This is a genomic window from Streptomyces aidingensis (assembly GCF_900112355.1).
Lineage (GTDB): Bacteria > Actinomycetota > Actinomycetes > Streptomycetales > Streptomycetaceae > Streptomyces > Streptomyces aidingensis.
Genome location: NZ_FOLM01000004.1, coordinates 1 through 230686, shown reverse-complemented (window position 1 = coordinate 230686; position 230686 = coordinate 1). Strand labels below are relative to the sequence as shown.

The window sequence follows — 230686 nt, the reverse complement described above, 5'->3', positions numbered from 1 at the left end:
ACGGGTGCCACGCGCGGCATAACTCACCGCCCAGGGGTCTACGAGTCGCATCGCAGCACCGGGCGACGGTCGACTGCCATAGTGGCCCCGTTCAGGACTGCGGCCGCGGACCGTTGAGGAGGCCCCCGCAGCTCCATCACAGGGTCACGAACGGTCGTCGTCCGTGGTGCCGTCGGTGCCGGTGCGTCTGATGAGTCTCCAGGTGATACCCGCACTCATGGCCGCCATGGCGCACTGCAGCAGCGCAGTGGCGAAGTCGATAAGGGTCTTCATGCTGTTCACTGAGCTCCCCGGGTGTTGCGAAGGATGCATTCAGCGTTGTGTGGGCGGGATTGCTGCGCCAGCGGAGACAACGATCTTGCGGGAATGCGGCAAGATCTAGGGTCCGGGAATTCTTACGGATAGGAGTTGTTGCCGGTGCGGCAGGAAAGGCGTGGTCGTCCGCTCAGCCCGCTGAGCACGCGGTTAGAGCCAGCGATGCGGGCGTGGGTCGTGCGACTCCGTGAGTTCTACAGCAGTTTGAATATGACCCTGGCGCAGCTGGAAGCAGTGCTTGGCATCGATGATTCCACGCTCTCGCGCTACCTCAACGGCCGGCGGCTTCCGGAAATCGAGTTCCTCCAGCGGCTGTACGCGGTGGTCGAACAGCACACTGGGGCACCAGTGCTTCCTGAGGTGTCCGCCTCGGTCCGAGAGCTGTACTACGCCGCCTGCGCAGTACACGAGCCGCAGCGCCACCAGGTATACGTGCTCAAGGACGCCCTTGCCCACTCTGAGCAGCGTGCGCAGACGGCCGAGCGGATCGTGCTAGACCTGCGCGTCCAGCTCAAGTCGGAACGCGAACGTTGCGAACGCATGGAGTCCAGCCTGGTAAACCTCCAGTTGCAGAATGAGCAGTCTGCAGCTCTCGCCGCAGTGGCGCTACGGAAACTGGAAGAAGCCGCCCAGGAGCGCGACCGGCTGAGTGAGTTGGTCGCCCGCCACACGACGGAGTTGGAGTCCGCCGTCACATCGCTGCAGGGCATCGAACGTACTCATGCCCAGACTCAGCACGCCTTGAGCACTGCGGAGTCCACCTTGGGCGGGGGCGCCCGCTCGCGCTGGTGGCACCGCTGGCGGGGAAGGTCCGGCTCCAAGCCCGGTCTCCAACTTGATCAGTCCCGCCGACGGCAGCCGACGCTGGGCGAGCAGCACCGCCAGCACATGGCTGGCCTGTTGTCCTGGTATCTGGGATCGCTGCACCGCGTCAACGGTCCGCTTCCGGTTGCGGACAACTACCGGGCTCGCTACCGCGAGGGCGCCAAGCGGTTCCCCCAGGGACGCCGGTTCATTAGCACGGCCCAGGCCCTGGAGTGGGCTGATCAGGCTATGGAAGACGTCCTATCGCTGGCGGCACAGATGTCGGCGACGGAGTACGACAACGGCAACGAGCTGGTCGGTGGTCCGCTGTCCTGCTTTGCCCTGGAAGCAGTGCGCGCGTTGGAGAGCTACTTCTCCGTCCGGCAGCGCTGGCGGATGCAGCAGCAGATGAACGAGATCGTGCTGACCGTAGCCGAACGCCGCGGCGACATCTTCGCCCAAGCAGTGGCGCTGGGCCAGTTGGGCAAAGTACACGCACTGCGCGGCGAGGGCGAACCGGGCATGGCCCAGCTGCACCGCAGTGAGGAACTCTTCCTTTCCCTAGGGAAGTGTGCCGAGGCGGCCGTGGCACTGGCCAACACGGTGCCCTGCCTGGGCAACACCGGACGCATCTCCGAAGCCTCCGAAGCTGCCCGCCGCGCCTTGACCCAGGCGCGGGCAGCCGGCCTCGCCGACCTGGAAGTCACCGTCCAGAGCAATCTGGGGCGGTGTCACCTGCACCTGGGCAACCACAACGAGGCCCTCGCCCTACTCACCGACAGCTACGCAAAGGCGCGGCTGCCATACGGCCGTGTCTATACCACGTGCACGTTAGCCGAGTACCACTTGGCTGTCGGCGAGTATGAAAGGGCGATTCACTGGGCCGACAAGACCCAGGAACACGCAGCCGAACAGCCATTCGACCCCTATCTGATAGCCAAGCAGCGCACCTGGTTGGCCGCCGCCCTGCGCGGTCTGGGCCGCGAGGATGAGGCACAGGCCGCGCAGAGGGAGGCCAAGGCCCTTCTACAAGACCTCAACTCCCGGGAGACTAGTCAGGTTTGCGTGATGCCTTCCTTCCTGCACGCGCAAAATCCAGGTGGCGCGGGTTGACAACGCCGACGGTTCATCCGGCAAGCACCATTGGTGTGGCCTCGGAATCACTGGCGCTGTCACCGCACGAGGCGACAACGTCAGCGGCACGGACATGTGCTGGCCAAGCACCAGCCGATATTCGGCCAGCCATCGGCTACGCGGGGCGAGCGGGAGTCGCTTCCGTGACATCGAGTGCAGACAGCTGGAACTGGGCTGCTTGGAGGGCATAGAGCTCGGCGAAGTGGCCGCCTTGTTCGAGGAGCTGGTCGGGTGTGCCGCTTTCGATGAGGCGGCCAAGGTGGAGGACATGGACCAGGTCCGCGTGGCGGACGGAGGCCATGCGGTGGGTGATCAGGACAACGGTCCGTCCGCCGTCGGCCAGGGCCCGGATCTGGTCGAAGATCCGCTGCTCGGCGCGCGCATCGAGCGCGGCCGTGGGTTCGTCCACGATCAGGATGTCGGCGTCCCGGTAGTGGGCTCGGGGAAGCCGTGCGCGAACAACGTCATGGTTTGTGGAGGGCATCAATATCTCCTGCGGCCTGGACGGACTGGAGAAGCTCTTCGGCGGTGTAGAACCGCTGGGCTCGCAGGATGAGTTTCGGGTTGTACCCGTCGGCTTCGAGCAGCGGACGGAGTTCCACGAGGGTGTTTCCGATGGTTCGCGCACTCACCCCGAACAGGTCGGCGATTGCCTGGCGTGTGGCAATTCGTCGCATTCCGAGGACAGCAGCCAGGACGCGGTCCGCGTCGGTGACCTTCCTCTGAGATACGAGTCCGGGAAGTTTGTGCAATGCCCTGCTGCGTCGCTTGATTCTGAGCTCCTCAAGCCTCGCGCTATAGCGCACCAATACGCGTTCGGTCATGGTGGTGAGTTCTTCTCGGCTCATACCGGTGATGGAGGGATGGGTCAGCACCTCCAACGGGATCTCGGGCCTCTCACGTGTTCCCGTCGCCAGATAATCGCGTACTGCCTGTTCGCTGGTAAGCCGCAGCGTTACCGGCCTGATGGCGCAGCTGTGGTCAGTAAGGATTCGATGGGTCTCGTTGATCGCCCTACGCAGAGGCTGAATCTCCACGGCGAGCAGTTCGCCCAGGAGCTGCATGGGGATGACCTCGCGCAGGTAAAGCACGGTAGCCAGGACTCTCACCGCAGGCGTAATCACCGAGATTGCACCCGCGCCTCTCGTGCGCCGGCGTTTGCCTCCACGGCGCTCGTAGCGCCGCTGCTCGTCTCTCGCTTCTTGGAGAGGGGCCAGACATGCGATGAGATCGGTCAGATCCTCCGGATTCATGCCGGTCAGCCGCGGGTCCGAAAGCATCTCCACCGCCTCAAGGTTGAGACCTTGCGGCCTATTGACGCGAGGGACTGAGGCGGGATCGCTCTTGTGCGGGAGGACGGTGTAGTTCCACGCCCCCCTGGTCTCATGCGGTTCGATCGGCAGCGAATCCGCGTATTCCTTGCTGATGGAGATACCGGTCGGGTATTCGCGCGTGTCGAGTTCGGCTTCCACGCGGAGCCCGCCGCGGGTGCGAGTCGACCTGATGGTCTTGATGACGACCTCGTGGCTGGTCAGCGGCCTGCCCCGCCAGTTCATCGTGATGTGGGAGAACAGGCGGTGCTCGACCTTGTTCCACTTCGAGGTTCCGGGCGGGAAGTGGCAAACGGTGATGGCCAGACCCGTCTCCTCGGCCAGAGCGGACAGTTCAGACTTCCACAGTCGGTAGCGCGGGGAATTGGAGCCCCCGGAATCCGCTGTGATCAGAAGGCGGGTGGCGCTGGGATAATCGATCCGGCCGCGATTTTCCCACCACCGGCGGACCGAGGCGACGGCGAAGGCCGAGGTGTCATGGTCCACTCCGACGTTTAGCCAACCCGTGTTGGCGGCGATGTCGTAGATTCCGTATGGAATCACTTGTTCCCTGCCTGGACGAGCGAAAAGAGAGTGGTCTTCGACATCGATCGGATCGCCCTGGGGGCGCCATTCACGGCCAGCCTGGTGGAACTGGCCCACCAGCTCTTTCTTCTTCGTATCCACGCTGATAACGGGCTCGCCGACCGCTTGATACTTCTTCACCTGACTGTTGATGTACTGGAATTGTGCGTCCCGATCCGGGTGCTGTTTGCCCTCCAAGGTCTTAACGTTCGACTGGAGACTGAAGCCGCTCTTGCGAAGCAGCTTGCCCACCGTGGTCGCGGAGACCTCGTGCCCTTGCCTCGTCAACTCGCCGGCGAGATTCCGCAGAGATTTGGTCGTCCACCTCAGCGGCGACATGGGATCGCCTCGTTCGTCTGGTTCGACCAGGGCCATGAGGGCGGGAAGCAGGTCCGGGTTCTTGTCTGCCGCGGCCTTGCGGCCACCACCCGGGCGTCGGACGCGGCCGTCCGGGAGCGGCTCCATGTCGAGTTCGGCGATGCCCTTTCGGATGGTCGTTTCACTGACGCCAACCGCTCGGGCCACGGTCCGTATCCCTCCATGGCCCAGCCCTTTCGCTTCAGCAGCGAGGAGCAACCGTCGCTGCCTTTCATTGAGGTGGGGAAGCAACAACTGCAACCGCGAGGCCAGATGACCGCAGATCAATGGAGATATGACCACGTAAGATCAACGATCACGGCCCCGTCAAAGCAACGCCTTGTTTCCGGACAGCTTCCCCGGGCCGCCTACCGGGACGCTCCGGTGCTGGTGGTGGACGAGCCCACCGCGGCGCTGGACGCCCGGGCCGAGCAGGAGGTGTTCCGGCGCATCCGGGCGCTGGCGGACGGCGGGCGGACGGTCATCCTGATCACCCACCGGATGGCCTCGGTGCGGGATGCCGATCTGGTCCATGTGCTGCACCGGGGAGAGCTGGTGGAGTCGGGCTCCCCGGAGGAACTGCTGGCCGCCGGCGGTCACTACGCCGAGCTGTACGGGCTCCAGGCCGCCCAGTTCGAGCGGGCGACGCCGGAGGCCGGGGCGCCGCCGCGGTCCGCCCCGGTGCCGCGGGCCCGGTTCTGAGCCGTGCCCCCGGCGCCGGTCCGGCCGGGGACAACTTCCGTCTCGTCCTCACCTTCCGCACCACGGTTTCACCCCGCCCCGAGAGGTGACCCGGATCACAACAGTCATGCCCAGTGTCAGGAGTAGACAGTGATCACCCGGGAACAGATCCCCGCCGTGCTGGAGCATCCGGTGTACGACGCGGAGGGTCACAAGATCGGGGCCGCCAAGAACGTCTATCTGGACGACGCCACCGGGCGGCCCGAGTGGGCGACAGTGAAGACCGGTATGTTCGGCGGGGAGCATTTCGTCCCGCTGGAGGGTGCCGCCATGGTCCAGGACCATCTCGCCGTGGCCTACTCCAAGAACAAGGTCAAGGAGGCGCCCGAGGTCTCGCTGGAGGCCGGCGGCCATCTCTCGGCACAGCAGGAGCACCGGCTGTACGACTACTACGGCCTGGACTGGGACGCCGCCTGGCAGCGCACCGACGAGGCCGCCGGAACGGCCGGAACCGCGGGAGTGACGGGAACCGCGGGCGCGGCGGGGACCGCGGCCGGCGCCGCGGGCGCGGCGGGGACCGCCGAGGAGGCGGAGAGAAGGCGGGCCCCGGAGGCCGCCCCCACGGAGGGCCGGGCCGCCGCAGGCCCCACCGACGACGCCATGACCCGCTCCGAGGAACACCTGCGGGTCGGCAAGGAGCGCTACCGGACCGGCCGGGTCCGGCTGCGCAAGTACGTCGTCACCGAGGAGGAGCAGGCCACCATCCCGGTGCGCAAGGAGGAGGCCCGGATCGAGCGGGAGCCCATCACCCCGGAGAACCGGGGCGAGGCCGTCTCCGGCCCCGAGATCAGCGAGGCCGAGTACGAGGTCACCCTGCACGAGGAGCGCCCGGTGGTGGACACCGAGGTGGAGCCCAAGGAGCGGGTCCGCCTCACCACCGAGGAGCACACCGAGGACGAGACCGTCCGCGGCACCGTGCGCAAGGAGCAGATCAGGACCGAGACCGACGAGACCGGCGAGGTGGAGTCGCCGGAGGAGGAGCCGCCCCGGCCCGGAGAGCCCGGCGGACCCGCCGACCCCGGCGCCGCCCGGCCCTACTGAGGCCGCCGCCCGCCGACCGGCGATCCCGCCGAGCCGCCCGGACCGGCCGCCCGGGCCCCGTGGCGGGGCGGCCGGCGCTACCGTGGAGGCGTGTACTCTCCGCAGGGCCCGACTCTCCGCGAACTCGCCGTGCAGGCGCTGTCGTCCACCGAGCGCGGCTACGACCTGCTGGCGCCGAAATTCGACCGGACGCCCTTCCGCACCCCTGACCGGGTGCTGCGGGCCGTGGCCGGGGCGCTGCGGCCACTGGGCCCGTTCGGCAGCGGACTCGACGTCTGCTGCGGCACCGGGGCGGGCACCGCGATGCTGCGCGAGCTGTGCGAGGAGCGGGTGGCCGGGGTGGACTTCAGCGCCGGCATGCTGCGGGCCGCCCGGGCTGCCCGGGCCGCCGCGGAGCCGGCTCCGGGAGGCCCGGCGACGCACTGGATCCGGGCCGATGCCCGCCGGCTGCCCTTCCGGCCGGTCTTCGACCTGGCCGTCAGCTTCGGTGCCTTCGGCCACTTCCTGCCGCGGGAGAGGCCGGCCCTCTTCCGGCAGGTGCACGGCGCGCTGCGGCCCGGCGGCCACTTCGCCTTCCCGATCGGCGCCCCGCCGAAGGTGCTCTCCCGCGACTACTGGACGCTGCTCGGCTTCGACGCCGCCATGCGGGTGCGCAATGCGGTGTGGCGTCCGCGCTTCATCATGTACTACCGCACCTTTCCGCTGGCCGATGTGCTGAACGACCTGGCCCGGGCGGGTTTCGCGGTCGAACTGCGGCCGCTGCCGGAGCTGGGCCGGCGTCCGGACGGCACGCCCCGGGCCCGGCTGGTGCTGGCCCGCCGCGGCGGCACACCAGCCTGAGCGCGGCCCGGTGCGGGCCGGACGGGTACAGGACGGGCCCGGGTCAGGCGTCCGGGAGGGCCTTCTCCACCGCGGCGAGCAGTTCCGGGGCCTCCGGCCCGGTCTGCGGCGAGAACCGGGCCACCACCTCACCGCCCGGTGCCACCAGGAACTTCTCGAAGTTCCAGCGGATGTCCCCGGAGTATCCGGAGGCGTCCGCCGTGCCGGTCAGCGCCGCGTACAGCGGGTGCCGGCCGTCCCCGTTGACCTCGATCTTCTCGGTCATCGGGAAGGTCACGCCATAGGTGGCGGAGCAGAACTGCGCGATCTCCTCGGCCGCGCCCGGCTCCTGGCCCATGAACTGGTTGCAGGGGACGCCCAGCACGCTGAAGCCCCGGCCCGCATACCGCTCGTGCAGCCGCTCCAGCCCTTCGTACTGCGGCGTCAGGCCGCACCGGGAAGCCACGTTGACGATGAGCAGCGCCTTGTCGCGGTACCGGCCCAGCTCCGCGGAGCCGCCCAGCAGTGCACCGATCTCGGTCTCATACACAGACATGCGACCGAGCCTAACCATCCCGCCGCCCGCTCCGTCCGGCGGTCCGGCGGTCCGGTCACCCCGGCCCGCGGCTGCCGGGCTCAGGTGGCCGGGCCGCGGAAGACCACGGTCTTTCCCTCGCGCCGGTCCGTCCGGCCGCCCCGCCGCCCCTGCCGTCCGGGACGGGCCGGTGCAGGGCGTGCACCGGCCCCGGGGCCTCGGCCCCCGGGGCCTCGGCCCGCGGAGCCTCGCGCCACTCCGGGCGCCGCCCCAGGGCATTGCACAGCACGATGTAGAGCATGATCGGGTGGGTGTACGGCACATTGTCCTTGGGCCAGTACGCCAGGCGTGGGCCGCCGCCCGCCGCCCGCCCGCGGCTCAGCACCGCCCCGGCCGCATAGTCGGCGGCGTCCGGCCAGACGAGGCCGGTGTCCGCCTGCCCGGGCACGATCCACCACCAGCGCTCGGCATCGGCGAACACGCAGCCGGTCCGCGGCAGCGAGCGGCTGATCCGCGGCCCGAGCGGGGCGGCCACCCCGACGGCGTCATGGCCGAGCGGGGCGGGCAGGCCGGGAGGCAGGCACAGCCGCACCCGCTCCAGGCGGCGCACCGCCTCCGCCGCACCGGCCGTGCGCGCCGTGTCCGCCGTGCGCGCCTCCCCGTGCGGCCCGGGGAGGCCACGCGCAGGCCGCGCCGGCCGTCCGGCGCCGGGGACCGGCATCAGCGCGGGGACCCGCGCAGCGGGCCCCCGGTGCCGTCGCCGCGCCGCCGCGGCGGCCGGCCCGCGCGCCCGCCCGGATGCCGTCGGCCGTTTCCGTGCCCCTTCATCCCCGGTCTCCTTCCGCGGTCAGGGGCAGCCTGGCCCAGACCGACCAGCCGCCCCGGTGGCCGTCGCGTATCCCCCAGGCACAGCTCACCGCCTCCACCAGCAGCAGTCCGCGGCCGTGCTCCTCACCCGGCAGCCGGGTGCCCGGTGCGCCGTCCGGGTCCCGGCCGGGCGGCCCCGGACGTCCGCACACCTCGATGTGGAGCACCCGGGGCGGCTCCCCGTTCCCGGCGCCGCGCTCCCGGCGCATCCGGCATGCCACCGACTCGCTGCCGGTGTGCACCACCGCGTTGGTGAACAGCTCGGACACCACCAGCACGGCCGTGTCGCGGATGTCCCGGTGCACCTCCCAGCCGTCGAGCCGGTCCCTGGTCAGGCGCCGCGCCTCGGCCACCGACTCGGCCCGGGCCGGCAGCGTGAACTCGTCTTCGCGGTGGGAGCACCCGGCGCCCGGCACGGCGGTCACCGGCGGCCGGCCGGTACCGGCGCCGGAGCAGGCAGCAAGCGCTTCCGACCGTACAAGGGTGAACCGTGTCACACCCTCACTATGCTTGCCGCCCCGGACAGTTGGCAAGGCTCACTCTGCAAAGTTCAGAGTTGACGATGCAGGGTGTCCAGACCAATCCGGCCGTGGCACACTGCGGGGCATGGCAGAAGAGATGCAAGGTGAGTGAGGCCCGATCCGCCCCCACCGTGGGCCAGCTCGTCCTCGGCAGACGGCTCCAGGACCTGCGCAAGCGTGCCGGGCTGAAGCGTGAGGACGCCGCCCGGGTGCTCCATGTCGCCCCCGCCACGGTCCGCCGGATGGAGACCGCCGAGGTCGCACTGAAGATTCCCTATGTGCGGCTGCTGCTCGACGCCTACGGCACCCCCGCCGAGGAGGCCGAGACCTTCGTCCGGCTGGCCGAGGAGGCCAACCGCCCCGGCTGGTGGCACCGGTTCCGGGACGTGCTGCCGGACTGGTTCAGCGTGCACGTCAGCCTGGAGTCCGCCGCCCGGGTCATCCGCGGCTTCGAACCCCATCTGGTGCCCGGCCTGCTCCAGACCGAGGACTATGCGCGCGCCGTGCTGCGGGCCGGCTCGGTCACCCCCACCACCGAGGAGGAGACCGAGCGGCACGTGGCGCTGCGCATGGCCCGCCAGTCCCTGCTCGCCAGGGAGGACGCCCCGCATCTGTGGGTGCTGGTCGACGAGACGGCGCTGCGCCGCCCGGTCGGCGGCCCCGGGGTGATGCGGGGCCAGATCGACAAGCTGCTCCGGGAGGTGGAGCGGCCCAATGTCACCTTCCAGATCATCGAGTTCGCCACCGGCTTCCATCCCGCCAGCTACGGGCCGTTCGTACTGTTCCGCTTCGAACTGCCGGAGCTGCCGGACATGGTCTATGTGGAATACCTCACCGGCGCCGTCTACCTGGACGAACGCAATGAGGTCGCCTCCCACCTCGCGCTCCTGGACCGGATGTCGGCCCAGGCGGCCACCGCACGACGCACCAAGGAGATCCTCCGGGATTTCCGCAAGGAGTTCTGATGGACCGCATGCACGACCGGGTGCGCAACGGTATGCGCGCCAGCGATCTGGGCACCGACGGCTGGTACCGGCCCTGGAGCGGCGGCAACGGCGGCAACTGCGTCGAGGCCAGGAAGCTGCCGGACGGCCGGGTCGCGCTCCGCCACTCCACCGACCCCCACGGACCGGCACTGATCTACACCCGCGGCGAGATCGCCGCCTTCATCCAGGGCGCCAAGGCCGGGGACGCCGACTTCCTGCTCACCTGACTTCCTGCTCACCTGACCGCACCGCGGGCGGGCCGCCCCTTCCGGTCCGGACGCCCGGAACCGACGGACATTCATCTCGACGGAGGACATCGGAATATGGCCGACAACACGAGCTGGACCCCCGATCCACCGGCTGCCGGGCCGGCCGGGATCGACACCTCCGTTCCCAGCATCGCGCGGGTCTACGACGCCTTCCTCGGCGGCAAGGACAACTACCCCGTGGACCAGGCGATCGCCGAGCAGGCCGCCAAGGAGTTCCCGGACGGCGGCGAGGGCGCGCGCACCAACCGCAGAATGCTGGTGCGCGCGGTGCGGCACATGGCCCGCCAGGGCATCGACCAGTTCCTGGACATCGGCTCCGGCCTGCCCACCGTGCAGAACACCCACCAGGTGGCCCAGGAGATCAACCCGGAGGCCCGGGTGGTGTATGTGGACAACGACCCGATCGTGCTGGCCCACGGCCGGGCGCTGCTGGAGGACAACGACCGCAGCGTGGTGGTCACCGCCGACATCCGCGAGCCGGAGAAGCTGCTCGCCAATCCGGATGTCACCGGGATGCTGGACCCGGACCGGCCGGTGGGGCTGATCCTGGCCGCCGTGGTGCACCACCTGCTCGACGAGGAGGACCCGGAAGGGCTGGTCGAGACGTACAAGGAGTGGCTGGCACCGGGCAGTTACCTGCTGCTCACGCACTTCTGCTCCTCCACCCCGCAGGCGCGGCGCCTGGAAGCGGTGCTGCGCGCGGCCCTGGGGCGCGGGCAGTTGCGCAGCATGGAGCAGATCGCCGGCTTCTTCCGGGGCCTGGAGATGATCGAGCCCGGCGTGGTCTATCTGCCGTACTGGCATCCGGACGAGCCGGTGCGCAGCCCGCTGGACATCGCCGGGCTGCTGTGCGCGGGCGGGATGGGCCGCAAGCCGGCCGACGGCGCCTGAGTCCGGGCGGGCGGGGCCGGGCGGCACCGGTGTATTGCCGTGCCGCGCCCGGCGGACCAAGCTCGGTGCATGGATCTGGAGTTGCGGCATCTCAAGACGGTCCGGGCGATCGCGGACGCGGGCAGCCTGACCAAGGCGGCGACCGCGCTCGGCCTGCCCCAGCCCGCCCTGAGCGCCCAGCTCAAGCGCATCGAACGGACGCTGGGCGGCCCGCTGTTCGACCGTGGCCGACACGGCGTGCGGCTCACCGCGCTGGGTGAACTGGTGCTGGAACGGGCCCGGGTGCTGCTGCCCGCCGTGCGGGAGCTCCAGGAGGACGCGGTGCGGCTGGCCCGCACCCGGGACGGCGCTGCCGGCCCGGCGCGTTTCCGGCTCGGCGGCACTCATGGCCCGCTGCTGGGCGGGCTGGTGGACCGGATCGCCACCGTCTTCCCCGGGCACCCCGTCTCCACCGCCACCTCCTGGTCGGAGCGCGAGATCACCGGCGCGGTACGCCAGGGGCGGCTGGACTACGCCCTGATCGGCACCTGCGGAGAGGCCCCGCCGCCGGACGCCGGGCGGCTGGCCTGGGCGGAGGTGGGCCGGGACCCGGTGTTCGTGATGCTGGCCGAAAACCATCCGCTGGCCGGCCGGACCGAGATCGGGCTGGCCGAACTGGCCGCCGCGTCCTGGGCCGATGTGCCGGGCGACGGCTGCTTCGCCGACTGTTTCACCGCCGCCTGTGTGCGGGCCGGGTTCAGCCCGGTCACGGTCTTCGAGACGGACATCGCCGCCTGTGTGCATCTGGTGCGGGTGGGGCGGGCGGCGGGGCTGTGCCGGGCCACCTTCCCGCCCACGCCCGGCCTGGTGACCCGGCCGCTGGCCGGGGCGCCGCTGCACTGGCGGCACCTCCTGGGCTGGCATCCCGAGAGCCCGGCGGCCCGGACCGCGCCGCGGGCCGTCGCCGAGGCCCGGCTGGCCCATGCGGAGGCGGCGCAGCTCAACGCGGACTACCGCCGCTGGCTGCGCGGCCACCCCGGATTCGGGCCGGCGCTCACCGTCCCGGCCTGACGCGGCCTGGCGCCGGGGCCCGACGCGGGGCCCGACGCCGGGGCGCCGCGCCTTCCATAACGCCGTGCAGAGGGGGCAACCGGAGGCTGCCTCCGTTGTCGTGTGCACGGCTAGTTTCTCGGGCGCCCCCGAGAACGAGGAGAAGGCATGCTCCGAAGGAAGACCGATGTCAAGGCCGTGGGTGCCGCGCTGCTGCTGGCCGGCGTGCTCACCGCCACCGCCCTGACGGCCCCCGCCTCGGCCCGGCCGGCCGCCGCGGATTCCCCGGCCGCCGCCCCGGCCGCCGCCGCACCGGCCGAGCCCGCCCTGGTCGCGGCCATGCAGCGCGACCTGGGTCTGACCGAAGCCCAGGCCCGGACCCGGATCGCCGCCGAACAGCGGGCCGCCGCCGTGGCCATCGGCCTCGAAGTGGCCCTGAACGGCGACTTCGCCGGCGCCTGGGTGCAGGGCACCTCCGCCCGGCTGACCGTGGCCACCAGCGACCCGGCCGGCGCCGGGGAGATCACCGCCGAGGGAGCCCGGGCCGTCGTGGTCGAGCACTCGCTCGCCGAACTGGACGCCGCCAAGGCCGCCCTGGACCGTGCCGCCCGCTCGGTGCCGACCGACGACGCACCCGTCTGGTTCGTGGACGTGCGGACCAACAGCGTCGTCGTGCAGGCCCTGGACCCGGCCGCGGCCGAGGCGCTGGTCACCGCCGGCGGGGTGGACCGCGGCCTGGTGCGGATCGAGTCCACCGAAGAACAGCCCCGGCCGCTGTACGACCTGCGGGGCGGTGAGGCCTACTACATGGGCGGCAGCGGACGCTGCTCGGTCGGCTTCCCGGTCACCCGCGGCACCACGCACGGCTTCGCCACCGCCGGGCACTGCGGCTCCACCGGCACCTCCACCTCCGGCTACAACCGGGCGGCGCAGGGCTCCTTCCGGGGCTCGTCGTTCCCCGGCAACGACTACGCCTGGGTGGCGGTCAACAGCAACTGGACCGCGACCCCGTATGTGCGCGGCGCCGGAGGCCAGAACGTGCAGGTCGCCGGCTCGACCCAGGCGCCGGTCGGCTCCGCCGTCTGCCGCTCCGGCTCCACCACGGGCTGGCACTGCGGCACCATCCAGCAGCACAACACCAGCGTCACCTACCCGCAGGGCACGGTCACCGGCGTCACCCGGACCACGGTCTGCGCCGAACCGGGCGACTCCGGCGGCGCCTACATCTCCGGCAGCCAGGCCCAGGGGGTGACCTCCGGCGGCTCCGGCAACTGCTCCACCGGCGGCACCACCTTCTACCAGCCCGTCAACGAGATCCTGTCGGTCTACGGCCTGACCCTGAAGACCACCGACGACCCGGGCGACCCCGGCGACCCGGGCGACCCCGGTGACCCGGGCGGTACCTGGGCGGCGGGCACCACCTACCAGACCGGGAGCACGGTGACCTACGGCGGCGCCACCTACCGCTGCCTCCAGGGCCACACCGCGCAGACCGGCTGGGAACCGCCCAACGTCCCCGCCCTCTGGCAGCGCGTCTGACGCACTGCCGCCCTTCCCGCCCGAGGGCGGACGGACAGGCCCGGACGGCCGGGAGAACCTGGGGGGTTCCGCCGTCCGGGCCGCCCCGCGCGGCCGGGCGGCCGGAGCGGCCGGGGCTCATTCCTCCCCGGCGGCCTCGTCGGCCGGATCGCCGGCGGCGGGCCGCTTGCCGTCCGGGCCGTAGGCCGCGATGTCGTACTCCAGGGAGTAGTCCGGCACGCTGAGGAGGAGCCGTCCGTCGTGGACGGCGGTCCAGGAGGAACCGGGCAGGAAGAGATCGCCGGTTCCGAACAGCGGCTCGGCGCGCTTGCCGTCCGGGGAAATCCGGACCACCGCGCCGGGCTGCTCGGCGTATCCCTCCTGGTAGACCAGCACGCCCTCCTCGTCGGCCGCCAGCACCAGCTGGTCGAAGACCTCGTCCGTGGTGAAGGACCACTCCACCTCGCCGGTGACCGCGTTCATCGCCGTCACCGGAGTCCCGCCCCCGAAGCGGGACGGGGAGATGTACAGCAGGTCGCCGTGGACCGCCGTCCCGCCGCAGTCGTCCAGCGGGCTGTAGACCACGATGTCGCCGCGGCACAACTGCTCGCGGAAGAGATGCACATCCTCGCTGGGGATGCCGGTGTCCCCGATGGGCGCCCGGGCGGTGATCTCGCCCGCCTCGATGAAGGCCAGCTCGGTGGCCGGCCCGAACTCCTCCGACCGCAGGGAGACCACCAGTGGCGCGGTGCTGTGGATCTTGTCCAGCCATCGGCCGTCCGGAAGGACCAGGGTCCACAGCGTGTCACCGGTGTCCGGATCGATCTCCTCCAGCCGGAAGACCGGCTCGGTCACCGTGCCCGGGTCGGTGTTGACCACCGTGGCGCAGGTGCGCCGGCGGATCAGCGCCGCGCCGCCGGCCACCCCGTCCACGGCGCAGATCTCCTCGCCCTGTTCGACCTCGTTCTCCTGGACGAAGGGAATGCTGTTGATTTCCTGGTTCAGCGCGTTGTAGGTGGCCGCGGCGCCGTGGATCAGCTCGCCGTCCTCGATCCGGTGCAGATTCCAGCCGCCGAGCGTGTGGATGGCATAGGACGATCCGGCGATCGCGATCTGGAACTGTAGGGGGTTCTCCTCGGGTTCCAGCGGCCGGCTCCAGCCCTTCTCCCCGGTCTTCAGATCGATCCGGGTGATGTTCTGGCCGCAGTTCTGCTCGCCATGACCGACGACGATCAGTCCGTCGGCGGTGGCGGTGGCGGGTGCGCAGACGGCGTTCCCGCCGAGGTCCAGCGTCCAGACCTCGGAGCCGTCCGCGGTGGAATAGGCCGTGAGGACGGACCCGCCGGCCTTGACCACGAGATCGTCCACCACCCACAGGCCCTTGGGTCGGACGTTCTCGGCCACCTGCTCGTCGAGCGACCAGACCTGCCCGCCGGACACGTCCGCATGGACCCCCGCCTGCGTCCCGCCGCCGGTGTCCTCGTCCTCGTCGCCGGAGCCGAGCAGATACCAGGCGCCCCCGCCCACCGCCGCCAGCACCACCACGATGACCACGGCGATCACCGCCACCGGCGCCGACCCGCCCTGCTTCGGGCGGGGGCCCGGCCCACCGTAGGGCGGCGGCGCTCCGGGCGGCGCCGCCGCTCCGTACGGCTGCGGCGCACCCGGCGGTGGCCCGTAGGGCTGCGGCCCGTGGGACTGCGGCGGCGGCCCCGGCTGCGGCGGGGCGCCGTACGGATGCGGCGGTGGGCCCCCCGGCGCCTGCGGCGGCGGATACGGCCCGTAAGCCTGCTGCGGCGGATAGGGCTGCGGCTGCGGCTGTCCAGGTGACGGAAAGTCACCGCTTGACATGATGTCCCCTCGTTCCCCTCGCTGCGCCCGCTCGGCCCGTACCGGGCCGGGGCCTCTCCCCCACTGCGCCGGCCCGGTGACTCCCCGTCGCTCCCCCGCGGCCGGCCACCACGGATCGTATCCGGGCGGCGGGCGGCCGGAAACACCGGAACGACGGAACCACTCTCATCGCACTCTCACTCCCGGAAGAGCGGCCGCCGGTCCGCCGGGGAAGAAGGTCCGCCGGGAAGAAGGGGAGCACCGGAGCCGTTCAGACATCGGCCAGCAGCGCCTCCAGTGCCGCCGCGGTATCGGGATACCGGCCGGTCAGGGCGGCCCCGGTCCGGGCGGGGGCAGCGGTCTGCCAGGGCTCGTCGCAGCCCAGCAGGGCCGCCACCGCGTCGAGAGCCGCGGGGTGGGCGGCGAGCAGCGCCGCTCCGCCGCCGCCCGGCCGCCCGGAGCGGACCGGGGCCGGCTCCGGCCCCGCCGCCGGGCCGGCCCGCCAGGGCGGTGTCCACTCGTCCAGCTCGGCGAGCCGGCCGGGGAAAATCCGCCCGGCCTCGCGGATCAGCAGCGGGGCGAGCTCGGCGCCGCCCGACCGCAGGGTGGTGATCAGCGTCGGCAGCCAGGGCAGCAGCACCTCGTCCGGCAGGCGCCCGAACGCGTTGGACACCGCTTCCACCACAAAGCCGGTCAGGCCCGGCGCGGGCTCCAGCGCATGCAGGAAGCCGCTCAGGTAGCGCGGATAGGCCGGCACCACCAGCGGGTTGGCGAGCAGCTCGCCGCAGCGGGCGCTGAGTTCCGCCCGGGACAGGTGCCCCAGCTGGGTCTGCGCCGCCCACAGCAGCGCGGTCTTCGACGGGTTCTCCGGATGCGACTGGGCGACCGCCAGTTCGAGCTGGGTGCGGTCGCAGCCCAGGGACAGCGCCAGGCCCTCCATGCTGAACAGGAAGCCCAGCATCGCCGCCACCTGGCGCACCGTGGCATCGTCATCGGTGAACGCCGTCGGCAGCAGGGTGCAGTAGTGCGCGTACCCGGTCCGGACGAAGGACTCGATCCAGGGCGGCAGCGCCGGCTCCGCGGTGCGGTAATACGCCAGCAGCCGCCTGATCCGGCGCAGCACCTCCGGGGCACCGTCCACACTGCGCTCGGCCGACAGCACCTGAAGGGCGTGAGTGCCCAGTTCGTCGGCGAGGCGGCGGCTGCGCAGATACAGCGTGGCGTCCTCGCCGGCCGCCAGCACTCCCGCCGCGGTGGCCTTCGGATCGTAGGCCGCCCGGCGCAGCCGCTGCTCCAGGACCTGCTCGATGCTGACGCCCTCGTAGCCGAGTTCGATCAGCGCGCGCTGGTGGGTGCCCAGGGCAAGATCCCAGGACTCCTGGATCGGGCGCTCCCCCAGCTTCCGCTCGCCCATGACCGGCCGCGCCGCACCCCGCGGCAGCAGATACCGCAGCATCCACAGCACGTCGGAGCACTGCTCCAGCTCCGGCCGCGCGGCGATGTCCAGCAGCGCCCGCCGCACACCGCGCTGCTGGAGCTTCAGCTCCAGCGGGGCGAGCCGGTCGTACACATCCCGGGCCAGGGGCGGCAGCGACTCGTAGCCGACCTGGCCGATCCGGTCGCCGCCCATCATGATCTCGACCAGCCGGCGCACATCGCGCCGGCCGGGCACGGCGTCCTTCTCGATGCAGGTCACCGCCGCGTCCTGGAAGTCGTACGGCGTGGGCCGGGCCCGGTCCCGCATCCCGGCGAGCAGGATGGAGGTTTCGAACACGGCGATGGCGTCGGCGGTGGAGGCGAGATAGCCGTTGCGGCGCGCGGCGCGCACGATCTCCACCGACCAGCCCAGCAGTTCGGCCTCGTCCAGCCCGTCCAGCACGGGCGGCTGCCGCAGAAAGCCGCTCAGCCGGTCGGCGGCGGGCGCCTCGGGGGCGGGGGACGCCTGCGGAGGGGCCGCCGCCTGCTTCTTCGCCTGCCCGCCCGTCTTCTTCCTGGGCTTCGCGCCCGCCTGGCCCGCCAGCCGGTACGGCTCCACCCGGGTGCGCCGCAGGTTCTTGGCCCAGACGGTGGCGGCGATGGACACCGATCCCGGCGCCAGGCCGAACTGCGCCTCGATCGCCGCATGGCTGGACGGAATCAGCCCGTACTGCCAGGTGGTGGCGGTGCGCGGGCCGGGCTCGAAGCCGCCGGCGCCCCCGACGCCGAACTCCGCGACCCGGCTGACCGCGTGGAAGGCGCCGCAGACATAGAGGCAGTCGGCGGGATCGGTGCCGCTCGCGGCGAGGTGCTGCCGCATCCTGGTCCACATGTGGCGCTCGCGGTCCTCGTCCACCCGCAGCCGGTGCGGGTCGCCGGGTGCGAGACGCCGGAAGAGGCTGCCGATCAGCAGCATGGCCTGCCGGTAGCTCTCGTGGTCGCTCTCGCCCAGCGGCTGTTCGACGTACTGGTGCCACCATTCCGACCAGTGCCGCACCCGGCCGTGGCGCAGCAGATGCTCCTCCAGCTCGGCGAAGCGGGGCCGCAGGTCGCCGATCTCCACGCCGACCGCGTCGCCGTGCAGCCCGGCCTCCTCCCCGCCGTCCGAGCCGCCCGGGCCGTCCGGACCGTCCGGGCGGGTGGTCTCCGCCCGGCGGGCGTCCCACTGGAAGACATGGTCCGAGGAACGGTCCACCAGGACCAGCTCCACGCCGGGGGTGTCCAGCGCGTAGGCGATCGCCTGGTACTCGGCCGAGGCCTCGGTGACAGGCGCCACCACCGACAGCGGGGACCACTCGGCCGGAAAACCGTCGATCTCGGTGGCGAACGCCTGGACCGCCACCGGGAGCCGGCAGTTGCGCAGCTCGGTCAGCAGCGGCGCCATGTCCTCGCACAGCTCCAGATACACCACCTTCGGCCGCTTCCGGCGCAGGCGCCGGGCCATGGCGAGCGCCGAGGCCGGCGAGTGGTGGCAGACGGGGAAGATCTCCAGCGGTTCGCGCACCGCACGGTCGACGTCGTCCACCATGCCCAGCAGGATGCCCTCCAGGGCGTCCGGCCCGTCGGCGAACGCCGCGGCGGCCTCCCTGAGCTGCGCACGGAGCACTTCGAAAGCCCCCTGCCCCCGGCTCGGCCGGCCAGGGCTCGGCCGGCCCGCGCTCGTGATCTCGCTCATGGCCCCGCTCATGGCCCCGCTCATGAGAGGGTCGCGATGGCGTCACGGCCGCCGTCGAGGAACTCGGGCCAGGCCCCGCCCTCTTCGCGGCTGCGCGGCTCGATGACACCGTGCAGGTATTTGTTGAGTATCGCCAGATCCTCGGGCTCGCGCCGGGCCAGCGAACCGACGAGCGAGGCGGCCAGCGTACGGGCGGTCAGGGACCGCTCGCCGAAGAAGTTGGTGTGCAGCACGGCGTCCTCCAGCACCCCGATCTGCTCCGCGGTGGAGAGCGCGGACTCCAGCTTCTCGTCATCGCTGCCGGCCGCGGCGGCCGAGGCGCGCAGATCGGCGAAGCTCTGCAGCAGCACATCCAGCAGGGTCGGCGGCACATCCAGCTCGATCCGGTGGCGGCGCAGCAGCTCCTCGGTGCGGAAACGGACGATCTCCGCCTCGCTCTTCTTGTTGGTCACCACCGGGATGCGCACGAAGTTGAAGCGGCGCTTCAGCGCCGAGGACAGGTCGTTGACCCCGCGGTCGCGGCTGTTGGCGGTGGCGATCACCGAGAAGCCGGGCTTGGCGAAGACGATGTTGTCGTTGCCGTCACTGTCCAGCTCGGGAACCGAGATGTACTTCTCGGACAGGATCGAGATCAGTGCGTCCTGGACGTCGCTGGTGGCGCGGGTGAGTTCCTCGAAGCGGCCGATCGCGCCGGTCTCCATGGCGGTCATCACCGGGGAAGGGATCATCGACTCCCGCGACTGGCCCTTGGCGATGACCATCGACACGTTCCAGGAGTACTTGATGTGGTCCTCGGTGGTGCCGGCCGTGCCCTGCACCACCAGGGTGGAGTTGCGGCAGATCGCGGCGGCCAGCAGCTCGGCCAGCCAGCTCTTGCCGGTGCCGGGGTCGCCGATGAGCAGCAGGCCGCGGTCGGAGGCCAGGGTGACAATGGCACGTTCGACGATGCTGCGGTCGCCGAACCACTTCTGCGGGATCTCCCGGTCCAGGCCGTCGGACCGCTCGGAGCCCAGGATGAACAGCCGGATCATCTTCGGGGACAGCCGCCAGGTGAAGGGCTTGGGGCTGTCGTCGACGGACTCCAGCCAGTCCAGCTCCTCGGCGTACTTGAGCTCGGCGGGGGCGCGCAGCAGATCGGACATCACGGGGCCTTTCAGGTCTTCGCGGTTCAGGTCAGGAAGGTCTTGAGTTCGTGCACCAGCCGGCGGATATGGCCGGAGATCACCGGAGTTCCGAGATCCTTGAAGCGCTCCCGGAACCACGGGTTGACGCTGCCGCGGCCGGAGCTGGTCACCGAGCCGACCGGGATGAACTTCGCTCCCGAGCGGTGCACGGCGGCCATGGATTCGAACAGCTCCTCGCTGCGCCACTCGTAGAAGTCCGAGATCCACACCACGACGGTGTTGCGGGGCTCGGCGATCTCGGGGCGGACCAGCGCCATGGCGGCCGTGCCGTCGGTGCCGCCGCCCAGATTGGTGCGCAGCAGGGTCTCGAACGGGTCGTGCACCCAGGGTGTGAGGTCCAGCGCCTGGGTGTCGTAGGCGATCAGCCGCACATCCACCTTCGGCAGCCCGGCGAAGATCGAGGCCAGAATGGTGCAGTTGACCATCGAATCCACCATCGACCCCGACTGGTCCACCACGACGATCAGCCGCTGCGGCGTCGTTTTGCGCGCGGTGTGCCGGTAGTAGAGGCGGTCGACATACAGCCGCTCCTCCTCCGGGCTCCAGTTGGTGAGGTTCTTCCAGATGGTGCGGTCCAGGTCGAGATTGCGGAACACCCGCTTGGGCGGCACGGAGCGGTCCAGGGCACCGGCCGTGGCCTTCTCCACCTGGGTGCGCAGCACCTCGGCCACCTCGTCGACAAAGCGGCGGATCAGCGACTTGGCGTTGGCCAGGGCCACGCCGGAGAGGTTGTCCTTGTCCCGCAGCAACTGCTCGATCAGCGACATGCTCGGGGTCAGCCCGGCGGCGAGCGCGGGATCGGCCAGCACCTCGCGCAGCTTCATCCGCCTGACCAGATCGGCCTCGATGGCGCCGAGCTCCGGGCCGATCTCCGGGATCAGCGTGCCGGGTTCCGGCACGGCGGCCCGGCCGCCGCTGCCGTCCGGCCCGGCTCCCCCGCCGGCGCCGTCCGCCGCGGCACCCCGGCCCCGGCCGGGCCGTCCGGAGCGCAGCTCGCCGGGCCGGCAGCCCAGTGCCCGCTCCAGCCAGGCCGCGTCCGACTGCCAGCGGGCCAGCTGCCCGGCGGTGACCGCGCCCGAGCCGGCGGCGAAGACATTGAGCAGGACCTTGGAGGCCAGCGCGGCGCGCCGCACCTCGGCCGCCCGGTCACGGGCCCCGTCGGGCCCCGGCTCCGGGGCCATCAGCCCGTCGAACTCGGCGGCCAGCTCCGGGTGGCGCTGCACGATCGAGTCGACGGAGGTCCCCGGATCCAGCAGCCCGGCCGGCAGGCCGATGTCCTCCACCACGGCCAGGCTGGACGCTTCCAGGGTGGCCTGCTCGTCATGGTCGAACAGGCGGGCCAGCAGCCGCCAGTACAGGACCTGTCGGCGGTTGTCGTGCGCGTCCGCCGTTCCCGCTGCTTCCGTTGCTTCCGTTGCTTCCGTGCCGTCCGTCATTTCCGCAGCAGCCTTCCGGCCCGCTCGCGCAGCACGGTCACGGCAGCGGCGGCGGCCTTCTCGGCCTTGACCCCTGCCTTGTCGGTGGTGCCCCCGGCCCATGCCCCGGCGTGCAGGGTGACCTTCTTCTTGCGCACGGTCGTCTCCACGGCCAGCGGCTGCACACCGAACACCCCGGCGTCCCAGCGGAGCAGCCCGATACACGCCCCGGACGCGGCGACGGCCTCCGGGGTGAGGGGCCCGGCCTCCGGTATCCGGTCGATGTCCGCCACCAGGGGCTGCCCGGCCACGGTGAACACCACCGCACCGTCCCCTGCTGCGTCACCGTCACCGCCCGCGCGCTGTGCGGTGTAGCCCTCCAGGAAGACGGGCACCGCGATGCGCGCGGGATGGCGGTCCAGTGGCGCGGTCACCGGATCGGCGGCGCCGGGCAGCGCGACGCGGGCGGTGGCGAAGGCGTCGGCCGGCTCGCCCGGCCTGGCGTGCTCGTCGCTCCAGAGCAGATCCCCCTCGGCGGTGACCGGCATCGCCTCCAGTTCCATCGAGCGGCCCTCGCCGACGGCCGCCAGCAGCGACATGTGCGGGCGCAGCAACTGCCACAGACCGGCCCCGAGGATCGTGTCGGGCTTCGGCACCGACACCGACGCCCGCACCAGACGGGAGCCGGAGCCGTCCGCGGGCTCGAACACCGCGTGCACCTGCGCCTGCACGGCCGTCGGGTGCTCCTGGAGATCGATGCCCAGCGGGAGCAGCCGGCCGGTGGCGGTACCGGTGTGCGCGGCTGCGCCGCCGGCCGCGCCGGGCAGCGTCAGCAGCATGGCGCGCGACCACAGATCGGCCCAGCGGCGCTCCGGGACCCGCTCCAGGGCGGCGCCCGGGCAGCAGGCGGCGAGTTCGGCGGCGAAGCCGTCGAGCAGCGTCGCCGGCCGGCGCAGCGCCGGCTCCGGCAGCATCGCGGAGACCACCGGCGCCGCCCCGGCGACCACCTCGTGATCGATGCCGCGCCATCCGCAGCGCGCCAGCTCCGACAGCCAGGAACGGGCGGCGGCGAGCAGATTCGCCTTCTGTTCCGCGCCGGGGGCCGGCGCCGCCCCGGCCGCCTCGCCGCGGGGCCTGCCCGTCGCCTCCGCCACCCGCGCCATCAGCGCATCGTGCACCGAGCCGAGCAGTGCGGTGCGGGCGGCGGCGAGGGCGGCGAAATGGTCCTCGCCCGCCGCTCCGGCCGCGGCCTTCCCGGCCGCCTCGGCGACCCGGGCGGCCAGCGGCGTGCCCGCCACGGCATCGGCCAGCGCCGCCAGGCCGCCGGCCTGGTCGGGCCCCGGACGCAGCAGACCGGAGACCAGCACCCGGTCGAAGGCGTCCACGGCCGCAAGGGCCTCGTCCAGCCCGTCGATGCTCCCGGTGAGCAGATCGGCCCGCATCACGCCACCGCCCGGGTCGGCGGGAACCACTGCATCTCCGGCAGCGGCGCGGTGCCGGGCCGCAGCTCCAGGTAGGCCAGATGCCGCAGGAACCGGCTGAACACCGTAGCCGCGGCGGTGGCGTCCTGCTGCGACGGGCGCGCGGTGACCATGGTGCTGAACAGGGCGACCGAACTGGGCTCGTCGTCCCCCGCCGTCTCCACCCGCAGATAGCGGGCGACCCGCTCGCCGCCGTACTGGAGCACCGCCTCGTCGACCAGCGCCCGGATGTGGTTGCAGTACGAGCCCCGGGCGCCCCCGCAGGGCCGGTTGTTGTTGGTGCTGCACGCGAAGGCGTAACTGCCGGCCTCGACCGACGAGACATAGACCCGACCGATGTCCGAGCCGCTGGACACCACGCCCTGCAGCCGCCCGTCGGCCAGTTCCACAAACGGCACCTTGGCGAGCTTGCGCGGCCGGGCGGGCGGCGTCACCCGCGCCGTACTCGACCTCTCCCACTCCAACAACGCGCACCAACTCCTTTGCGGCAAGGGGGATTTCCCGCACCAGAGCGGCGCGGACACGATCGAACTTACCGACCCCCACTGACAACGCCGGCCGATCAAGGCCCCGGGAACCGCCCGTACACCGATCTCCGCAGGTGTTACCGAGAGTCAGCATCGATGACACAGGCGCTTGAACTCATTGGAGTTAGTCTAACTTGACTCAGTAATCTTGCCGTGGTGTCTTGGTTCGATGCGCCCCGATGACCTCTTCGACCGCGAGACCGAATGGGCCGATCTGGAGAACTTCGTCTCCTCCCCGGCCCCAGGAGTGCGCGTCGGCATCCTGTACGGCCGCCGCCGCACCGGGAAGAGTTTCCTGCTGCGGCGGCTGTGCCGTGCGTATGGAGGCCAGTACCACATGGCACAGGAGGAGGAGCCGCTGCCCGCCCTGCAGCGCTTCGCCGACACGGTGGCCGAAGGCCGTGGCCTGGCCCCGGGGCAGCTCCGCTTCCGCGACTGGGACGAGGCACTGCGCACGGTGCTGCGTCCGGTGCCCTCGGCCGCGGGACGACCCTCGCTGGTGGTACTGGACGAGCTTCCCTACCTGCTCACCCACCCCCTGGGCGCCCAGATCCCCTCGGCGCTGCAAGCGCTCGTCGACGAGAGCCGGGACGAACCGCAGCGGCCAGGAGCACGTGTCATCCTGTGCGGCTCCGCGCTGGCCGTCATGTCGGAACTGCTCTCCGGAGCCAAGGCGCTGCGGGGGCGGGCCGAACTCGACCTGATGCTGAGGCCCTTCGACTACCGCACCACCTCGGCCTACTACGGCATCCGTGACCCCGCGACCGCTCTCGCCATGTACGCGTTCTTCGGAGGCACCCCCGGCTATCGCGATCTTCTCGGCACGGCCTCACCTCAGGACCCGGCCCAGCTGGAAGAGCTTCTCCTCGCCACCGTCTTCAACCCCAGTCATGCTCTCTTCCAGGAAGCCGGTTTCCTGCTGCGCGAAGATCCGCGCATCCAGGACCGGGCGCTCTACCTGTCGATCCTGGGCGCCGTGGCGGCCGGGGCGACGTCCCCCGCCAAGGTCGCGGCGGCCATCGGGCGCGGCCAGCGGAGCCTGCACCATCCGCTCGACGTTCTGACCACCTCAGGTTTCCTGATCAAGGAAGACGATCTCCTGCTCCAGCGCCGCCCGGTGCTCCGCATCGCCGATCCCGTGGTGCGTCTGCATCAACTGGTGACCGTGCCGCGGCTCGCCGCGTTCGAGGAGCGCAGGCCACAGCCCGCCTGGAGGGCGGCCGAGCACACCGTGAGTGCCCAGATCCTCGGGCCGGCCTTCGAGCAGCTCGCACGGGAATGGACCGCCCGCTATGCGGCGGCGGACACACTCGGCGGCGCCATCGGCGAGGTGGGCAGCACGGTGGTGAACGACCCCGCGGGGCGCTCGCAGCACGAAATCGACGTAGTCGCTCTGGACGAAGGAGAACGCAGGCAGAGCCGGTCCCCCGTGCTCCGGGTCCTGGGCGAGGCAAAGGCCTCCGACCGGGTGCGGACCACGGCCGATCTGGACCGCCTCGACCGCGTCCGCGACCTGCTGTCGTCCCGCGGCGCCCAGGTCTCGGACGTGCGGCTGCTGCTCTTCGGACGGTCCGGATTCGATCAGCACCTGCAACAGGCCGCCGCCGCCCGTCATGACGTGGAACTGGTGGACCTGGAACGCCTGTGGCACGGCCGGTGAAGCGGACCGCACGGGCGGGAGAAGTCGGCGCTCAGTTCGCGTATGAAGGCGGCCCAGGACGGTGCCGGGAAGGCCGGCGCCGCGCCGCCGGGGGCCTTGCCGTCACGGACCGGGAAGGCCCGGCGCCGGGGAGCCGTGGCCGCCTCGACGCAGTCCCCACCCGCCTGGTTGCTGTAGCTGCTGCTGCGCCAGACGGCGCCGGTCGTCTCGCAGCGGGATGTGCGCCTGACGGTGATTGCCCTCCAGCCTGGTGGACGTACGGCGGGCCGGGGGTGGCTCAGGGGTGGTTGGCCGGGGTGGGGGTGAGGGGGGTGCCGGGGTGGGTGAGGACGAAGTGGTGCGGCACCATCAGGGTGGAGCTGTCGGGCAGGCGCTGGGTGAGGTGGGCGCGGAGTTCTTCGACCGGGACGTCGCCGTGAGCCGGGTGGACGTGCGCCACCAGGCGTTCCGCTCCCTCGTTCTCGCTCACCGATACCCGGGCCGAGCGCACGGCGGGGTGGGATTCCAGCGCTGCCGCGATCTCCGGCAGGCTGACCCAGCAGTTGTCACAGCGGACCAGACCCGCCGTCGGCTGGATCTCCGGCGGCATCGGCAGTTCGCCGAGCGGGATGTCCCCGGCGTCCGCCAGCTGAACGAGCAGGCTGTCGAGCCAGTGCAGCACGCCTTCCGGATCCTTGAAGTAGCGCCGGTCCACGTCCAGCGTGACGACGTCCCGTCCGGACAGGACGGTGAACTCGACCGACGGGCCGTGAGTGGACTCCCGCGTGACCGCACGGCCGCTGATTCCGTCCGGTTCGTCGTCCGCCGCGAGTTCCGGGGCGAGTTCCTGCAGGTAGTTGACGAAGACCTGATCCCGGAAGTGGATGCCTCTCCGGTCCTGCACCCTCCGCACGATCTCGTCGTACTGCCCGTTGGAGAAGTTGGCGCTGCGCATGGCCCGGACCGTGGTCCGCAGGACCCGCTGGGCGATCCGGAAGAAGCCGGGATTCCCGGAGAGGTCGAAGAAGACCGGGACGGTCCGCGCCATTTTCCCCACCACCGTCAGCTCGGACTTCTCGACGCGATTGACCGCCTGCATGAGGAACCGGCACCCGTCGACCCCGGAGCTCAGCGCGTAGTAGACCGCCAGGACGGAGAGCCAGACCGCCGGCTCGGTGACCTGGCACCGGTCGGCGATCTGCCGGGCCGCGCGGTGGCCGGCCGGCGAATGCAGATAGGTGGAGGTGAAGTGGGGCTCGCCGTCGTTCTCGCTCTCCGTGAAGAGGGACTGCGGGGCGCTTTGCAGGCACTGCTCCAGATACGTCAGGGCCATTTCGTTGCGCCGCCGCCCTTCCGGGGAATCCTCCCGGGCCGCCACCTCGCGCGGCTGCATCGGACGGGGCCGGTCCACCCGCCCGCGGGTGAGGGCCTCCAGAAGCTCCTCGTAGACCAGGCGCAGACCCCACCGGTCCATCGCGATGTGCTGGAAGACGATCACCAGTGCCTGGCGGGTGCCGCAGTCCACCAGGCCCGCGCGGAACGGGAGCTCCCCGCCCAGGTCGAAGGGGTCCCGCGACAGGCGGTCCAGCAGAGCGCGCTTCGCCTCCCGGAAGCCGGCGGCGTCCGTGACGACCGTCTCGACGTCCGGGCGTACGTCGTCGTGCACGATCTGGACCGGGGAGCCCGCCGGGTCCGCACCGACGGTGGTGCGCAGCCCTTCGTGCCGGCGCACCACGGCGGCCAGCGCCTCCGCACCGGTCATCACGGCCGAAGCGGGGTCGAATTCGACGGTCAGATCCTGCAGTATCCAGGCCGGCAGCGGTCCGCCCGCGCTTTCCTGGACGACCAGCCACATGCCCTCTTGCCCTCGGGTCAGCTTCGTCGGCGGCATCGTCATCGGAATCAGACCAGCACGGCGCCGCCGCCGCTGCGGCGGTCCCGGTTGCGGCGGTTGTCGAGGTGGACGAAGACGCGGTGCAGCCACCGGTCCGATCCGTCGTAGCGCGGGGTGAAGGCGCCGCGGCCATGGACCACCAGCCGGTTGTCGAGAAACGCCATCTCGCCCGTCCCCAGCTCCGGGGCGCTGCGCACCGATTCCAGGGCGGACCGCAGTCCTTCCAGCGCCCTGGCGCCTTCCTCGTCACGCGCGGAGGTGGCGTGGAAGTCCACCCTGATGTCCGGGTCACCGGGATCGCCGGACAGCACCGGGTGGAGGGAGGAGCAGCCGAGGCTGTTGAACGACGGCGGTGCGGCGGTCATGAACCGGGGCTCGCGCAGGACGGCGATGTCCCGCTCGGCGAGCAGCGGCAGGGCGCGCCGGATGGACGCGATGTGCGTGCCGACGCCCTCCCGGGCCGGCCGCAGGCACAGCAGCCCGACATAGTCGGGACGGTTGGGGTGGAAGGCGTTCTCGGTGTGGAACTCCAGTGATACCGAGCCGCCGTTGCTCTGCGAGCTCTCCAGGGCCGGCACCGGGACGACGTTCTGCACCAGCGCCCCGCCCTTCTCGTCCCGGTAGGCGATGATCTCGCCGAGCTGGATGCCGATCAGCATCGCGATCGCGGCCGGACCGGTGGCCGCGGGCTCGACGGACCCCGGCGCGTTCGGGGTGGGCGGCAGGGTCTCGCCGGAGATCGGCAGGCCGCTGATCAGCAGCAGGCCGTCCGCTCCCGGATCGTTGCGATAGGCGCGGACCGCCTGGAGCAGCCGGACGGGCAGCTCGCAGCTCGCGGTGCGTGCGGCCGCGATCCAGTCGGGGTGGTCAACGGCGCCCGGCTCGGTCCGGGAGAGCCTCTCGGCCAGGGCGGCGATGCCCGTCGCCTCCTGCGGCGTCAGCCCGATCCGCATCCTGTCGCGCGCCGGCGCGTCCGTCTCGGTGGCGGGTCCTGCCGTCACGTCCATGTCTCCCTCGGCGGAAGGTGTGATGAATCGGTGTCACCTTCGTCGCCGTTCGCACAGACCTTCCAGGCATGGGACCGGCAACTCGCCGCGGGCAACTTGCCGCCCCGATGCCTGGCCCACGCACGGACGCGGAGACGAAGCTCGCCAGGCGGTGCTGCGCGCCAGGCGGCGCGGTGCCGCGGAGCTGCCCGGCCGGCGAGCGGCAGGAGAGGTGACCGAAGTGACCAGCGCAGTGGGCGAACTGCCGATGCCCATGCCCACGCACGCCGTCGAGACCTTGCTGTGCTCGGTGTGGGGCGGGTTTTTCGGCTGCCCGGTGGGCCCCGACGACGACTTCTTCGAGCTGGGTGGCGACTCCCTCGCCGTCCTGGACATCGTGCTGGAGGCTCGCCGGCAAGGGCTGGAGCTGCGTACTTCGCAGGCCCTGCGGCACTCCACACCGGCGCGGCTGGCGGAGGCGGTGACGGTGCGCCACGCCGGCCGGGCGCCGCGCCGGCTGCTGGACCTGGTGAGCGCCGCGCTGGACGGCATGGTGGACGACGCGGGGGACGGCCCCGCGGACGCCGCGATGGACCCGGTGGACGCGATGGACCCGGTGGACGCGGTGGACACAGTGGACACGGTGGACACAGTGGACACGGTGGACGACGGGACGCGGCCGGAGGAGCCGCACGGCCCGCCGCCGCTGTTCGTGATCCACTCCGACAGCCACCGCACGGCCGAGCGGGAGGCGCTGCTGCGGTGGGGACTCGGCCGCCCGCTGCACGGCCTGCGCCTGCCGGGCCTCGACGGCACGGTCACCGACGGCGCGGGAATCGTCCGGGCCGCCCACGCCGTGGCCCGGGCGGTAGGCGCCCGCCAGCCGGACGGACCGGTGTCGATCGCCGGATTCGGCCTCGGCGCGGTGTTCGCCGGCGAGACGGCCCGGGCGCTGCGCGCGGCCGGGAGGCAGGTCGGGCTGCTGGCGCTGGTGTCCCCCGAGCCGCTGGACGCCGCGGTGCCGGGGCGGACCGCCCTGCTGGCCGAGCGGGTCGCGCAGCTGGGCGCCCGGTTCGGGCTGGGCGACGAGGACGGCGCGCGGGAGCTGCTGGACCGCTCCCATGCGGCCGGCTGGTTCCGGGACGCGGGTTCTCCCGCGGAACTCGTCCGGATGCAGGCGGCCTGGGTGAAGCTGACCGCCGCGGCCGGCGGGCACCGCCCCGGCGGCTTCGACGGTCCGGCGCTGCTGGCCGTGGACGAGGCGGACCTGGCGCGTGCCGAAAAGGTGTGGCGGCCCGCGGCGCCGGCCGCGATGGAGGTGTGCCGCCTGGAACACGGTCTGCGCTCACCGGCGGGCGCGCTGCGTGATCCGCGTCTCGCCGAGGCGCTGCGAGGGGGTTGTGGGTCGTGAATGGTGCGGGTACACCGACGCGCTGGTTCGCCCGGCCGCGGAAGGTTCCCGACCCGGCACTGCGGCTGGTGTGCTTTCCGCATGTCGGGGCCGGTGGCGCGGCGTTCAACGAGTGGACGGAGCTGCTGCCCGCCGGAGTCGAACTGTGCGCGGTGCGCTTCCCGGGGCGGGAGAACCGGCTGCACGAGCCGCTGCTGGACGATCCCGGGCAGGCGGTGGACGCGGTGCTGACCGCGCTGCTGCCGCTGCTGGACCGTCCCTTCGTGCTGCTCGGCCACTGCTCCGGCAGTGTTCTGGCGTATGAGTGCGCCCGCCGGCTCCAGCTCTCGGGCGGCCCGGCACCGGCCCTGGTGGTGGTCTCCTCGGCCGAGGGGCCGTCGGTGCGCGACATCCCGGACCCGCTGCATCTGCTGCCCCGGGACGAGTTGCTGGCCCGGGTGGCCGACTACGGCGGGACGGCCCGGCAGGTGCTGGCCGACCCGGATCTGATGGCGATGTTCGAGCGGGTGCTGCGGGCGGACTACCGCGTGGTCGAGCGGCTGCGGTACTCCCCGGGGCCCGCGCTCACCGCACCGCTCACGGTGATCGGCGGGCGGCAGGACCGGTTCGTGTCCGAACAGGCGCTGCGGGCGTGGGCCGGTGAGACCACCGCCGCCTTCTCGCTGCACATGCTGGACGCCCCGCACTATCTGCTGCGGCACGCGGGCGCGGCGGTGGCCGCGCTGCTCCAGGACCTGCTCCACGCCGGGGTGCGGCGATGACCGGGGACGGGATGATGTCGCTGCCCACGGCCTGGCGGCCGGGGCACACGGCCGACGCGGCCGACGCGGCCGATGCTCACGTGCGGTACCAGGCGGTCGTGGAGACGGACCCGGGCACGGAGCCGGCGGTGCTGCTGGCGGTCCATGTCAAGGTGCTGGGCATGCTGTCGGAGGACCGGCGGTTCCGCACCGCCGTCCGGCTGGACGACGGCAGGGAGAGCGAGCTGCGGGTCGATCTGCGGCGGGTGCGCACCTGGCGGGAACTCACCGCGGCGCTGACCCCTCCGGCGGGCGGCCCGGCACCGGAGGCCGGTGAGGCCACCCCTGGCTCCCCGGACTCCCCGGACACCCCGGACACTCCGGACTCCCCGGATACCGTGCTGTTCGACACCGCCGCCGCCACCGATCCCGGGCCATCCGGCCGGTACGGGCTGGTGGTGACGGCGCGGAAGGGCGACCGGCTGCGGCTGTCCGCCGACGGGCGGGTGCTCTCCCGCACCGCGTTCGACCGGCTCACGGAGCTGTACCGCTGCGCGCTGCGCACCGCCGCCGCCGACCCGGACGGCGATGTGCGGGCCGCGTGCCTGCCGGACGCGGAGCGGCGCGCGGTGCTGGAGCGGTGGAGCTCGGGCGGGAGTGCCGAGCGCGGACCGGGAACCGTCCTGGACCTGTTCCAGGAGCAGGCGCGGCGCAGCCCGGACGCACCCGCGGTGCGGTGCCCGGGCACCGTCATCGGCTACCGGGAGCTGGACGAGCGCTCCGACCGCGTCGCGGCGCTGCTGGCGGCGCGCGGGGCGGGGCCGGAGCTGCCGGTCGGGGTGTCGCTGCGCAGCGGCCCGGACCTGCTGCCGGCGCTGCTCGGCGTATGGAAGACCGGGGCGCCGTATCTGCCGCTGGACGTGAGCCTGCCCGCCGCCCGGCTGCACACCATGGCCGCCTCCGCGCGGTGCCGGCAGGTGCTGACGGATGCCGCGCACCTGCCGCTGTGGGAGGGCGTCGCGGGGGTGGAGACCCTGGTGCCGGACGCCGCGCCGCCGGCCGGCCGCCCTCCGGCCGGCGGCCCCGCGGTGCGGCCGGGCCCGGGAAGCCCGGCGTATGTGATGTACACCTCGGGCTCCACGGGACGCCCCAAGGGCGTCCTGGTGCACCACGCCGGCCTGGTCAACTACATCTGGTGGACCGCCGAGAACTACGCCTCCCGGGGGACGGGCGGTTCGCCGTTCTTCACCTCCATCGGCTTCGACCTGGGGGTGCCGAGCCTGTTCACGCCGCTCGTCACGGGGCAGACAGTGGATCTGCTGCCCGATCCGCTGGACCCGGCGGACCTGGGCGCGCTCCTGGCGGCGGGCAGCCCGTACAGCTTTGTCAAGTGCACCCCCGGGCATCTCAACATGCTGAGCCTGGAACTGACGCCGCGGCAGGCGCACGACCTGGCCGGCCTGGTGATCGCGGGAGGTGACGCCTTCACCGGTGAGCTGGCCCGGCGGTGGCTGGACCTGGCGGGGCCGGGCGGCACCGCGGTCGCCACCGAGTACGGCCCGACCGAGATCACCGTGGGGAACTCCGGCGAGGTGGTGGACGATCCCGATCCGCACGGTCTGATCCCCCTGGGCCGGCCCATCCCCCACACCACGATGTATGTGCTCGACGAGCTGCTCGAACCGGTGCCGGCCGGGGTGCCGGGCGAGGTGTGCGTCGGCGGTGACGGGGTCGCCTACGGCTATCTGGGGGAGCCGGCGCGCACCGCGGAACGTTTCCTCCCCGACCCCTACGGCGCACCCGGGTCCCGGCTCTACCGGACCGGAGACCGGGCCGCCTGGACCGACTCGGGCGACCTGGAATTCCTCGGCCGCACCGACCACCAGCTCAAGATCCGCGGCTACCGGGTCGAGGCCGGCGAGGTGCGCCAGGCCCTGCGCCGCATCCCGGGCGTCGCCGACGCCGTGGTGGCGGCGGTGGGGCGGCCCGCGCGCCTGGCCGCGTTCCTCGTCGCCGCGGACCCGGCGCCGGAGAGTGCGCCGGACCCGGCGCGGGTGCGTGCCCGGCTGTCCCGGGAGCTGCCCGACTACATGGTCCCGTCCGATGTGGTGGTGGTGGACGCCCTGCCGCTGACCGCCAACGGCAAGGTGGACCGGGGCGCCCTCCAGGCGCTGCTGCCGGGCCGGGCGGGACGGGGCGGCGGCCCGGCCCCGCGTCCCTCGCCGTCCGGCGCCGGTGCCGGTGCCGGTGACCGTGATGTGCGCGACGCCCCCGATACCCGTGACATCAGCAAGCCCCGCGAAACCGGTGAAAGGAGCACGGTGAACGAGAACCCGGCCGAGCACGACGCCTCCTCCTCGGAGCCGCTCCACCAGGTGGTGCTCAACCACGAGGAGCAGTACTCCCTGTGGCCGGCGGACCGCGAGCCCCCGCCGGGCTGGCGGGCCGAGGGCTTCACCGGCACCCGGCAGGACTGCCTCACCCGGATTTCCGAGGTGTGGCGGGACCTGCGTCCGCTCAGTGTCCGCCGCACCACAGGGAGCTGACCGGTGTCCGTCATGCTGCCGGAACTCATCCTGGACTCGGTCCGGCGACACCCGGACTCCCCCGCCGTGATCGCCCCGGACGGGACCGTCACCTATCACGAACTGGGCGAGCGGGCCGGGCGGCTCGCGGCCGCGCTGCGCGTGCACGGCGTCGGCCCGGAGTCGGCGGTCGGCATTCTGGTCGCCCCCGGCCCGGACCTGGTCGCCGCGGTGCTGGGCACCTGGCTGGCCGGCGCGGCTTACGTCCCCGTCGATCCGCTGGCGCCCGCGGAACGCCGGGCCCGGGTCCTGGCGCTGGCCGGGGCCACCGTGCTGCTGGCCGACCACGCGCCCGTCCTGACCGCCCCCGACGCCGCCCCCGACGCCGCAGCACCGGCACCGCCGGCGGTGGTACGGACCGACGTGCCGGGCCCGCCGCCGGATCCCACCGTGTCAGGCGGCCCGACGCCGCACCGGCGCGCCGCCTACATGGTGTTCACCTCCGGCTCGACGGGCACGCCCAAGGGCGTCGTGGTCGAGCACGCCGGTATCGCCAACCGCGTGCTGTGGGGCATCGAGGCGCTCGGCCTGACCGCGGCGGACCGCATCCTGCAGAAGACCCCGCTCACCTTCGACGCCGCGGCCTGGGAGGTGCTGGCCCCGCTGGTCACCGGCGCGCCGGTGGTCTTCGGCAGCCCGGACGCCGGGCGGGACGCCACCGCCCTGGTGGCCTCGCTGCGGGAGACCGGCGCGACGGTCCTCCAGGTGGTGCCTTCCCTGCTGCGGCTGCTCGCCGCGGAGCCCGGGCTGGAGGAGTGCCGCGCCCTGCGCACGGTGTGCTGCGCCGGTGAGCCGCTGCACGCCGAGCTGTGCGAGCGCGTCCGCCGCCGGGTCGATGTCGAGATCTGGAACACCTACGGGCCCACCGAGTGCTCGATCGACATCACCGCGGCCCGGTTCGACCCCGCCCAGCGGAGCGGACCGGTGCCCATCGGCCGGCCGATCGACAACATGCGGGTGCGGCTGCTGCCCGCCGGGGCCGCGCCCGGCTCCGCCCCGGACACCGGCGAGCCGCAGCACGGCCCGGACACGCTGTTCGAGCTGTACGCGGCCGGTCCCGGGGTCGCCCGCGGCTACCACGGGGACCCGGCGCAGACCGCCGAGCGTTTCCTCCCCGACCCCGCCGGCCCGCCCGGGGCGCGCATGTACCGCACCGGCGATCTGGTGCGCCGGGCCGCGGACGGCACGCTGTCCTTCGTCCGGCGGGCGGACGCCCAGGTGAAGATCAACGGCGTGCGGATCGAACCCGGCGAGGTCGAGGCGGCCCTGGAACGCCACCCGTCGGTGGTCGCGGCGGCGGCGGCTCCGGTGGACGATCCGCGCGGGCCGCGCCGGCTGGGCGCCTGGGTCGTCACCGCGGGCGGCGGCGAACCGTCCGGCCTCCTGGACTTCCTGCGGCAGCGGCTGCCCGCGTCGCTGGTGCCGTCCGTCATCACCACGGTCCCGGCGCTGCCGGTCACCGCCAGCGGCAAGACCGACCGCTCGCGGCTGCCGGAGCCCGACTGGGAACGGCGGCCGGCCCGGGCCCGGGAGAACGGCGGGGAGGCGGCGGACGGTACCGCCGTCACCCGCCCGACCACCGAGCAGGCGCTGGTACTCGCCGCCTGGCGGGAGGTGCTGGGCGTCGGCGAGGTGGACCTCGACGACGACTTCTTCCGTCTCGGCGGACACTCGCTGCTGATGACCCGGCTCTCCGTGGTCCTCGCCGAGACCTCCGGGGTGGAGCTCGACTTCCGGGAGCTGTTCTTCGCCGCGACCCCGCGCCGCCAGGCCGAGCTGCTGACCGAGGTGGCCCGGACCGGGCCGATCGGCACGCTGCCCGACGGGGCCCGGATACCGCTCTCCCCGGGCCAGGAACGCTTCTGGCTCCAGGACCGGCTGAACCCCGGCAGCCCCGAATACCTGCTGCCCATCCTGTGCTGGTTCCCCTCCGCCGTCCCCGAGCGGACCATCCGGGAGGCCGTGGAACTGCTGGTCGCCCGCCATGAACCGCTGCGGACCCGCTACGCGATGGACGCGGACGGGCTGCACGCCGTCGTGCTGCCCGCCCCTGTCGTCCCGGACTTCCAGGCCGTCGACACCACACCCGCCGAGGCGGTCCGGCAGGCGCGGGCCGCACTGGCGGAGGGCTTCGACCTGGCCGCCGCTCCCCCGGTGCGCTACCGCCTGATCCGCGACGGCGGGGACGAACAGCTCCTGCTCGTGGTGAGCCACCACATCGCCGGGGACGGCTGGTCCTCCCGGGTGCTCGAACGCGATCTGCGGGAGCTGGTCGAGGCCGCCGGCCGGGGCCGGCCCGCCGCGCTGGCCGGGCTGCCGGTGCGCTACCGGGACGCCGTCGCCTGGCAGCGCGACCGGCTCACCCCCGAGGTGGCAGCCGAACAGCTCGGCTACTGGCGCACCGCGCTGGACGGCATGGCGCCGCTGGAGCTGCCCGGGGCACCGGAACGGCCGCGGTACCGCGGTATCGAGGGCGCCGCCGTCGAGGTGGCGCTGCCGGCCGGGGACAGCGAGGCGCTGCTGGCGGCCGGCCGGGCCGCCGGGGTGTCGGCGCACAGCGTGTTCCTCACCCTGTGGACGGTGCTGCTGGCCCGGGCGGCCGGGCACTGGGACTTCGGGGTCGGGACCCCGCACGCCGGCCGCGACCGGCCCGAACTGCACGACCTCGTCGGCCTGTTCATCAATGTCGTGGTGATACGCGCCCGGCTGGACCCGCAGGTGTCCTTCCGCACCGCCGTGGAACGCGTCGGCCGGGTGTGCCGGGAGGCGTTCGCGCATGGCGCGGTGCCGTTCGAGCAGGTGGCGAACGAGGTGGAACCGGAGCGGGACCAGTCCCGCACCCCGGTGTTCCAGACCCTGTTCACGCTGAGCGGCGACGGGATGGTCGGCCAGGAGGTCGGCGAACGCGACCTGCGGCTGCTGGCCGAGATCTGGAAAGTGGCCCGCACCGATGTGGGGCTCACCCTGTGGCCGCACCGGGCCGGCGGCTTCGGCGGCGCCGTGGAGTACGCGGTGCAGGTGATGTCCGAGCACACCGCGCGGGAGCTCGCGGAGCGCTTCCGGGCGCTGGCGGCGGTGTTCGCCGCGGACCCGGACCTGCCCGTCGGCACACCCCTGCCGCAGTCCACCGCCACCGCCGCCGGCAATGCCGGCCGCGGGGACGACGGCGCGGGCGCCCCGGCCGCCGGGGAAACCACCGGCGAGACCTCCGGGGAGTCACTGGTGACGGCCACGGTCCTCGGCTTCATCCGCGAAGTGCTCCAGCGGGACGACGTGGGCCCCGAGGACAACGTGCTCAGCCACGGCGGCACGTCGCTGATGGCGGCGAGGCTGCTGTGGAACATCCAGAACGCTTTCGGGGTCGAGGTCTCGATGCGGGTGTTCTTCGACCGGCCGACGGCCGCCGCGCTGGCCGAGGAGGTCGGACGGCTGCTCCAGGCGGAGCTGGACGGACAGGCCGTGTCGGCCGGCTGACACCACTGGCACCCCTGGAACCGCTGGCACCTCTGGCACTCCTGGCCACCCCTGGTACCCCGACACCCCCGACACCTCTGGGGCCCGCGACGGCCCGCGACGCGGCCGGCACGTGTCCTGAGCATCCACACAGGAGGCAACACGATGACCCCCCACCAGGCTGACGGCCCGCCGGGTGCTCCGGCCCCGCGCACGGTGGAGGACCTGGCCCGCCGGCGACTCGCGGCGGCGGCCCGGCCGGTCCTCCCCAGGGCGGACCGCGACCGGCCCTTCCCCCTCTCGGCGGGTCAGCGGCAGATGTGGTTCCTGCACCGGATGGACCCCGGAAGCCCGGTCTATCTGATGTCGTGGCTGCTGCGCATCACCGGTCCGCTCGACCGGGACGCGCTGCGGCTCGCGTGGACGGATCTGGCCACCCGGCACGAGGTGCTGCGCACCCGCTACGCCGAGGCCGGGCCGGACGGGCAGCACCAGGGACAGGACTCCGCCGTCCAGATCATCGACCCGGCCGCCGCGCCGGCCTGGCACGAGATCGATCTGACGCATCTGCCGCCGGAGCAACGCGAGGAGCGGGCGCGGCAGGTGGCGGAGTGGACGCGCCGCCGGCCCTTCGACCTGGCGGCCGAGCAGCCGCTGCGGGTGACCCTGATCACGATGGGCGAGCGGCGGCATCTGATGGCGGTGACCATCCACCACATCGCCTGCGACGGGCCCGGCCAGATCGGCCGCGAGCTGGGCGAACTGTATGCGGCCCGGGTCGGCGGGCGTCCGCCCGGGCTGCCCGGGGTCGCGGTGCAGTACGCGGACTTCGCGGCCCGGGAGCTGTCCGGCCTGGCCGAGGGCCGGCTGGAGCCGCATCTGGCCTACTGGCGTGGAGCGCTGGCGGGGGTGACGGAACTGCCGCTCCCGCTGGACCGGCCGCGCCCGAGCAGGCCGGACCGCCGCGGCGGCCGGGTGGCGGTGGAGGTGTCGGAACCGGCGTCGCAGGCCGTGCGGGCGATCGCCGGGGAACACCGCACCTCCCCGTTCGCGGTGCTGCTGGCCGCCTTCCACGCGGCGCTGGGACGCATCGCCGGCAGCGGTGACATCACGGTCGGGGTGCCCGTCACCCTGCGGGCCTCGCCGGAGCTGGCCGACACGGTCGGATACCTGGTGAACACCGTGGTGGTGCGGGCCCGTCCGGGCCCGGAGAAGTCCTTCGGCGAGCTGCTGGACGAGGTGCGCGGCGCGCTGCTGGAAGCGCTGGACCACCGGTCCGCCCCGTTCGCCTGGGTGGTGGACGACCTCAAACCGGTGCGCGCCCCGGGGGTCAACCCGCTGTTCCAGGCGGCGTTCGACATGGAACCGCCCGCCGACGACGACCTGTTCCGGCTGCCGGGCCTTGAGGTGGAGCAGCTCGGACTCGCGGAGGCGCCGACCCCCAAGTTCGATGTGAACCTGCATGCGGTGGTGCTGCCGGACGGCCGGTTCGCGGCGAGTCTGGAGTATGCGGCGTCGGTGATCGACGAGGCGACGGCGGCGGCCTGGGCGGAATGCTGGCGCACGGTGCTGGAGGACGGGGTGCGCCACCCCGGGCGCCCGCCCTCGGCACAGGTTCCGGCACAGGTTCCGGCACCGGTCCCGGCGCAGATGCCGGCCCCGGCGGAGCCGGTGCCGCAGCCCGCGGCGGAACCCGCGGCGCGGGTGGCCGAGCTGGTGACCCGGGCCTGGTCCGAGGTGCTCGGTGTGGAGAACCCGGACCCGGACGACAACTTCTTCGACCTGGGCGGGGACTCGCTGCGCGCGGTCGCCCTCGCGGGCCGGCTGCGCGCCGGCGGTCTGGACGTGGCCGCGGGCGACCTGTTCGCCCACCAGTCGGTGGCCGAGCTGGTCCCGGCCGTCGCCGGGCGCGCGGCGGTGGAGCAGCTGCCCGACCCGGTCGAGCCGTTCGCCCTGATCGGCCCCGAGGACCGGGCGGCCCTGCCGGCGGACGTGGTGGACGCCTATCCCCTGGCCGCGGTGCAGCTCGGCATGCTGATGGAACTCCGCACCAATCCGATGCTCAGCACCTACCAGGACAGCACCTCCTACTTCATCCGCGATGACGCGCCCCTGGATGTGGCGGCGCTGCGGCGGGCCGTGCAGACCGTGGTGGACCGCCACGAGGTGCTGCGCACCTCCTTCGACCTGGGGGGCTACTCGGTTCCGTTGCAGCTGGTGCACCGCGCCGCCCCGATCACCGTGGGGGTGACCACGGTGGCGGAGGGCGAGCCGGAGGACTGGCTGCCGGTCCTCAAGGAGTTCGGCGCCGCCGAGCGGCGTGCGCCGATGGACGTCACCCGGGCCCCGCTCATCCGGGTCCACGCGCATGTGCGGCCCGGCAGGCCGCGGTGGTGGCTCACCATCACCGAATGCCATCCCGTCCTGGAGGGATGGAGCTTCCACACCATGCTCATGGAGATCCTGACCCGCTACCGCGCCCTGCGCGACGGCGGCGCCCGGCCGGACCAGCAGGACCAGCAGGACCAGCAGGACCAGCAGGACCAGCAGGAGCCCGTGCCGTTCCGGTACGCGGACTACATCGCGGCGGAGGCGCGGTCCCGGGAGAGCGCGGAAGACCGCGCCTACTGGCAGCGGGCGCTGGAGGGGGCCTCGGAGCCCGCCCTGCCGGTGAGCTGGCAGGACCCGCCGCACCTGGCGCCCCGGCGGCACCAGTACCTGGTCGACCTGCGGGACCTGGACGCCGAGCTGCGCCGGCTGGCCGAGGAGACCCGCACCTCCCACAAGGCGGTGCTGCTGTCCCTCCATCTCACCGTGATGCGGCTGCTGGGCGGCGCGGAGGACTTCTTCACCGGGCTGGTGTGCGACGCCCGGCCGGAGACCGAGGGAGCGGACCGGGTCCTGGGGATGTACCTCAACACCCTGCCCTTCCGGATGCCGGCCGGGGCACGGACCTGGGGCGATCTGGTGCGCGCGGTCCACGACCGGCTGACCGCACTGTGGCCGCACCGCCGCTACCCGATGCCGCTGCTCCAGCAGGAGTTCGGCGGCGGTGACCGCCTGCTGGACGTGTTCTTCAACTACCTGGACTTCCGCCAGGTGGACTACGACCTGGTGGAGCACGACCGGACGTACAACGACAACACCAACGAGTTCGGCCTGCACGTCTTCACCGTGCCGGGGATGCTGCGCATCAACGCGGACAGCCACACCCTGGGAGCGGACGCGGCCCCGGTGCTGCTCGACCTGTACCGGCTGGTGGCCGAGGAGATGGCGCTCGGCCCGGACGGGCCGGTCGATCTCGTGCGGCTGCGGCTGTCCGCGGATCAGCCGGAGGCGGGACGGCCGCTGCGCTGGGCGGGCGGCGTGCTGGCCGGCCCCGGTCCGGTCGCGGACGCGGTGCGGCGGCTGGCCGGGACCCCGCAGGCCGCTTCCGCGGCGGCCGAGCCCGGCTCCGTGAGCCTCGCCGCCGGGGTCAGGGCCCGGGTGCTGGGCCCGGACCGGCTGCCGGTGCCGCGCGGGGTGCCGGGAGAGCTGTGGATCGCCGGGCCGGAACCGCACCGCACCGGGGTGGCCGCCCGCACCGGGCTCGACGGTGCCCTGGAGCTGCTGGGGCCGGCGGACCTGGACCGGGAGACCGCGGCGCGCTGGCCGCACGGGTCCGCGGCGGTACTGCTGCGGGTCCAGGAACTGATCGGCCGTCACCCCTCGGTGCTCGACAGCCGGGTCCTCATCCGCCCGGACGCCACGGGGACGGCGCACCTCACGGCCTATGTGCGGGCGGCCGAGGGAAGGGAGGCGGACCTGGACGCGGTGCGTCGCTCGCTCGCCGGACGGCGGCTCTCCCGGCGCTTCGTCCCGGAGCGGTGGGCGGTGGTCGAGAAGTGGCCGCTCGGCCCGGACGGCATGCTGGCGGTCGAGGAACTCCCCCAGGCGGTGCCCGTGGAGTCCCCCGCCGCCGGCCCGCAGGGAGAAGCGTCCGGGGACCGCCCCTGGGACGACGCCTTCGAGGAGCTGCTGCGCGACGCGCTCGACCTCTCGCCGGAGGAGTGGGCGGCGTCGGACGACGGCGCGCGCTCGCCGCACGGGTTCGCGGACCTGCCGCTCGCCGAGGCCGGACTGGACTCGTTCCGCATGGTCAACATGCTGGTGGAACTGGAGCAGAGCCACGGCATCCACATCCCGGAGGACTTCCCCTTCCTCGACATGTTCCGCACCCCGCGGACCCTGTGGGAGGCGGTGGTCCGGCTGCGCGAGGCGGACGGGCAGGCCGGCTAGGCACCCGGGCAGGCGCCCCGGGGACGGGCGGCGGCGGCCGGGACCGGCCCGGGCCGCGCCGCCCGTCCCGTCAGCCTCGCCGCAGGACCGCAGCGGCCGTCATGACCGTCATGACCGTCATGACTGGGAGTCGATGAAGGCGAACATCTCCTCGTCGGTGGCGCCGTCCAGGGCGACGGCGGCGGAGCCCGGGGCGCCGCCCGCGGCGCCGAGCCGGTCCAGCGCCCGGGACAGCACCCCGGTGGCCCGCTCCCTGACCCCGGGCTCCGCGGCCCGGAACTCCTCCGTCATCCGGTGCAGCAGCTCCTCCAGGGCCTCCACCGGATCGGGCGGCTCGGGGACCAGCAGCCCGGTCAGATGACCCGCCAGGGTGTCGATCGTCGGGTATTCGAAGACCAGCGTCACGGCCAGCTCCAGCGCGGTGTCGGCCTGGAGGCGGTCGCGCAGCTCGATCCCCGACAGCGAGTCCAGACCCATCTCGATCAGCGCGGCCGAGCCGTCCAGGGACTGGGGCGAGCTGTGGCCCAGCACCGCCGCCACATGGCCGCGGACCGCCTCGGTGACCGCCTCCAGCGCCTGAGCGGGCGGCAGCTTCCGCGCCGCGGCGGCCAGTCCACCGGCCGGCCGGCCCGCCCGTCCGGCCCCGGCACCGGCTCCGGCACCGGCGGCGGACGGGCGGCGTCCGCCGCGCACCAGCCCCTGGAGCAGGGCCGGTACCGGCTCGTCCCGGTCGGCGCCGGACAGGTTCCACCGGGAGGCGACCACCACCGGCTCGGCCCCCGGATCGGTCAGCACCACATCCAGCAGCCGCAGCCCCTGCTCCTCGCTGATCGGGGCGATCCCGGCGCGGGCCAGCCGCGCCCGGTCCGCGGCGCCCAGCCGGACCCCCATGCCGGGCCCGGACCACAGGCCCCAGGCGATGGACACGGCCGGCCGCCCCTCGGCCCGCCGCCGGGCGGCCAGCGCGTCCAGGAAGGCGTTCGCCGCGCCGTAGCCGGTCTGCCCGGCGTTGCCCAGCACCCCGGCGATGGAGGAGAACAGCACAAAGGCCCGCAGCGGGGCGTCGGCGGTCAGCTCGTGCAGCGCCCAGGCCGCGTCGGTCTTGGGCCGCAGCACCCGGGCCAGCCGCTCGGGGGTCTGCCCGGTCAGCGTTCCGTCGTCCAGTACGCCGGCCGCGTGCAGCACCCCGGTCAGCGGCTGCTCGGCGGGCACCGAGGCCAGCAGCGCGGCCAGCGCCTCGCGGTCCGCGGCGTCGCACGCCTCGATCCGCACGGTGGCGCCGAGCCCGGTGAGTTCGGCGGCCAGCTCGGCGGCGCCCGGGGCGTCCGGGCCGCGGCGCGAGGTGAGCAGCAGATGCCGTACCCCGTGCCGGGCCACCAGATGGCGGGCGACCAGCGCGCCCAGGCCGCCGGTGCCGCCGGTCACCAGCACGGTGCCGTCCCCGAACCCGGCGCCTTCGCTCCCGGACGCGCTCCCGGACGCGGTCCCGGACGCGGACGGGGTCCGGGGGGCGACTCGCGGCACCAGCAGCGCCCCGTCGCGCAGCAGCAGCTGGGGCTCGCCGGCGTCCGCGGCGGCGGCCACCAGCTCCCGCGCGGTCTGCTGCTCCGCCCCGGTCAGGCCGCCGGCCAGCACGAACCGGCCGGGGTACTCGTGCTGGGCGGACCGCACCATCCCCCAGACCGCGGCCGTGACCGGGTGGGCCGGATCGGCGGAGACCACCAGCCGGGCACCGGGGTGCCGCATCCCGTCGGACCACTCCTGGAGCGCCGACAGCACCTCGGCGGTGATCCGGCGGACCGCCGCGGGCATCTCCTCGTCCGGGGACGACGCGGCCGAGGCGTCGCAGTCCAGCAGCACGAAGTCGGCGGCGTCCCGGCCGCCGTCGCCCGGCGTGCGCCAACTGCGCGCCGGCCCGCCGGGGGAGACGGCCGACGGCGTCCAGTCCAGCCCGTAGTAGCCCTCCTCGGCGGCGGAGCCGGCCGCCGCGGCGGACAGCGCGGCCGGGGAGACCGCCCGGACCCGCAGTTCCTCGGCCTCCAGCGCCGGCGCACCGTGCTCGTCGGCGGCGGTCAGCGACAGCCGGTCGGCGTCCGTGGCGACGATCCGCACCCGCAGCCGCCGCGCGCCGGTCACCCCCGGGCGCAGCCCGCGGAAGCTGAACGGCAGCCGCAGCTCCGCCGGCCCGCCGTCGTCGCCGCCGTCGCCGCCGCCGTCGTCCGGCAGAGCGGCCAGCAGATAGGGGTGGAAGGCCGCGTCCAGCAGCACCGGGTGCAGGCCGAAGCCGTCGTGCCGGGCGCTGTCCGCCACCTCCACCTCGGCGAACAGTTCTTCGCCGCGCCGCCAGGCGGCCCGCACGCCGCGGAACGCCGGGCCGTACTCGTAGCCCGCGGCGGCCAGCCGCTCGTAGCCGCCGGCCAGATCGAACGGCTCGGCGTCGGCGGGCGGCCAGGCGGTGGCCCACGCGCAAGTGTCGTCGTCCCGTTCGGCGGGCGCGGTGTCGGGGGCCAGCCGGCCCGAGGCGTGCCGGGTCCAGGGGGCCGCCGGGTCGGTCCGGGCCAGCACCTGCACCGCGCCGTCCGCGTCGACCGCGACCTGGAGGTCCAGCGTGCCGCGCTCGGGCAGCGCCATGGGCGTCTCGAAGGTCAGCTCCGCCACCCGGTCCAGTCCGCTGCGGGACGCGGCCTCGGCGACGGCGTCCAGCAGCGCGGTGGCCGGCACGAGGGGGGTTCCGGCAATGGCGTGATCGGTCAGCCATGGCAGGTCGGCGGCGCCGAACCGGCCGGTGGCCACCAGGCCGCCCCCGGCGGGCTCCACGGCGGCGCCCAGCATCGGGTGCGGCAGGGCGGCCAGGCCCAGCGCGCCGGCGTCCGAGCGCCGCGGCGGCCGGATCAGCCAGTACCGTTCCCGGTCGAAGGCGTAGGTGGGCAGCTCCACGATCCGGCCGCCGGGCGCGGCCGACGCCCAGTCCACGGTCATCCCGGCGGTCCATGCCTCGCCGAGACCGGTCAGCAGCGCCTCCGGCTCGGCCGTCGAGCCACGGGAGACCGCGGTGACCGCCGCCCGGCCGGTCAGGCAAGCCCGGACCATGCCGGAGAGCACCGGGCGCGGCCCGATCTCCAGATGCACGGCGGTGCCCGCGGCCTCCAGCCGGGCGGCCAGGCCGGCGAAGCCCACCCGGCCGCCGATCTGGTCCACCCAGTAGCGGGGATCGTTCCACTCCCGGTCCGGGCCGAGGTTGCTCTCGTAGGGCAGCCGGGGGGTGTGGAAGGTCAGCTCGGCCAGTTCGGCGGCGAACTCCCCGGTCATCGGCGCCATCAGCGGCGAGTGGAAGGCATGGCTGACGGTGAGCCGGGTGGTGCGCCGGCCGCGGGCGGCCCACTGCTCGGCGATTTCCAGGCAGACCGTCTCGTCACCGGAGATCACCACGTCACCGGGGCTGTTGACGGCGGCGATCTGCACCAGGTGCTCCCGGCCGGCCAGCGTGGGGGCGACCTCCTCGGGTCCGGCGGCGATGGCCACCATGGCGCCGCCGGCCGGCAGCGCGTCCATCAGCCGGCCGCGCACGGCCACCAGCCGGGCGGCGTCCGGCAGGTCCCAGACCCCGGCGGCATGGGCGGCGGCGATCTCGCCGACGGAGTGCCCGGCGACCCGGTCGGGGCGGACACCCAGCGACTGAAGCAGCCGGAAGACGGCCACCTGGTAGGCGAAGAGGGCGGGCTGGGTGTAGCGGGTGCGGTCCAGCAGCGCGGCCTCCGGGCTGTCCGGACCGGCCCACATCACCTCCCGCAGGGGGCGCTCCAGATGCGGGTCCAGCGCCTCGCACACCTCGTCCAGCGCCGCCGCGAACACCGGGAACGCCCGGTACAGCTCCCGGCCCATGCCGAGCCGCTGGCCGCCCTGGCCGGTGAAGAGGAAGGCCGACGGTGCCGCCTGGGCCGCCGGACCGCCGGCCGGGCCGTGCGGCGCCCCGGCGGCATCCGGGTCGCGGGCCAGCTCCGCCAGCCGGTCCAGCAGCTCTTCACGGTCCCGGCCGACCACCACCGCCCGATGGCCATGGATGGCGCGGGTGGTGGCCAGCGAGCGGGCGATGTCCGCCGGGCGCACCGCGGGGTCGGCGGCCACCCGGCGGTGCAGCCGGCCGGCCTGGGAGGCCAGGGCCGTGGCCGAGGCGGCCGACACCGGCCAGGCGACCGGCGCGCCGGTGTCCGCACCGGTGTCCGCGCCCGTGTCCGCGCCCGTGTCCGCGCCTGCGCCGGACCCGGTGCCGGTCCGGTCCGGGGCGGCGGGCGGTTCCTCCAGCACCACATGGGCGTTGGTGCCGCTGATCCCGAAGGACGAGACCGCGGCCCGCCGCGGCGGGCCGTCCGCCCGGGCCGGCCACGGCTGTTCCTCGGTCAGCAGCCGCACCGCGCCGGTCCCCCAGCGGATGTGCGGCGACGGCTCGGTGACATGGATGGTGCGGGGCAGCACGCCGTGGCGCATGGCCATCAGCATCTTGATCACGCCGCCGACGCCCGCCGCGGCCTGGGCGTGCCCGATGTTCGACTTCAGGCTCCCCAGCGCCACCGGCCGGTCCTCGGGCCGGCCGCGCCCGTAGGTGGCGAGCACCGCGTGCGCCTCGATCGGGTCGCCGAGCGGAGTGGCGGTGCCGTGCGCCTCGACCGCGTCCACCTCGGCCGGGGTCAGCCGGGCGTCGGCCAGCGCGCGGGTGATCACCCGCTGCTGCGCGGAACCGCTCGGCGCGGTCTGGCCGTTGCTGGCGCCGTCCTGGTTGACCGCCGAACCCCGGATCACCCCGTGCACCGGGTGCCCGTTGCGCAGCGCGTCACCGAGCCGTTCCAGCAGCAGGACCCCGGAGCCCTCGCTCCAGGCGGTGCCGTCGGCGTCGGCGGAGAACGCCCGGCAGCGGCCGTGCGGGGAGAGCGCCCGCTGCCGGGAGAATTCCACGAAGACGTCCGGCGTGGCCATCACCGTCACCCCGCCGGCGACCGCCAGCCGGCACTCGCCGGCCCGCAGCGCCCGCACCGCCTGGTGCACGGCGACCAGCGAGGAGGAACAGGCGGTGTCCACCGTCACCGAAGGCCCCTCCAGGCCGAAGGTGTAGGAGACCCGGCCGGACAGCATGCTCGGCGTGCTGGAGACCAGCAGGGAGCCCTCGGCCTCGGGCGGGACCTCCCCGGAGAACTGCGCGGAGTAGTACTCGTACATGATCCCGGCCCAGACGCCGGTGTCGGAGCCGCGCAGCGTCCCCGGGTCGATACCGGCCCGCTCGAACGCCTCCCACACGGTCTGCAGGAACACCCGGTGCTGCGGGTCGATGCACGCGGCCTGGCGCGGGCTGATCCGGAAGAACGGGGCGTCGAAATCGCCCGCGTCGTGCAGAAAACCGCCGCGGGTGGTGTAGGTGGTGCCCGGGGAGTCGGGGTCCGGGTGGTAGAGCCGCTCCGCGTCCCAGCCCCGGTTCCGGGGGAACTCACTGGTGGCGTCGGTGCCGGAGGCGACCAGCCGCCACAGGTCGTCGGGGCTCTCCACCCCGCCGGGGTAGCGGCAACCGATCCCGACCACGGCGACGGGCTCGTGGTCGCGGTCCGCGGCGGCGGTCAGCCGGCGCCGGGCGTCGGCCAGATCCGCGGTGACGCGTCGGAGATATCTGCGAAGCTCTTCCTCGGTTGCCATGTCTTTCCTCCGAAAGGTGCGTGAGTCGTGGGCCGCGGCGGCTAGAGCCGGTCGTCGATGAATGCGAACAGGTCCTCGTCGCTGACCTGTCCGAGGTCTCCCGGCAGCTCCGGGGCGGCGCGACCGCTGCGGAGCCGGTCCAGGGCCTGCTGCAGCGCGGACTCGGCGGCTTCGCGGGCGCCGGGGTCCTGCGCCGCGTTGCCGGCGTTGCCGGCGGCTTCGACGAGTGCCTGCACGGCGTCGAGCGCCTCGCGCAGCGTGCCGGGGCGGCTGTCCCCGGCCGCGGAGCGGGAGGCAAGACCGGACAGATGGGCGGCCACATCCGCGACGGTCGGATGGTCGAAGAGCAGCGTCGTGGGCAGCGGCAGCCCGGTGCGGGCCTCCAGGCGGTTCTGGAGTTCCACCGCGGTCAGGGAGTCGAAGCCGAGGGAGGTGAACGGCTGGTCCGCCTCGATGCTCTGCGGCCGGCTGTGGCCGAGGACGGCCGCGACCTGCTCGCGGACGAAATCCACGGTGGGGACGACGGCGGCCGGGGCCGGAGCGGACCCGGACGCGGCCGGCTGCGGGGGCGGGGGCGGGGCCTGGGCGGCCGGCGGGAACAGACCGCGCAGCACCGCCGGCGCGCCGGCCGGCAGCGGGCCGGCGGTCCAGCGGGCGGCGACCAGCCGGCCGTCGGCCGGTGCGGAGCCGAGGGCCGCGTCGAACAGCGCCAGTGCGGCGGACCGGTCCAGCGGCACCGTTCCGGTCCTGGCCAGCCGGTCGATGTCCGTCCCGGTGAGCTGGGACGCCATGCCCGCCTCGGCCGGCCACAGCCCCCAGGCGAGGGAGAGCGCGGGCAGCCCGGCGGCCCGGCGGTGGGCGGCGAGCGCGTCCAGGAAACCGTTGGCCGCGGCGTAGTTGGCCTGTCCCGCGGTGCCCAGCACGCCCGCCACCGAGGAGTACAGGACAAAGGCGCGCAGCGGTGTGCCGGCGGTCAGTTCGTGCAGCGCCCAGGCGGCGTCGGCCTTGGGCCGCAGCACGGTGTCCAGCCGCCCGGCGTCCACGGCGGTCACCCGGCCGTCGTCCAGCACCCCGGCGGTGTGCACCACCGCGGTCAGCGGCCGGTCGGCGGGCACCGAGGCCAGCAGCGCGGCCAGCGCCTCGCGGTCGGCGACGTCGCAGGCGGCGATCCGCACCCGGGCACCGGTCTCCTCCAGCCGGGCCCGCAGCCCGGCCGCCCCGGGCGCGGCGGGGCCGCGCCGGGAGACCAGCAGCAGATCCCGGGCCCCGTGCCGCCGGGCCAGGTGCTGGGCGAGCAGGCCGCCGAGCCCGCCGGTCCCTCCGGTCACCAGCACCGTCCCCTCCGCGAACGCCCCTTCCGCGGACACCCCTTCCGCGGACGCCCCTTCCGCCGCTTCGCCGCCGGCGGCGGGCGCGGGCCAGGGGGTCAGCCGGGGGATCAGCGGGCCGTCCGGGCCGGAGGCGAGCTGCGGTTCGTCGTCCGCGGCCGGCCAGGGGGCGCCCTCGGGCACCCGGGCCAGGCCGAAGGCCCCGGGCAGCTCGGTCTGCGCGGAGCGCACCAGCGCCCACAGCGGACCGCCGGTCAGGGTGTCCGGGTCGGCGGTGAACAGCAGCCGGGTGCGGGCCAGTCCGGGCTCGGTGGCCCGCCGCCGCACCAGCTCCAGGGCCCGCCCCAGCACCCGCCGCACCGCCGTGGGCGTCTCCTCGCCCGGCCCGGCGAGGTCCAGGCCCGGGGCCACCACCACCGGGGCCGGGCCACCGGCGACGGCCGCGTCCAGATCGGGCAGCAGCTTCGCCCCGGGCAGCAGCCCGGCGATCCGTGCCGCCTCCGCCCCGGTGTCCAGCACCGCGACCGGGCCCGCGGCGGCAGGGCCGGCGACGGGGTCGGCGGCGGGGCCGCCCGTGCTGCCGCCCGCCGGGGTCCAGACCAGCCGGTAGAGGCCGCCGGCCGCCCGGCCGAAGCCGTCGCCGGCGTGCCGCAGGGTCACGGTCAGACCGCCCGCCGGGCGGCCGGTCTCGTCCCACAGGCTGATCCGGTGGGTGTCCTCGCTGCCCGCCACGGGCGTCAGCCGTACCCGCAGCAGCCGGGCGCCCGGCGCGGCGACGGCCGCGTCGGTGAAGGCGAACGGCACCGGCCGGGGCCCGGGCCCGCCCTCCGGGACGGACCGCAGCAGCAGCACATGGAGCGCGGCGTCGAGCAGTGCGGGGTGCGCGGCGTGGCCGGCCCGGGACGCGGCGGGCAGCCGTACTTCGGCGTACCGGTCCTCGCCGTGCCGCCAGGCGGCGGTCAGGCCGCGGAACGCCGGGCCGTAGCCGTAGCCCGCCCGGGCCAGCCGCTCGTAGGCGCCCGACAGGTCCAGCGGCTCGGCGTCCGCCGGCGGCCGGCCGTCGGACGGCTCCGGGTCCCCGTCGTCCGCCGGCCGGCTGCCCCCGGCCGCGGTGCGGCCGGTGGCGTGCAGGGTCCAGGAACCGTCTCCGCCGGGCGCCTCGGCGTGCACGGTCAGGGTGCGGCGGCCGTGTTCGTCGGCTTCGTCCCGGCCGCCGACCGCGGCCTGTATCCGCACCGAGCCCCGGGCGGGCAGCGGCAGCGGGGCGGTCAGGGTCAGCGTCGCCACCCCGGGCGCCCCGGCGGCCGAAGCCGCGGCGAGGGCCAGGTCAAGCAGCGCGGTGCCCGGCACCACCTCGGTACCGCCGATGGCGTGGTCCGGCAGCCAGGGTGCGGACTGCCGGGAGATCCGGCCGTCCAGCAGCAGGCCGCCGCCGGAGGCGACCGCGGTGGTGCGGACGCGGGCCGCCGGCCCGGCGCCGCCGGCGCTGTTGCCCGCGGTGCCGGCGGCGGGGTCGGCGGCGGGTTCGGCGGCGGTGTCGGCGGGGTCGGTGAGCCAGAAGCGCTGCCGGTCGAAGGCATAGGTGGGCAGTTCGGCCCGGGGGCCCGGGGGCAGTACCGCCGTCCAGTCCACCGCGGCCCCGGCGGTGAAGGACTCGGCGAGTCCGCGCAGCAGGGCCTCGGCCTCGCCCCGGCCGCGCCGGGCGAGGGCGGCGACCGTGGCCGTCGCGGCGGCGGGCCGCCCCGGTTCCGCTCCGGCCAGGCATTCCCGGACCGCGCCGGCCAACTGCGCCTGCGGACCGGCCTCCAGGAAGAGGCCGGTCCCGGCCCCGGCCAGCCGGCCGACCGCCGGGCCGAAGAGCACGGACGTGCGGATCTGCGCCACCCAGTAGCCGGGGTCGGTCCAGGGCAGACCGGTGTCGGCGGTGGGTTCGTGGTGCAGCGCGGGCTCGGCCGGGGCAATGGTCCCGATCTCCCGGCGGAAGTCGGCCAGCACCGGTTCCATCAGCGGTGAGTGGAAGGCGTGGCTGACGGTCAGCGGCCGGACCCGCCGGCCGCGTCCGGCCCACAGCTCGGCGACCGCCGCGCAGGCCGCCGCCTCTCCCGAGACCACCACGCTGCGCGGGCCGTTGACGGCGGCGATCTGCACCAGGTGCTCCCGGCCGGCCAGCGTGGGGGCGACCTCCTCGGGTCCGGCGGCGATGGCCACCATGGCGCCGCCGGGCGGCAGCGCGTCCATCAGCCGGCCGCGCACGGCCACCAGCCGGGCGGCGTCCGGCAGGTCCCAGACCCCGGCCGCGAGGGCCGCGGCGTATTCGCCGACGGAGTGCCCGGCGACGGCGTCCGCGGTCACCCCGAAGGACCGCAGCAGCCTCCACAGCGCGGTCTGGTGGGCGAACAGGGCGGGCTGGGCGTAGCGGGTGCGGTCCAGCAGCGCGGCCTCCGGGCTGTCCGGACCGGCCCACATCACCTCCCGCAAGGGACGCTCCAGATGCGGGTCCAGCGCCTCGCACACCTCGTCCAGCGCCGCCGCGAACACCGGGAACGCCCGGTACAGCTCCCGGCCCATCCCCGGGAGCTGCGCGCCCTGGCCGCTGAACAGCACCGCGGTCCGGGCGCGGCGCCGTGCGATGCCGGTGACCAGGCCGGGGGCGGTCTCGCGGCCGGGGCCGGCGGCCAGCGCGCCGAGACCGGCGCGCAGTTCCTCGCCGGTGGTGCCGAGCACCACGGCGCGGTGCTCGAACGCGCTCCGGCCCGCCAGGGTGCGGGCGGCGTCTGCGGGATCGGCGGCGGGATCGGCGGTGGCGGCGGCCAGCCGGGTGGCCTGCCGGCGCAGCGCGGCGGCGGAGCGGGCGGTGACCGGCCAGACCAGGGGCACCGCGGCGGTGTCCGCCGCAGCGGCGGGCAGGGCGGGCCGGTGGCCGGACTGGTGGCCGGGGGGTGGTTCCTCCAGGATCAGATGGGCGTTGGTGCCGCTGATCCCGAAGGACGAGACCGCGGCCCGCCGCGGCGGGCCGCCCTCCCGGGCCGGCCACGGCCGCTCCTCGGCCAGCAGCCGCACCCGGCCCGCCCCCCAGTCGGCGCGCGGGGTGGGCCGGTCGGCGTGCAGGCTCGCGGGCAGCGTCTCCCGGCGCAGCGCCTCCACCATCTTGATCACTCCGGCCACGCCCGCCGCGGCCTGGGTGTGGCCGATGTTGGCCTTGACCGAGCCCACCCACACCGGCCCGGCGTGCGCGGCGGCCGGGGCGCCGTAGATGGCGGTCAGCGCGTTGGCCTCCACCGGGTCACCCAGCCGGGTACCGGTGCCGTGCGCCTCGACGGCCCGCACCCCGTCCGCGGTCAGCCCGGCGTCGGCCAGTGCCTGCCGGATGACCTGGCGCTGCGCCTGGCCGTCGGGCGCGGTCAGGCCGTTGCTGGCGCCGTCCTGGTTGACGGCCGTGCCGCGGATCAGCGCCAGCACCGGGTGGCCGTTGCGGCGGGCGGCGGAGAGCCGCTCCAGCAGCAGTACGCCCGCGCCCTCGGCGAAGGAGGTGCCGTCGGCGCCGGCCGCGAACGGCTTGGCATGGCCGTCGGGGGCCAGGCCGCGCTGCCGGCTGAACTCCACCAGCAGCCCCGGGGTGGACATCACCGTGACGCCGCCGGCCAGGGCCAGCTCGCACTCCCCGCGGCGCAGCGCGCGCACCGCCAGGTGCACGGCGACCAGCGAGGAGGAACAGGCGGTGTCCACCGTCAGCGCCGGGCCGCGCAGGCCCAGGGTGTAGGCGATCCGGCCGGAGATCACACTGGCGGCGGTGCCGGTGAGCAGATGCCCGTCGGAGCCGCCGCCGCGATGCAGCCGCGGCCCGTAGTCGGAGGCCATCGCCCCGGCGTAGACGCCGACCCGGCGGCCGGCCAGGCGGCCCGGCTCGATGCCGGCCCGTTCCAGGGCCTCCCAGGAGATCTCCAGCAGCAGCCGCTGCTGGGGGTCCATGGCCAGTGCCTCGCGCGGGCTGAGGCCGAAGAACGCGGCGTCGAAGTCGGGCGCGTCGTGCAGGAAACCGCCGACCCGGGCCGCGCAGGTACCGGGCCGGTCCTGGTCGCCGAGGAGTTCGTCGAGGTCCCAGCCGCGGTCGCCGGGCAGCGGGGTCATGGCGTGGGCACGGTCGGCGACCAGCCGCCACAGCCCGGCGGGGTCGGTGATGCCGCCCGGAAAGCGGCAGCCCATCGCCACGACGGCGATGGGATCGGCGTCGGCCGCCTCGTCCCCGCCCTCCCGGGCCGGGCCGGCGGCGGGGCCGTCCGGGCGGTCCGGGCGGTCCGGGTCCGCGTTCTGGCGCGGGCCGCCCAGCCATGCCGCCAGATGCTCGGCGACCCGGCGCGGGCTGGGGTGGTCGAAGAGCAGGGTGCTGGGCAGCGGCAGCCCGGTGGCGGCCTGCAGCCGGGCGACCAGCTCCACGGTGCCCTGGGAGTCCAGTCCCAGGTCGCGGAAGCTGCGGCCGGTCTCCACGGCCGCGGGATCGGAGTGCCCGAGTACGGCCGCGGTGGCCGCGGCCACCAGGGCGGGCACCTCGGCGGCCCGGGGGCCGGCACCGGGGGGCGCCTCGTCACCGGAGGTGCCGGACCCGGCGGCGGGGGCGGGGCGGGGTTCTTCGCCGCGGGCTTCGGGCCCGGCCGGGGGGCGGGCGGCGCCGTCGGGAGCGGCGCCGGGGGTGCCGGCCGCCAGCCAGTGCCGGGTGCGCTGGAAAGCGTAGCGCGGCAGGTCGGCCGGGCGGGCGCCGGGCCGGTCCGCCTCCGGCGCCCAGTCCACATCGGCGCCGTGCACATGGGCCTCGGCCAGGCCGCGCAGCAGCCGGGCCTGCTGCCACGGGCCGAGGCCGGTCCCCGGGGGCAGGGTGGCCACGGTCACCGCCTCCCGCCCGGCCTGCCGGGCGAGCCGCCCGATCGGCCCGGTCAGCCGCGGGTGCGGATGCGGGCCGCATGCCAGGAACAGCGCGCCGCCGTCGGCCAGCGCGGCGCGCACGGCGTCCTCCAGCCGCGGCGCGCGGTGCGGTGCCCGGTACCAGTGGCCGGCGTCCAGAGCGGCGGTGTCCACCGGGCCGCCGGTGAGCGAGGAGTAGCAGGGGATGTCCGCCGGGCGGGGGCGGATGCCGTCCAGGGCGGCGGACGGACGGTCCGGCGCCGCCGCCAGCCGGGCCGCGTCGGCCAGGTCCAGCGCGCCGGCCACGGTGGCCGCGGCGAGTTCGCCCTCGCCCTGGCCGAGCACCGCGTCCGGCCGCACCCCGCGGGTCCGCCACACCTCGGCCAGGGCGACGGCCATCGCCCACAGCGCGGGCCGGCGCACATCCGCACGGTCCGGGCCGGGCGCACCGGGCGCGCCGCGCACCACCTGGAGCAGGTCGTAGCCGGTGTGCGGGGCCAGCGCGGCGGCGCACTCGCCCAGTCTGGCGGCGAACGGGCCGGGTGCGTCCAGCAGCCCGCGGGCCGCCCCGGACCACTGCCCGCCGTCGCCGGGGAAGACGAGGACCCGGCCGCCCTCCAGCGCCCGCCCCACGGTGACCGAGGCGGAGGGCAGGTCCTCGGCGAGCGCGGTCACCCCGGCGGTCAGCTCTGCCGCGTCCGCGCCGGTGATCACGGCACGGTGCTCGAACCGGGTGCGGGTGCGCAGCAGGGACAGGGCCACGTCCTGCGGTCGCGGCCCCGGCCCGGACCCCGGTTCCGGTTCCTGGTTGTCGCGCAGCTGGGCGAGCAGCCGGGCGGCCTGGCCGCGCAGCGCGGCCGGGCTGCGGGCCGACAGCGTCCACACCATGGGCGAGCCCTGCTCCGCGGCGCCGGCCGCCCGGTCGCCGGGGCCCGGGTCCTCGCCGGCCGCGGTGCCGGCGGGCGGCGGGGCGAGCAGCAGATGGCAGTTGCTGCCGCCCATGCCGAAGGCGCTCACCCCGGCGACCGCGCCGGCCGGCCAGGGCCGTTCCCGGGTGACCACCTCCAGGCCCAGTTCGTCCAGCGGGATGTCCACGGGCGGCCCGGTGAAGTGCAGGCTCGGCGGCAGCGTGCCGTGCCGCAGCGCCAGGACCGTCTTCAGCAGCCCGGTCACCCCGGCGGCGCCCTCCAGATGCCCGACATTGGTCTTGGCCGAGCCGACCAGCAGCGGCGGCAGCCCGGCCGCGGCCCGGCGGGTGCCCAGCGCGGCGCCCAGTCCGGCCGCCTCCACCGGGTCGCCCACCGGGGTACCGGTGCCGTGCAGTTCGACGTAGGCGACCTCGGCCGGCGCCACCCCGGCCGCCCGGCACGCGTCCTCGACCACCCGGCGCTGCGCCCCCGCGTCCGGGACCGTCAGCTGCCCGCCGGTGCCGCTGTTCACCGCGCCGCCCAGCACCACGGCGTGCACCGGGTCGCCGTCCGCCAGTGCGGCGGACAGCGGCTTGAGCACCACCAGGCCGCCGCCCTCGCCGCGGACATAGCCGTTGGCGCCGCCGTCGAAGGTGCGGCAGCGGCCGTCCGGGGAGAGGGCGCCGAGACGGCGCAGCGCCTCGTCGGCCTCCGGGAGGAGGTTGAGGTTGACGCCGCCGGCCAGGGCGAGCGCGGCGGTGCCGCGGCGCAGTTCCTCGCAGGCCAGGTGCACGGCGACGAGCGAGGAGGACTGCCCGCAGTCGATGGTCAGGCTCGGGCCGTGCAGCCCGAGCAGGTGCGAGACCCGGTTGGCGATCATGCCGCGGTGGGTGCCCGTGACCTCGTGGCGGCTGCCGGGGCGGTGCCGGTCGTGCAGCACCGCGTAGTCGCCGGTGATGGCACCGGCCACGACCGAGGTGCGGCTGCCGGCCAGCGTGCCGGGGACGATCCGGGCGTGTTCCAGCGCCTCCCAGGCGAGTTCCAGCATCAGCCGCTGCTGCGGGTCCATCGCCGCGGCCTCGGCGGGGGAGATTCCGAAGAACGCGGCGTCGAAGCGGTCGACGCCGGGCAGGTAGCCGCCGCGGGCCGGCCGGCCCGCGCGGTCGTCCGGGCGGCGGTCCGCCGGGGCCGGGCCGACGGTCTCGCGGCCCTCGCGCAGCAGCCGCCAGAACGCCTCGGGGGTGTCGGCGCCGGGGAGGCGGCAGGCCATGCCGATCACGGCCACGGGCTCTCCGGCCGGGGACCCGGGAGTCTGAGCGGACTCGGACATGACCCACCTTTCTTCCTGTCGCCCGTCTTCGCGGCGGTTGTCGCGTCGCCGTCGCCGCGGGGCGCCTTCTTCACGGGGCCGGCACCGGGCCGTCGGCCGCGGTCGCCTGCGCGGTGACCGGGCCGCGCGGCACGGGCCTGGGGAACTACCGCCGCGCCGCTCGCGCCGCCGGACGCCGGCGGGCCGGGCGGGCCGGGCGGGCCGGGCGGGCCGGGCCGTCAGTCGAGGCCATGGCACCACTCCAGCACCGCCATGGCGCTGTACAGCTTGTTCTCCGCCTGGGCGAAGGCGAGGCTGTCCGGTCCGTCCAGCACCTGCGCGGCGACCTCCTCACCGCGGTGGGCGGGCAGGTCGTGCAGGAACACCGCCTTGGGAGCGCGGGCCATCAGCTCCGGCCCGACATGGAACGGGGCGAACACCGAGCGCCAGTCGGGGTCCGGCTTGGTCGTCCCGGTCGTCTGCCAGCGCGTGGTGTAGACCACATCCAGGCCGGCCGGCAGATCGTCCAGGTCGTGCCGCTCGGTGACGACCGCGCCGGCTGTCTCCGCCTGCGCCCGTGCCCGCGCCAGCACCCCGGGCTGCAGCCCGTAGCCGGGCGGGGTGCGCAGATCCAGCAGCAGGCCGCGGAAGCGGCTCAGGCCGAGCGCGAGCGCCGCGGCGGTGTTGTTGCCCTCGCCGACGTACAGCAGGCGCAGCCCTTCCACCGCGCCGAAGTGCAGCGCCAGCGTGGTGAGGTCGGCCAGGGCCTGCGTGGGGTGTTCCTCCGCGTTCATCGCGTTGATCACCGCCATCCGCCGCTGCCCGGCCGCCCAGCCGCGCATCTCCCCGGGATCGTCGGCGGTCCTGGCGACCAGCAGGTCGAGCATGCCGGCCATCACCCGGCCGGTGTCCTCGCTGGTCTCCCCGGTGTTGGTCTGCAGATCCTGCGGGCCGTAGGTGATCAGGCCGCCGCCCAGCCGGAGCGCTCCGGACGAGAACGCGGTACGGGTCCGCGTCGAGGTGCGGCGGAAGTACACCCCCACCACGGCCCCGGCCAGGGTCGGCTCGGCCGGCCGGCCCGCCGCGGCGCGCCGGGCGTGGCCGGTGGCCCGGTCCAGCATGGCGCGCAGTTCGCCGTCCGGCAGGTCGGACAGCGAGAGAAGATGCCGGGCCCGTCTCACCATCGTGACTCCTCGAAGAAATCGGCGACCGCCTGCGCCGTGCCGTCCGCGCGGCCCGCGGCCAGCACCTCCACGCCCACCGCGATGTCGAGCACCCCCAGGCCGAACGGGGAGAAGATCAGCGGCTTGTCGCGGCCGACCGCGAATTCCCCCAGCGTCAGGCCGGTGAGGGTGCCGTCGATGAACTCGCGGGTCCCGAACTTCTCCACCGCCAGATGCGGCGAGGTGCCGGCGCGCAGGCAGTGCTCGACGTCGTCCAGGATGTTGTGCGCGTCCGCGATCAGCTCCGGTCCGATGTCCCGCAGCGAGATGTTCAGCACCGTCTGGCCGGGTGCGAAGAATCCCGGTTCGGTGATGTAGGGCACGGTGGCGGTGGTGGCCAGCACGACCACGTCCGCGTCCGCGCACGTCCCGCGCAGCGTGTCCCCGGTGCGGGCGGGGAAGCCCAGCTCACGCGCGTACTGCGCCGCCTTCCCGGCGTAGTCGGGCACGGTGTCGTGCACCACCACGTCACCGGCCGTCCAGCCGAGGTCGCGCAGAAACTCCAGCACGGTGCGGGAGATGACGCCGGCGCCGACCACCGCCACCCGGTCCGCCCGGCGCGTCCCGTGCAGCTGCCCGGCGGCCAGCGCCGCGGAGGCGGCCGTGCGGGCCGCGCTGATCTGCGAGGCCTCCAGGCATGCGAAGGGATAGCCGGTGCCGAAGTCGTTGAGGATCAGCACCGCCGAGGCCCGCGGCAGGTTGTGCGCCACATTCGCCGGGAAGCTGCCGATCCACTTCAGCCCGGCCACCGGCGGCGTGCCGCGCAGCAGGGCGGGCAGGGCGATGATGCGCGCCTCCGGCTTGTCCGGGAAGCGCATGAAGTAGCTGTCCGGGTTGACCGTGTCGCCCCGGTGGTGGGCGCGGTAGGCGTCGTCGACCGCGGCGGTGATCCGGGGGCGGGAGCGGCCGATGACCGCACGCACCGCCTTTCCGCCCATGATGTGGAAGGGAAGCATGGGGTCACCTCCGTGCCGTGCTCAGCCCGGGCGCACCGGTGGCCTCGGCGGTCAGGGTGTCCGGCCCGAAGGTCTCGGCCACCCAGGCGTCGTCGTACACCGTCCGCGCGTAGCGGTCGCCGAGGTCCGGCGAGATCGCCACCACGCGGGAGCCCGCGGGCAGGGCCGGGGCGTGGCGGATCACCGCGGCCATCACCGCGCCGGTCGATCCCCCGGCGAACAGCCCGCGGGTGGCGGCCAGCCACCGGCAGGTGCGGATCGCGTCCGCCTCCGGGACCAGGACCATCTCGTCCACCAGCTCGGGGCGGAACAGTTCCGGCCGCCGGCTGGCGCCGATGCCGGGGATGAACCGCGGGCCGGCCGATGTCCCGAAGCTGACCGAGCCGACCGCGTCCACCGCGACGATCCGGGTGGCGGGGGACTCCCGCCGGAAGTGGCTCACACAGCCCATCAGCGTCCCCGACGAACCGGTGCCGACGAACAGGTAGTCCACCGCCGGCACCTCCGCGGTGATCGCGGCTGCCGTGCACCGGTCGTGCACGCCGCGGTTCGCGGGATTGGCGTACTGGTTGAGCCACACCAGGCCGGGATCGGCGGCGACCCGCTCCTCGATGTACGAGATGCGGCTGCCGAGATAGCCGCCGCTGGCGTCCCGCCGGTCCACCTGCACCGTCTCCGCGCCCAGCGCCCGCATCACGGCCAGACTGTGCGGCAGGGTGTTGGGATCGGTGACGCAGGTGAAGGTGTAGCCCTTCGCCGCGGCCACCATCGCCAGCGCGATGCCGAGGCTGCCGGAGGAGGACTCGATCAGGCGGCTTCCGCTGCGCAACAGCCCCCGCTGTTCGGCGTCCTCCACCATGGCGACGGCCGTTTTGAGTTTGACGGAGCCCGCGGGGTTGAGCCCCTCCATCTTGAGAAAGACCTCGACGTTCTCGACGGCGTCTCCCAGATGGAGGAAGACATTGTCCAGAACCATTTCGTAGACATGCTCGAATATCACCGTCGCAACCCCAGGTGAGTGCCAGTGCAGCCCCATCCGTGCATCCGTGGGCTCCAGGTGCCTCGGCGGCCGACGACTGCCGAGCGTAAGCAGCGCGGGACCGCCGCAACAGGCAAAACGGCGGCAGTTTGCGGCGTGGCGCCGGACCCGGGGGACTTGCCCCGGGGCCGCCCCGCGGGCGGCAGAACGCAGGCAGCCGAGTTGCCGCCGCACTGCCTGGCCCGCCCGGCGCTCCCGTGCCCTACTGAGGCGAGGCGAAGCAGCCCGCGAACGCGCGGCGGACGCGCGGACGCGCGGATGACGAGGACTGGGAGCACACATCCCTCATGGCCCGCAGCACTGTGCCCACCGGAAACGACTGCGCCCTGAGCATCGGGCAGGAGGCGCTGTGGTTTCTGCACGCCCTGGCGCCCGGCAGCAGCGCCTACAACATCGCCGGGGCGGTGACGCTGGACTTCGATGTGGATGTCGCGGCGCTGGAAGCGGCGGTCCTGGCCACCGTGTCCGGCAACAGCATGCTCAACTGCCTGTTCCGCTCGACGCGGGCGGGCCCCCGCCGGCTGCCGGGCGCCGCGGCACCGTACTCCTCGGTGTTCGAGGTGATCCGGGCCGACGGCGACGCCGCCGCCCACCCGCCGCACCCGGCGGCACTGGAGGCGTCCCGGCGGCCCTTCCGGCTGGAGGACGAGGCACCGGTGCGCGTCTCGCTGGTCCGCCCGGACACCGGCCGCGACGTGCTGGTGGTGACCGCCCACCACATCGCGCTGGACAACGTCTCCCACTTCCGGCTGTGCGGTGAGCTGCTGGCCGCCTACGCCCGCCGCGACGGGGACACCGGCGCTGGTGGCGCCGGGCGGCCGGACCAGGGCGCCGGCTACCCCGCCTTTGTGCGGCAGGAACAGGACTTCCTGCGCTCCCCGCAGGGCGAGGCGGCGCGACGGCACTGGCGGCAGGTCCTTCAGGCCGTGCCGCACGACCCGCCGCTCACCGGCGATCTGCCGCGGCCGGCCGGCTACCGGTTCACCGGCGACCAGATCGAGCTGCCGGTCCCGGCCGGCCTGCTGGACCGCGCCGCCGCACTCGCCGCCGGGGCCAGGACCACCCCGTTCGCGGTGCTGTTCGCCGTCTTCCAACTGCTGCTGTACAGCCTGTCCGGGGAGCGCCTGCGCCTGATGGGCTACCCGGTGACGGTGCGGCCCGGTGCCGAGCACCGGACGGCGACCGGCTACTACGTCAACACGCTGCCGTTCGCGGCACGGGTGGAGCCGGACGAGTCGTTCTTGGAGCTGCTGCGGCGGACCGGCGTCGAGCTGCTGTCCGGGCTGGTGCACCGCGCCTACCCGTTCGCGCTGATGCCGCATCTGGCCGGCCGGCCCCGGGAGGCGGACCGGGCGGGCCTGATCAGCGTGCTCTTCGTCATGACCGAGGAGGACGTCAGGGAGCTGGACCGGGCGCTGCCGCCCGGGCACCGGGTCCGGATGTACCCGCTGCCGCAGCAGCAGGGGCAGTTCGATCTGACGCTGCAACTGGCCCGGCGAGGACCGGACACCGCCGTGATCCTCAAGTACAACACCTCGCTGTACACCCCCGGCGCGGCCCGGGCCGTCGCCGAGCGCTATCTCCGCCTGCTCACCGCGGCGGCCGGGGGAACCCTGCCGGCCCGGCTCGGCGAACTGGCGCCGGCGCCCGCACGGGCCCCGGAGAACCTGAAGAACTGACGCGACACAGCACCACAGCACCACAGCACCACCGAAGAACCTGGAAGAACCGAAGGAGCTGACGAGCCGTGACCGTGCCCACCACGACGAATCCGGCGACCGGCGAGCCGCGGGCCGGGACCGGCCGGCCCCTCGACCGGCTGGTCTCCGCCGGCTGGCTGCTGCCCACCGGCGTCGCCGGTGTGCTCGGCTTCACCGCGAAGTTCGAATCGGCACTGGCCGCCGTGCAGACCGCGCTCACCAGGGCGCATCCCACGGGCACCCCCGGCCCGTCCTGGCATCCCCCGGTGGTCCCGCGCGGCCAGATCGAGCGTGCCGAGTACCCCGAGGCGTTCCCGCACCTGCTCGGCTCGGTGCACGCCCTGCCCCCGGGCACCGCCGAGGACGCCGGGCTGGGCGAGGGCGACCGGGTGCCCAGCGACACGGTGCTCGCCCCGGCCGCGTGCTACAGCGTCTATCCCGCCCTGGCCGACAGCACGCTGGAGGCCGACCGCACCTTTGATCTCGCCGCCTCCTGCTACCGGCACGAGGCGACCAGCGAGGTCGGACGGTTCCGCTCGTTCCGGATGCGTGAGTTCGTCACCGTGGGCGCCCCGGAGACCGCGCGCGCCTGGCAGGAGGACTGGATCGACCGGTCCCGCGCCCTGTTCTCCGGCCTCGGGGTCCCGGTGCGGGTCGAGACGGCCAGCGACCCGTTCTTCGGGCCCGGTGCCCGTTTCATGCGCTCCAGCCAGATGCAGCAGAACCTGAAGTACGAGTTCGTGGCCCCGGTCTTCCAGGGCGACCCCGGAACGGCGATCGCCTCGGTCAATCTGCACAAGGACCATCTGGGACAGCGCTTCGCGATCGCGTCCCCGGGCGGCGGGTGGGCGCACAGCAGTTGCGCGGCCTTCGGCCTGGAGCGCATCGTTCTCGCCCTGGTGCACCGGCACGGCGACAGCCCGGCCGGCTGGCCGGTGCCGGCCTGAGGTCCGTGCCCGGCGGCAGGGCGCACCGGCGGGAGAGGACAGGCGGCGACAGGCGGCGACAGGCGGCGACAGGCGAGGACAGGAGGGACAGGCGAGGACAGGAGGGACAGGCGAGGACAGGAGGGACAGGCGAGGACAGGAGGGAGGAGCGAGGGAGGAGCGAGGGATCAGTGGGTACCGGCGGTCGTCCGCAGGACCTCGGCGACATAGGGCGCCAGCCGGTACCGGTACCGGTCGCCGGGGTCCGGGACCAGCAGCGAGGTCTCCAGCAGGTCCGGGAACAGCAGCAGGGGGTTGGCGTCGGAGGGAAACCCGGCCCCGCGCTTGCCCTGCGCGGCGATGTCCTCCAGGGTGAACCAGCGCCGCGCCACGGCCTCGGCGATCCATGTCAGCACCGAGCGGTGCTCATCGGTCAGCAGGTCCAGGGTCCACTGGATGCTCTCGGCCACCGACCGCTGGTGGCGCAGCAGGGCGTGGTCGTTCGACCGCAGGATGTCGGCGCTCGGGCCGTCCGCGAGCAGCACGCGCGCCGGGATGGTGCGCAGCCGCTCCGCCGCGAACTCCAGATAGCGCGGCAGGCCGCCGAGCCGGCGGCACAATTCGGTCACCGACAGCAGGTCGGTGACCGCCTCGGCGGGTACCCCCACATGCCGCAGCAGCAGTTCCACGGCCGGCCCGGGCGCGTCCGGGCCCCCGTCCACCGGGAGCGGCTTGATCTCATGGTTGATGCCGAGCCGCTCGGTGAGACGTCTACGCGCGGTGATGACGATATGCAGGCCGGGATACTCGGCGAGCAGGTAGCGGGAGACCCCGACGGTGGTCTCCGGCACGTGTTCGGCGTTGTCGAGGACCACCAGCACCCGCGCGTCCCGGCCGCGCGGGTCGTCCGGCGCGGCGGCGGCGCCGTTCAGGCCATCCGCCCCGCCGGCCCGGCCGGGGGCCCCCGGCTCCAGATGGCGCAGCACCCGGCGCAGCACGGCCGCGGTCTGGTCGCGGTAGCCGAGCCGTTCCGGCGGCAGGTCGCCGAGCTCGACCACCACGACCCCGTCCGGGAAGTGCCGGCCGGCCCGGGCGGCGGCGTCCAGGGCCAGCCTGGTCTTGCCCACCCCTCCCGGGCCCAATAAGGCCGACAGCCGGTCGGCCCGCACCGCGTGGGCGAGCCGCTCGCGCTCCGCCCGGTCGCCCACCACCGTCCCGCCCGTCGGCCGGGGACCGTGCCAGCGCACCCCCGCGTCGGGCTCGTCGTCCTCCGGCAGCCCGTGCACGCCGTCGGCCTCCAGCGCCTGCGCCAGCAGGTCGATCGAGGAGCGCCGGGGGTTCTGGACCCGGCCGAGTTCCAGATTGCGGATGGTGCGGACGCTCAGCCCGGAGCGCTCGGCGAGCTGCTCCTGGGTCCAGCCGCGCAGGCAGCGCAGCTCGGCCAGCCGGCGGGCGGTCAGCGAGTGCGGGCTCAGCGTCCGTACGGCGGACCAGTTCCCATTCACCGGTAACCCCTGGACTGTAGTCCGTACAGCTCGGCATAGGTTCCGCCGCGGGCCATCAGCTCGCGGTGGGTGCCGGTCTCGGTCACCCGTCCGTCGTCCAGGACCACGATCATGTCGGCCATGCTGACGGTGGAGAACCGGTGGGACACCAGAACGGTGATGCCCCCGATGTCGCGGTTCTCGCGGGCGGCGGCGGCGAACCGCTCGAACAGGGCGTGCTCGGTGTGCGCGTCGAGGGCCGCGGTGGGTTCGTCGAACACGCACAGCAGGGGCGCCTGACGCATCAGGCCGCGGGCGAGCGCGAGTTTCTGCCACTGCCCGCCGGAGAGTTCCACCCCGTCCGGCCACCGGCCGCCGAGCCGGGTGCCGAGCCCGTCGGGCAGGTCGGCGACCACCCCGGACCCGCCGCCGCGCTCCAGCGCCGCGCCGACCGCGGCATGGTCCTCGATCCTGGGCAGATCGCCCACCCCGACGTTCTCCCGCACGGTGAACTCCAGGCGGGCGTAGTCCTGGAACGCGCCCGCGCACCGGTCGCGCCACTCGGCCGGGTCGAACGCGGACAGCTCGACCCCGTCGACCAGGACCGACCCCGAGCCGGGCCGGTAGAACCCGCACAACAGCTTGACCAGGGTGGACTTTCCGGCACCGTTGTCGCCGACCAGGGCCACCACGGAGCCGGGCGGCAGCAGGCAGGACACGCCGCGCAGCACCTCACGGGTCTGGCCGCCGCCGGTGTAGCCGAAGTGCACATCCCGGAGTTCGATGCCTTCCCGGAGCCGCCCGGGTACCGCGGGGGGCCCGGCGGCGGAGGCGTCCCGGGCGGCCGCGAGTGCCCGGAGCGCCCGCCGCTCGTCGGCGGCGTACCGGCGCAGCCAGGTGAACCGCTGCCCGACGGTGAGCACCTGGAGGAAGTGGGTGCCGTAGCCGACCGCGGTGCCCACGGTGGAGCTCATCTGCGCGGCCAGGCCCACGACCAGCACCACATCGCCCGGGGTGGCCTCCTGGCGGACGGCCAGCATCAGCACCAGGGCAATCGCGCCGATATAGCCGAGCGCGCTGATCACGGCGTCGATCACGGACAGGCCGGCGGCCTGCCAGTCGGCCCGGCTGCGCCGGGCGGTGACCTCGGCGGCGACCTTCCGGTGCCGGTCGCCGAGCACCTCGGTGAGGCCGAAGACCCGCAGTTCCGCTCCGTACTCGGGCGCGGTGCCCAGCTCGAACAGGTGCCTGCGCAGACGTTCGGACTCGCTCGTCGCCTCGTCCGCCCGCTTGCGCACATCGCGCCGGACCTTGCCGAGCCAAAGCGACGGCAGGGCGAGCAGCGGCAGGAACAGCAGCCGCGGGTCGATGGCGACGAGCAGCACGGCCGTCACGCCGAGGGTGGCCCCCACCCGGACGATGCCGGCGGTGGCGTTCACCATGCCGGAGAGCTGGTCCTGCTCCTGGCGGATCCGCTGGACCTGGTCGAGGTAGTCGGGGTTCTCGTGGTGGGCGAGTCCATGGGTCCCGCCGACCAGATCCATGAGTTCCCGGGTGGCGTGGGCTCCGGCGCGCTCCCGCACGGTGAACAGGCAGTGCACGTAGTAGAAGACGGAGGCGAGGGCGGCGGCGCAGGTGCCGCCGAGCAGCAGGGCGGCGTACAGGGCGCCGTTCAGGTCGTCGGAGAGCGAGGCGTCGACAATGATCTTGATGCCCAGCGCGGCGACCGGTAGCGACACCGCGGTCACGATGCCGGTGAGGAGCTGCCAGGTGGCGTGCCAGGGCGCGGCGCGGAAGCCGATTCCCATGAGCGCGCCGTAGGACCGCAGGGTGTCACGCACGTCCGGCCTCCGCCTCCACCGTGTCCTGCACTGTTCCGTTCACCGGACCCTTGACCGTCAGCGGGGTGTCCGGCAGCCCGTCATCAGCGGAGAAACGTTCCGCCTGTAGGGTGAACATCCGGGCGTACTTGCCGCCCAGCGCCATCAGTTCGTCGTGACTGCCTTCCTCCACCACCTCGCCGTGGTCCAGCACCACGATCCGGTCCACCCGGCGCACCGTGGAGAACCGGTGCGAGATCAGCACGGTGGTCAGCCCGGCGGTGAGTTCCAGGAAGCGGTCGTAGATCTCGGCCTCGGACCGGATGTCCAGGGCGGCGGTCGGCTCGTCCAGCACCAGGACCTCGGCGCCCGCCTGGACCGCGAACAGGGCCCGGGCCAGGGCGATCCGCTGCCACTGCCCGCCGGACAGATCGGTACCCCTGCTGTACTCGGGGGACAGCACGGTGTCCCAGCCGTGGGGGAAGGACTCGATGAGCGGAAGCACCCCGGCGCGTTCGGCGGCCGTCCGCATCAGCTCCCGGTCACCGGCCCGGTGCGGCGCACCGAGCGTGATGTTGTCGGCGACGCTGAGGTGGTAGCGGGCGAAGTCCTGGAACAGCACGCTGATCCGGCGGCGCCAGGCCCGCGGGTCCAGCTCGCCCAGGTCCCGGCCGTCCACCTCGATCCGGCCGCCGGTCGGGGCGTGCAGCCCGCAGAGCAGCTTCACCAGCGAGCTCTTGCCGGCCCCGTTGTCGCCGACGATCGCCAGCGACCGGCCCACGGGAATGGTGAGGTCGATGCGCCGCAGGGCGTTCCGTTCGGTGCCGGGATACCGCAGGGCGACCTCGTGGCAGCGGATGGCCCCGGCGAGCGGCGCCTCCCCCTCCGGAACGGGGGCGGGAGGGGAACCGGCCGCGGCGGCCGGCTGCCGCCCGCCGTCCGCGGTGCGCTCGCGCAGCGCCAGCACATGGGGGACCGCGGCCGACGCGAAGGCGAGCTGGGCGTTCTGGTCGTCGAAGGCGGTGTAGTTGTTGGCCAGCATCAGGGCCTGCGTGTAGACGGCGAGGGCCGCCAGGCCGATGTGGCCATGGACCGCGGCCCAGGCGAGCAGCCCGTAGGAGAGCAGGTTGACCGCGCCGAGCATGCCCGTGGTGGAGGCGATGAGCCGGGCGCGCGGCCGGCGCATGCGCCACACGGGTTCCATGGCGGCCCGCCAGGTGGTCTCGAACCGCTCGGTCAGCCACCCGACCATGCCCCACAGCCGCAGTTCCTTGGCGGGGCCGGAGGTGACCGCGAGGTCGCGGAGGTATTCCGCCTCCCGCAGCGCATTGCTCTGTCCGAACGCGAGCGCGCCCACCCGGAAGTACTCACGCTGCATGAAGTGCACCGCCAGCGGCCAGACCACCAGCCACAGCAGGCCGAGCCACCACTGGAAGGCGATCAGGACGGCCGCGCCGGCCAGCGCCCGCAGCCAGGCGGGCAGCACATAGGCCAGGGCGGCGACGGCCTGGCTGGGGCGTGCGTTCTCGGCGAGGCCGAGGCCGCGCACGACCCGCAGCGCCGCGAGCACATCGGGATCCGAGAGATGGTCCACCCGGTCCGGACCGCCGACCGCCGCGAGCGCCTCCTGCTGGAGGAAGCGGTCGGCATCGCGGCCGAGCGTGTCCGCCAGTGCATTGACCAACGGGGGCACGCTCTGCTGGAGCAGCACCAGGACTGCGGTGACACCGAGCAGGGTGAACAGATGCCGCCCGGCGGATGAGGACACTCCGTCCCGCAGTGCGTCGGGCACCGCACCGATCAGCAGTCCGATCGCCACCGCGGCGGCGGTGGGCAGCACCGAGACAATCAATAATCCGGCCAGGCCCCAGGCGGTCTTGGTCCGGCTCACCCGCGGGAGGAGCCGCACCAGGGCGACCGTTCCGGCGAGGGCGGGTGGGATGCGCAGCCTTGGTGACACGATGAAGCCCCTTGCATAACGGTCGGTCAGCGTGCAGGTGCGTACGGCCGTTCGCCAGTCGTGTGGAGACGCAGTTGCTCAGCGCTCAGGGCTCAGCACGCCGGACCCCCAACGGCAGCCGAAAGTTTCTGACTTATTTCGAGAGCAAGCGAAAACTATGTGGGCCTACATGCTCGCGTCAATAGCACTACACCGCGTTCCGCACCTCAGCCACCACTTGCGGTGTGCACTGAGAGGACACTGATACCCAAAACACCAGACACGCCACGGAGCGACCACCGAAAATTTTCGCCCCGTATCCGTAAAGATCGCCAACCGGACCCCGCCCGCGGCGCCGGGGGCGCCGGGGACAGCGCTCCGCCCGGCCGCCCTGGGCGTGGCGGCGTGCCCTCGCCCCGGGTCACCCTGTGGACTGTGTCCACGGCCGGTGGTCCGTACCGGCGGGACCGTCAGAAGCGGGAGGACGGAATGCTGTTCGGCCAGGAACATGTACAGCGCTATGTGGAGACCGACGGTGCCCAGGGGCACGACTGGCAGGGCACCACGGTGCTGATCCTCACCACCACCGGCCGCCGCAGCGGCACACCGCGCTCCACCCCGCTGATCTACCAGCGGTACGGCGACCTGCTGCTGGTGGTGGCCTCCAACGGCGGCAGGGACGATCCGCCGCAGTGGTACCTCAATCTCCTCGCCGATCCTGCGGTGCACGTCCAGGTGAAGGGCGACCGCTTCGCCGCCCGCGCCCGCACCGCCGGCCCGGAGGAGAAGCCCGCGATGTGGCGCACCATGACCGCCGTCTGGCCCGCCTACGACGACTACCAGCGCAAGACGGCCCGCGAGATCCCGGTCGTCGTCCTGGAACGCGTCTGACGCCCACCCGCGCGGCCCCGGTCCGCCGGGCCGGCCGGAGCGGCCGGCCCGGCGGACCTCCCCCGTCAACACGCGCTAGCGGCCGATCCTGTCCAGCTCGGCGAGTTCCTCGTCGGGCAGCGTGATGCCCGCGCCGGCGACGTTCTCCCGCAGATGCGCCACCGACGAGGTGCCCGGGATGAGCAGGATGTTCGGTGACCGGCGCAGCAGCCAGGCCAGAGCCACCGGCATCGGCCCGGTCTCCAGCCGCGCGGCCACCGCGGTGAGCACCGCGGACTGCAAGGGAGTGAAGCCGCCGAGCGGGAAGAACGGCACATAGGCGATGCCCTTGCCGGCGAGATCGTCGATCAGCTCGTCGTCCTGCCGGTGGGCCAGGTTGTACATGTTCTGCACGCAGACGATCGGCGCGATGGTCTGCGCCTCGGCGACCTGTTCCGCCGTCGCGTTGCTCACTCCGAGGTGCCGGATCAGGCCCTGCCGCCGGAGTTCGGCGAGGGCCTCGAAGGGCTCGGCGAGCGAGCCGGGCCGGGGGCCCTGTGCGTCACCGAGCCGGAGATTGACCACGTCGAGCGCGTCGAGGCCGAGATCCTGGAGGTTCTCCTGGACGGCGCGGCGCAGCTCCTCGGGCCGCCGGGCCGGGGGCCAGCCGCCCTGCCGGTCACGGACCGCGCCGACCTTGGTCACGATGTGCAGCGCCCCGGGATAGGGGTGCAGCGCCTCCCGGATCAGCCGGTTGGTGATGCGTGGCCCATAGGCGCCGGCGGTGTCGATATGGGTGATGCCGAGGCCGGCGGCCTCGCGCAGGACGGTGAGCGCGCCGTCCCGGTCGGCGGGCGGGCCCATCACGCCGGGGCCGGCGAGCTGCATGGCGCCGTAGCCGAAGCGGGTGACGGTCAGATCGCCCAGGGTCCAGGTGCCGCCGGGCAGTGACAGGGAAGATGTGTTCATGCCGGAATCTCTTCTGCTGGGCCGTATACGACGGAACGACGGGAGAGGCCGCGGGCCGCTCGGTCCGCGGCCCGCGGGGGCAGCTCTCGCCCGCGCGGTTCACCGGCGGCGAGCTGCCTGCCGTTCCACGCCCCCGATGCTCACTCGCGGGCACATGGCGCGGCCAATACCGATACGACGGCCTGTCATACCTGGCGGGTATCACCGGGGTAGATTGTGGCCATGGACACGTTGGAGACCCGCGAGCTGAGGTACTTCGTGGCCGTCGCCGAGGAGCTGCACTTCGGCCGCGCCGCCGAACGCCTCGGCATGGCACAGCCGCCCCTGTCCCGGGCGATCCAGCAGCTTGAGCGGCGCCTCGGCGTCCGCCTGCTGGCACGCAACCGCCGCGGCGTCGCCCTGACCGGCGCCGGCGAGGTGCTGCTGCACGAGGGCCGGGCAGCCCTCGACGCGACCACCGCCGCCGCGCGCCGCACCCGGCGCGCCGGCGACGGTGCCGACGGCCCGGACGGCCCCCGCAACCGCCTGGTGCTGGCGGTCAAGGCCGGCGCGTCCCATGAGCTCCTGCACAAACTCCTCGACGCCTGTGCGGCCGAACCGGGCGCCGCCGAAATCGAGGTACTGCCCAGCGGCACCTGCGAGCAGGAAGCCATGCTGCGCGACGGCCGCGCCGATGTGGCCCTCCTGCACACCCCGTACAACTCCCTCGCCGGATTCGACAGCGAAGAACTGCTGACCGAGGGACAGATCGCCGTCCTGCCGGCCGGTCACCGCCTCGCCGCCCGCAAGGCACTGTCGCCGGAAGACATCGGCGACATTCCCGACCTCCCCCTCGCCCGCTGGCCCCGCCACGGCGTCTACCCACCCGGCCCGGGCCCCGAGATCCACGACCTGACCCAGCTGGCCCAGCTCATCGCCCTCGGACGGACCTTGGCCGTCTTCCCCGACTCCGCCCGCGCCTGGCTGTGGGCCGAACACGCGGCCGTCCCGCTGCCCGACGCACCCCCCGTCGTCACCCACATCGCCTGGCCGGCGCACAGCCGCTCCCTCGCCCTCGCCGCCCTGATCCGCACCGCCACCCGGCTCTGACCCGCCCCCCGAGGCCCGGCCACAGACGGCTCAGGGGCCTGACCGCTGACCGCGATCAGGCCCCTGAGCCGTCTGTCCTGCAAGTCGGGGTGGCGGGATTTGAACCCACGACCTCTTCGTCCCGAACGAAGCGCGCTGCCAAGCTGCGCCACACCCCGGTGTTGCGTCGTTTACTTTAGCCGATGGCGGGGCGGGGGCGAAATCGGGTTTCGGCGGGCTGGGGCGTCAGGGGCGGGGGGTGAGGGTGAGGAGCGTCGCCTCCGGGGGGCAGGCGAAGCGGAAGGGGGTGTAGCGGTTGGCGCCGCAGCCCGCGGAGACGTGCAGGTAGGCGCGATGCCCGCCGGCCCGGTGGGTGGAGAGGCCCTTGACCCGGTCGGTGTCCAGGTCGCAGTTGGTGACCAGCGCACCGTAGAAGGGGACGCAGAGCTGGCCGCCGTGGGTGTGCCCGGCCAGGATCAGCGGGTACCCGTCGGCGGTGAAGGCGTCCAGGACGCGCAGGTAGGGGGCGTGCACGACGGCGAGGGAGAGGTCGGCGTCCATGTCCGGGCCGCCCGCCACCTCGGCGTAGCGGTCGCGCTTGATGTGCGGATCGTCCAGGCCGGTGAGGGCGATATCGGCGGAGGGGAGCTTGAGCCGGCCCCGGGCATTGGTGAGGTTGGACCAGCCCGCGGCGTCGAAGGCGTCGCGCAGCAGCCACCACGGGTTGCGGGGCACTCCGGTGGCCGGCCGGTTGCCGTTCAGGCCGTGCCGCCCGGAGGCGCGTTCCAGCAGGTAGCGGGCGGGGTTGCGGAGCCGCGGGGCGTAGTAGTCGTTGGAGCCGAAGACATAGGCGCCGGGCAGCTCCAGGAAGGGCTCCAGGGCGTGCAGGACTTCCGGGACGGCGTCCGGGTCGGAGAGGTTGTCGCCGGTGTTGATCACGGCGTCCGGGCGGAGCCGGGCCAGGGAGCGCAGCCACTGCTGCTTTCCGCGCTGGCCGGAGACCATGTGGATGTCGGAGAGATGCAGGATGCGCAGCGGGCGCATGCCCCGTGGGAGCACGGGGACGGCGGCCTGCCGCAGGCGGAAGGAGCGGGCCTCCAGGGAGGCGTAGGCGACGGCCGCGGCGCCTGCCGCGCCGAGGGACAAGGGGATGCGGTAACGCGCGCGCATGACGACCATCGTCGCAGATGATGACCGGAGGTGTTCCCGGGGCGAGGGCTGCCAGAATGGTGCACATGACCACCATCAAGTCCCGGATCCAGGACGACCTGACGACCGCCATCAAGGCACGCGACGAGCTGCGGTCGGCCACCCTGCGGATGACGCTGGCCGCGATCACGACCGAGGAGGTCGCCGGGAAGAGCGCACGCGAGCTGTCCGACGCCGAGGTGACCAAGGTGATCACCCGGGAGGCGAAGAAGCGGCGCGAGGCGGCCGAGGCGTTCCGCCAGGCCGGCCGGGACGAGCAGGCCGACCGCGAGGAGGCCGAGGGCGAGGTGCTGGCCGGGTACCTCCCGCAGCAGCTCACGGACGAGGAGCTGGCCACGGTGGTCGCCGAGGCGGTGGCCGAGGCCCGGGCACAGGGCGCGGAGGGGCCCCGGGCCATGGGTGCGGTGATGAAGATCGTCAAGCCCAAGGTCGGCGACCGCGCCGAGGGCGGCCGGGTCGCCGCCGCCGTCAAACAGGCCCTGGCGGGGTGATCCGGCGCTCGATGCCGCGCCCGGCCGGTGGCCTGGCTTCTCGCCGTGATCGGGCATCCGCGTGACGCGACACGCGTGAAGGCGGCGGACGAAGGTTCCGCCGCTGAGGGGTCCCTGACCGGAGCATGGCACGGGGCGGCTTCCGGACCTTGTCCGGAAGCCGCCCCGTTGCGCGTTGCCGGCGGCGTGCCGCGCCGGAGGGATCAGGGGCCGACGGTGTTGCCGGGGATGCCCTCGGAGTTGTTGCCGTCGACGTTGCCGTTGCCGCCCCAGGTACCGGCGTTGCCCCAGTTGCCGCCGTCCTGGAAGCCGCCGCCGATGTCGCCCCAGCCGCCGATGTCGCCCCAGCCGCCGTCGCCGCCGGTCAGGAAGCCGCCGTTGTCGTTGCCGCCCGGCCGGCCCGGCCGGTCGTCGTCGTCGCGGTCGTCGTCCTCTTCCTTGTCCTTGTCCTTGTCGCCGCGCGGGACATCGACCTCGTTGAACGGGGTGGCCGGGACGCCCTCCAGGGCGTCCTGCATGGCCGACCGCCAGATCGGGCCGGCCACGCCGCCGCCGCTGGCCCGGTCGAAGTAGGTGCCTCCGATGGTGATGTCCACCATCTCGATCAGTTCGGCGTCGCCGCCCACCCGCACCGCGGTGGCGAGATCCGGGGTGTGGCCGACGAACCAGACGTTCTGCCGTTCGTCCGAGGTTCCGGTCTTGCCGGCGTTGGGCCGGTCGTCCAGACCGACCCGGCTGCCCGTGCCGTCTTCGACCACGCCCTTGAGCATCATGTTCACGCTGCGGGCGGTGTGCGTCGACATGACCTGTCCGCAGTCGGACTCCGGCGTGGCGAGCTGCTTGCCGTCGGCGTCGGTGACCTCCAGGATCGACACGGGGGTGCAGTAGGTGCCCTCGGCGGCGAAGGCCGCGTACGCACTGGCCATCATCAGCGGAGTGGTGGTCTGGCTGCCGAGGGTGAGGCTGGGCACCGCCTCAAGCGGCTGCTGCTCCTGGCCCCGGCGCACGCCCAGTTTCTCGGCCATGGTGAGCGTCTCGCAGAGACCGGCCATCTCCTCCAGCTTGATGAAGTAGGTGTTGATGGACAGGGCCAGGGCGTCGGACATGTCCCAGGTGCCCTTCTCCGACTGCAGTTCGTTCTTCGGTTCCCAGCCGTCGTCCGGGCTGCCGGCCGGCTGCCCCTCACACGTGAAGAACTTGGTGGTGTCGACCTTCATCTTCCAGTCGGTGGTGAACGTCTGGGCAGGGCTGATGCCCTTCTCCAGCGCGGCGGCGGCGGTGATCGGCTTGAAGGTGGAGCCGGGCTGGAAGCCGTAGGTGGCACCGCCCATGTCACTGGAGACGTTCAGGTTGAGCGTGGTCTGGTTCTGCGAGGCGTCGTTGCCGTACGGGCGGCTCTGCGCCATGGAGAGGATCTGGCCGGTGCCCGGCTGCACCTGCACCACGGAGGCGGTCACCGGGTCGTCCGGGAAGGCGCCCTCCTTGGCGGCCTTGGCGGCGGCGTTCTGGGCCTTGGGCTGGAGGGTGGTGCGGATGGTGAGGCCGCCGAGGTCCCAGCGGGCCTTGCGTTCGGCCGCGTCCTTGCCGAAGACGGGGCTGTTGAGGAATTCGTTGCGCACGTAGTCGCAGAAGAAGCCGGCGTCCCGGACCGCCGTGATGCAGCCGTTCTTGGGCTGGCTGATGTTCAGGCCGAGGTCGAGCTGCTTGGCGGCCTGCGCCTCGGTCTTGGTGACGGCGCCGGTGTCGGCCATCCGGTCGAGCACCACATTGCGCCGCTCCTGCGCCGCCGCCGGGTTGTTGATCGGGCTGTAGCTGGAGGGCGACTGGACCAGGCCGGCCAGCATGGCGGCCTCGTGCAGTTCCAGATCGGCGGCCGGCTTGGAGAAGTAGCGCTGGGCCGCCGCCTCCACCCCGTAGGCCCCGTCGCCGAAGAAGGTGATGTTGAGGTAGTTCTCCAGGATCTGGTCCTTGCCCAGTTCCTTCTCCAGCTGGATGGCGTACTTCAGCTCGGCGATCTTGCGGCCCACGGTCTGCCGGGTGGCCTCGGCGAACGCCTCCGGGTCGTCGCCGGCGGCCTCCACGAAGACGTTCTTCACATACTGCTGGGTGAGCGTGGAGGCACCCTCGGTGGTGCCGCCGTCCTCGAAATTGCGGTTGAGTGCGCGCAGCACACCCTTGGGGTCGATGGCGCCGTGCTCGTAGAACCGGGCGTCCTCGATGGCGATGAGGGCGTCCTTGACGTAGGGCGACATCTCCTCCAGCGTGATCACGGTGCGGTTGCGCGAGTAGACCTCGGCGATCTTGCCGCCCTCACTGTCCAGAATGGTGGTCTTCTGGCTCAGCGGGGGCCGGGTGAGGTTGACCGGCAGTTCGTCGAACTCCTGCACGGTGGTCTTGGCGGCCAGGCCGAGCGAGCCCACGGCCGGCAGCGCCAGCCCGGCCAGCACCGTGCCGGCCAGCACACTGACCCCGATGAACTTCACTGACTGCTGGATCGCGGTCAGACCGCCACCCGGTCGGTTCCTTCCCATGCCGCCCAGCGTACGTGTTCAAACGCCGGACAGGGGGCCAGGTGTTCGCCTACGCTGGCAGTGCCGCTTCACACTGATGGGCTTGCCGTCAAGTCGGTCTTCACTCGTTGGGGTGAGATTGCCCGGGTGGGCCATGTCCGGGCCGCCGGGATCATGCCTTGTCAGCACAGCAACCTCGCGCCCGAATCGCGAAGAATGCCCGAATGGCACCTGCAACGATCACGGAGGGCAACTCCCTCGAACGAGTGATCTCGATCCTGCTCATAGTCCGAACGGGTCATTCAAGATTAGGCCCCAAGGGGGTGTTGTGCTTCGGCAGCCTTCCGTAACGTCCTCAACTGGCAAGGGTGAATATGCCATTGCCGCCGTGGGGGAGCCTCGATTCGGGAGAGGACGGCACCGGCATGAGCTGGGTTACCGACTGGATTTCGCAGGCAGCTTGCCGCACCGCGGATCCGGACGAACTGTTTGTTCAAGGGGCGGCACAGAATCGGGCGAAAGCGGTCTGCACCGGCTGCCCGGTCAGGACGGAATGTCTCGCCGACGCACTGGACAGCCGGATGGAGCACGGCGTCTGGGGCGGCATGACGGAGCGCGAGCGGCGCGCCCTGCTGCGCCGCCGGCCGACCGTGACGTCCTGGCGGAGACTGCTGGAGACGGCACGCGCGGAGTACGAGCGCACCACGCAGCTCGAACTCCAGCACCGGGCCCGCAACCGCTCGGCCCGCGGCGCCGCCTGACCGGCGCCGTACCCCGGCCGCTAGAGTCGGGGCCATGACGAAGTGGGAGTACGTGACCGTACCGCTGCTGGTGCACGCCACCAAGCAGATCCTTGACACCTGGGGCGAGGACGGCTGGGAGCTGGTCCAGGTGGTGCCCGGGCCCAGTGCCGAGCAGCTCGTGGCCTATTTCAAGAGGCCCAAGCAGTGAGCGGCGGGGCGGGTTCGGCGGTCGAGGCGCGCCTGGCCGGGATGGGCCTTGCCCTGCCCGCCGTGGTGCCACCGGTGGCGGCCTACACCCCGGCGGTCCCCTCGGGTCGGTACGTCTACACCTCCGGGCAGTTGCCCATGGTGGACGGCAAGCTCCCGGTCACCGGCAAGGTCGGGGCGGAGGTCACCGCGGAGGAGGCCAAGGAGCTGGCCCGGATCTGTGCGCTGAACGCGCTGGCCGCGGTGAAGTCGGTGGCCGGCGATCTGGACCGGATCGCCCGCGTGGTGAAGGTGACCGGTTTTGTCGCCTCGGCGCCGGACTTCACCGGTCAGCCCGGGGTGATCAACGGCGCCAGTGAGCTGCTGGGCGAGGCGCTGGGCGAGGCGGGCGTGCATGCCCGCAGCGCGGTCGGCGTGGCCGTGCTGCCACTGGACGCACCGGTCGAGGTCGAGATCCAGGTGGAGCTGACCGGGCCGGAGTGAACAGGCAGGAGTGAACAGGCAGGAGTGAACGGTCCGGCGTGGCGCCGCGGTGCACGCGGCCCGAGCCGGCAGGAGATGCGGAGAGGCATGGCGAAGCGTACGCGGGGCGGCGGCACGGGCGCCGGACAGGCACCGGCGGAGGAGCGGCGTCGGCGGGACGGGAGCACCCCCGGGCCCGGCTCCCCGCCGCCCGCCTGGGAGCAGCGGTTCCGCGCCCCGCGCGTGGGCCTGCCCGAATGGGCGCCGGACGCGCCCGACCGCTGCCTGTTCGTCTCCAATGCCTCCGGGACCTTCGAGCTCTACGCCTGGGACCGGGCCACCGGCACCCGGCGCCAGGCCACCCGCCGCCCCAACGGCACGGTGGACGGCACCCTCTCCCCGGACGGGGAGTGGCTGTGGTGGTTCGACGACCACGACGGCGACGAGTTCGGCGTCTGGATGCGGCAGCCGTTCCACGGCGGCCCCGACGAGCCCGCCCTGCCCGGCCTCGACCCCTCCTACCCCGCCGGGCTGGCCATCGGCCGGGACGGCACCGTGGTGGTGGGCCGGACCACCGACGCGCACGGCACCACCGTGCATGTGGCCCGGCCCGGCGCCGGACAGGTGGAGATCTACCGGCACCGGCAGTCCGCCGGGGTCGGCGGCCTCTCCCGGGACGGCTCGCTGCTGGCCGTCGAGCACACCGAACACGGCGACGCCATGCACTCCGCGGTCCGGGTGCTGAAGCTGGACGGCAGCCCGGTCGCCGAACTGGACGACACCCGGGGCGGCACCCGGGAGCTGGGCCTGACCGTCTACGGCTTCGCGCCGGTCCCCGGTGACCAGCGGCTGCTCCTCGGCCATCAGCGCCGGGACCGCTGGGAGCCGATGCTCTGGAATCCGCTGACCGGGGAGATCCGTGAGCCGGGCGCCGAGGGGCCGGACGGCCTCGGGCTGCCGGGCGATGTGCATGCCGAGTGGTATCCGGACGGCCGCGCCCTGCTGCTGGTCCACGACTACCGGGCGCGCACGGAACTGTGGCGGCTGGAGCTCACGGACGGCGGAAGGGACGGCAAGGGCCGGCTGAGCCGGGTGGAGACGCCGGCCGGTTCGGTCTCCGGCGCCACCGCCCGCCCCGGCGGTGACGTGGAGTTCCTGTGGTCCTCGGCGGCCGAGCCGCCCCGGGTGCGCTCCACCGCGGGCGCGGATGTGCTGGTGCCGCCGGGTCCGCGGGCACCGGCCTCGCTGCCGGTCAGCGACGCCTGGGTGGAGGGGCCGGGCGGGCCGGTGCACGCCCTGGTGCAGCGGCCGGACGGCGGCGCGGGGCCGTTCCCCACCGTCTTCGACATCCACGGCGGGCCGGCCGCGCACGACAGCGACGCCTTCGCCGCCGGGCCCGCCGCCTGGCTGGACCACGGCTTCGCGGTGGTGCGGGTGAACTACCGCGGCTCCACCGGCTACGGGCGGGAGTGGACCGACGCGCTCAAGCACCGGGTGGGGCTGATCGAGCTGGAGGACATCGCCGCGGTGCGGGCCTGGGCGGTGGAGTCCGGGCTGGCCGATCCGGAGCGGCTGGTCCTGACCGGCGCCTCCTGGGGCGGCTATCTGACCCTGCTGGGCCTGGGCACCCAGCCGGAGCTGTGGACGGTGGGCGTGGCCGCCGTGCCGGTGGCCGACTACGTCACCGCGTACGGGGACGAGATGGAGGCGCTCAAGGCGCTGGACCGCACCCTGTTCGGCGGTACGCCGGAGGAGGTGCCGGAGCGGTTCGCGGCCTCCTCGCCGCTGAGCTATGCGGACGCGGTGAAAGCCCCGGTGTTCATCTCGGCGGGCGAGAACGACCCGCGCTGCCCGGTGCGGCAGATCGAGAACTATGTGCGGAAACTGGCCGAGCGCGGCGCGGTGCACGAGATCTACCGCTATGACGCGGGCCATGGCTCACTGGTGGTGGACGAGCGGATCAAGCAGATCCGGATGGAGATCGATTTCGCCCTGCGGCACCTGCCGCCGGGCGACGCCCTCGCCCCCGGCGGATGACCCGGTCCCGCGCGGCGCCCCGGCCCCCGGTGCTCAGGGTGCCGGGCTGCCCCGGGCGGGCACCGGAGGGCCCGGGGCGTCGCGCGGGTCCGGGAGGATGCCCAGTTCGGCGTCGCGGCGGACCTCCAGTTCCCGCCGGTAGAGCCGGAACCACATGAAGACCACGAACGCGGCGAAGACGAACCACTCGGCGGTGTAGCCCAGGTTCTGGAAGGCCTTGAGGTCCAGCCCGGTGCCGCCGGCCGCCTGCGGCGGTACCGGCCGCAGCGGCCCGGCCGCCTCCCGCTCCGTCACAAAGCCGTTGATCACCTCGTACGGCAGCAGATTGATCAGCGAGGCGGCGCCGATCACCGCGACCTGCCCGGTGGGCAGACCGGAGCGGGCGTTCACCGCCCGCGGGGACTCGGCCGCCTGGAGCGCGCCGGTCACGGTCACCGGGCCCGCGGGGGGCGCCGGGACCGCCGCCGGATCCGGGTCGCCCGGCAGCCAGCCGCGCACCACCGGCACGGCCGCCCCGCCGTCCCGCGGCAGCAGCGGGGTCAGCACATAGAAGCCGCGCTCGCCGTCCAGCACGCGGTCCGGCACCAGAAGCTGTTCCCGCGCGTCATACGTCCCGGTGACGGTGGCCGTCCGGCCGACCGTCTCGGTGGTCGGCGGCAGCAGGGTGGCCAGTTCCGCCGGCCTCTCCCGCCCGCTCTCCGCGGCCCGCTGCTCCTGGGCGCGGTGGTTGTCCACCCGGTCCTCGAACCGGCCGAGCTGCCAGACGCCCAGCACCAGGCAGAACGGCACCGCCAGCACGGCGAACACATTGATCCCCCACCAGCGGGGAGTCAGCAGGAACCGGTGCACGTCACCACGGTACCCGCCCCGTCCCGGCCGCCCGGCACCCGCTCCCGGGGGTGCGTCGTCCGGGGCGCGGCGTGCGGCCGGGGCCGGTCAGGGACCGGGCGTGGTGCCGGTGATCTCCAGCAGGCCGGTGCGGTAGACGGTGCCGGTGCAGGCGCCCGGAATGGCCAGCGTGCCGGCGTCCTCCGACCCGGTGACCGGGACATAGCCGAGCTCCAGCCCGTCCTGCTCCGCCGCCGGGGTCTCGGTGCCGGTGCCGGTGCCGGCGGAGGTGGTGCCCGAGCCGGAGTCGGCGCCGGAGGTCTCGCCGCTGCCGGTGGTGGTGCCGTCCTGGTCCGCGCCGGTCCGGCCGAGCTGGGTCTGGGTGCCGCCGGAGGTGGTGGGCGAGGTGCTGGTCTCCGGGCCGGGCTCGGTGCCGGGCGACGAGGTCGAGGAGGACGTCGAGGACGTCGAGGATTCGGTCGGGTCCGGATCGGGTTCCGCATCGGCCGGGCAGCCGCCGCCGTCCGCATCGGCCGGCGGCAGCCAGGCGAAACGGATCTCGTACGCCTCGCCCGGCTTCAGCACCAGGCTCTCCTGCCAGCCCGCCGGCAGCGGCAGACCGGTCGCGCGGTCGCCCTCGGTACGGAACACCACCTGGAGCCCGTCCTCGGCGGCAGCGCCGGTGGGCTCCACGGTCAGCTCGTCCGCGCCGGTGACGGTGCAGGCCGTCTCCGAGACATTGGCCACCCGGAACGAGCCGTAGACATGGCCGAGTTCGTCGGGTTCCTGAAGGCTTCCGGTGATCTCGCCGAGCTGCCCGGCCAGGCAGCCGGGAGCGGCGACGGATTCGCCCTCGGTGCTCGCCGGGTCCGATTCCTCGGAGGGTTCGGTCTCCTCGGGGCCGGGCCCGGCCTCCTCCGGCGCCGGGCTGGTGCCCGGGCCGGACGGCACGCCGCCGGAGGTGTGGGTGCCCGGACCGTCCTCGCCCTGCTCGGCGCCGGCCGTTCCGGCCTCCTGGCCGTGGCCCGCCTCCAGGGACGGGGCCGAGGTGCCGCCGGAGGTGGCATTGAGGGCCAGCGGGGTGCCGGTGGCGAACAGGGCCAGGGCGACGCCGCCGACCACGGCGAGCTGCCGCCGCTGACGGCGGCGGTTCGGCACGGCGCTGCGCAGCCGGTCCAGGGCGTCGGCGGAGGGCTCGATGTCGCGCACGGATTCGTGCAGCAGAAGACGCAGGATCTCTTCGTCGGAGGTTTCGTCGGAGGTTTCGTCGGAGGTGGGACCCGGCTCGCCCGGCCCGCCCGGCTCCGCCGCGGCCGCCGCGGCCGGCAGGGTCGGGGTCTCAGGGGGTGCGGGGGGCGGAGCGGACGCCGCATGGGGCACGGATCCGGACGGCCCGGACGGGCGGGCGGCGTTGTCCTCGCCGGACGGGCCCTCCTCGGCCGGGCCCGGCGCCGCCGCGCCGGGTTCCTCGAAGGCGTCGGGGCTGCCGTCCCGGCGCCCCGAATGGCCGGTGGGTTCCAGGGGGTTCATCGGGTGGCCTCCATGGCGACGCGCAGCGCCGCGATGCCCCGGGAGCCGTACGCCTTGACCGAGCCCGCGGATATGCCCAGTGTCCGGGCCACCTCGGCCTCGGACATGTCGGCGAAGTAGCGCAGCACCAGCACCTCGCGCTGGCGGCGCTGCAGCCCGCGCATCGCCTGGATCAGATCGGCGCGCTCAAGCTGCTCGTACGCGCCTTCCTCGGCGCTTGCCATGTCCGGCATCGGCTTGGTGAGCAGCTTGAGCCCGAGTATGCGGCGGCGCAGCGTGGAGCGGGACAGATTGACCACGGTCTGGCGCAGATAGGCCAGCGTCTTCTCCCGGCTGCGCACCCGGCGGCGGGCCGAGTGCACCCGGATGAACGCCTCCTGCACCACGTCCTCGCAGGAGGCCGGGTCGTCGAGCAGCAGGGCGGCGAGACCGAGCAGCGACCGGTAGTGCTCCTGGTACGTCTCGGTGAGATGGTCGACGGTGGTGCCCTCAGCCATCGCTTCTTCCGCGTCCTCGCCGTGGGCGCGGACACGTGAGGCTCCGGAGGCGGGAAGCGGAGCGATCACGGGAAGACTCCGGGCCCGGCCGCGGGCCGGGGCGACGGGGCGGCGCCGGCCCGGAATCGGCGGCGCTGTGAGTTCGAGGACCTCTGCCACGCCTGTTGGACACTCTCTCCCCCGCGATGGTTGTACGGCGGAGGCGGGTTTCTCGTCTCCAGGACCGTGGCCACCATCCGTACCGCCCTGCTTTCCGTTCCCTCATCCTGCGCGTCCGGCCGGTGCCCCGGCCCGGCGCCGTGGCAACAACGGAAGACGCTCCCCGCGCGGCGCCCGGTTGCGGGTCTCGGCGCGCGGGGAGCGTTCATCCTCCCCCGGAGGGTCGGCCGCGGGCAACCTGCCGTTACCTACGGCTTGATCACGAAAGTTTCACCCGGTGCCGCCGTGCCGTTCGATGCTGATCGGCGGGGTGCGGCGGGGTGCGGCGCGGCCTCAGCGGCCGGTGCCGCCGTATACAACCGCTTCCTCGCTCTCCGAATCCAGCCCGAAGGCGGAGTGCACGGCGCGCACCGCGGCCTGGACGTCGTCCTGGCGGGTGACCACCGAGATGCGGATCTCGGAGGTGGAGATCAGTTCGATGTTGACGCCCGCGTCGGACAGCGCCTCGAAGAAGGTGGCGGTGACCCCGGGGTTGGTCTTCATGCCCGCGCCGACCAGGGAGATCTTGGCGATCTGGTCGTCGTAGCGGAGCGCCTCGAACCCGATGCCGGCCTGCTGCTTCTCCAGCGCCTCGATGGCCTTGGGACCGTCGGTGGTGGGCAGGGTGAAGGAGATGTCGGTCAGCCCGGTGGCCGCGGCCGACACGTTCTGCACCACCATGTCGATGTTGATCTCGGCATCGGCGATGGCGCGGAAGATGGCGGCGGCCTCGCCCGGCTTGTCCGGCACTCCGACGATGGTGACCTTGGCCTCGGAGGTGTCGTGCGCGACGCCCGAGATCAGTGCCTGCTCCATCGGCTGCTCTCCTCGCGGTTCGTTGCTGACCCAGGTGCCCGGCAGGCTGGAGAAGGAGGACCGGACATGGATGGGGATGTGGTAGCGGCGGGCGTACTCCACGCAGCGGTGCAGCAGCACCTTGGAGCCGGAGCTGGCCAGCTCCAGCATGTCCTCGGCCGAGATCCAGTCGATCTTGCGGGCCTTGGGCACCACCCGGGGGTCGGCGGTGAACACGCCGTCCACATCCGTGTAGATCTCGCAGACCTCGGCCTCCAGGGCGGCGGCCAGCGCGACCGCGGTGGTGTCCGAGCCGCCCCGGCCCAGGGTGGTGATGTCCTTGCTGTCCTGGGAGACGCCCTGGAAACCGGCGACGATGGCGATATTGCCGGCCTCCAGCGCGGTCCGGATACGGCCGGGCGTCACGTCGATGATGCGCGCTTTGTTGTGGACCGAGTCGGTGATGACCCCGGCCTGGCTTCCGGTGAAGGACTGGGCCTCGTGGCCCAGGGATTTGATCGCCATTGCCAGCAGTGCCATGGAGATACGCTCTCCGGCGGTCAGCAGCATGTCGAACTCGCGGCCGGAGGCCACCGGGGTGACTTCCCTGGCGAGATCGATCAGCTCGTCCGTGGTGTCGCCCATCGCGGAGACCACGACCACCACCTGGTGGCCCTGCTTCTTCGCCTCCACGATCCGCTTGGCGACGCGCTTGATGCCTTCGGCATCGGCAACGGAGGAGCCACCGTACTTCTGCACGACTAGGCCCACGTGTGCTCGCTCCTTGTAATCGTCTTTCCGCGTCCGGGATCTTTCCGGTACACGGTCGGAATCATTTTATTCAGCAGGAGAATTCCGCCCTTTGGAACAGCCACATCCTGAGACGCCGGTACGCGTCCCGGGAAGGGCTGGACGGCCTCCCGCTCGGCGGGCAGACCTGCCCCCGGATCGCGGTCTCACACACCTTGGGAGGGAAAAGTGCCGGAAACGTGCCCGAGGTCACACCGAAACACATGTGATGGCGAGCCTGGCATCACGGAATGTCATCGGCGCCCGGCGCGACGCCCGGGCCCCGCCGGGCCGGCCGGGCCCGGGCGTCGCGCCGGGGGCCTGCCGGGGGCCTGCCGGGGGCGGGACCGGGGGCGCCCGGGGCTGCTCGGGAGCGGCTGAGGGCTGATGCCCGGCTCAGGTGTGGGACGGCCCGCCGCCGCCCGCCTTCAGCCCCAGCGGGGCCGCGATCTCGGCCTCCATCACCCGGCCGGCCTCCCGCTCCAGATCGCCGTCCTCGGCGGCGCTGTCGGTGTCCAGCCCGTCCAGGTCGGCCATGGGGGTGTCCAGCCGGACATGCGCCACCAGCGACTGGAGCGCGCGCAGCGCGGCGCTGGCCGTCGGCCCCCAGTTGGAGAGGTAGGAGAACTGCCACCACCACAGGGCCTCGCTGATCCGGCCCTCCCGGTAGTGCGCCATGCCGTGCCGCAGATCGGTCACCACATCGGCCAGGTCGTCGGAGATGCGGCAGGCCACCGGGGTGGAGCGGGGCACATACGGGTCGAAGACCTCGGTGTAGACGTCCACCGGGGCCAGCAGCCCGGCCAGCTTCTCGCGCAGCTCGTCCATGTCCGGCTCGGGGCCGGTGTCCGGCTCGTACCGCTCCTCGGGGACGATGTCCTCGTGCGCGCCGAGCCGGCCGCCGGCCAGCAGCAACTGCGAGACCTGGAGCAGCAGATACGGCACGGCGCTGTCCGGGTCGTCGCCCTTGGCGATCTCCTGCACCGCGACCATGAAGCTCTCGATCTGGTCCGAGACCTGGACGGCGAAGTCGTCCGGTCCGGGGCCGCGCAGACCGGGCCGCTGCCGGGCATCCGCCTCGGCCGGCCCGGCCGCACCGGCCGCCGCCTGTTCCTGTTCCGGCTCCGCCGTCGTCGCTTCGCCGGGCTGGTGGACCGCGGTCACGCCGGTCGCCGCACCGTCAGACATCGAGCAATCGTCTCCCCTCGAAGGCGCGCCCCAGCGTCACCTCGTCGGCATACTCCAAGTCTCCCCCGACCGGCAGCCCGCTGGCCAGCCGTGTGACCCGCAGTCCCATCGGGCCGATCATGCGGGCCAGATAGGTGGCCGTGGCCTCGCCCTCCAGATTGGGGTCGGTGGCCAGGATCAGCTCGGTGACCGAGCCGTCCGCGAGCCGGGCCAGCAGCTCCCGTATCCGCAGGTCGTCCGGGCCCACGCCGTCGATCGGGCTGATCGCGCCGCCCAGCACGTGATAGCGGCCCCGGAACTCGCGGGTGCGCTCGATGGCGACCACGTCCTTGGGCTCCTCCACCACGCAGATCACCGCGGCGTCGCGGCGCGGGTCGCGGCAGATGCGGCACTGTTCGTCCTCGGCGACATTGCCGCAGACCGCGCAGAACCGGACCTTCTCCTTGACCTCGTTGAGCGCCCGGGCCAGCCGGCGCACATCGGCCGGGTCGGCCTGGAGGATGTGGAAGGCGATCCGCTGCGCGCTCTTGGGCCCGACGCCGGGCAGTCTGCCCAGCTCATCGATCAGGTCCTGGACCACGCCTTCGTACACGGCATGCCTTCCGTCAGCAAAATCCTTGGGTCTGAGGCTAGTTGTCGGGCGAAGCCACGACCAGTACGGCTCGCGCCGCGGCCGGTTAGAACCCCAGTCCGGGGAGCGAACCGCCCAGGCCCTGGGCGAGCGGCCCCAGCCTGGTCTGCTGAAGCTGCTGGGCACTGGCCACGGCGTCCCGCACCGCGGCGAGCACCAGGTCGGCCAGGGTCTCGGTGTCCTCCGGGTCGACCGCGCGGGGGTCGATCTCCAGGCCCGTCAGCTCTCCGGTACCGGTGACCACCGCCTTGACGAGGCCGCCGCCCGCCGAGCCCTCGACCGGGGTCTCGGCCAGCTCCTGCTGCGCCTGGGCCAGATCCTGCTGCATCTTCTGGGCCTGCTGCAGCAGCTGCTGCATATCGGCCCCACCACCGGGAAACACGGCTCCTCCTGGAGTCGACGACAAAAACGGATCCGCATTCCTGCTGCTGCGCGGTTCTCCGCATGCGGCGGCACGGGCGTCGCCACCCGGGCCTCTCCCCGAGCCTACGGCCTCACCCCGCGGCCCCGCCCGTCAACCGCTCACTCCTCTTCTCCTCCCCTTCCCTGCCGGTCCCGCCGGATCCGCTCACCCTTCGTGCTCGATCTCCTCGATGACCGTGGCTCCCAGACCCTCGACAAGCAGTTCGGTGCCGGAGAGGGCGCGGTCGTCCAGATCCGGATCGTCGTCCTCGGGGACGTCGTCCTCGACGTTCATCGGCGCCGCCGACGGCTCGGGGGCCGGTGAGCGGGGCGGCGGGGCCTGGGCCGCCGCGGGAGCGGGAGCGGCGGCGGACGTGGCCGCGGGCGCGGGCGCGTGCCGCTCGGCGGGCCGGGGCCCGGGGCCCGCGGGCGGCGGAGCCGACGCCGGGGCCGGGGCCGGCGGAGGCGGCGGGCCGGCCGCGCGGACCGCCCCCGCGCCACCACCGCCTCCTCCTGCTCCGCCTCCGCCCGCACCGGACCCCGGGCCCACCACGGCCTCCACTTTCCACTGCACGCCAAAGGCGTCCGCCAGCGCCTGCCGCAGCACGTCCTCACTGCCGCCGCCGACAAAGCTGTCCCGGGCCCCGGCGCTGCTGAAGGCGACTTGCAGCGTCGTTCCGTCGAAGCCGCTGACCTCGGCATTCTGGCTGAGAAGAATCCAGGTGAAACGGCGCTTGGACTTCACCGCGTCCAGGATCTGCGGCCACATCTGCCGCACCCGGGACGGATCTCCGCCCGCGCCGGCGCCGCCGCTGCCGGAGGCCGCCGGCGTGGCCTGCTGCGCCGCCGCTGCCGGGGCGGGGGCCGGGGCGGGCTGCGCCGGCGCGGGAGCACCACCCCCGCCGCCGCCCGGCCAGGCCCCGGGCCGCTGCCCCCCGGCCGGCGCGTCGGCACCGCGCCCGCCCGCGCCGGGCCAGGCTCCGGGCCGCTGTCTGCCCGGGGCCCCGGCCGGCTGCTCCTCGGGAGCCGCCGGCCGGGGCTCCTCCCGCACCGGCTCGGCCGCCGCCGGGGGCCGGGCGACGGGCGGGGCAGCCGGCTGCGGAACCGGCTGCGCCGCCGGCTGCGGAGCCGGTGGCATCCCGCCGCCGAGCGCCGCTCCGCGTTCCAGCCGCTCCAGCCGGCTCAGCAGTGCTCCTTCGTCTCCGTACGCCGCGGGCAGCAGCACCCGGGCGCAGATCAGTTCGAGCTGGAGCCGTGGTGAGGTGGCGCCGCGCATCTCGGTCAGTCCCGTGTTGACCAGGTCCGCGGCCCGGCTGAGCTGCGCCGGGCCGAGCGCCTGGGCCTGCCGCCCCATCCGCTCCAGCACATCCTGGGGCGCGTCGATCAGCGCGCGCTCCGCCGCATCCGGCACGGCGGCCAGAATCACCAGGTCGCGCAGGCGCTCCAGCAGATCGGCGACAAACCGCCGGGGGTCGTGCCCGCCCTCGATGACCCGGTCCACCACCTCGAAGGCGGCTGCGCCGTCCTGCGCGGCGAAGGCGTCCACCACCGCGTCCAGCAGGGCGCCGTCGGTGTACCCCAGCAGGGCCGTGGCCATGGCATAGGTGACGCCCTCGGCCCCCGCACCGGCCAGCAGCTGGTCCATCACCGACATGGAGTCCCGCACCGAGCCGGCGCCCGCCCGCACCACCAGGGGCAGCACCGTGTCCTCGACGGGGATCTCCTCCTGTCGGCACACCTGCGCCAGATAGTCGCGCAGCGTGCCGGGCGGCACCAGCCGGAAGGGATAGTGATGGGTCCGCGACCGGATGGTGCCGATCACCTTCTCCGGCTCGGTGGTGGCGAAGATGAACTTCAGATGCTCGGGGGGCTCCTCGACCACCTTCAGCAGGGCGTTGAAGCCGGCCGGGGTGACCATATGGGCCTCGTCCACGATATAGATCTTGTAACGGCTGGCAGCCGGGCCGAAGAACGCCTTTTCGCGCAGCTCACGGGCATCGTCCACACCGCCGTGCGAGGCCGCGTCGATCTCGATCACATCGATCGAACCGGGGCCGTTGCGCGCCAGATCCCGGCAGGAGCGGCACTCCCCGCAGGGCTGCGGCGTCGGGCCCCGCTCGCAGTTCAGACAGCGGGCCAGGATCCGGGCGCTGGTCGTCTTCCCGCAGCCGCGCGGCCCGCTGAACAGGTACGCATGATTGACCCGGTTGTTGCGCAGGGCCTGCTGCAACGGGTCGGTGACATGCTCCTGCCCGATGACCTCGGCGAAGGTCTCGGGACGATAGCGGCGGTACAGCGCAAGCGAGGACACGTCTCCGACGATATCGGCCCCCGCCGACACCCGGCGCCGCGCGGAAACGCCGCGGCAACGACAGGGCCCCCCACGCACCCGCCAGAGCCGACCTACCCTTGCTGCCTTCCGGCCCTGGGGGAGTTCAGTCAGATAGCGCCGCATGAGGGGCTGCACCCCAGCGTACCCGATCCCCCGCCCCACCCCGCACCCCGGCAACCGGTTCGCGACCACCCCCCGCCGTCTTGTATTGTTTCCGGCGGAGGATTCGCCTAGAGGCCTAGGGCGCACGCTTGGAAAGCGTGTTGGGTTCACACCCTCACGAGTTCGAATCTCGTATCCTCCGCCACCGCTGACCAGCGGAAACGCAAGCCCCCGACCGCACTGCGGCCGGGGGCTTCGTCGTCTCCCGACCGCACAGCATTGCCCCGCCGCCCCGTCGACGGCCGGGACACTCCGAGGGAGCGCTGACACAGAGCTGCTCGGCCCGGTCCGCGGGCATTGCTTCCGCACAATCATGTGTCCAGGATCAGGTTGCTCGCTGTCACGGCGAGCCGCCCCTGAACCGCGGCCGGTACGCCGAGGCGGTTCCAATGGAAGATGACGTGGTGGGCCAGTACGGCGCGCAGGCCCCGGGTCAGGTCTCCGTTGTGTCGGTGTGCGCTGAGGCGTCGGCCGGCCTGTTGGAAGGCGGCGAACCACTCGGATGCGAAGCTCAGCGAGCTGGTGGCGGACGCCGAGCTGGTGTCCGTGGTCATCAGGCGCTTCAGCACGGGGGCGATATGGGGCAGTGGTTGGGGAGGTCGGCCGTCGCCGGTGGGGCGGAGTTCGGTGACCTTGGCCCAGACGTCACCCTGTTCGAACCATTCCTGTCCGGCTGCGCGTAGCAGGGTGCTGCACAGCAGGATGGAGAGCTCGCGGCGGTTGCCGGTGTGAGGGGCGTGCTCGGCCAGGTAGGCGAGGGTGTGGGTGCTGTCGTTGTGGAAGAGGCCGTGGGCGGTGTCCATGGCTTCGGGGCCGCCGAAGGCATGAAGTTCGGGTTCGTAGACGCTGGTCACCCAGGTGGTGAGGGGGGTGTGCTGCTGCGTACGGATGAGCAGGGTGCGGGTGTGTTCGTCCGCTTCGTCGGTGAGCTCATGCGACGCGGGGCGGTAGCGCAGGCGTAGTTCGTGGCCCTTGCGGATGAAGAACCAGGCGTTGATGAGGCCGGTGTCCTCGGCGTGTGCCATCCCGGGGCGAATGTGCGTAACGGCGGCCGGTTCCACGTCGTGGTGGTGGGCGTAGGTGAGTACGCGCTGGTGCCAGTGGGGGTGGTTCATCCGCGTAGTCCTTCGGTGGTCAGGTCAGCAGCAGGCAGGCGTCCCAGCCGGAGGCGGGAGCGGTGCCGGTGGTGGCGGTGTGCTGGGCGAGCGCGTGTCCGGCGGCTCCCTGGAGGAGGCTCGGGTCGTCGGCGGCCGGCGTGTGGTGTCGGAGCAGGGCTTGGAGACGGGGCAGGCGGGCGGCCAGGGTCGGGGTGGCGGCGTCGGCGGCGGCTCGGTAGGTGGTCTGGAACAGGCCGGAGGCGCCGTGGCACAAGCCGCCGTCGGTGATCCGGGCGAGTTGTTCGGGGTGGGTCAGGCAGCTCAGGAGGGCGTGCTCGGCCATGTGTCGGCGGTCGGTGTCGCCGGTGGCCAGGGCGGCGAGCTGCTGGGCGCGGGCGATGCCGGGGGTGCCGTAGCACCAGGAGGGACGTAGCGGTCCCGGCTGGGCGGGCTGCTGGCGGTGGAGGTCTTCCGGGGTGACCCACTGGGGCCACCAGGGACCGGAGGGGTGGTCGCGGCGCCAGGTGTCGAGCCATGCGCAGATGCGGTGGATGGCGTCGGTGTGGCCGGGGACGGTTGTGCCGCGGCGTTTGGCCAGGGAGAGCAGGGCGAGTGGGCCGGCGATTCCGTGGGCCATGCCGAGGTTGCCGTGTCCGCCGGGGAAAGTGTGGGAGCTGCCGTGGACTGGGCCGTGGGGCACCCACCAGCCGGGCAGCCGGTCGGGTCGCCGACCAGGGGCTCGGTCAGGCGGACCAGGTAGGAGAGCACCGCCCGGGTGGTGTCGCCATCGGGATCGCGGTTCAGGAGGTGTCTGCCCAGGCCGGTCAGGCCGTACAGCAGATCGTATTCGGCCGCGCGGGGCCGGTGGCCGCGGTCGATACGGGCGTGGGCTTCGTCCAGGCGCCGGCGGGTGAGGTCGGTGATCTGGGCGTCGAGGAGGTCCAGGGTGCGGGTGTAGCGGTTGGTGCCGGCCGCCGCGGTGTGCAGGACGAAGGCGACGGCGGGTGCGCCGAGGAAGAGCGAGGCGTTGTCGCCGGTGTTGAGGGGGCGGCTGGTGGCTGCGGCGAGGGCCGCGTGGGCGGCGTTCCAGGTGCCGGTGCCGTTGTGGGCGCGCTCGATGGCGAGCAGGGCGATGCCGATAGCGCCTCGGGAGAGCGACTGCGGCCAGGCGTTGTTCTCGGCGCTGGTGGCGTCGGTGGGGAGAGGGCTGGTCATGGCTGGGCGCCTTCCTGCTGGACGGTCCAGGCGAGAGCGGCAGCGCGGGCCAGCCGGTGGCAGGTGCGTTCGCATTCTTCGTCGATGCCGGCCATGCGGATGTGGTGCATGTGCAGCAGGGAGGCCAGCACGGTCTCCGGCGCGGTGTCGCCGGCCTCGGTGAGGCGGGCACGGTACGCGGTCAGCGCGGTGCGTCTCTGCTCCCAGTGGTGGCGGATCTGGTCGCCGCAGGGGAGGAAGTGGAGTGTGTCGTTCTTGGTGCGGGGGTCGGTGAGGAGGATGGCCTGCTGCCGGATGTGCCGGGCGAGGGTCGGTGCGGCGCTCCTGCTGACGTTCTCGGTCAGCCAGCGGGCGGCGGCCGGGGTGCTGCCGGTGAAGGCGGTGGTGAGGTCCACCAGGCTTGCCGCGGTGAGCGCCTGCCGGTGGAAGGCGTCGGTGCCGGTGGCGTGGGTCTGGGTGAGCTGGGCGATGACGGCCGCGGAGTCGGTGATGAAGACTCTCTCGGCGGCGTCCATGGCCGGGCCGGTGCCATAGCGGCCGGTTTCGGGGCGGTAGGTGCTGAGGTCGAGGTCACGGGCCAGCCCTTGGCGGCGCAGGTACGCCACCCAGGTACCGAGGCGCTGCACGGCAGCTCCCCAGTCGTCCGGGTGAGGAAGCCGTAAGCGAAGCCGCAGGTGCGGGTCTGGGTCGCGGTAGGGCACGAACCACCATTCGGGCGGGCTGTCCCATGCGGCCAGGAAGCCGGGCAGGTGGCGGGTGAGGAACTCGGGGTGGCGTTCCGGGTGTCCGTAGATCTTTGCGTAGAGCCAGGTGGAGTGGCCGGGCAGATGGCCGTGATCGCGGCGGAGGGCAACAGGGGTTGCTCGGCGTGGGGCTGTGGCAGCGTCTGCCGGAGTGGTGGTTGTCATGGGGAGGACGAGCTCGTGTGCGCGCCCGTCGAGCCATCCGTAGGCGGTGAGGGCCGGGGCCTCCTGCAAAGTGGCCTGGCCGGTGGTCTCCAGGTGGGAGCGCAGCAGATGGAGATGGGAGGGCTCGTCCAGGTCGAGGAAGATCCGGCGGTCATCGCTGCCGAGGAAGACGGCGTTCGGCAGGCGGAGGCGCTGCCGCAACTCGGACAGGCGCTCAGTCCAGCCCGGCCATGTGGCCCGGGCGCCGGGGAAGTCGGAGGCGTCGAGTCTCCAGCGGGCCGGGGACAGGACGGTGCGGCCGTAGCGGATGCGCGGCTGGAAGGGCAGTTGGCGGGCGGCTCCCCAGGAGAAGGGGGCCAGCACGGCGGCGGTGGCCCGTGGCAGTTCGCACAGGAACCGCGCCAGGGGGTGGGTGTAGGTGGTGGGCTCCACCGCGTTCAGGACGGCGGGTTCGACGGCGCCGCCGGTGGTCCGGGACACCAGGAACATCCGGTGGGGGTCCGCGCTGACGAGCAGGTCGTCCAGGGCCAGTCCTGGGCTGCTGTCGGCGTGTTCGGCCAGGGAGATGGCGGTGGGCAGGAGTTGCGGTGCTCGGGCGACGTTCTCGGTGCGGGTGCGTAGCGGCGGGGCGGAGACCTGAGCGGGCAGGGCACCTGCCGCCAGCGTGGGCGACTGCGCATAGGCGGCGTGGAAACGGGTGCGATCCTCGTCTTCCAGCAGATGCAGGAAGCGGCCGGTGATGGTGCCGACGCCGGTGGCGAGTCCGGCGACGACGAGTTCAAAGCCGCCGCGCTCCACGGCGTCCTGGTTGGGTGCGTGGAGGCGGAAGCACAGCTCCAGGTGGGCGGGCAGCTGAAGATCGTCCTTGTGGGATAGCCGGGCCAGCGACTGGTCGTCCAGCGTGATCTCTTCTGCGCCGTCCAGTGCGGCTTGTTGTGCCAGGGCGAGCAGACGGGTATCGCGGTCGGTCAGTCGGGGGGCGGTTGGCCGGATCAGGGATGACCGGTAGCCGGCGGGAAGGCCCAGTCCGACATCGGGGTCCACCAGGTCGCGGACGGGGACGAGGGCGCCGGGTCCGTAGTGCTCCAGGAACCGGACGTGGTAGTCCTGCCAGGCCGGAGCGCCGGACGGGAACGGGCTGAGTGCGGCCAGTGCCGCCACTGCCTTCTCGGCCTCACGGGCGACCGTGTGCGGCAGCTCCAGGCGGCAGTCGAGGCGCAGGTTCACCGTGAGCGGCTGCTCTGCCACGTCGGTCAGGGCTTTCATGCGGTCGGCGGTGGGCGAGCGCAGGGTGCGGCGCAGGGAGTCGGAGCCGTGGCTGTGCCGGGACAGGCTCCGGTGGATCTCGCCGAGGGCGCGGAGCGTGGACGCCACGGCCGGGATGGTTCCCGCCTCTGCTTTCTCCAGCTCGTCGATGAGGTGGCCGAGGGGATCGGTGACCGTCATCGGCGGGTGCAGGGAGCTGATCAGTACGTGGCGGGTCACCAGCTCGGTGAGGAGACGGTCGATCACCTCGGCCGGGGACTGCGGGTATGCGGTGGCGAGTCTGGCAGCCAGCTCGGCCACCGTGATGGGCGCAACGGCAGCGGCCAGAACGGTTTGAACCGCCCGGGTGTTCCGCAGACTCATCTCCGAGGCGGTGGGAGAGCCGGTTGCCGGGCGTGGTGATCGCTGACAGGGCACCACCAGCCGGTCACCGCGTACGTAGCAGGTGGAGTCGGTCACCACCGGGAGGCGGCGCAACAGCTCCGGGCACGTCTCCAGGCCGGTGATCACCTCGGCCAGCCACAGGGCATCGGCACCGGCTACCGGGCTGTGCTCCTCTCCCCAGTGCAGACGGAGCGTGTTGCCGAGCCGCGCCGGGGCGACGCCGGCGAACAGCCCGAAGGGCGTTGCCCGGTGCCGCATTCGCAGCAGGTAGCGCATCACGGAGACCACGGCCCGCCGGACCTGCCGCGGTTTGTCGATCTTCCCGGCACAGACGTCGCTGACGCGCCGTGCGAGGAGCGGACTGGCAACCTCGATGGCCTCCGCTACGCCCGGGAGCGCCCACACGTGCCGGAGCCAGTTCCGCCGCTGCTCCTGGTCGGCGGCATCGTCTCCGGTGAGGTCCGGCCACGGTGGGTCCGTGAACTTCTGCGGATGTGCGGTGGCCCGTATCAGGGCCGCGTCGATCGTTCGGTACAACTGACCCACCTCCGACTCGGGTGTGGGGTCCGGCGCCGGGTTCCTCCGGCGCCGGACCCCACAGCATGGTTCAGCCGCCGATGCAGGTGCTGTTGCTGCACGCGCTCTGGCAGGTTGAGGTGCAGTTGTCGTCGGTGTCGTTGAGCAGGGCGGGAATGACCGGTGCCTTCTCGACGAAGGCGATGTCGAGTTCGAAGTCTTCCTCGGCTGCGCCGGTGTTCCCCCGTGCTGCTGCCATCGTGCCTCCCGGATGTCGGTGGTGGATGTGCCTTGGCAGCCCTGGCCCGGCTCAGTTGTTGTGAGCGGGCCAGGAGATCGTGATGCGGCGGTGCTTCTTGATGACGACCAGCCCGTGGGGGAGCTGGGCGATGGGGGTGTCCGCCGGGTGCGCGTAGAAGGTGGGCCGGTCGTCGCGGTGCTCGCGGTCCCATGCCTGGATCTTCTCGACCAGCCGCTGGGCGGCCTTCTCCGCGTTCGGGCCGTGGCCGTAGGCGCCGAACTCGTACAGGTCTTCCTTACCGGGGACCGGCCGTCCTGCCCGGTAGGCGAAGGAGTCGCCGTAGAGAAGGGTGGAGGTGCCCAGCGGGGAGGCGGAGGCGACCAGCCCGCGGTCCCGTGCCGCGGGGGTGGCGGCCAGCAGTGCGTAGTCGGTGACCTCGGTGGCCAGCCACAGGTCCAGGTCGTCGAAGGGCACCGAACCGCCGATGGTCACCCCCGACCACGCCTGTGCCCGAGGCCGCTTCAGAGCCTCCCGGAGCTGCTCGACCTCGGCCTCCTGCTCGTCGTCCAGCCGCAGCCCGACCTCGGCACCCTTCTCGTCGTGCAGGACGGCGACCTGCACCCGCATCTCGCCCGAGCCCTGCATGGGGACGAAGCCGCACAGCTCGTATCCGGTGCTGACCAGCACCTCTCCCTGTGCCTGGAAGGAAACCGACCGGGTCAGGCCGCGCACCCGCAGCGGGACGACGATCCGGCCGCCGTCGGCGAGTTGCCCGGTCCAGGCCGGCGGGATGTCCCAGGCCCCGACGGTGACGATGATCCGGTCGTAGGGGGCGTGCTTCGCCTCGCCGGCCTCGCCGTCGGTGCACACCACGTGCACCCGCTCGTACCCGGCCCGGTCCAGCAGGCGGCGGGCGCGGTCGGTCACATCCGGGTCGATGTCGATGGTGGTGACTTCGCCCTCGGGGCCGACCATCTCGGCGATCAGCGCGGCGTTGTACCCTCCGGAACCAATCTCCAGCACTCGCATGCCCGGGCGGATATCGGCCTGTTCCAGCATCATCGCCTGCACGCGGGCGGCCGAGACGGAGCTGACGGCGACGCCGTGCTCGTCTCGCTTGGTGACCTCTGCCCGCTCGGCCGCGTACGCCTGCTCAGGGGTGACGCCCTCCGGCACGAACAGGTGCCGGGGCACCCGCCGGAGGGCCGCCGCGACCGCCTCGCTGCGCACCGCGTTCAGCTTGCGCAACTCGCCGACCAGGGCCTCGCGCAGCTCTTCCATGGACTCTTCGGGGGAATTGTTCAGATTCATCGACCGGAGTGTAGTCACGCCATTACCCCCTGGTGGGTGCCTTGGGCGTCGACGGTAAGCAGTTCGGCCAAGCGCTGGTGGTCGAAGCGGGCGAGGACCATGTTGTGGTCGGAGAGGTTCTGCATGTCGATAACTTCGATGTCGCGGAGGGCGGGCAGAAGCGTGGTGGACGCGCACAGCCAGTCGATGCGGTTGGCGGGGCCATGCGTGTCGCTGGCGGGGATGGACGGGTGCACCGCCTCGGACTCGCCGAGATGGGCGGCGTGCTGGGCGAGGTCGGTCAGTCCTGCGGTGCGGAAGGTGTCGTGGAGGTGGGTGTCCATGGCCCGGCTGCTGCCGGGGACGGGACGGCTGCGGTGGGCGCGGTGGGGTTCGTCCTCGATCTGGTCCAGATGCGGCAGTGGGCTTTCGCCGGGGGCGAGGCGATGGGGATAGCTGTTGGCATCCAGACCGATGACCATCGCCGACTTGCGGACGCTCTGCCCGTCCAGGACCCGGACCTTCTTGTCATGGAATGTGGTCAGCAGTTCGGCCTCGACGGCCCGGAGGGTTGGGGAGGCGTAGCTGAGGTGGGCGGCGACCGCGGTGAGCGGGATCGAGGCGGGGCCGGCGGCGTGCAGCTGGAGCGTGACTGCAGTCGGCTGGCACTTGAAGACGGGCGACGGGCTGGGCCATTCCCGCAGGACGGTGAACACGCTGGTGTCGGCGAAGACGGCGGTGTAGGAGCCTTCGCTGAGCCAGCCGCGCAGGCCGAGTTCCTGTTCGGCCTCGTACATCCCTTCCTTGGCGTTCGCGTCGGCGTCGAACATCTCTTGCCGCAAGAGAAGGTGGACTCCTGCGTCGCGGATGCGCCGGTGAGCCCGCATCCGTGCGGAGCGGTCACCACGACCGTTGAGTTCGAAGTTGAAGGTGGTCATGGTCAAGGTGTCCGGAACTAAGGCGTGACTGGTCACAGAGCTGATCTCCTGGATTGCACGGGGTGGGTCGATCGACGGTGAGCTGGCTGCGATGGATGCGGGTGCAGGTCCGATCACGGCGGCTTGACCGCGATGCCGGCGTAGGCGGCACCGGTGTCCTGGTCGGGATCTTGGTCCAACGGGGGTGGCTGCCAGCGTTGTGTGGGTACCAGCCCAGGCGGCAGCAGATCCCAGCCGGCGAAGAAACGCGCGACTTCGGCGTGGTCACGCATCCGGACGGGGATGCCGGAGCCGCTGTACGCACGTGCCATGGCGGACATCTCGCGGGAACGGAAGTCGGCGGTGGGGTGCACGATGGCCATGGCCGAGCCGCCGGGCAGGGCGCTCTTGATGCGGTCGAGGCGGGCCATGTACAGGCCCGTGCCGGGAGTCGGGCAGCAGGTGCAGCACACTGCCCAGCAGCACCGCCACCGGCCTGCTCAGGTCGATGATGGCGGTGACCTCCGGGGCGGCCAGCAGGCGATCTGGCTGGGTCAGGTCTGCGCGGCAGGCTGCGGTAACACCGGGCGGGGCGCAGCGCAGCAGGGCACGGGCGTGGACGACCGCTTGCAGACTGGTGTCGACGTAGACCACCCGTGCCCGGGGCAGGACCTGCTGGGCGACGTCGTGTGTGTTGGCGCCGGTGGGCGAGGGCAGGCCGCAGCCAATGTCCAGGAACTGGCTGATACCGCGTTCGGCGAGGTGGCGCACGGCGGTCTCGACGAAGGCTCGGGCCTGGCGGGCGGCCTGCGAGGCGAAGGGCGCTGCCGTGGTGATGGCAGCGACCAGGCGGCGGTCCTCGTCGGTGTTGTCCCGGCCGCCGAGCAGCGCGTTCTGTATCCGCGGAGCCGAGGGCAGACGGAGCTCCTCACGGATGTCATCCCCGGCGGCTGCCTGCGGCGGAAACGCCGCGGTGTCCGTGGTGACGGTGGTGCGGTTGGGCGGCATGGGGAGGTGTCCTCCGGTCGGCGTTCGGCGTCAGGGCAAGGTGTCGGCGAGGACGCCGAGCGCGGTGCACAGCTCGACGGCGTCGGTGAACGGGCGGGTGACGGCACCCGGTGAGCGGACCCAGCGCGTCCCGCGGAAGTCGCGCTCCCCGCACGGTCGGTGGGCGACGGGGAGCGTGAGGTAGGCGCCCGTGCCCAGGTGGCGGGCGAAGATCGGCCATGGTTCGGCGCCGTAGCCGGGGCGGATGAACCAGTACCAGCAGTCGCGGTCGGCGGCGATGCAGCCGATCCGGGGGTCCGAGGCATCGCCGTAGAGGAGGCGCAGCACCTGCTCGCCATGGTGTTCGGCGGTGCGCACCGCGTCCCAGTCCCGGCCGGCGGGCAGGACCACCGGCTCGTGCGCCGTCAGAGTCTCGGCGAACAGCGCGAACGCTTCCGGCGAAGGCGGCGCGCTCATCGCAGCACTCCTGGCTTTCTGGGGGTCCGGCCGCGCAGCGGGGCCAGCAGGTGGCTGCCGATCCGTTCCTCTAGGCGCGGACCGAGCTCGGTGCCGAGCCTGGCGAGTTGCTCGCCGATGACTCCGGCCGCGCACTCGCGGTAGGTGAACGCGGCGAGGTAGGAGTTCGCGCCGGCGCGGGTGAGCAGCACCGAGCCGTCCTCTGCCAGCAGCACGCTGGTCGTGGGCGGGCCGGCCTGGCTGCGGGCGATCAGCCGGTCGGAGACCGAACCCAGCGCCGCACCGAGGGCGGCCAGGTCCCGAGCGTCGTCCGGCCCCATTCCGGCGAAGGCCAACGTCATGCCGTCGGCAGTGAACGCCAGTACGCCCCACACACCGCGCAGCGTGCCGACTCGGTCGTGCAGGAGCGCGGTGATCGCATCATCGTCCATGACTTCCTGGTCCTTTGCGGGGCGGGGCGGTCACGAGCAGGGAGAGAAGGAAGGTGACCGTCAGGGGCACAGGAGCGGGTGCTGCCTGGGGAACCGGTGCGGTGGGCAGCGCCAGCGGCGCGGATGTGCCCCTGACGGCCGTCTTGGGGCGGGCATGTCTCATCAGGACGGGGCGGGTGGAGGACAGCCCGGTGCGCAGGCGCGGACCGGAATCGGGTACGGATGGCCATAGATACGTGCGTCGGTGATCGTCCCGGCGTCCTGGCTGGAACCGTCCAGCAGCCGATGGCAGTACCGGCACGCCCGCCCGTACAGCACCGGCGAGGGCACCCGCCGTTCGTCCTGCTCCTGCGCGGCCATCAGCGCCGTCACCCGGTCCCCCCCCCGCCAGCCCGGCCCGGCTGAAAGGGCCGACGCGGGGCCGACACCGGCGACCGGTCGGCGGCCCTGGCGGCATCGATCCGGTCCAACAGTGTGCACACGCACCTGGTCAGCATCCGAAGCCGGCCCAGCGCGGCGGCACGCGAGGAACAGCGCATCGACCTGGTCGCCACGGCCAGCTCGACCAGCTCCGCCCAGCAGTGTTCGGCCACCCCCGTAGTTGCCGAGTCACGGAGCTGCCGGGCGAGCGGAAGCAGTACGGCGAGCTGGTCCTGGAGCGCCCGGGTATGGACGCCGACCTCCCGCGCGGAAGGTGTCAGCGTCTGGAGCAGCCGCTCCGACGACGCCACGGCGTACCGCACCGTCTCCGGCACGAAGGCCGCCGTGGCAACCGCTGTCTGCCGCTCCCCACGGGCGACGCGGACCGGGTACGAAGAAGCAGCGCGAGTCCGTATGCCGGCCGCGGCTCCGACCAGGGTCCTGCCGGTCATGGACAAGTGCTCCTCCGGTGGCCTCCGGCCAACGAGCACGGAACGTGTCCGTTGGCGCACGAACAGCTGGTGAGCTACCAGAATTCGCGGAACGGGTGTGACGCCACCAGCGACGTGTCAGTGACTTCTCCGGACTTCCTGCGCCATACCCAGGACATGTTTCCTGCGTCCGTGGGTTTGTGGCTGTCAGGGGAGCAGCATGGGTCTTGGCGCCTCCGGCGTGGGTAGCAGTCGAGCACAGAGAGCCCAGGAGGGTTCCCATGGCGCAGCCGACCGTTTTCCAGCTGCTTGTGGACGAGCGGCGATGGCGGGACTACGACGTCTTCAAACACCACTACGAGGAGGCCGCTGCCGAGCTGGCACAGCGAGAGGGGCCGCCGAACCTGCGCACGGCCACCATCGGCCGACGCCAGTTCGTCCGCTGGCTGAGGGGCCAGCTTGAGAGCACACCGCGCAACGACGCCAAGCGCATCCTGGAACACCTCTTCCAGGTACCGGTGAGCCACCTCTTCCAGCCGGCGCAGCACGGCAGCGAACAAGCCTGCCCCGGCGAAACCGGCCGACAAGCAACCGCACTGCAGAGCGGCTTCTACCAGTCAGGCATGGAGGACGCAGTTTCGATGGCTGCTCATGAATCCGCACGGTTCGCGGCCCGGGTCGAGCAATCCAACGTGGGCCCGCACACGCTGGAGCAACTGCGTGTGGACATCCAGCGCATCATCTACACGTACCCGAACCGTCCGGTCATGCCCCTCTTCCTGGAAGTACGGGAACTGCGAAACCGGGCCTTCGAATTGCTGGAGGGACGGCAGCCTCCGCAGTACACCAAGGAGCTCTACCTGGCCGCTGGAACGCTGTGCGGAATCCTGGCGAACGCCTCCTTCGATCTCGGCCAGTACGGCCCTGCCGGCACACAGGCCCGGACCGCCTTTCTCTGCGGCGAACTCGCCGGGCACAACGGCCTGCGATCCTGGGTCCGGGGCATGCAGGCCCTGATCGCCTACTGGGACGAGCGCCCCGAGGACGCGGTCCGCCTGGCGCTGTCGGGTCAGGAGTTCACACCCGAAGAAGGAACCGCCCACATCCGACTGGCCAGCATCTCCGCCCGAGCCCTGGCAAGGCTCGGCCGCCACGAGGAAGCCCTGTCCCACCTCCAGACCGCTGAACGCCACAGGCAGTCCTATGCCGGACCCGAGGACCACGGCAACATGATGGCCTTCCCCGGCGCCAAGCAGTCCCTCTACGCGAGCACCACGCACCTGTGGATCGGCACGGACCACGCCTGCGTCTCGGCCGAACGCGAAGCAGCGGCAGCCATCGACACCTACGAGGCCGCGCCTCCTGAGCAGCGTCGCCTCGGAGAGCTGTCACTCGCGCGCATGGACCTCGCCCATGCCCGGCTCCAGCAGCGCGAGATCGACGGCGCCGCGGAACAGCTCCAGATCGTCCTGGCCATGGAAGCGCGCCGCAGGACGGCAAGCGTAGGCCGGCGGCTGGAGCAATTCGGCCGTCGGCTGGCACTGACCCCGGCAGCCCGGACACCGCTCGGGCTCGCGATGTACGACAGCATCGCCGCCTACCATGAGCAGCACGCCCGCTCTCTCCCCGGAGGCTCAGCACAGTGACCACCGTGACGCTTCTCCATCCCGGAGACATGGGGTCGGCCGTCGCAGAGCAGGCACGCCGCTCCGGCGCCCGCGTCCTGTGGGTTCCCGCGGGCCGCAGCGCAAGCACGAAGGCCCGCGCCGAAGCCGCCGGACTGATCCCCGCACCCGACCTGGCCTCGGCCCTCGCCGAGAGCGACATCGTGCTGTCCATCTGCCCACCCGCGGCAGCCGAAGACATCGCCGGCCTGGTTGCCTCCCACGACTTCCACGGCATCTATGCCGACGCCAACGCGATCAGCCCGCAGCGCATGCAGCGCATCGCCGCCCGCCTCGAATCCTCCGGCGCCGTGCCGGTGGACGGCGCCATCTTCGGCCCGCCCCCACGCGGCACGAAGACCGCCCGCCTCTACCTCGCCGGCCCGGCAACCGCCGTCCACCAGGCCGAAGCACTCTTCACCGGCACCCACCTCACACCACAGATCCTCGACAAACCACTCGGCTCCGCCTCAGCCCTGAAAATGGCCTTCGCCGGCTATCAGAAAGCCGCCCGCGCCCTGGCCGCCGTCTCCCACGCCCTCGCCCAGGAACACGGCATCACCGAAGAGCTGACAGCCGAGGGCCGCACCATGGCCGCCGCCATCCTCGCCGACACCGACTACCTCCCCAGCGTCGCCGCCCGCGCCTGGCGCTGGGCCCCGGAAATGCAAGAAGTAGCCGACTCCCTGAAAGCCGCAGGACTTCCCTCCGACCTCGCCGAGGCAGCCAACTCAACACTGTCCCGGTGGAACCAGGACAAGGACAACTTCGACGTGCCCCTTGACGACGTTTTCGGACAACTGCGGGAGCCTTGATTTGCTCGGGCGTCAGGGCATTCGCCGTTATCAGGGACCGGGCCCGCAAATGGTCCTACGCAAAAGTCCGCCCCCGGGACGGACGAGTGCTCACCATGCCGTAGTGCTGGCGACTCCTTCAGACGCCGTGATGCAGCACGCCCCGCAGAAGCGCCATGGTCAACGCCGTCATGCCGCTCCGCACTAGGGCCACAGCCTGGTGTGAACGAGGGTCCCGACTGCCCAGTGGCCGGGGCTCAAAACCCCACTGTCGGTCGCCCTGTCTAGAGTTCTGCGCAGGACACCGAGGGAGGGCAGTTTCCCTGTCGACGGAAGTGATGAGTTCGCACGCATCATGGCACAGCTGAGAGAAAAGCTGCCGGATCTTGCCGACCAGGTCACACAGGAGGTCCGGCGAGGCCGAGCCGCTTCCGGGCAAGAGTTCAGGGAGGAGGGGGAGTACCAGAACCGCGCCAGTCGCCTGCGGCGAGGCTGGTCTGCCGCACCTCGGCAATAACGACATCACCGTGATCCCGTACACCGATGACGAAAGCGTCGAACTCGTACGCTCGACGGTGCTGACCCTTACGGAGACCATGTACGCGTCCCGCAAGGCAGCCCTGGACATCGCCTCCACACTGAGAGTGCAACCGACCATCGAGTTCGGTGATCCGGAATTTGAGGCACCCTCCGTCCTCGACCTGACGGAGGAGACTGCCGGAACAGTGCCCCAGTCTGGAGTAAAGGCAAGCATCATCCGAATCACCTTCGCCTCGACTTCAGAAACAGTGGAAGCAGCGCCCGGATCCGCGCATCGCCAATCATTCGCGGCAAGACCGTGACATGCACCGGAGAGTTTCCTCAATGCCTCTCACCCGGTACACTCGTCCCCTCCCGTCCTCAACTGGGCGGAGCTTTCAAGTGGGGGGAGCCACTGTGCCGGGGTTCGACATTACTTCCATCTTGGACTTCAACCCGCCACGATACGCTTGTCCGACCTGCCGAGGTCTGATCAATGGACTGAGTTTCGAGCGACAGGAAAATACTGGCAGCCCGATACAGTATCGGCTGTTCTGCCCTGTGTGCAGAACTGAATACGTGTACGGCGAGTACACTGATGGGCGCAGCGCTATTGAGTGGCTCGATGAGCAGGGGGCGTCTGTCAGCTTGGGTAAGGATTTGATCGCCCATGCTCGCACGGTCGCCGAAGTGGTGCGCAACTCTCAAAGTACAGGCTGGGGTCATGATGGACCGTGGCCGACGATGCGACTGTTCTTCGAGGTCCTGTCTCGCGCCAGGAGCTTCGTACACTTCGCGAGTTGGGGAATTAGCCATATCATGATTGGGGCCCTCAAGATGACATCGATGAGAGCTCCTGTTTATGGATTCGTCTCGCAGGTTGAAGACCATGCGAGGGTGGAGCTAACCGAGTTCCCCAAAGAAGCTCCTAACCTGAAGGCCAAGGTCATTAACCCACGGGAGGCCAATTTCGATGCACCGCACCAGAAACTAGTAATTGTCGATGGCCTTCTAGCCTTCAAAGGGTCGACAAACCTAACGAACGCGGCGATGCGCAAGGCAGACAGAGGGCTAGATCTCACCGAGGTAGTAACCGATTATGAAAAGGTCGCCGACCTTAATAATCGTTACTTCGCGCCTGTTTGGAAAGCCATCAACACCCCGGAAGTTGTACAGAAAGTTATGTGGGCTGACCCCTGGGGGTAGCCCACATGACCTGAGCCGCTCGCTGTCCTGGTCTGTGTCCAGTGCGCCGACGGTCCCCACCGCACGCGCACCACGTCTGGCCTGCCGCGTGAACGCTCGCGGACGCCCCGATGCTGAGGGCTCCACCTTAAAGGTGGAGCCCTTCAACGCTCGGTTACTGAGGTTGAACTCGTGATGTCGCTGGGTTGGTCAGGTGGGTCTGATGACCAGGCCGGTCTCGGCGAGGCAGCCGTCTATGAGGCCGGGGCGGTACTGGATGTGCCGTAAGCCGCGTCGGATGCGCTGGACGAGGTGTTCGGGGGTGCTGAAGGCGACGTTGGAGAGCCGGCCACGTCGCAGGAGGGACCAGATTCCTTCCACGGGGTTGAGGTCGGGTGCGTAGGGCGGCAGGTAGTGGATGGTCAGCCAGTCCCGGGCTGCCGCCCATTGCCGCAGGTCGGCAGCTTTGTGGACGTTGAGGTTGTCCCAGATGAGCACGATGGGGCCGCCGAGCTGCTGGTGGGCGGCGGTCAGCAGGTCCCGGTACTCGCGCCAGGAGAAGCTCTTGCGGCCGCCGCGGCGGCCGTCGTCCCGGCGTGGCCGGTAGATCAGCCGGGACCGGTGGCCGGGTCTGTAGCAGGTCAGCGCCGCGATCGATATCCGTCTGCGGGAGCGGCCACGAACGCGCACCACCGGGGTCCGGCCGCGCTGTGACCAGGTCCTGGCCTGCGGCGGCGTCATGGAGAATCCGGCTTCGTCCTCGAAGACGAGCCAGGCTCCACGGGCCGCCGCGAGTCTTCCGCGCAGGGCCATACCTCCTTGACCCATCCTGCGACGGCGTCGTCGTCCCGCTCGATGGCGCGTCGGGCCGGGACCTGGCAGGACCAGCCGTTGCGCACCAGCAGCTTGCGCACGCCCTGGACCGTGTAGGTCAGGTGGAAGCGCCGTCCGATCACCGTCTTCACACGGCTCAAAGTCCAGCGTTGGTCCTCCCAGCCGTGTGCGGCCGGCCCCTTGGCCAGCTCCGCCTCCAGTTGGGCGAACTGCTTCTCACTCAGCCGCGGCAGCGACGCCGGCCCCTGCGACCGCAGGGCCCGAGGGCCGCCCTCGTCCCGCATCTGCCGCCACCGCTGCACCGAGCGGACGCTGACCCGCAGGTCCTTGGCGATCACCGAGCTCGCCTCGCCCCGGGCGAATCGCTCGGCCGCCTGCAGCCGTAACCCCTCGCGGAACTGCTGCCGTTCGGCGGTCAGCCGCCCCCTTGTGGATACCTCACACCCCGGTGATACCGCACGGGCGACGAGCCGTCAGCCCCTACGACTTCACGAGTTCAACCTCAGTAGCGGGCTGCCCAAACAGCGCCGGCACGGTTGCCGTGATTCCAGATGTAGACACCGAGAGTTCCGAAGCCGTACCAACCCTCCGGCCCGACCTCGGCCGTGAGAGAGGGGTACTCGCTGATGAGCTCCTGGACCTCGGCCGGGTCCACCGGTTTGTACGGCTGGTTGAAGACCAGTGCGGGCCTGCCGGTGGTCCGGGAAAGCCACGTGGTCGTGTGGTCGTAGAACCCCGCGGCCTGTCGTGGCACTCCCTCTTGGCGCAGCGGCCCTTGTCGAGCCAGTGCAGCCCAGACGAACACCCCGTGTTGCCACTCTTCAGGTCGTGCTGGTCAGCCCAGTCCAGAAGATCCGCGCGCATTCGGACGTAGATGTTTGGACCGTACGGCCAGTCCACGCCGTCGGCATCACGGGTGAGCACGCCCCGGGAGCGGTCATCGAGAGAGCTGGCCAGCTCCTTCTGGTCGGCGCTCTGGCACCGCGAGCACCACCACTTCGCTTCTCTTCCTGAGCCGAAGAACAGCCCCTCCCGGCGGCGACGGCCGCATCCCTCGCAGTCATACATGATCTTGCTCCTTCACTTCTCCTCGGGCCTGTTCGGCGCCATGGGGAACTGCTCTAGTACTACAGCCGGTGGTTTCACGGTGAGTGAGCTCGGGCCGCGCGGGTGCGGTAGTGGCTGGCCCGGGCCCGGACTTGGTGGCGGGTGCGCCAGCGGTACCAGTGCATGGCCAGCCAGGTCCGGGCGGTGCGGGCGGGGGCGAGGACGATCCGGTCGTACAGGTGGCGGATCTCGTTCACGGTCGGGTGTCGGGCGTCGGCGACTGACGGGGTATTAGCCGGCTCCGGACGGCGACCAGGAAGGCCATCGCGAGCGTGCACACGGTGGCGTGCCGGTACCAGGAGCACCACTTGCGCACCTCGTGCTCGTCCAGCCCCACCTGCCCCTTCGCCACCTGGAACGACTCCTCCACCATCCAGCGCCGCCCGGCGGCGGTCACCAGCTCGGCCAGGGTGGTGCCCGGGTCGGTGTGGCACAGGAAGTAGGCGACCTCGCGGACGAGCCGACCGGTCTTCTTGTCCTTCTTGTTGGGCACGGTGGAGCGGCGGATCAGCAGGTGGCGCTCCAGCCCCTGGGCGGTGTGCGCGAGTTGGACGGTGGCCCAGTCGTACTCGCGCGGCCCCTTGGCGCCGTCGGCGCACGAGCGGCGCTCCAACGCCTCCTCGGGCACGACCGCGTACAGTTCGCGGGCCTGGCGGGTCCGGCCGTCCGGCAGCGGAACCACCTCGTCCTTGGGCACCGCGAGCAGGTAGCGCACCTGGCGTTCTTCCAGCCAGGCGCGCAGTGCGCGGCACTGGCCGTACGCCTCGTCGGCCAGGAAGTAGGAGAACGGCACCCCGGCGGCCAGGGCGCGCTCGAGCATGCGCCGGGCGAGCTCCGGTTTGGTGGCCACCGCGGTGGCGCGTTCGGGTGGGATGTCCTGCTCGGTGCAGCGGCGTTCGTGTTCGGCGGTGGTGCCGGCCCATGCCCTGCCGAGGTAGAGCTCGCGGTCGATCAGGGTGCGGCCCCGGCTCGAACCATACGACAGGTGCACACTGACCTGGGCGTTCTCGATCCGGCCCGCGGTGCCGGAGTACTGCCGCTGCACCCCGGCGCTCTTGGTGCCCTTCTTGAGGTCCCCGGTCTCGTCCGAGATCAGCACCGCGTCCTGACCGGCCAGCGCGGCGACCGCGTAGTCCCGCACCCGGTCGCGCAGCTCGTCCGCGTCCCACGCGGCTTTGGCCAGGAAGCCCTGCAGCCGGTCGGGGTTGGGGTGGCAGGCGAACTCGGCGAGCTGCCACATGTTCTTCCGCGGCACCTCGCTCAGCAGCCCGCGCACCATCGCCCGCAGGTTCTCCCGCGAGGCCGGACGCGCGAACACGTCATCGACCGAGGCGCACAACGCCTCCAACTCCCCGTCCAGCACCCGGATCTCGGCCTCGTCCAGCTCGCCCATTCCAACCGCCTGCGGCGGCAGTGTCAGTCCCACGAACGGAGCAACGAGCCGACCGTCGTCACGTCACGTGAACCACCGGCTGTAGTACTAGTCACCTGGAATGACCGCGTATGACCTGGACTTTTGCCCGAACTGCCCCCAGCCCTGCGCTTATCATCGCGCAGGATCCACTTCGGTGGGCCCGAACCACAGAGCTGATCGAGTCGCCGAAGCGAACCTGGCTCTTCCGCGCTGTTCCTTGTCCTGTTCTTTGTCCATTGCGCTGATGGACGCCCCGGTTCGTCTCTGTACGCGCACCCCGTCTAACCTGGCGCTCGAACCCCCGCGAACGCCCCCGTACGGCCACGCGGGCGTTGAAAAGCGTGTTGGGTTCACACCCTCACGAGTTCGAATCTCGTATCCTCCGCCACCGCTGACCAGCGGAAACGTGGGCCCCGGCTGCACTGCAGCCGCGGCCCACGTCGCTGTCTGGTCTCAGTCTCGGCGAGGTTGGTCGTCGCTGGCAGGACGGAATTCGGTGACCTTGGCCCAGACGTCTCCCTGCTCGAACCATTCCTGTCCTGCTGCGCGCAGCAGGGTGCTGCACAGCAGGACGGGGCAGCTCGCGCGGTTGTCGGTGTGAGTGGCGTGCTCGGCCAAGCTGGCACCTCCGCTACTGATCAGGGCGGCGGGACGGAACAGCCCGACACCCTCCAGGCTCCCGGGCCGGATGATCGAAGTCAGCGCCTGTATAGCCACATTTTGTGATCTTGACTGCCGGGATGCGCCGACGGGCAGCCGTCATTGCGAAGCTCCCGCTGACCAGCACCCGTCGACGGCACCGCGAGCCGCTGCCTGGGAAGGGCGGGCGTCCAGACTCTCGTTACGGGAGACCCGTGTCTGCGTCACCGCATGCATCATTTTTTGATCTCGAGAGACCGGGCTTTACCATGCATCATCTGGTGTACCCTTGATATATCGACTGATATCCTGGGGGTGTCGTGATGAGTCGGACCGTTGTCGATCTTGATGATGACCTGCTTGCCGAGGTGGCCCGGGCTCTCGGTACCAGTACGAAGAAGGAGACGGTGAACACCGCCCTCCGGGAGGTGCTGGAGAACCGGCGCAGGGCACTGGCGCTGGCACGGCTGCGCGGTGCGGCCGAGGAAGGCGCCTTCGACCTGGACCTCTTCGAGGACAAGAGGAACTACCGGCGGTGAGCGCGGCGCAGTTCCTCATCGACACCAGTGCCCTGGCCCGGTTCATGCGGGGTGATGCCGAGCAGTACGGATGGGATCAGGCAGCCGCTGCCGGACTCATCGCCACCTGCCCGATCACCGAGCTGGAGTTCTTCTACAGTGCCCGGTCCGCGCAGGACCGGGCACAGGGCATCGAGGACATGCGGCAGATCTTCGGTTGGGTGCCGGTGGACGACCGCGCCTATGGCCGGGCATGGCAGGTGCAGGAGCTGCTGACCAGACGCGGGCAGCACCGCAGTGCCGGCGCCGTGGATCTCGTCGTGGCCGCCACCGCGGAGTTGCAGGGCCTGACCCTGCTGCACCGCGACCGCGACTTCCAGTGCATCGCCGCCGTCACCGGACAGCCCCTCCAGTGGTACGGCCCCGATGCCGGCAAGTGAGGGTCGGCTGGTCTCAGTTTTGGTCTCATTCACCTCCGTCCGGGGGCGTACGGAGGTGCTGGAGAGGGCGGCTCCGTCGCAGGTCAGGACGGCGGCGGGCGGGGGTGGACGGGTGGGCGGACAGTTGGAAAGCGTGTTGGGGGCAACCCCTCACGAGTTCGAATCTCGTATCCTCCGCCACCGCTGACCAGCGGAAACGAAGGGTCCGACCGCCCCGCGGCCGGACCCTTCGCCGTCCCGTGGTCTCAGTTCTGGTCGCGCTTATTTCACGAGGTGGGCCTCAAAGGCTGCCCATAGGGACTGTTCTGCCCGGACGACCCCCTGCGCTCCGGGCAGCGCCCACCGGCCCTCCACAGACGGGCCGCCTGCCGCCCTCGCACCGGCAGGCCCTGCGGAGGGCGGAGATCGTCCCTTGCGCAACCCCACCCCAGCGCGTGCGGACAGGATTCACTCGTGCGTGTGAGCGGGAGCCGTAGCTGCGTGAAAACGGGAAGTTCATGCGCGTGGAAATGGGATGATCGAGGAATGGATCGTCCCACTTACCAGCCTCGCCTGGTCGATGCGCTCATCCGTGAGCTTGTTGCGGAAGTGCCTGCGGTGTCACTGATCGGCCCTCGAGCCTCGGGCAAGACCACCACCGCGCGGCAGCACGCGGCCACCGTCATCCGCCTCGATCAGCCCGGCGTCGCCGAGGTCTTCCGTACCGACCCCGACGCGGCGCTCCGGGGACTTGCCGAGCCGGTACTTCTGGACGAATGGCAGGAGGCCTTCCAGGTGCTCGGCGCCGTCAAACGTGCCGTCGATACGGATCCACGACCGGGCCGGTACATCCTGACCGGCTCGGTACGTGCCGAGCTGGACGCGCACACCTGGCCGGGTACCGGGCGGGTCATCCATGTGCCCATGACCGGCCTGACCATTCGGGAGAAGCAGGGGGAGACCGGACGCCCGCCCTTTGTCGACCGGCTCGTCACGGCCGGACTGTCCGGGCTGCGCCTGCCGCAGCCTGTGCCCGATATCCGCGACTACGTCGACGCGGCGCTCGGGGGAAACTTCCCGGAGCCGGCCTTGAGGCTCTCGGACCGCGGCCGACGCCGCTGGTTCGACTCCTACGTACAGCAGCTGATCACCCGGGATGCCCTCGCCGTTGAGCCACGCAGAGACCCCGAGCGGCTGCGCCGGTACTTCGAAGCGCTTGCCCTGAGCACCGCCGGCGTCGTGGAGCACACGACGCTCTTCCAGGCCGCCGGGGTCGACCGCAAGACTGCCCTCGCCTATGAGCATCTCCTGAGCAGCCTCTTCGTTCTCGACATCACGCCTGCCTGGTTCAGCAGCAGGCTCAAGCGGCTCGGACAGCACCCGAAGCGCTATCTGGTGGACCCCGCCCTGGTCGGCGCCGTCACAGGCGCCGACACCGATGCGGTCCTGCTCGACTCCGATCTGCTCGGCCGCCTCATCGACACCTTCGTCGTCGCCCAGCTCCGCGCCGAACTCCCACTCAGTGATCACAGTCCCCGCATCCACCACCTCCGCCAGGACGGAGGACGGCGGGAGATCGATGTGCTCGTCGAACTCTCTGCACACCGCGTCATCGCTCTCGGGATCAAAGCCTCTGGCAATCCCAGCCGCTCCAGCACTCGCCATCTCACCTGGCTCCGGGACGAACTGGGTGACCGCTTTGTCCATGGCCTGCTGCTGCACACCGGTCAGTTCATCCAAGAGCTCGACGACCGCATCAGCGCAGCGCCCATCGCCGTCCTCTGGGGCTGACGGGCGATATCAACCCGGCAGCCAGCGGCCGTGGTGGCAGTCCTGGGTGCGTTCACCGGCGTAGCAGCCCTGTTCAGATGCCCCCGTGGCCGCGACTGCGCCGCAGGTCAGAACGCCCCGGACAGCACATTTCGGCAAAAGAACTCCCCAGCGGCACGACACCCCGTAGCGCACTCGGCGCACAGCCATGCGTCAGCGGCCGGACTCTCGTCCTGGGGACCGTGCCGGTGTCATCGCACGCGAAGCCGTCAAGCATCAACTGATGGTTCCTTGATATCTCGACCGATATCCAGGGGGTGTCTTGATGAGTCGCACCGTTGTGGATTTTGATGATGACCTGCTTGCCAAGGTGGCTCGGGCTCTCGGTACCAGCACGAAGAAGGAGACGGTGAACACCGCCCTCCGGGAGGTGCTGGAGAACCGGCGCAGGGCGCTGGTGGTACGGCCCGACGTCGGCAAGTGAGGCCGGCTGGTCTCAGTTCTGGTCTCGTTCAGCGCCATCCGGGGTCACCGGCCGCTTCGCGGGCGGTAGGGCTGGAGGAGCTGGTCGACGGGGGCGTGGTCGTCGGTGAGCAGCCGGGCGTCGCCCGTCCAGGCGGTGAGGTCGTCGCCGGCGACGATCTGCCAGCCGGTCTGCCGGGCGTCCAGCGCCTCCTGGGCCGCCTCCAGGTCGACCGGCCGGTCGGAGGCGAGCACCACCAGATTGCCGCCCGCCAGGGCGGCGGCCGGGCCACTCCCGGTTCCGGAGGGCCGGCCGGCGAGGGCGACGTGCGGGAAGGTCTCGCCGATGGTGGCCACTTCGGCACGGGCGAAGGCCAGACCGCCGTGGTCGATGAGGTTGGCCACGTACAGGCCGTCCTCGTCGAGCACCCGCCGTATGTCGCTCAGCGCCTCCGCCGTGGTGAGGTGCCACGGCACGCTCACGCCCCCGAAGGCATCGCCGACGACGAGGTCACGGCTGCCGGCGTCCAGCCGCCGCAGGCCGAGCCTGCCGTCCTCGACGCGTACCTCGATACCGGCCGCCTCCACTCCCGGGCCGAGCAGATCGCGGGTGATGCCCACCACCCCGCTGTCGATCTCGGACACCAGGCTGTGCGACCCGGGCCGGGTGGCCGCGAGGTAGCGGGGGAAGGTGAGCCCGCCGCCGCCCAGATGGTAGGCGGCCAGCGGCCGGTCCCCCGGAAAGGCGGCATCGACCACCGAGGCCATGGCGCGCACATAGGCGAACTTCAGGAAGGTGGGGTCGTCGATGTCGACATAGGAGTGCCGCAGACCGTCCAGTACAAGGGTGCGGCCACTGCCCCGGTCGGGGTCCGCGACGATTCGCGCGCAGTGGTACCGGGTCTCCGTGTCGCAGCCGCCGGGCGCGACCGTGCTGCCCAGGCCGCCGGCCACGAGCACCAGCGCCAGGGCGGGGGTGCCCCTCCGGCCGCGGGTCCGCCACGAGACCAGCGCCGAGCCGGCCACCAGCAGGATTCCCAGGCCGATCAGGATGGCGCTGACCGGAAACCGCGAGACGAGGACGAAGCCGGTGAGGACGGTCCCGGCGATGGCCCCCGCGGTGCCGACGCCGGAGAGCCGGCCGACGACCGTTCCGGTCTCGGCGAGGCTGGTGAGACGCAGCTTGGTCACGATCGGCGTCACCGCGGAGAGCAGCGCGGCCGGCACCAGGATGGTCAGCGAGGCGACCAGCAGGAGCACCGCCGGCGCCCACTCCGCGGCGGTGCGCAGCACGGCGGGGATCAGCGCCACGACCGCTCCGGACATCCCGAGCGAGGGGCCGAGGAGCCGGCGCGGATCGACCTGGTCGGCGATCCGCCCGCCCAGCCAGGAGCCGAGGGCGATCGCGGTGAGGGCGATGCCGATCACCAGGGTGCTGGTCTCCAGGGTGAGGCCGAGGTAGGGAGCCAGCAGCCGCAGGGCGACGATCTCGACCACCAGGACCGCGGCCGAGGAGCAGAACACCAGCACGACGGCCGCGCCGGGACCCAGGCCGTGATGGCGGGGCGTGCCCTCGGCGACGGGCGGGGAAGAGGGTCCGGTCACGGGCGCCATCCTTGCATGCGGCCCCTCCACCGAAGGGAGTTGTCGTATCTGCCGACCTGATGACGAACGGTCCGCCATGGCCGGCGGCGGGGCGGGCCCGGGCCGTTCTCAGGTGATTCTCAGCCGGCTCCCAAACCGCCTTCATCGGTGCCTTCCAGCCTGGAGACGGCAAACGGACACCACGAGGATGGGACCACCGATGAAGAGCAAGCGAGCCCGCGCGGGGCTGGCCGTCGCCGCCGTCGCGGGGGTGGGGCTGATGTTCCCGGCGGTCGCCCTGGCGGCGGACGACGGGCGGGACACCGGCGGCGACACCTCCGCCCCGGAGCAGGACACCGCCGGGTCGGAGCGCCGGGAGCGCCAGGAGGAGCGGCAGGAGCAGTGGGCCGGCGAGCTGGCGGAGGAGCTCGGGGTCGCGGAGGAGGATGTGGCCGCCGCGCTGGAGAAGTTCCGCACCGAGAAGGCCGAGGAGCGTCAGGCCGGCCGGCAGGAGCGGCTGGCGGAGCGGCTCGACAAGGCCGTTTCCGAGGGCACGCTCACCCAGGAGCAGGCCGACGCCATCCTGGCGGCGGCGGAGAACGGTGTCCTGCCCGGCCCGGGCGGCCATGGCGGCCATGGCGGTCCCGGCGGCATGCCGCGCGGCATGGGGTGGGAAGCGCAGGGCTGACCGCCCGGTACCGGACCGGGGGAACGCGGTGCCTCGCCCCGAAAGGGGGCGGGGCACCGCGCGTTGTGCCGGGGAAACGTCCGCCGGGTCCGGGCGCGGGCACGGAGTGCCGTGACGGTGGCGGGGTATTTTCAACAGGGGACCCGGTGATGCGCGCCGCATTCCGCGCCGGAGTACGCCCGGGGCGCCCATGGAATTGTTTTCGCGTAAAGAGCTTCCAATCGCGCGCACTCACTACGCCCTTTCGAATGAATTCCGGGAAAGGCGAACGGCTGCCCGGGCGCATCGCGCCACGGAGCGGACCGGCCGGCGACGGGCGGCGCGGCTTCCCGGTAGGGCGCAACTGAACGGAAAAGAAACCGAGTTGCCGGGCCCGGGAAAGCGGCGGGCGAGCGGTTTCGCGGCCCTTATAGGGCGTTTCCGGCCCTTCTGTCGAGCACCCGAAATAGCGATTGCGCCCTTCCGTCGGCAGGAAATACCTTCGCATCACCGCACTTCGTAACGGTACCGGGCAGGAGGATCCCCATGTCCGGCCCGGACACGGCAAGCGCGGTCACGCGGCGGCCCAGAACACGGCCGGGCCTTCCGGAGAAATTCTGGAAAAGGGCATCCGAGGCCACGGACCATCACACTCCGCGGGATTCCACCATTCAGGCAACGGGCTCCGCGGTTCCTTCTGCCGCGCCCGGTCTCCGAGAGCAGGTTCGCCATGACTTCTCCATTCCGGTTTTTCGGGAACTGGTCTCCGGCGGCTGTCGTCTGCGATGTGGACGGCACCCTGGTCGATACCGAAAGATCCTGGCAGGAGGCCCGGATCCGGACACTGGCCGATTACGGGCTGAAGCCGCCCGCCGGGTTCCCCGAGCGGGTCGAGGGAATGCACTACACCGATTGCGGACGGCTGATGGCGGTGGAGGCAAGCAAGCCGGAACTCGCCGGCGAACTGGCCGACGCGCTGCTGCGCCACTTCCTGGCCCGGGCCGGGGACGACGCGGTCGCCATGCCCGGTGCGGCCGACTTCGTCCACCGGGTGGCCCGCCGGGTCCCGCTCGCGGCGGCGAGCAACTGCCCGGCGGAGGCGGTGCGGGCCGGCCTGGAGCGGGCGGGCCTGCTGCACCACATGCGGCATGTGGTGGTGGCCGGGATGCGGGTGCCGGGCGGCTCCGGTGCCACCGTGCGCCCCAAGCCCTGGCCCGACGCCTATGCGACGGCGGCCCGGCTGTGCGGCGCGGCACCGGAGCTGGTACTGGCCGTGGAGGACTCCCGCACCGGGGCCCGGGCGGCCCGCGAGGCCGGCCTGCGGGTGCTGGGCGTGGGCTCCCGGCTCGCCGGTGACGGCAACGGGACCGGAAACGGTGGCGGCGGCAGTGGCGGTGGCAGTGGCGGTGACGGTGCCGTGGACGCCTGGGTGGCCTCGCTGGACGATCCCGCCCTGCTGGCCTGGGCGGGTGGACTGCGGCCCGCCGCGTCCCGCTCCCGCGGAGCTCCGACAGCCCGCTGAACGGCACCGGGCGCGGCCGGCCGGGCGCGGTCAGCCGGGCGCGGCCAGGCGGGACCGCAGCGAGCCCAGCGGCCCCTCGGCGGCGCCGTACAGCAGCCCGATCCCGGCCGCGCCCGGATCGGGCACCCCGGCCGTCCGTTCGCCCAGATAGCTCGCCCGGCCCAGGCGCGCCCGGAGCCGCGCGGTGTCGCGCACGCCCCGCCAGGCCGCCTCCGCGGCGGCGGACAGCGCCCGGCCGGGCGGGGTGCCCGGCGGGGCGGCGGCCAGTGCCGCGGCGGCCGGCGCCAGGGCGTCCACCAGCGTCTTGTCGCCGGGCGCGGCGCCACCCACCCGGCGGATGGCGGCCAGCCCCCGGCCGGTTCCCTCGCACAGCGCCGCGGTGGTGGTTCCCGACTCGGCCACGGCGGCGGCGAGCGACTGCAGCAGCAGGCCGAACAGCGGGCCGCTGGTGCCGCCGATCTCGTCCAGGAAGGCCGTGGCGGTCGCCTCCAGGGGCAGCGCGGAACCGGCTTCCGGGCCGGATCCGGGGCCGGGGGAGGAGCCGGGGACGGCGGCGGGGAGCCGGTCCAGGCGCCGGCGGGCGGCCCGGGCCCCGGCGCCCAGATTGGTGCCGAAATCGCCGTCGCCGGCCAGCTGGTCGAGCTCGGTCAGCTCGGCCTCCACGGCCAGCGCGCTCTCGGTGAACCAGCGCATCCAGCAACCGGTGAGGGCGAGTCCCCCGGCGGCGTCACCGCCGCCGGGTCCGTCGGTGGCGGACATGGGCGGTCCTCCTGTCTCACCTGTGCCGTCTGCCGGCGCGGGGCGGTGGCGGGGCGGGCCCGCTCACCAGCGCAGGGCGGCGGTACGGACCGGGGCGTCGTAGTACTTCAGGGTCATCCAGTCGGCGGCCATCAGAGTGAGGGAGAAGCCGCGGGTGTCCAGGGCGGTGACAAAGCTGCCGACCAGGGTGCGGGCCACGCCGACCCGCTGCTCCTCCAGCACCCGGACGAGTTCGCCGCAGATGCCGTACAGCTCCAGGGAGGTGATCCCGCCCAGGCCGTTGACCAGCACCAGCAGCGGATCCCCGGCGGCGGCCGGGGACAGCTCGGCGAGCAGTTCGCCGGCCATCCGGGCCACCAGCGGCCTCAGCCCGGCCGCCGGCACCGTGCGGGCGGCGCGCTCGCCGTGGATGCCGACGCCGTACTCGGTCTCCTCCCGGCCCAGCGTGAACGCGGGCTCCCCGGTGGCCGGGGAGGTGTGCGCCGCCGAGGCGACCGACAGGGTGCGGCACCGGGCGGCCAGGGCGCTGCCCAGGGACTCCAGCTCGGCCAGGCCGAGCCCGGTGTCGGCGGCCCCGCCGAGCACCTTCTCGATGAGCACGGTGCCGCCGGTGCCGCGGCGTCCGGGACCGGCTCCGGACGAGGCGGAGTCCGAGGCCACATCGTCGTCGACCAGCACCCGGGCGCAGGGGATGCCGCGGTGGGCGAGGCGCTCCGCCGCGATGCCGAAGTTGATCCGGTCCCCGGTGTAGTTCTTCACGATGTGCAGCACGCCGCCGCGCCGGGCCACGGCCAGCGACGCCTGGTACACCTGCCGGTTGTGCGGCGAAGTGAAGACCCGGCCCGGGCACGCGGCGTCGAGCATGCCGGCCCCGACGAAGCCGGAGTGCAGCGGCTCGTGCCCGGAGCCCCCGCCGGAGACCAGGCCGACCAGCCGGGAGCCGGCCGCGTCGCGCGCGGTGAGGAACCCGTGTTCCGGATCGAGGGTCACGATGTCCGCGTGTGCGCGGGCAAAGCCGGCCAAGGCGTCCGGGACCAGCCGGCCGGCGCTGTTCTGGAAGAACGGAGCCACGTCGAGCCTCCCTTCCCCGAGTGCCGTCGTGGACGGAGCGGCCCGCGCCCTGCGGGCTTTCATGCTGCGCCCACCCCGGCCCATCGGCAAACCGCACGGGGCAGCGGGTGACGCCGGAAGGGCTCTTCGCCCGGGTGCGGACCCGGGCGCCGGTCAGTCGTCCCGGTCGTCCCGGTCGTCCCGCAGGGTGCGGGCGAGGACGGCGCGGTGGGTGGGGCGGGCCTCCTCGTAGAGGCGGCGGCCCTTGTCGGTGAGCAGCACGAAGACGCCGCGGCGGTCCAGCTCGCACAGTGCGCGCTGCACCAGCCCGGCGCGCTCCAGCCGGGCGGTGAGCCGGGAGGCGGCGCTCTGGCTGAGCGGGACGGCGCCGGCCAGCTCGGCGGCGCGGCACTTGCCGACCGAGCAGCCGGCCAGCTTCTCCAGGGCCTCGAACTCGCTGACCCCGATGGCGTGGCGCTGCTGGAGCTCGCGTTCCAGGGCGTTCCAGACCGCGGCATGGCGGTCCAGCAGCGTGTGCCAGTCCGCCAGCAGTCTGCCTTCGTCCAGATCGCTCACGCAGGGCAGAGTAACATGCGCATGAATTTTATGCGAGCACATTAAATGCGTTGGGGTTAGATGCACGCGCATGTATTGTCTCGGCCATGAGTTCCTCCACGACCTCGACCTCGTGGGACGCCCGGCTGTGGGGCGTCCTGCTCACCGTCTCCCTCGTAGTCGGCCTCGACGCGCTCGACGTGTCGATGGTCGCCGTGGCACTGCCCTCCATCCAGGACGAGCTGGGACTGTCCACCAGCGCCCTCCAGTGGGTGGTCAGCGGCTACATCCTGAGCTACGGCGGCCTGCTGCTGCTCGGCGGACGCACCGCCGACCTGCTCGGACGCCGCCGGGTCTTCCTCTGGGCGGTCGCCGTCTTCACCGTCGCCTCGCTGCTCGGCGGCCTGGTGGACGACGGCGCCCTGCTGATCGCCAGCCGCCTGGTCAAGGGCGCCGCCGCCGCCTTCACCGCGCCCGCCGCGCTCTCCCTGATCACCACGACCTTCGCCGAGGGCCCGGCCCGCAACCGTGCGCTGGGCATCTTCGCCGTCTTCGGCGCCAGCGGCTACTCGGCCGGCCTGGTCTTCTCCGGGCTGCTGACCGGCGTCGGCTGGCGCTGGACCTTCTTCCTGCCGGTGCCGATAGCCCTGGTGGCGCTGATCGCCGCCCACCGCCTGCTGCCCCGCGACACCCGGCCGCGGCGGCGCTCCGGCGGCTATGACCTCCCCGGCGCGGTGACCGGCGTCGCCGCCATGCTCACCCTGGTCTACACCGTGGTGGAGGCGCCCGAGACCGGCTGGGCGGCGCCCCGTACCCTGCTCCAGTTCCTGGCCGCCGCGGTACTGCTCGCCGCCTTCCTGCTGATCGAGTCGCGCAGCCGGCACCCGCTGATCCGGCTGGGCATCCTGCGCTCCGGCCCGCTGGCCCGCGCCAACCTGGGCGTCGCGGTGTTCTTCGGCGGCTACCTGGGCTTCCAGTTCGTGCTGATGCTCTACCTCCAGTCGGTGCTGGACTGGTCCCCGCTGGAGACCGCGCTGGGCTTCCTGCCGGCCGCGCTGATCGTCGCCTTCGGCTCGCCGCGGACGGACCCGCTGATCAACCGGTTCGGCACCGCGCGCACCATCGCGGGCGGCGTGGCGGCACATCTGGCCGCCTATGTCCTCTTCCTGGCGCTGGACCGCGACCTGCCGTACGCGGTGGGCACCCTGCCCAGCATGGTCCTGCTCGGCATCGGCTTCATGCTGGCCTTCGCCTCCTTCAACATCCAGGCCACGGCCGGCATCCCGGACCACGAGCAGGGACTGGCCGGCGGCCTGCTCAACACCTCGGTGCAGGTGGGCGGGGCGATCGGGCTGGCCGTGGTGACCGCCGTGCTGACCGGCAACGGCGGCGGCCGGGAGGGCGCCGAGGCGCTGCTGGCCGGCTTCGACCCGGCGCTGTGGACGGTCACCGGCTTCGCCGTACTGGGCCTGGCCATCGCGCTCACCGGAACCCTCCGCCGAGGCGGGGCCGGCAGGCCCGGGCCGGAACTGCCCCCGGCGGCGGCCGGACAGCCGGCCGGCGACGGCGCCGGGCCCGAGGCCGAGCCCGAGCTCACCGCCGCCGTCCGCTGAGCCGGCCGGCCCGGCGACCGGCCGGATCAGTGAGACGGTGACCGGCGGCGGCCGGCGGGCCCGGAACTCCCGGGCTCACCGGCCGTCGCCCACCGGGCCCCGCTGGCACCGCGGACACCAGTAGACGGGACGCTCCCGGCCGCGCTCGCCGTGGTGCGCGGCGGCCGTGCGGACCGGGGTCCCGCAGCACAGACAGGGGCGGCCGGCCCGCCCGTAGACATACAGCCGCTCGCCCCGCCGCCCCGCCGCCGGACCGGTCATGGTGGTGGTGCGGTCCGGGCGGTCGCGGTTGGCCTCCAGCAGCCGCTTGGCATCGGCCACCAGCCGCTCCGGCTCCGCCAGCTCGCCGACCGGCCGCCACGGCGTGGCCCCGGCGAGAAAACACAGCTCGGCCATGAAGACATTGCCCACCCCGGCCAGATTGCGCTGATCCAGCAGGGCGGCGCCCAGCGGGCGGTCCGGATCGGCCAGCAGCCGGCGCAGCGCCCGGGCCGCGTCCCAGTCCGGGCCCAGCAGATCCGGCCCGAGATGGCCCACCGCCCGCGCCTCGTCCCGGCCGCGCAGCAGCTCCAGCACCGGCAGCCGGTAGCCCACCGCGCTGTGCCCGGCGGTGGACAGCACCGCCCGGATCTGGTGCCCCGGGCCGCCCCGCCACCGCTCGCCGGCGCGGTACACCCGCCAGGCGCCGTCCATGCGCAGATGCGAGTGCAGGGTCAGCCCGCCCTCCAGCCGGGCCAGCAGATGCTTGCCGCGCGGAACGATTTCCAGCACCGTCCGCCCGCTGAGATCGGCCGTGGCCAGCCGGGGGACGCGCAGGTCGGAGCGGATCAGCCGATGCCCGGCCAGCGCGGCGTGCAGACGCCGCGCGGCCTGCCGGACCGTGTCACCCTCGGGCACGTCTCCCATGATGCCGCTGCCGCCGCCGTCCCGGCGGAGGGTGAGGTTCCGGGACCGAGCCGTCACCTTCCGGTCACCTGGGCGCCCCCCGGGATTTCACCGCCGCACGGACCGTGGTGTGGTGTGAAACGCATCCTGAGCATCGTCCTCGCGGTACTGCTGCTCGGCGGGGTGACCGCCGTGCTGCTCCGCGAAGCCGGCGCGGACGACGACGACGGCACGGCAACGACGACCGTGTACGGCATGGTCGGCTCCGAGAAATCCGAGTTCTTCGCCGATCCGGAGGTGATCCGGGAACTCGCCGGTCACGGCCTGACCGTACGGATCGATCCGGTCGGCTCCTGGGCCATGGAGGAGGCCGGCCTCGACGGCTACGACTTCGCCTTCCCCTCCAGCCAGGGCCCCGCCGATGTGCTGCGGGAGCGATTGGGCGACACCGAACTCCCGGCCCGGCCCTTCTACTCCCCGCTGGTGGTGATGGCCCGCGCCTCCGCCGCCGAAGTGCTGGCCGCGGGCGGCATCGCCGAACTCGACGGCGAGCACCGCGGACTGCTGCGCATGGCGCCCTACCTGACCGCCGTCGAGGAGGGACGCACCTGGCAGGACCTGACCGGCGCCGAGGCGCACACCGAGCTGTCCGGCGCCCTCTACATCTCCTCCACCGACCCGCTGACCTCCAACTCGGGCGCCGAATACCTGGCCGCCGCCTCCTATGTGGCGGACGGCGACCGGGTGGCCGACGGCGCGGAGGCCATCGAGCGCACCGCCCCGCTGCTGCGCCGCCTGATCCAGGTGCAGGGCGCCCAGCGGTCCAGCTCCGACGCCCCCTACCGGGACTTCCTCAGCGGGATCGGCAACTCGCTGGTCCTGGTCTACGAATCACAGGTGGCGCATCTGCTGCTGAGCGGCCGGCAGCCGCCGGAGGACCTGGTGGTGCTCTACCCGGACACCACCGTGTTCAGCGACCACACCGTGGTGCCGTTCACCGAGGCGGGCAAGGAGCTGGGCGAACTGCTGACCAACGATCCGGAGCTGCGTGAGCTGGCGGTCCGGCACGGCTTCCGCCCGCAGGGCTCCACCGCCGAGTTCGCCGCCGCCGTGGCCGGCCACACCGGCTATCTCAACCACGATCTGACCGGGGTGCGCCAGGCGCCCTCACCCACCTCTCCGGTGCTGCGGGCCATGGCCGAGCGGGCCCGGGAACAGGAGGCCGGCTCATGAGCCGCCCGGAACACCGCACCCGGACACTGGCGGCCACCGCGCTGCTCACGCTCACCGCGCTGCTGACCGCGGCCTGCACCCAGGGCGGCGCGGGCGGCGACGACGGGGGCGGCGGCAACGGCGGGGCGGAGATCACCGTCCGCATCCTGGCCGGCAGCGAACTGGAGGACACCGCCGCGCTGCTGGAGCGCGCCGCCGAGGAGACCGGCGTCCGCGCCGAGATCACCTGGACCGGCACCCTGGACGCCAGCCGGCTGCTCGCCTCCGGCGGCGAGGGCGGCGCGGACGCCGAGGCCGCCGGGAATTACGACGCCGCCTGGCTGGCCACCAACGACTATCTGCGGCTGCACCCCGGCTCCGCCGACGTGATCGTCTCCGAGACCCCGGTGGCAACCTCGCCGGTGGCACTGGGCGTCCGCCGGGAGGCCATGGACCGGCTCGGCTGGGACGCCGGCCAGGTCACCTGGGAGCAGGTGCACCGGGCCGCCGCCGACGGCGAGCTGACCTTCGGCATGACCGACCCGGTCCGGTCCAACTCCGGCTACAGCGCGCTGATCTCCGTCGCCTCCGCGCTCTCCGGCGCCCAGTCGGCGCTGACCGCCGAGAACATCGACGACGCGGCCGGCCGTCTGGAGGAGTTCTTCACCGGGCAGCGCCTCACCTCCGGCTCCTCCGGCTGGCTGGCCGAGGCGTTCACCGGCCGCACGGATGTGGACGCGCTGATCAACTACGAGTCGGTGCTGCTCTCCCTGAACCGCGACCACGACGCCGGGCTGTCCGTGGTGCTGCCCACCGACGGCGTGGTCTCGGCCCGCTACCCGCTGACCACGCTCGCCTCCGCCTCCCCCGAGGCGAGGGACGCGCTGCGCACCCTGGCCGAGTGGCTGCGCGAGGAGGAGGCGCAGCGCGCGCTCACCGAGGACACCCTGCGCCGCCCGGTGATTCCCGAGGTCACCCCGGCGGAGGCGATCCCGGACGAGGCCCGCCGCGAGCTGCCCTACCCCGGGTCGCTGGAGATCGCCGACGGGCTGCTGGAGGCGTTCGACAGCCAGTTGCGCCGGCCCTCGCGCACCGTCTATGTGCTGGACGTGTCCGGCTCGATGGAGGGCGAGCGGCTGGCCGGCCTCAAGGCCGCGCTGCGCCGGCTCACCGGGACCGAAACCGACGGCACCGCGCCGGGCGAGACCTTCCGGGAACGCGAGGAGGTCACCCTGATGCCCTTCTCCACCTCCGTGGTCTTCACCGAGACCCACACCGTGGACCCGGCGGACCCGGACGCCGCGCTGGCCGGCATCCGGGAGACCATCGACGGGCTCTACACCCTGGCCGACACCAATGTGTACGGCAGCCTGATGGACGCCTACGACCTGCTGGGCGAGGAGTCCCTGGAAGGCACCTTCACCTCGATCGTGCTGATGACCGACGGCGAGAGCAACTACGGCCCGACCGCCGGCGACTTCACCGAATTCCACAATGAGCTGCCCGCGGCACGGCGTACCGTCCCGGTGTTCACCGTGCTGTTCGGCGATGCCGCACCCGAGGAGCTGGAGGGCATCGCCGCGCAGACCGGCGGGGAGGTCTTCGACGCGGTGAACGGCTCCCTCGACGACGCCTTCCGGGAGATCCGTGGCTACCAGTGACAGATCCCGTGACAGCGGTGGCGGGGCGCGGCGGGCGCTCGGCTGGTTCGAATCGCGCAAGAACCTCACCGGCAGCGCCTGCGCACTGGCCGGGGTGGGCCTGGCCCTGGCCGGGGTGACCGGCCCCTGGTGGCCGGCCGTGGTGGCGGCACTGTACGCCGCCGGGGCGCTGCTCGCCCCGCCGGAGCGGCCCGGCCCGCCGCGGTTCACCCCGCCCGGGGAGGTGCTGGCCGCGCTGCGCACCGATCTGACGGTGCTGCGCGGCTATCTCGCCGGGCTGGAGCTGCCGGCCGCCGCGACCGCCCGGCTCGGCGAACTGGACGGGCTGCTGGACGGGCTGACCGGCGCCGCGGAGACCGCGGAGGACGCGCGGGTGCTGCATGCGCTGGGCAGCGCCATCCGGCAGGACATCCCGGAGGCGGTGGACGGCTATCTGCGCACCCGCTGGTGGTCCCGGCTGGCGCCGGGCACCCGGTCCCCGGAGGAGGAGCTGCGCCGTCAGCTCGACGCGCTGCACGCCGAGCTGACCGGGCTGGCCGGCTCGGTCCGGGAGGACCTGGAGCTGCGGCAGCAGTCCCACACCCACTACCTGCGCCTGCGCCACCCCGACGGCCCGGACGGCCCCGACAGCCCCGAGAACGGCCGGGACGGCACCGGGGATCCCCGCCGCAGGCTGAGCTGACGCTCACCGGAGCCGGGCGAAGCGCCGGTTACGGCCGGGGGAACGGCGCGTTCCCGCCCCGGAATGTCCGGCTCGCGGCCCCCGGGGGTGCTACGTTCCGCCCCATGGGCCGAACCGACCACACACCCGCCCGGGGGCGGGACTCCGGCTTCCTCGCCCTGCGGCTGCCGGCCACGGCCCGCGGCGCGGCCCGGACCACCCGCGCCGCCCGCTGGGCCGCGGCTTTGTCCGTGGCCGCGCTGCTCGGCTGGTCCGCGGTCTCCGCCGAACTGCACGGCGATCTGCGCTATGTGCTGGGCGCCCTGCGCGCCGGTGACGGCGCCGGCTTCTCGGCCGCCGAGACGTTCACCCATCGCCCGCTGTTCTACCGCTGGTTCATCGCCGCGCTGGACGGCCTCGCCTTCGGCTCCACCGGCACGCGGGAGATCGTCATCCGGCTGGCCGGGCTGGCGCTGTGCGCGGCGGCCGGTGTGCTGCTGCACGCCGCCCTGATCCGGAGGCTGCCGCGCGGCGAGGCCCTGCTCACCGCCGCCATGACCACCCTGGCCCTGGCCCTGGCGCCGCGCCTGGACTTTCTCCAGCCGGAGTGGACCGCGGTCCTGCTGGCGGTGGTGGCGGTCTCCGCCGTGCTGCTGATCGACCGGCCCTGGCCGGCCGCGGCGGTGGCGGCGGTGCCGCTGGGCCTGGCGGTGATGATGAAGTTCTCCACCGCCGCCATCGCCCTGATGGCCCTGCTGGTCGTCTTCGGCACCGACCGGGCCCGCGCGGTGCGGGCGGCGGTGGCGGGCGCCGGCGGTGCCGTGCTGCTGTTTCTGCTGAGCCTGGCGGTGGCCTCGCACGAGTGGCAGTGGGTGCGCGACATGCCCCGGATCAACCGCACCGGCCTGGAGGCGGAGTTCCTGCGGCCGTCGTATCTCTTCGAGCGGATCACCACGCATCTCGGCGACCGGGTCTTCGTCAGCCCCGTGCTGGCGCTGCTGCCCGGCGTGCTGCTGCTGGTTCTCGCCCGGGTTCCGGGACGGCGCGAACGGCTGCACCGGGCGGTTCCGGCGCTGCTCATCGGCCTGGCCGCGGTGGGCGCGGTGACCGTCCAGGGGCAGTGGTTCCTTTATCACAGCGCGGTGCTGCCGGTGTTCGCGGCGGCGCTGTGGGGCCTGGCGGTGGCCCGCTGGTACCGGGAGTTCCGCCGCCCGCCGGCGGCCCTGCTGACGGTGACGCTGCTGCTGGCGGCCTGGGGACCGGTCAGCCACCGGCTGCCGGAACGGCTGCACGGCCCGGAGGTGGGCTGGGCCGCGGCGGCCGTGGCCCTCGGCGCCGCCCTGCTGGATCTGTGGTCGGTGCGCGGCGGGTCCCGCGGCCGGGGCACCGGGATGTTCCGGGTGCCGGTCTCCCTGATCGCGCTGGCGGGCGTGGCCTGCCTGGCGGTCACCGTCTGGCCCGGCTCGCCGCACCAGAAGATCAGCCGGGCGGACCTCTTCACCACCAACACCGGCTACTGGGCGGCGACCGAGGCGCGGGAGGCGGAGGGCCGGCTGCTGCGCGCGGAGATCGGCGACCCGGACGCGCCGGTGCTGTATCTGGCCTTCGGTGATGTCGTCTACTTCACCGGCCTGCCCGGCCAGTGCCGCTACCCGGTCCCCACCTTCCTCCAGCGGGTGCGGTTCATCGAGGAGATCCGCGAGCTGCCCTCGCACGACGAGAACGCCCGCTGCCTGACGGAGAACCCGGCCCCGTTCGCCGTGCTCAGCCGGTCCTGGTTCCGGCCGGGCCTGGTGGACGAGGCGGTGCGCGACCGGATCGCGGAGCTCTACGACTGCCCTGCCCGGGAGGAGGCCCCGGACCGCCACGCCGTCCTGTGCACCCGCCGCTGAACCGCTGCGGCGCTGCGGCGCCGGACCGCCGCCTCAGGCGAGGCCGAGGTCCCGCACGATGCGGCGGGCGAGGGCGACGGAATAGTTCTGGCCGCGGTCCTGGGGATAGATCTGCGCCATGGTGGCCAGGGTGACCCGGCTCAGCGGGGTGCGGTGGTCCGGGATCAGCGAGCGGTACTCGGGGGTGACCACGGGCTGGGCGAACGGCGCGCGGGAGAAGTGCCAGTCGCTGATCCAGCCCCGGTCGAAGTCCGGGTTGAGCCGCCGCAGCCAGGGCAGATAGCGGTCCAGCAGTTCGGCCGGTCCGGTGGTGAACCGCCAGTCGTCGCGCTCCACATAGTTGCCCACATAGACCAGATGACGGCCGCCGTAGGGCTCTGTCCCGGTCATCCGGGTGTGCTCCACCACCGCCAGGAACGGGAAGTCGGCATCGTTGATGTTGAGCCAGTAGTACGGGATCAGGCTGCGGTCCAGTTCCAGGACGAAGCAGGTGGCGCCCAGATACTGGTTGCGCCAGACGGTGTCGTCGGCCGGGAGGTCCGCGGCCCTGGCGAACACCGGCTGCGGCACGGTGACGATCAGCCGGTCGAAGCCGTACTCGGCGCCGTCGGCGGTGCGCACCGTCACCGGGGAGTCGTCGTCCGCCTGGCGGATGGTCTCCACCCGCTTGCCGAACTCCACCTTGCCGCCGCGGGCCGCGACCGCGTCCCGCAGCGCCGCGTAGACGCGTGCGAAGCCGCCGTCCAGATAGCCGAGCTCAAAGGTGCGGCAGTGCACCCGGGCCCACAGCCAGGCCATGGAGACCTGCTCGGCGCGGTCGCCGAACTTGCCGCGCAGCAGCGGTTCCCAGATGGTCTCGGTGACCCGGCGTCCGGCCCGGCGGCGCAGCCAGGACAGGGCGGTGCGGTCGTTGTAGCGCTCGCCGTCGCGCACCGCCTTGAGCAGGGCGGAGGACAGCGCGAAGCGGACGCTGTCCAGGGGGGAGAAGGCGGGGAAGCGCAGCATCTGCGCGGGGGTGGAGAAGGGGTGCAGCTTCCCGTCCAGGAAGACGCCGGTGGTGGGTTTGTGGAAGTGCAGATCGCCGGCCAGGCCGAGCTCGCCGATCAGCTCGATGATGTCCCGGTCGGAGCGGAAGATGTGATGGTAGTAGCGCTCCAGGGGCACCCCGCCGATCTCCAGGGAGGCCGCCAGCCCGCCCAGCTCGTCCGCGGCCTCCAGCACCGTCACCCGGTGCCCGGCCCGCACCGCGTCGTACGCGGCGGTCAGTCCGGTGGCACCGGCGCCGATGATGCCGACGTTCTGATGGCTGTTCACCCGAAGCTCCATTTCCGGTTGAGCACGAACTGGACGGCCAGCACCAGGGGGAGGGAGGCGGCCTTGACGAGATTGGGGTCGACGCCGAGCCGGCCGGAGCAGACCACCAGCAGCAGATGCGTCAGCACGATGCCGGACAGGCCGACCGCGTAGAAGCGCAGAAAGCGGACGAGCAGCCGGTCCCGGCGGTCGAAGGTGAAGACCGCGTTGAGGATGAAGTTGTTGGTGATGCCGGCGGTGGTGCTGATCGCGTTGGCCGCCTGCTCGTGCAGGCCGGCCATGTTGTAGAGCAGCAGGAAGACGGCCAGGTCCAGGGTCACCCCGGTGCCGCCGACCAGGGTGTACCGGATGAGCTGCCGCAGCCCCTGCCGCCGGGCGGCGGCCCGCGCCGCGGCCGTCCCGGCCGCGGTGTCAGCCGCCGCCTGCGCCGCCCGGGCCGCCGGTGCCGCTGCCACGTCCGCCCGCTCGTTCACCGTCGTCTCCCCCGCTCACCACCTGCCGCACGATATACAGCGGCCTGCCCTGCACCTCGGCATAGATCCGGCCGATATAGCTGCCCAGCACCCCCAGGGACAGCATCTGGGTTCCGCCCAGGAACAGCACCACGACCATCATCATGGTCCAGCCGGAGACCGTGATGTCGGGACGGAAGAACTTCATGGCCACCGCGTAGCCGATGCCGGCCAGCGACAGCGCCAGCACCACGAAGCCCAGCCGGGTGATCAGCCGCAGCGGCGCGGTGGAGAAGCCGGTCACCCCGTCGATCGCCAGCCCCGCCATCTTGCGCAGCGGATACTTGGTCTCGCCGGCGACCCGCTGGTCGCGGTCGAAAAGCACCTCGGACTGGCGGAAGCCCATGGCGGCGACCATGCCGCGCACAAAGCGGCTGCGCTCCCGGAACCGGCGCAGTTCGTCGGCGGCGCGCCGGTCCAGCAGCCGGAAGTCGCCGGTGTCCAGCGGGATCTCCACCTCGGTGGAGGAGCGCAGCAGCCGGTAGAAGAGGTGCGCGGTGGCCCGCTTGAAGAGGGTGTCGCGGCGGGTGCGGCGGCGGGCGTGCACGATCTCGGCGCCGTCCCGCCAGGCGTCGATCAGCTCCAGGCTGACCGCGGGCGGGTCCTGGAGATCGGTGTCCATGATGATCACGGCGTCACCGCCCGCCTCGTCCAGACCGGCGGTGATGGCGATCTGGTGGCCGAAGTTGCGGGCGAAGTCGACCACCCGGACCCGGGGGTCGTTCTTGGCCAGGTCGCTGAGCAGCTCCAGACTGGCGTCCCGGGAGCCATCGTTGACGTAGATCAGCTCGTAGGAGTATTCCGGGCGCCGGTCGAGCACCGCGGTCAGCTCCTGGTGGAACCGGCGGATGGAGTCCTGCTCGTTGTACACGGGCAGCACATAGGAGATCAGCGCCGTCTTGCCGGGTGCCGGCCCGGCGCGGTGCGACAGGGGCGCGGCCATTCCCCCACTCTAGAACGGAAGCATGAACACCGGGGCAATTCGCCATGACGGTTCGTCACCGGCATCCCGCCGGCCGCTGCGGGCCGGGCGGCGGCCCGCCACCACCCTGCGGTGCAGGACCAACGGCACGCAGATCCGCGTCCACGTGCTCCGCCCCGGCCGGCCGGTGGCCGTCAGGTTGGGAAAATTTCCGGAAGGAATGGACCGGAACAGCAGGTCAGGCCGTCCTTAAGATGCGGATCATGGAGAGCAGGACCAAACGCCACCTCACCACCGACCAGTTGGACGCGATGCTGCGGGACGCCACCGGGATCGGATGCCAGGTGGAGACCGAGCTGACCGACGGCTGGTACAACGCCGCCTACCGGGTGGTGCTGGACGACGGGCGCGCCGCCGTGGTGAAGGTCGCCCCGCCGGCCGATGTGCCGGTGCTGCGGTACGAGCGGGGGATCATGGCCACCGAGGCCGCGATCTACCGGCTGGCGGGCGCGTATGGCGGTATCCCCGGCCCCGAGGTGCTGCTGGAAGGTCCGGACTTCCTGGTCACCTCGCTGCTGCCGGGCGTGCCCTGGGACAAGGCCGCCGGGGAACTGGCGCCGGAGACCGAGTCGGCGCTGCGCCGGGAGCTGGGCCGGGTGACGGCCCGGCTGCACACCATCGACTCGCCCGACGGCCGGTTCGGCTACCCGGCCCCGGAATCCGGGCTCTCCGCACCCGACTGGCGCACCGCCTTCTCCGCCATGGTGGAGGCGCTGCTGGACGAGGCCGCCCACTGGAAATCGGACCTCGGCACCTCCCCCGACGAGATCCGCGGGCTGGTGGACGCGGGTTCGGACGTGCTGAAGGAGGTCACCGAGCCCCGGCTGATCCACTTCGACCTGTGGCCGGGCAACATATTCGTCGACCCGGAGCAGCCCCGGATCACCGGGCTCATCGACCACGAACGGGCGTTCTGGGGCGATCCGGTCGCCGAACTGGTCTCCTTCGCCTTCGGCGGCGACATCGGCGAGGACAGCGACGTGGTGGCCGGCTACCGCCAGGCCGGCGGCCGGCTGGACTTCGACCGTTCCTTCCACCACCGCCTGGCCCTCTACCACCTCTATCTGGCCCTGATCCTGGTCATCGAATGCGGCCCCCGCGGCTACCAGGGCGAGCACAAGGAGTTCACCGACTCCTACCTCGCCACCTGGCTCGCCGAATGCCGCACCTTCCGCTGAGCGGAGAAGGCCGCGGCCCCGCCGGGCCCGTCCGGACGCCTGCGGTCCCGGAACATCACCCCGCACGGCACCGCGAGTTCAGTGTCCGTGGGCGGCACCCTGCCGTTCCAGCCATGTCAGAATCAGCTGGTTCGTCTCTTCCGGCTTTTCCTGCTGGATCCAGTGACCGCAATCCAGACTGACCACTTCCACAAGGGGCACGAAGTCGGCCAGGTTTTCCGACCTCTGGACCACATCCCGGTCGCCGTAGATCATGAGGGCGGGCTGGCGGATGATCGGGTCCACATCCGCCAGCAGGCGCCAGTTGCGGTCCAGGTTCCGGTACCAGTTTATGCTGGCCGTGAACCCCGATGACTCGAAAGCGGAGACAAAAACAGCCAGTTCGCTGTCGCTCATCAGGGGCTCACCGAGCGGTGTTTCCGCCCTGGCAAGATTGATCAACGCCATACCCGGCTGAGGCTCCGCGAAGGGCACGTTCTTCCGGTACATGTTGCGGAGGAACCGGAAGGTGTTGTCTTCGAATACGGCGTCGGCGACGCCCGGCTGCCGATTGAAGTGGACGAAGTAGAAGTCGCCGCCGAGCGTAGCCTCCATGACCTCGGTCCAGGGCTTCTCGCCCCGCTCGAAGTAGGGCACGCTCAGGTTGATCACCTTGTTCACACGGCTGGGATGCAGCAAGGTCAGTCCCCAGACGACAAACGCGCCCCAGTCATGACCGACAAAGGTGGCATCCTGGTATCCGTAGTGATCAAGAAGCGCGATGAGATCACCCGACAGGTGTTCAATGTCGTAGTCCGTCACCTCGGCCGGACGGGACGAGTTGCCGTAACCCCGCTGATTCGGAACGATGACATGGTGGCCCGCAGCGGCAAGGGCGCGCATCTGATGACGCCAGGAAAAGGCATGCTCCGGCCAGCCGTGACAGAGCACAATGGGTTCTCCGGAATTCCGCCGCCCCGCTTCGAAGACTTCGAGTTCCACACCGTTGACCGAAACAAGGGTGGGCTCGGGAAAATCGACCGGGTTGAACATTGCATTTCCTTCTCTGCTTTTCAGGGTGATCAGGCGGTCACCGCCCGATCGGTTGCCACCACCGTAGGGCGCATTGCGGTCATATTCAGTCCTCAATAGGGGGCAGACTGAGAACGTGCCGAAAGATCCCACCGGTCGGGCGCCGCATCTGCTCTCGCCCGCTCGGCGGCCTCATCCTCGCGCCGATCAGGACCGCGAGGCGCCGGACAGAACCGGGACAGGCATCCGTTACACCCCGATCCGGGAGGAAGAATGACCAATTCGGTTTCCGCACACCCCCCGGCGTGGAAGTTCGGCTACCCGATCTTCCACGCCGAGACCCGGACACAGTGGCGGACCTGGCTGGAGCACCACCACACCTCGGCCCGCGGCGTGTGGCTGTGCTCCTGGCGCACCGGCACCGGCCGGCCACGCTGCCCGTACCCCGAGGTCGTGGAGGAAGCCATCTGCTTCGGCTGGATCGACTCCACCGTCACCATCCTCGACGACGAGCGCGCCTTGCAGCTGATCACACCGCGTAAGCCCAGAAGTACCTGGACCCGGCTCAACCGCCGGCGCGCCGCCGACATGGAGCAGCGTGGCCTCATGACCGACCTCGGCCGCCACACCATCGCCGTCGCACAGGCCAACGGCTGGTGGACGATCTACGACCAGGTCGAAGACCTCGAAGAACCCCCCGAGCTGCAAGCGGCGCTCGACCGCGACCCCCAGGCCAGGACCCACTGGGACGGGTTCCCGCCCAGCGCCCGCAAACAGATGCTGTGGTGGATCATCAGCGCCGCCCGGGACACCACACGGTCGGGCCGGATCGCCCGGGTCGTCACCGAAGCCGCCGGCGGCCGGCGGGCCCGCGGCTGACGGCCGTCCCGAGCCGCAGGGCCGGTCCGCGGCGTCGCTTCCCGGGGGGCGCCGCGGCGGACCGGTGACTCCGGGGGGTGGTGCGGGGCGGCTGTCCTGGGTGTAGACGGCAGGCAGGGATGCGCCGATACTGCCCGGGAGCCGCTGTGCAGCCGCCGTTGCCGTTTTCTTCCGTCCCCTGCCACGCCCGCGGTGAGCGGCGGATGTCCCGCCTGCGCGTGCCGGCCGACCGCTCCGCTCTGCACTGACCGATCCGGACACGAGGAACGGAACCCGCACGCATGAGAGTTGCCACCATCCGGCGCGCCGCCACGCTGTTACTGCCCGGCGCGCTGCTCGCCGCCGCCGTCACCGCGCTGCCGACCGGCAGCGCGCAGGCCCAGGACGGGACCTACTACTGGCTCCGGTCGCCCGCGGGCGCCGCGGCCACCTGGACCATCGGCCAACTGACGGACGGCACACACGCCGACGCGGACCCCGGCCTGACCGCCGATGTCGTGCTCGGCCTGGCCGCCACCGGTACCGGCGGCGAGGCCGCCGAGCGGGCCACCGACTGGCTGGCGGAGAACGCCGACGACTATCTCCACCCCTTCCGGCCCGGCAAGGTGCGGGTGACGGCCGCCGCCAAGCTGGCCCTGGTCGCCTCCGTCCAGGGCCGCGATCCGGCGGACTTCGGCGGCCACGACCTGATCACGATGCTGCACAGCCGGCTGGGTCCGGACGGGCGGTTCCGGGACGGCGCCGGGCGGTCCGTCCGCCACAGCCGGTTCGACACCTCCGACCGGATCTCGCAGTCGCTGGCCGTGCTGGCGCTGGCGCGCACCGGCGACGTACCGGAGCACGCCGTGGACCGCCTCGCCGCGGGGGCCTGCCCGGACGGCGGCTATCCGCTCGCGCTCTCCCGGTGGCCGGGCGCCGGCTGCCTGCCGGAGACGGACGCCACCGCGCTCACCGTCCAGGCGCTGATCGCCGCCGGGCGGACGGCGGAGGCCGAACCGGCCGTCGAGTGGCTGCTCGGCCAGGGCCAGGACCGGTTCGGGGACTACGGGCCGGCCACGCAGTACGGGCGGACCGCGAACTCCCCGGTCAACGCGGTGTCCACGGCGCGGGCCGCCCAGGCGATGGTCGCGGCGGACCGCTCCTTCCAGGAACAGTACGAGCCCAGAATGGGCACCGAACTCTTCCAGCACCGCTGCGACGCCCCGGACAAGTCGCTGCGCGGAGCGGTGCCCTTCGACCGGAGCAGCTATCCGGCCGAGCCCTCGCTGTCCGCCACCGCCCTGGCCATGCCGGCCCTGGCGGGCACCTGGCTGTTCGAGATCGACGGCACCGCCGCGGCGCCGGAGCCGCATGAGATCTACTGCTACAGCGACTGGGCGACCACCGGCACACCGAGCGTCGGCGGGGACGGCGGCATCGACGGCGGGGGCATCGACGGCGGCAGCTCGGGCAGCAGCGGCTCCGCCGTCAGTTCCGAGGGCAGCTACTCGGTGAGCACCAGCACCACCTCGGAGGGGACCACCTCCGAGGGCAGCTACTCCGTCAGCACCACCTCGGAAGGCTCCACCTCGGAAGGCAGTTACTCGGTCAGCACCAGCACCACCTCCGAGGGGACCACCTCCGAGGGCACCGACTCGGTCAGCACCACGATCGAGGGCGGCTACTCGGTGAGCACCAGCACCAGCACCGAAGGCAGCAGCACGTCGGAGGGCGGCTACTCCGTCAGCACGACCTCCGAGGGCAGTTGGTCGGTGACCACCACCTCGGAGGGAAGCCATACGGCGAGCACCGCCACCGGAGGGAGCGGCAGCGTCTCGGCCGGCGGTGGCACCAGCGGCGGGGGCGGTGATCTCGGGGGCGTCTCCGGTGGCTGAGTTGGCCGTTCGGCCGCCAACCCGCCGCCCGCGCCCCCATGATGGTCCCGGAGGTGAGGTCCCGTGGCCATAGAGGTGACGGACGCTCCCGAGGGGAGCCGTTATGAGGCACGGCTGGACGGCGCCGGGGAGGTGGCCGGCTTCGCCGAGTACGAGCGCGCTCCGGGAGTGATCACGTTTGTGCGCACCGAGGTCGGCGCGGCATACGGAGGCAAGGGCATCGGTTCGGCGCTGGTGCGCCATTCGCTGGACGAGGCGCGCGGGCAGGGGCTGAAGGTGGTTGCCGCCTGCGCGTTCTACGCCGGCTGGATCGAGAAGCATCCGGAGTACGCGGATCTGCTGAAGTGAGCGCCAAGGGCCGGGCGGGATCACCGCCCGGCCCTTGGCGTTCTTGTTGAACCGTCATTGAAACGACGCGAAGTATTGACGCGCCCCAAGCCTGCATCTAGCGTCTCGCTCGCATTGAAACGACTCAATACTCGGCTCGCGGCAGGATCGCGCACCCGCACCCGCCGCCGCGGGCGAAAGGACGTCGTGATGAGACAACACGGGCAGAACGCAGCGTCGCGCGCCCGGCACCGGCGATGGCAGGCGTCCGTACCGGCCGCCCTGCTGGCCGGCGCCCTGCTGGCCGGCGCCGCCGCCGGACAGAGCCACGCCGCGGACGCCGCCGACGGCGGCCGGGGCCATGGCCACGGCTGGGGCTGGGGCAAGACCCCGCAACTGGAGGAACTGGACCGCGGCCTGGTCGCGGTCTCGACCTCCGAGGGCGTGTTCCTGAGCTGGCGGCTGCTGGGCGACGAGGTCACCGGCCACACCGCCACCGGTATGGCCGGCGCCGACTTCCGGATCTACCGCAACGGCAGACCCCTCGCCACCGTCACCGATTCCACCAACTACCAGGACCCGGACGGCGACGCCGACGACGAATACCGCGTCGCGCCGATCGTCAAGGGCAAGGAGCGGGGCCGCAGCGAGGCCGTCTCCGCCTGGGCGGAGGGCTACTACGACCTCCCCCTGACCAAGCCCGCCGACGGCGTCACCCCGGCCGGGGAGAGCTACACCTACGCCGCCAACGACATCAGCGTCGGCGATGTGGACGGCGACGGCCAGTACGAATACATCGTCAAGTGGGACCCGTCCAACTCCAAGGACGTCTCCCAGGTCGGCTACACCGGCAATGTCTACATCGACACCTACCGTCTGGACGGCACCCTGCTGCACCGGATCGACCTGGGCGTCAACATCCGGGCCGGGGCGCACTACACCCAGTTCCTGGTCTACGACTTCGACGGCGACGGCCGCTCGGAAATGATGTTCAAGACCGCCCCGGGGACCAAGACCGTGCGCTACGACAGCGACGGCGAGGTGAAGTCCGAGCGCTACATCACCATGCCCCGGGCCGACCGCCGGGCCGGCTACAGCCACCAGGACGACTACCGGCTCAGCGCCGAGGGCTACTACGACCACCTGGTGGAGATGTTCCAGGGCTGGGACGAGCACCCCGAGGTGGTGGCCGGCAACTGGCCCGCCACCCTGGAGGCCGCCTTCGGCATCGAGGAGCGCTACGACTACCCGCTCTCCCGCACCGACGCCGAGGCGCTCGCCGACTACTTCATCGACGTCTACGCCCCGGCCCGCTCCAGCCGCAACCAGCTCCGCGACTTCGAGGGCTTCATCCTCGACGGCCCGGAGTATCTGACCGTCTTCGACGGCCGCACCGGCCGGGAGCTGCAGACCGTCCGCTTCACCCCGGAGCGCGGGGACGACGGCCTGATGTGGGGCGACTACGCCATGTCCCGGATCGAGCCGGGCAACCGGGTGGACCGCTTCCTCTCCGCCGTCGCCTATCTGGACGGCCGCCGCCCGGCCGCGGTCTTCGCCCGCGGCTACTACACCCGCACCACGCTCGCCGCCTACCGCTGGAACGGCAAGCGGCTGATCAAGGAGTGGTACGTGGACAGCGGGCATGCCCCGATGTCCAACCCGTTCAACGCCGGCCCGCACGGGGTGGACGGCACCGACCCCGAGTACGGCACCCTGACCACCCAGGGCTTCCACTCCATGACCGCCGCGGACGTGGACGGCGACGGCCGGCAGGAGATCGTCTACGGCGCCGCCACCCTGGACGACGACGGCTCGGTCCTCTACAGCTCCTTCGCCGAGGCCCCGCCGGAGAGCGCGGTGCCCGGCCAGGTGGTGCGGCTCGGCCACGGTGACGCCATGCATGTGGCGGACATCGACCCGGACCGGCCGGGCCTGGAGATCTGGACCGTGCACGAGGGCGCGCGCTGGGCGCCGTACGGCTATGTGATGCGGGACGCCGCCACCGGCGAGATCCTGCACGGCGGCTACACCGGCCGGGACACCGGCCGCGGCATGGTCGGCGACATCGACCCGGAGCTGCCGGGCCTGGAGACCTGGGGCTCGCACGGCACCGGGCTGTGGACGGCCGGCGGCGAGAAGCTGGGCGACACCATCCCCGGCACCAACATGTCGATCCGCTGGGCCGGTGATCTGACCACCCAGATCGTCAACGGCGCGGCCACCACCGTGCTGGAGACACCGACCATCGACGACTGGCGGCGCGGCACCCTGCTGAGCGCCGACGGCACCCTCACCAACAACTGGTCCAAGGGCAACCCGGGTCTGGTGGCGGACGTCCTCGGCGACTGGCGGGAGGAGCTGCTGGTGCGGACCGAGGACAGCACGGCGGTCCGGATCCACCTCTCCACGGAGGTCACCGGGCACAAGCTGTACACGCTGATGCACGACCTCCAGTACCGGGTGGACACCGCACGGCAGCAGACCACCTACAACCAGCCGTCCTACACCGGCTTCTACCTGGCCTCGGACATGGACTGGTCCAGGGTTCCGGTGCCGCGGTTCCGCACCGCGCGCTGACGGCGCTGACGGCGGCGCTGACGGCGCCGACGGCGTCCGGCCCCGCCCGCGGCCGGCGGGCGGGGGCCGGACGGCCCCGCGGACGGGCGGACGGCCCGGCTCCCCACCCCCGAGCCGGGCCGTCCGCCCCTTGGTCTCTTCTCCGCCTCTGTCTCCGCGGCTCCGTCCGCCGCGGCCGGCCGGTGGTCAGTCCGTGGCGCCGGCCGAGGCGGCCATTTCCGTGCCGGCGGCCTCCATGGCCTGCCGGACGTCCTCCTCGGTCACCTCGCCGGACGCCGCCTCCGCCCACAGTTCCACCATGGCGTTGCCGATCAGCTCCTCCATCCGCCCGGTCTCCGGGATCTGCGGAAACGGCTCGGCGAAGTCACGGAGGATGGTGCCGAAGACCCCGAGGTCCCCCTCGGTGAAGGCCGGGTCCACATAGGAGTCCAGGGTGACCGGCAGCGTGCCGTACTCCTTGTTCAGCTCGGTCTGCACCACCCGGCTGGTCAGATGCTCCACGAGCTGGAGCGAGGACCTGCGGTCGTCGGTGTTGCCGAAGACGGTGACATTGACCCCGGCCACCATGGTCTGGATGTCCAGCCCGCCCTGCGGCCGGGGGTCGAGCACGGGCACCGGGGCGACCGCGAAGTCGCTGAAACCGGCCGACTCCAGGGCGCCCAGGGTATTGGTCTGGGCGATGGTCATGGCCGCCCTGCCGTCGGCGAACGCCTGGTTGGAGTCGAAGTTCTGGATGACGGCGTCGGCCGGGTCGACCACCCGGTGCTCGGCCATCAGGTCGATGTACCGCTTCACGGCGTCCACCTGCGGCTCACTGTCGAACTGCGGGCTGCCGTCGTCGCCGAACAGCGAGCCGCCGTGCTGCCGGCCCAGGATGAAGGCGAAGTGCGAGTTGACGCCGACGTCCGCGCCGCCGAGGGTGATGCCCCACTGGTCGGGGGTGCCGTCGCCGTCGGTGTCCTTGGTCAGCTTCTGGGCGACGTCGATGAACTCGTCCCAGGTGGCCGGGGGCTCCTCGATCCCGGCCTCGGCGAACATCCGGGTGTTGTAGTAGAGGCCGTACGCCTGGCCGTAGAGCGGTACCGCGATCGGGTCCTCGTAGCGGGGGCCGGTGGCGGCCATGCTGGAGGGCAGGAACTTCTCCGCGCCGCCGATGGCCTCCATCTCCAGCAGACCCAGGGTGAGGAAGGCGCCCGTTTCGTAGAGCGAGGTGGACCAGGTGTTGCCGATGTTGAGCACATCGGGACCGTTTCCGCTGCTGATGGCCTGCTGGATGCGGTCCCACAGGTCCGACCAGGGGATGACCTCCAGGTCCACCTCGATGCCGGTGCGCTCGGTGAAGTCCTTGAGATGGCGCCCGAGTATCTGTTCGTCCTCCTCCACCGTGGGCGCCATATTGGTCGCCCAGTAGGTGATCCGTTTGTCCTCGCCGGACGATCCGAGCACACCACACCCCGTCAGGGTCGCGCCCAGTGCCAGCACCAGTGCCCCCGCCAAGAAACCGCGACCCCGCATCGCGTCCCCTCCTTTGAGCCGGTCGGGATGGGCACCCTATGCGTTTTGGCCAGAAATGGGACCGCTCCCATCGTTGTGATATGGATCACAAAAACCCCGTGCGCCGCATGATCCTCGCGGCACCGGTCAAGCGCGCCGGACGGCCGCCGGCAGCGGGAACAAACACCGGCCGCGGCCGGTTGCCCGGAAATACCCCCGCCCGTACCGGGTACTCCCTCACAGGAAAGGTGACCAGCGCGATGCCGACCATCGAGCTGACCAAGGAAAACTTCGACACGTCCGTCAAGACCTCGGACATCGTGCTGGTGGACTTCTGGGCCGCCTGGTGCGGGCCGTGCCGGATGTTCGCGCCGGTCTTCGAGGAGGCCGCGGAGAAGCACCAGGACATCGTCTTCGGCAAGGTCGACACCGAGGCCGAGCAGGAGCTTGCCGCGGCCTTCCAGATCTCCTCCATCCCCACCCTGATGGCCATCCGGGACGGTGTCATCCTCTACGCCCAGCCGGGGGCGCTGCCCGGGCCGGCGCTGGAGGACCTGATCGGCAAGGTCCGTGAGGTGGACATGGAAGAAGTGCGGCGCAAAATCGCCGAACAGGGCGCCGAGCAGTAAGACGCCTCTTGCCCTGACCCGGCTCCCGCGTCCCGGCCCGGCGCCGGGCCGGGGGTGGTGGCCAAGCGGCGCGCCGGGCGCGCTCAGCGGTCCACCGGCAGCCCGGAGGGCTCCTTGATCCGCTTCATCACGATCTGGGAGTTCACCTCGGTGACCCCGGGCAGCGTGGTCAGGCGCTCGATCCAGAGCCGTTCGTAGGCGGTGATGTCCGCGACCGCGATCCGCAGCAGACAGCCGGGGCTGCCGAACAGCCGGTAGGCCTCCAGCACGTCCGGGATGTCGCGCAGCGCCGCCTCGAACTCCTCCACCGCGCTGCGGTCCCGCCGTACCTCGATGGAGACCAGCACCTCGAAGCCGCGCCCGACGGCCGCCGGGTCGAGCACCGCGCGGTAGCCGAGGATCACCCCGGACTCCTCGAGCTGCCGGACCCGGCGCAGGCACGGCGAGGGCGTCAGACCGACGCGCTGCGCCAGCTCCTGGTTGGTCAGCCGGCCGTCCCGCTGAAGCTCGCGCAAGATGCTGCGGTCGATTGCGTCCATACGGCAATCATTCCTCAGCACCTGCCAGGTCAGCAGCCAGGATCCGCAATATCTTTGCGCGTAGATTCCCCTACCATTCTTCCCGGGCATCCCCTCTCCCCGGGCAGTCTCCTGCCCGCTGTCTCCCGCGCCGGCCGGCCACCCGGGCCCGTCCGGTGTCCCCCCGCACCGAGGAGCCGAAGGAGCACGCAGGTGGCACGTGTCGTCGTCATCAGCACCGGCGGAACGATCGCCAGCCGCTGGCAGGGTTCCGGTTTCGCCGCCGAGGCGGGCGGCCGGGACGTCATGGCCGCGGCCCCCGTACCGGAGGGCGTCACGGTCGAGGTGGTGGATCTGTTCACGGTCAACAGCTCCCGCCTGACCACCGCCCACCAGCTCACCCTGGTGCGCACCGTGCACGAGGTGCTGGCCGACCCCGGCGTGACCGGCGTCGTGGTCACGCATGGCACGGACACCCTGGAGGAGTCCGCCTTCCTGGTCGATCTGCATCATGGCGACCCGCGGCCGGTGGTCTTCACCGGCGCCCAGCGCCCGCTGGACTCCCCGGACGGCGACGCGGCCGGCAATCTGCACGACGCGCTGCTCACCGCCGCCTCCCCGGCCGCCCGCGGGCTGGGCGCGCTGGTGGTCTTCGACGGCCGCATCCACGCCGCCCGCGGCACGGTCAAGACCCACACCCTGGCCGCCGACGCCTTCGCCGACCCCTCCGCGCCCCGGATCGGGCACACCGGCTTCGGCAGCATCACGGTGCAGCGCCGCCCGCACCGCCCGCAGCCGCTGCCGCTCCCGGCGCCGCTCACCGGCCCGGCCCCGCGGATCGACCTGGTGATGCACCACTGCGACGCCGATCCGGTGCTGCTCGACGCGTCGGTGGCGGCCGGCGCCCGGGGGCTGGTACTGGTCGGGGCCGGCGCGGGCAACGCCACCCCGGAGTTCGCGGGCGCGGTGGCCGCGGCGGTGTCGGCCGGCGTGCTGGTGGCGGTGACCACCCGCGTCCCGGCCGGCCCGGTCGCCGAGATCTACACCGGCGGCGGCGCCGTCGACCTGGCCGCGGCCGGCGCCGTGCTCACCGGCACGCTGCGCGCCGGGCAGGCCAGGACGGCCGTGCTGGCCACCCTGCTCGCCGGCGTCCCGGCCGCCGAGCGCCCGGCCCTGCTGCGCGGCCTCACCGGCCCCCACCACCCCCCGGCCGCCCTCCCCTCACCGGCACAGACCCCGGCACAGACCCGGCCCAGGACCCCCGCCACCGGAGCCTCCCTCACCGCCGCCTGACCCCGCCACGGCGGCCCGCACGCCCCTGCCCCGTCCCCGCCGGCCACCCCGGCGCCCCCTGGTGCGCCCCCGCACGTCAGCCGGCGGCCGGCCCGGCCGGCCTGGGGGCCGTACGGGCACCGGTGATCACCCCGAGGACTTCCTCGATCACCCGCTGCCCTGCAACTGCTATCCACCCGATGTGTTCCGCATGGTGGCCGAGGTGACCTCCGCCAACTGGCGGGACGACACCGAGAGCAAGGTGGCGGCATACGCCACGGCCGGGGTCCCGGTCCATGTGATCGCCGACCGCCGGCACGGCCGGGTGCTGGTGCTCAGCCGGCCGCATGAGGGGGCGTACCAGAGCGAGGCCTCGTATCTGCCGGGGGAGAAGGCCCAGATTCCCGGCGCCGTGGCCTGCGAGGTCGCCGCCGAGGAGCTGCCGCAGAACTGACCGGCGAACTGCCGGACGGGCGGCGGCCGGGGGGTGCGGTCAGGTCGCGGTTTCCGGGATGAGGACGGCGCGGCCGTTGATGTGGCCCTGGCGGAGGCGGTCGTAGACCTCCGGGGCCTGGCCGAGCGGGTAGGTCTCGACATGCAGGTCGAGCAGGCCGGCTTCGGCGAGGGCGGCGACCTCGGCCAGCTCGGTCCGTGATCCCCAGTACGGGATGTGGACGGACGCCTCGAAGGGGACGGCGCCGAAGCGGACGCCGAGGGTGCCGCCGGCCAGGCCGATCACCGCGATGTCGGACTCCACGGCGGCGGCAGCCGCAGCGGTCGCCATGGTGGCGTCGGCGCCCACACAGTCCAGCACCAGCGCGGCGCCCAGCCCGCCGGAGAGCTCGCGGATGCGCCGGGCCGCCTCCTCACCGGGGGGGATCCCGTGGTCGGCGCCGGCCTGTTCGGCGAGCTTGAGCTTGTCCGGGGCGATGTCCACGGCGATCACCTGCGCCGGTGAGAGGGCCTTGAGCAGCTGGACGGCGGCGTGGCCGAGTCCGCCGGCGCCGATGACCACGGCGGTGCTGTCCGGCACCAGGCGGTGCAGCGAGCGCTTGATGGCGTGGTACGGGGTGAGCGCGGCGTCGGAGAGCGGCGCCGCGGTGCGCGGCTCCAGCCCGCCGATCGGCACCAGCAGCCGGGGCGAGGGCACCAGCATGTAGCCGGCCATTCCGCCGTCCAGCCCGAGCCCGCCGCCCGCGGCCGGGATCTCCGCGGCCCGGCGGCAGTAGTTCTCGGCGCCCCGGGCGCAGGACGGGCAGACGCCGCAGCCCCAGGGCCCGTAGACCAGCACCGCGTCGCCCTCCCGCAGCCGGGCGTCCTCCGTGCCCGGGCCGAGCGCGGCGATCCAGCCGGAGTTCTCGTGGCCGAGGGTGAAGGGCAGCCGGTACGGCAGGGTGCCCTCGGGCCAGTCGAGAACATGCAGATCGCTGTGGCACACCCCGGCCCCGGCGATCTTGACCAGTACCTGGCCGGGCCCCGGTTCGGGGACCGGCAGTTCGACGATCTCCGGCGGGCTCTGCCAGCCCACCATCCGCACAGCCTTCACGGCAGCCTCCCGTGCTCTTCCGCGCTCTCCCCATCGTGGGCCCGGGGCCGCGGCCCCGCCAGCCGGGGCGGCCGGCGTGCGCGGGGCCGTGCGGACGCCGATGATCGGGGCATGGAAGAGCACACGGTCCGGCTGGCGCAGCAGCCGGAGGCCGATGAGCTGCTGGCCCGCAGCCCGCTGGCGGCGCTGGTGGGGATGCTGCTGGACCAGCAGATCCCGATGGAGTGGGCGTTTCCGAACGCGCGGAACTTGTGCATCAACAGTACAGGCAGGCTCAGGGGTTGAGGCAGAACCGCACGTCAGCGGGCAGCGAGAAGCCCCGTCTCCGCTGGGGGTGAGCGGTAGACGGGGCTTCGTCTGTGGGCTGCCGACGAGGGGTTACCCGGCTGCCGCCATGGGGACGCGTACGCCGTGAATCACGTCCGGCCCGGTGTCGATTCCGTCCAGCGCGAGAAGGAGCACGCTCCGCCGCTCTTCCTGAGCCCGGCGTTCTGCCTTCACCCGTTCCAGCCACGCGGCAGACTGAGCGATCACGACATACCAGCGGACGGGGTTGGTCTCGTCTTCGAAGACGGTTTCTGCGGCGTTCTCAGCGGCGTACGGGCTCCGATGGGTGAAGGGGCTCCGGGGCGGCTCGTCGGCGTTCTCCGGCTCGTCCAGGGGCTCAGGGGCGGCAAGGGTAAGGGTCGGCTCGTCCAGGGGCTCACGCGTCGGCGTGGGCGGCTCCTCGTCGGCCCGGCGTCGCTGGCCGGACGCGGGGAGGATGAGGGACAGAAGAGCACGGATGCACGCCGCGAAGGCGTGCGCGATAGAGTGGCGCACGTCGCCAGTCCTTCCTAGGGATCACTGGTGGCCATGGCCCCGGGGGTGTTACCAGCACCCGCCGGGGTTCTTTGTTCGGTTGTGCCGCGAGGCTAACACGGCACAACCGCCCGGGAGTTGAAGCCGTCAGATTGCGAATCGCCATGCTCCGCCGGGTGCGACGAGGTGAGAGCCGTCCGCCGACAGTTCGGCAGTCATGGAGTGCAGCGAGAAGCGGTTTCCCTCTTCCCACTTCCGGCGGACGCGCTCTAGGTCATCCCAGAGACGACGAGCCCCGCCCTGATGAACGGTGCCCGATCCGGACTCCGGCTGTTCGGAGCGCGACCATGAGCCGTCAGCGGAGAGAAGCCAGACACAACGCTTCCCGTCCGGGTACACGGCTGCGCGGGTTTCGATTCCCGGAGTATCGAGTTCGAAGAGCCACCGAAGGGGCCATTCCTGCCAGAGATCCGGGATAGGTCCGTCTGCCGCCCGAACCTCGTCCCCCTCGTCTTCGCGGGCAGTGGCGAAGACCTCGTTCAGCTTCGGGGGATAGTCGGCTTCCTGCCGGGTTTCCATGAACGTTGCAGGGTCCGGCTGGACGCTGCCCCGTGCAATGCCGTCGTCTCCCATGTCGGCAGTGATGAGAAGCGCCGTATGGGCAATGGTGGTGACGAGCCGTCCCCCGGGGCGGAGCGCGCGGAGCCATGTCTTCGGGACCGGCCGGACGGAAACCGTCGCCATGATGCGGTCATATCCCGACTCCGGGAGTTCCCCGGTTGCGTCGATAGCTTCCATGCGCGGATTCCTGCCGAACTCAGCGAGACGAGCGCGGGCAGCCTGGACTAGGTAGCTGTCAACGTCCACGCTCGTCACGTTCTCGTCTCCGAGTCGGCGTCCCATGAGAGCGGCGGAGTAGCCGGAGCCGGTACCTACGTCCAACACCTTGTGTCCGGGGCGCGCGTCCAGCCGGTGAAGCATGGACACAATGAGCCCCGGCAGGGTGGACGAGGAAGTTGGACTACCGGTCGGCTTCTCGTCCGGCTGGGCTTCGTCGGCGTGCGTCGGGCCAACACGGGTCACGAGAGTTGCGTCACTGTAGGCGGCTGAGAGATGAGCCTTCGACGCGAAGTCCGGCGCGACCATTTCCCACGCTTCGGCGGGGCTGTTGGGAATCCGCTCCCACCAACGGGGAACGAGAACGTGACGAGGAGTGGCGCTTACGGCGTCTCGCCACTCGGTAGCGTTCGCGGTCACCTTGTCGGCAAGCGCCGTTGCCGCGTCGGTCCACGCTTCGGGGTTGGTCATTGGGACTCTCCTTGTAGTGCGTCGGCCATGGCTTCGACGAGCGGGATTCCCGCCTTTACTGCGATCCAGTGCCATTGCCCGTTGGGATTTACTTCAAAGAACTGCCAGCGTCCGTCAGGGGTTACGGCGAAGTCCAGCGCCCCGAAGTACAAGTTCAGTTCGTCCATGAGTCGCCGGACCCCCTTCCTGACTTCCTCCGGGAGTTCAACCGGCTTGTACGTGAGTGAGCGGTAATCGGTGCGCCAGTCTAGTTTGGCTGCTTCGCTGCCCGCGTGAATGGCCACGGGGAACATTCGGTCACCGATTACGGTAAGACGCACCTCGTACGCCTTTTCTACGTTCTCTTGGAAGAGGTGAGCTGTTGCGGTCACTCCGTCGTCTACCTCGTCGGCGGAGACGAGCGAGACGGGTAGGAACTTCCGCTTCCCTTCTGACCCGAGGACTCCGCCGCCTAGCCCCTTGTAGATCACGCGGCCGGAGCCGATGAATTCCCGGGCGTGTTCAGGGTCGGACGTGATGACGGTTCGCGGCACGTCCAGGCCGGAGCGGGCGGCTACGGCCAATTGTCGGGGTTTGTAGTTCGCGGCGGCATCGTTGGCCGGGTGGTTAATCCAGCGGACGGGCAACGAGCCGAGAACCCCGAGGAGCCCGGAGCGGGCTTCGGATATGGCAAGCGCCCGAGCATGGCCGGGCCATTCGTCGGGCGTGCGGAACTCATTGGGGCGTCTCCACCAAACGGATTTCACAGATTCCAGGCGGAGCGCACGGGAGTTGGCGAGAGTGCCCGTCCAGCCGTCCCCCGTGAGGGAAACGGCCAGACGGGCGGCAGTAGGAAAGTCGGCAGTGTCGAACCTGACGACGTTCTCACCGCGCTTTGCCAGCTCCTCAACCACAGCGTCAGCCGTCAAGTCATCACGGCCCGTCAGGATGAGGATTGCGGCCATGTCAGTACAGGTCGGTTCCGCTGTCGGAGCCCGGGGCGGAGCCGTCCCCGTTGCTGGTCTCCGTCTGAGTCTCCGGCGCTTCCGCCGTGAGCGCGTGCCACGGGTTGCCCTGAGCGCTGACGTTCATCTGAAGCGCGTCACTGTAGGACATGACGGGAGCCTCGTAGGTGTTCTCCGGCGGGGAGACGAGATGCCGGAGACCGAAAGGTGTTGCGGTTGCGGTGCTCATTTCTGGTAATCCTCCGTGTTTCTCGTTGTGTGGTGCTCTACTTCCCGCCCCTGTCGCCGTGCTGTCCTCTTTCCGCCGACAGGGGCGGAGCGTGACCCGCCCCGGCTGGGGGCTTGCCGCCATGGGGGATGGAAACATGTCTTCCCCGGCGGGGGCGGGAGTCTTTAGGCTGCCGCGTGGCTGAGTTCGCTTAACCTCCAGTCGGTCACGAAGTCAACGGCAATGGGGCGCGCGGACAGCGAATAGAAAACGTCCGCGTCACAGAATCCAAAGATCCTGTCCGGTCCCCCGGCATTCACGCTAATCGGGCGACCGGCCGCTAAAGTCTCCATTTGCGTTCCCTGGTATCGGAAGTCTTCCATCCATTCGCGGAAGATCCGCCCGGGGTTGGGACTGGACGGGCCGATTTCCCAAAGGCATTCCGGCGGGATAGGGCCGATACCGGGTTTCGGGTCAAGCGCGTTGGCAAGGCGTGCGGCTTGTCCGCGAAGCCAACGGACGGCAAGGCGGGGGGAGTTTGCCCGGTAGCCGCTGAGAAACCATTCCCCGGATGCTTCGGGGCTCCGGGCTACGACTTCGCACCAATAGCCGTCTACGAAGAGCGTCATTGCCACTCTCCCGGAACGAGCCGGTAGGGCAGCCCCACCATGAGCCGGAACGTGAAGTGTTCGCGCTCGTCCTTTTGGTGAGTCTCCACCCATGAGGCGGCAACCTTCTGGGCTTCGAGTGCCGCTTTCCCCTGAGCTTCCGGGGTTCGTTCCTTCGTCGCTTCGACCGTGGGTCCGGTCTGCCCGCACACGGCGCATTGCATCGTGGCCGTGATGGTTTCGGCGTCCGGCTCCTCGTCGGCCTGGACGCGGAAGCGCCGGAAGGCGTAGCTCTCGCGGGTCACTTCTTCCTCAGCCCTTCCAGGTGCGCCGTGATCTGTTCCCCCAGCTTCGTAAGCCGGTCGGTCAGCTCGTCCCCGGTCGGCTGCCCTTCCTGCCCGCTGGGCTGCCCCTGGGGCTCGTTGGGCGGCTCCGGGGATTCGGCGCTCACCGCTCCGCCCCCGTGGCTCCGTTGGCCCGGAGAGCGGCGGCCAGTGCGCGGGCGGTCGCGATGTTGCAGCGGCCCAGCTCGATCAACGCCAGCGGGTCAGGACCGGTGCACGACGGTCCGTCCAGCCCCAGGGACGGCAGGCTCACCCCAGCCGCCTTGAGCGCGTCGGCCAGCTCGTCACGCGCCGACTCCGCGTCTCTGATCTTCTCGGCTGCCGTCTGCCGCCTGCCTGCCGTCGTCATGGCTGACTCTCCGTGTGCCGTTGGTCGTTCGTCCCTCGCGTGGGGCGGGTACTTACGTTGTGTACTCCGAGCATCACCAGGGGGACGTACTCTCAACAGGTCTGGCGTCATTCCAACGGAAGTGGAATAGCGGGGAGTTGAACACGTGAGCGAAGCCGACGAGGCGCAGGAGCCCGTGAACGGTGCCGCGTACTTCGGGGAGGAGGCGAAGGCGCTACGTGAGTCCCTGGGGCTGTCTCAACCGAAGTTCGCTGAGAGACTGCACTACCAACAGGCGCAGGTCAGCAAGGTTGAGAACGGCACCGTACTTGCCTCAGAAGCCTTCGCGACGGCCATGGACCGGGTAGCAGGCACACCGGGCGTATACGTACGTCTCCGGGCGAAACTGAGTAAGCAAGGACATCCCGAATGGTTCATCCCGTACGTTGAACTTGAGAAGACGGCCGCGAAGGTTGAGGACTACTCAAACGCGTTCGTCATGGGCGCGCTACAGACTCCGGAGTACGCCGAAGCCGTCTACCGGGCAGCACACCCGCGCGAGACGGATGCACAGATCAAGCGCAGGGTGGAGCTTCGGCTTCGACGTAAAGAAATACTCGAACGTGACAATCCCCCGCTTCTCTGGGTAATCCTTCACGAATCGGTCTTGCGGGCGGAAGTTGGCAGCCCTGCCGTCATGGTCGGACAGCTTGAGCACTTGCTGACGATGGCGGCTAGCCCTCACGTCTCCTTGCAAGTCCTACGCTTCAAAGCGGGTGCCCCAGCGGCCGGACTCCCGTTTACCCTGCTTACGCAAGACGACGGGGCAACGGTCCTGTACTCAGAGACGACAGGGCAGGGGCACGTGAACGACTCCGCGACGGCCGTACGAGACTGGACGGCCACGTACGAGCGGCTACGCGCTTCGGCTGAGTCTGAGGCCCGGTCACTGCGCCTTATCCACTCGATCATGAAGGAACACGCGAATGAGCAGCACGCCGAACCCGCGCGCGATGCGCTGGGTTAGCAGCACGTACAGCGACGGGCAGGGGGGCCAGTGTGTGCAGTGGGCTCCTGACCACGCACGGGCCACAGGTGAGTTCTTGGTTCGGGACAGCAAGGCACCGGCCGGTCCGGCGCTTGCCTTCGATGGGGACGGCTGGGGCGACTTCGTGTCCGCGCTCAAGCGTGGGGAGCTGTCCGGCTGACGGTTGCCCCTGCTGTTACGACGAGCCGTGAAGCCCCGTCGCTCCGCCCGGAGTAGCGGGGCTTCCTGATACCCGCCCGTCGTTACTCTGCGTCTACCCCGCGGTGCCGGTCATGTCCGTTTCTGACCCGATTCACGGTTTGCCGGCTGCGGGGTGATCGTTTACTGAGGGTGAGAAACGCTGAGCCCCGCCGGTTGGCTTGTGCTGTCCGGCGGGGCTTCGTCGTCTAAGCGGTTCAGGTGTTCGTCAGGGTCCGTCGTCTGCGGGTCGGCGGCTGCCGGTAAGCCCGCTGGTCTGCCGTCATGAGGCACGCTGTAGCCGCTCCAGGGCTTCGACCCTGAGCCGGTCGTCCCAGACGGCCCAGGGGGTTTCTGCGGGCAGCCATGCGCCCGTTTCTTCGCTTCGCTTCCATGTCCACTCTCCGACGAGCCGCCCCGTGGTAAGGCAGTGCGCCGTGAGCCGGAACGAGTCGGCGGGGCTGTCTTCGAGCCGGATTGCCGCCCGGGGTGCGTGCGCGGCCAGCTCCGCCGTCAGCTCTTGCTCTGAGTAGACGTGCACCCGGACGCGCCGGACGCGCTTCGACTCGTGCCACTCGAAGTGTTGCCCGCCTCGTACAGGGGTGAAGATGCTCGTACGGATCTCCGCCGTAGGCACAACTCCCCCGCTTTTCTTGGTAGTTGTCGTTGTTGCTCCGTTCCTGGTCATATACCGCCCCCTGTCTCGAACAGGCGTTCGTGCCTGAGTCGTGAACGTTACATCTGGCAACTGACAGCGAGCAAGCAATATGCCCGTGGATCGCTGAGAGCCACATTCCCCGAACTTTCGACGCGCCTTCCCCTACCCACCCGGCATGAATTCCGAAACGCAGACGGAAGAAATCAGAAGTCCTTTCGCGTCTTCGCCTGATGACACGAGACGCAAAGGACTTGAACATTCCCGTCAACGTCTTCCCCGCCGCGCGCAAAGGGAATGATGTGGTCTACCTCAACAGCCGACGCGACGAACGAGCCGCCGCAATGAGCGCAGAACCACGCGCCAACCGCGCGCACTCGTCGGCGCAGACGAGCCGCCGCATTGTTCCCCCGCGCGATAGCAGCACGCCGCTTCCGGTGAGACTGCACAGACCGGCGACGCTCGTACGCCGCGTGATGCTCAGCGCATCGGCCCTTGTGAGTAGCCCACCCCCTACAGTCCAGGCAGCGCGTACGCATAGACCCCCCTACCCGTTGAACATACTCACGTGAGTATGTTCCCCCCTCGCCGTTTCAGTGCCCGCCCCCGGAGTCGAACCGGGAACCTCACGGGTCTAAGCCGTGCGCCTCGTACCTGTTGGGCTAGGCGGGCAGAGCGCTACACGCGCCCCCCGGTCAGGAAGTGGGCGGACAGCCAAGCCAGGAAGGCGACGAGGAGTCCCCGCCGTACCCACACAAGCCGACTGTCCCCCTTGATTGCCGCCCACTTCCACACGTGCGCGCCCAGGGTGTCGCCTTCGCGCTTGTTGAGTAGAGCCGTACCTTCGATCACGCCGAAGGCTGCCAGCCATACCAGCCAAGCAATCGTGTAGCCGTCCACCCTGCCCCCTCTTGTTGGTCGGTGCGAGAAGAGCGGTGACCCTCAGTCCGCCAGTGAGGCAACAAGCCAATCGGAAGGGTGCGCGGTAGTCCCGCTCTTCCCGCACATGTAATAGAGCGCTCCGACTTCCCGCAAACGGCCGTTTCGGGGTTTGCGGCGGAAAGTTTCTCGGGAAGGGCCGACGAGCCGGGGGAGCGGACGAGGAGCCGCCCCGGGTGTGATGAGTGGTGAAGCAAACGGGGTTTGGCTATTGACTATAGAAGTTTCTATGTTCGTTCCGAACCATGTAGTAGTTTCACCACTCACCACATAACCGCTGGTCAGAGCCTCATGCGCTGAGCCCGTCCGCCGCCGATCGTCACCGCTCCGGGCGCTGAGCCTGCCGACGGAGCATCCGCCGTTACCATTCCGTTATCTGCTGCGGGCATGACATGTGACGTGCGTCACAGTGGAGCGGAAGGCTCGTGCGCCTGTCTCCGGGCACAGAAGAGCCCCGGCAGGCTCACGGGTCCCGCCGGGGCTTCCTGGGCTGTTTCAGGGGCGCTCAGCGCCGCTTAGGCGGCTGCCGACAGTTCTACCGTCTCCACGCGTTCAATCGCCGTCAGCTCCTCAACGCTCGGATCAATGTCCCCGGTCATGTAGAAGCTGACGCGGGACTCGTCCAGGTACCGCCAGCCACCCCGGGACTTCGCGCGCCGAACGACCAGAACAGCCCCAGCGTCCCGGAGCATCTGACGCTTCCCCCGGGTATCCGCCTCGTGCCACTCGTCGGCGTACGTGCGGCCGGTTTCGATGACTTCCCGCCGGGGCTCAATCTTCGGACGGGCCTCAAGCTCAGCGAGACGAGCGTCCAGGGCGTCAGCGCGCTTCTGCCATGCCTGCCGCGCGGCGTTCGACTTCTGCCGCCCTTCCTGCCGCTGGTGCTCCTCGAACTCCGCCAGCGTCGCCGCAATCTCCGGAGCCGGATCGTAGCCCGGAGTCTCTACAACCTTCTTCACCTGGATTGAGCCAGCAATTCGCAGAAACTCACGCTCCGCGTACTCTTCGCACCATTCCATTTTGAGAGTGGCCGGACGGGGGCACTTGATGCCGTTCATGTGAGCGCCGCAACGGTAAGTTGAAGTCTTGCTAGTGGACTTCGACCCTGCCGACCGGCGGTGACGGTGCATGTTCTGTCCGCACCCCTCACACTTCGCCACTCGCGTAAGGAGCGCATTCGTGTCCCGGCGCTCCCAAGTTGAGTTACGCCATACTTCTTTCTTCGTCTCTTCAAGGAGCTTTGCGATTCCGTCGAACTCTTCGCGGGTCAGAACTTGCTCAGTGGAAGCCAGCACGGGGCGGCCCTCACTGTCCCGGACGGGCTTGTTGTTGTGCATCTTCCAACCGAGGAGCCGTTCCGAAGTGAGAAGTTCCCGGATCATGCCGCCTTTCCAAAGGAACCGCTCCTTATCAAAGCTCTCTCCCTGTCCGCCGGACTTGCCGCCGGGCTTACGCCCCTTCTTCAAGTTCCAGTAGTCGCGCGGGCAGGGAATACCCTCGCCGTTCAGTTCCATGGCAATTGCGTTGAGCATCTTTCCGGCTTTGAGGTCCCGAATGATGCGCTCGATTACCGCTACGGGTGCCGGACCGGTCTTCTCGTCAGGCTCCGTGTCGAGAACAAGCGTTGACCCTCCGCCCTCAAGAGGAACGGAAATGTAGCCGTACGGGGGACGAGAACCCCGCCAGCGGAGGGGCATCATGCGGATTGCCGCCATGGCACCGTTCACGCGCTCTTTGATCGCTTGAGCTTCCATCTGAGCCGCGAAGGCAAAGAGCGTGACCATGAGTTCCGCCATGGGATCAAGCGGGTTGCGGAAGTCCAACACGAGCCGTCCGCCGGGACCTTCCGCGAACACGATGACCTTTCGGTGTTCACGCGCCCACTTGGCAAGCTCGTGCATGTCCTCCATGCGCCGAACGGCACGGTCAAACCGCCAGAAGAACAGTGCGTCGAAGTCGTCGGGGCGCTTGAGCCACGCGCCCAACCCGGAGCGCTGAAACGGCGTGGTCTTGCTCGCGCTGACTCCTAGGTCAACGGCTTCCCGGTCGGCAAGGTCGAAGCCGAGTGCGGCAGCCGCGCGCCGGTTGGCGTCCCGCTGACGCTCGGGTGACGTGGTTTCGTCCGTGAGCACGGAGAGCCGCAGTGCGGAGACTCCCCGGAGCTGTGTCGTCTGAGTGTCCATGGCGGGGGTAGAGCGGGACGACTGCTCGTGTGCGCTGACCTGCGCCGTTGCCTGCATGATCCGGGCTCCAGATGCACTAGTAAGGAGCGTTCGGATTCACCGGCCCGTACACCATCGCCCGGCGGATGGACGCCGACGATCTGGACGCCCGCTCCATCGCGGCATACGACCCGGAGGCGTTCGCCGGCCTGCTGTCCCGCAAGCCGGCGGTGCACCGCTATCCCGGGTCGATGGCCGGGAGGGTGCAGCAGCTCTGCCGGTACCTGGTGGACCACTACGACGGTGACGCCGGCGCCCTATGGCGGGACGTGGCGGACGGCCGTGAGCTGCTGCGGCGGCTGAACGAGCTGCCCGGGTTCGGCAAGCAGAAGGCGCAGATCTTCACCGCGCTGCTGGGCAAGCGGTTCGGGGTGACGCCGCCGGGCTGGCGGGAGGCCGCCGGCGACTACGGCGAGCAGGGCTCCTACCGCTCGGTCGCGGACATCACCGGGCCGGATTCGCTGGCCCGGGTGCGGGCGTTCAAGCAGGAGGCCAAGCGGGCGGCGAAGGAGGGCAGGAGGGCGACATAGGAGGGCGGAGCGGGGCGGCGCGGGGTGGGGTGGGGTGGGGTGGGGTGGGAAATATGTGTGCCGGAGCGGGCATAAGGTGCAAGGCGGGCGGTTGGCTGGCAAGCTGCCCGCATGACTGCCGCGCCGCCCGGACAGGAACTGCCCCCGGCCCTGCGTACGGCTGCGCTGTGGAGCGCGGCCCTGCTGCTGATCGGGGCGGCGGTCGCCGGGGCGGTGTGGCTGGCCGTGATGCTGCGGTTCGCCGTGGTGCCGCTGATCATCACCCTGCTGGGGGTGGCGCTGCTCAATCCGCTGTCGGTGCGGCTGCAGCGCCTGGGCCTGCATCGCACCCTGGCGGCGGCCGTCACCACGGTGGTGCTGCTGCTGGCCCTGGCCGGCGGCGGCTTCCTGTTCGTCAAGTCGCTGGTGGACGAGGCCGGGGACATCGCCTCGGCGGTGGACGAAGCCGGGCAGGAGCTGTCGGGCCTGCTGGGGAACCTGCCGGGGGACGCGGCGCAGCAGGGCACCTCAGGGCTGCGGGAGCTGACCGACCAGCTCACCGATTCCGCCGCCCAGGGCCTGATGGGCGGCCTGAGCCTGGCCGCGCAGATCGTCACGGGCGGGATTCTGGCCCTGGTGCTGACCTTCTTCCTGCTGCGCGACGGCCATCGCTTCCCCCGGTTGCTTGCCACCCTGCCCGCGCCGCACAGCGACCGGCTGCTGGCCATCGTCCGCACCGGCTACCGGGCGATGGCCGGCTATATGCGGGGGACGACCCTGATCGCGCTGATCGACTCGTTCTTCATTCTGATCGGTCTGCTGGTGCTGCGGGTGCCGGGGGCGCTGGGGCTGTCGGTGCTGGTGTTCCTGGGGGCGTATGTGCCGTTCGTGGGGGCGTTTCTCTCCGGGACGCTGGCGGTACTGGTGGCCTTCGCCGACCGCGGGCCGGCCATCGCGCTGTGGACCCTGGGGGTGGTGGTGGCGGTGCAGCAGATCGAGGGCCAGCTGCTCCAGCCGGTCATCCAGAGCCGGACCGTCTCCCTGCATCCGGCGGTGGTGATGCTGGCCATCGCGGGCGGCGCGGGAGTGGCCGGGATTCTGGGGGCGCTGCTGGCGGTGCCGTTCGTGGCCGCGCTGTTCGCCATCGTGTCCGATGCCTGGCACGGACGGCTGACGGCCGGGCCGGCCGAGGGCGGGGAACAGGACTCCCACAGCGGCGGGAACAGCGGCGGGAATGGTGGCGGGGCCGCCGGCGGGGGATGAGCGGGGAAGAGGGCTGCCGCTTTAGTTCGACGTGTGACAAAATAGATGCATGTCGAAACGCGAGCCGCTGACCGTACTGGACCCCGAGGACGGCACCGGGGCGACCGCCTGCTGCCCGCCGCTGACCGAGCGCCCGCTGACCCCGGCCGAGGCCGAGCGTACCGCCGTGATGTTCAAGGCGCTCGGCGATCCGGTGCGGCTGCGGCTGTTCTCGCTGGTCGCCTCGCACCGGGACGGGGAGGCGTGCGTCTGCGACATCTCGGACGTCGGGGTCTCCCAGCCGACCGTCAGTCACCACCTGAAGAAGCTGCGGGAGGCCGGACTGCTCACCGCTCAGCGGCGCGGCACCTGGGTCTACTACCGGGTCGCGCCGTCCGTGCTGGCCGCCATGGGGCAGGCGCTGACCGTGCGGTCGTGAGCGGGCCGGGCCGGAGGGGATCAGGCGAGGGAGAGGAACAGTTTCTCCAGGCGGGCACGCATCTCGTCGCGGTCACCGGCGAGCAGCGGATCCTGCTCGCTCAGGCAGTGCTGGAGACCGGTGGCGATGATCGCGAAACCGGCCCGGTCCAGCGCCCGGGAGGCGGCCGAGAGCTGGGTGACCACGTCCTCGCAGTCCCGCCCCTCCTCGATCATCCTGATGATTCCGGCGATCTGGCCCTGGGCCCGGCGCAGCCGGTTCACCACGGACTTCATCTCGTCGGCTGTCATGGGCAGCTCCATGACGTGACGTCCCTCCTCCTCACGCATCCCCCGATATACCCCCGAGGGTATCGCACCCGTTCAGTGCAGGCCGAGGGCGCGGGTGAGCAGCGCCCGGGCCCGCTCCGCCGCCCGGGCGACGAGCAGGGCATGCGGATCGTCCTCGTCCTCCGCGGCACCGGCGTCGTCCGGCAGCGGCGGCAGCGGGGGCAGCGGGGGCAGCGGCGGCAGCGGGCGGGCCGGGCGGCGGCGGGCGGGCCCGGCGGGTGCGGGTGCGGCCTCCCCCGCACCCGGCCGCGCGCCGGCGGGCGGGCCGCCGCCGGTTCCGGGGGGCCGCCGGGCTTCGGCCAGGGCGGCGCGCAGCACGGCGTTCCTCAGCTCCGAACGGGCCCTCGCCGGCTCCCGGCCGCGCACCACCAGCAGCAGCTCCGGCTCCTCGTCCAGCAGCCAGGCCATCTGGTAGCCGAGCCCGGCGGCATGCGCGCAGCAGAACTCCGGGGCCCCGCAGTCGCACTCCGGCTCCGGCTCCGGCTCCCGGGGGTCGGGCAGCAGCGGCACCCCGCAGGCCTGTGCCGCGGCCAGCAGCTCGTCCGGCGGCCCGGCAGAGGACGGCTCCGCGGTCATGGCGGCCAGCAGGGCGGGCCGGCCCGCCGCCTCCTCCCACAGCCGTTCCCACTCCTCGTCCGCCAGCACGCGCAGCGCCAGCACGGTGCGGTGCCATCCGTCCTCGCCGTCGTGGACCCGGGCCGCGATCCGGCCCGCGCTCACCGTGATCGGGCCGATCCGCCCGGTCCGGGCCATGGTCCGGCCCCGGGCCGGCGACTGAGGGTCCACCACGGCCTGCTCCAGGGCCCGGCTCCAGGCCCGCGCCCAGCCCCCGCGGCCCCGTACCCGGCCGCCCTTGCGGGCCGGGAAGGCGGGAAAGCCGCGCGGGCGGACCTCGGACGGCGCCGGTGTGGCGTCGTCCTCGGCCGGGCCGGGAGGGGGAGACATCCGACTGCGTTTCCGTTCTGGCGTGGGCGGCGGGCGGGGGCCGGGGGTCAGTCCCGGCCGCGGAGTTCGACGAGGGCGGCGAGTTCCTCATTGGTCAGTTCGGTGAACGCCCGCTCCCCGGACGCCAGCACGGCGTCGGCCAGCCCGCGCTTGGCGGCCAGCAGCTCGGCGATCCGCTCCTCCACCGTGCCCTCCGCGATCATCCGGTGCACCTGCACCGGCCGGGTCTGGCCGATACGGTACGCACGGTCGGTGGCCTGCTCCTCCACCGCCGGGTTCCACCAGCGGTCGTAGTGGATGACGTGGTCGGCGCGGGTCAGGTTGAGTCCCGTGCCCGCCGCCCGGAGCGAGAGCAGAAAGACCGGCACCCGCCCCTCCTGGAACAGCCGCACCATCTCCTCGCGCCGCGGCACCGGCGTGCCGCCGTGCAGGAAGCGCACGGTGATCCGCCGGTTCCGCAGATGGCGTTCCAGCAGCCTGCCCATGGCCACGTACTGGGTGAAGACCAGGGCGGCGCCGTCCTCGGCCAGGATGGTGTCGAGCAGCTCGTCCAGCAGATCCAGCTTGCCGGAGCGGCCCGCGAGCCGCTGCGGCTGCCCGCCGTGCGGCTCGGCCGACTCCGCCAGGAAGTGGGCGGGATGATTGCAGATCTGCTTCAGGCCGGTCAGCAGTTTGAGCACCAGGCCGCTGCGGGCGATGCCGGCGGCCTGGCCGATCCCGGCCAGCATGGTCTCGGTGTGCCGCCGATAGAGCTCGGCCTGTTCGGCGGTGAGCTGCACCGGACGGTCGATCTCCGTCTTGGGCGGCAGCTCCGGCGCGATGCCCGGGTCGGACTTGCGGCGGCGCAGCACGAACGGACGGACCAGTTCGGCCAGGTGCCCGGCCGTCTCCGCCGCCCCGGCCGAGCCCGGGGCGGCGGCGAGGGGCGCGGCGAAGCGGGTGCGGAACCGGCCGAGGGAACCGAGCAGCCCGGGGGTCGTCCAGTCCAGGATCGACCACAGTTCGGTGAGGTTGTTCTCCACCGGGGTGCCGGTGAGCGCGATCCGCACGCCGCCCGGGATGCGGCGCAGCGCGCGGGCGGTGTCCGAACGCGGGTTCTTGGCGTGCTGTGCCTCGTCGGCGACGACCATCCCCCAGCGCGGGACCGCGGCGAGCCGCCGCACGTCCTGCCGCATGGTGCCGTAGGTGGTCAGCACGAAGCCGCTCCGCCCGTCCGCCGCCCCCGAGCCGTCCAGGCCGTCCAGGCCGTCCAGGCTGCGCCGGCCGCCGTGGTAGCGGCGGACCGGCGTGCCGGGGGCGAAACGCTCGATCTCCCGTTCCCAGTTGCCCAGCAGCGAGGCCGGGCAGATCACCAGGGTCGGCCCGGCGGTGGCCGGGTGCTGCGCGCGGAACAGATGCAGGGCGATGAGCTGGACGGTCTTGCCCAGGCCCATGTCGTCGGCGAGGCAGCCGCCGAGCCCGAGCGAGGTGAGGCGGTGCAGCCAGCGCACCCCGCGGATCTGGTAGTCGCGCAGGGTGGCGTGCAGTCCCTCGGGCCGGTCGGGCAGCCCGCCGGCGGCGGCGGACTCCGCCGGTTCGGTCAGCCGCCGGCGGAGCGCGGACAGCCAGGGGCCAGGCGCGGCGGCCACCTGGGTGCGGCCCACGGTGATGTGGCCGGTCAGCGCCGCGCTCAGGGCGTCGATGGCGCCCAGCGGGGGCAGGTCTGGCTCGGCGGCGCGGCGGGCGGTCCGGCCGTCGATCAGGGTGCGGCGTCCGCGCAGCAGGACCACCGGCTCGGCGGCCCGGGCCAGGGCGGCGGTCTCGGCGGCGGTCAGCGGGGTGTCGTCGCCCGCCGGCCGCAGCAGCCAGCGCACCGGCACGGTGCCGTCGTCGCCGAAGAAGCCCCGGGCGCCGGCGGCGTCGGCGGCGCCGTCCGGCGGCGGGGTGCGGCCGGCGCCGACCTCCACCGTGTCGCAGCGGATCCGGCCGAGGTCCCCGGGCAGTTCGACGTCCACGCCGTGCGCGCGCAGCCGGGCGCCGGCCCGGTCGAGCAGCTCGCCGGCGTCCGCGGCGGAGAGCCGGAGCGGGCCGGACGGCGCGGCGGCCAGACGTTCCAGCGGCTGCCACAGCCCGGCGGCGCGGCGCAGTTCGCGCACGGCCTCGGCACGGGCGGTGGGGCCGAGCGGATGCCGGACGGCGCCGCCGGTGCCGCCGTCCCCGCCGGCGAGCACCTCGGCGGCGTCGGCGGCCAGGGAGGGATCGGCGAGCGAGTAGACCCGGGGCACCAGATGCACGGCCCATTCGCCCGGCCGGCCACGGCGCGCGGTGAGCCGGAGCCGGAGCACCAGCCGCAGACCGGAGTCGATACCGGCCGCGATCTGCTCGGCCCAGGCGCGCAGCTGGGGGACATGGCGCGGCTCGGGCGCGGCGAACGGCGTGGTCGCGCCCTCCTCGCGGGGCAGGGTGTCGGCCACCGCGTCCAGAAACCGGCGCAGCAGCCGGGCCGGCTCCCGCTCCTGCGGTGCCGGGGCCGGGGCGCCGTCCGGCGGCGGGCCGGCGCAGGCCCCGGCCGGGGCGGCAGCGGCGAGTTCGTGCAGGCGGCGGGCGTCCTCGGCGTCCAGCGGACCGGCCCGCCAGGCGTCGTAGCCGGCCGGTGAGACGCCGGGCAGCAGGCGGCGGCGGGCGGTCAGATGCAGGGCCAGCGCGGCGGCCGTGCCCCAGAACGCCGCCGCCGGATGCACGGCGCCGCCCTCGTCCCAGCGGCGGCGGGCGTCGAGCAGCACCGGCAGGGCCTCGGCGACCGGCATCCGCAGCACCGGGTGCGGCCGGCCCGGGGACCCGGCGCGGCCCCCGCTTCCGCCGCCGTCCGCCCCGGGCACCTCGTCAGCAGCCGCCGAAGCTCCGTCCGGGTGCCAGAAGACGAGCCGGCCGGTGCGCGGCGGATCACCCGGCTCGAACCCCACCGCGCAGCCCGCCGGCGGCGCGCACCGCTCCTTTGTCATACCGGCCTGCCCCGCTTCCCGTGCCCGCCCGCCGCCGTGCCCGTGGGCGGCAGGACATCGTGCAGCAGGCTGCCGGGCGGCGCAAAAGAAATACGGCTATTGAGAGATGCGTCACCCGGAGCCCACCAGCCATCATGACCGCATGCTGATGGACCGCCGCGAGCTGGCCGGTTTTCTGCGCCGTTCCCGGGAGCGGCTGCGTCCGCACGAGGCCGGGCTGCCGGCCGGTCCCCGGCGCCGTACGCCGGGCCTGCGCCGCGCGGAGGTCGCGCAGCTCGCCGGCATGTCCGCGGAGCACTACCTCCGGCTGGAGCAGGCACGGGGCCCGCAGCCCTCCCCCCGGGTGCTGGCCTCGCTGGCCCGCGCGCTGCGCATGACCGGGGACGAGCGGGACCGGCTGTATCTGCTGGCCGGGCACCACCCGCCGGCCGGGCCGCAGGCCGCCGACCATGTCAGCCCCGGCCTCCAGCACCTGCTGGACCGGCTCACCGACACCCCCGGCCGGGTGCTCGGCGAGCTGGGCGACGTGCTGGCGCAGAACGCCATGGCCGGCACGCTGCTGGGCGAGGTGTGCGCCGCCTCGGAGCTGGGCCGCAACCTGGTCTGGCGCTGGTTCGCCGACCCGGACGCGCGCCGGGTCCATGCCCGCGAGGAGCACGAGCTGTACAGCAGGCTGCATGTGGCGGAACTCCGCGCCGCGGTGGCCCGCCGGCCGGCGGACGACCCGGCGGCGGTACGGCTGGTGCGGCGGCTGTGCACCACGAGCGAGGAATTCGCCCGGCTGTGGGAACGGCCGCCCGAGGCGGAGGTCCGGCGGCCCGGCCGGGTCCGGGTGCTGCACCCGCTGATAGGTCCGGTGGTGCTGGACCGCGAGATCCTGCTGGCGCCGGAGGCGGGCCAGCGCCTGGTGGTGCTCACCCCGCCGCCGGGCAGCGACGCGGCCGGGCGGCTGGCGCTGCTGCGCACCATCGGCCGCGAACGCCCGCCCTGGCCGTCCCCCGCGCACCCGCACTGACCCCCGGGCGCCGCCGCGCGGGGCCGCGGCCGGGACGGGCGGGACGGGCGGGACGGGCGGGGCTGCCCCGGGCGGCAGCACGCCGCTCGCGCTCCGGGGAGAGCGGCGGGCCCCGGTTCAGCGGCCGTACCACAGGGCGGTGTCCGGGGGCAGCCGGCCCTCCTGGAGCGGTCCGCTGGCCAGCAGCGCCCGGCGGTGCTCCGGGACCGGGCAGGCGGTGTCCGAGAGATTGACCACGCAGCCGAAGCCGGGCTCCCGGGTGAAGGCCAGCACCCCCTCCGGTTCCGCCAGCCAGGTCAGGGTGCCGTCGCCGAGCGCCGGGTGCTCCCGCCGCAGGCACAGCGCCCGCCGGTACAGCTCCAGCATGGAGGTGGCGTTGCCGGTCTGCGCCTCCACGGTGAGGTCCTGCCAGCTCTGCGGCTGCGGCAGCCAGGGCTGCCGGGTGGCATTGCCCGGGCTGAAGCCGAACGGCGGCTTCAGCCCGGACCACGGGATCGGCACCCGGCAGCCGTCCCGGCCCCGCTCGGTGTGGCCGGACCGCTCCCAGATCGGGTCCTGGAGCACCTCCTCCGGCAGGTCCTCCACCTCCGCCAGGCCCAGTTCCTCGCCCTGGTAGATGTACGCCCCGCCGGGCAGCGCCAGCATCAGCAGCGCGGCGGCGCGGGCCCGGCGCAGCCCGAGCGGCAGATCGAGCGGCCCCTTGGCCCGGTAGCTCTCCCCCGGCGCCCAGCGCGCGGCCGGGCGGCCGAAGCGGCTGGGATGGCGCACTACGTCATGGTTGGACAGCACCCAGGTCGCGGGGGCCCCGACGGTGCCCAGGGTGTCCAGGGTGGTGTCGATGACCTGCCGCAGCCGCCGGGCGTCCCAGCTCGACATCAGGAAGTCGAAGTTGAAGGCGGTGTGCAGATGTTCGCGCCGCAGGTAGGCGGCCAGCCGGCGCGGGCTGTCCACCCAGGCCTCGGCGACGAAGGCCCGCTCGCCGGGGAACTCGTCGGCGACCCGGCGCCAGCCCCGGTAGATCTCGTGCACCTCGTCGCGGTCCCAGTGCGGATGCCCGGCGTGCTGCTCGGGCGTCGGCACGGCGCCGTGCGCGGGGAGCGGCCCGGGGTATTCCGCGGTGCCGCCGCTGTCGACGGCGATGCCGGGCCCGGCCGAGGCGACGGGCCGGCCGTCGGTGATGTCCGGCAGCTCCGGCAGATCGGGCAGGTCGGGATGCTTGACCAGCCCGTGCGCCACATCGATGCGGAAGCCGTCGACGCCGCGGGCGAACCAGAACCGCAGCACCGCCTCGAACTCCTCGCGCACCTCCGGATGGTGCCAGTTCAGGTCGGGCTGCTGCGGGGTGAAGAGGTGCAGGTACCACTCCCCCATCCGGCCGTCCGGCTCGACCACCCGGGTCCAGGCGGGGCCGCCGAACACCGACTGCCAGTTGTTCGGGGGCTGTGCGCCGTCCTCGCCCCGGCCGCGGCGGAACACATAGCGGTGCCGCTCGGGGCTGCCGGGCCCGGCGGTCAGCGCGGCACGGAACCATTCGTGCCGGTCGGAGGTGTGGTTGGGCACGATGTCGGGGATGACGCGCAGCCCGAGGGCATGGGCCTCGCGGATCAGTTCGACGGCCTCGGGCAGGGTGCCGAAGAGCGGGTCGATGTCCCGGTAGTCCGCCACGTCGTAGCCGTGGTCGGCCATGGGGGAGCGGTACCAGGGGGTGATCCAGACGGCGTCCACGCCCAGGCTCCGCAGATACGGCAGGCGCGCGCGCAGACCGGTCAGGTCGCCGACCCCGTCCCCGTTCCCGTCGGCGAAGCTGCGGATGTAGACCTGGTAGATGACGGCACTGCGCCACCAGGGCGCGGTGCGATTCTTCGCTTCGTCCACACTGTCCAGTGTGAGGGCGCGGGCCGCGCGTCAGCAGAGAGCGCGCCCGGGCCGCGCGCGCCTCATCCCCCGGCGACGTCCCGCCGGGCGGGTGCACCGGGCCCCCGCCCGGCCGGCCGGGGGCGCCGGTGACGGCCGCTCAGTTGCCGCCCGAGGCCGCCGCGGCGGTGACGTCCGGCCCGTCCGCGGCGGACGGCTCCCGAGGCGGTCGCACCCCGCGCAGCACACGGACCGCCACCAGGGCCAGCAGCGCCGCCACCGCCGCGCTCGCCCCGGCCGCCACATGCAGGCCCGAGGTGAACGCCGCCCGCGCGGTGGCCGCCAGGCCGGCGCCGGCCGCGTCGTCCAGCGTCCGCGCCGTCTCCAGCGCGCCCGGCAGCGAGTCGCGGGCCCGGGCCACGGCCTCCTCCGGCGTGTCCGCGGGCAGCTCCGCACCGGCCATCCGCGCCCGGTAGACGGCGGTGCCCAGCGTGCCCAGCAGCGCCACGCCCAGACCGAGCCCGAGTTCGCTCGCGGTCTCCGACATCGAGGAGGCCGAGCCCGCCTTCTCCACCGGCGCGGCGCCCAGCACCAGATCGGTGCCCAGCACCAGCGCGGGCGAGAGCCCGGCCCAGCTCAGCGCCAGCGCGGCCACCGCGGGCAGCGGCCCGCCCGGGCTCTGCAGGAACACGGCCAGCAGATATCCGGCCGCGGTCACCACCAGGCCCGCGGCCACCACCGCGCCGGGTCCCAGCCGCCGGGCCACCGCCGGGGCCAGCAGCGATCCGGCGACCATCGACACCGTGGCGGGCAGCATCAGCAGCCCCGTCCCCAGGGCGGAACGCCCCTGTACGAGCTGGAGGTACTGCATCAGGAACAGCATCATCCCGCCCGAGGTGATCACCGCCAGCAGGATCAGCACCAGTGCGGCCGTGAAGGCCCGGCTGCGGAACAGCCGCAGGTCCAGCAGGGGAGCGGCCAGGTAGCGCTGCCGCCGGACGAACAGCACTCCGGCTGCCGCGCCCGTCACCAGCGCCGCCATGGCGCCGCCCGCGAGGCCCTGTTCGGCGAGCTCCTTCAGTCCGTAGACCGACGCGATCATGGCGACCAGGGACAGCGCCACGCTGGCCGGGTCGAGCCGGCCGGCGCCCGGATCGCGGTACTCGGGAAGCAGCAGCGGCCCGGTGATCAGCAGCAGCACCATCACCGGCACGCCCATCAGGAAGGCCGATCCCCACCAGTACCGCTCCAGCAGCAGCCCGCCGGCCACCGGTCCCAGGGCCGTCCCGGAGAGAAAGGCGGTCATCCAGACCCCGATGGCGATCCCGCGCTGCCGGGCGTCGCGGAACATGTTGCCGATCAGGGCCAGGGTGGAGGGCATCAGGGTGGCTCCGGCGATGCCCAGCAGCGCCCGGGTGGCGATCAGCATCAGCGGGCTCTGCGCCCAGGCGGCGGCCACCGAGGCGGCGGCGAACCCGACCGCGCCGATGAGCAGCAGTCTGCGGCGGCCGATCCGGTCGCCCAGGGTTCCCATGGTGATCAGGAAACCGGCGATCATGAAGCCGTAGATGTCGAGAATCCACAGCAGTTCGGTGCTGGTGGCACGCAGATCGGCGCTCAGCCGCGGGGCCGCCAGATGCAGCACGCTGAGGTCGAGGGCCAGCAGCACGGTCGGCAGCGCGAGGACGGCCAGGCCGGTCCACTCCCGGCGTCCCGCCGTGGTCGGGGTGTCGGTCTTCATCACGGACTCCGCGGTCCCTTTCCTGAAGTGAGTGAGAAGTGAGAAGTGAGAAGTGAGGTTGGCGCGGTGCACCACTGTGCGCGCCGGGGCCTGCGGTCCGCGCACGAAAAACCTGCGGCCCCGCCCGCGGCGGCCGGTTACCGTGGGGCCCATGCGGTTCGGCGTGCTCGGCCCCCTGGCGGTCCGCTCCCCGGACGGACGTCCGGTCCGGGTCCCCGAGACCAAGGTCCGGACCCTGCTGGCGGTGCTGCTCGCGGCGGAGGGCGGGCCGGTGCCGGCCGCCCGGCTGATCGAGGAGCTGTGGGGTCCGCGTCCGCCCGCCAAGGCCCCCGCCACTCTCCAGACCAAGGTGTCGCAGCTCCGTCGCGCGCTGGAGAGCGGTGAGCCGGGCGCCCGCCGGCTGCTGACGCACGGCCCGGCCGGGTACCGGCTCGGCGTCGACGAGGCGCACGTGGACGCGGCCGACTTCACCGCCCTGCTGGCCCGGGGCCGCCGCGAGCCGGAGCCGGCCCGGCGGTCCGCCCTGCTCGGCCGGGCCCTGGAGCTGTGGCGCGGTCCCGCCTTCGCCGATTTCTCCGGGGAGCCGTTCGCCCGCGCGGCGGCGGCCCGGCTGGAGGAGCAGCGGCTCACCGCCCTGGAGGAGCGGGCCGAGGCCCGGCTGGAGCTTGGGGAGCACCGGGCGCTGGCGGACGAGCTGCGCGAGACGGTGGCCGGGCACCCGCTGCGCGAACGGCTGCGCGCCGTTCATCTGCGCGCGCTGTATCTCTCGGGCCGGCAGGCGGAGGCCCTGCACGGTTACGCGGAGCTGCGCCGCCGGCTCGCCGAGGAGCTGGGCGCCGATCCGGGCCCGGAACTGGCCGCGCTGCACACCGCGATGCTGCGTCAGGATCCGGCGCTGGCCGCCGGCCGGGATTCCGCCGCATCCCGGCCGCCCGGCCTTGGCGCGAAAGCCCGGCCGGCCATCGAACCGGCGACCGAACCGGCCACCGGCCGGGGCTCCGCGGACGGTGCGCCGCGCGGCAACCTGCCCGCGCCGCTGAGCGACCTGATCGGCCGGGAGGCCGCCGTCCGGGAGCTGACCGCCCTGCTCCGGGACCGCAGGCTGGTGACCCTGACCGGCCCCGGCGGGGTGGGAAAGACCCGGCTGGCGCTGGAGACGGCGGCGCGGACCGAGCCGCCCCCGCCGGACGGCGCCTGGCTGGTGGAACTGGCCGGCCTGGACCGGGACGGCCCCGGCGCCCGGGCGGGCGCCGCCTGCGCCCCGGAGGTGGAGGAACTGGTGGCCGCCGCGCTCGGGCTGCGCGAGGAGCCCGGGCTCCGGCCGCCCACCATGCCGCGCGGCGCCGTGCCCGGCCGGCTCCTCCAGGCGCTGAGGGGCCGGCGCCTGCTGCTGGTCCTGGACAACTGCGAGCATGTGGTGGAGGCCGTGGCACCGCGGGTGGCGGACTGGCTGCGCGCGCTGCCCGGCCTCACGGTCCTGGCCACCAGCCAGGAGCCGCTGGGCATCGAGGGTGAGACGGTCTGGCCGGTCCCGCCGCTGGAACTCGCCGACGCCGTCGAGCTGTTCACCCGCCGGGCGGTCGCGGCCGGCGCCCCGGCCCCGGACCGGGACCCGGACCCGGCCGGCCCGGACCCGGCCGCCGACCGGGAGGCGGTGGCCACCGTCTGCCGCCGGCTGGACGGCCTGCCGCTCGCCCTGGAACTGGCCGCCACCCGGGTGCGGGCGCTCGGCCCGCGCGAGCTGGCCGCCCGCCTGGACGACCGTTTCGGCCTGCTCGACCTGCCCCGGCGCGGCGGGCCCGCCCGGCAGCAGACCCTGCGCGCCATGATCGACTGGAGCTGGGAGCTGTGCGACGGGACCGAACGCGCCGTACTTCGGCGGCTGTCGGTGCTCGCCGACGGCGGCGGTCTGGCCGCCGCCGAGGCGGTGTGCTCCGGGGACGGGGTGTCCCGGGGGCAGGTCGCGGGGTTGCTGGCGCGCCTGGTGGACCGCTCCCTGGTGCAGGCCGTGCGCACCCCCGGGGGCACCCGGTACCGGCTGCTGGAGTCCGTCGCCGCGTACTGCGCCGAACGGCTGCGGGAGACGGCGGATCCGGCCGAGCCGGCCCGGGTACGGGCACGCCATCGCGGCCACTTCCTCACCGTGGCCCGCGCCGCCGCCCCCGAGCTGCACGGCCACCGCCAGTGCGACACGCTGCGGGCGCTGGACCGGGAAACGGCCAATCTGCGGCGCGCCCTGCGGGAGGCGGTCGCCGACGGAGCCGCGCGGGAGGCCCTGGCGCTGGCCGGTGACTGCGCCTGGTACTGGTATCTGCGCGGCCGGCTGCGCGAAGGCCGCCGCTGGCTCGCTCTGGCCCTGGAGGCCGCGGCGGGCACGGCCGGCACAGCGGGCACGGCGGGCACAGCGGGCACGGACGGCGGCGGCACGGCCCGGGAGGCGGCCGAGGCCGCGGTCTGGCAGGCGGCGTTCTCCCTGCTGATCGCCGACCGGGAGACCGCGGCGGCGGAGGCCGCCACCGCGCTGGCGGCGTTCACCGCGCGGCGGCCGGCGCGGCGCGGCCGGGGCACCGCCTGGGCGCACTGGCTGCTGGGCTTCGCCCAGTGGGGCCTGGGCGGCGGACGGGAGCCCGAGGAACGGGTACATACCGCACTGGCCGAGTTCCGTCAGGCGGGGGACGCCTGGGGCACCGCCGCCGCGCTGACCACCCAGGCGACGAACCATCTGTTCCGGTCCGAGCTGCGGCCCGCCGAGGCCATGGCCCGGGAGGCGCTGGCGCTGTTCACCGAGCTCGGCGACGGCTGGGGCGTGCTCCAGGCCAGCTCCACGCTCAGCGGCGTGGCGGAGATCCTGGGCGACTACACGGAGGCGGAACGGCTGGCCCGCCGCTGCGTGACCATCGCCGAGGAGCTGGGCCTGCGGGCGCAGCTCTCCGAGGAGCTGTCCCACCTGGGCCGGCTGGCCATGCTGCGCGGCGAGCACGCCGAGGCGGAGCGGCTGCACACCCGCGGCCGGGATCTCGCCCGGGAGGACGCGCTCGCCGGGTCGGAGCAGTACGCGGAGATCGGGCTGGCGCTCAGTCTCCGGCGGCGGGGCGACCTCGACGGCGCGGAACCGCTGCTGCTGCGGTGGGCGGAACCGGACCGCCGGCTGTCGGCGTGGGCGGGCCTGGCGCTGATCATGGCCGAGCTGGGCTTTGTCGCGGAGCTGCGCGGCGAGGCGGCGGAGGCGCTGCGCCGGCACCGGGAGGGGCTTGAGGCGGCGGTTCTCACCCGGGATCCGCGGGCGGTGGCGCTGGCCTGCGAAGGTCTGGCGGGCGCACATGCGCTGGCCGGGCGGCCGGAGACGGCGGCCCGGCTGTTGGGCGCGGCTGCCGCTCGCCGCGAGGCGGCGGGCGCGCCGCTGCCGCCCGGTGAGCGCGCCGATGTGGAGCGGATCAGCGCGCGGGTGGGTGCCGCGCTCGGCGCGGAGCGCTTCGCCGCGGCGCTGCGGGCGGGCCGTCTGCTGCCGACGGCCGCCCTGCCCGGCCTGCCCGGCGGCTCCCCCGGGCCCCGCCCGCCGGCCGGACCGCCGGCCGGACCGGCCCGGCAGGGGGCCCACCGGGCGTAGCGGCCGGGCAGGCCGCGGAGCCGCGGACGCCGCGGCCCTCCCTGGCCCCTGGCCCTCCGGCCGCCTGGCCCTCTGGTCCTCTCCTCTGGCCCCTGGCCCCTGGCCCCTGGCGCCCGGCCCCGGCAGCCGTCCCGTCCGCCGCCGGGCTGCGCGGCCACCGGCCGCGCGCCACCATGGGACGCATGCTGCTCGCGGAGCTCGCCGCCACCTCCCGGGAGGTGGCCGAAACGGCGGCGCGCTCGGCCAAGACCGCCGCGCTGGCCCGGCTGTTCGCCCTGGCCGGGCCCGCCGACGCCCCGCTGGTCAGCACCTATCTGGCCGGGCGGCTGCCGCAGCGGCGCACCGGTATCGGCCGGAGCTCGCTGCGCGAGCTGCCGCCGCCCGCCGCCGCGCCGTCCCTCACCGTGCGGGACACCGACGCGGCGCTGGGCCGGATCGCGGCGGTCTCCGGCCGCGGCGCCACCGCCGCCCGCCGCGCCCTGCTGGACGGCCTGATGTCCGCGGCGACCGAGGAGGAGCAGCGGTTCCTGGTCCGGCTGCTGACCGGCGAACTGCGCCAGGGCGCGCTGGACGCGCTTGCCGTGGAGGGCCTGGCGGCGGCGGCCGGGGCCGGGCCGGCCGAGGTGCGGCGCGCCGTGATGCTGGGCGGCTCGCTCGGTGCCGTGGCGGGTGCGCTGCTGGCCGAGGGCCCGGCCGCGCTGGCCCGGTTCCGGCTGGAGGTGGGCCGGCCGGTGCAGCCGATGCTGGCGCAGACCGCCGCGGACGTGGATCAGGCCCTGGACCGGCTCGGCCGGCCGTGCGCCGTCGAGGAGAAGCTGGACGGCATCCGGGTGCAGGTCCATCGCGCGGGCCGGGAGGTCCGGATCTTCACCCGCACCCTGGAGGAGATCACCGCGCGGCTGCCCGAGGTGTGCCGGGCGGCGCGGGAGCTGGACGCCGGTTCGGCGGTGCTGGACGGCGAGGTGATCTCCCTGGACGAGGCGACCGGCCGGCCCCGCCCGTTCCAGGAGCTCTCCTCCCGGGTGGCGAGCGCCGGGGGCGTGCTGCCCGTCCATCCCGTCTTCTTCGATCTGCTCTGGGTGGACGGGCAGGACCTGCTGGACGTCCCGGCCGGGGAGCGGCACGCGCGCCTGGCGCGGGTGGCGCCGGAGCCGCGCCGGGTCCGCCGCCTGCCGGTGTCCGATCCGTCCGGCCCGGCCGGCCGGCGGGCGGCCCGGGCCTTCGCGGACGATGTTCTGGCCCGCGGCCACGAGGGCGTCATTCTCAAGGCCCTGGACTCCCCCTACACGGCGGGGCGGCGCGGCGCCTCCTGGCTGAAGGTCAAGCCGGTGCACACCCTGGACCTGGTGGTGCTGGCGGTGGAGCGGGGCAGCGGCCGGCGTACCGGGCTGCTGTCCAATCTGCATCTGGGCGCCCGGCGGCCGGACGGCTCGTTCGCCATGCTGGGCAAGACCTTCAAGGGCCTGTCGGACGAGCTGCTGGCCTGGCAGACCCGCCGGCTCGGTGAGCTGGCGGTGGACGACGACGGGTGGCTGGTGCGGGTCCGCCCGGAGCTGGTGGTGGAGATCGCCTTCGACGGCGTGCAGCGTTCGCCCCGCTATCCGGAGGGGATCACACTGCGGTTCGCCCGGGTGGTCCGCTACCGCGAGGACAAGCCCGCCGCCGAGGCCGACACCGTGGAGCGGGTCCGCGCGCTGCTGCGCTGAGCACCGCGGGCCGGCCGGGCGTCCCGGTTCAGGGGGTGGGAGTCGGGCCGGGCCGGCGCCGGGCCGGACGGCCGAACCGCACCGGCACACCCGGCGAGTACAGCACGCTCATCGGCGGCCCGGACACCCCCGGCAGGCCCGCCGCTCCGATCAGCTCCTCCTCGCACTCGACCAGCTCGGCGCGGTGCAGCGGCCAGCGCGGATGGACATTGGGCAGGTAGGAGTGGGAGGTCCGGCCGCCGAAGAAGGTGCCGTGCATGCCCCAGCGGGCGGTGAGGAAGTGCTCCAGCGCGGTGGGTTCCGCGATCCGCTCCCCCGGGCGCACGGTGATCCGGCTGGCCGTCCCGCGCGGCCCGGGCCACCGCCGGGTGCTGGTGTAGCTGAGGGTGTCGCCGCTGCGGACCACCGTCATCCGCGACCACACATACGGCAGCCGGAACAGCGCCCGCGCCACCGCCACCGGGATCAGCCGCGAGGCGTCGAGCGACCGGAACACCACCCCGCGCCGCCCCTGGCCGTCCACCGCGTACAGCCGGACGTTGGTCTCCGGGAAGGAGCCCAGATACGGCAGGCCGGGCAGCCCGAACCAGCCCACCCGGTGCATCCGGAAGGGCACCAGCCCGACATGGGCGGCGCCCTCGAAGGTGTCCGGGACGGTGCCGGGCGGCAGCAGCGGAGCCACCTCGGCCGGATCGACTTCCCAGTGCAGAAAGGCCAGGTCGAGCCATTGCTGGGTGAGCAGGGGGCGACCGAGGGGGCCGGGCGGCTCCGCGCTCACCGGCTCCGGCCGGCCGTGTTCTGTGGTGGACACCGCTCCACCCTCGCACGGCCGCCCGGCTGTCGGTGCCCCGGTGCACACTGGGGAACATGTGCCGCAGCATCAAGACGCTCCGGGCCCCGATGACGCCCGAGGTCACCGAAGAGGACATCCGCGCCGCCGCGCTCCAGTACGTCCGCAAGGTCTCCGGCTTCCGCGCCCCGGCCGCGCACAACCGCGCCGTCTTCGAGGAAGCCGTGGAAGCCGTCACCGAGGCCACCGCCCACCTGCTGGAACACCTCCAGGTGCGCGGCGCCGGCCGGGCCTGATCCGCCGGCCGGCCGCCCCGCCGGCCCCACCCGCAGCGTGAGTTACACGCGAGTAATTTGTCATGTACCCGACGTATCCCAACCATGTGATTACAGGGGTGCAAGGCGGCCGGAAGGGCATCTCCGTGGCGGCTGGGGGAGGGGATGCGGGCGGGCCGTTTCCCGGCAGTGGTCCGGTCGTTGGTCCGTTTGAGTCACCGAGCCCCGCCGAAGCGGCAGGGCCCGGTGGCGAGGCGAACGGAGAGGCCCGTGCGACTGACCGACATCCACCGCTGCGAGATCCGGCCCGGACGTCTCGTGGAGTGGACCCTGCATCCGGCGGCCGTGGAGGCCGCGGCCGGCCTGCCGGAGGACGCCCGGCCGCCCGCGTATGTACAGGAGTCCCACATCCGCACGGCGAGAACCGTGCGGCAGGACGGCCTGTCGGTGCCGACCTGGCTCGGCACCGCCTTCGACATGCCGGGGCCGGTCGATCTGGAGGTCCTGGAGGCCGCGCTGCACACCTGGACGCTCCGCCACGAGACGCTGCGCAGCGGATTCCAGTGGAGCGGCGGCGGGCTGCGCCGGTTCACGCTGGAGCCGGGCGCGGTGGTGCTGCACCGGGCGGAGATCGGGGAGTTCCCGGAGGCGGCCAAGCTGGCCCGGTATCTGGAGGAACGCTTCGACACCGGCGCGGACGCGCTCACCTGGCCCAACTTCGTCTACACCGCGGTGGTGAGGGAGGACGGCACCAGCGTCTACATGGCCTTCGACCACACCAATGTCGACGCCTACTCGATCCAGCGCATCGCCGCCGACATCCATGAGCTGTATGCGGCGGGCCGCGCGGGCCGGGCCATGGACCCGGCGCCGGTGACCAGCTATGTCGACTTCTGCGCCACCGAGCGGGCCGACGCCGACCGGATCGACGACACGCACACGGTCGTGGCCCGCTGGCGGGAGTTCATCGGCCGGTGCGACGGCAGGCTGCCGAACTTCCCCGTCGATCTCGGCCTCGACCCGGCCGGCCCGCTGCCCGCCCAGCGTCTGATGCAGGAAATGCTGGTGGGGGACGCGGAGGCGGCGGCGTTCGAGGCGTACTGCCGCCCGTACGGCGGCAGCCTGGTCGGCATTCTCGCGGCCACCGGCCTGATCGTGCGGGAGCTCGGCGGCCAGCAGGTGTACCGCACGGTGGTGCCCTTCCACACCCGGGCGCAGTCCCGCTGGTCCGATTCGGTGGGCTGGTACGTCGGCGGCGCGCCGCTGGAAATCCCGGTGGCCCGGGCGCGGGACTTCGACAGCGCCCTGCGCATGGTCCGGGCCGCGCTCCGCGAGAACCGCCCGCTGTCCCGGACCCCCATCGCCCGGGTGCTCAAACTGCTGGGCGCGGACTTCCGCCCCACCTCACCGGACCTGTACTCCATCGTGTCCTATGTGGACGCCCGGTCCACCCCCGGCTCCGAGCGCTGGCAGGACCTCAAGGCGTACGGGCTGATCCGGGTCTCCTACGGCGACCAGGTGTGCGCCTGGGTGACCAGGCTGCACGAGGGCCTCCAGTTCGCCAGCCGCCATCCGGACACCGGCCCCGCCCGCCGCAACATGCGCCTCTTCGTCGAACAGCTCCGCGCCTTCATCCTCACCGTGGCCGCCCGCGGCCCGGCCACCACCGCCCCCCGTCCGCTCCCCGCCCCCCGCGAAGCCGGCACCACCTGCCACCGATGACCCCGCGCCCAGTGCCTCATGGCGGGTCCGGAAGGACGGCGAAGCCCGAAGGGTTCTGGAGGTAGTACCTGTTGCCCCGCCGCACCAGGCTGCCTGCCACGGAGACGGTCGCCCCGTCCTGGTGGGCGCGAGTTGCCCGGGAGTAAGCCTCTTCGGCCAGTTCGAGCCAGACACGTCGCAGCCGTTCGTTCGTTCCGTCCTCGATGATCCCCGCGATGCTGACCTCGCCCGGCCCGGACGCTCCCTCCCTGTGAAGCCTGACAACAGCCCCGACAACGGTCACGTCGTCCTCCGGCTCCGCGGCTCTCATCTCCTGCGCCGCCTGCCGGAGGATCACCATATGATCACGGTTCAGCCTGATTGGGTCGGTTCGCTCCACCGGACGCGACAACGCCCAGGAGAAATCGATGCGGGACTCTCCGCCTCCCCTTGAGGCGAATCCGGAAAGGGCTTCACAAAGGTTGGCATTGACCCCCTCCCCGGCGCGTCGAGTAAAGGCTTCAATTCCTTCCCTCCGCTGGATAACCTCATCAGCAGCGTCGATAGCACCTCTGGTCGCCGCCATGAGTTTGAGTGACACGCGGCGCTCGAACGGCTGGCGGAGCACATTGATCTGTGGATGATCCAGGCTCAGTTCAGTCTGCCCGATCTTCGGAGGGATGGGAATGTAGACTGTAAGAATATAGCTTCCCTCAAAGGTTGGCCCCAGGCGCACGTTCCGCATGAATTCGAGCGCCCTGGTGGGCTTACGAGCAGGCTGGACAAGCCGGACCTGCCCCGCACTCTCCGCCACGGCACCGGACAGAACCCATTGACGCAGACTTTCGAATGCCTGCACACCCTCTTCGATGGGCGTCGTCCCGGGATCCGCTTCCGGCGCCGTGCACACGTACTGGACATCGGCGTCGGCAATGGAGACTTCGAGGGAAATCTGGCTCTCACTACGCCCCTCCGCTGCGGAGAGAGTCTTGAACAAGTTGCGGATGTGAGACTCGTATCCCCGCATCCCTCGATTGCCGGGCACAAGGACCTCGTAGGACTCGTCATGAGAGATCCACAAGGTGCCGCCCTGTTCCTCGCGCGGCACCCATCCACGAGACATCAGGTAAAGGGAGATTCGCTGCGGGTCACTGGCCTGAGCGAAGTGGAACCCTCTGAGGTCGGTCATCATCCGCCAACCACATCCTTCGGAGCCTCGCCCTTGACCAGCGATGTCAGGCTGTCGACCGTGAGTAGATTTTCTCTGGGAATATGAACCGACTTACTCGCCTGACGTTCCGGGTCGACTGGTTCGCGGCACATCAAATCGACCCAATAGATGGCGTGGTGAAAGTTACTTGACGACTCGCTCGACACCACGTAATCGGCCTTCGACGAGGGGGTGTGCACAAAGAACAGATACCGCCTTGTCGGCAATTCAACACCTACCCTCCCGACCAAGTCGTTGTAGTTCTTCACGGGGATGACATAGGAGAGAGAATTGCCGACAAATGCAGGATTGCAGCAGGACTTCACCTGCGCTTCGATCATCGGATAGCGCATCGTTCGCGACTTGCCGGGAAAGCCGATCTGGATGTCTACACCGTCGACATCCAGACTCCGCTTCCCCGGATTGAGCCCAGCCGCGCAGGAGAGCGCCCAGACGAGCCCTTCGGCGAAGTGCCCCTGCCATACTTCGCTGTTCAGCCCCACCCGTCTGCCCTCTCCCAGCGGCCCGCCGCCTCACGTCCTGGGCCATTATCGTGACCTACCTCAGGCGGACACACCAGGTGCGTCACTCCAACGGGTGGCGGAAGGTGTGCAGTTCCACCGCTTGACCGTCGGAGACGACGCGGAGCCGGAGGGTGACGGCCGGTGCCGCTCCCGGCCGGGGGCGGTGGCTCATTGGTCCGTGGCCGGGTGGGACGGGGCGGCGGCGCCCGGCCACGGGAGTCCGCGTTCCGCGCACCGTTCCATGCAGGCCCCGATGTCGGCGCACGCCCGCAGCTCGCTCACCCGGCCGCCCAGCAGCGGCTCGTTCCACACGCCCAGCAGCCGGTCCTCCCACAGCCCCTGCCGGCACAGCGCGCACACCAGGCCGCTGAGCTGCACCAGGCTCATCCGCCGGGGATCGACGCCCTCCGGCAGCGGCGGTGCGGCCGGAGGCAACGGCGCGGCACCGGACTCCCGGGCCCTGGCCGCCGCGGCATGCGCCCGCCGCAGCGCCCCGGCCACCGCACAGTCCGCCCCGTCGATCCTGCAACTCGCGCAGCCCAGCGCGTGATCCAGCAACGCCGCCCAGAGCTCCCCCTTGCCGCGGTAACGGTGCGCATGCTCCGGACAGGCGTAGACGGGCCAGCCCGGCCCGGAGTTCCGCTCCACCCCGCCGACGACGACCGGCTCGCCGGTCCACTGCCGGCAGTGCGCACACATCCGGCGCAGCACCGCGGGCGGAGTCGCCTGGGTGTCCGATGTCTGCGGCTCCTGTTGCACGCCCCACACCTCCGGTGTCAGTAGTCAACTACTGACAGAACGTAAGGCCGTTGGTCGCAAGCAAAGGGTAGGAGCGCTACCCCCTCGATCAGGGGTAAAGCTCCTACCCTCGTGGGCGGGTAGGGATCCTGCCTATGCCGTCGCCGGCAGGTGCATCTTCTGCCGCAGGTACTCGGCTTCCCCGCGTACCAGGCGGTTTGAGGACGCACTCAGCTCGGCGACGGCGGAGCGAGCGAAGAGGTTGTAGGTGAGAGTTTCCGCAGACTCCGTGTACGCCTGCTTCAGCAGATGCACCACGGCGAGCGGCTCCCGCTCCATGCTGTATGCGCGGGCCGACTCCGCCAGGTGAAAGGCCCGCCGGGTGGCACTGGGCATCGCTGCCCGCGACAGGTCGACGTTGCCGGCCGCCTCAACGGCACTGCCCCCGCTGACCAGATCGGACTCCATCGTGATCGCGTAGGCATCGACCATGCCGCGGCCGAAGATCAGGTACGGGTGGCTGTAGGCGTCGCCGAGTTGCTTCGCTGCACGGTCCGCCCGGTTCCAGAACCTCTCGGCATCACCCCGCTTCCCCACCTTGGCGTAGGACAGGGCAGCCGCGAGTTGCAGCAGACCCCAGCGTGCGAGGTCTTCTGCGCCCCGGTCGCGGCGGAGCAGGTCCGATGCCCGCATGGCCAGATCCACCCGAGCTTCGTGTCGCTCACCGGCATCTCGGAAGACGTGGTTCATGTACCAGGCGGCGCCCGCAATGGCGTACGGATCGTCTGCAGCCTGGGCCGCGGTCATCGACCGGTCTCCCGAGAGGGTGATCAACTCGGATGCCGGCTGGAAGGAGAGGTAGAGCTGGGCGATGTGGTAGGTCTCGGCGAGAGCGACCAGCACCCGCCGGCGGTCATTGCCCTCGTAATGCCGTGCGGCGTATTGGAGATCGGCCAGGAGGTCGGGCAGCACGGTGGCCACCCGAGTGCGGTGATCTCCGTCGGCGTGCCACATCCGCCAGGCTTCGGCCACCCGGGCACGGAGCTCGGAGGTGGACTCCGGTTCTTCGTCCGCAGATCCGAAGTGGTAGTCGGTCAGCGCGGCCTTGACGGCCGACAGCGCGGGGTGCGCCTGCTTGGCGTAGGTGGTCTTCGACAGCCGCTCGTCCCCTGTCAGCTCGGCAAGGTCGTCGACTCCCAGGACATCGGCCAGGCGCAGCAGCAGCGGCAGCCGCGGCATACCGATGCGGCCCTTCTCGACTGCCTTGACCCATTCTGCCGACCGGTTGACCAGGCCGCCGACCACCGCGCGGGTCAGGCCCGCTCGCGTGCGGGCGCGTTCGACGCGTTCACCGAACGTGCGGGCAGGCGGACGTGATGCCTCCGCAGGACTCTGTGGCATGCTGATCTCCATTGAGTAGCCGTTCTCTGGTGACACTCAGGACGGTACTCCCCGGTAGAGCTCCGGGACAGCGAACAGCCCCGCCTTCGCTTGGGAGGCGGGGCTGTTGTGCTGGCGCGCTCTGCGCCCCGCCGGCCCGGCGCATGGCCCGGTGGCGGAGGGGATGGCGTTCCTGCGGAGGAACCGGGGCGTTCCGGCCATCCGGGCGATTGCCGGGCGGTTGCCGGGCGATTGCCGGGCGGTTGCCGGGCGAGTTCGGCGCCGGGGATTGCGGGGGGTGCCGGGGCCCGGGAGCCTGGCCGGGCGGGCTCGTGCGGGGCGGGCTCGGCCGTCGTCTTCCCGGCTCCGCCCTGCCCTGCGGGACCGCGCTCCGCCGCCGCGGCGGATGCCGCGGCGGAACCCCCACCGAAGGGATTCCCCATGAGCATGCGGAACCGGTTATCCGCCCTGCTGGCCACCGTGGGACTGGCGGCCGGGCTGGTCGTCACCCTGGCGGGCCCGGCCGGGGCCGCCACCCCGCACTGCCACGGCACCTCCTCCGTCCATGTGCTGGGCAACGGCTACAACGAGTACGACGTGATGCCGACCCGCACCCCGAACGACATGAACTGGCGGTGTGTGCTCGCCATCGGCGACGGCTATGTGGGCGACCAGTACTACGCCGTGTGGTATCTCCAGCGGTCCCTGCACGCCTGTTACGGCCAGGAGATCGCGATCGACGGCAAGTACGGCCCGCAGACCGCCGAGGCCGTCAAGAACGTGCAGCGCTTCCACAACTCCGTGCAGGACGCGGGACTCGCCGTCGACGGCGTCTACGGCCCCAACACCGCCTACTACATGGAGTACCAGAACACCCTGGGCCGCTGCTGGACGAAGACCTGACCCCGCGCGGAGCGACACCGGCGGCGCCCGGCCCGTGCCGTGACCGGGACTCTCCCGGGCGGCGGGGAAAGGCGCCGCGGCACTCCTCCGGTCCGTCGCCGATTCCCCGGCGGCGGACCGGGGAGGCGGTCAGCGGATGTGGTGGCCGGACAGGGCGCGGGCGATGACCAGGCGCTGGATCTCGCTGGTGCCCTCGAAGATGGTGTAGATCTTGCTGTCCCGGTACCAGCGCTCCACCGGGTGTTCGCGGCTGTAGCCGGCGCCGCCGAGGATCTGTACGGCCTTCTCGGTGGCGGTCACCGCGAGTTCGCCGGCGCGCAGCTTCGACATGGAGCCCTCGCCGGCGGTGAACGGCTTCTCGTTGCGGGCCATCCAGGCGGCCCGCCAGATCAGCAGCCGGACGGCGTCGATCTCGGTGCGCAGATCGGCCAGGGTGAAGGCGATGGACTGGTTCTCGATGATCGGGCGGCCGAAGGCCACCCGGTCCTTGGCGTAGTCCAGGGCGTATTCGTAGGCGGCGCGGGCGATGCCCAGGGCCTGGGCGCCCACGGTGGGGCGGCTGGCCTCGAAGGTCGCCATGGCGGCCTGGCCGCCCGCCCGGCCGCCCTCGCGGGCGCGGGCCAGCCGCTCGTCCAGCTTCTCCTTGCCGCCGAGCAGGCAGGAGCCGGGCACCCGGACGTCGTCCAGGAAGACGTCGGCGGTGTGCGAGGCGCGCAGGCCCAGCTTCTTGATCTTCTTGTTGCCCGCCAGGCCGGGTGTGCCGGGCGGGACCACGAAGGCGGCCTGCCCGCGCGCGCCCAGCTCCGGATCGACGGAGGCGACGACCACATGGACGTCGGCGATGCCGCCGTTGGTGATCCATGCCTTCTGGCCGTTGAGCACCCATTCGTCGGCGGCCTCGTCGTAGCGGGCGCGGGTGCGCATGGCGGAGACGTCCGAGCCGGCCTGGGGTTCGGAGACGCAGAACGCCGCGACCTTGGGGCTGTCGGGGTCGCCGAAGCACTGCGGCACCCATTCGACGAGCTGGTCCGGGGTCCCGGCGGAGAAGATCCCCGCCACCGCCAGGGTGGTGCCGAAGATGGCCATGCCGATTCCGGCGTCTCCCCAGAACAGTTCCTCGTTGGCGATCTGGAGGGAGAGCCCGGCCGGGTCGCCGAACAGCTCGGCCAGGGTCTCGAAGCTGTAGAGGCCGATCTTGGCGGCTTCCTGGATGACGGGCCAGGGGGTCTCCTCGCGCTCGTCCCATTCGGCGGCGGCGGGGCGGACCACTTCGGCGGCGAAGCCGTGCACCCAGTCCCGCAGATCGCGCTGTTCCTCGGTCAGATCCAGACAGAAGCCGGTCACGGTCGTTGCTCCTTCGGTGGCATGGTGGGGCGGAAACGGCAGAGCGGCGGGCGGGGCCTCACGCCTTGGGGATGTCGAACAGGCGGGTGAGGCCGGAGGCGAGCCCGATGTCCCCGGCCACCTTGAGCCTGCGGGTCATGAACAGGGTGATGGGGTTGGCGTTGCCGGAGACCAGCCGCAGGAACTCGGCGTCGCCCAGGGTGAGGGTGGTCCGGGCGTCGGCCTCGGTACGGCCCTCGCGCGCCGCGCAGCCGCCGTCCGCGATGGACACCTCGTAGACCGCCTCGGTGTCGCCGCCGACCTGCCAGCGGATCAGCGCCCGGAGGGAGCCGGCCCGGTCGGGGCGGAACTGCCGTTCCATCCGGGAGAACACCGCGCGCAGCACCCTCAGGCGCCGCTCGCCGGTCATGACCTCGGCGATGTCCTTTGTGGACAGGCCCTTGACCAGCCGGGCGAACTCCTCGGGGGCGACGGCGGCGAAGTCCATGCCGTCCAGCCGGGAGAGCAGGTCGGCGTCGGCGTCGGCGTTGTCGGCCATCGGCAATCCGTCCGTTCTTACTCGCGAGTAGGCTTACCTGAGAGTAAGATTACGACCGGGTAGGTAAGCTGGCAAGGGTGACGGCGAAACAGCGGCAGCGGCTGCCGCGCAGGGTCCGCGAGCAGCAGATCATCGACGCGGCCGTACAGGTCTTCTCCAAACGCGGCTACCACGCCGCCGTGGTGGACGAGATCTCCGAGCTGGCCGGCATCTCCAAGCCCATGGTGTACCTCTACCTCGGCTCCAAGGAAGGGCTGTTCATCGCCTGCATCCGGCGGGAGAGCGAGCGGCTGCGGTCCGCCTTCCGGGAGGCGGCCGAGGCCGGCGGAGACAGCCCGGAGACCCGGCTGTGGGCCGGGCTGCGGGCCTTCTTCGCCTTTGTCACCGAGCACCGGGACAGCTGGGTGGTGCTCTACCGGCAGGCGTCCGAACTGGGCGATGTGATCGCCGCCGAGGTGGTACAGGCCCGGCGCTCGGTGACGGACGAGGTCGTCGCCCTGGTCCGGGCCGGGATCGCGGAGCGCGAGGACAGCCGGCTGGGCGGCAAGGACGCCGGCTTCGTGGGCCATGTGCTGGTGGGCGCGGCGGATTCGCTCACCGACTGGATGGAACGCCACCCGGAGGAGGACGCCGACCGGGTGGCCCTGCGCCTGATGAACATAGTCTGGGTGGGCATGCGCCAGGTCCTGGACGGCGAAACCTGGGCACCCCCGGCAGGGCCGTGACCGCTGGGCATCAGGTGATCTCGCCCCGCAGGTGAGTGCGGGCGCCGTCGGGCGTGGTGAGGGCGAACAGCAGCCCGCGGCCGTCCTCCGGCGTGCCGGCGGCGCGGAAGCGGACCTCGGCGGGGAGGAGCACCGGGGCGTGGAAGGTGACCCGGACCCGGCAGGCATCGGGCAGCCGTCCGTCCAGCGCCGCCAGACAGCGGGCCTTGGTCCACATGCCGTGCGCGATGGCGCGCGGGAAGCCCAGCAGCCGGGCGGGCAGCGGATGGAGATGGATGGGGTTGCGGTCGCCGGAGACCCGGGCGTACGCCCGGCCGGCCGAGCCCGGCACCCGCCACAGCCCGTCCACGGCGGCGCCGCTCGCGCCATCGGCCGGCGGCTCCGGCACCTCAGGCACCTCCGGCACCCCGGGCGGGGAGGCCGGCGGCTCGCCGGGGGCGGTGCGGTGGCGGTGGCGGTGGCGGTGGCGGTGGAGATAGGTGCTGCGGGAGCGCCAGACCGTTGCCCCGTCCGGTGCGGCGGCGCCCACGGCCATGGTGAAGGCCGTACCGCGCGGATGGCCGGACGGCTCCTCGGCCCACGCCGCGTAGCTCAGCGGCTCCCGCACGGTCAGCGGCCTCAGCCGTTCGATCTCGTTGGCGATGTGCACCAGACCCAGCAGCGGGAACGGGAAGTCCCGGCGGGCCATCAGACGCAGTTGCAGGGGAAAACCGACGAGGTGGGGGTAGGTGAGCGGCAGCGCGGCGGCTGCCGCGGCATGGCCGGAGCCGGCGGGGAAGCCGCAGACGTCGGCGTACCGGCGCAGGTGGTCGGCGTCGGCCGGGACGCCGGAGAGGGTGATGCGGCGGTCGGGCAGCCGGATGACGTCTGCACCGCTGCCGGTGCTGCCGCCGCCGCGACGGCGGGCGGGGGACGGCATGGGCAGCAGCGCGCGGGCGTAGCTGCCCAGCAGGCCGGGCGGGCGTCCGTGGGGCGCGGGGCGGTTCATCGCCTCACGCTCCGAGGAGCGACTGGCCGCAGACCCGCAGCACCTGGCCGGTGACCGCGCCGCTGCCGGGCGAGGCGAAGTAGGCCACGGTCTCGGCCACGTCCACCGGCAGCCCGCCCTGCCGCAGGCTGTTCATCCGCCGTCCCGCCTCCCGGATGAGCAGCGGCACCGCCGCCGTCATCCCGGTCTCGATGAAGCCGGGGGCCACCGCGTTGACGGTGATCCCGCGTTCCGCCGCCACCGGGGCCAGCGACCGCACATGGCCGATCAGACCGGCCTTGCCGGTCGCGTAGTTGGTCTGGCCGGCGTTTCCGGCGATGCCGGCGATGGAGGAGGTGCAGACGATCCGGCCGCCGTCCCGCAGCACAACGCCGTGGCCGTCACCGGCCAGCAGATGGTCGTCGATGCGTTCCACGGCGCGGAGATTGACCGTCAGCACGCTGTCCCAGCGTCCGGCGTCCATCCGGCCCAGGGTCTTGTCCCGGGTGATACCGGCGTTGTGGACGACGATGTCGACGCCCCCGGGCGCGCGCTCGCGCACCGCGCGGGCCAGTTCGCCCGGCGCGTCCTCGGCGGCGATGTCCATCTCCAGCGGCGCCAGTCCGCCGCTCGCCGCCGCCACCGCCGCCAGTGCGGTGCGCTGCCCGGCCAGATCCAGGCAGATCACCCGGGCGCCGTCCCGGTGCAGGGTCCCGGCGATCGCCGCCCCGATGCCCCGGGAGGCCCCGGTGACCAGGGCGGTCCGGCCGGCCAGCGGCCGTTCCCAGTCCGCCGGGCGGAGCCCGTCGCCGTCGCCGTCCACGCGCAGCACCTGGCCGGAGACATAGGCGGAGCGGGCGGAGAGCAGAAAGCGCAGGGTCGACTCGCAGGCTTCCTCCGCTCCCGGCGCCACCAGCAGCAACTGTGCGGTGCCGCCGCGCCGCAGTTCCTTGCCGACCGAGCGGACAAAGCCCTCCAGGGCACGCTGGGCGGTGGCCTCGGCGGGCCCGGCGGCCCGCTCGGGCGGGGTGCCGAGAACGATCACCCGGCCGCAGGGGGCGAGCGTCCGGATCAGCGGATGGAAGAAGGCGTGCAGGGCGCGGAGCTGCCCGCTGCCGGTGATGCCGGTCGCGTCGAAGACCAGGGCGGCGGGCCGCGGCTCCTCGGTGCCGGGCTCGGGACCGGGCTCACGGATCGGGACGCCGCAGGCGTCGAGCAGCGCGCGCACCCGGTCCCCGAGCCGTCCGCCGGGCGCCCCGCCCAGCACGGCCGGGCCGGTGAGCAGCGGCCGGCCCGGCCGGTGGCGGCGCAGCGGCTCGGGGCGGGGCAGGCCCAGCCGCCGGGCCAGCACGGCGCCGGGACCGCGGGCGGTCCATTTCTGGTAGCGATCGGCCATTGATTTCCTCCCTACGCTTGAGTAAGTCTACTGAAGAGTAGGTAGCCACCTCCCCGACCACAACCCGTCCCCCGAAGGAGCCGCATGCCATGAGCAGCGCCCCCCGCCGGGTCGCCGTCGTCGGCGGCAACCGCATCCCGTTCGCCCGCTCGGACGGGCCCTATGCCACCGCCTCCAACCGGGAGATGCTGACCGCCGCGCTGGACGGCCTGGTGGAGCGGTTCGGGCTGCGCGGCGAGCGGCTCGGCCAGTTCGCCGCCGGCGCCGTGCTCAAGCACAGCCGCGACTTCAATCTCGCCCGGGAGACCGTGCTGGGCAGCGCCCTGCACCCCGCCACCCCCGCCTGCGATGTGCAGCAGGCCTGCGGCACCGGCCTGGAGACGGTGATCCTGATCGCCAACAAGATCGCCCTGGGCCAGATCGATGCGGGCGTCGCGGGCGGCGTGGACACCGCCAGCGACGCCCCGCTCGGCGTGAACGACGCCCTGCGCCGCATCCTGCTGGAAGCCCGCCGCCGGCGCACCCTGCCCGGGCGGCTGCGCGCCCTGGCCGCCGCGCGTCCCCGCCATCTGGTGCCGGACATCCCCCGCAACGCCGAGCCGCGCACCGGCCTGTCCATGGGGGAGCACGCCGCGCTCACCGCCCATGAGTGGCGCATCCCGCGCGCCGGGCAGGACGCGCTGGCGGCGGCCAGCCACCGGCGGCTGGCCGCCGCCTGGGAGCGGGGCTTCTTCGACGATCTGGTGACCCCCTTCCGCGGTCTGGACCGGGACCAGAATCTGCGCCCGGACAGCAGCCCGGAGAAACTGGCCGCGCTGAAACCGGTCTTCGGCCGCCGGTTCGGGGCGGAGGCCACCATGACCGCGGGCAACTCCACCCCGCTGACCGACGGTGCCGCCACCGTGCTGCTGGCCTGTGAGGAGTGGGCGGCCGAGCGCGGCCTGCCGGTGCAGGCGTACCTCGGGCCGTCCCGCACCGCCGCGGTGGACTTCGTGGACGGCCCGGACGGGCTGCTGACCGCCCCGGTGTACGCGGTCCCCGGGCTGCTGGCCGCGGCCGGCCTGCGCCTGGGCGACCTGGACCGGTACGAGATCCACGAGGCGTTCGCCTCCCAGGTGCTGGCCACCCTGGCCGCCTGGCAGGACCCGGACTTCTGCCGGGAACGCCTCGGGCTGGACCGGCCGCTGGGCGGCATCGACCCGGACCGCCTCAATGTGGCCGGTTCCTCGCTGGCCACCGGCCATCCGTTCGCCGCCACCGGCTGCCGGATCGTGGCCACCCTGGCCAAGCTGCTGCACGAGCGGGCGCGGGAGGCCGGCGGCGGGCGGCCGGTCCGCGGCCTGGTCTCGGTCTGCGCGGCCGGCGGCCAGGGCGTCGCCGCCCTCCTCGAACGCTGACCGCCCGCGCCCCCGGCCCTCTCCGCCCCGCCCTCTCCGCCCCTCCCCCTCCTCAGGAGCCGAAACCATGGGTGTACGCAAGGATCTGCGCACAGCGCGAAACCGGCTGCCGGAACCGGCCGGCCGCGTCCGGCTGGAGGTGATCCGCGAGCGGGGCGAGGTGCGCGAGGTGCGCGCCGGTGCGCTCGGCGAGCCGCTGCGCACCGGCAGCATCGCCGACATCCCGTTCCACAACGCGGCCGAGGCGCCCGGCGAGACGGTCTACCGCCGCAAGGACGCCGCCGGGCGGTGGCGCCCGGTCTCCGCCGCCGCTTTCGCCCGCGAGGTGACCGCGGTGGCCAAGGGCCTGATCGCGGCCGGGCTGCCGGCCGGCGGCCGGGTCGCGGTGATGTCCCGCACCCGCTACGAGTGGGCCCTGCTGGACTTCGCCATCTGGGCGGCCGGCGGCATGACCGTGCCCGTCTACGCCACCTCCTCGGCCGGGCAGGTGGAGTGGATACTGCGCGACTCCGGCACCCGCTTCCTGGTGGTGGAGACCGCGGAGCACGCCGCCGTCGTCGCGCGGGCGGCCCGGGCCCTGGCCCACGGCACCGAAGGGGAGGCCGGCGAGCTCATGGTGTGGCGGCTGGACGACGGGGCGATCGGCGAGCTGACCGCCCTGGGCCGGTCCGTCGAGGACGCCGCCGTGGAGCGGCGCCGCTCCGCCCTCACCCCGGAGGCGACCGCCACCATCTGCTACACCTCCGGCACCACCGGCCGGCCCAAGGGCTGTGCGCTCACCCATGCCAATCTGCACGCCGAATCGGTCAACACCATCGATCTGCTGCATCCGGTCTTCACCGAGATCACCGGGAAGCAGGCCACCACCCTGCTGTTCCTGCCGCTGGCCCACATCCTGGGCCGCACCATCCAGATCTCCTGCCTCAAGGCCCGGATACCGGTCGGGCACTGTCCCGGCATCAGACCGGACGAACTGCGGCCGGAACTGGAGTCCTTCCGGCCCACCTTCGTGGTCGGGGTGCCCTATCTGTTCGAGAAGATCCACGACACCGGCCGGGCCATGGCCGAACGGATGGGCCGGGGCTCGTCCTTCGACCGCGCCGAACGGATCGCGGTCCGCTACGCCGAGGCCGAACTGGCCGGCCACTACGGCACCGGCCCGGCCCCCGGCCCCGGACTGCGGCTCGCCCGCGGGCTGTACGACCTGCTGGTGTACCGCCGGATCCGCAAGGCGCTGGGCGGCAGGCTGCGCTACGCCATCAGCGGCGGCTCACCGCTGGACGCCCGCCTCAACCTCTTCTTCCTGGGCTGCGGGGTGGTGATCTACGAGGGCTACGGCCTCACCGAGACCACCGCCGCCGCCACCCTGGTGCCGCCGCTGGAGCCGCGGCCCGGCACGGTCGGCCGCCCGGTGCCGGGCACCGCCGTGCGGATCGCGGACGACGGCGAGGTGCTGCTCAAGGGCCCGGTCGTCTTCGGCTCCTACTGGCGGGACCCGGAGGCGACCGGCCGGGCCAAGCCGGACGGCTGGTTCGCCACCGGCGATCTGGGCGCGCTGGACGGGGACGGCTTTCTCACCATCACCGGGCGGAAGAAGGACCTGCTGGTCACCACGGGCGGCAAGAATGTCTCCCCGGCGGTGCTGGAGGACCGGATGCGCAGCCGCCCGCCGATCGGCCAGTGCCTGGTGACCGGCGACCGGCGGCCGTTCATCGCCGCGCTGGTCACCCTGGATCCGGATGCCGTGGCGCACTGGCTGGCGGTGCGCGGGCGCCCCGCGGACACCCCGCTCGCCGAGCTGTGCCGGGACGCGGAGATGCGCGCCGATGTGCAGCGGGCCGTGGACTACGCCAACGAGGCGGTCTCCCGCGCCGAGGCGGTCCGCGCCTTCCGGATCGTGCCCGGGGAGTTCTCCGAGGAGAACGGCCTGCTGACGCCCTCGCTGAAGGTGAAGCGCAAGGCGGTGGAGGCCGCGTACGCCGACGCCATCGCGGACATCTACCGCTCCTGACCGGGCCGCCGCACCGTCATCCGGAGCAGCCCGGACACCAGTAGCCGTCACCCTGGAGAAAGGTCCACCCCAGTCCCGATATGTGCGGGGCCGCCTCTTCGGCCGGATGCAGCAGATAGCCGAAGAAGTCCTCCTCCCGGGGCGGGCCCGGGTCGGAGATGACGAGATCGAACATGATGCGGGCGCCGCAGCCGCCGCGGTCGCAGGCCAGGTAGTAGCGCACGGGCCCAGGGGTCTTCCCCTCGGTCATCAGGCTCATGGGCACACTGTCGCCCACCGGCGCCGGCCGGCCGCGGTTCTTTGCCGAACCGCGCAAAAGATGAGATGTGGCCGCGTCCGTCTGCGGCCCGTCGCCCCTTGACGGGAGGCCGGCTCCGCCGCCGGCCACGCCGAGGTGGTGTCCTCACGGGCCGGCCGGTCAGCCGGCCGGCCGGTCAGCCGCGCAGCGATTCGCATCGCTCCAGGGCGCGTTCGGTGGCGGCGATCAGCTCCGGATCGCCCTTGGCCTGCCGCAGTTCCAGCGCCTCGATCAGCAGCTTCTCCGCGGTGTCCGGATCCCCGGTGTCCATCCGGAACTGGGCGAGGTGCTGGAGCGCGAAGTCGACCAGCTCCGGGCAGCTCTCATGGGCCAGTCGCAGCGCCTTGCGGTAGCAGGGTTCGGCCTCCGGATGGTCCTCGCCGTAGCGGTAGGCGTCGCCCAGGCCGATCAGGGCCGCCGCCTCGCCCCGCACATCGCCGAGGCGGGCGGCGAGCACCGCCGCCTCGGAGAACAGCTCCCGGGCGGCGGTCAGCTCGCGCAGCACCAGCCGGCAGGTGCCGGCGCGGCGCAGCGACCGTACGGTCACCGCGCCGCGCCGGCGTTCCTCCTCCAGTGCCCGGCCGGTCCGGGCGGCGGCCAGCCGGTAGGCCGGCCCGTCGGCCGGGACCATGCGCAGCCGCTCGTCGAAGACCACCGCGGCCTCAGGACCGTGCGGACGCCCCGTCACGGCGCCGCCGGCTCGCCGGCCCGGCCGCCCGGGCCCCTCACAGTTCCGCCAGTTCGCCGGCCAGATCGCCCAGGCCCAGTGAGCCCAGGGACAGCGCGGCCATGTGCCATGCCTTCAGATCGAACTCCCGGCCGCGCTCGGCCGCCGTCCGGCGGGCCGTTTCCCGGCCGGCCAGCCAGGCGCGTTCGCCCAGCTTGTAGCTGATCGCCTGCCCGGGCACGCCCAGGTAGCGGACGATCTCGGAATGGTTGAACGCCTCGGACATACCGCTGTGCGCGTTGAGGAACTTCTCGGCCCGCCCGGGGTGCCACACCTCGCCCGGGTGGAACTCCTCGCCCTGCGGAATGCGCAGCTCCAGATGCATGCCGATGTCGATGATCACCCGGATGGCGCGCAGCATCTGGTTCTCCAGATAGCCCAGCCGGTGCGCGGGGTCGGTGAGCAGGCCGAGTTCGTCGGCCAGCCGCTCGGCGTACAGCGCCCAGCCCTCGGTGGTCGCGCTGACCTGGCCCAGGCTGATCTGGTACGTGGACAGCCGGTCGGCGGCATACCGCCACTGGGCGAGCTGGAGATGATGGCCGGGCACGCCCTCGTGGTACCAGATGGACACCAGCGGCCAGGTGGGGAAGCGGGTCTCGCCCAGGGTGGGCAGCCAGGTGCGGCCGGGCCGGGAGAAGTCCATGGACGGCGGGGTGTAGTGCGGCGCGGCGGCGGCGCCGGGCGGCGCGATCATCGATTCCACGGTACGCAGCGGGCCGGCGATGTCGAAGTGGGTGCCGTCCAGTTCCTCGATGGCCCGGTCCATGAAGTCCTGGAGCCAGCGGCGGATGTTCTCCTCGCCCTCCACCGCCTCGCCGTGCCGGTTGAGATGGTCCATGGCGGCGTGCGGGGTGGCGCCGGGCAGGACCTTGTCGGCGACGGTGATCATCTCGGCGTGCAGCCGCCGGTATTCCTCCCAGCCGTAGGCGTAGGCGTCCTCCGGGTCCGGGTCCAGGCCGGTCCACTGGCGGGCGCCGCGCAGATAGCGTTCCCGGCCCACCGCGTCGGGGGTGCCCTCGACCGCGGGCAGATACGTTCCCGCGATGTAGTCGCGCAGTTCGGCCAGGCCGGCGGCGGCCTCGTCCGCGGCGGCGTCCAGCCCGGCGCGCAGCGCGTCCGGGCCGGGCTCGGTGAACCGGTGGTACCAGCGGCCGTCCAGCACCTCGGTGAGCTGGCCGGCCACGGTCGCGGCCTGGCGGGGCGCGGCGCGCAGCCCGCGGGCCAGCCCGGCGTCCAGGGCGGCGCGGTAGCCGCGCAGCGCCTCGGGCACCCGGCGCAGCCGGCGGGCCACCACCGCCCAGTCGTCGGCGGTGTTCCGCGGCATGGCCAGCAGCATGGTGCGCAACTGCTGGAGGGGGGACATCAGATTGTTCACCTGGCGCAGGCCGTCCCCGGCGGTGTGCCGGTCCAGTTCGGCGCCCAGCCGCTCGTGCAGCAGCCGGGCGGCCCGGCACTGGCCGTGGTCGGTGAGGGCGGGCCGGGAGTCCAGTGCCTGCACCCGGGCCAGCGTGGCGCGGGCCGCGTCGGCCAGGGCCTGCTGGCCGTCCGGCGAGTAGTCCGGAAGCAGATCGCTGCCGGGCCGGGTGCCCAGCATCTCCGCGACGAACGGGTTGAGTTCGGTGACGGTCTCGACATGGTCGTCGGCGATGGCACGCGGGGTGTCCGCGGGCGCGTGAGGTCCCTGAGGCATTACCTCATCTTGTCCGAGAAGCGGACGGAGCGGAACCCGCGTCGGCCCTGCTGGGGCCTGTCGCCCGCCCGCCGCCGGTGCCGGGCTCAGGGTGGCGGTGCGGCGCCCGGCGCGGGGCCCGCGGGGGCGGGGAGGGTGAAGCAGCTCAGGAAGCGTTCGGCCGCGGCGCGGTCACCGCTCAGCCGCAGTTCGCCGGCGGCCTCCGCCTCGGCCGGCGGCCGGCCGCCGTAGACCAGGGAGGCGAGCGTCTTCGGTGTGCCGTCCAGCACCGCGTGCGGGCCCTCGGCCGGTCCCGGTATCACCTCGAATCCGCCGTCCGCCACCGTGGCCCGGAAGCGGTGCTCGCCCAGCCGCAGTTCGAGCAGCAGATCGGCGCCCGCGGCCCGCCGCGCGTCGAAGTTGGTGCGCAGCGAGAGGATGAAGGTGGCAACGCTGAGGTGGGCGTCCGGGCGGTGGGAGGGGGAACGGGCGCCCCAGCGTCCGATCTGCCGGATCACCGGCTCCAGCTCCAGCCCCCAGGGCGTGAGCCGGTAGACCTGGGCGCGGGAGGGCGGGGGCAGCCTGGTCTTGTGCAGCACCCCGTGCCGTTCCAGTTCGGAGAGCCGGGTGGCCAGCACATTGGTGCTGATGCCCGGCAGGTCCTCCTTGAGATCGCTGTAGCGCTTGGGCCCGAGGAGCAGTTCCCGGACCACCAGCAGGGCCCAGCGCTCCCCCACCAGGTCCAGGGCGTGCGCCGCTCCGCACGCGTCCTGGTAGCTGCGATTGGTCGCCATGCCCACCATCCTACGAGCATCACTGCGAACATCGCATCATGTGCTTGTTTTTTAAAAGTACCTAGTGCTAGATTGCAAGCAACCGAACGAGCAAGGAGCCCGTCATGCGGATGATCTTCGTCAACCTGCCGGTGAAGGACCTGGACCGGGCCGGCGCCTTCTACAAGGGCCTCGGCTTCTCCTTCAATCCGCAGTTCTCCGACGACAAGGCCACCTGTGTGGTGATCGACGACAACATCTTTGTGATGCTGCTGACCGAGGAGTTCTTCCAGACCTTCATCAACGGCGAGATCAGCGACGCCACCCGCACCACCGAGGTGCTCAACGCCCTCTCCGCCGACAGCCGCGAGGAGGTGGACGACCTGCTCGCCCGGGCACTGGCCTCCGGCGGCAAGGAATGGAAGCCGGTCCACCAGGACGGCCCGATGTACGGCGGAAGCTTCCAGGACCCGGACGGCCATGTCTGGGAGGTCCTGCACATGGACATGTCCCAGTCCCCGGCCTGAGCCGCAGTACCGCAGGAGTCAGACGGGCGGCGGCGGGATCTCGCTGGTGATCACGGCGAAGTTGGCGCCGAACCGGTCCGTGCACAGCGCGATCCTGCCGATGCCCTCGTGGCTCGTCGGCTCCATGTGCAGCCGCCCGCCCCTGGCCAGCACCGCCGCCGCGATCACATCGCAGTCCGGCACCTCGAAATACGGCTGCCAGTAGGGCCCGCCGTCCTTGCGCAGATGCCGCTCGGGCAACTGCATGATCCCGCCCAGGCTGCGCTCCGGCCCGCCGTCCGCCGTGGCCACCACGGTGTAGTTCCCGGTGCCCGCGCCGGAGAGCCGGACATCCTCCTCACGCCAGCCGAAGACATGCCGGTAGAACTTCTTCGCCCCGGTGCCGTCCGTGGTGTAGAGCTCCGTCCAGCACAGCGAGCCCTCCTTGGCCAGCGCCTCCAGCCCCTTGCGGGCGGCCGGCTGCCAGACCGCGAACAGCGCCCCGGCCGGATCGGTGCACCACGCCATCCGGCCGTCCGCGGGGACGTCCACGGGCTGCCGCGCCACCCGGCCGCCGGCCGCCGCCACCGCCCGGGCCGTGGCCTCCGCATCCGGGCTGCTGAAGCAGAGCAGCCACGCGGAGCGGGCCTGCGCCTCCGGCAGCGGGCCCAGACCGGCGGCGACCCGGCCGTCCAGCGTCAGCAGGCCGTATCCCCTCCCGGCCGCGGTCCGGGAATGCTCCCCTCCCTCCGGGCCCAGCGGCTGGAACTCCCAGCCGAACAGATCGCCGTAGAACTGCGCGGCTGCCCGGACGTCCGGCGTGCCCAGCTCCACCCAGCAGGCGGACCCCGGAACGTAGTCGGTGGTGAGCATGGCGCGTCCCTTCGGTCCTTCCTCCTCGCAACTCCACCGTGGCCTTCCCCGCCACGCCGGGCCTGCCCTTTCAGCCTGACACCGGCCGGTCACCCTCGCCTGTCGGCACGCGTGCCGCGGAAGGTGGCCCGGTAGGCGGAGGGCGAGACGCCCAGCGCGGCATGCAGATGCTGGCGCAGCGAGGCCGCGGTGCCGAAACCGGACCGCTCCGCCACCCGGTCCACCGGCAGATCGCTCTCCTCCAGCAGATGCCGGGCCCGCTCCAGCCGCTGCTGGAGCAGCCACTGGAGCGGGGACAGCCCGGTCTCGTCGCGGAACCGGCGGGTGAAGGTGCGCACGCTCATCGCCTCCCGGGCGGCCAGCTCGCGCAGGGTGAGCGGACGCTCCAGCCGCTCCAGCGCCCAGGCCCGGGCCCGCCCGGTGCCGGCGGCCCGGGGCTGCGGCACGGGGTGGCGGATGAACTGGGCCTGGCCGCCCTCCCGGTGCGGGGGCACCACGGTGCGGCGGGCCACCGCCGCGGCCACCGCCGAGCCGTGGTCGGCGCGGATCATGTGCAGGCACAGATCGATGCCGGAGGCCACGCCGGCCGAGGTCAGCACCCCGTCCTCGTCCGTGTAGAGGACGTCCGGATCGAGCCGGACCCGGGGATAGAGCGACCGGAAGCGGCCGGCCTCGGCCCAGTGGGTGGTCGCCCGGCGGCCGTCCAGCAGGCCCGCGGCGGCCAGCACGAAGGCTCCGGTGCAGATGGAGGCGATCCGGGCGCCCGGACGGATCCGGGCCAGCGCCGCGGCCAGCTCCGGGCCCAGTTCACCGCTGGTCATGGGCGGGTCGGGCTCGTGGGCGGCCGGAATGACCACGGTGTCCGCCTCGGCCAGCGCCTCGGTTCCGTGCCGTACCTCGATGGTGAAGTCGGCGTCCGTGCGCACCGGGCCGGGCCGCAGCGCGCAGGTCACCACCTCGTACAGATACTCCCCGGCCGGCCCGCCGCCGTGGCCGCCGCCGTCGCCGCCCGGCTGCTGGGCCCGTGCCCGGCCGAACATCCGGTGCACGATGCCCAGCTCGATCGGCAGCAGCCCGTGCCGCACCAGCACCGCCACCCGGTGGCGGCGCCGCCGGCCCGGTTCGCCATGCTCACTCATGGCCTGATTCTCACATACATGTGTTTCCGGCCATCCGGCCGGGCCCGCGCGGCGTCGAAGTCCGGCCATTCCGGTCCGAACCGGCTCCTCCGCGCCGAACGGCCGCCATACTGTGGCTACTTCGGCTGCTGCGTCACCGTGGGGGGCCTCATGAGCGAAGAGCCGGCGAACGCCGCTGCGGCGGCCGGGCCGATGACCGTGCGGCTGGCCGTCGCCCCGGATCCGGCACTCGGCCTCGACGCCGGGGAGACCGAGCGGCTCACCGGCCGGCTGCGTGCCGAGCTGCTGGAACTGGAGGTGGCCTCGGTGGAGACCGAGCCCGCCGGGGAGCTGCCGGACGGGGCCGGGGCGGGTGATCCGGTCACCGTGGGCGCCGTGGTGGTGGCGCTGGGCGCGGGCGGCGGGGCCTTTGTCGGCCTGGTCGAGATGGTGCGCGACTGGCTGGGGCGACAGGCGGCGCGGCACCGGATCTCGCTGACCGTCGACGGCGACACCATCGAGCTGGAGCGGGCCTCCGAGGAGGAGCGCCGGGAGCTGATCAGCGCCTATATCCACCGCCACAGCGACGGCCGGCGCCCGGAGCACTGAAGCGCCGGCCGCCGCCATGCCCGCTCACCCGCGGGCGGCGGCCGCCCGGTCCCCGGCCGGGTCCGGCGTCCCCGGGGCCGCGTCCGGCGGCAGGGTGACCCGGATCTTGGACTGGCCGTGCGGCAGCTCCTCCCAGTCCGCCATGAACCGGGCGTGCAGCCCGTGCCGGGCGGCCAGGGCGGTCAGCGTCTCCGTCCGGTAGTAGAAGTCCTCGCGCAGCACCTGGTGCTCCGCGCCCTCGGTGCGGTCGAAGGTGAAGTCGAAGAAGCCGCCGGGCCGCAGCACCCGCCCCACATGGGCCAGGCACTCCTCGATCACCTCGATCGGTGAGTGCGAGAACACGCTGTGCGCGTGCACCACATCGAAATGGGCGTCCGGCAGGAACTCCAGCCTGAGGTCCTTGGTCAGGGTGAGATACGGCAGCTTGTGCTGGAGCCCGTACGTCGCCACCGTGCCCTTGGCGTGGATCAGGATGTCCGGGGAGATGTCGATGCCGTAGTAGTGCCCCGGCTCCAGGTATTCGATGAAGCGCCAGCCGGCACGCAGATTGCCGCAGCCGATGTCCAGCATCCGGTGCTCCGGCCGCAGCCCGTGCCGCTCCCTCAGATAGCGGAACTGCATCTCGCCGAGCGCCAGCCAGCGGTCGTGGCTGCGGCTGCCGACGGCGCCCTCGGGGCTGCGCGCGGTGTCGGAGGCCATGACCGCGCGGTAGTACGCGACATGGTCGCGGTGCCTGGCGCGCAGCCACAGATCCCGTCCGGCCCGGCGCAGATACGGGGCCACCCGGTGCGGATGGCGCAGCGCGTAACGGATCTTGTGCATCAGTCGGGCGCGGTTGCGGGCGGTGGACGCGGCGCGCGGCATGGCGGCTCCCCTGGTCGAGTACGGACGGCATGGACACCGGTGCGGACCCGCGCCGGGCAGACGGGGCTGGGGGACAGCACCCCGGGACGGACACACCGGCAGGGACACTTGGGGACGGACAGGGGCAGCATGCTGCAAAACGCCCCGCACCGCCAGGGGGCGCGCGTTCCCCCGCGCATCCGCTGTCCCGGGCGGCCCTTGCGCATGGATAGCCCGGAGGGGTATACAAGAACAGAATTCATACCCCCGAGGGGTATCCAGCCCTCAGGGCGCCCAGCCCACCGGACAGGAACGAGGCACCGGCGATGACCACCACCACGCCCCCGTCGGAAGCCGCCGCGGCACACCGGACAGAACTGGCGATCGGCGGCATGACCTGTGCGTCCTGCGCGGCCCGGGTGGAGAAGAAGCTCAACCGGATGGACGGCGTCACCGCCACCGTCAACTTCGCCACCGAAAAGGCCCGGGTCTCCTTCGGCCCGGGAACCACCGTCGAGGATCTGATCGCCACCGTGGAGGCCACCGGCTACACCGCCGAGCCGCCTCCCCCGCCCGCGCCCCCGCCCCCGCCCACGGCCACGGCCACGGCCACGGCCGCCCCGGAGGCGACGGGCACCGCCTCCGCCGCCGGGGCCGGCCCGGAGACCGAGGCGCTGCGCCTGCTCCGCCACCGCCTGCTGGTCACCTGGGCGCTGGCCGTACCGGTGATCGTCCTGGCCATGGTCCCCGCCTGGCAGTTCGACAACTGGCAGTGGCTCTCGCTGACCCTGGCCGCCCCCGCCGTCCTCTGGGGCGGCTGGTCGTTCCACCGGGCGGCCTTCACCAATGCCCGGCACGGCGCCGCCACCATGGACACGCTGATCTCCATGGGCACCGGCGCAGCGCTGCTGTGGTCCCTGTGGGCACTCTTCTTCGGCCACGCGGGCATGCCCGGCATGACCCACGAGTTCGAGCTGACCATCACCCGCGGCGAGGGCAGCTCCGCCATCTATCTGGAGGTCGCCGCCGGGGTGATCGCCTTCCTGCTCACCGGCCGCTATCTGGAGCACCGCGCCAAGCGGAAGGCGGGCGCGGCGCTGCGGGCCCTGCTGGAGCTCGGCGCCAAGGACGTCACCGTGCTGCGGGACGGCCGCGAGGTCCGCGTCCCGGCCGGGCAGCTCGCCGTGGGGGACCACTTCGTCGTCCGGCCCGGCGAGAAGATCGCCACCGACGGCACGGTGATCGAGGGCAGCTCGGCGGTGGACGCCTCCATGCTCACCGGCGAATCCGTGCCGGTGGACGTCACCGCCGGGGACGCGGTCACCGGCGCCACCGTCAACACCTCCGGCCGGCTGGTGGTCGCCGCCACCCGGATCGGCGCCGACACCCAGCTCGCCCGGATGGCCAGGCTGGTCGAGGACGCCCAGAACGGCAAGGCCGCCGTGCAGCGGCTCGCCGACCGGATCTCCGCCGTCTTCGTCCCCGTCGTCGTCCTGATCGCCCTGGCCACGCTGGGCGTCTGGCTGGCCACCGGCGCCACCGCGGCCTCCGCCTTCACCGCCGCCGTGGCCGTGCTGATCATCGCCTGCCCGTGCGCGCTGGGCCTGGCCACCCCGACCGCCCTGATGGTCGGCACCGGGCGCGGCGCCCAGCTCGGCATCCTGATCAAGGGCCCGGAAGTCCTGGAGTCCACCCGCCGGATCGACACCATCGTGCTGGACAAGACCGGCACCGTGACCACCGGCCGGATGACCCTGCTCGCCGTCCACACCGCCGGGGACGTCCCCGAGGAACCCGAGGAAGAGGCCCTGCGGCTGGCCGGCGCCCTGGAGAACGCCTCCGAGCACCCCATCGCCCGCGCCATCGCCGCCGCCGCGGCCGACCGGACCGCCGGGCCGCTGCCCGCCCCGGAGGACTTCACCGGCGTCCCCGGCAAGGGCGTCACCGGCATGGTGGACGGCCACGCCGTGCTGGCCGGCCGCCCCGCCCTGCTGGCCGACTGGTCGATCGCCCTGCCGCCCGGCCTCGCCGAGGCCAGGGCGGCGGCCGAGGCCCGGGGCCGCACCGCCATCGCCGTGGCCTGGGACGGCGAGGCCCGCGCCATCCTGGAGGTGGCCGACGCCGTCAAGCCGACCAGCGCCGAGGCCGTCGCCCGCTTCCGCGCTCTGGGCCTGACCCCGATCCTTCTCACCGGCGACAACGAGACCGTGGCCCGCGCCGTGGCCGCCGAGGCCGGAATCTCCCCGGAGCATGTCATCGCCGAGGTCCTCCCCGAGGACAAGGCGGCGGTCGTCTCCCGCCTCCAGGCCGAGGGCCGCGCGGTCGCCATGGCCGGCGACGGGATCAACGACGCCGCCGCGCTGGCCACCGCAAACCTGGGCCTGGCCATGGGCACCGGCACCGACGCCGCCATCGAGGCCGGCGACCTGACCCTGGTCCGCGGCGACCTGCGGGCCGCCGCCGACGCCATCCGGCTGTCCCGGTCCACCCTGCGGACCATCAAGCAGAACCTGTTCTGGGCCTTCGCCTACAACACCGCCGCCATCCCGCTGGCCGCCCTCGGCCTGCTCAACCCCATGCTGGCCGGCGCGGCGATGGCCTTCTCCTCCGTCTCCGTCGTCACCAACTCCCTCCGCCTGCGCCGCTTCCGCGCGGCGGCCTGACCAGCCGGCGGCCGGACGTCCGGATCAGCGCCAACCGCTGCCCGGTGAACGGCTCCTGCCGCACCATCGCGCACCCCGATCGGTCCGGGACCGCGCAATGGCCCCGCTGAGCCCCTCAGGCGGGGGCCAGGCGGGCGCCGTGTTCGTCGGCGAGGGCGGTGATGCGGGTGGCGAGGGCGATGTCCCGGGCGGTGATGGCGCCGCCCGCGTCATGGGTGTTCATGGCGAAGCCGACCGTCCCGTACAGGACGGTGACCCTGGCGTGGTGGTCCGCCTCGTCCTCGGCCGCGGCCACCGCCGCGTACAGGGCGGGAACGCGGGCCCGGTCCGCCTTGAACACGGCGGTCAGCTCCCCCTCCCGCACCGTCCACCCCGGCAGGCCGGCCAGGGCGTCCTGAAGTTCACTTTCGGTCAGCGGTGTCGCGGGCACCAGTGGCCTCCTTCGTCAGCCGGGCACGGCTATCGGGTTTCCCATCCTGGCCCGGAACACGCCCCGCCCCGCCGGTACACGCCGACGGGGCGGGGCGAGGTGGGCCGGTCAGGAGGGCGGGGGCTTGCGGAGGGCGAGGTGGAGCTCCTTCAGACGGGCCTCGTCGACCTCGCCGGGGGCGCCCATCAGCAGGTCCTGGGCCTGGCCGTTGAGCGGGAAGGCGATGGTCTCGCGGATGTTGGGCTCGTCCGCCAGCAGCATCACGATGCGGTCCACGCCCGGGGCGATGCCGCCGTGCGGCGGGGCGCCGAAGGAGAAGGCCCGCAGCATGCCGCCGAACTCGCGCTCCACCTGCTCCCGGGTGTAGCCGGCGATGCCGAACGCCTCGTACATGATCTCCGGCTCGTGGTTCCGGATGGCGCCGGAGGACAGCTCCACACCGTTGCACACGATGTCGTACTGCCAAGCCAGCACGGACAGCGGGTCCTGGGTGCGCAGCGCCTCCAGGCCGCCCTGCGGCATGGAGAACGGGTTGTGCGAGAACTCGATCTGCCCGGTGTCCTCGTTCCGCTCGAACATCGGGAAGTCCACGATCCAGCAGAACCGGAAGACGTCCTCCTCGAAGTGCCCGGCCCGGCGGGCGGCCTCCACCCGCACGGCGCCCATGATCTTCGAGACCTCGTCGAACTCACCGGCCCCGAAGAAGAGGGCGTGGCCGGGGCCCGCCTCCAGGGCCGCGAGCAGCGCCTTGGTGTCGTCCTCGGTGAGGAACTTGGCGATCGGGCCGGTCAGCGCGCCGCCCTCGCCGACCCGCAGCCAGGCCAGGCCCTTGGCGCCCTGGGACACCGCGAAGTCGCCGAGCTGGTCGAAGAACTTGCGCGGCTGGTCCTGGGTGTCCGGCACGGCCAGGGCCCGGACGTGCTTGCCCGCGAAGGCCTTGAAGCCGGAGCCGGCGAAGACGTGTGAGACGTCCACCAGCTCCAGGGTGGCGCGCAGGTCGGGCTTGTCGGTGCCGTACCTGGTCATCGCCTCCCGGAACGGGATGCGCGGGAACGGGGAGGTGACATGCCGTCCGCCGCCGAACTCCTCGAACAGCTCGGTCATCACCCGCTCGATGACCCGGAACACGTCCTCCTGCTCGACAAAGCTCATCTCCACGTCGAGCTGGTAGAACTCGCCGGGCGAGCGGTCGGCGCGGGCGTCCTCGTCGCGGAAGCAGGGCGCGATCTGGAAGTAGCGGTCGAAGCCCGCGATCATCAGAAGCTGCTTGAACTGCTGCGGCGCCTGCGGCAGGGCGTAGAACTTGCCGGGGTGCAGCCGGGACGGCACCAGGAAGTCGCGCGCGCCCTCGGGGGAGGTCGCGGACAGGATCGGGGTGGCCAGCTCGTTGAAGCCCTGCGCCGTCATCTTCTGCCGGATGGCGGAGATGACGGCCGAGCGCAGCATGATGTTGCGGTGCATCCGCTCCCGGCGCAGGTCCAGGAAGCGGTACTCCAGCCGCATCTCCTCGTTGACCCCGTCCTCGGTGTTGACCTGGAAGGGGATCTGCCCGGCGGAGCCCAGCACCTCCACCCCGGACACCTCGACCTCGATCTCGCCGGTCGCCAGCTCCGGGTTGACGTTCTCCGCGCCGCGCGCCACGACCCGGCCGTCGACCCGGATCACGGTCTCCTTGGCCAGGGAGGAGAGCTGCGCGTCGATCCGGTCGCCGGCCTCGGTGCCGGGGCGGACCACGAGCTGCACGATGCCGTAGTGGTCGCGCAGGTCGATGAAGAGGATGCCGCCCAGGTTCCGGCGATTGTGCAGCCAGCCGGACACGCGGACATCCTTGCCGATGTCCGCCGGACGCAGCTCACCGCAGGTGTGGGACCGGTACCGATGCATCACGCAATCCACTCAATCCAAGGGTCGTCGAGGTGGCGGCCGTACCCTCCGTTTCCGGACGGACGCGTTCCGTGCGCGGCCGGAAGAGTACGGCGCACCAGCCTACCGTCCGGGCGCGGGGGGACCCCGCACGCCCGGACCCGCACGACGGTCCCCCTGCACCACCTCCCGCACCCGCCCGGCAGGACGCCGCTCACTCGCCGGGGTACCGGATATGTGCATAAAGTTGAACAAATGCGCACCGAAGATGTGCTGGCGGCCTCCGAGACCGGGCTGTGGCGGTGGGACCAGGCCACGGGTACGGCGACCATGGACGCGATCGCCGCCCGGCTCATGGGCCTGCCGCCCCGCTTCGTCACCGTCGGCGAGTCGGAGATCCGCGCCCGGGTCCATGTCGAGGACTTCATCGAGCTCCAGCGGCTGGGCACGCTGGCCCTGGCCGAGCGCCGGGTGGTCGAGGGCCGGATGCGCATCCTGGACGCCGACGGCCGGGTGCTGCGCCGGCTGCGCACCCGCATCCGGGTGGTCGGCGAGGGCGTCAACATCGTCATGGCCGGCGTGCTGATGCAGGTGGTCGAGGGCATGCCGGAGGAGGAGGCGGCCGAGGCCGCCTCCGGCCACCCCGAGCTCTCCCGCCCGGCGGGCGACTGGCGGCTCTCCCGGGAGGCGTTCCTGCTGGACGCCGGCCGGGCGCTGGCCGAGGCCCGCACCACCGGCGAGGTGCTGCGCGTGGTCAGCAGCCTGGCCCTGCCGGGGTTCACCCCCGACGGCATGTGCGTCTTCGGCATCAAGGGCGACGAGCTGTCCCTGATCGGCCGGCACGGCTACCCGCTGGAGGGCTGCACCGAGCGGCGCGAGGTGCCCGGCCACCGCGGCCCGGCGCCGGACCCGGGCCTCGATCTCGATCTCGATCTCGGCCTGGACAGCGACTATCCGGCCGCCGAGGCCATCCGCAGCGGCCGGGCCGTCTATCTGCCCTCCCCGGCCGAGTACCGGCGCCGCTACCCGGCGGCCTGGCCGTTCGTCCGCGCCTTCGGCCGCTCCGCCTGGGCGTATCTGCCGCTGACCGCCGGCGGGCGGACCATCGGCGCCTGGATGGTCGCCTTCCCCGAGCCGGTCGCCTTCACCCCGGACGAGCGCTCGGTGCTCACCACGGTCGCCCGGATGCTGGCCCAGTCACTGGCCCGCACCCATGTCTTCGAGTCCGAGCGGGCGCTGGCCACCGACCTCCAGCAGACCATGGCCCCGACCACCACCCCGCAGGTGCCGGGGCTGCTGCTGGCCGGCCGCTATGTGCCGACCGGCGGCGGCCTGCAGATCGGCGGCGACTGGTACGACGTGATCCCGCTGCCCTCCCAGCGGGCGGCGCTGGTGATCGGCGATGTGCAGGGGCACGGTGTGCGGGCCGCCGCGGTGATGGCGCAGCTCCGCATCGCGCTGCGCGCCTACGCCGCCGAGGGGCACCGGCCGGACGCGGTGCTGGCCCGGGCGTCCCGGTTCCTGGCCGGGGTGGAGGACGAGGACGGCGGCACCCGCTTCGCCACCTGCCTCTATGTGGAGGTGGACACCCGCACCGGCAGCCTGGAGGTGGCCCGGGCCGGCCATCCGGACGTGGGGGTGCGGCTGGCCGACGGCACCTCGGTGCTCCGCCCGACCGAGGGCGGCCCGCCGCTGGGCATCGACCCGGACTGGGCGTATCCCACCACCCGGCTGGTGCTCCAGCCGGACGAGACGCTGGTGATGTGCACCGACGGGCTGCTGGAGACCGGCGGCCACGATCTGGAGACCGGCTGGGCGCGGCTGCGCCGGGTGCTGGAGGCGCATCCGGGGGACGATCTGGAGAAGCTGGCCGACGCGCTGATCGACGCGGTGTACGGGCCGCCCTCGCACCGCAGCGTCGGCCCGCACACCGACCGCCGGGAGGACGACATCGCGCTGCTGATGCTGCGCCGCCCGGAGCACGGGCGGGTGCCGCGGCGGGCCGTGCTGTCGGTTGCGCAGGCGGAGCCGGCCCGGATCGCCGAGGCCCGGCACCAGCTCGCGGAGCTGCTGCACGACTGGGGCAGCCAGGAGCAGCTCGACGGCGCGGTGCTGATGCTCTCCGAACTGCTCACCAATGTCCTGGTGCACACCGACAGCGACGCGGTGCTGGTGACCGAGCTGACCGGGCAGCCGGGGGAGCGGCTGCTGCGGGTGGCGGTGACCGACACCAGCGATGTGATGCCGCACCGCCGGGAGCCGGGGGAGCTGGCCTCCTCCGGGCGCGGGCTGCTGCTGATGGAGGTGCTGGCGGACGCCTGGGGGGTGGATCCGCGCGGCGACGGCAAGACGACCTGGTTCGAGCTGCGGGAACGCCCGGAACGCCTCGACGACTGAGCCACCGGGCCTGCCCGGCCTGCCCGGCCTGCCTCCGGAGCGCCGAGCGAGTCTCTAGCGGGCGGTGCCACTGTCGGCGGTCAGCACTGCTTCCGCATGCGACCGCCGATCCGGAGACCAAAGGTGATCACCGACAACGACCTCGCCCGTCGCCTCCTGCCCGGCGACGGACCGGACGAGTTCTTTCTGCCGCCGCTGCCGCGCCTGCTGCCCGTGGGCTACCACCCGGACGCGGCCCGGATCGAGTTCGCCTCCAACGGCTGGGTGCGGCGCATGCTGGAGCCCTGCTTCGACTCCGAGGAGTCGCTGCTGCTCTTTCTGCGGCAGCGCAACGGGCTCTACGGACCGCTGACGGTGCCGTACGCGGAGCCGGCCCGGGCGCAGAACATCGCCGACTGGTACCAGTTCGTCACGGTCATCGACAGCTTCGTCTCCGACGAGTCGGCGCTGGGCGCCGACCATGTGGCTGCCGCCGACGCCTTTGCCGCCGTCGTCGCCGACCTGCGCGGCGGCGAGCGGGGCGGCGGGGAGCGGGGCGGTGGGGAGCGGGGCGCGGGCACGGCGAGCGTCTACGGCCGGGCCGCGCAGGATCTGTGGCGGCGTCTGACGGCCGGGATGACCATACGCCAGACCGAGCGGCTGGCCGCCTCCCTGGCGGCGTTCCTGCGCGGGTGCACGGAGGAGATCCGCAGCAAACTCGCCGCCCGCGTACTGGACTTCGAGGCCTGCATGCGGGTGCGGGTGGACAGCTTCGGATGCGAGTTCCTGGAACTGCTCACCGAGTACGCGGCCGGGGTCGACATGAGCGAGCCGGCCGCCGACGGGGTGTTCGAGGAGGTCCACCACCACGGCATGCGGCAGCTCATTCTCGTCAACGACCTGCTCTCCTGGCGCAAGGAGTACGCCCAGCGGGACACCATGACGACGGTCCGCGTGCTCTGCGAGGCCGAAGGGCTGCCGCTGCAGGACGCCGTGGACCGGCTGTGCGCCCTGGTGGAGCACCATGAGCGGGCCTATATCGCGGCCCGGGACAGGCTGCTGTCCGGCCCGCACGGACGCACCGGGGAGGTCCGCGCCTATCTGTCGGGCCTGGACCATCTGATCGGCGGAAGCCAGGAGTTCGAGTATCTGACGCCGCGCTACTTCGGCGACGGCGCGGTGTGGGACGGCTCGACCTCCGGCTGGCTCAGCCTCACCGCGCCGGTGGCCCGCTTCCGCGACGCCCCGGCGTCCCTTCGCGGCACCCGGCCCGACCGGCCCGACCGACCTGACCGACCGCTGGTGTGAGGAGCCCCATGACCACGATCTCATCGCCGCCGCGCACGGCGTCCTACGCCGTCGCGCCCGGCGCACTGCCCCTGCTGGGTCACGCCCTGCCGCTGGCCCGGCGACCGCTGGACTTCCTGACCGGGCTGCCGCGGTACGGAGACCTGGTGGAGGTCCGGCTGGGACGCCGCCCCGCCCTCATGGTCTGCCACCCCGAGCTGATCAAGCGTGTCCTGCTGGAACCGCGCACCTTCGACAAGGGCGGACCGCTGTTCGACAAGGCCGAGGAACTCGTCGGCAGCGGACTGTTCGCGGCCACCTTCGAGCCGCACCGGCGGCAGCGCCGGATGATGCAGCCGGGCTTCCACAAGTCCCGCATGCCCGGGTATGCGGCGGTGATGCGGCAGGAGATCGCGGCGCTGCTCGACGGCTGGGCGGACGGCCAGCACCGCGACATACGCCATGAGATGCACACGGTGACGCTGCGCATCGCGTCCCGGACGATGTTCACCAACCCGGTGAGCGGCCATGCCGCGGCCGAGGTGCAGGAGTGCATGCCGATCATCAACCGCGGCGTCTACAAGCGGATGGTCGCGCCGACCCCGCTGCTGGAGAAGCTGCCCACCCGGGAGAACCGGGAGTTCGCCCTGGCCCACGAGCGGATGCGGCGCGTCGTCGACGAGACGATCGAGCAGTACCGCAGCGCGGGAATCGACCACGGCGACCTGATGTCCATCCTGATCGGCGCGGTGGACGAGGACTCCGGGCAGGGGCTGTCCGAGGAGGAGATCCACAAACAGGTCATGACCTTGCTGGCCGGCGGCATGGAGACGACGGCGAACGCGATCTGCTCGGCCCTGCATCTGATCACCGGGCATCCCGAGGTGGAGCGGCGGCTGTGCGCGGAGCTCGACGAGGTGCTGGGCGGCAGGCCGCCGGCCTTCGAGGACCTCCCCCGGCTCCGCTACCTCCACCGGGCGCTGCACGAGACCCTGCGCATCCGCCCGCCGGTGTGGCTGCTGACCCGGCTGACCACGTGCGACACCGAGCTGGGCGGGCACCCCGTTCCCCGGGACACCATCGTGCTGCTCAGCCCCTACCTGCTGCACCACAACCCGGAACTCTTCGCGCGACCGGAGACCTTCGATCCCGACCGGTGGCTCCCGGAGCGCGTCGACGACATCACCGAGGCGGCGATGCAGCCCTTCATCATGGGCAACCGCAAGTGCATCGGCGACAAGTTCGCGCTCAACGAGGCCATGATCGTCATCGCGGCCGTTCTGTCCCGGTGGTCGCTGCGGATGGTCCCGGGCGCCAAGCGGGTGTCGCTGCCCGAGGCGACGCTCGGTCCCGGGCCGCTGCCGATGGTGCTGCACCGCCGCGCCGCCCCGGCCCCGGCCCTCGCCCCCGCCCCGTCGGCCCCGGCGGGTGCCTGCCCCTACCAGGGGGGACGGTCATGACCGGCGCCGCTCCGGCACCGGCCGAGGCACCGCACGCGCTGCCGCTCGCCGGCCATGCCATGCAGTTGTGGCGACGCCCGCTGCCCTTTCTCCGGGAACTGACCGGGCTCGGCGATCTGGTGACGCTGCGGCTGGGCCCGCACCGCGCCGTGCTGGCCTGCTCCACCGAGGCGGTCCGCACCGTCCTGCACGACCCACGGACCTTCGACAAGGGCGGCCCGCTGTTCGAGAAGGCCCGGCTGCTGGTGGGCAACGGCCTGGTCAGTTCGGATTTCACCACGCACCGCAGGCAACGCCTGCTGATGCAGCCCGCCTTCGGCACCCCGCGGCTGCCCGGCTACACCCGGCTGATGGCCGAGCGGATCGATGCGGCGCTGGACGGATGGCGGCCCGGCCGGATCCTGGACATGGGCCGGGAGATGCACACCCTGGCGCTCGACATCGCGGCCCGGACCCTGTTCGGTGCCCAGCTCGGCGAGCGGGCCGTCGCCGAGGTGGTCGCCTGCATGCCCCCGATCATGCGGGGCGTCTACCAGCGCATGCTCATCCCGGCGGGCTGGGTGCACCGCCTGCCGCTGCCCGCGAACCGCCGCTTCGCGCAGGCCCGGGCCACCATGCACCGCGTCATCCGCGACACCGTCCGCTCCTACCGGCGCGCCGGGCGGGACCACGGCGATGTGCTGTCGATCCTGGTGAGCTCCCGCGACGAGCACGGCTCGGCATTGAGCGACGACGAGATCCACGACCAGGTCATGACGCTGCTCATCGGCGCGACCGAGCCGCCGGGCGATGCCCTGACCTGGGTGTTCCATCTGCTGTCGCAGCACCCTCAGGCCGAGCGGGCCCTGCACGGCGAGGCCGATGACGTGCTGCGCGGCGGGCCGGCCCGCGCCCTGACGGCGGCGGACCTGCCGCGCCTGGAGCACACCCGGCGCATCGTGCTGGAGGCCCTGCGGCTCCACCCCCCGGCCTGGCTGCTCAGCCGCGTCACCACCAGGGACACCGTGCTCCTCGGCCATCCGCTGCCCCCGGGCACCACGGTGCTGTTCAGCCCGTACCAGCTGCATCACGACCCGGCCGTGTTCCCGGATCCGGAGCGCTTCGACCCCGGCAGATGGCGCTCCCCCTCGCCCGTCGCCCGCGCCGCGCTGCTGCCCTTCGGGGCCGGGAACCGCAAGTGCATCGGCGACGAGGTGGCCCTGACGGAACTCTCCCTGGTGATCGCCGCCGTGGCGTCCCGGTTCCGGCTGCGTGCCCTTCCCGGCGCCGCGGTACGGCCGCTGGCCCGGGCCTCGCTGGGCGCCGAGGGTGTCATGCTGAGGGTCGAACGGCGCACGGTCCACGGCGCGGCGGCGGACGGCGCCGGTGCGGCGGCGCTCCGGCCCGGGGCGGTGACGTCATGACGCGGGTGACCCTGACCGACCGCCCGCCCGTCGCGGGAATGCGGCCCACCCCGGCGTACGACGTGCTGGCAAGGCACCTGGGAGCGGCCACCGTGCAGGCGGATCTGCGGGCCTGTCTGGACGGCATCGACGCCGTCGTCCGGGCCGGCCCGCTCGTCATCCCGCCCGCTCTGTCCGGTGTCCTCTCCGGCGGCAAGCGGCTGCGTCCGCTGCTGGTGCTGGCCACCGCGCACGCCGCCGCCCGCCCGCCGGCGCCGGACATCCGCGAGCGCGCCGTCGGCGGCGCCCGTGCCGTGGAACTGCTGCATCTGGCCAGCCTCGTCCACGACGACATCATGGACGAGGCGGCGACCCGGCACGGGGTGGCGACGATCAGCGCGCGGGCCGGCAACAGCCGCGCCCTGCTCGCCGGGGACTACCTCATCGGCCACGCGCACACCGCCGCGGCCGGTCTCGGCGCCGAGGCCGGGGCCCTGCTCGGCCGCACCCTGGTCCGGCTCTGCGAGGGCCAGGCCGAGGAGTCCTCAGCCCTCTTCGACCCCGACCGCGGCGAGAGGTCGTACTTCAGGGCGATCAGCGGCAAGACCGGTGCCCTGATCGAGGCGGCCTGCCGCACGGGCGCGCTCGCCGCCGGGCTCGACGCCACGACGACCGCGGCCCTGGGCCGGTTCGGCCACCATCTCGGCATCGGGTTCCAGCTCGCCGACGACCTTCTCGACCTCACCGGGAGCCATGCCGCGGCGGGCAAGCCGGTGGGACACGACATCGCGGCCGGGGTCTACACCCATCCCACGCTGTGGGCGCTGCGCCGCGACCGGTGTCTGCGGCTGCTGCTGGCCGAGCTCGCCCGGTGCGAGGGGTCCCGCGCCGCGCTGGCCGAGGAGGCGGCCCACCGGGTCCGGGCCTCGGGCGCGCTCGGCGCGACCCGGCAGGCGATCGCCCGCCGGCGTGCCCGCTGCCTGGCGTCCCTGGACCGGGCGGTGGACGGCCTCGGCCCCGGCGGCGTCGGCATGATGGCCGACCTCGCCCTGGCCGTCCTCGGCCCGCCCGGCGGCGGATGACGGCGGCGGACGGCCGAGCGGCGACGGCCGGCGGGCGGCGTCCCGTGCGGCGCGCCGTGGTCAGCCGGCCCCGGCCGGGACGGTGCCCAGCCGGCCCGCCTTGAAGTCTTCGAAGGCCCGGGCCAGCTCGGCGTGGGTGTTCATGACGAAGGGGCCGTAGTGGGCCATCGGCTCCCGGATCGGCAGGCCGCCGAGCAGGACCACCTCGAAGTGCGCGCTGCGGGAGTCCTGCGACTCGCCGGCCCGGATGGTCAGCGTATCGCCGTCGCCGAAGACGACCGTCTGGCCCATCCGGAACGGGCGGCGGTCGGTGCCGGCCGTTCCGCTGCCGGCCAGGCCGTAGGCGAGGGCGTTGAAGTCGCTCCGCCAGGGCAGGGTGACCTCGGCGCCCGGGCTCACCGACGCGTGGATCATGGTGATCGGGGTGTGCGTGACGCCGGGGCCGGAGTGCCCCCCGATGTCGCCCGCGATCAGGCGGAGCAGTGCGCCGCCGTCCGCCGAGGTGAGCAGCTTGACCTGGCCGCCGCGGATGTCCTGGTAGCGGGGGTCGGTCATCTTGTCCGCGGCGGGCAGATTGACCCAGAGCTGGAGGCCGTGGAAGAGGCCGCCGGACATGACCAGCTCCTCGGGCGGGGTTTCGATGTGCAGCAGGCCGGAGCCCGCGGTCATCCACTGGGTGTCACCGTTGGTGATGGTGCCGCCGCCACCGTGCGAGTCCTGGTGGATGAAGGTGCCGTCGATGATGTACGTCACGGTCTCGAAGCCGCGGTGCGGGTGCCAGGGGGTTCCCTTGGGCTCTCCGGCCTGGTAATCGACCTCGCCCATCTGGTCCATCATGATGAACGGGTCGAGGTGGCGGTAGGTGATGCCGGCGAAGGCGCGGCGGACCGGGAAGCCTTCGCCCTCGAAGCCGCTGGGCGCGGTGGTCACGGCCAGCACCGGCCGGGCCCCGGCGGGCACCGCGGGAACGGTCACCCGGGGCAGGGTCAACGGGTTGTCGACGGTGATGGCGGGCATGGCGGGACCTCCTGGTCGACGGTCACCTCACAGTAGTTGAACGGTGAACAGCGAACCAGGGTGCCGCATTCCTCACCCCCCGCCGCACGCCCGCGCACAACCAGCGCGAAGGCACCCGGCGGGGGCAAGGAGAGGGAGAGAGCGCCGCGGGAGGCTCAGCCGTAGACCCGGCGCATGGCGTACTCGACCATGTCCAGCACGGCCTTGGAGTCCAGCACCAGCCGGTGCTCGCCCTCCATGTCCAGCACAAAGCCGTAGCCGTCGGGCAGCAGATCCAGGACCTCGCCACCGGTGACGGTGAAGAACCGGGATTCCCGGCCGGCATAGCGCCGCAGCTCCTTCAGCGAGCTGAACAGCGGAATGACCGGCTCCTGCGTGGTCTGCACGGCCAGAAAGCCGGGCGTCTCGCCGCGCGGGCAGTAGATCTTGGCATTCCAGAAGATGTCCTGGAATTCCTCGGTGAGCATCGCGCCGCTGACGTAGGCGCGCAGCGCGTCCGCCAGCGAGGGCGGGGCGGGCGGCGCCGCGGTGGCGGTGCCGGAGGCCGCGGTCTGGGCCTGCGGCTGCTGGGACTGCTGCGACTGCCCGTAGCCCTGCTGGGTCTGGGCGCCGTAGCCCTGCTGCCGGCCGTACCCGCCGGCGCCGGGCTGCTGCGCACCGTAACCATGCTGGGCGTGCTGCTGCTGCCCGTGCTGGTTTCCGTAGCCGGTCTGGTCATAGCCGTACATGCCATAGAGCGTACTGACTCACACTTCGGCCGGGCGCACTTGCAACTTGTTACCGGTCGGTAGCATGATGAGTGATACCAACGGGTACCCCTGCAATCATCTGCATGGGCGGCACGCCCGCCGCACACCCCGCCAGCCAGCTTTGCCGCAGACACAAACGGAGTCGTCGCATGGGGCACTACAAGTCGAATCTCCGGGACATCGAGTTCAACCTCTTCGAGGTCCTCGGCCGCGACCAGGTGTACGGCACCGGTCCGTTCGCGGAGATGGACCCGGAGACCGCCAGGCATGTGCTCGGCGAGATCGCCCGCCTGGCCGAGAACGAGCTGGCCGCGTCCTACGCCGAGGCCGACCGCAACCCGCCGGTGTTCGACCCGGAGACCGGCACCGCGCCGCTCCCGGAGGCGTTCAAGAAGAGCTACCGGGCGTACATGGACGCCGAGTGGTGGCGGCTGGGCATCGCCGAGGAGCTGGGCGGCACCACCGCGCCGCGCTCCCTGCTCTGGGCCTTCGCCGAAACCGTCCTCGGCTCCAACCCGGCCATCTGGATGTACGCCTGCGGCCCGGCCTTCGCCTCCGTGCTGCACGAGGAGGGCACCGCCGAGCAGCACAAGATCGCCCAGCTCATGGTGGACCGGGGCTGGGGCGCGACCATGGTGCTCACCGAGCCGGACGCCGGCTCGGATGTGGGCGCCGGCCGCGCCAAGGCCGTCCGGCAGGAGGACGGCACCTGGCACATCACGGGCGTCAAGCGCTTCATCACCTCGGGTGAGCACGACCTCTCCGACAACATCATCCACTTCGTGCTCGCCCGCCCCGAGGGCCACGGTCCGGGCACCAAGGGCCTGTCGCTGTTCGTCGTCCCCAAGTTCGACTTCGACTGGGACACCGGCGAGCTGGGCGAGCGCAACGGCGTCTACGCCACCAATGTCGAGCACAAGATGGGCCTGAAGGTCTCCAACACCTGCGAGATGACCTTCGGCGCCAACCAGCCCGCCAAGGGCTGGCTGCTGGGCGAGAAGCACGACGGCATCCGCCAGATGTTCAAGATCATCGAGTTCGCCCGGATGATGGTCGGCACCAAGGCGATCGCCACCCTGTCCACCGGCTACCTCAACGCCCTGGAGTACGCCAAGGAGCGGGTGCAGGGCCCGGACCTGACCCGGTCCGCCGACAAGAACGCACCGCGCGTCACCATCACCCACCACCCGGATGTGCGCCGCTCGCTGATGACCCAGAAGGCATACGCCGAGGGCATGCGGGCGCTGGTGCTGTACACCGCCTCGGTGCAGGACGAGGTGCTGGTCAAGAAGGCCGCGGGCGAGGACACCACCGCCGTCGAGGCCATGAACGACCTGCTGCTGCCGATCGTCAAGGGCTATGGCTCGGAACGCTCCTACGAGCAGCTGGCCCAGTCGCTCCAGACCCTGGGCGGCTCCGGCTTCCTCCAGGAGTACCCGATCGAGCAGTACATCCGGGACGCGAAGATCGACACCCTCTACGAGGGCACCACGGCCATCCAGGGCATGGACTTCTTCTTCCGCAAGATCGTCCGCAACCAGGGCGTGGCGCTCACCTCCCTGGCCGAGGAGATCAAGAAGTTCCTGGCCGAGGCGCCGGGCGGGGCGGAGCTGGAGAGTGCCCGGGAGGCGCTGGCCGGTGCCGCGACCGAACTGGAGGGCTTTGTCGGCACCCTGCTGACCCAGCTGGCCGCCACCGAGAAGGAGGTGAAGTCCCTCTACAAGGTGGGTCTGAACACCACCCGTTTCCTGCTCTCCGCGGGTGATGTGGTGGTCGCCTACCTGCTGCTGCGCGGTGCCGCGGTGGCGGCCGAGAAGCTGCCGGCCGCCCGGGACGGCAAGGACGCCGCCTTCTACGCCGGCAAGATCGCCGCGGCCCGGCACTTCGCCAACGAGGTGCTGCCGGGCGTGGCGGTGGCCCGGTCCATCGCCGACCGCACCGATCTCTCCCTGATGGAGCTGGACGAAGCGGCCTTCTGACCCGGCCGGCCGCCCGCCCCCGTCCCCGCTTCCGGAGCCTTCCCCTTCCGGAGGCGGGGACGGCGACGTTCCGCCCGGCGGCGCGACTCAGCGCCCGCCCTGCCGTCCGCCCCGGCCGGCGTCCTCCTCGTCGTGACCACCGTGGTCCACCAGGTGGAAGACCAGCCTGACGGCCTCCTCGCCCCGGTACTCGACGAAGTCCGCGTGCACCTCGCCGCCGGTACCGCTGAACTCCCCGGTACCGCCGGTGACCGCGAAGGTGAAGCCGCGGTCCGTGTTCTCCATCTCCTCGCCGCCCGCGATCACCAGATTGCCCCGGTCGTCGAGCTGGACGGTGGAGTCCAGCAGAAACTCGCCCTCGGTGAAGAAGTGCAGCCGGGTCAGCGCGTCACCCACGTCCCGGCCGTCCATGAAGGCATCGTTCTCGATCAGCAGCAGATCGCCGGGCTCGGGGCCGGACCCCGGCTCGGTGGTGTCGTGGACCACCTCGGTGTCGGCCAGGATGATCTCGATCACCCGGTGGTGCCCGCCCTCCCGGTCCGGGTCGGGGGCGGGCGCCGCGGCGGCGGCCGGGGCCAGAAGACCCGTCATCAGCAGCGCGAACACCGCCGCTGCCACCGTGGCCGGGCGGCGCGGCGGCCGGGAGCTCACACGATTCATGCGCTTTCCTTCCCTGCGGGAATGGTCGGTTCGGGCCAGAGCCCCCACTGTCCTGGCACCGCCCGGCCGCGCCCCCGGAACACGCCCGCGCCCCCGGCCGTTCACCCGGCCGACGCGCCGTTCGGCCCACCGGCCGCACCGCCCGCTCCGCCCGCTCCGCCCCATGGCGCAACGCCACCGCCCTCCTATCCTGGAGAAGGCGGAGGTCGCCACCATGGGGCAGACGGAAGCAACGGACCGGACCAGGACCAGGGCCACGAACGGCACCGGCGCGGCGCTGGCCGAGGCGCGTGCCGCGGCGGCCCGGGAGGACCGGGCCACCGCCTTCGGCCTGCTGCGCGCCCTGGACACCGGCACTCCCGGGGAGCGGGCCGCGCTGACCGCCGCCGATCTCGAAGCCCTGGCCGACGCCGCCTGGTGGACCGGCCGGCTGGAGATCTGCCTGGACGCCCGGCGCCGCGCGCACGCCGGCTACGCCGCCCGGGGTGACCACCGCCGGGCGGGCTACACCGCCTGGATGCTCTTCTACGACTACCGCGGCACGGGACGGCCGGCCGCGGCCACCGGCTGGCTGCGCCGCGCCCGGCACCATCTCGCGAAGCTGGGCGAATGCCCGGAACAGTCGTATCTGGCCTGGGCGGACGCCGAGGAGGCACAGGCCCGGGGCGACACCGGGGCCGCGCTGCGGGCGGCCCGCCGCATGCACCGGATCGCCCGCCGGTGCGGCGGCCCGGATCTGGTCGCCATGAGCCGGCAGGTGCACGCGGGGGTGCTGCTGGGCGCGGGCCGGACCGCCGAGGCCATGGGGCTGCTGGACGAGGCCATGTGCGCGGTCACCGCCGATGAGCTCTCCACCCTGTTCACCGGCTGGCTGTACTGCCTGTCGCTGAGCCGCTGCATGGCCGTCGCCGATCTGGGCCGGGCCACGGAATGGACCGAGGCCGCGATGGACTGGTGCGCCGCGCTGCCCGGGGAGAACCCGTTCCGCGGGCTGTGCCGGGTGCACCGGGTGGAGGTGCTGGAGCTGCTCGGCGACTGGCCGGCCGCCGAGTCCGAGGCGGAACAGGTCTGCCGCGAGGCGCCCGCCCATGACGCGGTCATCGCCGGTCAGGCCAGGTATGTGCGCGGCGAGATCCACCGGCACCGCGGCGAACTCGCGGAGGCGGAGGCGGCCTACGCCCGCGCGCACCGGCTCGGCCACTCGCCGCAGCCCGGACTGGCGCTGCTGCGCCTGGCCCAGGGCCGGGTGCGGACCGCGGCGGCGGCGCTGCGGCCCGCGCTGACCGGCGGTGTGCCGGCCGGCCCGCTTGGGCAGGCCCGGCTGCTCGCCGCGCACGCCGAGACACATCTCGCCCTCGGCGACACCGCCGCGGCGGCCGAGTCCGTCCGCCGGCTCGACACCCTGGCCGACGGCCCGCCGCTGCTCACCGCGCTGGCCACCACCGCCCGCGCCGCCCTCTGCCTGGCCACCGCTTCCGCCACCGCCACCGCGCCCGGTCCTGGCGGGCCGGAGGAGGCGATCCGGCTGCTGCACCGGGCCCTGGCCGCCTGGCTCGGCCTGCGCGTGCCCTACGAGGCGGCCCGGGTGCGGATGCTGCTGGCCGCTGCCTGCCGCGCCGCCGGGGACAGCGAGGGCGCACGGCTGGAGCTGCGCGCCGCGCGCGCCACCTTCCGGCAGCTGGGCGCCGCGCCGGACGCCCGGCGGGCCGGGGCGCTGCTCGGCGAGCGGCCACAGCCGCTGCCGTCCCGGCTCACCGGACGCGAGGCCGAGGTGCTGCGCCTGGTCGCGGCCGGCCGCACCAACCGCGCCATCGCCGCCGAGCTGCACATCAGCGAGCACACCGTGGCCCGCCATCTCAACAACATCTTCGCCAAGCTCGACGTGTCCTCGCGCGCCGCCGCCACCGCCTACGCCTGCACCCACGGCATCGCCTGAGCCGGCGCCCCCGGCCCGCCCATGGGCCGTTTCACCCACGCCGCGGCGGTGCGCCGATGTGGGTGGTTCCGGCGATGCGGCGGCAAGGCCCCCCGGCCTACAACGGCGGTATGACCGGCACCACAGCCGGCACCACAGCCGACCCCAGGCCGGCGCCGGCACCGCGACGGGCACCGCCGCGACGGCAGCCGCCGGCCCCGAAAGCCCGAAAGGTGGTCTTCCGCCGTCATGACTGTCACCGACCGCACTTCCCCGGCCGCCGCCCCTGCCCCTGCCGCGGACCCCGCGCCGCTGCGCGAGGCCGTCCACGGAGAGGTCATCGTGCCCGCCGACCCCGGCTATGACCGGGCCCGCCGGGTCTACAACGCGCTGCACGACCGCCGCCCGGCCGTCGTCGTCCGGGCCGCCGACGCCGGCGATGTGATCGCCGCCGTCGCCTTCGCCCGCGACCGCGGGCTGCCGCTCGCCGTGCGCGGCGGCGCCCACTCCGTCGCGGGCTGGGGCACCTGCGACGACGGGGTGGTGATCGACCTGGAACGGATGCGCGGCGTCCGGGTGGACCCCGTGCGCCGCACCGCCCGCGCCGAGGGCGGCTGCACCTGGGCCGATCTCAACCACGCCACCCACGCCTTCGGCCTGGCCACCACCGGCGGTGTGGTCTCCAGCACCGGCATCGGGGGCCTCACCCTCGGCGGCGGCCTGGGCCACCTCGCCCGCCGCTCCGGCCTGACCTGCGACAACCTCGTCTCCGCCGATGTGGTCACCGCCGACGCCACCCTGCTCACCTGCGATGCCGAGCACCACCCGGACCTGCTGTGGGCGCTGCGCGGCGGCGGCGGCAACTTCGGCGTGGTCACCTCCTTCGAGTACCGGCTGCACCGGGTGCCGGACATCCTCGGCGGCCCGGCCTTCTATCCCCTGGACACCGAGGTGCCGCGCCGCTACCGGGAGCTGATCGCCGGATCGCCGCCGGAGCTGAACGCCCTGCTGCTGTTCGCGCTGGGCCCGCCGCTGCCGTTCCTGCCGGAACGCTGGCACGGACGCCCGCTGATCGGGGTGCTCACCTGCTTCAGCGGCCCGCCCGAGGAGGACGAGCGGGTGCGCGCCGGGCTGTCCTCGCTGGGCACCGTGCTGGGGCAGCACATCGGCCGCATGCCGTACCCGGTGATCAACACCCTGTTCGACGAGCTGCTGCCGCCCGGCCTGTGCCACTACTGGAAGGGCGCCTTCAACCGCGAGCTGAACGACGGCACCATCGAGACCCACGTCACCTTCGGCCAGTCGATCCCCTCGCTCGAATCCACCACGGTGATCTTCCCGATCGACGGCGCCTGCCACCGCACCACTCCGGAGGAGTCCGCCTTCGCGCACCGCGACGCCGCCTACTCCACCGCCTTCGGGGCCAGCTTCCGGGACCCGGCCGACACCGAGGCCAACCGCGAGTGGACCCGCGCCTACGACCGGGCGCTGCGCCCGCACACCATGGGCGCCGGCTACACCAACTTCATGGACGCCGACGACCAGCACCGGGCGCCCGCCAACTACGGCACCGGCTTCGGCCGCCTGCGGGCCGTCAAACGCCGCTACGACCCGGGCAATCTGTTCCGCCTCAACCACAACATCGCGCCCTGAGCAGGTTCTTGTCGAAGGTCGCGAAAAAAGAGCGGAAAAAATCCGCGCGGTGCTGAACCGCTCCGCCCCCGGGTCCGTATCCCAGGGTGAGAACGTACCGCCATCAAGGATCACCAACTGGGGGGAACCACCATGAACAACAACAAGCTGCGCGCCTTCGCCGTCGCCGCCGCCGGGGCCGCCGTGCTGTTCACCACCACCGCCTGTGAGGACACCGGCACCGACCTGGGCGGGGGCGGGGCGGACAGCGGCGCCGAGGAGGACGGCGGCGCGGCGGAGTACACCGGCGGCGTGGCGGTCCACGAGCACCCGGAGTACGGCCAGATCCTGGTGGACGGCGAGGGCCGCACCCTCTACCGCTTCACCGACGACTCCGACTCCCCGGTGACCTCGGCCTGCACCGAGGACTGCCTGGACCTGTGGCCGGCCGCGGAGGCCGCCGACCCGGCGAAGGTGACGGGCGTGGACACCGGCCTGCTGGACGCCTACCAGCGCCCGGACACCGGCACGTACCAGCTCGTCATCGACAACTGGCCGCTCTACACCTACCAGGGCGACACCAGCCCCGGTGACGCCGTCGGCCAGGGCGTCGGCGACAAGTGGTACGTGGTCGCCCCCGACGGCTCCCTGATCCGGGGCTGAACCCGCCCGGCGGCCCCCGGCAGCCCCCCGGACGAGGCCAGGGGGCTGCCGGGACGAGAGTGCGGCACGGGGCACGGGGCACGGGAGACGGCGGACGGTACGTATGCTGTGGCCATGGCTGCGCTACCGCTGTTCGACCGGGCTCACACCGATGATCTGCTGGGGTATCTGGCAGCCTCGCCCTCGCCCTACCACGCCGTGGCGGGCGCGGCCGACCGGCTGGAGAAGGCGGGCTTCCGGCGGCTGGCGGAGACCGACGCATGGGGCGAGGGAGAGCAGAGCGGCGGTCGCTATGTGATCCGCGGCGGGGCGCTGATCGCGTGGTACGTCCCCGAGGGGGCGGCACCGGCGACGCCGTTCCGGATCGTCGGGGCGCACACCGACTCGCCCAATCTGCGCGTCAAGCCGCGCCCGGACACCGGCCGGCACGGCTGGAAGCAGCTTGCCGTGGAGATCTACGGCGGGCCGCTGCTCAACTCCTGGCTCGACCGCGACCTCGGGATCTCCGGGCGGCTGATCCGGCACGACGGCAGCCATCTGCTGGTGCACACCGACCGGCCGCTGGCCCGGGTGGCGCAGCTCGCCATCCACCTCGACCGCCAGGTCAACGAGGCGCTGAAGCTGGACCGGCAGCAGCACATCATGCCGCTGTGGGGCCTGGGCAAGCCGGCCGAGGGCGAGCTGCTGGAGTTCCTGGCGGCCGAGGCCGGGCTGGACGGCGCCGCCGAGGTGGCGGGCTGGGATCTGATGCTGCACAGCGTGGAGCCGCCCGCCTATCTGGGCAAGGACCGGGAGCTGGTGGCCGGTCCCCGAATGGACAACCTGGTCTCGGTGCACGCGGGCGTGGCGGCGCTGACCGCCGCGGCCGGACGGGCCGCCGCCGGCGGCGGCCACGACGCCGGGCCGCTGCCGTACATCCCGGTGCTGGCCGCGTTCGATCACGAGGAGAACGGCAGCCAGTCGGACACCGGCGCGGACGGCCCGCTGCTGGGCAGTGTCCTGGAGCGGGCGGTGCTGGCCCGCGGCGGCACCGCCGAGGACCGGGCCCGCGCCTGGGCCGGATCGTTCTGCCTGTCCTCGGACACCGGGCACTCGGTGCACCCCAACTACGCCGACCGGCACGACCCGGACCACCGGCCGCTGGCGGGCGGCGGTCCGCTGCTGAAGACCAATGTCAACCAGCGCTATGCCACCGACGGCACCGGCCGCGCCGTGTTCGCCGCCGCCTGCGAGCGCGCCGGGGTGGACTGGCAGCCCTTCGTCTCCAGCAATTCCGTGCCCTGCGGCACCACCATCGGCCCGATCACCGCCGCCCGGCACGGCATCGCCACCGTGGATGTCGGCATCCCGCTGCTCTCCATGCACTCGGCGCGCGAGCTGTGCGCCGCGGCCGACCCGTATCTGCTCGCCAACGCCCTGCTGGCGTTCCTCACCGGGTAGCCGGCGACGGCCGGCGGGCAACGGCGGCGCCACGAGTGGCGAGGGGGGCGCACAATACGCCCGGGAGCCGCGCAGACCCCCGAAGCCCCTCGAACTGACAGGTGTTTGCGCCCTAGGATGTGGGAACACTCCGCCAGCAACTCACCGCTTCGAGGGGTCCCGTGAGCGTGCACCCGAGCCTTCAGCCGTCCATCGACGCCTGGACGCAGTCCATCGAGGCGATATCCGAACTCGTCTCGCCACTCGTCGAAGGCGAGTGGAACCGTCCTACCGAGTGTCCCGGCTGGTCCGTGCGCGACGTGGTCTCCCACATCATCGGCGCCGAATGCGAGGCACTCGGTGACCCCCGGCCCATCCACAGCCTTCCCCGCGATCTCTACCACGTCAAGGACGAGGCCAGCCGCTACAACGAGGTCCAGGTCGACGTCCGGCGCCATCACACCGCGCCGGAGATGACCAGCGAGCTCGAATACACGATCATCCGACGCTCCCGGCACCTGCGCAACGAGAAGCGCGATCCCTCCTACGTCATCAGCCATCCCGTGCTCGGCAAGCTCCCCCTCGAACAGTTCCTGCGCTACCGGGCCTTCGACGTCTGGGCGCACGAGCAGGACATCCGCCGGGCGCTCGGCCTGCCCGGCACGCTGGACACCGCGGGCGCCGTGATCGCCCGGGACATCATGCTGGAGCGGCTGCCCAAGGTGATCGCCAAGGACGCCGGCGCCCCCCGCCGCTCCGCCTTCGTCTTCGACGTCAGCGGCCCGCTGGAGTTCCTCCGCACCGTGCGGGTGGACCAGGACGGGCAGGGCACGGTCTCCTCCAGCCCCTCCCTGGGCCCACTGGTCACCTTCACCATGGACTGGGAGACCTACTCCCGGCTGGCCTGCGGCCGGGTCCGGGTCCGCCGCATCGCCGACAAGATCAAGATCGAGGGCGACGCCGACCTCGCCCACACCATTCTGACCAACTTCTCCGTCACCCACTGACCCGGACCCCGGTTACGGAGACGCAGGCGGGCCCGGCGGAGCCGTTCCGCCGGGCCCGCCTGCGTCCTCGCTCAGTTGGCGGCCTCGTAGCCGGTGGAGATGACGATGGTGATGGTGTCCTTCTCCGGGTCGAACGGCGAGTACGGCTCGGGTGTCTGGTCCACCACCATGCCCTCGCCCTTGAGCGCCTCGTCCCGCTCCTCGTCGTCGTACAGCCACTCGGCCTTCTGCATGCACTCCTTCACGGAGGCGAAGTGCACGTCGTAGAAGTCCGGCATGGAGACGGCGCCCGGGTGCTCGTCCTGGTCGTAGTACTCGTCGGCATGGGTGCACTCGGTGACGTCGATGGTCTTGGTCTCGTCGCCCTCCTTGTAGCGCGGCTCGCGCTCGTCCGGCTCGGTGCTCTCCTCGGTGCCGCCGGCCGCGCCCGCGTCGTCCCCCTCGTCCGCCCCGCCCGCTGTGCCGCCCGCGTCGTCCCCGGCGTTCTGCTGCGGGTCCTCGGCCCCGTTCTGCTCGCCGCCGCCCTGGGCCTCGTTCTGCTCGGTGCCGCCGCTGCTCACCACGGCCACGATGGCCACCCCCGCGACCAGCACGATGGCCGTCACCGCGGCGATCAGCACCCACATCATCGACTTGCCGCCGCCGTCCCCGCCGGACGACGACGGCGCATGCGTCACGGTCGCCGCCGCGTACGGCGGCGGGGTGCCCGGCCCGGCGGGTGCCGGGGTGTGCGGGTAGCCGTACGCCCCCGGAGCGGCCGGCGGCGGAGTGGCGGCGGCGCCGGCCGGCCCATACGGCTGCTGGACCGGTGCCGGGGTGCCGGCCGGGGTGTACGGATCCCCGCCCGGCGGCGGCGTGGCCACCCCGCCGAACTGCGGGAACACCGTCTGCGAGACGGCCGCCCCGGCCTGCATCGGCGCCGCCCCGGTGATCTGCGGCGCGGTCCCGGCCCCGCCCAGGGTGGCCGTCAGCCGCTCGCACTCCGCCTTGACCGCCTCCGCGCTCGGGAAGCGCTCATTGGGGTTCTTGCGCAGCATCCGGGCCACCAGCGCGTCCACGGCCGGCGGCACCGCCGCGTTGACCATCGAGGGCGCCGGCGGCTCCTCCTGCACATGGGCATAGGCGATGGCCAGCGGGTTGTCCGCATTGAACGGCAGCCGCCCGGTGAGCAGTTCGAAGAGCATGATGCCCACCGAGTACAGGTCGGAGCGGGCGTCCACACCGCGCCCCAGCGCCTGCTCGGGGGAGAGGTACTGCGGGGTGCCGACCACCATGCCGGTCTGGGTCATGGCGGTGACCCCGGACTGCATGGCCCGCGCGATGCCGAAGTCCATCACCTTGACCACACCGCGCCGGGTCACCATCACATTGCCCGGTTTGATGTCCCGGTGCACCAGGCCCATCTCGTGGGAGATGTCCAGCGCCGCGCACACATCCGCGGTGATCTTCAGCGCCTTGTCCACGGGCATCGCGCCGAGCTGCCGGATGTCGGCGTCCAGCACGCCGCGCAGCGGCTCGCCGTCCACATACTCCATGACGATGTACGGCACCGGCAGGCCGTCGATCACGTCCTCGCCGGTGTCGAAGACCGAGACGATGTTGGTGTGGGTGAGCTTGGCGACCGCCTGCGCCTCGCGCTTGAAGCGCTCCCGGAACGAGTCGTCCCGGCCGAGTTCGCCGTGCATGGTCTTGACCGCGATCTGCCGGTCCAGCACCGTGTCGTAGCCCAGATGCACCGATGCCATGCCGCCCGTGCCCAGCAGCCGGTCGAGGCGATAACGCCCGGCGCCGACCGCCTGGCCCGAGTGGTCGGCGGGCCGGCCCGCGGCATGGTCACTCATGGTTGTACGACTCCCCCGTGCTGGCATCAGACTGCACTACCCATACGACAGGGCCCAGTCTGCCTCAGCGCCGGTACGCGTCAAGCCGCTTGTCCGTTCCGTGACCGCTTGCCGCTGCCCTGTGACAGGAGCGTCATCGGCCGGCGCACTCCGTCATACTCGGTATCCGGCGGTTGGCGCCGCGGCCGGGAAACCGGTTTGATGGTTCATCGCAACGGCGAGGCACGGCGAGGATCGATGACACAGGAGCGAGACGGTTCCGCCCCCGGCGAGGAGGAGTCCCCCGGGCGCGGTTCCGGGGCATCGCCCGACTCGCCGGAGGGGTTCGGGATCAATGGCCGCGTGGGGGAGGGCCGTTACCGGCTGACCCACCGGCTGGGACGCGGCGGCATGGCCGAGGTGTTCGGCGCCGAGGACGTCCGGCTGGGCCGTCAGGTGGCGGTCAAGCTGCTGCGCCCCGATCTGGCCGAGGACGCCGTCGCCAAGGCGCGCTTCACCCGCGAGGCACAGTCCGTGGCCGGGCTGAACCACCACGCGGTGGTGGCGGTCTACGACTCCGGCGAGGAGCTGGACGCCGGCGGCAACGCGGTTCCCTACATCGTGATGGAGCTGATCAGCGGGCGCACCGTGCGGGAGGTGCTGCACTCCGGCGATCCGGCCGACTCCGCCACCCCCGAGCGGGCGCTGGCCATCGTCTCGGGGGTGCTGGAGGCGCTGGCCTACAGCCATCAGCACGGCATTGTGCACCGCGACATCAAGCCGGCCAACGTCATCATCACGGACACCGGCAGCATCAAGGTGATGGACTTCGGCATCGCCCGCGCGCTGCACGCCGCCCAGCAGACCATGACCCAGACCGGCATGGTGATGGGCACCCCGCAGTACCTTTCGCCGGAGCAGGCCCTGGGCAAGGCGGTGGACACCCGCTCCGATCTGTACGCGGTGGGCTGTCTGCTGTACGAACTGCTCACCGGGCGGCCCCCGTTCGTCGGGGAGACCCCGCTGGCGGTGGTGTACCAGCATGTCCAGGACACCCCGCGGGTGCCCTCGGAGACGGCCCCGTCCGCGCCGCCGGAGCTGGACGGCCTGGTGATGCGGTCGCTGGCCAAGGACCCGGACGACCGTTTCCAGTCAGCCGAGGAGATGCGGGCGCTGGTGCAGTACGCGCTGCGCATGCTGGAGCAGCACGGCGGGCACACCGGCGGGCTGTGGAACACCGGCTCGGTGAACGCCGACACCCCCGCGATGGGCACCCCGGGGGTCCCGGCCACCGCCGCCACGACGGTGCTGGGTGCCACGGGCCGGATGCCGCACGGACCGGTGGTGTCCGGACCGGTCGGCCTGGGCATGGCGCCGGGCGCGCCGGACGGCACCGGGGGCGGCGACCGGGGACGGGGATCGCGGCGGGGCGTGGTGCTGCTGGCGGCGCTGGCCGTGATCGCGGTGCTGGCCGGTGTGCTGGTGGTGCTGTCGCCGGGCGGCGGCGACGGCGGCGCGACCCGGCGGGAGCCGGACAACACCACGCCCCCGCCCACCGCCGAGGAGACCTCCGGCGCGGAGGAGGACGAGGTCGCCGAGACCGAGGAGCCACCGGACGAGGACGGGCCGTTCGGCCCCTCCACCCCGGAATGGACGGAACCGGCCCCGGAGCAGGAGACCACCGCGCCGGAGGAGACCACCGGCTCCACCGAGCCCGGTGAGACCGAGGGCGCCGACGGGGAGACCACCGACGGCTCCGCCACCACCGAGGGCGAAACCGGCGACACCACGGACGGCGCCACCACCGGCGACACCGGCGGCGCCGACGGGGAGACCACCGACGGTTCCGCCACCGAGGGCGAAACCGGCGACACCACGGACGGCGCCACCGCCGGTGACACCGGCGGGGAAACGACGGAGGGCGCCGGCGGCGGCGATACCGAAGGCGGCGGTTCCACCACCGCCGGCAGCACCACCGACGGCTCCACGACCACCGGCGAAGGCAGCGGCGGCACCACCGACGGCGTCGGCTGATCCCGGCGCTATGCGCCGGTGTAGTCGTGGCAGACGGCGGCGAAGCGGGGGGTCAGACGCAGATGGAGCACCTGCTCCGGTGCGGCCGGCGCACCGGCCGCCAGCGCGTCGCGTTCGGCCCGGGAGGGCTCGGTCACCTCGGCGGTGCCGATGAGCTGCACCATCAACCCGGCACCGGCGTGCCCGACCCGGTCCGAGGCATAGGCCAGCACCGTGCCGTCGAGCCGGCGGGCCTCGGGCCGGCCGGTGGGGATGCGCAGCAGCACCTGGCCGTTCTCGGCGACCAGGTGCCGCGCGGGCACGATGTACGGCAGCGCGCGCCGGGTCACCGCCGCCCGGCCGGGCGGCATCCCCGGCAGCAGCCGGAGCGCCTCGGCAAGCAGCAGGTCAGGGGCGTCGGGTCGGGGCGCGGCGAGCATGCGTCCCAGGGTGCCCGGGCGGGCCCGCGGGGCCGAGCGGGGAAAGTCCCCGATCCACGGCCCGTTGGTCCCGGCCTGCCCCGTCCCCAAGTCCGGAAACGGGCCATTCACCGCCAACCAGCCGAACCGGCGCGAGAGGGCCCGTGCGGCTAGCGCTGCTCCTTCTCCGCCTGCAGCCGGGCCACATACGCGGCGGCCTGCGAGCGGCGCTCCATGCCCAGCTTGGCCAGCAGGCTGGAGACATAGTTCTTGATCGTCTTCTCCGCCAGATGCAGCCGCTCGCCGATGGCCCGGTTGGTCAGCCCCTCGCCGATCAGGTCCAGGATGCGGCGTTCCTGCTCGGTGAGCTGCGCCAGCCGGTCGTCGCGGCGGTCCGCGCCGTCCCGCAGCCGTTCCAGCACCCGCTGGGTGGCCACCGGGTCCAGCAGGGACTTGCCCGCGGCCACGTCGCGCACCGCGGACAGCAGCTCCGAGCTGCGGATGGCCTTGAGCACATAGCCGGAGGCCCCGGCCATGATCGCGTCGAACAGCGCCTCGTCGTCGGCGAAGGAGGTGAGCATCAGGCATTTGATGGACTCGTCCCGGGCCCGGATGTCGCGGCAGACCTCCACACCGCTGCCGTCCGGCAGCCGCACGTCCAGCACGGCGACGTCGGGCCGGGCGGCGGGAATCCGGTTCACCGCGTCTCCCGCGGTGCCGGCCTCGCCGACCACCTCGATATCGGACTCCAGCGACAGCATCTCGTACACCCCGCGCCGCACGACCTCATGATCATCGACGAGGAATACGGTAATTTTTCCGTCTTTGTGCACGTCCCCAGTCTCACACAACCGGGCCGCCCCCGCCCGCCGTCCACTACTCGCCGGTAACCGCAGCCGCGAGGCGCGGGCCCGGGCGCACCCGTCCCCGCCCAAGGCTTCCCTAAGCCAGTCGGCTCAGCTACGGTGCGCATGTCCCCGCCCGGCTTGCGAAGCTGTGACCAGTGCCGATCCCGGCTTGCCCGCGATTTACTTGGATATCCAGGTAAATCCGCAGGTCAGCGGCGTTTCACGGGAACGTGAGTTCCTGGGTACGGTGCTTGTTGCGGCGCCCGTCACGGGCCGGCGAACGGGACACTTACACCGACATTACACCGACATATTGGACATACTAAAGACATCCGATATGCCGGAACATGCCTGTCCCGCTCGGCTCCGACCGCGCCGCACCCACCCCGTGCGCCGCACGGCACCGGGCGAGCCGCACTGGCGCCCGGAAACCCCGGGGGCCGGACCGACGGAGGAGCACAGTGACCGTGGACAGCACTGCCGCGCGCGGCAAACCTCGCCGCAGCAGCGCCAAGCGCGCCGCAAAGAAGACCCAGCCGGGCAAACCCCCCGCCCCCGGTACCCCCCGCGCCCCCGAGATGGTGCAGCTTCTCACCCCGGAGGGTGAGCGCGTCGAGCACCCGGACTACGCGGTCGATCCCACCCCCGAGGAGCTGCGCGGCCTGTACCGCGACATGGTCCTCACCCGCCGCTTCGACGCCGAGGCCACCGCCCTGCAACGCCAGGGCGAGCTGGGCCTGTGGCCGTCGCTGCTGGGCCAGGAGGCCGCCCAGATCGGCTCCGGCCGCGCCCTGCACGACGACGACTACGTCTTCCCCACCTACCGCGAGCACGGCGTGGCCTGGTGCCGCGGCGTGGACCCGACCAAGCTGCTGGGCATGTTCCGCGGCGTCAACCACGGCGGCTGGGATCCGGGCAGCAACAACTTCCACCTCTACACCATCGTCATCGGCTCCCAGGTCCTGCACGCCACCGGCTACGCCATGGGCGTGGCCAAGGACGGCGGCGGCCAGGCGGTGATCGCCTACTTCGGCGACGGCGCCTCCAGCCAGGGCGATGTCAGCGAGGCGTTCACCTTCGCCGCCGTATACCAGTCGCCGGTGGTGTTCTTCTGCCAGAACAACCAGTGGGCCATCTCCGAGCCCACCGAGCGGCAGACCAGGGTCCCGCTCTACCAGCGCGCGGCCGGCTTCGGCTTCCCCGGCGTCCGGGTGGACGGCAACGACGTGCTGGCGGTGCTGGCGGTCACCAGGGCGGCCGTGGAGCGGGCCCGGGCCGGCGAGGGCCCGATGCTCATCGAGGCGTTCACCTACCGGATGGGCGCGCACACCACCTCCGACGACCCCACCCGCTACCGCCCCTCCGACGAGCTGGAGGAATGGCAGGGCAAGGACCCGCTGCTGCGGCTGGGCCGCCTCCTGGAGCGCGAGAAGCTGGCCGACGCGGACTTCTTCGCCGCCCTGGACGAGGAGAGCGACCGGCTGGCCAGGAAGGTACGGGAGGCCATCCGCACCATGCCCGACCCGGAGCACATGGCGATGTTCGAGCACGTCTACGCCGACGGCCACGCCCTGGTCGACGAGGAGCGCGCCGGGTACGCCGCGTACCTGGACTCCTTCGCCGACACCGAGACCGGAACCGGGACCAAGAACGAGGGGGTCCGCTGAGATGGCGGCGAACGCAGGCGGCGGGCCGGCGGGCCCGGCGAAGATGGCCTTCTCCAAGGCGCTCAACACCTCGCTGCGCACCGCGCTGGAGAACGACCCCAAGGTCCTGGTCATGGGCGAGGACGTGGGCAAGCTCGGCGGCGTCTTCCGGATCACCGACGGTCTCCAGAAGGACTTCGGCGAGGAGCGGGTGATCGACACCCCGCTCGCCGAGTCCGGCATCATCGGCACCGCCATCGGCCTGGCACTGCGCGGCTACCGCCCGGTGACCGAGATCCAGTTCGACGGCTTCGTCTTCCCTGCCTACGACCAGATCGTCACCCAGCTCGCCAAGATGCATGCCCGGGCCCTGGGCACGGTCAAGCTGCCGGTGGTCATCCGCATCCCGTACGGCGGCGGCATCGGCGCGGTGGAGCACCACAGCGAATCCCCCGAGGCGCTGTTCGCCCATGTGGCGGGCCTGAAGATCGTCTCGCCCGCCAATCCCTCGGACGCCTACTGGATGCTCCAGCAGGCCATCGAGTGCGACGACCCGGTGATCTTCCTGGAGCCCAAGGCCCGCTACTGGGACAAGGGCGAGGTGGACACCACCGCCATCCCGGGCCCGCTGCACCGGGCCCGGGTGATCCGTCCGGGCACCGACCTGACCCTCGCCGCCTACGGCCCCACGGTGAAGACCGCCCTGGCCGCCGCCCAGGCCGCCGAGGAGGAGGGCCGCTCGCTGGAGGTGGTGGATCTGCGGTCCATCTCCCCGGTGGACTTCGACACCCTCCAGGGTTCGGTGGAGAAGACCGGGCGGCTGGTGATCGTGCACGAGGCCCCGGTCTTCTTCGGCGCCGGCGCCGAGGTGGCCGCGCGGATCACGGAACGGTGCTTCTACCATCTGGAGGCACCGGTGCTGCGGGTCGGCGGCTTCCACGCCCCGTACCCGCCGGCCCGGCTGGAGGAGGAGTATCTCCCCGGCCTCGACCGCGTGCTGGACAGCGTCGACCGCGCGCTGGCGTACTGATCAAGGCGGAGGAGAGTCGCACCGATGACCACAGCTTCACCACAGCGCTTCCGCGAGTTCAAGATGCCCGACGTGGGCGAGGGTCTCACCGAGGCCGAGATCCTCACCTGGCACGTCCAGCCCGGTGACGAGGTGCACGACGGTCAGATGGTGGTCGAGGTGGAGACCGCCAAGGCCGCGGTCGAACTGCCGATCCCCTATGACGGCACCGTGCACGAGCTGCTGTTCGAGGAGGGTGCCACGGTCGATGTGGGCACCCCCATCATCACCATCGACACCGCCCCCGGCGCCCCGGCCGAGGCCGCCGGACCCAGCGAGGCCGCCGAATCGAGCGAGCCCGCAGGGGCCGCTGAGGCGCAGGCGGGCGGCCGGGAACCGGTCCTGGTCGGCTACGGCGTCACGGCCGCCGCCACCCGGCGCCGCCCCCGCAAGACCCCGCCGGGCGCCCCCGCGGCGCCCGCCGCGCCCGCCGGAGCGGCGACCCCGGCGACCCCGGCGACCCCGGCGGCAGCGGCGGTGCAGCGGGAGATGAACGGCGCCCCGCCGCCGCCCGAGACCGCCCCCGGCACCACCGCCGCCCCCCGCCCGCTGGCCAAGCCGCCGGTCCGCAAGCTGGCCAAGGACCTGGGCGTGGACCTCGGCACGGTGATCCCCAGCGGCCCGGACGGCGTCATCACCCGCGACGACGTCTACGCCGTGCACGAGGCGCACACCGCCGGGGCCCGGCCGGCCCCGGAAGGCGCAGCCGCACCGGCCGCCGAGGAGCAGCCGGTCGGCGTGGAGCCGCAGAGCCTGGCCGCCATCCGGGAGCGCCGGGTGCCCGTCAAGGGGGTCCGCAAGGTCACCGCGCACGCCATGGTGACCAGCGCCTTCACCGCGCCGCATGTCACCGAGTTCATCACCGTGGACGTCACCCGCACCATGAAGCTGGTGGAGGAGCTGCGCCAGGACCCGGCCATGGCCGGCCTGCGGGTCAATCCCATGCTGCTGGTGGCCAAGGCGCTGCTGGTGGCCATCCGCCGCAACCCCGAGATCAACGCCTCCTGGGACGAGGAGAACCAGGAGATCGTCTACAAGGACTACGTCAATCTCGGCATCGCGGCGGCCACCCCGCGCGGACTGATCGTGCCCAACATCAAGGACGCCGACGCCATGACCCTGCCCGAGCTGTCCCGGGCCCTGGGCGAACTGGTGGCCACCGCCAAGGAGGGCCGGACCCCGCCCGCCGCCATGCAGGGCGGCACGGTGACCATCTCCAACGTCGGGGTCTTCGGGGTGGACTCCGGCACCCCGATCCTCAATCCGGGCGAGTCCGCGATCCTGGCCTTCGGCGCCGTCCGGCTCCAGCCCTGGGTGCACAAGGGCAAGGTCAAGCCGCGCCATGTCACCACCCTGGCGCTCTCCTTCGACCACCGGCTGGTCGACGGCGAGCTCGGCTCCAAGGTGCTGGCCGACACCGCGGCCGTGCTGGAACACCCCAGGCAGCGCCTGATCACCTGGGCCTGATCAGCTGCCCTGACCGGCCGGCACTGACCGGCCGGCCCGAAGGAACGGGGCCCGGCGCCGTCCGGCGCCGGGCCCCGTCATCCGCCCCCGCTCCCCGCTGACTTCCGCTCACAGATACGGGCCGCCGGCGCGGTGCTCCCGCCCCCCGGGGCCCTCCTCGCCGGCGCCCGCGGGCAGCGCCCGCCGCATCTGCTCAAGCTGCGCCCGCGCCGCCATCTGCTGCGCGAACAGCGCCGTCTGGATGCCGTGGAAAAGACCCTCCAGCCAGCCCACGAGCTGTGCCTGGGCGATCCGCAGCTCCGAGTCGGTGGGCACCGAGTCGTCCGTGAACGGCAGCGAGAGCCGCTCCAGCTCCTCCACCAGCTCCGGGGCCAGCCCTTCCTCCAGTTCCTCGACCGACTTGGAGTGGATCATCTTCAGCCGGGCCCGGCTGGCCTCGTCCAGCGGTGCGGCCTTCACCTCCTCCAGCAACTGCTTGATCATGCTGCCGATGCGCATGACCTTCGCCGGCTGCTCGACCATCTCGGTCACCGGGGTCTCGGCCGGCTCGTCATCGCCCCGCCCGGCCGCCGGGCCGCTGCGGGCCATGCCGTCCGGTCCGACCACCAGCACATGCTGCGGCTTGTCCTGCGTCGGTTCGTTCCTCGGCTGCGTCATAACCCCATCATGCCTCCCCCCTCAGCCCGCACGGCGGGTGAGGCCGACACGCGACCGGGTCAGCAGCGCCGCCAGCACCCCGGCCACCAGCGGCACCACGATCAGCAACTGCCCGATCGTCCCCCAGGGCACGGCCACGAAGAGCTGCGGCGCGTCGGTGCCGAACGGGTCATAGAGCGGCTCGTACCACTCCTGGTGCTGCCGGTAGACCGCCATGCGCAGACCGATGCCCGGCACGATGCCGGACAGCGTGCCCAGCACCACACCCATCGCCGCGATCACCGCGCACTGCAGGCCGGACAGGGTGCGCCGCACCCGCGGCGGGGCGCCCACCGCGGCCAGGGTGGCCAGATCGGCCTCCGAGTCGGCCTGTGCCAGCCCGGTGGCGATACCGGCCGCGCCGATCGTGATGGCCCCGGCCACCAGCGTCAGCACCAGCAGCACCAGCCCCTGGTCACCCGTGTAGCCGCGTTCGATGTACACCCACGCGCCGCCGTCGGCCTCCTTCAGGGCCGCGTTGAACTGCTGCTGCTCGGCGGAGTCGGGCAGGTGCGTGGTGGTGTAGAGACTGGCGTAGTCCACCAGCCGGAGATCCTCGGCCTCGGCGGCCGAGGCCGGGATGACCGCGTCCAGCCCGATGCTCATCGGAACACCGTCGTCATCGGTGAGCCCCTGGGCGACCTGGGCCGGGAAGGCCACCTGCCGGTCCGGCTCGGGCAGGGTGTCCTCGTCGGGCCACTGATCCGACTCCAGATACGGATCCTCGTCGTACAGGCCCAGCCGGAACCGCCCGTCGCCGTCCACCAGCGCACGCCGGAACACCACCGCCCGGCCGGCCTCCAGCGCCGACACCGCCCGCTGGTCCGTCACCCCCAGCAGCTCCAGCAGATCGGGACCGGCGACGACGACGGACGCCTCCAGCGCAGACATGTGGGAGCCGCTGGCGTCCGCGCAGCGCCAGTCGAGTTCCTCGGGCAGTTCGCCCGCCGCCCGGGCCGCGGCGAGGTCGGCCTCGAACTTCTCGTAGTCGCACTCGTTCTCCGGCGGCGTGAGGACCTCCAGGTACCCGCAGCCCGGGCCGGAGCCGGACCAGAGCCCGCAGTTCTCCGGGCCGGGCTGGATGCGGCGGACATCCACCCGGCGGTCCACCGGCAGGGTGTCCTCGGCCGCCGCCCGGGTGCCGTCGAGCAGATCCGCGTGGTACGCCTCCACCGCCTCCACGGCCACCACGCCGTGCGGCAGCCGCGCACTGTAGTCGGCCCGGTTCTGCTCCTCGTCACCGGCCACGCTGGTCGCCACCGCCACCGAACCGGCCACCGCCGCCAGCACCGCGGCCACCGCGGGCGCCGTCCGGGAACGGTTGCGCACCGCGTCCCGCAGCGCCAGCCGGCCGGAGAGCGGCAGCCGGCGGCTGACCCGCCCGAACAGCCCCACCAGCACCGGGGTCATGGCGACCAGCCCGAGTTCGGCGACCACCGCGCCGCCGCCGACCACCGACGTGCTGTCGAACTGCAGCCCGCCGACCACGGCCACCCCGCTGCCCAGCAGGAACGCCGCACCGCCGGCCACCGGCAGCACCCGCCCGGCCCGGCGCACCCCGCGCCGCCCGGTGAGCGACTCCAGCACGGGGGTACGGGCCGCGGTGACCGCCGGGATCAGCGCCGCGATCACACCGGTCATGACCGCCAGGCCGGCGATCGCCAGCATTTCCAGCGGCCGGAAGTCGAAGGAGCCGAACCGTGCGCCGGTCTGCTCCTCCAGCCAGGGCCGCAGCAGCAGCGTGCCCACGGTGGCGATCGCGATCCCGGCCACCGCCGCCACCAGGCCCAGCACCACCCCGCTGGCCAGCATGATCGCCCGAATCTGGCCGCGGTCGCCGCCGTTCGCGCCGACCAGGCCGAGCATCCGGCGGGAGCTGCGGGCGCCGACCGCGAAGGCCGGCCCGGCCAGCAGGCAGATCTCGGTGATCACCAGGGCCACCACGGTGACCAGCACCGCGGCGACCTCGCCGTCGACACCGCCGTCGCGGTAGTCCAGTTGCTGCGCGTACAGCGGCACCTCGGCCCGGGGCGGCGGATCGGTCACCACCTGCCGGGAGACCACCACCCAGCCGCTGTCGTTGGCGGCCATCACCTCGTCCCAGCTCACCCCGCCGGGGCGGGAGACCAGATACCGGGTCCCGTGGTCCCAGCCGAGGTACTGCGTGCCGGGCCCCAGCAGTCCGGCGTCCGGAACGGTCAGCAGCTCGGAGTCGCCCAGCGCGCCGGGAATCTCGTAGGCACCGGTGACGACCAGGGTGACATCCAGGTCCGGCAGGGTGAGCTCGGAGCCGATCCGGTAACCGCTCTCGGCCAGAAACGCCTCGGTGGCCGCCACCTCGCCCTCGGCATCGGGCCAGGAGCCGCCGCGCAGTGTCAGCAGGCCCTCGGCGAGCGGGTCGCTCACCGCCAGCTCCCGCAGGGCGGTGAAGCCGATTCCGGCCTCGGTCTGCACGTCCAGCCCCCACACGGTGCGCTCGGTGATCGCCCGCGCGCCGTCCGGCAGCACCTCCTCCAGGGGCACCGGCTCGCCATCGGCCGGTCCGGCCCCCGCGGATGTCGCGTCGTCCCCCTCCCGCCAGTACACCTGATCGGCCTCGGGGCTCTGGTACAGCGGCCTTCCCTCGGCCTCGTCCCGGTACGCGGCGTCGGCCGCGCCGATCAGCCGGGTGAGCCGTTCCCCGGTGTCGAGCTGGCCGCTGCGCACCATCAGATCCGCACCGCTGACGCCGATGATGGGCAGCGCGAGCATGGCGACGACCAGCGCGCTGCGGCCCTTGGCGCGCAGTGCGTCGCGGCGCGCGATGCGCAGTGCGGCCCGCCAGGTGTGCCAGCCTCTCACCGCGCGCCCTCGCCGGTGAGCAGGGATTCGGCGCGCGGCGAGACGGATTCGTCGATCACCGAGCCGTCCTTGAGGAAGACCACCCGGTCCGCCCAGGCGGCGAACCGCGGCTCATGGGTGACCATCACCCCGGCCGCGCCCTCGTCGCAGCGGCGGCGCAGCAGGGCGAGCACGGCCTCGCCGGTCTCGGAGTCCAGCGCGCCGGTCGGCTCGTCGGCCAGCACCAGACGGCGGTCGCCGATCATGGCCCGGGCGATGGCCACCCGCTGCTGCTGGCCGCCGGACATCTCGTCCGGGAACCGGTCGGCGACCTCCGTCAGGCCGATCTCCTCCAGCGCGGCCAGCGCCTCGCGCCGGGCCTGCCGGGCGGATATGCCGTCCAGTTCCCGGGGGAGCGAGATGTTCTCGGCGGCGGTCAGCGCCGGGATGAGGTTGTAGTCCTGGAAGACGTACCCCACGCTGGCGCGGCGCACCTTGGCCAGCCCGGCGCGGCTGAGCGCGGCCAGGTCCCGGCCCTCGACCAGCACCTGGCCGCCGCTGGCGGTGTCCAGCCCGCCGGCCAGGGTGAGCAGGGTGGACTTGCCGGAGCCGGACGGTCCCATGACGGCGACCAGCTCCCCGGCCCAGACGGAGAGATTGACCCCGCGCAGCGCGTGCACGGCGGCGATGCCGCTGCCGTGCACCCGGGAGAGGTCCTTGAGCTGGAGGACGGGGACGTTCCCCGGTCCGCCGCCGGTGGGCTCCGGGCCCGGCCGCGGCTCCGGCCCCGGCTCCGGCTCCTGCTCCCTGCGGGTCCTCGGGTTGTCGTCGGTCATCGGTTCCTCCCCCCTCGGGCCGGTCCGGGAGCGACGGCCGCCCGGCCCTCGTCCTTTGTCTCCGGCTGCGGCCGCGGTCCTTGTTCCGGGCGCCGGCCGGCCGCCAGCCTGACCAGCCGGGCCTCGCAGTGGTCCAGCCAGCGCGCCTCGGCCTCCGCCTGGAAGATGAGCTGTTCCAGCACCAGCAGCCACGCGATCTCGTCCTGGGTCTCGGTGCCGGAGGCCAGCGCCCGGGCCTTGAGCCGGGTGTAGTCCTGCATCGCCTTCAGGGTGTGGCGGCGCTGCTGCTGGATGATCCCCTCGATGTCGACGCCATGGGCGCCGACCGCCATGGCCAGCTTGATGGACAGCTCGTCCCGGGACGGCTGGGTGCGGTCCACCGGCCGCCGGTACCAGTCCCGCAGCTCCTCCCGGCCGGTGTCCGTGATGGCGTAGAGCTGCTGCTTGGCGTCCCGGTCCCCGTCGGGCACGATCAGGCCGTCGCGTTCCAGCCGCCCGAGCGTGGTGTACACCTGACCGATGTTGAGCGGCCAGGTCGCCCCGGTGCGCGACTCGAACTCGGCCCGCAGTTGTGAGCCGTACCGGGGACCGCTTTCCAGCAGCGCCAGCAGGCCGTAGCGAATTGACATACCGAGTATGTATACCGAGTATGCCGGTGGGCGCAAGTCGCCCCGGGGCCGGGCTCCGTCTGACACATCCCTCCCCCGGACGTCGTCCGGGAGGCCCCCGGGCCCGCGACGCCCGGCACCGCATCCCGCCGCGATGCCGGCCCTCCGCCGTGCAGGGGACACCTCCCGAGCCCGCACGCAGGGCCTGGGGGCGCACCGGACGCCGCGGGCTGCCGCTGACGAGCGGGCCTAGTGACCGCGCCGGAGCTGGTAGGCGAGCATGCCCAGCCCCAGGCCCAGACAGGCCAGCCCGGCGCCGAAGGGCAGCACCGGCAGCAGCGGCCCGCCGGTACCCGGCGCGGCCGTCACCCCCGCCGTCCGGCCCGGCTCGTCCGCGACCCGGCCGTCCGGAAGCCCCCCGGTGGGACCGGCCGTGCCGCTCCCGGCGGACGGCTGCCCGCCCGCGCCCCGCTCCCCGCCCGGGTCCGTCCACCGGCCGTCCCGCCCGGCCGGGCTGCCGCTCCACGTCTCCCCGGCCGACGGCCCGTCACCGGGGCCGCCTCGGTCCACGCCCAGCTGGGGCAGCGGGCCCTGCGGTCCGCGCTGCCGCCCGTGCGCCGCCGAAGGCGCCCAGGACGGCGCCGCACCGCTCGCGCCCTTGGGCCGCCAGTCGTCGCCCGGCACCTCCCGGTCGCCGGTGCCCTCGCCCTGCGCATCGCCCCCGGCCGGCCCGCCCGAGCCGCCGGGGCCGTCCTCCCCGTCCCCCCGCGGGCCCCCAGGAACCGCTCCCGTCCCGCCGTCGGCGCCGTCCGCGGTGTGTCCGCCCGTGGTGTCCCCGTCTTCTGCGTCTTCTGCGTCTTCCGCGCCGTCTGCGTTGTCTGCGCCGTCCGCATCTCCCGTGCCGCCTCCGGGCTCCCCGGTGCCGGATGTGCCGTCCCCGCCCTCCGAGGACCCCGCGGACGCCCCCGGCTCACCCGTTCCGCCGGGCTCCTCCGTCGAGCCCGGAGCGGCCACCGTCACCTGTCCCGCAAGAAGCGGCGCGGGCGACACCGCGCCCGCCGCCGAAGGCGCCACCAGCAGCACGGCCATCGCCGACAACGACGTCGCGACGCCCGCCCATGCGCTCACCAAAGCCTCCGCACGCCGTCCGTACGTCTTTCCACAACCCCGCCCCCGGCAGTGCCACCAGCGTCACACAAGCCACTCACAACGGCATCTCCGGCCGGTGAGCAGCACATGCCCACCCGGTGACTCCCGCCCGAACGGCAACCCGCGGCCCGGCGCGGTCAGCCCACAGTCAACACGATCTTGCCGACATGCACACCCGACTCCATGATCCGGTGCGCCTCCGCCGCCCTGGCCATCGGCACCCGCCGGTCGATCACCGGCCGCACCCGGCCGTCCGCCAGCAGCGGCCACACATGTTCCCGCACCGCCGCCACGATCGCCCCCTTCTCCGCCACCGGCCGGGCCCGCAGCGAGGTCGCCGCCACCGTCCCCCGCCGGGCCAGCAGCGCCCCCAGATCCAGCTCCGCACGCACCCCGCCCTGCAAGCCGATCACCACGATCCGGCCGTTCGGGGCCAGCACCTCCACATTCCGCGCCAGATACTTCGCACCGATGATGTCCAGCACCACATCCGCGCCGCGGCCGTCCGTCGCCGCCCGCACCTCCGCCACGAAGTCCTGCTCGCGGTAGTTGATCAGCACATCCGCGCCCAGCTCCGCACAGCGCGCCAGCTTCTCCGCACTGCCCGCGGTCACCGCCACCCGGGCCCCGGCCACCTTGGCGAGCTGCACCGCCATGGTGCCGATGCCGCTCGCCCCGCCGTGCACCAGCAGCGTCTCGCCCGGCCGCAGCCCCGCCGTCCGGAACACGTTCGACCACACCGTGCAGGTCACCTCCGGCAGCGCCGCCGCCGTCGGCAGATCCAGCCCGTCCGGCACCGGCAGCACCTGCGCCGCGGGCACCGCCACCCGCTCGGCATACCCGCCGCCCGCCAGCAGCGCGCACACCCGGTCGCCGGGCCGCAGGCCCACCACGCCCTCGCCGACGGCCGCCACCGTCCCGGCGCACTCCAGCCCCGGATAGGGCGAGACACCCGGCGGCGGATCGTAGAAGCCGCGGCGCTGCAGCACATCCGCCCGGTTGACCGCGGACGCGGCCACCTCCACCAGCACCTCGCCCGGCCCCGCCACCGGCTCCGGCACCTCCGTCCACACCAGGACCTCGGGGCCGCCCGGTTCCGCAATGGTGATCGCATGCATCGCCATGGCCGGAAGGCTAGCGCCCCCCGCTCAGCGCCGCGGAATCCGCCACGAGCCCGGGCCGCGCTCCGGCTCCGGCGGCTTCTTCCGCCCCTCCGCCCGGCGGATCACCACCACCCGGTCCTGGAGCTCCAGGGTGGCCACCTCAGGATCGTCGAAGCTCAGCAGCCGGTGCCCCCGTATCACCGCCACCACCAGATCCTCGGCCTCCCGGGGCGACCGCCCGGCCTCGGACCGCACCACCGGGCGCTCCTTGATGGCCAGCCCGCTGCCCTGCTGGATCAGATCCTCCATCACCGCGCCCGAGCTGGGGCTGACCATGGACAGGCCCAGCAGCCGGCCCACCGCGGAGGCGCTGGTGATCACGGAGTCCGCGCCGGACTGCTTCAGCAGCGGCACATTCTCCTCCTCCCGCACCGAGGCCACGATCCGCACCCGGCGGCTGAGCTGCCGGGCGGTCAGCGTCACCAGCACGGCCGTGTCGTCCCGCTGGGTGGCGACCACCACCTGCGCCGCCCGGTCCACCCGGGCCCGCAGCAGCACCGAGCTGCGGGTCGCGTCCCCCACCACCCCGGCATAGCCGTCGGCGTTCGCCTGCTCCACCACCAGGGGATCCGGGTCCACCACCACGATCTGGTCCTGGGCCAGGCCCGTGCCCATCAGCGTCTCCGCCGCCGAACGGCCCTTGGTGCCGAAGCCGACGATCACCGTGTGGTCGCGCATGGTTCTCCTCCAGCGGCCGATCCGCCACTGTTCCCGGGTCCGCTCGGTCAGCACCTCCAGTGTGGTGCCGACCAGAATGATCAGGAACAGCACCCGCAGCGGGGTGATCACCAGCGTGGTCAGCAGCCGCGCCTGGTCCGTGCGCGGCACGACGTCCCCGTATCCGGTGGTGGACAGCGACACCGTCACGTAGTACACCGCGTCCAGTCCGCTGACCTCGCCGTCCACGTTGTCCGCGTAATCATGCCGGTCCAGGTAGACGATCAGCCAGGCCGCCAGCAGCACCAGCAGCGCCATGCCCAGCCGCCTGCCGACCTGGAGCAGCGGGCCGTGCAGCGCCCGCGGCAGATGCACACCGTGCGACTGTTCGTCCGTCGCCCAACGGTCCTGGGAAGCGGGGGGAAGCCTCATGGCCGCGGCAGTTCCAGCAGCCGCACCACCCCGCCGGCCCGCGCCCCGCCGGGCGGTACCACGGCCAGCGCGGACGCCGCGGCGATGCCCCGCAGCATGGCCGGACCGGAGTAGTGCAGCGGACGCACCCGGCCCGGCTCGGCGAAGTCCACCGGCACCAGCCGGGTGTCACGCGGATGCCCGGTGATGTCCTCCAGCAGCCCGGCCGTGCCGTCCAGCCCCGGGCCGCGGCCGGCCAGCCCGGCCAGCAGCGGGGCCGCCAGGGTCAGCAGGCCCGAGACGGCCGCCAGCGGATTGCCCGGCAGCCCCACCAGCGGGGTCCCGGACGGCAGCTCGGCCAGCAGCATCGGATGCCCGGGCCGCACCGCCACCCCGTCCACCACCAGGCGCGCGGCCACCCGGGTCAGCACCGGATGCACATGGTCGACGGGCCCGGCCGCCGTGCCGCCCGTGGTCACGATCAGATCCGCCCGGCTGGAGGTCACCGCCTCGTACAGCGCCCCGGCATCGTCCCCCAGACACCGGGTCACCAGCACGTCCGCGCCCAGGGCGGTCAGCCACGGCCCGGCCATCGGCCCGATCGCGTCCCGGATCCGCCCGCCGGACGGCAGGCCCTTGTGCAGCAGTTCGTCGCCCAGCACCAGCACCTCGGCCCGCGGCCGGGGCGCCACCGGCAGTTCGTCATAACCGGCCGCCGCCGCCAGCCCCAGCACGGCCGGCGTCACCGGAGTCCCGGGCAGCAGCAGCTCGGCGCCCGAGCGGCACTCCTGGCCGCGCGGCCGGATGTCCGCCCCGGGCGCGGGGTTGGCGCCGCGGAGCTGCCCGGCGGCCACCGTGCCCCGCTCCGACCGCAGCACCGCGGTGGTGCCCGGCGGAATCCTGGCCCCGGTGGCGATCGGCACGGCCAGCCCGTCCGACAGCGGCGCCGGATCGTCCCGGCCGGCCAGCACCCCGGGGTCGGCGGTCAGATGCCACGGGCCCGGTCCGGCCACCGCCCAGCCGTCCATGGCCGAGGTGTCGAAGGCCGGGAGATCGGTCAGCGCGGTCAGCGGTCCGGCCAGGGTGTGGCCGAGCGCCCGGTCCAGCGGCTGCTGCACCACGGGCAGCGGGCGCGCCGTCCGGTGAGCCGCCCGGCGGGCCGCCTCCCAGCTGACGGACTCGTCGTCCGGGTGATGCGCCGCCGGGCGGCTCACCGGACGGCGCGCCTCACGGGCCGCGGCCCAGGGCGGCGCCGAACGCCGGCCGTCCCGTACCGGGCGGTGGCCGTGCGCGCCGCCGCCGGGCGCCGGGCCCCGCTGCTCCGAGACCCCGGCGGCCGGGTCGGCCCCGGCGGGGTCGGGATCTGCGGCGGCCGCGCCCCGGCCATTCGCCAGGGCCAGCGCATCCTCGAACTCATCCGTCACGGCTGATCACTGTTCCTTCGGCTCACCCTGCCGCTCGCGCGCCCAGCGCTCCGCGAGTTCCCCCACCGCACGGGCCGCCTCCGCCTGTCCTCTGCCGTGCCTGGCGACCGCATAGCCGATCAGGAAGGTGGTCAGCGGTGCCGCGGGCCGCGCGACATTGTGCGCCGCGTCCCGGGCGGCATCCAGAAGTGCCTTCACATCGACCTCCGGGTCGATGTCCAGCTCGGCCTTGACGGCGGCGATCCATTCATCCAGCACGTGCTCATGCTCCCTGATCCTGGCTCTGGCGGCGGAGATGTCCGCCCAGGTGTCGCAATCGAGAGTGTTCCCCACGGCGACCCGGCCGAGTGTCAGCGTCCGCGTCACCGCACGCAAGGGTAGGTCCGCCGGCCCGCCCTGGTCAGGGGCCAGCCGGCCCAGAGCGCCGCGCAGCACCTCGGTGCGGTAGCAGGCCGTCAGCGGCTGGTCATAGCCCTCCGGGTCCCTGGCCACCAGCCCGTCCGCGCCCTCGGGCACCCGCCGGAGGGCCGCCAGCAAGTCCGCGGAGAGAAACGGCAGATCCCCCGCGAGCACCACGACCAGCGGCTGACGCACCAGGCGCAGCCCGGCCGCCAGGCCCGCCAGCGGCCCGCCCCCGGGCGGCTCCTCCCGGGTCCATACGACCGCCGTTGCGCGGGTTCTCAACGGCCGGGGCGGCCCCACCACCACCGCCGTCTGCGCGCCCGCGCAGGCCGTGAGCACCCGGTCCAGCAGACTGCGCCCGCCCACCTCCACGGCAGGCTTGTCCACCCCACCCAGCCGGCGCCCCCCACCGCCGGCCAGCACCACGGCATCCCACGGAGTGTCCTGCATCCCCCCAGTATGCAGACCCAGAAGAAACAAAAAGAAAACAAAAAGAAAGAGGTCCTGTCCCGGGATCACCCCAGGACAGGACCTCTCATCAAGAATTGTTCGGCGGCGTCCTACTCTCCCACACGGTCCCCCATGCAGTACCATCGGCGCAGCAAGGCTTAGCTTCCGGGTTCGGAAAGTAACCGGGCGTACCCCTCACGCTATGACCACCGAAACACCAAGGAACACACAACACCGGTTCCGGGTTGCTGTTCCAGAACCGCACAGTGGACGCGTAGCACCTGCGGACAAGCCCTCGGCCTATTAGTACCGGTCGACTCCACCCCTCACAAGGCTTCCATCCCCGGCCTATCAACCCCGTCATCTCCAGGGAGCCTTACCCCATCAACGTGGGCAGGAGTCCTCATCTCAAAGCCGGCTTCCCGCTTAGATGCCTTCA

At 72.7% G+C, this 230686-nt stretch carries 184 protein-coding genes, 3 tRNA genes, 2 rRNA genes, 1 other RNA gene and 7 pseudogenes; 81 read left to right on the top strand and 116 right to left on the bottom strand.

Annotated features, from left to right (window positions below; all coding sequences use genetic code 11):
- Positions 1-144 precede the first annotated feature (144 nt).
- Positions 145-273: a hypothetical protein gene (locus BM242_RS30780; protein WP_281254676.1), complete on the bottom strand. Its 129-nt coding sequence runs from the start codon at positions 271-273 to the stop codon at positions 145-147.
- A 252-nt stretch (positions 274-525) separates the two neighbouring features.
- Here BM242_RS30780 and BM242_RS10450 point away from each other — a divergent pair, with 252 nt between their 5' ends.
- Positions 526-2232: a helix-turn-helix domain-containing protein gene (locus BM242_RS10450; RefSeq protein WP_175541350.1), complete on the top strand. Its 1707-nt coding sequence runs from the start codon at positions 526-528 to the stop codon at positions 2230-2232.
- A 136-nt stretch (positions 2233-2368) separates the two neighbouring features.
- On the opposite strand, the pseudogene BM242_RS10445 reads toward BM242_RS10450, so the two are convergent.
- Both BM242_RS10445 and BM242_RS10440 read right to left on the bottom strand, forming a co-directional pair.
- Positions 2369-2695: pseudogene (locus BM242_RS10445) on the bottom strand (ABC transporter ATP-binding protein); the annotation flags it as partial.
- A gap of 22 nt (positions 2696-2717) precedes the next feature.
- A complete protein-coding gene (locus BM242_RS10440; RefSeq protein ID WP_217652429.1) occupies positions 2718-4808 on the bottom strand; it encodes an ISAzo13 family transposase in 2091 nt (696 codons plus the stop codon).
- A 51-nt stretch (positions 4809-4859) separates the two neighbouring features.
- Here BM242_RS10440 and BM242_RS10435 point away from each other — a divergent pair.
- The 3 genes and pseudogenes from BM242_RS10435 to BM242_RS10425 form a co-directional block, all read left to right on the top strand.
- Positions 4860-5207, top strand: a pseudogene (locus BM242_RS10435) (ABC transporter ATP-binding protein); the annotation flags it as partial.
- Positions 5208-5336: 129 nt separating this feature from the next.
- Entirely contained in the window at positions 5337-6287 is a 951-nt protein-coding gene (locus BM242_RS10430; RefSeq protein ID WP_093838462.1) for a DUF2382 domain-containing protein, read from the top strand.
- Between the two features lie 90 nt (positions 6288-6377).
- Positions 6378-7127: a class I SAM-dependent methyltransferase gene (locus tag BM242_RS10425; protein ID WP_093838461.1), complete on the top strand. Its 750-nt coding sequence runs from the start codon at positions 6378-6380 to the stop codon at positions 7125-7127.
- Between the two features lie 43 nt (positions 7128-7170).
- Here BM242_RS10425 and BM242_RS10420 read toward each other — a convergent pair whose 3' ends face one another.
- The 3 genes from BM242_RS10420 to BM242_RS10410 form a co-directional block, all read right to left on the bottom strand.
- Entirely contained in the window at positions 7171-7662 is a 492-nt protein-coding gene (locus tag BM242_RS10420) for a glutathione peroxidase (RefSeq protein ID WP_093838460.1), read from the bottom strand.
- A 55-nt stretch (positions 7663-7717) separates the two neighbouring features.
- On the bottom strand, positions 7718-8251 hold the full coding sequence (locus BM242_RS10415) for a hypothetical protein (RefSeq protein ID WP_093838459.1): 534 nt from the start codon (positions 8249-8251) through the stop codon (positions 7718-7720).
- Between the two features lie 214 nt (positions 8252-8465).
- Positions 8466-8924, bottom strand: coding sequence for an ATP-binding protein (locus BM242_RS10410; protein WP_245833956.1), 459 nt, complete (start codon positions 8922-8924; stop codon positions 8466-8468).
- A 209-nt stretch (positions 8925-9133) separates the two neighbouring features.
- Here BM242_RS10410 and BM242_RS10405 point away from each other — a divergent pair, with 209 nt between their 5' ends.
- The 5 genes from BM242_RS10405 to BM242_RS10385 all read left to right on the top strand — a co-directional run bounded on the left by BM242_RS10405 (position 9134) and on the right by BM242_RS10385 (position 13743).
- Positions 9134-9994, top strand: a complete 861-nt coding sequence (locus BM242_RS10405) for a helix-turn-helix domain-containing protein (protein WP_093838457.1) — start codon at positions 9134-9136, stop codon at positions 9992-9994.
- An 8-nt stretch (positions 9995-10002) separates the two neighbouring features.
- The gene (locus tag BM242_RS10400) at positions 10003-10242 is read left to right on the top strand and encodes a DUF397 domain-containing protein (protein ID WP_175541364.1); all 240 of its coding nucleotides are present in this window, start codon (positions 10003-10005) and stop codon (positions 10240-10242) included.
- Between the two features lie 96 nt (positions 10243-10338).
- Positions 10339-11175 carry an SAM-dependent methyltransferase gene (locus BM242_RS10395; RefSeq protein WP_093838455.1) on the top strand — a complete coding sequence of 279 codons (837 nt, stop codon included), beginning with the start codon at positions 10339-10341 and terminating at the stop codon, positions 11173-11175.
- 69 nt (positions 11176-11244) lie between these two features.
- A complete protein-coding gene (locus BM242_RS10390) occupies positions 11245-12225 on the top strand; it encodes a LysR family transcriptional regulator (RefSeq protein WP_093838454.1) in 981 nt (326 codons plus the stop codon).
- A gap of 147 nt (positions 12226-12372) precedes the next feature.
- Positions 12373-13743: a carbohydrate-binding protein gene (locus tag BM242_RS10385; RefSeq protein WP_093838453.1), complete on the top strand. Its 1371-nt coding sequence runs from the start codon at positions 12373-12375 to the stop codon at positions 13741-13743.
- 117 nt (positions 13744-13860) lie between these two features.
- On the opposite strand, the gene BM242_RS10380 is transcribed toward BM242_RS10385, so the two are convergent.
- The 6 genes from BM242_RS10380 to BM242_RS10355 form a co-directional block, all read right to left on the bottom strand.
- A complete protein-coding gene (locus BM242_RS10380) occupies positions 13861-15291 on the bottom strand; it encodes an outer membrane protein assembly factor BamB family protein (RefSeq protein ID WP_093838452.1) in 1431 nt (476 codons plus the stop codon).
- A gap of 532 nt (positions 15292-15823) precedes the next feature.
- Positions 15824-18703: a DUF5682 family protein gene (locus BM242_RS10375; RefSeq protein WP_245833955.1), complete on the bottom strand. Its 2880-nt coding sequence runs from the start codon at positions 18701-18703 to the stop codon at positions 15824-15826.
- A gap of 20 nt (positions 18704-18723) precedes the next feature.
- Complete coding sequence (locus BM242_RS10370) at positions 18724-19845, bottom strand: ATP-binding protein (RefSeq protein WP_093838450.1); 1122 nt, start codon at positions 19843-19845, stop codon at positions 18724-18726.
- 26 nt (positions 19846-19871) lie between these two features.
- Complete coding sequence (locus tag BM242_RS10365; protein WP_093838449.1) at positions 19872-21323, bottom strand: vWA domain-containing protein; 1452 nt, start codon at positions 21321-21323, stop codon at positions 19872-19874.
- On the bottom strand, positions 21320-22774 hold the full coding sequence (locus BM242_RS10360; RefSeq protein WP_093838448.1) for a hypothetical protein: 1455 nt from the start codon (positions 22772-22774) through the stop codon (positions 21320-21322). Before BM242_RS10360 ends, BM242_RS10365 begins: the two co-directional genes overlap by 4 nt.
- Positions 22744-23250, bottom strand: coding sequence for a hypothetical protein (locus tag BM242_RS10355; RefSeq protein WP_093838447.1), 507 nt, complete (start codon positions 23248-23250; stop codon positions 22744-22746). The genes BM242_RS10360 and BM242_RS10355 overlap by 31 nt, the downstream gene beginning before the upstream one ends.
- Before the next feature lie 229 nt (positions 23251-23479).
- Between BM242_RS10355 and BM242_RS10350 the strand changes: the two genes are divergently transcribed.
- Complete coding sequence (locus tag BM242_RS10350) at positions 23480-24970, top strand: ATP-binding protein (RefSeq protein WP_093838446.1); 1491 nt, start codon at positions 23480-23482, stop codon at positions 24968-24970.
- On the opposite strand, the gene BM242_RS10345 is transcribed toward BM242_RS10350, so the two are convergent.
- From BM242_RS10345 to BM242_RS10335, 3 genes are read right to left on the bottom strand one after another with little or no spacing between them, the layout of a single operon-like run.
- Positions 24922-25206: a DUF397 domain-containing protein gene (locus BM242_RS10345; protein ID WP_093838585.1), complete on the bottom strand. Its 285-nt coding sequence runs from the start codon at positions 25204-25206 to the stop codon at positions 24922-24924. The genes BM242_RS10350 and BM242_RS10345 overlap by 49 nt on opposite strands.
- Before the next feature lie 41 nt (positions 25207-25247).
- On the bottom strand, positions 25248-26846 hold the full coding sequence (locus BM242_RS10340; RefSeq protein ID WP_093838445.1) for a condensation domain-containing protein: 1599 nt from the start codon (positions 26844-26846) through the stop codon (positions 25248-25250).
- 5 nt (positions 26847-26851) lie between these two features.
- Complete coding sequence (locus tag BM242_RS10335; protein WP_425443828.1) at positions 26852-27850, bottom strand: TauD/TfdA family dioxygenase; 999 nt, start codon at positions 27848-27850, stop codon at positions 26852-26854.
- Between the two features lie 220 nt (positions 27851-28070).
- Between BM242_RS10335 and BM242_RS28870 the strand changes: the two genes are divergently transcribed.
- From BM242_RS28870 to BM242_RS10310, 5 genes are all read left to right on the top strand, one after another.
- Positions 28071-29240 (top strand): phosphopantetheine-binding protein, encoded by a 1170-nt coding sequence (locus tag BM242_RS28870; RefSeq protein ID WP_175541349.1) that lies wholly within the window; start codon positions 28071-28073, stop codon positions 29238-29240.
- A gap of 68 nt (positions 29241-29308) precedes the next feature.
- Positions 29309-30001, top strand: a complete 693-nt coding sequence (locus BM242_RS10325) for a thioesterase II family protein (protein ID WP_175541348.1) — start codon at positions 29309-29311, stop codon at positions 29999-30001.
- On the top strand, positions 29998-32526 hold the full coding sequence (locus BM242_RS10320; RefSeq protein WP_093838443.1) for an amino acid adenylation domain-containing protein: 2529 nt from the start codon (positions 29998-30000) through the stop codon (positions 32524-32526). Before BM242_RS10325 ends, BM242_RS10320 begins: the two co-directional genes overlap by 4 nt.
- Before the next feature lie 12 nt (positions 32527-32538).
- A complete protein-coding gene (locus tag BM242_RS10315; RefSeq protein ID WP_245833984.1) occupies positions 32539-36039 on the top strand; it encodes an amino acid adenylation domain-containing protein in 3501 nt (1166 codons plus the stop codon).
- A 144-nt stretch (positions 36040-36183) separates the two neighbouring features.
- On the top strand, positions 36184-40296 hold the full coding sequence (locus BM242_RS10310; protein WP_093838441.1) for a condensation domain-containing protein: 4113 nt from the start codon (positions 36184-36186) through the stop codon (positions 40294-40296).
- A gap of 117 nt (positions 40297-40413) precedes the next feature.
- On the opposite strand, the pseudogene BM242_RS10305 reads toward BM242_RS10310, so the two are convergent.
- The 5 genes and pseudogenes from BM242_RS10305 to sbnA all read right to left on the bottom strand — a co-directional run.
- A pseudogene (locus BM242_RS10305) lies at positions 40414-45942 on the bottom strand (type I polyketide synthase); the annotation flags it as partial.
- Positions 45943-46016: 74 nt separating this feature from the next.
- Positions 46017-54437 (bottom strand): type I polyketide synthase, encoded by an 8421-nt coding sequence (locus tag BM242_RS10300; RefSeq protein WP_093838439.1) that lies wholly within the window; start codon positions 54435-54437, stop codon positions 46017-46019.
- Positions 54438-54655: 218 nt separating this feature from the next.
- Entirely contained in the window at positions 54656-55600 is a 945-nt protein-coding gene (locus tag BM242_RS10295) for an ornithine carbamoyltransferase (RefSeq protein ID WP_093838438.1), read from the bottom strand.
- Positions 55594-56595 (bottom strand): 2,3-diaminopropionate biosynthesis protein SbnB, encoded by a 1002-nt coding sequence (sbnB, locus tag BM242_RS10290; protein ID WP_093838437.1) that lies wholly within the window; start codon positions 56593-56595, stop codon positions 55594-55596. The genes BM242_RS10295 and sbnB overlap by 7 nt, the downstream gene beginning before the upstream one ends.
- A 4-nt stretch (positions 56596-56599) precedes the next feature.
- On the bottom strand, positions 56600-57595 hold the full coding sequence (gene sbnA / locus BM242_RS10285; RefSeq protein WP_093838436.1) for a 2,3-diaminopropionate biosynthesis protein SbnA: 996 nt from the start codon (positions 57593-57595) through the stop codon (positions 56600-56602).
- A gap of 326 nt (positions 57596-57921) precedes the next feature.
- Between sbnA and BM242_RS10280 the strand changes: the two genes are divergently transcribed.
- A complete protein-coding gene (locus BM242_RS10280; protein WP_093838435.1) occupies positions 57922-59313 on the top strand; it encodes a condensation domain-containing protein in 1392 nt (463 codons plus the stop codon).
- Between the two features lie 68 nt (positions 59314-59381).
- Positions 59382-60281, top strand: coding sequence for an aminoacyl--tRNA ligase-related protein (locus BM242_RS10275; protein WP_245833953.1), 900 nt, complete (start codon positions 59382-59384; stop codon positions 60279-60281).
- Positions 60282-60448: 167 nt separating this feature from the next.
- On the opposite strand, the gene BM242_RS28470 is transcribed toward BM242_RS10275, so the two are convergent.
- The 3 genes from BM242_RS28470 to BM242_RS10255 are packed head-to-tail and all read right to left on the bottom strand — an operon-like array spanning position 60449 to position 65524.
- Complete coding sequence (locus BM242_RS28470) at positions 60449-61765, bottom strand: helix-turn-helix domain-containing protein (protein ID WP_175541346.1); 1317 nt, start codon at positions 61763-61765, stop codon at positions 60449-60451.
- On the bottom strand, positions 61762-63585 hold the full coding sequence (locus BM242_RS10260; protein ID WP_093838433.1) for an ABC transporter ATP-binding protein: 1824 nt from the start codon (positions 63583-63585) through the stop codon (positions 61762-61764). The genes BM242_RS28470 and BM242_RS10260 overlap by 4 nt, the downstream gene beginning before the upstream one ends.
- The gene (locus tag BM242_RS10255) at positions 63578-65524 is read right to left on the bottom strand and encodes an ABC transporter ATP-binding protein (RefSeq protein WP_139238306.1); all 1947 of its coding nucleotides are present in this window, start codon (positions 65522-65524) and stop codon (positions 63578-63580) included. The genes BM242_RS10260 and BM242_RS10255 overlap by 8 nt, the downstream gene beginning before the upstream one ends.
- Before the next feature lie 414 nt (positions 65525-65938).
- Between BM242_RS10255 and BM242_RS10250 the strand changes: the two genes are divergently transcribed.
- Entirely contained in the window at positions 65939-66394 is a 456-nt protein-coding gene (locus tag BM242_RS10250; protein ID WP_245833952.1) for a nitroreductase family deazaflavin-dependent oxidoreductase, read from the top strand.
- A gap of 75 nt (positions 66395-66469) precedes the next feature.
- On the opposite strand, the gene BM242_RS10245 is transcribed toward BM242_RS10250, so the two are convergent.
- Positions 66470-67342, bottom strand: a complete 873-nt coding sequence (locus BM242_RS10245) for an aldo/keto reductase family oxidoreductase (protein ID WP_093838430.1) — start codon at positions 67340-67342, stop codon at positions 66470-66472.
- 222 nt (positions 67343-67564) lie between these two features.
- Between BM242_RS10245 and BM242_RS10240 the strand changes: the two genes are divergently transcribed.
- Complete coding sequence (locus BM242_RS10240; protein ID WP_093838429.1) at positions 67565-68431, top strand: LysR family transcriptional regulator; 867 nt, start codon at positions 67565-67567, stop codon at positions 68429-68431.
- Positions 68432-68515: 84 nt separating this feature from the next.
- Here the strand turns inward: BM242_RS10240 and BM242_RS10235 are convergent.
- Together BM242_RS10235 and BM242_RS10230 are read right to left on the bottom strand one after the other, a co-directional pair.
- Positions 68516-68589: transfer RNA gene (locus BM242_RS10235), tRNA-Pro, on the bottom strand.
- A 67-nt stretch (positions 68590-68656) separates the two neighbouring features.
- Entirely contained in the window at positions 68657-69580 is a 924-nt protein-coding gene (locus tag BM242_RS10230; RefSeq protein WP_093838581.1) for a metallophosphoesterase, read from the bottom strand.
- Positions 69581-69645: 65 nt separating this feature from the next.
- Here BM242_RS10230 and BM242_RS10225 point away from each other — a divergent pair, with 65 nt between their 5' ends.
- On the top strand, positions 69646-70110 hold the full coding sequence (locus tag BM242_RS10225; protein ID WP_093838580.1) for a GatB/YqeY domain-containing protein: 465 nt from the start codon (positions 69646-69648) through the stop codon (positions 70108-70110).
- A gap of 203 nt (positions 70111-70313) precedes the next feature.
- On the opposite strand, the gene BM242_RS10220 is transcribed toward BM242_RS10225, so the two are convergent.
- On the bottom strand, positions 70314-72641 hold the full coding sequence (locus BM242_RS10220; RefSeq protein WP_093838428.1) for a transglycosylase domain-containing protein: 2328 nt from the start codon (positions 72639-72641) through the stop codon (positions 70314-70316).
- Between the two features lie 404 nt (positions 72642-73045).
- Between BM242_RS10220 and BM242_RS10215 the strand changes: the two genes are divergently transcribed.
- The 4 genes from BM242_RS10215 (at position 73046) to BM242_RS10200 (ending at position 76069) form a co-directional block, all read left to right on the top strand.
- Complete coding sequence (locus BM242_RS10215; protein WP_175541345.1) at positions 73046-73381, top strand: WhiB family transcriptional regulator; 336 nt, start codon at positions 73046-73048, stop codon at positions 73379-73381.
- Positions 73382-73415: 34 nt separating this feature from the next.
- A complete protein-coding gene (gene sp36 / locus BM242_RS10210) occupies positions 73416-73571 on the top strand; it encodes a Sp36 family protein (RefSeq protein ID WP_093838426.1) in 156 nt (51 codons plus the stop codon).
- Positions 73568-74053 (top strand): RidA family protein, encoded by a 486-nt coding sequence (locus BM242_RS10205; protein WP_093838425.1) that lies wholly within the window; start codon positions 73568-73570, stop codon positions 74051-74053. Before sp36 ends, BM242_RS10205 begins: the two co-directional genes overlap by 4 nt.
- An 87-nt stretch (positions 74054-74140) precedes the next feature.
- Complete coding sequence (locus BM242_RS10200; RefSeq protein ID WP_093838424.1) at positions 74141-76069, top strand: S9 family peptidase; 1929 nt, start codon at positions 74141-74143, stop codon at positions 76067-76069.
- Between the two features lie 33 nt (positions 76070-76102).
- Here BM242_RS10200 and BM242_RS10195 read toward each other — a convergent pair whose 3' ends face one another.
- The 9 genes from BM242_RS10195 to ffs form a co-directional block, all read right to left on the bottom strand.
- Positions 76103-76918 (bottom strand): SURF1 family protein, encoded by an 816-nt coding sequence (locus BM242_RS10195; RefSeq protein WP_093838423.1) that lies wholly within the window; start codon positions 76916-76918, stop codon positions 76103-76105.
- An 87-nt stretch (positions 76919-77005) separates the two neighbouring features.
- The gene (locus BM242_RS10190) at positions 77006-78427 is read right to left on the bottom strand and encodes a hypothetical protein (protein WP_093838422.1); all 1422 of its coding nucleotides are present in this window, start codon (positions 78425-78427) and stop codon (positions 77006-77008) included.
- Positions 78424-79083 (bottom strand): SigE family RNA polymerase sigma factor, encoded by a 660-nt coding sequence (locus tag BM242_RS10185; protein ID WP_175541344.1) that lies wholly within the window; start codon positions 79081-79083, stop codon positions 78424-78426. The genes BM242_RS10190 and BM242_RS10185 overlap by 4 nt, the downstream gene beginning before the upstream one ends.
- A 333-nt stretch (positions 79084-79416) precedes the next feature.
- On the bottom strand, positions 79417-80688 hold the full coding sequence (locus BM242_RS10180) for an aspartate kinase (protein WP_093838421.1): 1272 nt from the start codon (positions 80686-80688) through the stop codon (positions 79417-79419).
- Between the two features lie 414 nt (positions 80689-81102).
- Positions 81103-81894, bottom strand: a complete 792-nt coding sequence (locus tag BM242_RS10175) for a DUF5063 domain-containing protein (protein ID WP_093838420.1) — start codon at positions 81892-81894, stop codon at positions 81103-81105.
- Positions 81887-82486, bottom strand: coding sequence for a recombination mediator RecR (gene recR, locus BM242_RS10170; RefSeq protein WP_093838419.1), 600 nt, complete (start codon positions 82484-82486; stop codon positions 81887-81889). Before recR ends, BM242_RS10175 begins: the two co-directional genes overlap by 8 nt.
- Before the next feature lie 85 nt (positions 82487-82571).
- The gene (locus BM242_RS10165) at positions 82572-82883 is read right to left on the bottom strand and encodes a YbaB/EbfC family nucleoid-associated protein (RefSeq protein ID WP_217652427.1); all 312 of its coding nucleotides are present in this window, start codon (positions 82881-82883) and stop codon (positions 82572-82574) included.
- 210 nt (positions 82884-83093) lie between these two features.
- Positions 83094-85238, bottom strand: a complete 2145-nt coding sequence (locus tag BM242_RS10160) for a DNA polymerase III subunit gamma and tau (RefSeq protein ID WP_093838417.1) — start codon at positions 85236-85238, stop codon at positions 83094-83096.
- 58 nt (positions 85239-85296) lie between these two features.
- Positions 85297-85393, bottom strand: an RNA gene (ffs, locus tag BM242_RS10155) — signal recognition particle sRNA small type.
- Positions 85394-85478: 85 nt separating this feature from the next.
- Here ffs and BM242_RS10150 point away from each other — a divergent pair.
- Positions 85479-85566, top strand: a tRNA-Ser gene (locus BM242_RS10150).
- A 166-nt stretch (positions 85567-85732) separates the two neighbouring features.
- Here the strand turns inward: BM242_RS10150 and BM242_RS10145 are convergent.
- The 12 genes and pseudogenes from BM242_RS10145 to BM242_RS10095 all read right to left on the bottom strand — a co-directional run bounded on the left by BM242_RS10145 (position 85733) and on the right by BM242_RS10095 (position 95510).
- On the bottom strand, positions 85733-86536 hold the full coding sequence (locus tag BM242_RS10145) for a thiopeptide-type bacteriocin biosynthesis protein (protein ID WP_093838416.1): 804 nt from the start codon (positions 86534-86536) through the stop codon (positions 85733-85735).
- A 19-nt stretch (positions 86537-86555) separates the two neighbouring features.
- Positions 86556-87155 carry a lanthionine synthetase C family protein gene (locus tag BM242_RS30775; protein ID WP_281254675.1) on the bottom strand — a complete coding sequence of 200 codons (600 nt, stop codon included), beginning with the start codon at positions 87153-87155 and terminating at the stop codon, positions 86556-86558.
- A 164-nt stretch (positions 87156-87319) separates the two neighbouring features.
- Positions 87320-87733 (bottom strand): annotated as a pseudogene (locus BM242_RS30770) (lanthionine synthetase LanC family protein); the annotation flags it as partial.
- Complete coding sequence (locus BM242_RS10135) at positions 87730-90828, bottom strand: lantibiotic dehydratase (protein ID WP_175541343.1); 3099 nt, start codon at positions 90826-90828, stop codon at positions 87730-87732. The pseudogene BM242_RS30770 and the gene BM242_RS10135, both read right to left, overlap by 4 nt.
- A 70-nt stretch (positions 90829-90898) precedes the next feature.
- On the bottom strand, positions 90899-91066 hold the full coding sequence (locus BM242_RS10130; protein ID WP_093838414.1) for an FxLD family lanthipeptide: 168 nt from the start codon (positions 91064-91066) through the stop codon (positions 90899-90901).
- A gap of 51 nt (positions 91067-91117) precedes the next feature.
- Entirely contained in the window at positions 91118-92359 is a 1242-nt protein-coding gene (gene fxlM / locus BM242_RS10125) for a methyltransferase, FxLD system (protein WP_093838413.1), read from the bottom strand.
- A 14-nt stretch (positions 92360-92373) separates the two neighbouring features.
- Positions 92374-93180, bottom strand: a complete 807-nt coding sequence (locus tag BM242_RS10120; RefSeq protein ID WP_139238305.1) for a hypothetical protein — start codon at positions 93178-93180, stop codon at positions 92374-92376.
- Between the two features lie 209 nt (positions 93181-93389).
- Positions 93390-93638, bottom strand: coding sequence for an SAM-dependent methyltransferase (locus tag BM242_RS30765; RefSeq protein WP_175541342.1), 249 nt, complete (start codon positions 93636-93638; stop codon positions 93390-93392).
- Complete coding sequence (locus tag BM242_RS10110) at positions 93541-94263, bottom strand: SAM-dependent methyltransferase (protein ID WP_093838410.1); 723 nt, start codon at positions 94261-94263, stop codon at positions 93541-93543. Before BM242_RS10110 ends, BM242_RS30765 begins: the two co-directional genes overlap by 98 nt.
- Before the next feature lie 30 nt (positions 94264-94293).
- Positions 94294-94719, bottom strand: coding sequence for a hypothetical protein (locus BM242_RS10105; protein ID WP_093838409.1), 426 nt, complete (start codon positions 94717-94719; stop codon positions 94294-94296).
- Positions 94716-95150 carry a roadblock/LC7 domain-containing protein gene (locus tag BM242_RS10100; protein WP_093838408.1) on the bottom strand — a complete coding sequence of 145 codons (435 nt, stop codon included), beginning with the start codon at positions 95148-95150 and terminating at the stop codon, positions 94716-94718. Before BM242_RS10100 ends, BM242_RS10105 begins: the two co-directional genes overlap by 4 nt.
- A 162-nt stretch (positions 95151-95312) precedes the next feature.
- The gene (locus BM242_RS10095; RefSeq protein WP_139238304.1) at positions 95313-95510 is read right to left on the bottom strand and encodes a hypothetical protein; all 198 of its coding nucleotides are present in this window, start codon (positions 95508-95510) and stop codon (positions 95313-95315) included.
- 772 nt (positions 95511-96282) lie between these two features.
- On the opposite strand from BM242_RS10095, the gene BM242_RS10085 reads away from it, so the two are divergent.
- From BM242_RS10085 to BM242_RS28860, 4 genes are all read left to right on the top strand, one after another.
- Positions 96283-97647 (top strand): NsdA family TPR-like regulatory protein, encoded by a 1365-nt coding sequence (locus tag BM242_RS10085; RefSeq protein WP_093838405.1) that lies wholly within the window; start codon positions 96283-96285, stop codon positions 97645-97647.
- The gene (locus tag BM242_RS10080; protein ID WP_093838404.1) at positions 97644-98480 is read left to right on the top strand and encodes a DUF1932 domain-containing protein; all 837 of its coding nucleotides are present in this window, start codon (positions 97644-97646) and stop codon (positions 98478-98480) included. Before BM242_RS10085 ends, BM242_RS10080 begins: the two co-directional genes overlap by 4 nt.
- Positions 98481-98986: 506 nt before the next feature.
- Positions 98987-99301: a hypothetical protein gene (locus BM242_RS28865; protein ID WP_139238303.1), complete on the top strand. Its 315-nt coding sequence runs from the start codon at positions 98987-98989 to the stop codon at positions 99299-99301.
- A gap of 256 nt (positions 99302-99557) precedes the next feature.
- Positions 99558-100184, top strand: a complete 627-nt coding sequence (locus BM242_RS28860) for a phospholipase D-like domain-containing protein (protein WP_139238302.1) — start codon at positions 99558-99560, stop codon at positions 100182-100184.
- 189 nt (positions 100185-100373) lie between these two features.
- Here BM242_RS28860 and BM242_RS31145 read toward each other — a convergent pair.
- The 5 genes and pseudogenes from BM242_RS31145 to BM242_RS29320 form a co-directional block, all read right to left on the bottom strand.
- A pseudogene (locus tag BM242_RS31145) lies at positions 100374-101439 on the bottom strand (IS630 family transposase).
- 60 nt (positions 101440-101499) lie between these two features.
- Positions 101500-101751, bottom strand: coding sequence for a hypothetical protein (locus tag BM242_RS10060; protein ID WP_093838400.1), 252 nt, complete (start codon positions 101749-101751; stop codon positions 101500-101502).
- Positions 101752-102139: 388 nt separating this feature from the next.
- Entirely contained in the window at positions 102140-102301 is a 162-nt protein-coding gene (locus BM242_RS29325; protein ID WP_175541341.1) for a hypothetical protein, read from the bottom strand.
- Positions 102298-103530: an IS701 family transposase gene (locus BM242_RS10055; RefSeq protein WP_217652424.1), complete on the bottom strand. Its 1233-nt coding sequence runs from the start codon at positions 103528-103530 to the stop codon at positions 102298-102300. Before BM242_RS10055 ends, BM242_RS29325 begins: the two co-directional genes overlap by 4 nt.
- 441 nt (positions 103531-103971) lie before the next feature.
- On the bottom strand, positions 103972-104136 hold the full coding sequence (locus tag BM242_RS29320) for a hypothetical protein (RefSeq protein WP_175541340.1): 165 nt from the start codon (positions 104134-104136) through the stop codon (positions 103972-103974).
- Between the two features lie 344 nt (positions 104137-104480).
- Here BM242_RS29320 and BM242_RS10050 point away from each other — a divergent pair, with 344 nt between their 5' ends.
- The 4 genes from BM242_RS10050 (at position 104481) to BM242_RS10035 (ending at position 107348) form a co-directional block, all read left to right on the top strand.
- Positions 104481-104696 carry a type II toxin-antitoxin system VapB family antitoxin gene (locus BM242_RS10050; protein WP_093838399.1) on the top strand — a complete coding sequence of 72 codons (216 nt, stop codon included), beginning with the start codon at positions 104481-104483 and terminating at the stop codon, positions 104694-104696.
- Positions 104693-105115 (top strand): PIN domain nuclease, encoded by a 423-nt coding sequence (locus BM242_RS10045; protein ID WP_093838398.1) that lies wholly within the window; start codon positions 104693-104695, stop codon positions 105113-105115. Before BM242_RS10050 ends, BM242_RS10045 begins: the two co-directional genes overlap by 4 nt.
- 525 nt (positions 105116-105640) lie before the next feature.
- Entirely contained in the window at positions 105641-106885 is a 1245-nt protein-coding gene (locus tag BM242_RS10040) for an ATP-binding protein (protein WP_093838397.1), read from the top strand.
- Between the two features lie 304 nt (positions 106886-107189).
- Positions 107190-107348: a type II toxin-antitoxin system VapB family antitoxin gene (locus tag BM242_RS10035; protein ID WP_093838396.1), complete on the top strand. Its 159-nt coding sequence runs from the start codon at positions 107190-107192 to the stop codon at positions 107346-107348.
- Between the two features lie 44 nt (positions 107349-107392).
- Here the strand turns inward: BM242_RS10035 and BM242_RS10030 are convergent, their stop codons facing one another.
- Positions 107393-108940 (bottom strand): fused MFS/spermidine synthase, encoded by a 1548-nt coding sequence (locus tag BM242_RS10030; RefSeq protein ID WP_175541339.1) that lies wholly within the window; start codon positions 108938-108940, stop codon positions 107393-107395.
- A 190-nt stretch (positions 108941-109130) separates the two neighbouring features.
- Here BM242_RS10030 and BM242_RS10025 point away from each other — a divergent pair, with 190 nt between their 5' ends.
- Positions 109131-109598 carry a hypothetical protein gene (locus BM242_RS10025; protein WP_217652423.1) on the top strand — a complete coding sequence of 156 codons (468 nt, stop codon included), beginning with the start codon at positions 109131-109133 and terminating at the stop codon, positions 109596-109598.
- Positions 109599-110307: 709 nt separating this feature from the next.
- Positions 110308-111099, top strand: a complete 792-nt coding sequence (locus tag BM242_RS10020; protein ID WP_093838393.1) for an HAD family hydrolase — start codon at positions 110308-110310, stop codon at positions 111097-111099.
- A 30-nt stretch (positions 111100-111129) separates the two neighbouring features.
- Here BM242_RS10020 and BM242_RS10015 read toward each other — a convergent pair whose 3' ends face one another.
- The 3 genes from BM242_RS10015 to BM242_RS10005 all read right to left on the bottom strand — a co-directional run bounded on the left by BM242_RS10015 (position 111130) and on the right by BM242_RS10005 (position 113484).
- Positions 111130-111792: a DAK2 domain-containing protein gene (locus BM242_RS10015; RefSeq protein ID WP_245833981.1), complete on the bottom strand. Its 663-nt coding sequence runs from the start codon at positions 111790-111792 to the stop codon at positions 111130-111132.
- A gap of 129 nt (positions 111793-111921) precedes the next feature.
- Positions 111922-112929 carry a dihydroxyacetone kinase subunit DhaK gene (locus tag BM242_RS10010; protein ID WP_093838391.1) on the bottom strand — a complete coding sequence of 336 codons (1008 nt, stop codon included), beginning with the start codon at positions 112927-112929 and terminating at the stop codon, positions 111922-111924.
- 153 nt (positions 112930-113082) lie between these two features.
- On the bottom strand, positions 113083-113484 hold the full coding sequence (locus tag BM242_RS10005) for a MarR family winged helix-turn-helix transcriptional regulator (protein ID WP_093838390.1): 402 nt from the start codon (positions 113482-113484) through the stop codon (positions 113083-113085).
- Between the two features lie 86 nt (positions 113485-113570).
- Between BM242_RS10005 and BM242_RS10000 the strand changes: the two genes are divergently transcribed.
- The gene (locus BM242_RS10000) at positions 113571-115076 is read left to right on the top strand and encodes an MFS transporter (protein ID WP_093838389.1); all 1506 of its coding nucleotides are present in this window, start codon (positions 113571-113573) and stop codon (positions 115074-115076) included.
- Between the two features lie 75 nt (positions 115077-115151).
- Here BM242_RS10000 and BM242_RS09995 read toward each other — a convergent pair whose 3' ends face one another.
- Positions 115152-115973 carry a DNA-formamidopyrimidine glycosylase family protein gene (locus BM242_RS09995; protein WP_093838577.1) on the bottom strand — a complete coding sequence of 274 codons (822 nt, stop codon included), beginning with the start codon at positions 115971-115973 and terminating at the stop codon, positions 115152-115154.
- 123 nt (positions 115974-116096) lie between these two features.
- Between BM242_RS09995 and BM242_RS09990 the strand changes: the two genes are divergently transcribed.
- From BM242_RS09990 to BM242_RS09975, 4 genes are all read left to right on the top strand, one after another.
- Positions 116097-117194 (top strand): substrate-binding domain-containing protein, encoded by a 1098-nt coding sequence (locus BM242_RS09990; protein WP_093838388.1) that lies wholly within the window; start codon positions 116097-116099, stop codon positions 117192-117194.
- Positions 117191-118834: a VWA domain-containing protein gene (locus BM242_RS09985; RefSeq protein WP_093838387.1), complete on the top strand. Its 1644-nt coding sequence runs from the start codon at positions 117191-117193 to the stop codon at positions 118832-118834. The genes BM242_RS09990 and BM242_RS09985 overlap by 4 nt, the downstream gene beginning before the upstream one ends.
- Positions 118821-119516 carry a hypothetical protein gene (locus BM242_RS09980; protein ID WP_245833950.1) on the top strand — a complete coding sequence of 232 codons (696 nt, stop codon included), beginning with the start codon at positions 118821-118823 and terminating at the stop codon, positions 119514-119516. Before BM242_RS09985 ends, BM242_RS09980 begins: the two co-directional genes overlap by 14 nt.
- Before the next feature lie 104 nt (positions 119517-119620).
- Entirely contained in the window at positions 119621-121387 is a 1767-nt protein-coding gene (locus tag BM242_RS09975; RefSeq protein WP_093838386.1) for a hypothetical protein, read from the top strand.
- 33 nt (positions 121388-121420) lie between these two features.
- Here BM242_RS09975 and BM242_RS09970 read toward each other — a convergent pair whose 3' ends face one another.
- Genes BM242_RS09970 through BM242_RS09960 form a run of 3 tightly spaced genes read right to left on the bottom strand, consistent with a single transcriptional unit; the run spans position 121421 to position 124156 of the window.
- A complete protein-coding gene (locus BM242_RS09970; RefSeq protein WP_245833949.1) occupies positions 121421-122701 on the bottom strand; it encodes an NAD(P)/FAD-dependent oxidoreductase in 1281 nt (426 codons plus the stop codon).
- Entirely contained in the window at positions 122698-123156 is a 459-nt protein-coding gene (locus BM242_RS09965; RefSeq protein WP_093838576.1) for a GtrA family protein, read from the bottom strand. Before BM242_RS09965 ends, BM242_RS09970 begins: the two co-directional genes overlap by 4 nt.
- Positions 123113-124156: a glycosyltransferase family 2 protein gene (locus BM242_RS09960; protein WP_093838384.1), complete on the bottom strand. Its 1044-nt coding sequence runs from the start codon at positions 124154-124156 to the stop codon at positions 123113-123115. Before BM242_RS09960 ends, BM242_RS09965 begins: the two co-directional genes overlap by 44 nt.
- Positions 124157-124398: 242 nt before the next feature.
- Between BM242_RS09960 and BM242_RS09955 the strand changes: the two genes are divergently transcribed.
- Positions 124399-125373, top strand: a complete 975-nt coding sequence (locus BM242_RS09955; RefSeq protein ID WP_093838575.1) for a phosphotransferase family protein — start codon at positions 124399-124401, stop codon at positions 125371-125373.
- 78 nt (positions 125374-125451) lie between these two features.
- Here BM242_RS09955 and BM242_RS09950 read toward each other — a convergent pair whose 3' ends face one another.
- Positions 125452-126405: an alpha/beta fold hydrolase gene (locus BM242_RS09950; protein ID WP_093838383.1), complete on the bottom strand. Its 954-nt coding sequence runs from the start codon at positions 126403-126405 to the stop codon at positions 125452-125454.
- 252 nt (positions 126406-126657) lie between these two features.
- Here BM242_RS09950 and BM242_RS09945 point away from each other — a divergent pair, with 252 nt between their 5' ends.
- From BM242_RS09945 to BM242_RS09930, 4 genes are all read left to right on the top strand, one after another.
- Complete coding sequence (locus tag BM242_RS09945; RefSeq protein ID WP_093838382.1) at positions 126658-127263, top strand: YdeI/OmpD-associated family protein; 606 nt, start codon at positions 126658-126660, stop codon at positions 127261-127263.
- A gap of 281 nt (positions 127264-127544) precedes the next feature.
- The gene (locus BM242_RS09940; protein ID WP_093838381.1) at positions 127545-129137 is read left to right on the top strand and encodes a hypothetical protein; all 1593 of its coding nucleotides are present in this window, start codon (positions 127545-127547) and stop codon (positions 129135-129137) included.
- Between the two features lie 63 nt (positions 129138-129200).
- A complete protein-coding gene (locus tag BM242_RS09935) occupies positions 129201-129485 on the top strand; it encodes a GNAT family N-acetyltransferase (RefSeq protein WP_093838380.1) in 285 nt (94 codons plus the stop codon).
- A 189-nt stretch (positions 129486-129674) separates the two neighbouring features.
- Positions 129675-132041 (top strand): rhamnogalacturonan lyase, encoded by a 2367-nt coding sequence (locus BM242_RS09930; RefSeq protein WP_093838379.1) that lies wholly within the window; start codon positions 129675-129677, stop codon positions 132039-132041.
- A gap of 186 nt (positions 132042-132227) precedes the next feature.
- On the opposite strand, the gene BM242_RS09925 is transcribed toward BM242_RS09930, so the two are convergent.
- Positions 132228-133556 carry an ABC transporter substrate-binding protein gene (locus BM242_RS09925; protein WP_093838378.1) on the bottom strand — a complete coding sequence of 443 codons (1329 nt, stop codon included), beginning with the start codon at positions 133554-133556 and terminating at the stop codon, positions 132228-132230.
- Between the two features lie 239 nt (positions 133557-133795).
- Here BM242_RS09925 and trxA point away from each other — a divergent pair, with 239 nt between their 5' ends.
- Positions 133796-134164, top strand: coding sequence for a thioredoxin (trxA, locus tag BM242_RS09920; protein WP_093838377.1), 369 nt, complete (start codon positions 133796-133798; stop codon positions 134162-134164).
- A gap of 83 nt (positions 134165-134247) precedes the next feature.
- Here trxA and BM242_RS09915 read toward each other — a convergent pair whose 3' ends face one another.
- The gene (locus BM242_RS09915) at positions 134248-134703 is read right to left on the bottom strand and encodes an Lrp/AsnC family transcriptional regulator (protein ID WP_093838376.1); all 456 of its coding nucleotides are present in this window, start codon (positions 134701-134703) and stop codon (positions 134248-134250) included.
- 192 nt (positions 134704-134895) lie between these two features.
- Between BM242_RS09915 and BM242_RS09910 the strand changes: the two genes are divergently transcribed.
- Together BM242_RS09910 and BM242_RS09905 are read left to right on the top strand one after the other, a co-directional pair.
- A complete protein-coding gene (locus tag BM242_RS09910; RefSeq protein ID WP_093838375.1) occupies positions 134896-135975 on the top strand; it encodes an asparaginase in 1080 nt (359 codons plus the stop codon).
- A 181-nt stretch (positions 135976-136156) separates the two neighbouring features.
- The gene (locus BM242_RS09905; RefSeq protein ID WP_139238300.1) at positions 136157-136408 is read left to right on the top strand and encodes a Uma2 family endonuclease; all 252 of its coding nucleotides are present in this window, start codon (positions 136157-136159) and stop codon (positions 136406-136408) included.
- 39 nt (positions 136409-136447) lie between these two features.
- On the opposite strand, the gene BM242_RS09900 is transcribed toward BM242_RS09905, so the two are convergent.
- On the bottom strand, positions 136448-137500 hold the full coding sequence (locus BM242_RS09900) for an NAD(P)-dependent alcohol dehydrogenase (RefSeq protein WP_093838373.1): 1053 nt from the start codon (positions 137498-137500) through the stop codon (positions 136448-136450).
- Positions 137501-137611: 111 nt separating this feature from the next.
- On the opposite strand from BM242_RS09900, the pseudogene BM242_RS09895 reads away from it, so the two are divergent.
- Positions 137612-137734, top strand: a pseudogene (locus BM242_RS09895) (HhH-GPD-type base excision DNA repair protein); the annotation flags it as partial.
- 144 nt (positions 137735-137878) lie between these two features.
- Here BM242_RS09895 and BM242_RS28855 read toward each other — a convergent pair.
- From BM242_RS28855 to BM242_RS09860, 7 genes are all read right to left on the bottom strand, one after another.
- On the bottom strand, positions 137879-138322 hold the full coding sequence (locus tag BM242_RS28855; RefSeq protein WP_093838372.1) for a hypothetical protein: 444 nt from the start codon (positions 138320-138322) through the stop codon (positions 137879-137881).
- A 126-nt stretch (positions 138323-138448) separates the two neighbouring features.
- Positions 138449-139609: a methyltransferase domain-containing protein gene (locus BM242_RS09885; RefSeq protein WP_175541338.1), complete on the bottom strand. Its 1161-nt coding sequence runs from the start codon at positions 139607-139609 to the stop codon at positions 138449-138451.
- Positions 139606-140553, bottom strand: coding sequence for an ATP-grasp ribosomal peptide maturase (tgmB, locus tag BM242_RS09880; protein WP_093838370.1), 948 nt, complete (start codon positions 140551-140553; stop codon positions 139606-139608). Before tgmB ends, BM242_RS09885 begins: the two co-directional genes overlap by 4 nt.
- 1 nt (position 140554) lies before the next feature.
- Positions 140555-140782 carry a putative ATP-grasp-modified RiPP gene (tgmA, locus tag BM242_RS29315; RefSeq protein WP_093838369.1) on the bottom strand — a complete coding sequence of 76 codons (228 nt, stop codon included), beginning with the start codon at positions 140780-140782 and terminating at the stop codon, positions 140555-140557.
- Positions 140783-141386: 604 nt separating this feature from the next.
- Entirely contained in the window at positions 141387-141674 is a 288-nt protein-coding gene (locus tag BM242_RS09865) for a DUF7848 domain-containing protein (RefSeq protein WP_093838367.1), read from the bottom strand.
- On the bottom strand, positions 141671-141820 hold the full coding sequence (locus BM242_RS29310; protein WP_175541337.1) for a hypothetical protein: 150 nt from the start codon (positions 141818-141820) through the stop codon (positions 141671-141673). The genes BM242_RS09865 and BM242_RS29310 overlap by 4 nt, the downstream gene beginning before the upstream one ends.
- Positions 141817-142062 carry a hypothetical protein gene (locus tag BM242_RS09860; protein WP_093838366.1) on the bottom strand — a complete coding sequence of 82 codons (246 nt, stop codon included), beginning with the start codon at positions 142060-142062 and terminating at the stop codon, positions 141817-141819. The genes BM242_RS29310 and BM242_RS09860 overlap by 4 nt, the downstream gene beginning before the upstream one ends.
- Before the next feature lie 145 nt (positions 142063-142207).
- Between BM242_RS09860 and BM242_RS09855 the strand changes: the two genes are divergently transcribed.
- Both BM242_RS09855 and BM242_RS09850 read left to right on the top strand, forming a co-directional pair.
- Positions 142208-143068, top strand: a complete 861-nt coding sequence (locus tag BM242_RS09855; RefSeq protein ID WP_093838365.1) for a helix-turn-helix domain-containing protein — start codon at positions 142208-142210, stop codon at positions 143066-143068.
- On the top strand, positions 143028-143249 hold the full coding sequence (locus BM242_RS09850; RefSeq protein ID WP_093838364.1) for a DUF397 domain-containing protein: 222 nt from the start codon (positions 143028-143030) through the stop codon (positions 143247-143249). The genes BM242_RS09855 and BM242_RS09850 overlap by 41 nt, the downstream gene beginning before the upstream one ends.
- Positions 143250-144127: 878 nt before the next feature.
- Here BM242_RS09850 and BM242_RS09840 read toward each other — a convergent pair.
- The 4 genes from BM242_RS09840 to BM242_RS09825 all read right to left on the bottom strand — a co-directional run bounded on the left by BM242_RS09840 (position 144128) and on the right by BM242_RS09825 (position 147043).
- Complete coding sequence (locus BM242_RS09840; protein WP_093838362.1) at positions 144128-144460, bottom strand: HNH endonuclease; 333 nt, start codon at positions 144458-144460, stop codon at positions 144128-144130.
- Positions 144461-144518: 58 nt separating this feature from the next.
- A tRNA-Leu gene (locus BM242_RS09835) sits at positions 144519-144593 on the bottom strand.
- 6 nt (positions 144594-144599) lie between these two features.
- Positions 144600-144821 (bottom strand): hypothetical protein, encoded by a 222-nt coding sequence (locus BM242_RS09830; RefSeq protein WP_093838361.1) that lies wholly within the window; start codon positions 144819-144821, stop codon positions 144600-144602.
- A gap of 554 nt (positions 144822-145375) precedes the next feature.
- Positions 145376-147043, bottom strand: coding sequence for a recombinase family protein (locus tag BM242_RS09825; RefSeq protein ID WP_093838574.1), 1668 nt, complete (start codon positions 147041-147043; stop codon positions 145376-145378).
- Positions 147044-147132: 89 nt separating this feature from the next.
- Between BM242_RS09825 and BM242_RS09820 the strand changes: the two are divergent.
- The 3 genes and pseudogenes from BM242_RS09820 to BM242_RS09810 form a co-directional block, all read left to right on the top strand.
- Positions 147133-147612, top strand: a pseudogene (locus BM242_RS09820) (HhH-GPD-type base excision DNA repair protein); the annotation flags it as partial.
- Positions 147613-147723: 111 nt separating this feature from the next.
- Entirely contained in the window at positions 147724-148854 is a 1131-nt protein-coding gene (locus tag BM242_RS09815) for an AI-2E family transporter (RefSeq protein ID WP_093838359.1), read from the top strand.
- Between the two features lie 49 nt (positions 148855-148903).
- A complete protein-coding gene (locus tag BM242_RS09810; RefSeq protein ID WP_093838358.1) occupies positions 148904-149272 on the top strand; it encodes an ArsR/SmtB family transcription factor in 369 nt (122 codons plus the stop codon).
- A 20-nt stretch (positions 149273-149292) separates the two neighbouring features.
- Here BM242_RS09810 and BM242_RS09805 read toward each other — a convergent pair whose 3' ends face one another.
- From BM242_RS09805 to BM242_RS09795, 3 genes are read right to left on the bottom strand one after another with little or no spacing between them, the layout of a single operon-like run.
- Entirely contained in the window at positions 149293-149574 is a 282-nt protein-coding gene (locus BM242_RS09805; protein WP_093838357.1) for a metal-sensitive transcriptional regulator, read from the bottom strand.
- Positions 149575-149634: 60 nt separating this feature from the next.
- Entirely contained in the window at positions 149635-150546 is a 912-nt protein-coding gene (locus tag BM242_RS09800; RefSeq protein ID WP_093838356.1) for a hypothetical protein, read from the bottom strand.
- 47 nt (positions 150547-150593) lie between these two features.
- Positions 150594-153527, bottom strand: a complete 2934-nt coding sequence (locus BM242_RS09795) for a DEAD/DEAH box helicase (protein ID WP_093838355.1) — start codon at positions 153525-153527, stop codon at positions 150594-150596.
- A 142-nt stretch (positions 153528-153669) separates the two neighbouring features.
- Here BM242_RS09795 and BM242_RS09790 point away from each other — a divergent pair, with 142 nt between their 5' ends.
- Positions 153670-154542, top strand: a complete 873-nt coding sequence (locus BM242_RS09790; RefSeq protein ID WP_217652421.1) for a helix-turn-helix transcriptional regulator — start codon at positions 153670-153672, stop codon at positions 154540-154542.
- Positions 154543-154659: 117 nt separating this feature from the next.
- On the opposite strand, the gene BM242_RS09785 is transcribed toward BM242_RS09790, so the two are convergent.
- Both BM242_RS09785 and BM242_RS09780 read right to left on the bottom strand, forming a co-directional pair.
- Positions 154660-156417, bottom strand: coding sequence for a glycoside hydrolase family 13 protein (locus tag BM242_RS09785; protein ID WP_093838354.1), 1758 nt, complete (start codon positions 156415-156417; stop codon positions 154660-154662).
- Positions 156418-156556: 139 nt separating this feature from the next.
- Entirely contained in the window at positions 156557-158137 is a 1581-nt protein-coding gene (locus BM242_RS09780; RefSeq protein ID WP_093838353.1) for an MFS transporter, read from the bottom strand.
- Between the two features lie 151 nt (positions 158138-158288).
- On the opposite strand from BM242_RS09780, the gene BM242_RS09775 reads away from it, so the two are divergent.
- Both BM242_RS09775 and BM242_RS09770 read left to right on the top strand, forming a co-directional pair.
- Positions 158289-161744, top strand: coding sequence for an AfsR/SARP family transcriptional regulator (locus BM242_RS09775; RefSeq protein WP_093838352.1), 3456 nt, complete (start codon positions 158289-158291; stop codon positions 161742-161744).
- A 182-nt stretch (positions 161745-161926) separates the two neighbouring features.
- Positions 161927-163450 (top strand): ATP-dependent DNA ligase, encoded by a 1524-nt coding sequence (locus BM242_RS09770; protein ID WP_093838351.1) that lies wholly within the window; start codon positions 161927-161929, stop codon positions 163448-163450.
- 28 nt (positions 163451-163478) lie between these two features.
- Here the strand turns inward: BM242_RS09770 and BM242_RS09765 are convergent, their stop codons facing one another.
- On the bottom strand, positions 163479-164261 hold the full coding sequence (locus BM242_RS09765) for a YqjF family protein (RefSeq protein ID WP_093838350.1): 783 nt from the start codon (positions 164259-164261) through the stop codon (positions 163479-163481).
- A 56-nt stretch (positions 164262-164317) separates the two neighbouring features.
- Between BM242_RS09765 and BM242_RS09760 the strand changes: the two genes are divergently transcribed.
- Together BM242_RS09760 and BM242_RS09755 are read left to right on the top strand one after the other, a co-directional pair.
- A complete protein-coding gene (locus BM242_RS09760; RefSeq protein ID WP_093838349.1) occupies positions 164318-164536 on the top strand; it encodes a DUF2277 domain-containing protein in 219 nt (72 codons plus the stop codon).
- A 249-nt stretch (positions 164537-164785) separates the two neighbouring features.
- The gene (locus BM242_RS09755) at positions 164786-166237 is read left to right on the top strand and encodes a condensation domain-containing protein (protein ID WP_175541336.1); all 1452 of its coding nucleotides are present in this window, start codon (positions 164786-164788) and stop codon (positions 166235-166237) included.
- A 16-nt stretch (positions 166238-166253) separates the two neighbouring features.
- On the opposite strand, the gene BM242_RS09750 is transcribed toward BM242_RS09755, so the two are convergent.
- From BM242_RS09750 to BM242_RS09735, 4 genes are all read right to left on the bottom strand, one after another.
- Positions 166254-167408, bottom strand: coding sequence for a hypothetical protein (locus BM242_RS09750; RefSeq protein ID WP_093838348.1), 1155 nt, complete (start codon positions 167406-167408; stop codon positions 166254-166256).
- Entirely contained in the window at positions 167405-167929 is a 525-nt protein-coding gene (locus BM242_RS09745) for a DUF4365 domain-containing protein (protein ID WP_175541335.1), read from the bottom strand. The genes BM242_RS09750 and BM242_RS09745 overlap by 4 nt, the downstream gene beginning before the upstream one ends.
- 189 nt (positions 167930-168118) lie before the next feature.
- On the bottom strand, positions 168119-168709 hold the full coding sequence (locus tag BM242_RS09740; protein WP_093838346.1) for a hypothetical protein: 591 nt from the start codon (positions 168707-168709) through the stop codon (positions 168119-168121).
- Between the two features lie 132 nt (positions 168710-168841).
- Positions 168842-170101, bottom strand: a complete 1260-nt coding sequence (locus BM242_RS09735; RefSeq protein WP_245833948.1) for a helix-turn-helix domain-containing protein — start codon at positions 170099-170101, stop codon at positions 168842-168844.
- Positions 170102-170509: 408 nt separating this feature from the next.
- Between BM242_RS09735 and BM242_RS09730 the strand changes: the two genes are divergently transcribed.
- Positions 170510-170971: a peptidoglycan-binding domain-containing protein gene (locus tag BM242_RS09730; protein WP_093838345.1), complete on the top strand. Its 462-nt coding sequence runs from the start codon at positions 170510-170512 to the stop codon at positions 170969-170971.
- 129 nt (positions 170972-171100) lie between these two features.
- Here BM242_RS09730 and BM242_RS09725 read toward each other — a convergent pair whose 3' ends face one another.
- Positions 171101-172315, bottom strand: coding sequence for an acyl-CoA dehydrogenase family protein (locus tag BM242_RS09725; protein WP_093838344.1), 1215 nt, complete (start codon positions 172313-172315; stop codon positions 171101-171103).
- Between the two features lie 58 nt (positions 172316-172373).
- Positions 172374-172853, bottom strand: a complete 480-nt coding sequence (locus tag BM242_RS09720) for an SCP2 sterol-binding domain-containing protein (RefSeq protein ID WP_093838343.1) — start codon at positions 172851-172853, stop codon at positions 172374-172376.
- Between the two features lie 77 nt (positions 172854-172930).
- Here BM242_RS09720 and BM242_RS09715 point away from each other — a divergent pair, with 77 nt between their 5' ends.
- The gene (locus BM242_RS09715) at positions 172931-173578 is read left to right on the top strand and encodes a TetR/AcrR family transcriptional regulator (RefSeq protein ID WP_093838342.1); all 648 of its coding nucleotides are present in this window, start codon (positions 172931-172933) and stop codon (positions 173576-173578) included.
- A gap of 10 nt (positions 173579-173588) precedes the next feature.
- Here the strand turns inward: BM242_RS09715 and BM242_RS09710 are convergent, their stop codons facing one another.
- Positions 173589-174566 (bottom strand): MaoC family dehydratase, encoded by a 978-nt coding sequence (locus BM242_RS09710; protein WP_093838341.1) that lies wholly within the window; start codon positions 174564-174566, stop codon positions 173589-173591.
- Between the two features lie 4 nt (positions 174567-174570).
- On the bottom strand, positions 174571-175941 hold the full coding sequence (locus BM242_RS09705; protein ID WP_093838340.1) for a 3-oxoacyl-ACP reductase: 1371 nt from the start codon (positions 175939-175941) through the stop codon (positions 174571-174573).
- 89 nt (positions 175942-176030) lie between these two features.
- Here BM242_RS09705 and BM242_RS09700 point away from each other — a divergent pair, with 89 nt between their 5' ends.
- The gene (locus BM242_RS09700; protein WP_093838339.1) at positions 176031-177338 is read left to right on the top strand and encodes an acetyl-CoA C-acetyltransferase; all 1308 of its coding nucleotides are present in this window, start codon (positions 176031-176033) and stop codon (positions 177336-177338) included.
- 67 nt (positions 177339-177405) lie between these two features.
- Positions 177406-179349 carry an AMP-dependent synthetase/ligase gene (locus BM242_RS09695; RefSeq protein ID WP_093838338.1) on the top strand — a complete coding sequence of 648 codons (1944 nt, stop codon included), beginning with the start codon at positions 177406-177408 and terminating at the stop codon, positions 179347-179349.
- A gap of 16 nt (positions 179350-179365) precedes the next feature.
- Here the strand turns inward: BM242_RS09695 and BM242_RS09690 are convergent, their stop codons facing one another.
- The 4 genes from BM242_RS09690 to BM242_RS30110 form a co-directional block, all read right to left on the bottom strand.
- Entirely contained in the window at positions 179366-179608 is a 243-nt protein-coding gene (locus BM242_RS09690; RefSeq protein ID WP_093838337.1) for a hypothetical protein, read from the bottom strand.
- 175 nt (positions 179609-179783) lie between these two features.
- A complete protein-coding gene (locus tag BM242_RS09685; RefSeq protein ID WP_139238299.1) occupies positions 179784-180335 on the bottom strand; it encodes a tetratricopeptide repeat protein in 552 nt (183 codons plus the stop codon).
- A gap of 37 nt (positions 180336-180372) precedes the next feature.
- A complete protein-coding gene (locus tag BM242_RS09680; protein ID WP_093838335.1) occupies positions 180373-182064 on the bottom strand; it encodes a DUF885 domain-containing protein in 1692 nt (563 codons plus the stop codon).
- Positions 182065-182150: 86 nt separating this feature from the next.
- Entirely contained in the window at positions 182151-182837 is a 687-nt protein-coding gene (locus BM242_RS30110) for a winged helix-turn-helix transcriptional regulator (protein ID WP_093838570.1), read from the bottom strand.
- A gap of 104 nt (positions 182838-182941) precedes the next feature.
- Here BM242_RS30110 and BM242_RS09670 point away from each other — a divergent pair, with 104 nt between their 5' ends.
- On the top strand, positions 182942-183343 hold the full coding sequence (locus BM242_RS09670; protein ID WP_093838334.1) for a VOC family protein: 402 nt from the start codon (positions 182942-182944) through the stop codon (positions 183341-183343).
- Between the two features lie 18 nt (positions 183344-183361).
- Here BM242_RS09670 and BM242_RS09665 read toward each other — a convergent pair whose 3' ends face one another.
- Entirely contained in the window at positions 183362-184195 is an 834-nt protein-coding gene (locus tag BM242_RS09665) for a VOC family protein (protein WP_093838333.1), read from the bottom strand.
- 89 nt (positions 184196-184284) lie between these two features.
- On the bottom strand, positions 184285-185334 hold the full coding sequence (locus BM242_RS09660; protein WP_093838332.1) for a GlxA family transcriptional regulator: 1050 nt from the start codon (positions 185332-185334) through the stop codon (positions 184285-184287).
- Positions 185335-185484: 150 nt separating this feature from the next.
- Between BM242_RS09660 and BM242_RS09655 the strand changes: the two genes are divergently transcribed.
- Positions 185485-185922, top strand: coding sequence for an effector-associated constant component EACC1 (locus tag BM242_RS09655; RefSeq protein WP_245833947.1), 438 nt, complete (start codon positions 185485-185487; stop codon positions 185920-185922).
- A gap of 24 nt (positions 185923-185946) precedes the next feature.
- Here the strand turns inward: BM242_RS09655 and BM242_RS09650 are convergent, their stop codons facing one another.
- Positions 185947-186786 (bottom strand): class I SAM-dependent methyltransferase, encoded by an 840-nt coding sequence (locus BM242_RS09650; protein ID WP_093838330.1) that lies wholly within the window; start codon positions 186784-186786, stop codon positions 185947-185949.
- A 305-nt stretch (positions 186787-187091) separates the two neighbouring features.
- Between BM242_RS09650 and BM242_RS09645 the strand changes: the two genes are divergently transcribed.
- Positions 187092-189428, top strand: coding sequence for a heavy metal translocating P-type ATPase (locus BM242_RS09645; protein ID WP_093838329.1), 2337 nt, complete (start codon positions 187092-187094; stop codon positions 189426-189428).
- Between the two features lie 115 nt (positions 189429-189543).
- Here the strand turns inward: BM242_RS09645 and BM242_RS09640 are convergent, their stop codons facing one another.
- Together BM242_RS09640 and aspS are read right to left on the bottom strand one after the other, a co-directional pair.
- On the bottom strand, positions 189544-189858 hold the full coding sequence (locus tag BM242_RS09640; RefSeq protein ID WP_093838328.1) for a 4a-hydroxytetrahydrobiopterin dehydratase: 315 nt from the start codon (positions 189856-189858) through the stop codon (positions 189544-189546).
- A 108-nt stretch (positions 189859-189966) separates the two neighbouring features.
- Entirely contained in the window at positions 189967-191742 is a 1776-nt protein-coding gene (gene aspS, locus BM242_RS09635; RefSeq protein ID WP_093838327.1) for an aspartate--tRNA ligase, read from the bottom strand.
- A gap of 234 nt (positions 191743-191976) precedes the next feature.
- On the opposite strand from aspS, the gene BM242_RS09630 reads away from it, so the two are divergent.
- From BM242_RS09630 to BM242_RS09610, 5 genes are all read left to right on the top strand, one after another.
- Positions 191977-194118 carry an ATP-binding SpoIIE family protein phosphatase gene (locus BM242_RS09630; RefSeq protein ID WP_093838326.1) on the top strand — a complete coding sequence of 714 codons (2142 nt, stop codon included), beginning with the start codon at positions 191977-191979 and terminating at the stop codon, positions 194116-194118.
- Between the two features lie 123 nt (positions 194119-194241).
- Positions 194242-195405: a terpene synthase family protein gene (locus tag BM242_RS09625; protein WP_093838325.1), complete on the top strand. Its 1164-nt coding sequence runs from the start codon at positions 194242-194244 to the stop codon at positions 195403-195405.
- An 8-nt stretch (positions 195406-195413) separates the two neighbouring features.
- A complete protein-coding gene (locus BM242_RS09620) occupies positions 195414-196844 on the top strand; it encodes a cytochrome P450 (protein WP_093838324.1) in 1431 nt (476 codons plus the stop codon).
- Complete coding sequence (locus BM242_RS09615) at positions 196841-198247, top strand: cytochrome P450 (RefSeq protein WP_093838323.1); 1407 nt, start codon at positions 196841-196843, stop codon at positions 198245-198247. Before BM242_RS09620 ends, BM242_RS09615 begins: the two co-directional genes overlap by 4 nt.
- A complete protein-coding gene (locus tag BM242_RS09610; protein WP_093838322.1) occupies positions 198244-199308 on the top strand; it encodes a polyprenyl synthetase family protein in 1065 nt (354 codons plus the stop codon). Before BM242_RS09615 ends, BM242_RS09610 begins: the two co-directional genes overlap by 4 nt.
- A 60-nt stretch (positions 199309-199368) precedes the next feature.
- On the opposite strand, the gene BM242_RS09605 is transcribed toward BM242_RS09610, so the two are convergent.
- Positions 199369-200325 (bottom strand): pirin family protein, encoded by a 957-nt coding sequence (locus BM242_RS09605; protein ID WP_093838321.1) that lies wholly within the window; start codon positions 200323-200325, stop codon positions 199369-199371.
- A gap of 155 nt (positions 200326-200480) precedes the next feature.
- A complete protein-coding gene (locus BM242_RS09600) occupies positions 200481-201053 on the bottom strand; it encodes an SseB family protein (RefSeq protein WP_093838320.1) in 573 nt (190 codons plus the stop codon).
- A 170-nt stretch (positions 201054-201223) separates the two neighbouring features.
- Here BM242_RS09600 and BM242_RS09595 point away from each other — a divergent pair, with 170 nt between their 5' ends.
- Positions 201224-203053, top strand: a complete 1830-nt coding sequence (locus BM242_RS09595) for an acyl-CoA dehydrogenase (RefSeq protein WP_093838319.1) — start codon at positions 201224-201226, stop codon at positions 203051-203053.
- Between the two features lie 87 nt (positions 203054-203140).
- Here BM242_RS09595 and BM242_RS09590 read toward each other — a convergent pair whose 3' ends face one another.
- Positions 203141-203713 carry a hypothetical protein gene (locus tag BM242_RS09590; protein WP_093838318.1) on the bottom strand — a complete coding sequence of 191 codons (573 nt, stop codon included), beginning with the start codon at positions 203711-203713 and terminating at the stop codon, positions 203141-203143.
- 163 nt (positions 203714-203876) lie between these two features.
- Between BM242_RS09590 and BM242_RS09585 the strand changes: the two genes are divergently transcribed.
- The 5 genes from BM242_RS09585 to BM242_RS09565 all read left to right on the top strand — a co-directional run bounded on the left by BM242_RS09585 (position 203877) and on the right by BM242_RS09565 (position 210349).
- A complete protein-coding gene (locus BM242_RS09585; RefSeq protein ID WP_245833946.1) occupies positions 203877-205649 on the top strand; it encodes a helix-turn-helix domain-containing protein in 1773 nt (590 codons plus the stop codon).
- A gap of 228 nt (positions 205650-205877) precedes the next feature.
- Complete coding sequence (locus BM242_RS09580; RefSeq protein WP_093838316.1) at positions 205878-207281, top strand: FAD-binding oxidoreductase; 1404 nt, start codon at positions 205878-205880, stop codon at positions 207279-207281.
- A 132-nt stretch (positions 207282-207413) separates the two neighbouring features.
- The gene (locus BM242_RS09575) at positions 207414-207923 is read left to right on the top strand and encodes a COG4315 family predicted lipoprotein (RefSeq protein ID WP_093838315.1); all 510 of its coding nucleotides are present in this window, start codon (positions 207414-207416) and stop codon (positions 207921-207923) included.
- A gap of 114 nt (positions 207924-208037) precedes the next feature.
- Positions 208038-209363 carry a M18 family aminopeptidase gene (locus BM242_RS09570; protein ID WP_093838314.1) on the top strand — a complete coding sequence of 442 codons (1326 nt, stop codon included), beginning with the start codon at positions 208038-208040 and terminating at the stop codon, positions 209361-209363.
- Between the two features lie 161 nt (positions 209364-209524).
- A complete protein-coding gene (locus tag BM242_RS09565) occupies positions 209525-210349 on the top strand; it encodes a maleylpyruvate isomerase family mycothiol-dependent enzyme (protein WP_093838313.1) in 825 nt (274 codons plus the stop codon).
- A 71-nt stretch (positions 210350-210420) separates the two neighbouring features.
- On the opposite strand, the gene BM242_RS09560 is transcribed toward BM242_RS09565, so the two are convergent.
- Entirely contained in the window at positions 210421-212190 is a 1770-nt protein-coding gene (locus BM242_RS09560; protein WP_093838312.1) for a Stk1 family PASTA domain-containing Ser/Thr kinase, read from the bottom strand.
- Between the two features lie 237 nt (positions 212191-212427).
- Between BM242_RS09560 and BM242_RS09555 the strand changes: the two genes are divergently transcribed.
- Entirely contained in the window at positions 212428-214203 is a 1776-nt protein-coding gene (locus BM242_RS09555; RefSeq protein ID WP_093838311.1) for a protein kinase domain-containing protein, read from the top strand.
- A gap of 8 nt (positions 214204-214211) precedes the next feature.
- Here the strand turns inward: BM242_RS09555 and BM242_RS09550 are convergent, their stop codons facing one another.
- Entirely contained in the window at positions 214212-214622 is a 411-nt protein-coding gene (locus BM242_RS09550; RefSeq protein ID WP_139238298.1) for a pyridoxamine 5'-phosphate oxidase family protein, read from the bottom strand.
- A 149-nt stretch (positions 214623-214771) separates the two neighbouring features.
- Positions 214772-215434, bottom strand: coding sequence for a response regulator (locus BM242_RS09545; protein ID WP_093838309.1), 663 nt, complete (start codon positions 215432-215434; stop codon positions 214772-214774).
- A gap of 476 nt (positions 215435-215910) precedes the next feature.
- On the opposite strand from BM242_RS09545, the gene pdhA reads away from it, so the two are divergent.
- From pdhA to BM242_RS09530, 3 genes are read left to right on the top strand one after another with little or no spacing between them, the layout of a single operon-like run.
- On the top strand, positions 215911-217116 hold the full coding sequence (pdhA, locus tag BM242_RS09540; RefSeq protein WP_093838308.1) for a pyruvate dehydrogenase (acetyl-transferring) E1 component subunit alpha: 1206 nt from the start codon (positions 215911-215913) through the stop codon (positions 217114-217116).
- Between the two features lie 43 nt (positions 217117-217159).
- Complete coding sequence (locus BM242_RS09535) at positions 217160-218125, top strand: alpha-ketoacid dehydrogenase subunit beta (protein WP_093838569.1); 966 nt, start codon at positions 217160-217162, stop codon at positions 218123-218125.
- Positions 218126-218149: 24 nt separating this feature from the next.
- Complete coding sequence (locus tag BM242_RS09530; protein ID WP_093838307.1) at positions 218150-219631, top strand: dihydrolipoamide acetyltransferase family protein; 1482 nt, start codon at positions 218150-218152, stop codon at positions 219629-219631.
- Between the two features lie 108 nt (positions 219632-219739).
- On the opposite strand, the gene BM242_RS09525 is transcribed toward BM242_RS09530, so the two are convergent.
- From BM242_RS09525 to BM242_RS31140, 11 genes are all read right to left on the bottom strand, one after another.
- On the bottom strand, positions 219740-220288 hold the full coding sequence (locus BM242_RS09525) for a bacterial proteasome activator family protein (RefSeq protein ID WP_093838306.1): 549 nt from the start codon (positions 220286-220288) through the stop codon (positions 219740-219742).
- 21 nt (positions 220289-220309) lie between these two features.
- The gene (locus BM242_RS09520) at positions 220310-223168 is read right to left on the bottom strand and encodes an FtsX-like permease family protein (protein WP_093838305.1); all 2859 of its coding nucleotides are present in this window, start codon (positions 223166-223168) and stop codon (positions 220310-220312) included.
- Positions 223165-223983, bottom strand: coding sequence for an ABC transporter ATP-binding protein (locus BM242_RS09515; protein WP_093838304.1), 819 nt, complete (start codon positions 223981-223983; stop codon positions 223165-223167). The genes BM242_RS09520 and BM242_RS09515 overlap by 4 nt, the downstream gene beginning before the upstream one ends.
- Complete coding sequence (locus BM242_RS09510; RefSeq protein WP_093838303.1) at positions 223980-224612, bottom strand: PadR family transcriptional regulator; 633 nt, start codon at positions 224610-224612, stop codon at positions 223980-223982. Before BM242_RS09510 ends, BM242_RS09515 begins: the two co-directional genes overlap by 4 nt.
- A gap of 228 nt (positions 224613-224840) precedes the next feature.
- Complete coding sequence (locus BM242_RS29845) at positions 224841-225719, bottom strand: hypothetical protein (protein WP_217652439.1); 879 nt, start codon at positions 225717-225719, stop codon at positions 224841-224843.
- Between the two features lie 158 nt (positions 225720-225877).
- The gene (locus BM242_RS09500; protein ID WP_093838568.1) at positions 225878-226858 is read right to left on the bottom strand and encodes an NAD(P)H-quinone oxidoreductase; all 981 of its coding nucleotides are present in this window, start codon (positions 226856-226858) and stop codon (positions 225878-225880) included.
- 30 nt (positions 226859-226888) lie between these two features.
- Positions 226889-227992, bottom strand: a complete 1104-nt coding sequence (locus BM242_RS09495) for a potassium channel family protein (RefSeq protein ID WP_093838301.1) — start codon at positions 227990-227992, stop codon at positions 226889-226891.
- Positions 227989-229395 carry a molybdopterin molybdotransferase MoeA gene (locus tag BM242_RS09490; RefSeq protein WP_093838300.1) on the bottom strand — a complete coding sequence of 469 codons (1407 nt, stop codon included), beginning with the start codon at positions 229393-229395 and terminating at the stop codon, positions 227989-227991. Before BM242_RS09490 ends, BM242_RS09495 begins: the two co-directional genes overlap by 4 nt.
- Positions 229396-229401: 6 nt before the next feature.
- Positions 229402-230247, bottom strand: a complete 846-nt coding sequence (locus BM242_RS09485) for an NTP transferase domain-containing protein (protein ID WP_093838299.1) — start codon at positions 230245-230247, stop codon at positions 229402-229404.
- Positions 230248-230344: 97 nt separating this feature from the next.
- Positions 230345-230461, bottom strand: a 5S ribosomal RNA gene (gene rrf, locus BM242_RS09480).
- Between the two features lie 69 nt (positions 230462-230530).
- Positions 230531-230686 (bottom strand): 23S ribosomal RNA (locus BM242_RS31140); the annotation flags it as partial.

Excerpts from the sequence above, each read along its gene's own strand:
- BM242_RS10340 (WP_093838445.1), bottom strand. The coding sequence starts at position 26,846 with ATGACGATGCCGCCGACGAAGCTGACCCGAGGGCAAGAGGGCATGTGG.
- BM242_RS09530 (WP_093838307.1), top strand. The coding sequence starts at position 218,150 with ATGACCACAGCTTCACCACAGCGCTTCCGCGAGTTCAAGATGCCCGAC.
- BM242_RS10320 (WP_093838443.1), top strand. The coding sequence starts at position 29,998 with ATGACCGGGGACGGGATGATGTCGCTGCCCACGGCCTGGCGGCCGGGG.
- BM242_RS10400 (WP_175541364.1), top strand. The coding sequence starts at position 10,003 with ATGCACGACCGGGTGCGCAACGGTATGCGCGCCAGCGATCTGGGCACC.
- BM242_RS10040 (WP_093838397.1), top strand. The coding sequence starts at position 105,641 with ATGGATCGTCCCACTTACCAGCCTCGCCTGGTCGATGCGCTCATCCGT.
- BM242_RS10030 (WP_175541339.1), bottom strand. The coding sequence starts at position 108,940 with ATGGCGCCCGTGACCGGACCCTCTTCCCCGCCCGTCGCCGAGGGCACG.
- BM242_RS09825 (WP_093838574.1), bottom strand. The coding sequence starts at position 147,043 with ATGGACACTCAGACGACACAGCTCCGGGGAGTCTCCGCACTGCGGCTC.
- BM242_RS10130 (WP_093838414.1), bottom strand. The coding sequence starts at position 91,066 with ATGGCAGCAGCACGGGGGAACACCGGCGCAGCCGAGGAAGACTTCGAA.
- BM242_RS09600 (WP_093838320.1), bottom strand. The coding sequence starts at position 201,053 with ATGTACGGCTATGACCAGACCGGCTACGGAAACCAGCACGGGCAGCAG.
- BM242_RS09790 (WP_217652421.1), top strand. The coding sequence starts at position 153,670 with ATGCTGATGGACCGCCGCGAGCTGGCCGGTTTTCTGCGCCGTTCCCGG.
- BM242_RS09960 (WP_093838384.1), bottom strand. The coding sequence starts at position 124,156 with ATGGCCGCGCCCCTGTCGCACCGCGCCGGGCCGGCACCCGGCAAGACG.
- BM242_RS10110 (WP_093838410.1), bottom strand. The coding sequence starts at position 94,263 with ATGCCGCCCAACCGCACCACCGTCACCACGGACACCGCGGCGTTTCCG.
- BM242_RS09750 (WP_093838348.1), bottom strand. The coding sequence starts at position 167,408 with ATGATGACCGACCTCAGAGGGTTCCACTTCGCTCAGGCCAGTGACCCG.
- BM242_RS10240 (WP_093838429.1), top strand. The coding sequence starts at position 67,565 with ATGGACACGTTGGAGACCCGCGAGCTGAGGTACTTCGTGGCCGTCGCC.
- BM242_RS10450 (WP_175541350.1), top strand. The coding sequence starts at position 526 with ATGACCCTGGCGCAGCTGGAAGCAGTGCTTGGCATCGATGATTCCACG.
- BM242_RS09690 (WP_093838337.1), bottom strand. The coding sequence starts at position 179,608 with ATGAGCCTGATGACCGAGGGGAAGACCCCTGGGCCCGTGCGCTACTAC.
- BM242_RS09850 (WP_093838364.1), top strand. The coding sequence starts at position 143,028 with ATGAGCAGCACGCCGAACCCGCGCGCGATGCGCTGGGTTAGCAGCACG.
- BM242_RS30110 (WP_093838570.1), bottom strand. The coding sequence starts at position 182,837 with ATGGCGACCAATCGCAGCTACCAGGACGCGTGCGGAGCGGCGCACGCC.
- BM242_RS09485 (WP_093838299.1), bottom strand. The coding sequence starts at position 230,247 with ATGCAGGACACTCCGTGGGATGCCGTGGTGCTGGCCGGCGGTGGGGGG.
- BM242_RS30765 (WP_175541342.1), bottom strand. The coding sequence starts at position 93,638 with ATGGCCATCGTGCACCCCACCGCCGACTTCCGTTCCCGCGAGATGTCC.
- tgmB (WP_093838370.1), bottom strand. The coding sequence starts at position 140,553 with ATGGCCGCAATCCTCATCCTGACGGGCCGTGATGACTTGACGGCTGAC.
- BM242_RS10335 (WP_425443828.1), bottom strand. The coding sequence starts at position 27,850 with ATGGACGTGACGGCAGGACCCGCCACCGAGACGGACGCGCCGGCGCGC.
- fxlM (WP_093838413.1), bottom strand. The coding sequence starts at position 92,359 with ATGAATCTGAACAATTCCCCCGAAGAGTCCATGGAAGAGCTGCGCGAG.
- BM242_RS10145 (WP_093838416.1), bottom strand. The coding sequence starts at position 86,536 with ATGAACCACCCCCACTGGCACCAGCGCGTACTCACCTACGCCCACCAC.
- tgmA (WP_093838369.1), bottom strand. The coding sequence starts at position 140,782 with ATGAGCACCGCAACCGCAACACCTTTCGGTCTCCGGCATCTCGTCTCC.
- BM242_RS09795 (WP_093838355.1), bottom strand. The coding sequence starts at position 153,527 with ATGACAAAGGAGCGGTGCGCGCCGCCGGCGGGCTGCGCGGTGGGGTTC.
- BM242_RS10370 (WP_093838450.1), bottom strand. The coding sequence starts at position 19,845 with ATGTCCGATCTGCTGCGCGCCCCCGCCGAGCTCAAGTACGCCGAGGAG.
- BM242_RS09915 (WP_093838376.1), bottom strand. The coding sequence starts at position 134,703 with ATGGACGCAATCGACCGCAGCATCTTGCGCGAGCTTCAGCGGGACGGC.
- BM242_RS10095 (WP_139238304.1), bottom strand. The coding sequence starts at position 95,510 with ATGGCCGCGCAGGAGCAGGACGAACGGCGGGTGCCCTCGCCGGTGCTG.
- BM242_RS09650 (WP_093838330.1), bottom strand. The coding sequence starts at position 186,786 with ATGCCGCGCGCCGCGTCCACCGCCCGCAACCGCGCCCGACTGATGCAC.
- BM242_RS10000 (WP_093838389.1), top strand. The coding sequence starts at position 113,571 with ATGAGTTCCTCCACGACCTCGACCTCGTGGGACGCCCGGCTGTGGGGC.
- BM242_RS10310 (WP_093838441.1), top strand. The coding sequence starts at position 36,184 with ATGACCCCCCACCAGGCTGACGGCCCGCCGGGTGCTCCGGCCCCGCGC.
- BM242_RS09630 (WP_093838326.1), top strand. The coding sequence starts at position 191,977 with ATGCGCACCGAAGATGTGCTGGCGGCCTCCGAGACCGGGCTGTGGCGG.
- BM242_RS30775 (WP_281254675.1), bottom strand. The coding sequence starts at position 87,155 with ATGGCCCACGGAATCGCCGGCCCACTCGCCCTGCTCTCCCTGGCCAAA.
- BM242_RS09510 (WP_093838303.1), bottom strand. The coding sequence starts at position 224,612 with ATGTCAATTCGCTACGGCCTGCTGGCGCTGCTGGAAAGCGGTCCCCGG.
- BM242_RS09975 (WP_093838386.1), top strand. The coding sequence starts at position 119,621 with ATGGGCCGAACCGACCACACACCCGCCCGGGGGCGGGACTCCGGCTTC.
- BM242_RS09730 (WP_093838345.1), top strand. The coding sequence starts at position 170,510 with ATGAGCATGCGGAACCGGTTATCCGCCCTGCTGGCCACCGTGGGACTG.
- BM242_RS09955 (WP_093838575.1), top strand. The coding sequence starts at position 124,399 with ATGGAGAGCAGGACCAAACGCCACCTCACCACCGACCAGTTGGACGCG.
- BM242_RS09810 (WP_093838358.1), top strand. The coding sequence starts at position 148,904 with ATGTCGAAACGCGAGCCGCTGACCGTACTGGACCCCGAGGACGGCACC.
- BM242_RS09620 (WP_093838324.1), top strand. The coding sequence starts at position 195,414 with ATGACCACGATCTCATCGCCGCCGCGCACGGCGTCCTACGCCGTCGCG.
- BM242_RS10225 (WP_093838580.1), top strand. The coding sequence starts at position 69,646 with ATGACCACCATCAAGTCCCGGATCCAGGACGACCTGACGACCGCCATC.
- BM242_RS09775 (WP_093838352.1), top strand. The coding sequence starts at position 158,289 with ATGCGGTTCGGCGTGCTCGGCCCCCTGGCGGTCCGCTCCCCGGACGGA.
- BM242_RS09645 (WP_093838329.1), top strand. The coding sequence starts at position 187,092 with ATGACCACCACCACGCCCCCGTCGGAAGCCGCCGCGGCACACCGGACA.
- BM242_RS10050 (WP_093838399.1), top strand. The coding sequence starts at position 104,481 with ATGAGTCGGACCGTTGTCGATCTTGATGATGACCTGCTTGCCGAGGTG.
- BM242_RS10295 (WP_093838438.1), bottom strand. The coding sequence starts at position 55,600 with ATGGTGAGACGGGCCCGGCATCTTCTCTCGCTGTCCGACCTGCCGGAC.
- BM242_RS09495 (WP_093838301.1), bottom strand. The coding sequence starts at position 227,992 with ATGAGGCTTCCCCCCGCTTCCCAGGACCGTTGGGCGACGGACGAACAG.
- BM242_RS09840 (WP_093838362.1), bottom strand. The coding sequence starts at position 144,460 with ATGCGTACGCGCTGCCTGGACTGTAGGGGGTGGGCTACTCACAAGGGC.
- BM242_RS10085 (WP_093838405.1), top strand. The coding sequence starts at position 96,283 with ATGGCGCAGCCGACCGTTTTCCAGCTGCTTGTGGACGAGCGGCGATGG.
- BM242_RS10100 (WP_093838408.1), bottom strand. The coding sequence starts at position 95,150 with ATGGACGATGATGCGATCACCGCGCTCCTGCACGACCGAGTCGGCACG.
- sp36 (WP_093838426.1), top strand. The coding sequence starts at position 73,416 with ATGACGAAGTGGGAGTACGTGACCGTACCGCTGCTGGTGCACGCCACC.
- BM242_RS09570 (WP_093838314.1), top strand. The coding sequence starts at position 208,038 with ATGGCTGCGCTACCGCTGTTCGACCGGGCTCACACCGATGATCTGCTG.
- BM242_RS09655 (WP_245833947.1), top strand. The coding sequence starts at position 185,485 with ATGAGCGAAGAGCCGGCGAACGCCGCTGCGGCGGCCGGGCCGATGACC.
- BM242_RS09700 (WP_093838339.1), top strand. The coding sequence starts at position 176,031 with ATGAGCAGCGCCCCCCGCCGGGTCGCCGTCGTCGGCGGCAACCGCATC.
- BM242_RS09800 (WP_093838356.1), bottom strand. The coding sequence starts at position 150,546 with ATGTCTCCCCCTCCCGGCCCGGCCGAGGACGACGCCACACCGGCGCCG.
- BM242_RS10420 (WP_093838460.1), bottom strand. The coding sequence starts at position 7,662 with ATGTCTGTGTATGAGACCGAGATCGGTGCACTGCTGGGCGGCTCCGCG.
- BM242_RS10280 (WP_093838435.1), top strand. The coding sequence starts at position 57,922 with ATGGCCCGCAGCACTGTGCCCACCGGAAACGACTGCGCCCTGAGCATC.
- BM242_RS09925 (WP_093838378.1), bottom strand. The coding sequence starts at position 133,556 with ATGCGGGGTCGCGGTTTCTTGGCGGGGGCACTGGTGCTGGCACTGGGC.
- BM242_RS09555 (WP_093838311.1), top strand. The coding sequence starts at position 212,428 with ATGACACAGGAGCGAGACGGTTCCGCCCCCGGCGAGGAGGAGTCCCCC.
- BM242_RS09985 (WP_093838387.1), top strand. The coding sequence starts at position 117,191 with ATGAGCCGCCCGGAACACCGCACCCGGACACTGGCGGCCACCGCGCTG.
- BM242_RS09735 (WP_245833948.1), bottom strand. The coding sequence starts at position 170,101 with ATGGAGATCAGCATGCCACAGAGTCCTGCGGAGGCATCACGTCCGCCT.
- BM242_RS10245 (WP_093838430.1), bottom strand. The coding sequence starts at position 67,342 with ATGAACACATCTTCCCTGTCACTGCCCGGCGGCACCTGGACCCTGGGC.
- BM242_RS09560 (WP_093838312.1), bottom strand. The coding sequence starts at position 212,190 with ATGAGTGACCATGCCGCGGGCCGGCCCGCCGACCACTCGGGCCAGGCG.
- BM242_RS09535 (WP_093838569.1), top strand. The coding sequence starts at position 217,160 with ATGGCCTTCTCCAAGGCGCTCAACACCTCGCTGCGCACCGCGCTGGAG.
- BM242_RS09610 (WP_093838322.1), top strand. The coding sequence starts at position 198,244 with ATGACGCGGGTGACCCTGACCGACCGCCCGCCCGTCGCGGGAATGCGG.
- BM242_RS09580 (WP_093838316.1), top strand. The coding sequence starts at position 205,878 with ATGACTGTCACCGACCGCACTTCCCCGGCCGCCGCCCCTGCCCCTGCC.
- BM242_RS09500 (WP_093838568.1), bottom strand. The coding sequence starts at position 226,858 with ATGCATGCGATCACCATTGCGGAACCGGGCGGCCCCGAGGTCCTGGTG.
- BM242_RS09860 (WP_093838366.1), bottom strand. The coding sequence starts at position 142,062 with ATGACGACGGCAGGCAGGCGGCAGACGGCAGCCGAGAAGATCAGAGAC.
- BM242_RS09780 (WP_093838353.1), bottom strand. The coding sequence starts at position 158,137 with ATGAAGACCGACACCCCGACCACGGCGGGACGCCGGGAGTGGACCGGC.
- BM242_RS10395 (WP_093838455.1), top strand. The coding sequence starts at position 10,339 with ATGGCCGACAACACGAGCTGGACCCCCGATCCACCGGCTGCCGGGCCG.
- BM242_RS10175 (WP_093838420.1), bottom strand. The coding sequence starts at position 81,894 with ATGTCTGACGGTGCGGCGACCGGCGTGACCGCGGTCCACCAGCCCGGC.
- BM242_RS10300 (WP_093838439.1), bottom strand. The coding sequence starts at position 54,437 with ATGTCCGAGTCCGCTCAGACTCCCGGGTCCCCGGCCGGAGAGCCCGTG.
- BM242_RS10020 (WP_093838393.1), top strand. The coding sequence starts at position 110,308 with ATGACTTCTCCATTCCGGTTTTTCGGGAACTGGTCTCCGGCGGCTGTC.
- BM242_RS09930 (WP_093838379.1), top strand. The coding sequence starts at position 129,675 with ATGAGACAACACGGGCAGAACGCAGCGTCGCGCGCCCGGCACCGGCGA.
- BM242_RS09615 (WP_093838323.1), top strand. The coding sequence starts at position 196,841 with ATGACCGGCGCCGCTCCGGCACCGGCCGAGGCACCGCACGCGCTGCCG.
- BM242_RS10015 (WP_245833981.1), bottom strand. The coding sequence starts at position 111,792 with ATGCGCTGGTTCACCGAGAGCGCGCTGGCCGTGGAGGCCGAGCTGACC.
- BM242_RS09695 (WP_093838338.1), top strand. The coding sequence starts at position 177,406 with ATGGGTGTACGCAAGGATCTGCGCACAGCGCGAAACCGGCTGCCGGAA.
- BM242_RS10220 (WP_093838428.1), bottom strand. The coding sequence starts at position 72,641 with ATGGGAAGGAACCGACCGGGTGGCGGTCTGACCGCGATCCAGCAGTCA.
- BM242_RS10105 (WP_093838409.1), bottom strand. The coding sequence starts at position 94,719 with ATGAGCGCGCCGCCTTCGCCGGAAGCGTTCGCGCTGTTCGCCGAGACT.
- BM242_RS10375 (WP_245833955.1), bottom strand. The coding sequence starts at position 18,703 with ATGAGCGAGATCACGAGCGCGGGCCGGCCGAGCCCTGGCCGGCCGAGC.
- BM242_RS30780 (WP_281254676.1), bottom strand. The coding sequence starts at position 273 with ATGAAGACCCTTATCGACTTCGCCACTGCGCTGCTGCAGTGCGCCATG.
- BM242_RS09940 (WP_093838381.1), top strand. The coding sequence starts at position 127,545 with ATGAGAGTTGCCACCATCCGGCGCGCCGCCACGCTGTTACTGCCCGGC.
- BM242_RS10315 (WP_245833984.1), top strand. The coding sequence starts at position 32,539 with ATGCTGCCGGAACTCATCCTGGACTCGGTCCGGCGACACCCGGACTCC.
- BM242_RS09720 (WP_093838343.1), bottom strand. The coding sequence starts at position 172,853 with ATGGCCGACAACGCCGACGCCGACGCCGACCTGCTCTCCCGGCTGGAC.
- sbnB (WP_093838437.1), bottom strand. The coding sequence starts at position 56,595 with ATGCTTCCCTTCCACATCATGGGCGGAAAGGCGGTGCGTGCGGTCATC.
- BM242_RS09670 (WP_093838334.1), top strand. The coding sequence starts at position 182,942 with ATGCGGATGATCTTCGTCAACCTGCCGGTGAAGGACCTGGACCGGGCC.
- BM242_RS09705 (WP_093838340.1), bottom strand. The coding sequence starts at position 175,941 with ATGGCCGATCGCTACCAGAAATGGACCGCCCGCGGTCCCGGCGCCGTG.
- BM242_RS09680 (WP_093838335.1), bottom strand. The coding sequence starts at position 182,064 with ATGCCTCAGGGACCTCACGCGCCCGCGGACACCCCGCGTGCCATCGCC.
- BM242_RS09665 (WP_093838333.1), bottom strand. The coding sequence starts at position 184,195 with ATGCTCACCACCGACTACGTTCCGGGGTCCGCCTGCTGGGTGGAGCTG.
- BM242_RS10385 (WP_093838453.1), top strand. The coding sequence starts at position 12,373 with ATGCTCCGAAGGAAGACCGATGTCAAGGCCGTGGGTGCCGCGCTGCTG.
- BM242_RS10230 (WP_093838581.1), bottom strand. The coding sequence starts at position 69,580 with ATGCGCGCGCGTTACCGCATCCCCTTGTCCCTCGGCGCGGCAGGCGCC.
- BM242_RS09660 (WP_093838332.1), bottom strand. The coding sequence starts at position 185,334 with ATGAGTGAGCATGGCGAACCGGGCCGGCGGCGCCGCCACCGGGTGGCG.
- BM242_RS10035 (WP_093838396.1), top strand. The coding sequence starts at position 107,190 with ATGAGTCGCACCGTTGTGGATTTTGATGATGACCTGCTTGCCAAGGTG.
- BM242_RS09550 (WP_139238298.1), bottom strand. The coding sequence starts at position 214,622 with ATGCTCGCCGCGCCCCGACCCGACGCCCCTGACCTGCTGCTTGCCGAG.
- BM242_RS10350 (WP_093838446.1), top strand. The coding sequence starts at position 23,480 with ATGCGCCCCGATGACCTCTTCGACCGCGAGACCGAATGGGCCGATCTG.
- BM242_RS10165 (WP_217652427.1), bottom strand. The coding sequence starts at position 82,883 with ATGCAGCAGCTGCTGCAGCAGGCCCAGAAGATGCAGCAGGATCTGGCC.
- BM242_RS09590 (WP_093838318.1), bottom strand. The coding sequence starts at position 203,713 with ATGAATCGTGTGAGCTCCCGGCCGCCGCGCCGCCCGGCCACGGTGGCA.
- BM242_RS09605 (WP_093838321.1), bottom strand. The coding sequence starts at position 200,325 with ATGCCCGCCATCACCGTCGACAACCCGTTGACCCTGCCCCGGGTGACC.
- BM242_RS10390 (WP_093838454.1), top strand. The coding sequence starts at position 11,245 with ATGGATCTGGAGTTGCGGCATCTCAAGACGGTCCGGGCGATCGCGGAC.
- BM242_RS10200 (WP_093838424.1), top strand. The coding sequence starts at position 74,141 with ATGGCGAAGCGTACGCGGGGCGGCGGCACGGGCGCCGGACAGGCACCG.
- BM242_RS09710 (WP_093838341.1), bottom strand. The coding sequence starts at position 174,566 with ATGAACCGCCCCGCGCCCCACGGACGCCCGCCCGGCCTGCTGGGCAGC.
- BM242_RS09805 (WP_093838357.1), bottom strand. The coding sequence starts at position 149,574 with ATGGAGCTGCCCATGACAGCCGACGAGATGAAGTCCGTGGTGAACCGG.
- BM242_RS09515 (WP_093838304.1), bottom strand. The coding sequence starts at position 223,983 with ATGACCGACGACAACCCGAGGACCCGCAGGGAGCAGGAGCCGGAGCCG.
- BM242_RS10025 (WP_217652423.1), top strand. The coding sequence starts at position 109,131 with ATGAAGAGCAAGCGAGCCCGCGCGGGGCTGGCCGTCGCCGCCGTCGCG.
- BM242_RS09770 (WP_093838351.1), top strand. The coding sequence starts at position 161,927 with ATGCTGCTCGCGGAGCTCGCCGCCACCTCCCGGGAGGTGGCCGAAACG.
- BM242_RS09815 (WP_093838359.1), top strand. The coding sequence starts at position 147,724 with ATGACTGCCGCGCCGCCCGGACAGGAACTGCCCCCGGCCCTGCGTACG.
- BM242_RS10365 (WP_093838449.1), bottom strand. The coding sequence starts at position 21,323 with ATGACGGACGGCACGGAAGCAACGGAAGCAACGGAAGCAGCGGGAACG.
- BM242_RS09595 (WP_093838319.1), top strand. The coding sequence starts at position 201,224 with ATGGGGCACTACAAGTCGAATCTCCGGGACATCGAGTTCAACCTCTTC.
- BM242_RS09885 (WP_175541338.1), bottom strand. The coding sequence starts at position 139,609 with ATGACCAACCCCGAAGCGTGGACCGACGCGGCAACGGCGCTTGCCGAC.
- BM242_RS10215 (WP_175541345.1), top strand. The coding sequence starts at position 73,046 with ATGAGCTGGGTTACCGACTGGATTTCGCAGGCAGCTTGCCGCACCGCG.
- BM242_RS09945 (WP_093838382.1), top strand. The coding sequence starts at position 126,658 with ATGACCAATTCGGTTTCCGCACACCCCCCGGCGTGGAAGTTCGGCTAC.
- aspS (WP_093838327.1), bottom strand. The coding sequence starts at position 191,742 with ATGCATCGGTACCGGTCCCACACCTGCGGTGAGCTGCGTCCGGCGGAC.
- BM242_RS09525 (WP_093838306.1), bottom strand. The coding sequence starts at position 220,288 with ATGACGCAGCCGAGGAACGAACCGACGCAGGACAAGCCGCAGCATGTG.
- BM242_RS09950 (WP_093838383.1), bottom strand. The coding sequence starts at position 126,405 with ATGTTCAACCCGGTCGATTTTCCCGAGCCCACCCTTGTTTCGGTCAAC.
- BM242_RS09585 (WP_245833946.1), top strand. The coding sequence starts at position 203,877 with ATGGCGCAACGCCACCGCCCTCCTATCCTGGAGAAGGCGGAGGTCGCC.
- trxA (WP_093838377.1), top strand. The coding sequence starts at position 133,796 with ATGCCGACCATCGAGCTGACCAAGGAAAACTTCGACACGTCCGTCAAG.
- BM242_RS09575 (WP_093838315.1), top strand. The coding sequence starts at position 207,414 with ATGAACAACAACAAGCTGCGCGCCTTCGCCGTCGCCGCCGCCGGGGCC.
- BM242_RS10190 (WP_093838422.1), bottom strand. The coding sequence starts at position 78,427 with ATGAACCCCCTGGAACCCACCGGCCATTCGGGGCGCCGGGACGGCAGC.
- BM242_RS09760 (WP_093838349.1), top strand. The coding sequence starts at position 164,318 with ATGTGCCGCAGCATCAAGACGCTCCGGGCCCCGATGACGCCCGAGGTC.